General features: G+C 54.9%; 191 protein-coding genes, 1 other RNA gene and 1 pseudogene. 129 read left to right on the top strand and 64 right to left on the bottom strand.

Features of this window, described 5'->3' with window-relative positions; genetic code table 11:
- Positions 1-26: 26 nt before the first annotated feature.
- Positions 27-707 (bottom strand): TVP38/TMEM64 family protein, encoded by a 681-nt coding sequence (locus QC823_RS04250; RefSeq protein ID WP_309655108.1) that lies wholly within the window; start codon positions 705-707, stop codon positions 27-29.
- A gap of 189 nt (positions 708-896) precedes the next feature.
- Between QC823_RS04250 and QC823_RS04245 the strand changes: the two genes are divergently transcribed.
- Positions 897-2,738, top strand: coding sequence for a DUF3413 domain-containing protein (locus QC823_RS04245; RefSeq protein ID WP_309655107.1), 1,842 nt, complete (start codon positions 897-899; stop codon positions 2,736-2,738).
- A gap of 33 nt (positions 2,739-2,771) precedes the next feature.
- On the opposite strand, the gene QC823_RS04240 is transcribed toward QC823_RS04245, so the two are convergent.
- Complete coding sequence (locus tag QC823_RS04240; protein WP_309655106.1) at positions 2,772-2,996, bottom strand: amphi-Trp domain-containing protein; 225 nt, start codon at positions 2,994-2,996, stop codon at positions 2,772-2,774.
- Positions 2,997-3,322: 326 nt separating this feature from the next.
- Between QC823_RS04240 and QC823_RS04235 the strand changes: the two genes are divergently transcribed.
- On the top strand, positions 3,323-4,177 hold the full coding sequence (locus QC823_RS04235) for a mechanosensitive ion channel domain-containing protein (protein ID WP_309655105.1): 855 nt from the start codon (positions 3,323-3,325) through the stop codon (positions 4,175-4,177).
- A gap of 211 nt (positions 4,178-4,388) precedes the next feature.
- A complete protein-coding gene (locus QC823_RS04230) occupies positions 4,389-5,000 on the top strand; it encodes an exopolysaccharide biosynthesis protein (RefSeq protein ID WP_309655104.1) in 612 nt (203 codons plus the stop codon).
- 795 nt (positions 5,001-5,795) lie between these two features.
- Here the strand turns inward: QC823_RS04230 and QC823_RS04220 are convergent.
- On the bottom strand, positions 5,796-7,670 hold the full coding sequence (locus tag QC823_RS04220; protein ID WP_309655103.1) for a methyl-accepting chemotaxis protein: 1,875 nt from the start codon (positions 7,668-7,670) through the stop codon (positions 5,796-5,798).
- A gap of 85 nt (positions 7,671-7,755) precedes the next feature.
- On the opposite strand from QC823_RS04220, the gene QC823_RS04215 reads away from it, so the two are divergent.
- A complete protein-coding gene (locus tag QC823_RS04215; RefSeq protein ID WP_340323990.1) occupies positions 7,756-8,133 on the top strand; it encodes an acyltransferase family protein in 378 nt (125 codons plus the stop codon).
- Between the two features lie 44 nt (positions 8,134-8,177).
- On the opposite strand, the gene QC823_RS04210 is transcribed toward QC823_RS04215, so the two are convergent.
- The 6 genes from QC823_RS04210 to frdA all read right to left on the bottom strand — a co-directional run bounded on the left by QC823_RS04210 (position 8,178) and on the right by frdA (position 13,776).
- On the bottom strand, positions 8,178-9,383 hold the full coding sequence (locus QC823_RS04210; protein WP_309655101.1) for a toxic anion resistance protein: 1,206 nt from the start codon (positions 9,381-9,383) through the stop codon (positions 8,178-8,180).
- A gap of 29 nt (positions 9,384-9,412) precedes the next feature.
- Positions 9,413-10,354 (bottom strand): cobyrinic acid a,c-diamide synthase, encoded by a 942-nt coding sequence (locus QC823_RS04205; protein ID WP_309655100.1) that lies wholly within the window; start codon positions 10,352-10,354, stop codon positions 9,413-9,415.
- Between the two features lie 113 nt (positions 10,355-10,467).
- Positions 10,468-10,851 (bottom strand): fumarate reductase subunit FrdD, encoded by a 384-nt coding sequence (gene frdD, locus QC823_RS04200; RefSeq protein WP_309655099.1) that lies wholly within the window; start codon positions 10,849-10,851, stop codon positions 10,468-10,470.
- On the bottom strand, positions 10,851-11,246 hold the full coding sequence (locus QC823_RS04195; protein ID WP_309655098.1) for a fumarate reductase subunit C: 396 nt from the start codon (positions 11,244-11,246) through the stop codon (positions 10,851-10,853). The genes frdD and QC823_RS04195 overlap by 1 nt, the downstream gene beginning before the upstream one ends.
- A gap of 11 nt (positions 11,247-11,257) precedes the next feature.
- The gene (locus QC823_RS04190) at positions 11,258-11,995 is read right to left on the bottom strand and encodes a succinate dehydrogenase/fumarate reductase iron-sulfur subunit (protein ID WP_309655097.1); all 738 of its coding nucleotides are present in this window, start codon (positions 11,993-11,995) and stop codon (positions 11,258-11,260) included.
- Positions 11,992-13,776, bottom strand: coding sequence for a fumarate reductase (quinol) flavoprotein subunit (gene frdA / locus QC823_RS04185; protein WP_309655096.1), 1,785 nt, complete (start codon positions 13,774-13,776; stop codon positions 11,992-11,994). Before frdA ends, QC823_RS04190 begins: the two co-directional genes overlap by 4 nt.
- A gap of 198 nt (positions 13,777-13,974) precedes the next feature.
- Here frdA and QC823_RS04180 point away from each other — a divergent pair, with 198 nt between their 5' ends.
- From QC823_RS04180 to QC823_RS04170, 3 genes are all read left to right on the top strand, one after another.
- Positions 13,975-15,426 carry an anion permease gene (locus tag QC823_RS04180; RefSeq protein ID WP_309655095.1) on the top strand — a complete coding sequence of 484 codons (1,452 nt, stop codon included), beginning with the start codon at positions 13,975-13,977 and terminating at the stop codon, positions 15,424-15,426.
- Between the two features lie 432 nt (positions 15,427-15,858).
- A complete protein-coding gene (locus QC823_RS04175; RefSeq protein ID WP_309655094.1) occupies positions 15,859-16,833 on the top strand; it encodes a GlxA family transcriptional regulator in 975 nt (324 codons plus the stop codon).
- 106 nt (positions 16,834-16,939) lie between these two features.
- Positions 16,940-17,899 (top strand): ABC transporter substrate-binding protein, encoded by a 960-nt coding sequence (locus QC823_RS04170; protein ID WP_309655118.1) that lies wholly within the window; start codon positions 16,940-16,942, stop codon positions 17,897-17,899.
- 39 nt (positions 17,900-17,938) lie between these two features.
- Here QC823_RS04170 and QC823_RS04165 read toward each other — a convergent pair whose 3' ends face one another.
- The 6 genes from QC823_RS04165 to QC823_RS04140 form a co-directional block, all read right to left on the bottom strand.
- Positions 17,939-18,766: an alpha/beta hydrolase fold domain-containing protein gene (locus QC823_RS04165; RefSeq protein ID WP_309655093.1), complete on the bottom strand. Its 828-nt coding sequence runs from the start codon at positions 18,764-18,766 to the stop codon at positions 17,939-17,941.
- 49 nt (positions 18,767-18,815) lie between these two features.
- Positions 18,816-19,271 (bottom strand): thioesterase family protein, encoded by a 456-nt coding sequence (locus QC823_RS04160; RefSeq protein WP_309655092.1) that lies wholly within the window; start codon positions 19,269-19,271, stop codon positions 18,816-18,818.
- Positions 19,271-20,227 carry an L-carnitine dehydrogenase gene (locus QC823_RS04155; protein WP_309655091.1) on the bottom strand — a complete coding sequence of 319 codons (957 nt, stop codon included), beginning with the start codon at positions 20,225-20,227 and terminating at the stop codon, positions 19,271-19,273. Before QC823_RS04155 ends, QC823_RS04160 begins: the two co-directional genes overlap by 1 nt.
- Positions 20,224-21,135, bottom strand: coding sequence for a beta-keto acid cleavage family enzyme (locus tag QC823_RS04150; protein ID WP_309655090.1), 912 nt, complete (start codon positions 21,133-21,135; stop codon positions 20,224-20,226). Before QC823_RS04150 ends, QC823_RS04155 begins: the two co-directional genes overlap by 4 nt.
- A 127-nt stretch (positions 21,136-21,262) precedes the next feature.
- Positions 21,263-21,643, bottom strand: coding sequence for a gamma-glutamylcyclotransferase family protein (locus tag QC823_RS04145; RefSeq protein WP_309655089.1), 381 nt, complete (start codon positions 21,641-21,643; stop codon positions 21,263-21,265).
- 24 nt (positions 21,644-21,667) lie between these two features.
- On the bottom strand, positions 21,668-23,785 hold the full coding sequence (locus tag QC823_RS04140) for an AAA family ATPase (RefSeq protein WP_309655088.1): 2,118 nt from the start codon (positions 23,783-23,785) through the stop codon (positions 21,668-21,670).
- Between the two features lie 156 nt (positions 23,786-23,941).
- Here QC823_RS04140 and QC823_RS04135 point away from each other — a divergent pair, with 156 nt between their 5' ends.
- Complete coding sequence (locus QC823_RS04135) at positions 23,942-25,696, top strand: GGDEF domain-containing protein (RefSeq protein ID WP_309655087.1); 1,755 nt, start codon at positions 23,942-23,944, stop codon at positions 25,694-25,696.
- Positions 25,697-25,793: 97 nt separating this feature from the next.
- Here the strand turns inward: QC823_RS04135 and katG are convergent, their stop codons facing one another.
- Together katG and QC823_RS04125 are read right to left on the bottom strand one after the other, a co-directional pair.
- A complete protein-coding gene (gene katG, locus QC823_RS04130) occupies positions 25,794-27,971 on the bottom strand; it encodes a catalase/peroxidase HPI (RefSeq protein ID WP_309655086.1) in 2,178 nt (725 codons plus the stop codon).
- Positions 27,972-28,217: 246 nt separating this feature from the next.
- Positions 28,218-29,507, bottom strand: a complete 1,290-nt coding sequence (locus tag QC823_RS04125; protein ID WP_309655085.1) for an MgtC/SapB family protein — start codon at positions 29,505-29,507, stop codon at positions 28,218-28,220.
- 79 nt (positions 29,508-29,586) lie between these two features.
- Here QC823_RS04125 and QC823_RS04120 point away from each other — a divergent pair, with 79 nt between their 5' ends.
- Positions 29,587-30,477 (top strand): prenyltransferase, encoded by an 891-nt coding sequence (locus QC823_RS04120; RefSeq protein ID WP_309655084.1) that lies wholly within the window; start codon positions 29,587-29,589, stop codon positions 30,475-30,477.
- 6 nt (positions 30,478-30,483) lie between these two features.
- Here QC823_RS04120 and cheZ read toward each other — a convergent pair whose 3' ends face one another.
- Positions 30,484-31,164: a protein phosphatase CheZ gene (cheZ, locus tag QC823_RS04115; RefSeq protein WP_309655083.1), complete on the bottom strand. Its 681-nt coding sequence runs from the start codon at positions 31,162-31,164 to the stop codon at positions 30,484-30,486.
- 407 nt (positions 31,165-31,571) lie between these two features.
- On the opposite strand from cheZ, the gene QC823_RS04110 reads away from it, so the two are divergent.
- Both QC823_RS04110 and QC823_RS04105 read left to right on the top strand, forming a co-directional pair.
- A complete protein-coding gene (locus QC823_RS04110) occupies positions 31,572-32,342 on the top strand; it encodes a methyltransferase domain-containing protein (protein WP_309655117.1) in 771 nt (256 codons plus the stop codon).
- Entirely contained in the window at positions 32,339-33,364 is a 1,026-nt protein-coding gene (locus QC823_RS04105) for a methyltransferase (protein WP_309655082.1), read from the top strand. Before QC823_RS04110 ends, QC823_RS04105 begins: the two co-directional genes overlap by 4 nt.
- On the opposite strand, the gene greB is transcribed toward QC823_RS04105, so the two are convergent.
- Positions 33,343-33,882 carry a transcription elongation factor GreB gene (gene greB, locus QC823_RS04100; protein WP_309655081.1) on the bottom strand — a complete coding sequence of 180 codons (540 nt, stop codon included), beginning with the start codon at positions 33,880-33,882 and terminating at the stop codon, positions 33,343-33,345. The genes QC823_RS04105 and greB overlap by 22 nt on opposite strands.
- 189 nt (positions 33,883-34,071) lie before the next feature.
- Here greB and QC823_RS04095 point away from each other — a divergent pair, with 189 nt between their 5' ends.
- The 9 genes from QC823_RS04095 to QC823_RS04055 all read left to right on the top strand — a co-directional run bounded on the left by QC823_RS04095 (position 34,072) and on the right by QC823_RS04055 (position 41,823).
- Positions 34,072-34,716 carry a TRAP transporter TatT component family protein gene (locus QC823_RS04095; RefSeq protein ID WP_422823578.1) on the top strand — a complete coding sequence of 215 codons (645 nt, stop codon included), beginning with the start codon at positions 34,072-34,074 and terminating at the stop codon, positions 34,714-34,716.
- Positions 34,717-34,797: 81 nt separating this feature from the next.
- Complete coding sequence (locus tag QC823_RS04090) at positions 34,798-35,436, top strand: NUDIX domain-containing protein (RefSeq protein ID WP_309655079.1); 639 nt, start codon at positions 34,798-34,800, stop codon at positions 35,434-35,436.
- Positions 35,437-35,471: 35 nt separating this feature from the next.
- Positions 35,472-35,912, top strand: a complete 441-nt coding sequence (locus QC823_RS04085; protein WP_309655078.1) for a DUF1249 domain-containing protein — start codon at positions 35,472-35,474, stop codon at positions 35,910-35,912.
- Positions 35,912-36,646, top strand: coding sequence for a metallophosphoesterase (locus QC823_RS04080; protein ID WP_309655077.1), 735 nt, complete (start codon positions 35,912-35,914; stop codon positions 36,644-36,646). The genes QC823_RS04085 and QC823_RS04080 overlap by 1 nt, the downstream gene beginning before the upstream one ends.
- Before the next feature lie 22 nt (positions 36,647-36,668).
- Positions 36,669-37,271, top strand: coding sequence for a hypothetical protein (locus QC823_RS04075; protein ID WP_309655076.1), 603 nt, complete (start codon positions 36,669-36,671; stop codon positions 37,269-37,271).
- A gap of 148 nt (positions 37,272-37,419) precedes the next feature.
- Positions 37,420-38,403: a sulfate adenylyltransferase subunit CysD gene (gene cysD / locus QC823_RS04070; protein ID WP_309655075.1), complete on the top strand. Its 984-nt coding sequence runs from the start codon at positions 37,420-37,422 to the stop codon at positions 38,401-38,403.
- Positions 38,404-38,415: 12 nt separating this feature from the next.
- On the top strand, positions 38,416-39,867 hold the full coding sequence (gene cysN, locus QC823_RS04065) for a sulfate adenylyltransferase subunit CysN (RefSeq protein WP_309655074.1): 1,452 nt from the start codon (positions 38,416-38,418) through the stop codon (positions 39,865-39,867).
- Positions 39,868-39,996: 129 nt separating this feature from the next.
- Positions 39,997-41,115, top strand: a complete 1,119-nt coding sequence (locus QC823_RS04060; RefSeq protein ID WP_309655073.1) for an App1 family protein — start codon at positions 39,997-39,999, stop codon at positions 41,113-41,115.
- Between the two features lie 33 nt (positions 41,116-41,148).
- Positions 41,149-41,823 (top strand): zinc metallopeptidase, encoded by a 675-nt coding sequence (locus QC823_RS04055; protein WP_309655072.1) that lies wholly within the window; start codon positions 41,149-41,151, stop codon positions 41,821-41,823.
- Between the two features lies 1 nt (position 41,824).
- Here the strand turns inward: QC823_RS04055 and cmoB are convergent, their stop codons facing one another.
- From cmoB to cmoA, 3 genes are read right to left on the bottom strand one after another with little or no spacing between them, the layout of a single operon-like run.
- A complete protein-coding gene (gene cmoB, locus QC823_RS04050; protein WP_309655071.1) occupies positions 41,825-42,811 on the bottom strand; it encodes a tRNA 5-methoxyuridine(34)/uridine 5-oxyacetic acid(34) synthase CmoB in 987 nt (328 codons plus the stop codon).
- Positions 42,812-42,826: 15 nt separating this feature from the next.
- On the bottom strand, positions 42,827-44,257 hold the full coding sequence (locus tag QC823_RS04045; protein WP_309655070.1) for a phospholipase D-like domain-containing protein: 1,431 nt from the start codon (positions 44,255-44,257) through the stop codon (positions 42,827-42,829).
- A complete protein-coding gene (cmoA, locus tag QC823_RS04040) occupies positions 44,254-44,994 on the bottom strand; it encodes a carboxy-S-adenosyl-L-methionine synthase CmoA (RefSeq protein WP_309655069.1) in 741 nt (246 codons plus the stop codon). Before cmoA ends, QC823_RS04045 begins: the two co-directional genes overlap by 4 nt.
- Before the next feature lie 103 nt (positions 44,995-45,097).
- Between cmoA and pgi the strand changes: the two genes are divergently transcribed.
- From pgi to serB, 4 genes are all read left to right on the top strand, one after another.
- A complete protein-coding gene (pgi, locus tag QC823_RS04035) occupies positions 45,098-46,807 on the top strand; it encodes a glucose-6-phosphate isomerase (protein WP_309655068.1) in 1,710 nt (569 codons plus the stop codon).
- A 111-nt stretch (positions 46,808-46,918) separates the two neighbouring features.
- Positions 46,919-48,814, top strand: coding sequence for a DNA topoisomerase IV subunit B (gene parE, locus QC823_RS04030; RefSeq protein WP_309655067.1), 1,896 nt, complete (start codon positions 46,919-46,921; stop codon positions 48,812-48,814).
- 6 nt (positions 48,815-48,820) lie between these two features.
- Entirely contained in the window at positions 48,821-51,073 is a 2,253-nt protein-coding gene (gene parC, locus QC823_RS04025; protein WP_309655066.1) for a DNA topoisomerase IV subunit A, read from the top strand.
- Between the two features lie 3 nt (positions 51,074-51,076).
- Positions 51,077-52,279: a phosphoserine phosphatase SerB gene (gene serB, locus QC823_RS04020; RefSeq protein ID WP_309655065.1), complete on the top strand. Its 1,203-nt coding sequence runs from the start codon at positions 51,077-51,079 to the stop codon at positions 52,277-52,279.
- A gap of 60 nt (positions 52,280-52,339) precedes the next feature.
- Here the strand turns inward: serB and QC823_RS04015 are convergent, their stop codons facing one another.
- From QC823_RS04015 to QC823_RS03990, 6 genes are read right to left on the bottom strand one after another with little or no spacing between them, the layout of a single operon-like run.
- On the bottom strand, positions 52,340-52,726 hold the full coding sequence (locus QC823_RS04015; RefSeq protein ID WP_309655064.1) for a Na+/H+ antiporter subunit G: 387 nt from the start codon (positions 52,724-52,726) through the stop codon (positions 52,340-52,342).
- Positions 52,727-52,740: 14 nt separating this feature from the next.
- The gene (locus QC823_RS04010) at positions 52,741-53,010 is read right to left on the bottom strand and encodes a K+/H+ antiporter subunit F (RefSeq protein ID WP_309655063.1); all 270 of its coding nucleotides are present in this window, start codon (positions 53,008-53,010) and stop codon (positions 52,741-52,743) included.
- Positions 53,004-53,501: a Na+/H+ antiporter subunit E gene (locus QC823_RS04005; protein ID WP_309655062.1), complete on the bottom strand. Its 498-nt coding sequence runs from the start codon at positions 53,499-53,501 to the stop codon at positions 53,004-53,006. Before QC823_RS04005 ends, QC823_RS04010 begins: the two co-directional genes overlap by 7 nt.
- On the bottom strand, positions 53,498-55,009 hold the full coding sequence (locus QC823_RS04000; RefSeq protein ID WP_309655061.1) for a monovalent cation/H+ antiporter subunit D: 1,512 nt from the start codon (positions 55,007-55,009) through the stop codon (positions 53,498-53,500). The genes QC823_RS04005 and QC823_RS04000 overlap by 4 nt, the downstream gene beginning before the upstream one ends.
- Complete coding sequence (locus QC823_RS03995) at positions 55,006-55,338, bottom strand: Na+/H+ antiporter subunit C (RefSeq protein WP_250079908.1); 333 nt, start codon at positions 55,336-55,338, stop codon at positions 55,006-55,008. Before QC823_RS03995 ends, QC823_RS04000 begins: the two co-directional genes overlap by 4 nt.
- Positions 55,338-58,169 carry a monovalent cation/H+ antiporter subunit A gene (locus QC823_RS03990; protein WP_309655060.1) on the bottom strand — a complete coding sequence of 944 codons (2,832 nt, stop codon included), beginning with the start codon at positions 58,167-58,169 and terminating at the stop codon, positions 55,338-55,340. The genes QC823_RS03995 and QC823_RS03990 overlap by 1 nt, the downstream gene beginning before the upstream one ends.
- A gap of 161 nt (positions 58,170-58,330) precedes the next feature.
- Here QC823_RS03990 and QC823_RS03985 point away from each other — a divergent pair, with 161 nt between their 5' ends.
- Together QC823_RS03985 and leuA are read left to right on the top strand one after the other, a co-directional pair.
- Complete coding sequence (locus QC823_RS03985; protein ID WP_309655059.1) at positions 58,331-59,185, top strand: ion transporter; 855 nt, start codon at positions 58,331-58,333, stop codon at positions 59,183-59,185.
- Positions 59,186-59,476: 291 nt separating this feature from the next.
- A complete protein-coding gene (leuA, locus tag QC823_RS03980; RefSeq protein WP_309655058.1) occupies positions 59,477-61,183 on the top strand; it encodes a 2-isopropylmalate synthase in 1,707 nt (568 codons plus the stop codon).
- A gap of 15 nt (positions 61,184-61,198) precedes the next feature.
- On the opposite strand, the gene epmB is transcribed toward leuA, so the two are convergent.
- Positions 61,199-62,224, bottom strand: a complete 1,026-nt coding sequence (gene epmB, locus QC823_RS03975; RefSeq protein ID WP_309655057.1) for an EF-P beta-lysylation protein EpmB — start codon at positions 62,222-62,224, stop codon at positions 61,199-61,201.
- Positions 62,225-62,292: 68 nt separating this feature from the next.
- Between epmB and efp the strand changes: the two genes are divergently transcribed.
- Complete coding sequence (gene efp / locus QC823_RS03970) at positions 62,293-62,859, top strand: elongation factor P (protein WP_309655056.1); 567 nt, start codon at positions 62,293-62,295, stop codon at positions 62,857-62,859.
- A 71-nt stretch (positions 62,860-62,930) separates the two neighbouring features.
- Positions 62,931-63,911: an EF-P lysine aminoacylase EpmA gene (gene epmA, locus QC823_RS03965; RefSeq protein ID WP_309655055.1), complete on the top strand. Its 981-nt coding sequence runs from the start codon at positions 62,931-62,933 to the stop codon at positions 63,909-63,911.
- Positions 63,912-63,930: 19 nt separating this feature from the next.
- Here epmA and asd read toward each other — a convergent pair whose 3' ends face one another.
- From asd to rsgA, 3 genes are all read right to left on the bottom strand, one after another.
- The gene (gene asd / locus QC823_RS03960) at positions 63,931-64,764 is read right to left on the bottom strand and encodes an archaetidylserine decarboxylase (protein WP_309655054.1); all 834 of its coding nucleotides are present in this window, start codon (positions 64,762-64,764) and stop codon (positions 63,931-63,933) included.
- 66 nt (positions 64,765-64,830) lie between these two features.
- Positions 64,831-65,685: a sulfurtransferase gene (locus QC823_RS03955; RefSeq protein ID WP_309655053.1), complete on the bottom strand. Its 855-nt coding sequence runs from the start codon at positions 65,683-65,685 to the stop codon at positions 64,831-64,833.
- A 12-nt stretch (positions 65,686-65,697) separates the two neighbouring features.
- Positions 65,698-66,738, bottom strand: coding sequence for a small ribosomal subunit biogenesis GTPase RsgA (rsgA, locus tag QC823_RS03950; protein ID WP_309655052.1), 1,041 nt, complete (start codon positions 66,736-66,738; stop codon positions 65,698-65,700).
- 150 nt (positions 66,739-66,888) lie between these two features.
- Between rsgA and orn the strand changes: the two genes are divergently transcribed.
- Positions 66,889-67,470 carry an oligoribonuclease gene (gene orn, locus QC823_RS03945; RefSeq protein ID WP_309655051.1) on the top strand — a complete coding sequence of 194 codons (582 nt, stop codon included), beginning with the start codon at positions 66,889-66,891 and terminating at the stop codon, positions 67,468-67,470.
- Positions 67,471-67,473: 3 nt separating this feature from the next.
- Here orn and queG read toward each other — a convergent pair whose 3' ends face one another.
- On the bottom strand, positions 67,474-68,637 hold the full coding sequence (queG, locus tag QC823_RS03940; protein ID WP_309655050.1) for a tRNA epoxyqueuosine(34) reductase QueG: 1,164 nt from the start codon (positions 68,635-68,637) through the stop codon (positions 67,474-67,476).
- A 71-nt stretch (positions 68,638-68,708) separates the two neighbouring features.
- On the opposite strand from queG, the gene QC823_RS03935 reads away from it, so the two are divergent.
- The 11 genes from QC823_RS03935 to QC823_RS03885 all read left to right on the top strand — a co-directional run bounded on the left by QC823_RS03935 (position 68,709) and on the right by QC823_RS03885 (position 81,824).
- On the top strand, positions 68,709-70,202 hold the full coding sequence (locus tag QC823_RS03935) for an NAD(P)H-hydrate dehydratase (protein WP_309655049.1): 1,494 nt from the start codon (positions 68,709-68,711) through the stop codon (positions 70,200-70,202).
- An 11-nt stretch (positions 70,203-70,213) separates the two neighbouring features.
- A complete protein-coding gene (tsaE, locus tag QC823_RS03930; protein ID WP_309655048.1) occupies positions 70,214-70,705 on the top strand; it encodes a tRNA (adenosine(37)-N6)-threonylcarbamoyltransferase complex ATPase subunit type 1 TsaE in 492 nt (163 codons plus the stop codon).
- Positions 70,706-70,714: 9 nt separating this feature from the next.
- Entirely contained in the window at positions 70,715-72,190 is a 1,476-nt protein-coding gene (locus QC823_RS03925) for an N-acetylmuramoyl-L-alanine amidase (protein ID WP_422823574.1), read from the top strand.
- A 39-nt stretch (positions 72,191-72,229) separates the two neighbouring features.
- Positions 72,230-74,182: a DNA mismatch repair endonuclease MutL gene (mutL, locus tag QC823_RS03920; RefSeq protein WP_309655047.1), complete on the top strand. Its 1,953-nt coding sequence runs from the start codon at positions 72,230-72,232 to the stop codon at positions 74,180-74,182.
- 21 nt (positions 74,183-74,203) lie between these two features.
- On the top strand, positions 74,204-75,142 hold the full coding sequence (miaA, locus tag QC823_RS03915; protein WP_309655046.1) for a tRNA (adenosine(37)-N6)-dimethylallyltransferase MiaA: 939 nt from the start codon (positions 74,204-74,206) through the stop codon (positions 75,140-75,142).
- 104 nt (positions 75,143-75,246) lie between these two features.
- Positions 75,247-75,495, top strand: a complete 249-nt coding sequence (gene hfq / locus QC823_RS03910) for an RNA chaperone Hfq (protein WP_179928624.1) — start codon at positions 75,247-75,249, stop codon at positions 75,493-75,495.
- Between the two features lie 38 nt (positions 75,496-75,533).
- Positions 75,534-76,844, top strand: coding sequence for a ribosome rescue GTPase HflX (hflX, locus tag QC823_RS03905; protein ID WP_309655045.1), 1,311 nt, complete (start codon positions 75,534-75,536; stop codon positions 76,842-76,844).
- Between the two features lie 118 nt (positions 76,845-76,962).
- The gene (gene hflK / locus QC823_RS03900; protein ID WP_309655044.1) at positions 76,963-78,210 is read left to right on the top strand and encodes an FtsH protease activity modulator HflK; all 1,248 of its coding nucleotides are present in this window, start codon (positions 76,963-76,965) and stop codon (positions 78,208-78,210) included.
- A complete protein-coding gene (gene hflC / locus QC823_RS03895; protein WP_309655043.1) occupies positions 78,211-79,098 on the top strand; it encodes a protease modulator HflC in 888 nt (295 codons plus the stop codon).
- Positions 79,099-79,317: 219 nt separating this feature from the next.
- Entirely contained in the window at positions 79,318-80,511 is a 1,194-nt protein-coding gene (locus tag QC823_RS03890) for an ATP phosphoribosyltransferase regulatory subunit (RefSeq protein WP_309655042.1), read from the top strand.
- Positions 80,511-81,824, top strand: coding sequence for an adenylosuccinate synthase (locus QC823_RS03885; protein ID WP_309655041.1), 1,314 nt, complete (start codon positions 80,511-80,513; stop codon positions 81,822-81,824). The genes QC823_RS03890 and QC823_RS03885 overlap by 1 nt, the downstream gene beginning before the upstream one ends.
- A 7-nt stretch (positions 81,825-81,831) precedes the next feature.
- Here the strand turns inward: QC823_RS03885 and cobO are convergent, their stop codons facing one another.
- The gene (gene cobO, locus QC823_RS03880) at positions 81,832-82,431 is read right to left on the bottom strand and encodes a cob(I)yrinic acid a,c-diamide adenosyltransferase (RefSeq protein ID WP_309655040.1); all 600 of its coding nucleotides are present in this window, start codon (positions 82,429-82,431) and stop codon (positions 81,832-81,834) included.
- A 227-nt stretch (positions 82,432-82,658) separates the two neighbouring features.
- Here cobO and QC823_RS03875 point away from each other — a divergent pair, with 227 nt between their 5' ends.
- The 4 genes from QC823_RS03875 (at position 82,659) to QC823_RS03860 (ending at position 87,725) form a co-directional block, all read left to right on the top strand.
- Positions 82,659-83,144, top strand: coding sequence for a YajQ family cyclic di-GMP-binding protein (locus tag QC823_RS03875; RefSeq protein ID WP_309655039.1), 486 nt, complete (start codon positions 82,659-82,661; stop codon positions 83,142-83,144).
- Between the two features lie 95 nt (positions 83,145-83,239).
- Positions 83,240-85,870 carry an aminopeptidase N gene (gene pepN / locus QC823_RS03870; RefSeq protein ID WP_309655038.1) on the top strand — a complete coding sequence of 877 codons (2,631 nt, stop codon included), beginning with the start codon at positions 83,240-83,242 and terminating at the stop codon, positions 85,868-85,870.
- A 55-nt stretch (positions 85,871-85,925) separates the two neighbouring features.
- The gene (gene yegS, locus QC823_RS03865; RefSeq protein ID WP_309655037.1) at positions 85,926-86,942 is read left to right on the top strand and encodes a lipid kinase YegS; all 1,017 of its coding nucleotides are present in this window, start codon (positions 85,926-85,928) and stop codon (positions 86,940-86,942) included.
- A gap of 27 nt (positions 86,943-86,969) precedes the next feature.
- Entirely contained in the window at positions 86,970-87,725 is a 756-nt protein-coding gene (locus QC823_RS03860) for a hypothetical protein (RefSeq protein WP_309655036.1), read from the top strand.
- Between the two features lie 121 nt (positions 87,726-87,846).
- Here the strand turns inward: QC823_RS03860 and QC823_RS03855 are convergent, their stop codons facing one another.
- Positions 87,847-88,050 (bottom strand): cold-shock protein, encoded by a 204-nt coding sequence (locus QC823_RS03855; protein WP_075879098.1) that lies wholly within the window; start codon positions 88,048-88,050, stop codon positions 87,847-87,849.
- A gap of 202 nt (positions 88,051-88,252) precedes the next feature.
- Here QC823_RS03855 and QC823_RS03850 point away from each other — a divergent pair, with 202 nt between their 5' ends.
- Positions 88,253-88,909: a LysE family translocator gene (locus tag QC823_RS03850; protein WP_309655035.1), complete on the top strand. Its 657-nt coding sequence runs from the start codon at positions 88,253-88,255 to the stop codon at positions 88,907-88,909.
- A gap of 18 nt (positions 88,910-88,927) precedes the next feature.
- On the opposite strand, the gene QC823_RS03845 is transcribed toward QC823_RS03850, so the two are convergent.
- Positions 88,928-90,781 (bottom strand): transglycosylase SLT domain-containing protein, encoded by a 1,854-nt coding sequence (locus QC823_RS03845; protein WP_309655034.1) that lies wholly within the window; start codon positions 90,779-90,781, stop codon positions 88,928-88,930.
- Between the two features lie 215 nt (positions 90,782-90,996).
- Between QC823_RS03845 and QC823_RS03840 the strand changes: the two genes are divergently transcribed.
- The 4 genes from QC823_RS03840 (at position 90,997) to sixA (ending at position 95,032) form a co-directional block, all read left to right on the top strand.
- Positions 90,997-91,341, top strand: coding sequence for a YkvA family protein (locus tag QC823_RS03840; RefSeq protein ID WP_309655033.1), 345 nt, complete (start codon positions 90,997-90,999; stop codon positions 91,339-91,341).
- Between the two features lie 125 nt (positions 91,342-91,466).
- Positions 91,467-93,371: a molecular chaperone HtpG gene (gene htpG, locus QC823_RS03835; RefSeq protein ID WP_309655032.1), complete on the top strand. Its 1,905-nt coding sequence runs from the start codon at positions 91,467-91,469 to the stop codon at positions 93,369-93,371.
- A gap of 118 nt (positions 93,372-93,489) precedes the next feature.
- Positions 93,490-94,560 carry an NAD(P)H-dependent glycerol-3-phosphate dehydrogenase gene (locus QC823_RS03830; protein WP_309655031.1) on the top strand — a complete coding sequence of 357 codons (1,071 nt, stop codon included), beginning with the start codon at positions 93,490-93,492 and terminating at the stop codon, positions 94,558-94,560.
- On the top strand, positions 94,550-95,032 hold the full coding sequence (sixA, locus tag QC823_RS03825; protein WP_309655030.1) for a phosphohistidine phosphatase SixA: 483 nt from the start codon (positions 94,550-94,552) through the stop codon (positions 95,030-95,032). The genes QC823_RS03830 and sixA overlap by 11 nt, the downstream gene beginning before the upstream one ends.
- Positions 95,033-95,114: 82 nt before the next feature.
- On the opposite strand, the gene gatB is transcribed toward sixA, so the two are convergent.
- The 3 genes from gatB to gatC all read right to left on the bottom strand — a co-directional run bounded on the left by gatB (position 95,115) and on the right by gatC (position 98,391).
- A complete protein-coding gene (gatB, locus tag QC823_RS03820; RefSeq protein WP_309655029.1) occupies positions 95,115-96,569 on the bottom strand; it encodes an Asp-tRNA(Asn)/Glu-tRNA(Gln) amidotransferase subunit GatB in 1,455 nt (484 codons plus the stop codon).
- Positions 96,569-98,029 (bottom strand): Asp-tRNA(Asn)/Glu-tRNA(Gln) amidotransferase subunit GatA, encoded by a 1,461-nt coding sequence (gene gatA / locus QC823_RS03815; RefSeq protein ID WP_309655028.1) that lies wholly within the window; start codon positions 98,027-98,029, stop codon positions 96,569-96,571. Before gatA ends, gatB begins: the two co-directional genes overlap by 1 nt.
- A 74-nt stretch (positions 98,030-98,103) precedes the next feature.
- Positions 98,104-98,391 (bottom strand): Asp-tRNA(Asn)/Glu-tRNA(Gln) amidotransferase subunit GatC, encoded by a 288-nt coding sequence (gene gatC / locus QC823_RS03810; protein WP_309655027.1) that lies wholly within the window; start codon positions 98,389-98,391, stop codon positions 98,104-98,106.
- Between the two features lie 191 nt (positions 98,392-98,582).
- On the opposite strand from gatC, the gene QC823_RS03805 reads away from it, so the two are divergent.
- The 7 genes from QC823_RS03805 to tldD all read left to right on the top strand — a co-directional run bounded on the left by QC823_RS03805 (position 98,583) and on the right by tldD (position 108,367).
- Positions 98,583-99,620 (top strand): rod shape-determining protein, encoded by a 1,038-nt coding sequence (locus QC823_RS03805; protein ID WP_309655026.1) that lies wholly within the window; start codon positions 98,583-98,585, stop codon positions 99,618-99,620.
- A 24-nt stretch (positions 99,621-99,644) separates the two neighbouring features.
- Positions 99,645-100,601, top strand: a complete 957-nt coding sequence (gene mreC / locus QC823_RS03800; protein WP_309655025.1) for a rod shape-determining protein MreC — start codon at positions 99,645-99,647, stop codon at positions 100,599-100,601.
- Positions 100,601-101,089 carry a rod shape-determining protein MreD gene (mreD, locus tag QC823_RS03795; RefSeq protein ID WP_309655024.1) on the top strand — a complete coding sequence of 163 codons (489 nt, stop codon included), beginning with the start codon at positions 100,601-100,603 and terminating at the stop codon, positions 101,087-101,089. The genes mreC and mreD overlap by 1 nt, the downstream gene beginning before the upstream one ends.
- Positions 101,090-101,173: 84 nt before the next feature.
- Positions 101,174-101,767 carry a Maf family protein gene (locus QC823_RS03790; RefSeq protein ID WP_309655023.1) on the top strand — a complete coding sequence of 198 codons (594 nt, stop codon included), beginning with the start codon at positions 101,174-101,176 and terminating at the stop codon, positions 101,765-101,767.
- Between the two features lie 33 nt (positions 101,768-101,800).
- On the top strand, positions 101,801-103,264 hold the full coding sequence (gene rng / locus QC823_RS03785; protein WP_309655022.1) for a ribonuclease G: 1,464 nt from the start codon (positions 101,801-101,803) through the stop codon (positions 103,262-103,264).
- A 4-nt stretch (positions 103,265-103,268) separates the two neighbouring features.
- Positions 103,269-106,919: a YhdP family phospholipid transporter gene (locus tag QC823_RS03780; protein WP_309655021.1), complete on the top strand. Its 3,651-nt coding sequence runs from the start codon at positions 103,269-103,271 to the stop codon at positions 106,917-106,919.
- Positions 106,916-108,367, top strand: a complete 1,452-nt coding sequence (gene tldD / locus QC823_RS03775; protein WP_309655020.1) for a metalloprotease TldD — start codon at positions 106,916-106,918, stop codon at positions 108,365-108,367. Before QC823_RS03780 ends, tldD begins: the two co-directional genes overlap by 4 nt.
- A gap of 15 nt (positions 108,368-108,382) precedes the next feature.
- Here the strand turns inward: tldD and yjgA are convergent, their stop codons facing one another.
- Entirely contained in the window at positions 108,383-108,904 is a 522-nt protein-coding gene (gene yjgA / locus QC823_RS03770) for a ribosome biogenesis factor YjgA (RefSeq protein WP_309655019.1), read from the bottom strand.
- Positions 108,905-109,010: 106 nt separating this feature from the next.
- On the opposite strand from yjgA, the gene pmbA reads away from it, so the two are divergent.
- Entirely contained in the window at positions 109,011-110,351 is a 1,341-nt protein-coding gene (pmbA, locus tag QC823_RS03765) for a metalloprotease PmbA (RefSeq protein ID WP_309655018.1), read from the top strand.
- Between the two features lie 7 nt (positions 110,352-110,358).
- Here the strand turns inward: pmbA and QC823_RS03760 are convergent, their stop codons facing one another.
- The 10 genes from QC823_RS03760 to QC823_RS03715 form a co-directional block, all read right to left on the bottom strand.
- Positions 110,359-110,628 (bottom strand): HPr family phosphocarrier protein, encoded by a 270-nt coding sequence (locus QC823_RS03760; RefSeq protein ID WP_309655017.1) that lies wholly within the window; start codon positions 110,626-110,628, stop codon positions 110,359-110,361.
- Positions 110,629-110,726: 98 nt separating this feature from the next.
- On the bottom strand, positions 110,727-111,614 hold the full coding sequence (gene rapZ, locus QC823_RS03755) for an RNase adapter RapZ (RefSeq protein WP_309655016.1): 888 nt from the start codon (positions 111,612-111,614) through the stop codon (positions 110,727-110,729).
- 77 nt (positions 111,615-111,691) lie between these two features.
- Positions 111,692-112,159 (bottom strand): PTS sugar transporter subunit IIA, encoded by a 468-nt coding sequence (locus tag QC823_RS03750; RefSeq protein ID WP_309655015.1) that lies wholly within the window; start codon positions 112,157-112,159, stop codon positions 111,692-111,694.
- 4 nt (positions 112,160-112,163) lie between these two features.
- Positions 112,164-112,472, bottom strand: a complete 309-nt coding sequence (gene hpf, locus QC823_RS03745; RefSeq protein WP_179928592.1) for a ribosome hibernation-promoting factor, HPF/YfiA family — start codon at positions 112,470-112,472, stop codon at positions 112,164-112,166.
- A gap of 86 nt (positions 112,473-112,558) precedes the next feature.
- Positions 112,559-113,977, bottom strand: a complete 1,419-nt coding sequence (locus QC823_RS03740; protein ID WP_309655014.1) for an RNA polymerase factor sigma-54 — start codon at positions 113,975-113,977, stop codon at positions 112,559-112,561.
- Positions 113,978-114,436: 459 nt separating this feature from the next.
- A complete protein-coding gene (gene lptB / locus QC823_RS03735; RefSeq protein WP_309655013.1) occupies positions 114,437-115,207 on the bottom strand; it encodes an LPS export ABC transporter ATP-binding protein in 771 nt (256 codons plus the stop codon).
- A gap of 13 nt (positions 115,208-115,220) precedes the next feature.
- Complete coding sequence (gene lptA / locus QC823_RS03730; RefSeq protein ID WP_309655012.1) at positions 115,221-115,733, bottom strand: lipopolysaccharide transport periplasmic protein LptA; 513 nt, start codon at positions 115,731-115,733, stop codon at positions 115,221-115,223.
- Complete coding sequence (gene lptC / locus QC823_RS03725) at positions 115,730-116,311, bottom strand: LPS export ABC transporter periplasmic protein LptC (RefSeq protein WP_309655011.1); 582 nt, start codon at positions 116,309-116,311, stop codon at positions 115,730-115,732. The genes lptA and lptC overlap by 4 nt, the downstream gene beginning before the upstream one ends.
- Positions 116,312-116,316: 5 nt before the next feature.
- A complete protein-coding gene (locus QC823_RS03720) occupies positions 116,317-116,865 on the bottom strand; it encodes a KdsC family phosphatase (RefSeq protein ID WP_309655010.1) in 549 nt (182 codons plus the stop codon).
- Between the two features lie 32 nt (positions 116,866-116,897).
- Positions 116,898-117,869 (bottom strand): KpsF/GutQ family sugar-phosphate isomerase, encoded by a 972-nt coding sequence (locus QC823_RS03715; protein ID WP_309655009.1) that lies wholly within the window; start codon positions 117,867-117,869, stop codon positions 116,898-116,900.
- Between the two features lie 231 nt (positions 117,870-118,100).
- Here QC823_RS03715 and QC823_RS03710 point away from each other — a divergent pair, with 231 nt between their 5' ends.
- From QC823_RS03710 to hisD, 9 genes are all read left to right on the top strand, one after another.
- Positions 118,101-118,922, top strand: a complete 822-nt coding sequence (locus QC823_RS03710; protein WP_309655115.1) for an ABC transporter ATP-binding protein — start codon at positions 118,101-118,103, stop codon at positions 118,920-118,922.
- A complete protein-coding gene (gene mlaE, locus QC823_RS03705; protein WP_309655008.1) occupies positions 118,923-119,723 on the top strand; it encodes a lipid asymmetry maintenance ABC transporter permease subunit MlaE in 801 nt (266 codons plus the stop codon).
- 16 nt (positions 119,724-119,739) lie between these two features.
- On the top strand, positions 119,740-120,204 hold the full coding sequence (gene mlaD, locus QC823_RS03700; protein WP_309655007.1) for an outer membrane lipid asymmetry maintenance protein MlaD: 465 nt from the start codon (positions 119,740-119,742) through the stop codon (positions 120,202-120,204).
- Positions 120,205-120,355: 151 nt separating this feature from the next.
- Positions 120,356-120,958: an MlaC/ttg2D family ABC transporter substrate-binding protein gene (locus tag QC823_RS03695; protein WP_309655006.1), complete on the top strand. Its 603-nt coding sequence runs from the start codon at positions 120,356-120,358 to the stop codon at positions 120,956-120,958.
- Entirely contained in the window at positions 120,955-121,302 is a 348-nt protein-coding gene (locus QC823_RS03690) for an STAS domain-containing protein (protein ID WP_309655005.1), read from the top strand. The genes QC823_RS03695 and QC823_RS03690 overlap by 4 nt, the downstream gene beginning before the upstream one ends.
- Positions 121,303-121,438: 136 nt before the next feature.
- Positions 121,439-121,690, top strand: coding sequence for a BolA family protein (locus QC823_RS03685; RefSeq protein ID WP_309655004.1), 252 nt, complete (start codon positions 121,439-121,441; stop codon positions 121,688-121,690).
- 11 nt (positions 121,691-121,701) lie between these two features.
- A complete protein-coding gene (gene murA / locus QC823_RS03680) occupies positions 121,702-122,964 on the top strand; it encodes a UDP-N-acetylglucosamine 1-carboxyvinyltransferase (RefSeq protein ID WP_309655003.1) in 1,263 nt (420 codons plus the stop codon).
- A gap of 27 nt (positions 122,965-122,991) precedes the next feature.
- Positions 122,992-123,648: an ATP phosphoribosyltransferase gene (gene hisG / locus QC823_RS03675; RefSeq protein ID WP_309655114.1), complete on the top strand. Its 657-nt coding sequence runs from the start codon at positions 122,992-122,994 to the stop codon at positions 123,646-123,648.
- Positions 123,649-123,666: 18 nt separating this feature from the next.
- Positions 123,667-124,986 carry a histidinol dehydrogenase gene (hisD, locus tag QC823_RS03670; protein WP_309655002.1) on the top strand — a complete coding sequence of 440 codons (1,320 nt, stop codon included), beginning with the start codon at positions 123,667-123,669 and terminating at the stop codon, positions 124,984-124,986.
- A gap of 57 nt (positions 124,987-125,043) precedes the next feature.
- On the opposite strand, the gene QC823_RS03665 is transcribed toward hisD, so the two are convergent.
- A complete protein-coding gene (locus tag QC823_RS03665; RefSeq protein ID WP_309655001.1) occupies positions 125,044-126,294 on the bottom strand; it encodes a Do family serine endopeptidase in 1,251 nt (416 codons plus the stop codon).
- Between the two features lie 152 nt (positions 126,295-126,446).
- Here QC823_RS03665 and QC823_RS03660 point away from each other — a divergent pair, with 152 nt between their 5' ends.
- Positions 126,447-127,202, top strand: coding sequence for a Nif3-like dinuclear metal center hexameric protein (locus QC823_RS03660; RefSeq protein ID WP_309655000.1), 756 nt, complete (start codon positions 126,447-126,449; stop codon positions 127,200-127,202).
- A 46-nt stretch (positions 127,203-127,248) separates the two neighbouring features.
- On the opposite strand, the gene QC823_RS03655 is transcribed toward QC823_RS03660, so the two are convergent.
- A complete protein-coding gene (locus QC823_RS03655; protein WP_309654999.1) occupies positions 127,249-127,716 on the bottom strand; it encodes a ZapG family protein in 468 nt (155 codons plus the stop codon).
- 216 nt (positions 127,717-127,932) lie between these two features.
- Between QC823_RS03655 and zapE the strand changes: the two genes are divergently transcribed.
- The 8 genes from zapE (at position 127,933) to QC823_RS03615 (ending at position 134,354) form a co-directional block, all read left to right on the top strand.
- On the top strand, positions 127,933-129,114 hold the full coding sequence (gene zapE / locus QC823_RS03650) for a cell division protein ZapE (protein ID WP_309654998.1): 1,182 nt from the start codon (positions 127,933-127,935) through the stop codon (positions 129,112-129,114).
- Between the two features lie 244 nt (positions 129,115-129,358).
- The gene (rplM, locus tag QC823_RS03645; RefSeq protein ID WP_309655113.1) at positions 129,359-129,787 is read left to right on the top strand and encodes a 50S ribosomal protein L13; all 429 of its coding nucleotides are present in this window, start codon (positions 129,359-129,361) and stop codon (positions 129,785-129,787) included.
- 13 nt (positions 129,788-129,800) lie between these two features.
- On the top strand, positions 129,801-130,190 hold the full coding sequence (gene rpsI / locus QC823_RS03640; protein WP_309654997.1) for a 30S ribosomal protein S9: 390 nt from the start codon (positions 129,801-129,803) through the stop codon (positions 130,188-130,190).
- Positions 130,191-130,399: 209 nt separating this feature from the next.
- Entirely contained in the window at positions 130,400-130,990 is a 591-nt protein-coding gene (gene petA, locus QC823_RS03635) for a ubiquinol-cytochrome c reductase iron-sulfur subunit (RefSeq protein WP_309654996.1), read from the top strand.
- Positions 130,990-132,249 (top strand): cytochrome b, encoded by a 1,260-nt coding sequence (locus QC823_RS03630; RefSeq protein WP_309654995.1) that lies wholly within the window; start codon positions 130,990-130,992, stop codon positions 132,247-132,249. The genes petA and QC823_RS03630 overlap by 1 nt, the downstream gene beginning before the upstream one ends.
- Entirely contained in the window at positions 132,249-133,016 is a 768-nt protein-coding gene (locus tag QC823_RS03625; RefSeq protein WP_309654994.1) for a cytochrome c1, read from the top strand. Before QC823_RS03630 ends, QC823_RS03625 begins: the two co-directional genes overlap by 1 nt.
- Positions 133,017-133,158: 142 nt before the next feature.
- Positions 133,159-133,785: a stringent starvation protein SspA gene (sspA, locus tag QC823_RS03620; protein ID WP_309654993.1), complete on the top strand. Its 627-nt coding sequence runs from the start codon at positions 133,159-133,161 to the stop codon at positions 133,783-133,785.
- A 32-nt stretch (positions 133,786-133,817) separates the two neighbouring features.
- Entirely contained in the window at positions 133,818-134,354 is a 537-nt protein-coding gene (locus QC823_RS03615) for a ClpXP protease specificity-enhancing factor (RefSeq protein ID WP_309654992.1), read from the top strand.
- A 124-nt stretch (positions 134,355-134,478) separates the two neighbouring features.
- Here QC823_RS03615 and QC823_RS03610 read toward each other — a convergent pair whose 3' ends face one another.
- The 4 genes from QC823_RS03610 to QC823_RS03595 all read right to left on the bottom strand — a co-directional run bounded on the left by QC823_RS03610 (position 134,479) and on the right by QC823_RS03595 (position 137,614).
- Positions 134,479-135,054, bottom strand: coding sequence for a BON domain-containing protein (locus tag QC823_RS03610; RefSeq protein ID WP_309654991.1), 576 nt, complete (start codon positions 135,052-135,054; stop codon positions 134,479-134,481).
- Positions 135,055-135,128: 74 nt separating this feature from the next.
- On the bottom strand, positions 135,129-135,722 hold the full coding sequence (locus QC823_RS03605) for a phosphoheptose isomerase (protein ID WP_309654990.1): 594 nt from the start codon (positions 135,720-135,722) through the stop codon (positions 135,129-135,131).
- 22 nt (positions 135,723-135,744) lie between these two features.
- Positions 135,745-136,116 carry a YraN family protein gene (locus QC823_RS03600; RefSeq protein ID WP_309654989.1) on the bottom strand — a complete coding sequence of 124 codons (372 nt, stop codon included), beginning with the start codon at positions 136,114-136,116 and terminating at the stop codon, positions 135,745-135,747.
- Positions 136,106-137,614, bottom strand: a complete 1,509-nt coding sequence (locus tag QC823_RS03595) for a penicillin-binding protein activator (protein WP_309654988.1) — start codon at positions 137,612-137,614, stop codon at positions 136,106-136,108. The genes QC823_RS03600 and QC823_RS03595 overlap by 11 nt, the downstream gene beginning before the upstream one ends.
- Positions 137,615-137,670: 56 nt before the next feature.
- Here QC823_RS03595 and rsmI point away from each other — a divergent pair, with 56 nt between their 5' ends.
- From rsmI to lpxC, 17 genes are all read left to right on the top strand, one after another.
- Entirely contained in the window at positions 137,671-138,573 is a 903-nt protein-coding gene (gene rsmI, locus QC823_RS03590) for a 16S rRNA (cytidine(1402)-2'-O)-methyltransferase (protein WP_309654987.1), read from the top strand.
- A 32-nt stretch (positions 138,574-138,605) separates the two neighbouring features.
- An RNA gene (gene rnpB, locus QC823_RS03585) (RNase P RNA component class A) lies at positions 138,606-138,956 on the top strand.
- Between the two features lie 91 nt (positions 138,957-139,047).
- On the top strand, positions 139,048-140,004 hold the full coding sequence (rsmH, locus tag QC823_RS03580; protein ID WP_309654986.1) for a 16S rRNA (cytosine(1402)-N(4))-methyltransferase RsmH: 957 nt from the start codon (positions 139,048-139,050) through the stop codon (positions 140,002-140,004).
- Between the two features lie 3 nt (positions 140,005-140,007).
- Complete coding sequence (gene ftsL, locus QC823_RS03575) at positions 140,008-140,343, top strand: cell division protein FtsL (protein ID WP_309654985.1); 336 nt, start codon at positions 140,008-140,010, stop codon at positions 140,341-140,343.
- Entirely contained in the window at positions 140,340-142,046 is a 1,707-nt protein-coding gene (locus tag QC823_RS03570; protein ID WP_309654984.1) for a peptidoglycan D,D-transpeptidase FtsI family protein, read from the top strand. Before ftsL ends, QC823_RS03570 begins: the two co-directional genes overlap by 4 nt.
- A 16-nt stretch (positions 142,047-142,062) precedes the next feature.
- Positions 142,063-143,556, top strand: coding sequence for a UDP-N-acetylmuramoyl-L-alanyl-D-glutamate--2,6-diaminopimelate ligase (locus QC823_RS03565; protein ID WP_309654983.1), 1,494 nt, complete (start codon positions 142,063-142,065; stop codon positions 143,554-143,556).
- A complete protein-coding gene (locus QC823_RS03560) occupies positions 143,553-144,932 on the top strand; it encodes a UDP-N-acetylmuramoyl-tripeptide--D-alanyl-D-alanine ligase (RefSeq protein ID WP_309654982.1) in 1,380 nt (459 codons plus the stop codon). Before QC823_RS03565 ends, QC823_RS03560 begins: the two co-directional genes overlap by 4 nt.
- 20 nt (positions 144,933-144,952) lie before the next feature.
- The gene (gene mraY / locus QC823_RS03555) at positions 144,953-146,035 is read left to right on the top strand and encodes a phospho-N-acetylmuramoyl-pentapeptide-transferase (protein WP_309654981.1); all 1,083 of its coding nucleotides are present in this window, start codon (positions 144,953-144,955) and stop codon (positions 146,033-146,035) included.
- A gap of 9 nt (positions 146,036-146,044) precedes the next feature.
- Positions 146,045-147,451, top strand: coding sequence for a UDP-N-acetylmuramoyl-L-alanine--D-glutamate ligase (gene murD, locus QC823_RS03550; RefSeq protein ID WP_309654980.1), 1,407 nt, complete (start codon positions 146,045-146,047; stop codon positions 147,449-147,451).
- Positions 147,448-148,632 (top strand): putative lipid II flippase FtsW, encoded by a 1,185-nt coding sequence (ftsW, locus tag QC823_RS03545; RefSeq protein ID WP_309654979.1) that lies wholly within the window; start codon positions 147,448-147,450, stop codon positions 148,630-148,632. The genes murD and ftsW overlap by 4 nt, the downstream gene beginning before the upstream one ends.
- A gap of 60 nt (positions 148,633-148,692) precedes the next feature.
- Positions 148,693-149,787 (top strand): undecaprenyldiphospho-muramoylpentapeptide beta-N-acetylglucosaminyltransferase, encoded by a 1,095-nt coding sequence (murG, locus tag QC823_RS03540; RefSeq protein WP_309654978.1) that lies wholly within the window; start codon positions 148,693-148,695, stop codon positions 149,785-149,787.
- Between the two features lie 49 nt (positions 149,788-149,836).
- Positions 149,837-151,249: a UDP-N-acetylmuramate--L-alanine ligase gene (gene murC, locus QC823_RS03535; protein ID WP_309655112.1), complete on the top strand. Its 1,413-nt coding sequence runs from the start codon at positions 149,837-149,839 to the stop codon at positions 151,247-151,249.
- The gene (locus tag QC823_RS03530; RefSeq protein ID WP_309654977.1) at positions 151,246-152,214 is read left to right on the top strand and encodes a D-alanine--D-alanine ligase; all 969 of its coding nucleotides are present in this window, start codon (positions 151,246-151,248) and stop codon (positions 152,212-152,214) included. Before murC ends, QC823_RS03530 begins: the two co-directional genes overlap by 4 nt.
- Positions 152,201-152,923: a cell division protein FtsQ/DivIB gene (locus QC823_RS03525; RefSeq protein WP_309654976.1), complete on the top strand. Its 723-nt coding sequence runs from the start codon at positions 152,201-152,203 to the stop codon at positions 152,921-152,923. The genes QC823_RS03530 and QC823_RS03525 overlap by 14 nt, the downstream gene beginning before the upstream one ends.
- A 395-nt stretch (positions 152,924-153,318) precedes the next feature.
- Complete coding sequence (gene ftsA / locus QC823_RS03520; protein WP_309654975.1) at positions 153,319-154,605, top strand: cell division protein FtsA; 1,287 nt, start codon at positions 153,319-153,321, stop codon at positions 154,603-154,605.
- A gap of 33 nt (positions 154,606-154,638) precedes the next feature.
- On the top strand, positions 154,639-155,826 hold the full coding sequence (gene ftsZ / locus QC823_RS03515; protein ID WP_309654974.1) for a cell division protein FtsZ: 1,188 nt from the start codon (positions 154,639-154,641) through the stop codon (positions 155,824-155,826).
- A gap of 150 nt (positions 155,827-155,976) precedes the next feature.
- On the top strand, positions 155,977-156,888 hold the full coding sequence (gene lpxC, locus QC823_RS03510; protein WP_309654973.1) for a UDP-3-O-acyl-N-acetylglucosamine deacetylase: 912 nt from the start codon (positions 155,977-155,979) through the stop codon (positions 156,886-156,888).
- 75 nt (positions 156,889-156,963) lie between these two features.
- On the opposite strand, the gene QC823_RS03505 is transcribed toward lpxC, so the two are convergent.
- A complete protein-coding gene (locus tag QC823_RS03505; RefSeq protein WP_309654972.1) occupies positions 156,964-157,431 on the bottom strand; it encodes a DUF721 domain-containing protein in 468 nt (155 codons plus the stop codon).
- An 86-nt stretch (positions 157,432-157,517) separates the two neighbouring features.
- On the opposite strand from QC823_RS03505, the gene QC823_RS03500 reads away from it, so the two are divergent.
- The 4 genes from QC823_RS03500 to QC823_RS03485 all read left to right on the top strand — a co-directional run bounded on the left by QC823_RS03500 (position 157,518) and on the right by QC823_RS03485 (position 163,018).
- A complete protein-coding gene (locus tag QC823_RS03500) occupies positions 157,518-157,883 on the top strand; it encodes a hypothetical protein (protein WP_309654971.1) in 366 nt (121 codons plus the stop codon).
- Positions 157,884-157,950: 67 nt separating this feature from the next.
- Positions 157,951-160,689: a preprotein translocase subunit SecA gene (gene secA, locus QC823_RS03495; protein ID WP_309654970.1), complete on the top strand. Its 2,739-nt coding sequence runs from the start codon at positions 157,951-157,953 to the stop codon at positions 160,687-160,689.
- A 55-nt stretch (positions 160,690-160,744) separates the two neighbouring features.
- Positions 160,745-161,974, top strand: coding sequence for a bifunctional glutamate N-acetyltransferase/amino-acid acetyltransferase ArgJ (argJ, locus tag QC823_RS03490; RefSeq protein WP_309654969.1), 1,230 nt, complete (start codon positions 160,745-160,747; stop codon positions 161,972-161,974).
- A gap of 87 nt (positions 161,975-162,061) precedes the next feature.
- Entirely contained in the window at positions 162,062-163,018 is a 957-nt protein-coding gene (locus QC823_RS03485; RefSeq protein WP_309654968.1) for a Nudix family hydrolase, read from the top strand.
- A 65-nt stretch (positions 163,019-163,083) separates the two neighbouring features.
- On the opposite strand, the gene QC823_RS03480 is transcribed toward QC823_RS03485, so the two are convergent.
- Together QC823_RS03480 and QC823_RS03475 are read right to left on the bottom strand one after the other, a co-directional pair.
- Positions 163,084-163,986 (bottom strand): carbon-nitrogen hydrolase, encoded by a 903-nt coding sequence (locus QC823_RS03480; protein WP_309654967.1) that lies wholly within the window; start codon positions 163,984-163,986, stop codon positions 163,084-163,086.
- Positions 163,986-165,056 carry an agmatine deiminase family protein gene (locus QC823_RS03475; RefSeq protein WP_309654966.1) on the bottom strand — a complete coding sequence of 357 codons (1,071 nt, stop codon included), beginning with the start codon at positions 165,054-165,056 and terminating at the stop codon, positions 163,986-163,988. Before QC823_RS03475 ends, QC823_RS03480 begins: the two co-directional genes overlap by 1 nt.
- Before the next feature lie 134 nt (positions 165,057-165,190).
- On the opposite strand from QC823_RS03475, the gene QC823_RS03470 reads away from it, so the two are divergent.
- Complete coding sequence (locus tag QC823_RS03470; RefSeq protein WP_309654965.1) at positions 165,191-166,432, top strand: lipoprotein-releasing ABC transporter permease subunit; 1,242 nt, start codon at positions 165,191-165,193, stop codon at positions 166,430-166,432.
- 115 nt (positions 166,433-166,547) lie between these two features.
- Complete coding sequence (locus tag QC823_RS03465) at positions 166,548-167,219, top strand: ABC transporter ATP-binding protein (protein WP_309655111.1); 672 nt, start codon at positions 166,548-166,550, stop codon at positions 167,217-167,219.
- A 90-nt stretch (positions 167,220-167,309) separates the two neighbouring features.
- Here QC823_RS03465 and QC823_RS03460 read toward each other — a convergent pair whose 3' ends face one another.
- Positions 167,310-167,870, bottom strand: a complete 561-nt coding sequence (locus QC823_RS03460; RefSeq protein ID WP_309654964.1) for a DUF2062 domain-containing protein — start codon at positions 167,868-167,870, stop codon at positions 167,310-167,312.
- A 102-nt stretch (positions 167,871-167,972) separates the two neighbouring features.
- Between QC823_RS03460 and QC823_RS03455 the strand changes: the two genes are divergently transcribed.
- From QC823_RS03455 to murB, 7 genes are all read left to right on the top strand, one after another.
- Complete coding sequence (locus QC823_RS03455; RefSeq protein WP_309654963.1) at positions 167,973-170,243, top strand: DNA internalization-related competence protein ComEC/Rec2; 2,271 nt, start codon at positions 167,973-167,975, stop codon at positions 170,241-170,243.
- An 81-nt stretch (positions 170,244-170,324) separates the two neighbouring features.
- A complete protein-coding gene (gene msbA / locus QC823_RS03450; RefSeq protein ID WP_309654962.1) occupies positions 170,325-172,064 on the top strand; it encodes a lipid A export permease/ATP-binding protein MsbA in 1,740 nt (579 codons plus the stop codon).
- Positions 172,061-173,077, top strand: coding sequence for a tetraacyldisaccharide 4'-kinase (gene lpxK, locus QC823_RS03445; RefSeq protein ID WP_309654961.1), 1,017 nt, complete (start codon positions 172,061-172,063; stop codon positions 173,075-173,077). Before msbA ends, lpxK begins: the two co-directional genes overlap by 4 nt.
- Positions 173,077-173,286, top strand: coding sequence for a Trm112 family protein (locus tag QC823_RS03440; protein WP_160865046.1), 210 nt, complete (start codon positions 173,077-173,079; stop codon positions 173,284-173,286). Before lpxK ends, QC823_RS03440 begins: the two co-directional genes overlap by 1 nt.
- Entirely contained in the window at positions 173,287-174,054 is a 768-nt protein-coding gene (kdsB, locus tag QC823_RS03435; RefSeq protein ID WP_309654960.1) for a 3-deoxy-manno-octulosonate cytidylyltransferase, read from the top strand.
- A gap of 11 nt (positions 174,055-174,065) precedes the next feature.
- Complete coding sequence (locus tag QC823_RS03430) at positions 174,066-174,530, top strand: low molecular weight protein-tyrosine-phosphatase (RefSeq protein ID WP_309654959.1); 465 nt, start codon at positions 174,066-174,068, stop codon at positions 174,528-174,530.
- Positions 174,527-175,540 carry a UDP-N-acetylmuramate dehydrogenase gene (gene murB, locus QC823_RS03425; protein ID WP_309654958.1) on the top strand — a complete coding sequence of 338 codons (1,014 nt, stop codon included), beginning with the start codon at positions 174,527-174,529 and terminating at the stop codon, positions 175,538-175,540. Before QC823_RS03430 ends, murB begins: the two co-directional genes overlap by 4 nt.
- Positions 175,541-175,617: 77 nt before the next feature.
- Here murB and rne read toward each other — a convergent pair whose 3' ends face one another.
- Positions 175,618-178,896, bottom strand: a complete 3,279-nt coding sequence (gene rne, locus QC823_RS03420; protein ID WP_309654957.1) for a ribonuclease E — start codon at positions 178,894-178,896, stop codon at positions 175,618-175,620.
- A gap of 664 nt (positions 178,897-179,560) precedes the next feature.
- On the opposite strand from rne, the gene QC823_RS03415 reads away from it, so the two are divergent.
- The 3 genes from QC823_RS03415 to sppA are packed head-to-tail and all read left to right on the top strand — an operon-like array spanning position 179,561 to position 182,314.
- Entirely contained in the window at positions 179,561-180,502 is a 942-nt protein-coding gene (locus tag QC823_RS03415; protein WP_309654956.1) for an RluA family pseudouridine synthase, read from the top strand.
- A gap of 14 nt (positions 180,503-180,516) precedes the next feature.
- Positions 180,517-181,176 carry an HAD family hydrolase gene (locus QC823_RS03410; RefSeq protein ID WP_309654955.1) on the top strand — a complete coding sequence of 220 codons (660 nt, stop codon included), beginning with the start codon at positions 180,517-180,519 and terminating at the stop codon, positions 181,174-181,176.
- Between the two features lie 34 nt (positions 181,177-181,210).
- The gene (sppA, locus tag QC823_RS03405) at positions 181,211-182,314 is read left to right on the top strand and encodes a signal peptide peptidase SppA (protein WP_309654954.1); all 1,104 of its coding nucleotides are present in this window, start codon (positions 181,211-181,213) and stop codon (positions 182,312-182,314) included.
- Positions 182,315-182,325: 11 nt separating this feature from the next.
- On the opposite strand, the gene QC823_RS03400 is transcribed toward sppA, so the two are convergent.
- Positions 182,326-182,925 carry a Maf family protein gene (locus tag QC823_RS03400; RefSeq protein ID WP_309654953.1) on the bottom strand — a complete coding sequence of 200 codons (600 nt, stop codon included), beginning with the start codon at positions 182,923-182,925 and terminating at the stop codon, positions 182,326-182,328.
- A 136-nt stretch (positions 182,926-183,061) separates the two neighbouring features.
- Here QC823_RS03400 and QC823_RS03395 point away from each other — a divergent pair, with 136 nt between their 5' ends.
- The 18 genes from QC823_RS03395 (at position 183,062) to QC823_RS03310 (ending at position 199,126) form a co-directional block, all read left to right on the top strand.
- On the top strand, positions 183,062-183,610 hold the full coding sequence (locus QC823_RS03395; protein WP_309654952.1) for a YceD family protein: 549 nt from the start codon (positions 183,062-183,064) through the stop codon (positions 183,608-183,610).
- 34 nt (positions 183,611-183,644) lie between these two features.
- Positions 183,645-183,815, top strand: coding sequence for a 50S ribosomal protein L32 (rpmF, locus tag QC823_RS03390; protein WP_179928525.1), 171 nt, complete (start codon positions 183,645-183,647; stop codon positions 183,813-183,815).
- 62 nt (positions 183,816-183,877) lie between these two features.
- Positions 183,878-184,918, top strand: coding sequence for a phosphate acyltransferase PlsX (plsX, locus tag QC823_RS03385; RefSeq protein ID WP_309654951.1), 1,041 nt, complete (start codon positions 183,878-183,880; stop codon positions 184,916-184,918).
- A gap of 117 nt (positions 184,919-185,035) precedes the next feature.
- Positions 185,036-185,995, top strand: a complete 960-nt coding sequence (gene fabD / locus QC823_RS03380; RefSeq protein ID WP_309654950.1) for an ACP S-malonyltransferase — start codon at positions 185,036-185,038, stop codon at positions 185,993-185,995.
- Positions 185,996-186,045: 50 nt separating this feature from the next.
- On the top strand, positions 186,046-186,789 hold the full coding sequence (gene fabG, locus QC823_RS03375; RefSeq protein ID WP_309654949.1) for a 3-oxoacyl-ACP reductase FabG: 744 nt from the start codon (positions 186,046-186,048) through the stop codon (positions 186,787-186,789).
- A 121-nt stretch (positions 186,790-186,910) separates the two neighbouring features.
- The gene (gene acpP / locus QC823_RS03370) at positions 186,911-187,144 is read left to right on the top strand and encodes an acyl carrier protein (RefSeq protein WP_309654948.1); all 234 of its coding nucleotides are present in this window, start codon (positions 186,911-186,913) and stop codon (positions 187,142-187,144) included.
- Between the two features lie 258 nt (positions 187,145-187,402).
- Positions 187,403-188,641 carry a beta-ketoacyl-ACP synthase II gene (fabF, locus tag QC823_RS03365; RefSeq protein WP_309654947.1) on the top strand — a complete coding sequence of 413 codons (1,239 nt, stop codon included), beginning with the start codon at positions 187,403-187,405 and terminating at the stop codon, positions 188,639-188,641.
- A 48-nt stretch (positions 188,642-188,689) separates the two neighbouring features.
- Positions 188,690-189,502 (top strand): aminodeoxychorismate lyase, encoded by an 813-nt coding sequence (gene pabC / locus QC823_RS03360; protein WP_309654946.1) that lies wholly within the window; start codon positions 188,690-188,692, stop codon positions 189,500-189,502.
- A 42-nt stretch (positions 189,503-189,544) separates the two neighbouring features.
- Entirely contained in the window at positions 189,545-190,549 is a 1,005-nt protein-coding gene (mltG, locus tag QC823_RS03355; RefSeq protein ID WP_309654945.1) for an endolytic transglycosylase MltG, read from the top strand.
- A gap of 27 nt (positions 190,550-190,576) precedes the next feature.
- Positions 190,577-191,230, top strand: coding sequence for a dTMP kinase (gene tmk / locus QC823_RS03350; RefSeq protein ID WP_309654944.1), 654 nt, complete (start codon positions 190,577-190,579; stop codon positions 191,228-191,230).
- Complete coding sequence (locus QC823_RS03345; RefSeq protein ID WP_309654943.1) at positions 191,221-192,207, top strand: DNA polymerase III subunit delta'; 987 nt, start codon at positions 191,221-191,223, stop codon at positions 192,205-192,207. The genes tmk and QC823_RS03345 overlap by 10 nt, the downstream gene beginning before the upstream one ends.
- Positions 192,208-192,226: 19 nt before the next feature.
- On the top strand, positions 192,227-192,562 hold the full coding sequence (locus tag QC823_RS03340; protein WP_309655110.1) for a PilZ domain-containing protein: 336 nt from the start codon (positions 192,227-192,229) through the stop codon (positions 192,560-192,562).
- 43 nt (positions 192,563-192,605) lie between these two features.
- Positions 192,606-193,436: a TatD family hydrolase gene (locus QC823_RS03335; RefSeq protein ID WP_309654942.1), complete on the top strand. Its 831-nt coding sequence runs from the start codon at positions 192,606-192,608 to the stop codon at positions 193,434-193,436.
- 318 nt (positions 193,437-193,754) lie between these two features.
- Complete coding sequence (gene iscB, locus QC823_RS03330; RefSeq protein WP_309654941.1) at positions 193,755-195,122, top strand: RNA-guided endonuclease IscB; 1,368 nt, start codon at positions 193,755-193,757, stop codon at positions 195,120-195,122.
- 72 nt (positions 195,123-195,194) lie between these two features.
- On the top strand, positions 195,195-195,767 hold the full coding sequence (locus tag QC823_RS03325) for a DUF1285 domain-containing protein (protein WP_309654940.1): 573 nt from the start codon (positions 195,195-195,197) through the stop codon (positions 195,765-195,767).
- Entirely contained in the window at positions 195,764-197,989 is a 2,226-nt protein-coding gene (locus QC823_RS03320; protein WP_309654939.1) for an ATP-dependent helicase, read from the top strand. Before QC823_RS03325 ends, QC823_RS03320 begins: the two co-directional genes overlap by 4 nt.
- A gap of 60 nt (positions 197,990-198,049) precedes the next feature.
- Positions 198,050-198,394: a CidA/LrgA family protein gene (locus tag QC823_RS03315; protein WP_309654938.1), complete on the top strand. Its 345-nt coding sequence runs from the start codon at positions 198,050-198,052 to the stop codon at positions 198,392-198,394.
- Positions 198,395-198,406: 12 nt separating this feature from the next.
- The gene (locus QC823_RS03310) at positions 198,407-199,126 is read left to right on the top strand and encodes an LrgB family protein (RefSeq protein ID WP_309654937.1); all 720 of its coding nucleotides are present in this window, start codon (positions 198,407-198,409) and stop codon (positions 199,124-199,126) included.
- Positions 199,127-199,212: 86 nt separating this feature from the next.
- On the opposite strand, the gene QC823_RS03305 is transcribed toward QC823_RS03310, so the two are convergent.
- Positions 199,213-200,853 carry an electron transfer flavoprotein-ubiquinone oxidoreductase gene (locus QC823_RS03305; RefSeq protein ID WP_309655109.1) on the bottom strand — a complete coding sequence of 547 codons (1,641 nt, stop codon included), beginning with the start codon at positions 200,851-200,853 and terminating at the stop codon, positions 199,213-199,215.
- 446 nt (positions 200,854-201,299) lie between these two features.
- Between QC823_RS03305 and QC823_RS03300 the strand changes: the two genes are divergently transcribed.
- The 3 genes from QC823_RS03300 (at position 201,300) to QC823_RS03290 (ending at position 203,885) form a co-directional block, all read left to right on the top strand.
- Positions 201,300-202,049 (top strand): electron transfer flavoprotein subunit beta/FixA family protein, encoded by a 750-nt coding sequence (locus tag QC823_RS03300; RefSeq protein ID WP_309654936.1) that lies wholly within the window; start codon positions 201,300-201,302, stop codon positions 202,047-202,049.
- Positions 202,050-202,076: 27 nt separating this feature from the next.
- On the top strand, positions 202,077-203,015 hold the full coding sequence (locus tag QC823_RS03295) for an electron transfer flavoprotein subunit alpha/FixB family protein (RefSeq protein ID WP_309654935.1): 939 nt from the start codon (positions 202,077-202,079) through the stop codon (positions 203,013-203,015).
- A 258-nt stretch (positions 203,016-203,273) separates the two neighbouring features.
- Entirely contained in the window at positions 203,274-203,885 is a 612-nt protein-coding gene (locus QC823_RS03290; RefSeq protein ID WP_309654934.1) for a superoxide dismutase, read from the top strand.
- A 337-nt stretch (positions 203,886-204,222) separates the two neighbouring features.
- Here QC823_RS03290 and QC823_RS03285 read toward each other — a convergent pair.
- Positions 204,223-204,699 (bottom strand): annotated as a pseudogene (locus QC823_RS03285) (IS3 family transposase); the annotation flags it as partial.
- Between the last annotated feature and the right edge of the window lie 79 nt (positions 204,700-204,778).

The following is a 204,778-nucleotide window of genomic DNA, read 5'->3' as shown; positions in this document are numbered from 1 at the left end:
TACCACAGTGGCCGGCGCTGGCGTCGCTAGCGGCGCTTGGTCTTGTGCCGAGAATACTGCCGCAGTGCTACCAGCAAGGCGATGCCTGCGGTTAATCCAGCCATCGACCACAGTAGTTCCCCACGGTCGGTGGCGGTGACCAGGGCACCGAGCTGGCTACCAAGCAGGGTCACGGCGGCTAGCCCCGGCACGATACCTAAGATCGAGCCGAACATGTAGTCGCGAAAGCGCAGGTGAAAGGCACCGGCCATCATATTGGTCAGCGTAAAAGGCGCTAGGGGCAGCAGGTTGATCACTGTCATGGTACGGATGCCGCGGCTCGCCAAGTAACGTGACATACCCTTAAGGTGGCGTCCGCCATAGGTCATCAGGGCTTCGCGTCCCAGGCGTTGTCCCACCCAATAGGAAACGACCGATGAGGATAGCGTCCCCAGGGTGGCATAAATGAACCCCCAGGTAGGGCCAAACACCAGCCCAGTGACGGCCACCAGGATGCTCAATGGAAACATCACCAGCAGGCTACTGACATAGATCCCGATGATCGCGAGGAAAAGCCATGGGCTGTCACGCCATTGTGGGGACTGAGCGATCCACTGTTTGAGGTTGTTGGCAGTTAGCACATCCTGCATGGCGAGCCATTGCCATAGCAAGCCGAAGGCGATTAGCGCGGTCAACAGACCGAGAGTAATGCTGAGAGTGCGAGACATTGGGGGGCGTCCTGACGAATCAATAAGGCGTTCAGGATACGTCAGGTACGGCGGCGGCCCAAATCAGAAACAAGGGATGGTGACGGTGCTTGGTCAACTTACGTCACTGGGTTACTATGCCGCCCGTTTTTAGCTCCTTACGGCAGGCTTTATTTGCTGCTGGTCAGTCGTTTGTTCAGAGTACCTTTGATGATCGCGAACCTTTTCTCTCATTGGCGCTGGCTCGGAGCCTGGACGCTCGCCAACCTGCTGATCGCCTGGCTAATCGCCACCCGCTATGTGCCCTATATCGCCCCCGATGGAACAACACAATGGGGCTATCTCTTATTGGTTTTCCTTGGCCATCTGGCCCTGCTGGTATGGCTGGGTGCGCTGCCGCTGTTGTTGCTGGCGATTGTCATCCGGGGCAAATGGCTGTGGCTGGTAACCACCCTATGGGCCAGCGCACTGCAGCTGTTGCTGCTGCTCGATACCTTCGTTTACGCTCAGTATCGCTTCCATCTGAGCGGTTTCATTCTCGATCTGCTGCTCAATGCTGGCGGTGATGTGTTCAGTTTCTCTTGGGTGGCCTGGAGTCTGGCCATTGGCGGGGTGCTGGGTATGCTGATAATCCAGGGCATGCTGGGGAAGGTGCTGAGGCGACGCTCACGGTCTGTACCCTTACGGTCGACGTTGGCAGCCAGTTTCGTAGCCCTGCTTGGCGTACATGGCTGGCATGCCTGGGCGGATGCCCATTATGATCGTGAGATCACCGGTATGACCCGCCATGTGCCGGTCTTCTATCCCGCTACTGCCAAACGTTTCTTTGTTGAGCAGGGCTGGGTCGATGCTCAGGCAGTGCGCGATGCCGTGAATCTAGAAGCAGCGCCAGGGGATGAACAGGACCTTAACTATCCCATTACCCCGCTGTCGTGCCAGCCTCAAGACTCCCCGGACAACGTTATGCTAGTCGTGCTGGATACGCTGCGTCACGACATGCTCAATCCCGAGGTAATGCCGAACCTCCATCGTTATGCCAACCAGCCGGGCTGGATCAAGGCGAGCGAGCATATTAGTGGGGGCAACTCTACCAAAGCTGGCGTGTTCAGCCTTTTCTACGGGCTGCCGGTCACCTACTGGGACGCCTTTACCGCCAGCCAGACGCCACCGGTGCTAATGGAAACCCTGGAAGCGCAAAGCTATCGCTTCAAGGTGCTCTCCTCGGCGACGCTAGTGAGTCCCGCTTTCGATCGCAATGTTTTCGCCGGCCTCGAAGACGTTTCTCTGCAACCCGCTAAGGGAGCGCCCTGGGAGCGAGACCGCCAGATCACCGATAATTGGTTGGCATGGGCTGAAGAGGAGAGCCGAGAGCCAAGTGATCGTCCTTTTTTCAGCTTTCTCTTCTACGATGCCGTGCACGGGTACAGCCATCCGCCTGACGTTCCGCGCTTTACCCCTTACTGGGAGAGCGTCAACCATATGGTCCTGGGCCCAGGGTTCGACCCCGAACCCTACTGGAATCGCTACCGGACCGCGGCACGCTATGTGGATCAGCAACTGGGGCGTGTTCTTGATGACCTGGACGCGCGTGGGCTACTGGAAAACACGGCGGTGGTGATCACCTCGGATCATGGCGAGTCCTTCAATGAGCACGGCAAGAACTACTGGGGCCATGGCAGCAACTACACGCCGGAACAGGTCCAAGTACCGCTGGTACTGCACCTGCCGGGGCACCCGGGCGGCGAGATCACTCGGCGCTCTCATCACGCCGACATCGCGCCGACCCTGCTAGAAAAAGTGTTGGGCTGCGAAACTGCGCCAGAGCGCTATACGCTTGGTCATAACTTGCTGAATCCTGAGGTGACGCGTGAATGGATGCTCTCAGGGAGCTACATGGGCTATGGCATTTTGCTGCCCGAGTACCAGATTGCCGTGCATCCGGCGGGGTCTTTTGAGGTTTATGACTATCGAATGAACGAGCTTAACGACGTACGTCCCAACCCGACCGTCTCGAACGCGGTACTCCAGGCCCTGTCGCGCTTTTATCGCTAAGGGCATGGACACGCTACGCTCAAATGATCTGATTTATTCATTTTGCCATTTGATCTGAAACTCAATCTCCTCTTCATCATCGGACCGTTCGTGTTCGATGGTGAATTCGGCTCGCACGGGAACGTAGATGCGCTCGCCTGCAATCTGAATATCAAAACGTTCCCCGTTCTCAATGGCATCCGCCAGACGCCGTAGTTTGGCCACGAAGTCGGCTTTCGGATAGTTTTTCTCTACATCTCGTTCTTCTTTGGATCTCATGTGTCTCTCCTCGGTGACGTCGGTACCAACAGCCCGCTGCTGTGCTGCAAACAGGCTTGAATCCAGTTTAGCAGGTCAGCGCTATCCGGCGTCCTGGCCTATACCTTCTATCTGGTCCTGACGGTGGCACGCCAAAATCCTTGCCTAGATTTAGTATAGTGATGCTTTCTTTAGCACTGCCCGTCACGTCACTGGAGCTGGCTTAGCTGGGTTGCATAATCCGTAAACGAAGAAGGTGCCGCCGGTCTCCTCAATCGACGCAGCAATGTCTCTGTGGCATGTTTGCGTCACACCATTGATCTTTAGGGAGGTAAAGCAAAACCGCCATGCCTGATAATTCTGTCTGGATGGAACTACTGAGTAACCGTGGCGTGAGTTCAGTAGCACTTGTATGCATTATCGTCCTGTTTCGCATCCTCGCGGTGCGCGTCATACGCGGCCAGAAAGAGATCCTGTCTGATCACCGCCGCGTGTGGCTAGCCCGGATCCGGAATGCCACTGTGGTTCTCATCCTGGTCGGCTTGGTGTTGATCTGGTTGCCTTCTCTGCATGCCTTCGCGTTGTCCATCACCGCCTTCGCGGTAGCGTTAGTTATCGCCACCAAGGAGCTGATCCTTTGCCTGTCGGGCACTGTACTGCGCGTTGTCAACCAACCTTTCGAGATTGGAGACTGGGTTGAGATTGGCAACCTGCGTGGTCAGGTGGTCGACGAGACCATGCTAGCAACGACCCTTCAGGAAATTGGCGGGCCCGTGGGACGCTTTGAATATTCGGGAAAGACCATCGTGGTTCCCAACAGCATTTTTCTGACTACACCGATCAGGAACCAGAACTTCTTCAATAAGTGGGTGTATTTCGAAGTTTGCGTCGTTTTGGAGCCTGATGTCGACATGCGATCGGTTCTGCCGGCATTGGAGGAGGAGGTGGCGAAGTTACACGTCCCTCATGCAGAGCTGGCCCAACGCTACAGCGCACTGATCAGAAAACGCAGTGGCATCGATATCGCTGACCCCCATCCTCGCGTGACGCTTGCCACGACGGATATTGGAAAACAATGTCTGGGCGTCACTCTGTTTTGCCCTACTTCCAGTGCCTTTGAGCTGGAGCAGGCCATTAACGATGCCGTACTGCGCCGTTACTGGCTATTGCGCAATATGGCGAGCGCATCGACGGAAGAATGAACAGAAACCGGCATGCCATATCCTCGGAATACGTCTACGATGACGCGAAGGTTGAACTGCTAGCGACCACCTAAAAACCCCGATGGCCGGTCAGGGGATACTCTGTCGGTGCCATAGCAAAAAATCAGAAAAGCTCGATACCTATTTACCTGCCTTCACTATATTATTCCCCACGTCGCGCTTCCTGCGACGTTGATGGAGTGCTTGAGAAATGAGCTTGACCGCTGTGCTGCGTGCTCTACCTGGTCATCTGAACAATCAGCGCCCCACACTAGGCGACATTCTGGCTGCCCTCGATGAACGCGCCACCCCCTTGGTACTATTGCTTTTCGCAATCCCTGCGATTGTGCCAACGCCAGGCATTCCCGCAGGCATGGTATTTGGATCCGCGCTAGCCTTCATTGGCATACAGATGGCGATCGGCACCAAGCGCATCCGGCTACCGCTGGGTATTGCCCAACTGCGTATCGGCCGGCAACAGCTGGAGCGGATTTTAGGCAAGTCGACCCCACATCTCGAAAAACTTGAGCGGCGTCTGAGCGTGCGCCTAGGCTGTCTTATTACGCCATTGGCTATTCAGAGCATCGGCGCCGTTATTTTTATCATGGCCTTGCTGATAGCACTCCCGATTCCATTTGGTAATACACTGCCTGGGTTGGCAGTACTGATTCTGTCGCTTGGACTGGCTCATCGAGATGGCATCGCAGTCGCTGCTGGGCTCGGTCTTGCTGTAATTGCTGCGGTTGTTTCCACGGCTATCATTGGTGGGAGCTGGCGGCTTATCGAAATTTTCCTTAAGGAACCACTGCTCATCTCAGCGTGATTCGTGGAAAGGTCCCGAGGTGGGCACGGACACAAGACCGGCCGGTAGACCTAAAGTGATGCTGATGGATCGAGACGTGGGAGCGTCCTGCTGGCCCATCAAGGCGTATAGGATACGTCAGCTATCCAGGCGGACCCAACTGCGCAGTGTTTCAGGGTTACAGCCGATCTTTGGGCAATGGCGCCGATAGCTACCCGCTGGGTGGGATGGTCAGTTGCATGGTCGAAGACCATACGTGCCGCCCGCTGGCGGACTTTAGGAGAATATCGATTTGATTTGCTCATAGCTCCATCCTCTCAAGGTTTGAAGCCTCCGGGAATCCCGGAACGGTTCACTTTGCGGTTTGGATGGGGTGGCCGGCGAAATAAGCATCGCCCCCACCGGCAGGCCCGAGTGTCGAAATTTAAGAAGCGTTGGAATACACGCCAGAACCAGGGATTCTAGCAAGCAAGGAAACTTATCCCATCTCTTCATGTAAATAGGGTTCAACCTGGCGCCGAGAAGCATAAAGACCACGTATGCCTCTTAACGATGCGCTGCACGCGGATAAATTAATTGCTGTGTTGCAAGTTTTCCGGTTAGTTCGGTGTTATATCGTGCTCACTCAAAAGCTGCTTATGGCCGATTTTGCCACTAGCGATCCTTAGCGGCCTTTTAGCACCTACGTATGCCAGCGCCTTTCGCCAGTCTGCATTGTAATTTTCGAGAAAAATGGCTCATTTTGAGCCATTCTCCTGGATTAAGACGCGAAAAAATGACGCTTTAAAAGGCAAGCAAATGAGTTCATAAAGTTATTCAGATATCAACTTTACGGATATCGTTGTCGAGTGTTTCTGCCAACGCTTTGAGTTGCTCTATATATTGCCTCATTTCATCAGTGCGCTGAGCATTATCATCGGCCATCCCGCTAGTACGCTGGACACTTTGATTGACTTGATCAACTGCAGCGCTCTGCTCTTCGGCTGCGGTAGCGACATGAGAGTTGGTCTCATTGATATCTTCCATCCCTGATAATATCTCTTGCAGTGCTGCTTCAGACTGATGTGACTTCTTCACACTTTTTTCTGCTAATTGCTGGCTAGATTGCATATCGCTTACCGCTTTTTCGGAGGCATCGCGTAATTTCGCAACAATTTGCTGAATCTCTTCAGTGGCTGTGTTTGTTCTGCGCGCGAGCCCTCGAACTTCCCCAGCCACTACGGCAAATCCACGACCATGTTCACCCGCTCGTGCAGCTTCAATAGCCGCATTCAAGGAAAGTAGATTGGTCTGTTCGGAAATACCGCGAATAGTTTCAAGGATGTCCGTTATCAAGTGCGTGTCTTGACGCAACTCGTTAATCACCTCGGAGGAGCGAGAAATCTGCTCAGAAAGCTGCTCAATTGCTTGCACACTCTCTTCAGATAGTCCGTTGGATTGTTTGGCTTGCTCTACCACGTGTTGAGCACGATCCGCTGCTCGCTGCGTACTTTGCGCCACTTCGCGCACTGTTGAAGACATTTGATTCATGGCGACGGCAACTTGGGAAATTTCTTCTTTTTCTGCCTCAACGGATGCCCCCGTTTCGTTGCTCATTTGTGTCATTGAGCGGGCTGCCTGGGTTAACTCGTCCCCCTTTTCTCGAACGCTGCGGACAAGCAACTGCACCCGCCCGATGGCGCGATGGGTTAGCCATAACACCCCCGCAGCAAAGATCAGTGCGACGCCCCAGAGCACCCACAACGTGACATTAAGCACTCGTACCGGTGAATAAAGCTCTTCTACAGTCTGATCAACAATAATCCCTAAAGGTAATCCTAGTTCGCGAGTCGTTTGCTCAAGCATCAAGGTCATTCCCCACTTGGTTCGCCCATCGCCGCTGGTAAACTCGCCGCCAGGATGGTTTCTGCGATCTTCAAGGGGAGGCGTCATAATTGGATAATCGCCCATGTCGTAACCATAACGGGATTTATCACGATGCCCGACTAGCCTTCCTTCACTGTTGAAAAGAGTAGCTCGGCCCGTCTCACCAATTTCGACATCAATGGCAAAGCTTGCAAGTTTCTCACTATTTAGCTGGCCAAATACCCAGCCGTAGTGATCCCCTTCATGTTCGACCTTAGCAACAAAAACAAGATACCGATCAAAATTACCGGCTGTTGGCGTCATACGGTCGATGACCTGGTTTCCTTGCTGCGCTTCTTGAGTCCATTCATTGACTCTTTGCTCAAGACTGCCGTCTCCGCGAGTTGACAGAGGCGAACCCGCGTAAGCCACCAGATCACCTTGGTTATCAGCAAAAATCAGGCTATCGAACTCTTTGAACGTATCGCTATAGCGCTCAAGTCCATAAATGGCATCGTCTATTGAGCCTCGCCTTAACGTACTAGAACCCGATACAAGCTCAACTTCCTGATGACGGCGCACCATAAAATCATCCATTAATTGGGCGCGACTGGTTCCAGTTTCCACTAACAAGTCATTAATGTTTTCTTTGAGCTCGGACTCCATCAACTGAGAGGTAACCGTCCCCATGATGGACAAAGGCAGCATGATAACGACAAGAAGTAAGAGCACAATACGCAAACGAAAGGACAGTCGACGGCTTATCCACTGATAGACAGAAAGCATAGTTTTCCCTAATAACGAGATTGTTTTTATAAAAAATGATGGGTTATCGGCATTATTCACATCGCATTATGATGCCACGCTTAGTTTCTCTCGTACCAGTAAACATCTCGAAATGTAATACTTTTTATGAGGTGAGTCATACAAAATGGTGTGGTCAACCAGTTTATGGCACCACACCTCTGTTAAGTCACTTTTGCCTGGCTGGTTACACTATTCGTCCAAGGAAATATGGGTAGTGCCGCTGTTTCTGCTTTTTACCTTGTGGATGATGAAATGCTTGAAAGGCCGACGCGCACCGCCATTGGTACGGCGTCTTAATGAATTCTCCTTCGGTATATATCTTGCTCATCCAATGTTCTTCAATCTCGTAGACTTGTTAGGTGCTGGTGAACGCTTATCGCCGATGGTGTATGCCCTCGTGTTGGTAGTGGTAGGTATGCTGGGGTCTGTCGGCTGGAACCTGATTGCTAACCGCTGGCAGTGGGGTGGGCTACTGTTTGGCAAGCGTATGCAAATTGCTTAACGCGCAGCGGCTGGCCTTCCTATTAAGCTCAAGGTATCACCGCTTCATCGCAGTGGGTCGCCCTGTGATTGCGATTCGCTACCTTCTCGAAGGCGCTCAATGGAGGCATTGCCCTGCTTAGATAGGGTTGCCAAACGGTCGATTTGCTCATCCAGCCGGGGGAGGGCTTCTTGACGATAGGTTGATAGATCATCAATGGCGCCCATTACCTCGCTGAAGGCTTCTTCAAGGGCTTGCATGTCAAGCATCGCGCCGGATGCCCGCTTCTGAATGTCCACGCCTTGTTGGCGTAGCGCTTTGGCGGTTCCACTGATCATCTGCGAGGTAGTGGTATTGAGGGCTTCGATTCGATCCAGCACCAAGCGCTGATTGGCCATCGCCATGGCCACGGTGACCGCGACGGTGAGGGCCGAGACGGTGACGTTGATGGCCCTGTCGACGCCGCGCATCAATTCCCGGTTATTACGGATAATGACCTCAAGCGCCAGCACGCCTTGTTGGCTTACTGCTAACTGCTGCTGGAGGTCGACGATACGTTGACGCAGGGGGAAAAGAAGCTCCTCTTCAAGGAAGTGCCGCCGTAGGTCATCGTCATCGCGAGCGGCGATATCGTCCTGCAGACGGCGATCAATCAAGCGCCCCAACGTGATCTGGCGATTCAGTTCGCGCAGGATTTCGCGCAGGGCTTGTTGGTCATCGTTCAGGGTGAGGTTGTCGCGATGCAGCATGTCGCGCCCGCTTTTCAGTTCCTCGATGATCGCGTCTAGGGCCTGTTGGGCATTCTCGAATTTTTGAAAATAGCGCTGCAGGCGGCTGTCGATACCAGGAATGATCGTCAGAATTCGGTCTAAAGCATTCGGTGCCAAGCGATGGCGCGTAGGGTCGAGCCCTTCCATGCGGCCGCGTAGATCGGTTAACGCCTTGGCGACCGGCCCGCCTTCGTCGCCTTGGTGAGCTAATTTCCGCAGCGGCGTCTGCAGCATGGCGCTACGATGCGCGGCTTGCTGCTGCAATTCCAGGCCCATCTCATCCACCGCACGACGCTGGCGAACCCCCACGTCTTCGCCATCCTCCGCGAGCACCTCATTGATGAAGTGGTCGGCCATCGCCTCAAGCTCAGGGTCGATATCATATTCAATATCACGGTCATCAGAGGAGCCCGAGTCGGTTTGGTTAGCCCCTAACTGGCTGGCGATCTCGTCCACCGGCGGCAGGGAGAGGCGATGTTTGTCATCGGATGGCTGAGTCATGGGCATCTCCAAAGTGTATTAGAGCCGGATTAATCCTTGCGCGCATAGCGATCCGCGCCTTCGACGAAGCGGCGCAGGTCTTCCAGTGCCTTCTCTGTGGTGACCGACGCCTGCGGGCGGGCTGTCTCAATGCGCGCCATGGAAACAGCGGTATCATCGAGCACGGTCAGAGCCGATTCGATACGGGCGGAGAGTTTATTCAGCCGGTGTTCGGTTTCTACCAGCAGGTCTAGGCGTCGTACCAGGGCAGCGCGTTCTTCCTCGCTCAACCGTTTGCCCTCCTTGGCCAGGCGGTCTCGCACGTAACGACCATCCACACTCACCACCCCGCGCGCCTGTGAGGCCATGGTTGTCAGTGTATCCACCGCGCCGAAACACACCTGAGTCACCAGCTCACGAGAGCGCTCGAAGGCCAGCTCACCACCGTGAAATCGCTCGCCGAGCACGTCCATCACATGGCGATAGCGGCTATAAAGGCGGTCAGCCAGGACGGCTAGGTCTGGGCGATTCGCTGCCAGCAGGCTTTGCTTGGCCCGGCACATGGCCAGCACCAGATCGTCGGCGCCCTCGGGCGGTCTTGCCGGATCAAGCACCATCACGCCCGCCTCATGCGCCTTACGTTCTTCTTGAGCGCGGTGTTTACGTGCCTCGGCGTCTCTTTGGGCATTTTGGCGACGTTCACGGCGGCGGGCTAGCCAGCCACGCAGTGTGCGCTCGACGGGCAGCGCCATGGGAATCGCGACGATGCCAGCTAGCCAGCCAAGCAGGCTGGGGCTGAAACCACCCCATAACGAGGTTAGCCACAGCAGCATGCTGATGAAGGGAACCACTAAGCAATAGCGAGCGATGACCTGCAGCCGCCCCGGAGACGCGCCCGGAAGCGCGAGGGCGGGATTGTAGAGGCCGACCAGTAGCCAGGGCAGGCAGGTCATAAAAAGGCCATAGGAAAATCCCTGCAGGAATCCCAACATTGACACGGCTATCCTTCGGTTATGAAACGCAAATACTTTGTTGAGTAGAATAACCGAAATGGGTCGCTAATCACCAATTGGGTAATGATTGAACGCCACAAAACGCTATCAGCCTATGGCGACAAGACCCCAACAGCAAATCCGATAAGCGCTAGGGCGCTGAGCAGGGCGGCGCTGCCGTAGGTGACGAGTTTGTTCAAACGCTTGCTGCCCAGCTTTAGATCATGCAGGCCGTGACGGATACGATGGGCCGCATGAAACAGTGGCAAGCAGATTACCGCCCCAATAAACATCAGCCCTGGCAGGCTGAATACCATGGAGCGGGCGCGCTCGAAACTTAGCGCCTCCGGCGACACGATCCCGGCGGGGATGAGCAGGGCGATAAACAAGATCGCCGCTGGCACAAAGACCGCAAAGCAGACACCGCCGGCGCTGAATAGGCCCCACCAGATCGGCTCATCGCTTTTTTTTAAGCTGCCAGATTGGGTCTTGTTCATCACAGACTCCTCATGAATATCCAGGCCGCCAGGACCATTACCACTACCACGCCCAACCATTGACCCAGCACCATGAGGTTCGCGGGTAGCAGACGGCCACCTACGCGGAGCGGCATGACGCGTGGAAACAATTGGAAAAACGTCCAGGCGTGAAACAGGCTGGCGATAAAAGCCAGCGCGTTGAGCGCGATCACCAGAGGGTTTTGCATGAACGTAAGCCACCCCTGCCAACTTTCCGCTCCCTGCAGCAGGCTAAATAGCCCCACCAGCAGGCAAACGAGAAAAAATACCAGCGGCAGTACGGTCGCTTCCCTCGCCATGTATTTAACGAAGTAGGGGTGTTTCAACCACCAGTTACGTTTCAGTTCAGGAAAATAGCTCGTTTGCTTCGCCATGACGCTGCCCTCTAACCTTTGAATATACTGATCAGCATGTCTTTCGCCGACTCGACTTTGCCCTGGTTTACTGCGGCTGCCGGGTCGACATTCTTGGGGCAGACCGCCGAGCAGAAGCCCACAAACGTACAGCTCCAAACCCCTTCCTCACGGTTCATTTGTGGCATGCGCTGCTTTTTTCCCTGATCACGGCTATCCAGATTATAACGATGCGCAAGCGTCAAGGCGGCAGGCCCCAGGAATTCAGGGTTCAGGCCAAATTGAGGACAAGCCGAGTAACACAGGCCGCAATTGATGCAGCCGGCAAACTGCTTGTACTTTTCCATCTGTGCCGGCGTCTGCTTGTAGGTTTCCGTGCTTTCTTTGTCGTCATTGGTGAGCCCGCTGTCATCAATGAGGTAGGGCTGCACCGCGACGAGGTGATCAAGGAACGGCTCCATGTCGACGATCAGATCCTTCTCCACCGGAAAGTGCGCGAGCGGGGCAATTTTTACTGGCCCTTCGTACTCGCGCAGAAAGCTATTGCAGCCCAGCTTAGGGGTCTTGTTCACCATCACGCCGCAGGAGCCACAAATCGCCATGCGGCAGGACCAGCGGTAGGTCAGGCTGCTGTCGAGTTCTTCCTTGACGTAGTTCAGCGCGTCAAGAATGGAGGTGCTGTCGTCGAAAGGAACGTCGAAATCCTGCCAATAAGGGGCGCTGACCTGCTCGGGCAGATAGCGTTGGATACTGAGGGTTTTGGTCGTCATTGCTTGATTCCTTTACCGGCATCGCCATAGGCGCGTTCAGCGGGGGCGGACAAGTGGGTATCTACGTCCTGCCAGCGCAACTGGGCAGGCCCTTCAGCGTTGAAAAAGACCTGGCTGTGCTTCAGGTAATGGACATCGTCACGTTGCTGGAAATCTTCCTCCAGCCGCTTGTGGGCACCGCGGGATTCCTTGCGCTCAAGTGCGCTAAGGCACGTTGCTTCGGCAATATCTAGGCCGTGACCCAGTTCCAAGCACTGCATCAGCTCGGTGTTGTAGGCTTGGCTTTTGTCCTGCAGCCAAATGTTGCGATAGCGCGCTTGCAGGTTGCGAATGGTATCGAGGGTGGCTTGCATCCCCTCGGATTCCCGATAGATGCCACAGCCGGTTTCCATGCTCAACACGAGTTCGCGCTTGAGCTCGACCCAGTTTTCCTCGCCTTTGGTATCGTAAAGTTGCGCCAATCGAGTCTTCTGGGCTTGGGCCTGTTCCTCCAGGGAAGGGCTATCGGCAAAAGCGACGGTTGCTGCGCGCTGGCTGGCCTGTTCTCCCGCCAGGCGACCGAAGACCAGCAGCTCGGAGAGGGAGTTTGAGCCCAGACGGTTGGCGCCGTGAAGCCCGACGGAGGCGCACTCGCCAGCGGCATACAGACCCTTGATACGGGTCTCGCAATGGGCGTCGGTTTCTATTCCGCCCATGGTGTAATGCACCGCTGGGCGAATGGGGATGGGCTCTTTTACCGGGTCGATATTGATGAAAACGTTGGCCAGTTCGCAGATGAACGGGAGGCGTTCGTGCAGATAATCCTTGCCCAGATGGCGCAGGTCCAGATAGACCACGTCGCTGTCGCCGAACTTGCCGGTGCGCCCCGCCTGCTGTTCTTGCCAGAAGGCTTGAGATAGCTTGTCGCGCGGCCCGAGCTCCATGTATTTGTTCTGTGGCTCGCCGAGCGGCGTCTCCGGGCCGAGCCCGTAATCCTGCAAATAGCGATAGCCATCCTTGTTCACCAGGATGCCGCCCTCGCCACGGCAGGCCTCGGTAATCAATACGCCAGAACCCGGCAGCCCGGTCGGGTGGTACTGAACGAACTCCATGTCCCGCAGGGCAACGCCATGGCGGAAGGCCATGGCCATGCCGTCTCCGGTGACGATGCCGGCATTGGTGTTGAAGCGGAACAGACGTCCCGCTCCGCCTGTTGCCAGGATGACCGACTTGGCGCGAAGCAGAATCAGTTCGCCGGTGGCGATTTCAAGCGCAATCACCCCGGCCACCGCGCCGTCAATGACCGCGATATCGAGCACGAAATACTCGTCCAAGCGCTCGATTTCAGGATACTTCAACGAAGTTTGAAACAGGGTGTGGAGCATGTGGAAGCCGGTTTTGTCGGCAGCAAACCAAGTCCGCGCCGTTTTCATGCCGCCGAAGCGGCGTACCTGCACAGAACCGTCCGGCTTGCGACTCCAGGGGCAGCCCCAGCGCTCCATCTGCACAAGCTCCCGATGCGCGTGGCGAATGAAATAGTCAACGACACCCTGTTCGGCCAGCCAGTCGCCGCCAGCAACCGTATCGTCAAAGTGTGCTTGCAGGCTGTCTTCTTCACTGGTCACGGCGGCAGCGCCCCCTTCCGCCGAGACAGTGTGAGAGCGCATGGGATAGACCTTCGAGAGCAGCACGATGCGCTGCTGGCTGTTGTCTTTCCGGGCACTCTCAGCGGCGGCAATGGCAGCACGTAAGCCAGCGCCGCCTCCACCTACGATAACAATGTCAATATCCTGTTGTTGCATGGCTCCCCCCGTGACCGACGCCGGCCAGACATGATCAACCGAACCGCTGGTCATCTAAATTGTAGGCTACTCAGAACAGGATAAGGCTTCATCTGGAACACGTGTTGGAAAGAGTGGGCTACCTTGATTAGGATCAACTAGCGTTTCCTTTGAGTGGCCTATTCTCATTATTCCAAGGGCTGAGCTGGAAGCATCACTATGACATCTCGAATGAAGCTGCTTGCACCACTGATCGTGGCCATCATCGTGGCGCTTTTACCCGTGCCCGACGGTTTGCCGCCTCACGCTTGGTATTTCTTTGCGATTTTTCTCGGCGTCGTGATCGGGTTGATTTTCGAGCCATTACCGGGGGCGGTGATTGGCCTGATCGGTGTTGCCGTGGCGGCGTTGCTGGCACCCTGGGTACTGTTTTCCCCTGAGCAATTGGCTGCCCCCGGCTTTAGTTCGCCCGGGCGCGCTTTTGCCTGGGCGGTATCGGGTTTCACAAACTCGGTAGTATGGCTAATCTTTGGCGCCTTCATGTTTGCCCTCGGCTACGAGAAAACTGGGTTAGGGAGGCGGATCGCACTGTGGCTGGTCAAGACGATGGGGCGTCGGACCCTAACGTTGGGGTACGCGGTGATGCTCGCCGACGCGGTGCTAGCTCCCTTTACGCCGTCCAATACCGCGCGCAGCGGTGGCACCATCTACCCCGTCGTGCGCAACCTTCCTGAACTCTACGACTCCCACCCGAACGACCCGAGTAGCAAACGTGTCGGCAGTTTCCTGATGTGGACGGCGATCGCTTCGACTTGCGTGACAAGCTCGTTGTTCTTGACGGCGTTGGCGCCCAACTTGCTGGCTGTCGCCCTGACCGAAAGCTCGACGGGTATTCGCATTGGCTGGGGGGAGTGGTTCATGGCGACGGCCCCGGTGGGGATCCTGCTGCTGCTGTTAACGCCACTACTGTGCTACTGGCTGTGCCCGCCGGAAGTTAAGTCCGGGAAGGCGGTATCCGATTGGGCGGCCGGAGAACTTGAGAAGCTCGGTAGCCTGACCCGTAACGAAATCATTCTGCTTTGCCTAGTGGTCACCGCCTTGGCATTGTGGATCTTTGCCGGTGCGGTGGTGTCTTCGTCGCTGGTAGGGATTCTCGCGATCTGCGTCATGCTGATACTGGGCATCCTCAAATGGGACGATATCCTCGCCAACAAAGCGGCATGGAATACCTTTTTCTGGTTTGCCACGTTGGTGGCCCTGGCTGGCGGGCTCAATCAGGTCGGATTTGTGGAATGGTTCGGCCTCCTGGTCGGCGGACGCATCAACCACTTCGATCCCATGATGGCGATGATCGCACTGACCGTCATTTTCTACCTGTTGCATTACTTTTTCGCCAGCGTCACTGCCCATACCACGGCTCTGCTGCCGGTTATGCTGGCGGCGGCGTCCGGGATACCCGGTATCGACATGCACATGTTCGTGCTCATGTTGCTGCCGACGCTGGGTATAATGGGTATCCTCACGCCGTATGCCACCGGGCCTAGCCCCGTTTACTATGGCAGCGGTTATATACCTGGCCCATTGTATTGGCGCCTCGGTGCAATTTTTGGGCTGGTGTTCCTGGTGGCGTGGTTAGCGATTGGTGTGCCCTGGCTGGCGTTGATCAGTTGAGAGACCGCGGATTGGAGCCTTTCCACAAAGTGATGAAGCGTTTTTTGCCTGTTTAAACCCTCTTGCGGGTGCTGCACAAAGCTAAGTTCGCCAATTTTGTGCGAACTTAGCTCCTTCCTGATATACGTTGCTGCTAAGCTACGACGAGTGGTCAATACGTTAAATGACCGACCTTAAAAGCGCTTCGGCTATTGACTGCCGACACAGCTATTTTGGGGTGAATACTCAGCAGAAAATAATCGCGGTGGTAAGCCTGAAATTTTGTACTCTCAGCAGACGAAGGCCTTTCACAGGCGAAATCCCCTTGATAAGAGTGTAATAAGTTCGTTGAGCTATCAGCGGTTTTTTGTTTTTTGCTCCTCTTCCTTCCATATTAGGTTCTGGCTTTAGTGAGCTTGCCGCCTTCCACTAACAGGAATTCTAGACCTCACGATGCGTTTGCATTACACCGGGCCTTGGCCTGAAAACATTGGCTTTTTATTGTTGCCACGCTTTTCGATGATGGCGTTTTTTTCCGCCGTTGAGCCGTTGCGTATTGCTAACCGCATCAGCGGTAAAACGCTATTTGCGTGGACGCTTTTTAGCCCGGATGGCGAGCCGGTGACGGCCAGTAACGGCATGACGCTGATGGCGGATAAGCCCATGGGCGATACGTTGTCGCTGTCGTCGTTGGCGGTATGCAGTGGCTTTGAGCCAGAAGCGCACTTGAATCATGCGCTTATCGCATGGCTACACCGATTGGACCAAGCCGGCTGTGCGCTGGGTGGGTTGGATACCGGTGGTTTTTTGCTCGCCGCGGCACAGCTGTTAAAAGGTGAACGCGTGACGCTGCATTGGGAGAGTCTACCCGCGTTTCGTGAGCGTTTTCCTACCTTGGAAACTTCTGACGAGCTATTTGAGCTGGGTGAGCGACGCTTTTCGTGTGCGGGCGGGGCCGCGGCCATGGATATGGCGCTAGAGGTTATTGCTCGGCGCCATGGGGCCAAGCTGGCGGTCGATGTTTCCGAACAGCTGATCCATGAGCGACTACGCAGTCGCAGCGACCGGCAACGTATGACGTTGGCGCGGCGTTTAGGCACGCATAACCGTCGTTTGGTAGAAGCTGTGGGGTTGATGGAGCGCCATCTTGAGGCACCGCTTTCGCTGGCTGAGATCGCCAAGCGCAGCGGTGTGTCATCCCGGCAGCTTCAGCGTCTGTTCGAGCAGGAGTTAGGGATGAGCCCCCGCCACTGGTACTTGCAGCTGCGGCTTGCCCGCGCCAAGCGGTTGCTTACGGAAACCGATATGAGTGTGCTAGCGGTGGGCATCGCGTGTGGCTTCGCCTCAAGCGCCAGTTTTGCGCGCGCGTTTCGTGCGCATTTTGGTTACTCCCCGCGGGAAGTACGCTGGCAAGCCGGGTTAACATGAAAATGTCGCTTTATGTGGACTTAATGTCGTTTTGTGTCATTACTCGCTGACCGATATCGGCAAACTGCAAGGGTGTTTTTGCCATAAAAGGACCCTACGCATGAAAATGTATCAGCGAGACAATATCTTATCTCTCTTACCCACGTCGGCTCTGCCCAAAACGGCCGGTTTAGCGGCGGCATTGCTGCTGAGTGCAGGCCCTGCGATCGCCTCGCTGGATGACGTAAGCTTTGGTGTGCCGCCATGGCCCGGGGTTACCGTTAAATCAGAAGTGGCGGCTCAACTGATGGAGGCCATGGGCTATGACACACGCCAGAGTGGCTTGGCTGTAAGCGTGATTCTGGAAGGCCTTACGCGTAATGACGTCGATGTTTACCTGGGTGGCTGGTATCCGGTACAGACCGAGATGGTCGAACCATTGGTGGCTGACGGTAAGGTCGAAAAACTGGTTTCCAATATTCAGGGTGCTACCTCTGGCCTGGTGGTCCCACAGTACGTCTACGATGCCGGCGTCACGTCGGTGGCTGACCTGCAAGCTAACCGCGGCCGCTTCGACGGCGAAATTCAGGGTATCGAGGCAGGTACCGGGATCAATACCGCCATTCTTGAGGCGATAGAAGCGGATCTCGCCGGGCTCGGCGATTGGAACCTGCGCGAAAGCTCAACGGCGGCCATGCTGGCGCAGGCCGAGCAAAAGATGGCCAACGAGGAGTGGGTCACTTTCGTCGGTTGGGAACCGCACTGGATGAACGTTAGCTTCGATTTGGCCTATCTGGACGATGCGGATGACGCAGGCATTGCTAAAATCGAAAGCACCGTGTGGACGATTGTGCCAGCAAGCCTTGCGCAAGAAGACCCTCAACTGCACCGCTTCTTGTCGCAGTTTGTCGTCGACATTGAAGATCAGAATACCTGGGTTCATGGCTATAGCTACGAAGAGCGACCCGCCGATGAAGTGGCTGGTGAATGGATCGAAGGCAATCTGGACGTTGTGGCCGAATGGCTCGACGGCGTTGAGGCACGCGACGGTACGCATGCCATTGAGGCAGTACGCGCCGCTTACTAAGGTTTACCGTTTGGCTAATTCTTAACGTGTGACTTGGTCTTACCGTGTAATGAGTGATACTAACGCCTGGCAGAAATCTTGCCAGGCGTTTTGCATATTGGGCAGCAGGGCGTGGGCGTGTAGCGCGCCGTGAACCATACCTGGGGCGCAGCGGTAACCAATATTGGCACCGGCACTGCGCCAGTGCATAACGGCTTTTTCCAATGGGGCGGTGAGTGGGTCGTGCTCGACGGCCAGCACTTCTAGCGCGAACGATGGGGGTGTACTGGCTAGCGACGCAGGCTGCGTTTCGGGATAGAAGGGGTGCAGCGATAGCACATCGGCGCGACTAAGGAGTGGCGCATCCGGGCCTAGCGTGTCTTCATAAAGCCCCTCTACCGGCGGGTAGATCAGTCCAAGCGGCAGCTTGGCATTAAGGCGTTTGGCGAGATCCATCACCAGCCGCCCACCGGCGCTGTCGCCTACCATGGCAATGGGGGTAATCGCACCCGCCACCGCGTGGCAGTCGGCGAGCATGTCAGCGTAAGTGGCGGCCGGTGCCAGGCGATACTCCACGCTCATCACTTCATGCCCTAACGCTTCGGCTAGGCTTGCCGCAATACCGTGATGGCTGCGAACCGAGCCTATCGTAAACCCGCCGCCATGCACGTAGAGCACAGCGCCCGAGGCCGCCGCATCGAAAGGTACAAAGCGGCGCACCGCGACGCTAGCGACCGATTCATCCTTAACGCCAAGCCCCGCCGGGTCCGGCGGAGCAAACTGCTGGCACACTGTATCGTAGCGGCGACGCGCTTCGGGCCAGCTGACACCTTCGAGCGCCGTCAGCCCAGTCTCAAAGCGTTTAATGAACCTGTTGATATCCTTCATGCCAATGACGCTGCGGCCGTCGATTTGCGTTGGTGTTGAGGACTGTCTGCTACCGCCGAATCCCCACAGCGCGCCCGGCCAGTTCCGGCCAGGCGTCGGTATTGGCTTGGGGCAGCGCCGCGATGCTCGCCTCTATAGCAGTGGGAAAGGGTGCCGGACGGCCGACCTGGGTGTCGATCCCCATTAACATCTGCTCGCTGGTGGCCAGTAGGTGATCTTCCTCGCCAAATAACTCGAAGAAAACATGTAGCCGTTTGACGTCGCGATCCAGCAGGGTCAGCGCGACCTTGAGCGGTTGACCTTCATAGGCCGCGCGGCGGTAGCAGAGGTGTGTCTCCAAGGTGTAAATCGTGTAGTGAAGGCGCTCGCGACCGCCAGCATCCAAGCCGATACGATCCATCAGCGCATCCACGGCTAAAGAAAATACCCTGGCGTACTCAGCGTCGTTCATGTGGCCGTTGTAATCGACCCACGCCGAGGCGACGTGGGTTTCAAGGATCACCATTAGATACGTCCCTCCAGGCCCTCGGCCTCAGGCCAGTATTTCTGCACCAGATCCAGCAGTTCGACGAGAAAATCGTCGCGGCGGTGGTCGAGTTCCGCGACTGAGCGGCCAGCGGCCTGGTGCTCGCAGCCTTCCACCACGCGGTCGATCAGCCCGTCGGTGAGTTCAGGGGCTTCAAGCTTGGTCCAAGGGAGCTTAAGCGCCGGGCCAAACTGTTCCAGCATATGGCGCATGCCTTGCTCGCCACCGGCCAGGTGAAAGGTCAAAAAGGTGCCCATCAGCGACCAACGCAAGCCGCAGCCGTAGACCACCGCGGCATCGATCTCTTCGGTCGTGGCCACACCGTCGTTGACCAAGTGCAGGGCTTCGCGCCACAGCGCCTCCATCAGCCGATCGGCAATGTGACCCTCAATTTCCCGACGCACCACCAGCGGGCGCATGGCCAGTGCTTGATAGAGGGCCTGGGCACGCTCAGTCTGTGCGGGTTGGGTGGCCTCGCCGCCGACAAGTTCCACCAGTGGCAACAGGTAAACCGGGTTGAAGGGATGAGCGACGATGACCCGCCCCGGTGCCTTGGCGCAGTCGCGCTGCAAGTCACTAGGTTTAAAGCCTGACGTGGAGGAGCCGATGATCACACTGGGGTCAGCTGCGGCGTCCACAGCAGCAAGAATCTCGCACTTGAGTTCCAGGCGCTCCGGAACGTTCTCCTGGATCAAGTCGGCGCTTTCTACGGCGGCCTCTAGGCTATCCACGAAGGTAAGGCGCTCGGGGCTTGCTCCCTCGGCTAGGCCGCGCTTTTCCAGTGAAGGCCAAGCGTTGTCGATAAACGCGCGGGTTCTCTTGGGGGCCGTGGGATCAGGGTCGAAGGCCACGACATCCCAGCCTTGGGCCAGCGCGCGGGCGATCCAGCCATTGCCGATCACGCCAGTACCGATGACAGAAAGTTGATGGCTCATGCGTTATCTCCTGAAACGGTATTACCGGTATTCGGGTCGCGTAACGTCAAGTGGGCGCGTGTCTCGGCCGGTGTCATCACCCGAGCGCCGAGGTTTTCAAACAGAGAAGCGGCTTTTTCCACCAGCTGTGCGTTGGACGCCAATACGCCTTTTTCCAGGTAAAGGTTATCTTCCAGGCCGACTCGGGCATGGCCGCCGAGAAGCACCGCTTGGGCTGCCATGGGCATCTGATGGCGACCGATACCGAACGCGGCCCAGTTGGCGTTTTCTGGCAGCTTATTGCGCATGGCGAGCATGGTTTCAGTATCTGCTTCGGCCCCCCAGGGAATGCCCAAACAGAGCTGGTAAAGCGGGTCGCCCTCAATCAGGCCCTCTTGCTGTAGCTGGCGAGCAAACCAAACATGGCCCAGATCAAAGCATTCTAGTTCTGGCTTAACCCCGGCGGCTTGTACCAAACGGGCGTGTTCGCGCAGCCAGTCCGCGGTATTCACATAGACCATGTCGCCAAAATTGAGGCTGCCGCAGTCCAGGGTGCAGAGCTCGGGCAACAGCTCGCCCACCGGTGCGTGGCGCTCGGCCGGGGTCTGGATATCGGTGCCTGGGCCGCCGCGAGTGGGGTCCGTTGCGTCGGGGATCCAGTCGCCACCGCCGCCGGCGGTGATGTTCATGACGATATCGGTATCGGCCTCGCGGACACGCTCCATCACCTCACGGAAGTGGTCTGTCGAGTGGCTAACACCGCCGGTTTCCGGGTCGCGCACGTGGATGTGCGCAATGCTGGCACCTGCCTTGGCGGCGGCGATGCAATCATCGGCGATCTGCTTGGGCGTTACCGGTACGTGGGGGCTCTTGCCAGTGGTATCACCGGCGCCGGTGACGGCGCAGGTGAGAATGACGTTGCGGTTCATGCTCCGTTCCTTACGTGACTGAATATATGTGACTCAGTTTGCAGGTTGGGCGGCGTAGAAGATTGTCATAAAGCGACAATAACAATACGTTTAGCGACTTTCGTGAGGCAAAAGCTGGGCGAAGCGCTCACCATTCACCACTGTCTATGCGCGCGACGCTTGCGACATCCGCGTTGTAAAGATAACACCAGGCATCACCAAAGAGGGTTGGGAAAATGGCGCGGTCGTAAACCCCTGTGCTTGGGGCGTGCGCGATATAGTCTTCTAGTTCATCGAGTAAGGCCAGCTGCTCGGGGGTGATCGCGTAAACCTCAATCACCGCACCGTGGGAGGCTTCTTGTTTGGCCCCAGGGTAGGGGCCAAGGTCATACAGTGTGAGGGTGCTTAAGCGGTCTTGGCCGAGTAGGGTGGCACCTTTCAGCCAGTCATGATTGCGATAGCCCCGTTTGAGGGTGCCGTACACGGCGACGCGGGGGCAGCGCTTGATGTCGCGTTGCAAATGATCCATTTCGTGGCCTCTTACACACAAAACTTACACAAACCCAATCGGCTGGCGTTTGCCGTGTTGTTCACGCTCTTCCAAGGTGAGGGCGTCCATTAACGTGTTCAAACGAATGGGCAGCCCTCGCAGGTCGAGTTGATCCAGTGCGGTGCGCACGTTGCCTGGGGTGATGCGGCGCTGGGCTAAGTGGCTAGCGGGAATCTTCGCTAGGCGATGATGGTCGCGCTCGGGCAGCACGGCTTTGAGCAAATCACGCAGTGGCTCGGGGTCGAGGGGCAAAAACTCGACTTTGAGATCAAAGCGGCGCATCACGGCGCGGTCGAGGCTATCCGCGCGGTTAGTGGTGGCCAGCAAAATGCCGTCAAAATTCTCGATTTGCACCAATAGCTCGTTGGTGTGCGAAATCTCCCAGCTTTGCATGCCGTTATCGCGCTGCATCAGCAGTGTATCGACCTCATCCAGTAGCAACACGGCCTTCTTTTCGCGCGCTTGCTGGAATAGGGCGGCGAGTTTTCCTTCAGTACCACCGACGAACTTATCCAGCAGGCTGCTGGCGTGGGCGGTGATTAGCTCCCGATCCAAGCGCTTGGCAAGGTGGTTGGCTAGGGCGGTCTTGCCGCTGCCGGGCAGCCCGTGCAGGCACAAGCGTCCGCGCTGGCGGCGGGTTAACCGCTGTACGATGCTCTCAAGCCCTGGGCGAGTATTGAGCCATTCAATGCGGTAGTCGGGCATGCTTGGCCCGGCGGGTAGGGTCCTATCCGGTAGGGCGCGTGTGCTTGCTTCCCCCAACGCGTGCAAACGGTGCGTCATCAGCGTGTCGATATGCTGCTCGTTGCGCTGCGGTGTGCGCGGGTTGAACAAGGTTCCCAAACGGCATAGTTGCTGCGCGGCCGCCGGTGTCATCCATGGCTGCGCAGCCAAGTGCTTGCGCCCTTGGGGTGTCACCGGCAGTTCATCAAGCAGCTGATGGTAGTGGGCCTTGGCCTGCTCGCCGTGCTGGGCTTTCACCTCGATGATCATGTCAAAACGGCGCAGATAGGCCGGGTCAAGCCAGTACACGCTGTTGCTCACCCAGAGCCCTGGCTTGGGGTTGTTCTCCAGAAGTTGGTTCATCCACCCCTTGGGTAGCGCCTCTTCGTCGTTGATGACGTCTTCAATCTCATCAAACATCACAAGCCCTTGGCGCTGATCGATTAGCTTCTGGACCACTTGATAGCGGCTCAAGCGCTTACTCGGAGTCAGCACGTCGTCATCCTGATCCACCACCGGTACACCATAAAGCGGAACACCCAATTGCGTAGCCAAGGTTTTGACCAGTTCAGTCTTGCCCACGCCAGGGGCGCCGTAGATCAACACATTGGCGCCGGCTTGGTGGGTGTCTAGCGCGTGACGCAGGTAATCGACCGCAAGTTGGCGCAGCGGTACGGCATCGAAACTGGCGAGCGAAAAGGTGCCCGCTGGCTGGGTCGGGCACAGGCTCATTAAGCGTTCGGCGATAAAACCGCGTAGCGCGTCAGAGGAGAGCATGGCGACATCTTTATTCACTAGCGGGGCAAGACTGCGCAGCATTGGCCCAGCTGAGAGAGTGTCATCGAGATCCAACGGGCGGTAATTTTTGTTGTGGGACATAAGCCCCAGCATTTTCAAGCGGCCGCGCTCCTGTAGCCCAAGGTGCACTTCGTCGCTGCCGTACCCGGTTAGCTGTGCTAAAAGCTTTTTGGCGCGGGTGTCTTCCACGCAGGTCAGGATCGGGTTCATGTTGGGGTGGCGCAAGCGCAGCCACGTAAGGGTCAACAATTCACGCTCTAGCGGATTTAGCTGAAGCAACTCGGCCACGTGGGCGCAAAGCGTGATGATCGTGCCGGTGACTGGGGTGTCCGGGTCAAGCTCAGCGGTAGCGCGCTTCCACCAGCGCTTGAGCGCCGGGGCATAATCGCTATAGCGGCGGCTGTTCTCGGCGGCTTGAGGCACTTTGATGCCTAACCAGCCGAATAGGCTTTGCCAATCCTCATCATCTAGCGAGCTATCCTTGCCCTGAAACATCACCATGCGCGCGGTGATCAACTGGGCGAACAGACGCTCTTCGGGGTCTTGGTTCTCATCGGTGGACGAAGGTGACGTCACATCGAATACTTGTCCCCATTGCATGGCGGTCTCCTGACTTGCTTATGTATGTCCCATCTTAACGTCAAGGTGCCTCGTTTTGTGCCGTAAAGGAGCACTTAATAAAAAAAGACAGTAAGCATTTAATGCCCTGGACGGAATTGGGCTATGATCTGTTAACTTTTGTTATGAGGAGTTGCCATGCGCATTCGCCCTCGGCAGTTTATGACGTTTGTCATACTGCTTTTGTCGTTTGGCAGCGGAGTGGCAGATGTCTCGCCTGCGCCTTTGGAGCACTGGGAGTATCGCTGGGGCGATTCGCCCCGGGATGCGCTAGGTCATCCGCTATGGTTGAGTGATGCGTCACCCTCCTGGCAGGCAATTCCTTTTCCCGCCAATCCGCCAGAGAGGAAAGGGCAGCAGCACGCTTGGTTTCGCACCTTCTTGCCTGACGGCGAGTGGCGCGACCCGGTGCTCTACATTACCAGCATCGATTTGATCGCACAGCTATACCTGGATAATGAGCTGATTTATCAACACGGCGAATTTGACGCCGAAGGCAAGGGCAACTTCGCTGGTTGGCCTTGGCATATGGTTGAGCTGCCTGAAGATTTTGCCGGCAAGCCAGTGTATATCCGTGTGTTTTCGTATTACACCGATATTGGTTTGTGGGGGGAAGTCAAGTTAATGGATCGCATCGACGGCTTTCACAAAGTGATCAAGCACTCGGCAACGGACCTGGCAGTGAGTGCTTTTAGTCTTGTTATCGCCATTCTAGCCGGTATTTTTGCGCTTATCGGGCCTGAACGTCGGGGCTTTGCGGCCATCGCGTTATTTACCTTTTCAGCGGGCCTTATGTTGCTTGCCGAGGCGCCGGCACGCCAGCTTATCGCCGAAGGGGCGATGGCGTGGGATATCCTACGGGCGAGTAGCTACTACATGCTGCCAGTGGCGATGGGGTTGTTGCTGAGCGTCTGGTTAGAGGGACGGTCGCGACGCTGGATGGCGCGTTTTTGGCAACTGCACCTGGCCTACCTCGTCGGGGCTATTGGCTTGGTGAAAGTCGGTGCGGTCAGTTTGTCGCTGACGTTTCCTGTTTTCGACCTACTATTAGCCGTCACGCTTCCGCTCATGCTGTTAATTGCGCTGCGCCGTTTCAGCCGTATGGGCTTAGAACAGCGTTTGTTGGTGCTGAGCTTTTCGCTTTTTGCGGTGCTTCTTTTGGCCGATATGTTAGTGGCGCATGGCGTTATTGCTTGGCGCATCGTGCCGTTAAGCGTTGGCACCTTAGCGTTTTCTGTTGCGGTTGCTGGCATATCACTTTGGCACTATCGCGAGACGCAGCGGCAGTTAGCCTCTCTCAATCAGACACTAGAAGATAAAGTCTTCGCGCGCACAGCTGAGCTCGATCGACTCGTGAATGAGTTTAAAGGGCTTTCATTGCAGGATGCGTTGACCGGGTTAAGTAACCGACGCCATTTTGATAGCTTGCTCGATCATGAGTTTCGTCGCGCTGAGCGCCATGAGACTTGGCTTTCGCTTTTGATGCTGGATTTAGATCATTTCAAACGTATCAACGATACCCTGGGCCACGATGCAGGCGATGCGGTGTTAGTGGAGGTGGCGGCGTTACTTAAACAACATTTTCGCGGTGCGGATGTCGTCTGCCGGTTGGGAGGTGAGGAATTTGTGGCGTTGCTCCCAGGCGTCTCCATGCAAGATGCTAAAGCCCGCGCGAACACATTGCTGGAAACATTGCGGCGTCATGAATTTCGTTACGAGGGCCGTTTGATTGAACCAATGACGCTCTCTTGTGGTGTCGCGACGTACCCGTATCACGCGAAAGACCCCAAACAGTTGCTCATCAAGGCGGATGAGGCACTTTATCAAGCGAAAAATAGCGGCCGTGATTGCTGTGTCATTTGTACGCCTCCGGTAGCTACCGGCTTAGCCTAGCGAGTACGTTGTTTGAGGTTTGCGTCCACAAAAAAACCGCGCCTTAAAAAGGCGCGGTTTCATTTTGAGAGCTTAACGCTCTAAGAGATGAGCTAGATCACGCGGTTTGAAATTTCTCAATATCAAAACGGTCAGCATTCATCACTTTGGTCCAAGCGGCAATAAAGTCTTTAACGAATTTCGCTTCGTTGTCGTCCTGAGCGTACACCTCAGCGTAAGAGCGCAGGATTGAGTTGGAGCCAAAGACCAAATCAATGCGGCTGGCCGTCCACTTCACTTGATCGGTTTTGCGATCACGTACTTCATAAGTGTTGTTGCCCGCCGGCTTCCAGGTGTTATCCATATCGGTTAGGTTAACGAAAAAGTCGTTGGTCAACTGGCCTTCACGATCCGTGAAAACACCGTGTTTGGTGCCGCCGTAGTTGGCGCCGAGCATGCGCATGCCGCCGATCAACACTGTCATCTCAGGCGCGGTCAGGCCCATTAACTGAGCGCGGTCAAGCAACATCTCTTCCGGTTTAACGATGTAATCTTTCTTTTGCCAGTTGCGGAAGCCATCGGCTAACGGTTCCAGTGGTTCGAAAGAGTCGCCGTCGGTCATCTCATCGGTGGCATCGCCACGGCCCGGTGTGAAAGGCACTCGTACGTCATGGCCGGCGGCTTTGGCTGCCTGTTCAATACCCACACTGCCAGCAAGTACGATTACATCGGCGACACTAACACCGTTATCGGCGGCGATTTTCTCGTAAACCTTCAGCACCTTGGCGAGGCGCTCGGGTTCATTGCCTTCCCAATCCTTCTGCGGGGCTAGGCGAATGCGGGCACCATTGGCGCCACCGCGCATATCCGAGCCACGGAACGTGCGCGCACTATCCCAGGCAGTCGAGACCATTTCGCTGATGCTCAAGCCGCTATTCGCGATTTGCGCTTTTACCACTTCTTCGCTGTAATCGGTGCTGCCAGCCGGCACCGGATCTTGCCAAATCAGGTCTTCAGACGGGGCTTCCGGGCCGATATAGCGCTCTTTCGGGCCTAGATCACGGTGGATCAGCTTAAACCAGGCGCGGGCAAAGCAGTCTTCAAAGTACGCCGGGTCCGCCATGAATTTCTCGCAGATCGCTTTGTAGGTAGGGTCTACCTTCATCGCCATATCGGCATCGGTCATGATCGGGTTCAAACGGGTGGTCATGTCTTCGACGTCCACCGGTTTGTCTTCTTCCTTCATGTTGACCGGTTCCCACTGCGAGGCACCCGCGGGGCTCTTGGTAAGCTCCCATTCGTAACCGAACAACAGGTCAAAGTAACCCATGTCGAATTTCGTCGGGTGGGTCGTCCAGGCGCCTTCGATGCCAGAGGTGACAGTGTCACGACCTTTGCCGCTACCGTTGGGGTTAGACCACCCCATGCCTTGCTCTTCAACGTCGGCGGCTTCGGGTTCCGGGCCAAGCGCTTCGGCGTCGCCGTTACCGTGGCACTTACCCACGGTGTGGCCACCGGCGGTCAAGGCAGCGGTTTCTTCGTCGTTCATCGCCATGCGGGCGAATGTTTCGCGCACTTGATCGGCGGTTTTTTGTGGATCAGAAACGCCGTTTACCCCTTCTGGGTTCACGTAAATCAAGCCCATCTGAACCGCCGCCAGCGGGTTTTCCATGGTATCTGGCTTATCGACGTCGCCGTAGCGCTCATCAGAGGGAGCCAACCACTCTTTTTCCGCTCCCCAGTAAATATCTTTTTCCGGGTGCCAGATGTCTTCGCGACCAAAGGAAAAACCGAAAGTCTTCAAGCCCATGGATTCATAGGCGACGTTGCCGGCCAAAATGATAAGATCGGCCCAGCTGATTTTGTTGCCGTATTTCTTCTTAATTGGCCACAGTAGGCGGCGTGCCTTATCCAGGCTTACGTTATCCGGCCAGCTGTTAATCGGCGCGAAACGCTGGTTGCCCGTCGCGCCGCCGCCACGACCATCCGAGATACGGTATGTACCGGCAGCGTGCCACGTCATACGAATCATCAAACCGCCATAGTGACCCCAATCCGCCGGCCACCAATCTTGGCTGTTGGTCATTAAGGCGTGAACGTCCTTCTTCAGCGCGTCAAAGTCGAGTTTTTTAACTTCTTCACGATAGTTGAAGTCTTCACCCAAGGGATTTGTTTTACGGTCATGCTGGTGAAGGATGTCCAGATTTAAGGCTTCTGGCCACCAGTCCATGTTGGATCTGCTTTCGGATGTGTTACCACCGTGCATCACTGGGCACTTACCTGTGTGTTCGCTCATATAATCCTCCACTCTTGGGTTTGCATTAGGCCAAGCTTATAGCCAAATCATGCATTTAACATAGTCGCCAGACTTAGGTGCAGCAAAACTCATACTCTTTAGTCATGATATGAAACAATCACGACTGAAAAAAAGTCGGCTGCCCTTGGCTTCTAATATTATTTATAGAGCATGCGTGCCATAGCAACAATTTACTTTTCATCACTGTTTTAATAGAAGATGGCTATGAACTTGTGTCGCTTGATTTTAAAGAAGCATGGCCCCCCAAGCACTTAAGGCACCGAGCGTAACAGACGCCAGCATTGGTAAGGCAATGCGCAACCCGAGTGTACGGGTACCAAAACTAGCCGCCATGCCCCCTTTGACTAAATTATTGACGGACGCGGCAATGATAATCCCTAAGACAGCGTTGGTGATGCTGAGGCTATCTTGCGACATACGTGTCAGCGATAGCGTAATGGCATCAACATCAGCAATGCCTGACACCGTGGCGAGTAAGTAGATACCGGCATCGCCGAGCCATTCACGCAACCACTTGCCGAGCAGCATTATCACCGTAAGCAGGGCGCCGAACATGAGCGCGGTACGCAGCTCCAGCGGATTTTGGTTGAGCTTGGGGCTATTGACCGGGTCGTGACGGCGCTGGCGATGCCAGATAAGTAGCGCCGGAATATAAAGGCTCAACGCCATCAGCGTGACCGGCAACACAAGCGAGGGAATCAGGGCCGGGTGAATAATGGCGGCATAAATCAAAATACGAGGAAACATGGTGCCACAGGCGATTAAAATACCCGAGGCCAGCAGAGGAGTCAGCGCGGTATCCAAACGCGACTGCCGGGCAAAGTGCAGCGTCAACGCTGTGGAGGAGGAGAGTCCTGCAAAAAGACCGGTGAAGAGGATGCCTTTTTCCGCACCGCCTACGCGGATGGCGAAGTAACCGACAAAAGAAATCGTGGCAATCATCACCACCATCCACCATAGCGCGTAGGGGTTGAGCACACCGCCGGGCCCCATCCCTTCATTTGGTAGAAGCGGCAGCATTACCGCCGAGATCAGCAGCAGTTTCAGTGCAGCGTCCAGCTCATGGGATTGGAGTTTATCGAGTAAGCCGTGTATCTCACGCTTGTTGTCCAAGATCACAGCCGTCACCACGGCGCAAGCGGTTGCGAGCGCCGGGCTGACGGCAACGGCAATCGCGCCAAATGAGAAAGCGAGCAAAAGGCCAACTAGGCCGGTGATGCTCACATCACCGCTTTGCATCATTTGTTCGCGCCACCCCACGAGGGCGATTAAGGCAATCGCGAGAAACATCAATGGGAAAGCCCACGGTGTTAGTGTCTCGGCGAGAAGCCCTGAAACGCCACCCAAAAGCCCTATCAGCGCGTGGGTGCGTACTCCTGCCACGCGGGAGCCGGCGCTTTTCTCGCGCGCGACCCAGCCGCGCTCAATACCAATCAGGGTGCCCAGCAAAAGCGCGAGTGCTAGGTGCAGGGCAGACTGATTGGCAGTGATAAATTCGCTGGTGAGTTGTTCCATCATCTCTCCCTTCGATGTGCAGATGCGCTTTTGATGCTGACCCACTTATACTATGCGACGTTATCAACAAGGAGAAGCTATGCATTTTCGCCCTCTTATTGCCGCTTCAAGGCCTGGTTTTTTGATGCTTGCCGTGCTTTGTGTCGGCTTGGCGGTTGCTTTAGTACAGCATCAATCGATGGCCGTTACGCCATTACACGGCGTGCTAATTTTGCTAGCAGCGCTGTTGGCGCACATAGCCGTTAACCTCATGAATGAATACGACGATTTTCACTCGGGGTTGGATGTCATAACGCAGCGCACACCGTTTTCCGGTGGTAGCGGCGCGTTACCGGCTCAACCGGCGGCGGCATTGCAGGTGCTGTGGGGCGCGCTAGTGGCGCTTGGCCTTGTGGTGTGTATCGGGCTTTATTTTGTTTGGTTACGGGGTGGGGCGCTTTTGTTATTGGGGATCAGCGGCGTTTTGCTTGTCATGGGTTACACGCGCTGGCTTACCCGTTCGCCCCTGTTATGTTTGTTTGCGCCAGGGCTTGGGTTTGCGATTGTCGTGGTCGGCAGTGTGCTGGCGCTGGGCGGCAAGCTAACCGATACCGTATGGGCGGTGACGTTAGTGGTGCTACTGCTAGTCAACGAGTTGTTACTTCTCAATCAGTTTCCCGATGTAGAAGCGGACCGCCAAGTCGGGCGTCGGCATCTTTTGATCGTATTTGGCAGAGAGATGGGGGCGCGCACCGTGGTGGTGTTGTGGCTTGTCGCATACCTGGTGATGGGGATCAGCATTTGGCAGTCGGTGTTGCCGGCGCTAAGTGCCATCGCACTTTTGCCGTTTCCAGTAGTGGCGGGGCTAAGCGTAAAGCTCAACGCCGCGGCCGCTTCGACGACAGTTGCCTGGCCGCCACTTTTAATGGCTAATGTGGCGGCGCTGCTTGGTACATTGGCGCTGCTAATAGTCGGCTTATGCCTGGGATAGCGAACATTAGAATCCTAGTTCATCAAGCAGATCATCGACTTGATCTTGGCCGCTCACCACATCGGTTTTTTCCTTGTCCATTTGTGGTCCGTTGCGCAGTTTTGCGTGCTCGTCGCGCTCATCATGGGCTTTTATGCCTTCTGTGATACCGGGAGCACTTTCCATTAGGACCTGCACCAGCTCTTGTTCGATGGTTTGGATCACGTCCATCATCTTTTTGATGACTTGGCCGGTTAGGTCCTGAAAGTCCTGTGCCATCATCACTTCGAGGAGTTCTTTTTGTGCAATGCCCACTTGAGTGGGTACTTGCTCAGCAAGAAAGTGGCGCGTATCGGTAATGAGCTGTTCATCGCTTAGCGGATCATCGGGGTTTTCCAGGGATTCCCAGCGCTTGGATAAAGATTGGCTGTCGCTTTCGAGCTTATCTTGGGTCGGTTGAGCCCGCTCAACGGCGTTTAACGAGCGCTCCGCCGCTTGCTCTGTCATTGAGGCGACATAACGAAGACGCTCGCTGGCATCAGGAATGGCCTGCGCTGCCTGCTCGATTTGCTGGTCCAGCCCCAGTTCCTTCATGCTTTCGCGTAGCATACGCGTCAGCTGGCCAATTCGTTGGATGACCTCATCCGCGCCATGTTCGTTAAGCACAGAGGGCATAGCACCATCATGCGCGTTCGTTGGATTTGCCATCCTGTCCTCTCTTGACGTGAGTTTCTGAGCTCATGATGCACGACAAAACGTACTTTTGCCTATTCGCTTGGGGCGTTGTTAGGGGGGAAAATTGCGCTAGATCAAGATCTCTCAATGCCCGTTAAAAAGTGGTTCGTGCTTTGCCACTGCGATTCACACCAGACGTGATGGCATGAGTTGACGTGAATTTGCCACTTCAAATCACGTAAACTGCCAGTCACGTAAACAACGCCTCCTAAGGCAAGGCCGCTTAGCATAAGTCTTTCTTGTTCGAGAGATTCCCGTGTTCGAGAGGCAACCGTTGCAAGTGAAACGCTGAAAATAGGTCGATAAGAGAAGAGACGCGTGTGAAAAATGCTAAAACGGCTGATGAACTAAGTTCTGCTGGTGATCGTTACTTTGATGGAATGGCAGACAAATTTGCCCGTTCTCTTTATAACGCCCCACGGGGGGCGTTGCGCCTAGCGCTGCTTGATACATTGTTGCCTGAAATGCTTACTCTTCACCAGCAGCCGGTGTTGGATGTGGGCGGTGGGCTGGGTCAGCAAGCAGCGTGGTTCGCTCAGCGCGGCCATGCCGTTATATTGACGGAGCCGTCAGGCGATATGCTGGCGCGAGCTCAAGATGAAATAGACGCCCAAGCGGCCCTCAGTGGGCATGTGCGCTATGTGAAAGCGCCGCTGCAAAAGCTCGCTGAGGTTGCGCCTGGCCCTTGGCCGCTGATCGTGTGTCACGCCGTGTTGGAGTGGCTCGGGGACCCACATGCCGCCCTGGTCGAACTTAGCCGGTGCTTGGCGCCGGGCGGCCAGCTGAGCTTAATGGTGTTTAACCGCGATGCGCTGCGTTTTTCCAACGTGGTGAAGGGCAATATGCAAAAAGCGTTAAACGACGAGCTCGAAGGGCTGGGTAAGGGGCAGCGATTAACGCCTATCTCTCCGTTGACTCATGCGCAAATCGATCAATGGTGCGAGGATGCCGGATTGGTGATTGAGCATGTCGCGGGTATTCGAATTTTTCAGGACTATTTGCGGGAGCCACCCGCTTCAAAAGCGCAGCACTTAACGCTGTTAGCGCTTGAAAAACAGTATTGCCGCGTTGATCCCCACTGGCGCTTTGGGCGCTATCTACTTTATACCCTGATCAAGCCATCTGAATTACCCCCGGAGACCCCTCTATGAGTGGCGCAACCAAAAGCGCAAGCCCCAGCTGCCAACTGCTGCAGCGTCAAGACGATATGTTTGAGCGCGGTGACACTACCGAGCCGCTATGGGCCGTGGCGCCTCCTCAAGACGCGTGGCTCATGGCACAGGTGCAAGGTGTTATTAGTGCTGACCATGCTGTATTGAAAGCTGTTCAGGCGAATAGCAAGGTTGCGCAATCCCCATTTACTCAAGTGTCGATACCTAACGACGCCCGAGTGGTTTTGTTCTGGCCTAAAGCTCACGAGCTAGGTATTTGGTGGCTTAAGTGGCTGTGCGAACACTTATCGCCCGGCGCGACTATTAATGTGGTGGGTGAGCACCAGGGCGGCATTAAGCGCGTACCCAAGGTGCTCACTGAGCTCGGGCTTAACGGCGATAAGATTGATAGCGCTCGGCGCTGTTCGCTCTTTGCGACCCAAGCGCAGCCGCTGGAGCCGCCAAGTGATGCCGCTTGGAAAACCTTTGACGCGCTTGGTTTAACACTTTGCAGTCATCCCGGTGTGTTTGGGCATGGCAAGTTTGATGAGGGAACGGCACTACTGCTTGAAACGCTGGCGCATAAGCTGGCGAAAAAAAAGCGGCGGATCCTCGATGTGGGTTGTGGCGACGGCATTATTACGGCTTGGCTGGCTCAGCGAGGGCATGAGGTAACCGCGGTGGATATCAGCGAATTTGCCTTGGAAGCGACCCGCAAAACGCTTGAGGCGAATCAACTGACGGGCCGGGTACTTGCCAGCGATGTGTACCAAGCGCTTGATGATGAGCGTTTTGATCTCATCATCAGCAACCCCCCGTTTCATCAAGAACGTGATATCCATTATGGCGCGGCAGGAAGATTGATCAGCCACGCACCCAGTCATCTTCACCGGGGTGGGCAGCTAATTTTGGTGGCAAATGCATTTTTACCTTACCCGGAACGCCTAACGCTTGCGTTTGATCATTTCGAGGTATTGGCCGATGATCGCCGCTTTAAAGTTTATTGGGCCGGGTCGCGGTAATCGATGGCGGTGATGAGGTAGACCGTCTCGCCACCGGGTATCGTGACCGTCACTTCCTCGTCGACTTCTTTGCCCAACAGCGCTTTGGCCAGCGGCGCGTCGACGCTGATCCAATGCTTGGTGGTATCGGTTTCGTCGTGGCCGACAATGCGAATATCGAGCGTTTTGCCGTCTTCGTCTTCGAGGCTGACAAACGCGCCGAAGAACACCTTTCCCGTATCCGCTGGTAGGCGGTCGACGAGCTGCAGTTCATCTAAACGCTTGGTGAGGTAGCGAATTCGCGCGATGACACGGTTTAATTCCTTTTTATTATAGGTGTAGTCCGCGTTTTCCGAACGATCACCGAGTGCGGCGGCTTCGCCCACTTTTGTAGAGAGGGCAGGGCGTTTGACGCGCGATAAGTGGTCCAGAATGCCGCGTAGGCGCGCCGCTCCCTCAGCGGTGATAACGTTGCTTTTGGGTTCCTGGCGCGGGTCTTTCGCGGGGTCGCGCCAGCGGGTCATGTTTCTGCCTTTCATGAGTACGCGTCTCCACGTTAAGCACAAAGCGGTTACGGTAAAAGCGCTTTGCGCGGCCAAAGTTGGGGCCCGTTTAGGTGGCGATTAATTCAAACGTTCGTTACATTAAGTGTTGCCGCTTTATTGATGCCAAATAGAGTGCCACATAAAAACAAGTTGGAGATATGCATGCAATTCACAGATTCCTTGATGACAAAAACGGTTCTGAGAAAAACGCTGGCAGTGACGCTACTAGGCGGGACGTTTGCCTTCGCCTCTTTGACCGTTAGTGCCTATGAAAGCGAGCTCTTCTCGCTTAAAAATCGTTGGGAGCACACGGTCACGCAAGCGCCCAAAAGCGAGCGCGAAGATATTCTCAACGCCCTGGCCGATGAAGCAAGCGTGCTAGCGGAGCAACATAGCAACACCGCGGACGTGCTGGTATGGAAAGGCATCGTGCTTGCGGCTTTTGCTCGCGAAAAAGGGGGGTTAGGTGCGCTTAGCAGCGCGAAAGATGCTCGCGATACACTGGAGCGTGCTATCGAGATCGACCCTACCGGCAACAATGGCTCTGCTTATGTCACCCTGGGGGCGCTTTATGATCGTGTGCCAGGTGGTTTGATTAGCTTTGGCGATAGCGATACGGCTGAAAAAATGTTTCAGCGCGCGCTTGAAATTCGCCCAGACGGCATCGATGTGAACTACTATTACGCGGCCTTTTTGAAGGAGGAGGGTAATACTCAGGCAGCACGTGAACACGCAAAACGTGCGGTCAATGGTAGTGCCCGGGATAGTCGAGAGACGTCAGATGAAGCGCTACGCGAAGATGCAGCATCGCTTTTACAAAGCCTCTAATAGACGTTTCAACGGGCTTGATGGTGGCATTCCCGCAAACCAACCCCGATAATAGAGCGATATGCTTATCGGGAGTATTACATGGCACCATCAACCCCGTCGCTTGGACAAGACGACGTCGAGCTGATTTCGCGTGAGGTACTGCAGCAAGGGTTTTTTCGTCTAGAAGCCTTAACCCTTCGCCATCGGCTGTTTGAAGGTGGCTTTAGCGAAACAATGCGTCGCGAAGTGCACTTTCGCCATGATGCTGTGGGGGTGCTACTTTATGATGTGGCGCGTGACTCACTGGTGTTTGTCGAGCAGCTACGCGCTGGAGCAATTGATGACCCCGTCTCACCGTGGAAATTGGAGTTGGTCGCTGGTCTGGCTGAAGAGGGTGAGGCGCTGGAAAGCGTCGCCCGCCGCGAAGCGTTTGAAGAGGCGGGGTGCGAAATTGGTGAAATGCGCAAGCTCCATACCTATTATCCAAGCCCTGGTGCTTGCAGCGAACAGGTGACGCTTTTTTGCGGGCTGGTCGATACGCAAGGGTTAGGTGGTATTCATGGTTTGGATGAGGAGCACGAAGATATTCGCGTGCATGTGGTGAGCTTCACTGAGGCATGGGAGCTCCTTGAGCAGGGTCGGCTCGATAACGCCATGAGCTTGATCGGTATGTACTGGCTTGCCGGGCAGCGTGCCTCGCTACGTGCGTTACCTGATAATGCCCCGCGCTTTACGTAAGCTAATCCCCACGCACTAGACTGACAGGAGCCCGCATGGCTAAAGCCGCCTATGTGACTGATTTAAAATCCCTGCAGGGCGAGTGTAGCGCCAACTATCTGCGCCTGATTCGTCTGGTGGGAGATATGGAACAAGGTCAAAGCCGCGATATTTGTTTGAGCGAAGAGGGCTCAAGTGCTTTGCACCTGTATATCCAAGAAAACGCGCCCTACACCACAATGATTCAAGTGTCGCAGACGGGCCCTTTGGATCACGTGGTCGAAAGTCCCAAAATGCGCGTTCACCTTTACCACGATGTGCGTATGGCAGAAGTCACGGATTTCCAGCGCGAGCGCCACTTTCATGGCCGCTATCGCTACCCCAATCCGCGCATGCACCAGCCCGATGAAAAACTCCAGCTCAACCGCTTTCTGGGTGAGTGGCTAGCGCATGGCCTCGCTCATGGGCGCAGCGAATATATGCCGGAGATGCCTTAATGCGCATTGTGCAGGTTACCGACGCACATCTGTACGCCGACCCGAAAGCGCACTCGCGCACCGGGATACCGCTGACGCAGTTCAGCGCCGTCATTGACGCGGTAAAAGCGCAGCACCCTGATTTCGTCATCGTCACCGGAGATATCAGCCAGGATGAAACGGCGACATCGTATGCGCATGCCGTTGAGCAGCTAACGTTGTTGTCATGCCCTTGGTTTTGGCTGCCAGGTAACCACGATCAACTCGACCTGATGGAAGCCGAGCATCCGTTGCTTGACGAAGTGGATCTTGATGATTGGCGTATGCTGCTATTGAATACACAAGTGCCGGGTCAGCCCTACGGCGAACTCGGGCCGGATAAGCTTGGTGCCATGGCAAAACGGCTAGAAGCGGATACGCGCCCCACGTTAATTGCCATGCATCATCCTCCGGTTGAGGTTGGAGCCAGCTGGATGGATGCCATTGGCTTACAGGACCGCGCGGCATTTTGGCAGGCGTTAACAGCATACCCCCACGTCAAGCTGATCGTTTTTGGTCATGCCCATCAAGCGTTTGCTCAGTCTTACGCGATAGATGAAGGTCACGTAGAGGTATACGGTTGTCCCGCTACCTCGGATCAATTTATGCCGAGAGCAAAAGCCTTTGCGGTTGATGAAGCTTCTCGCCCAGGGTATCGCGTCATAGAGCTAGACGGGGCGCAATGGCAGACGTGGATAGAGAGAGTCAATCTTTAAGAAAAACGGCGGAGAGCAGGTTGTGTCGCTTAAAAAAGTCGTTACAAACATCAGTTATCTAGCGTTAATTTTCACGCTGGTGGCTTGTTCTTCCCGTTACCCGCTCGACATGACCGAGGAAGAGTGGTTATCCCTTTCGGCTGAGCAGCGCGTGAACGTAAGAGCACAACAAGCGGCGCTTGATATTAAACAAGCAGAGGAGCGAAGAGCGGCAGCTGAGGCACGACAAGCTGCGGCAGAGGCAGAGGCGTTGGAATATCGGAGTGCACTGCAAAGCGCCTCATACGGTCAGCGAGTTCAATGTACGTTGAACGGTGAGGCTTATCTCCGAGGAGAGTGGAAAGTGATTGAGCCTATTGCGATTGATACTGTTGTAGGCAGAACTCTCGAAGTTGATGTTTTTTCTCAACATTCACGTCATTCAGCGCAAGTATATGCCTCGTTTGACGGTCAGCGCGTCCAGGTGTGTGACCGCGATACATCTTCTAGGCGCGCTTACACACGCTGTGTGGTACTTGCTGCGACACAGCGACAATTTCATAGCGGTGTATCATCTTCGGTAATGGCGAGCGATTTTCTTCGCGGCACCATGCGTTGCGACTTGCCTCTGCGGGGAGGGTGGTAAAGTTAAAATAAAAATGGAATAAAAAGATAGTTATTAATTCTTTTGGGTTATTAATGGGCTAGCGTTACCCTAATTGCATTCAATTATGTTTCAAAACGCCTTCTGAAACGGCGTTTGAAACAGATTTTTTGCGATGAGGTAGTGGTACATGGTCCAGCTTTCCAACGTCTCGCCCCAAGAGGCCGGTGCTTACCAGGTAACGGAACCGTCAGCGCCGCCTGTCCCCGATGCGACTCGCCTAACGCATTTAAAGCAGTTAGAAGCGGAGTCGATCCATATTATTCGCGAAGTGGCGGCGGAGTTTTCCAACCCGGTGATGATGTACTCCATCGGCAAGGATTCGTCGGTCATGCTGCATTTAGCGCGCAAGGCATTTTACCCCGGCACGCCCCCGTTTCCGCTTTTGCACGTTGATACCACCTGGAAATTCCGCGAGATGATTGAGTTCCGTAACCGCATGTCGAGCGAGGCGGGGATGGAACTGATCGTCCATACCAACGAAGAGGGCCGCCAGGCGGGGATCAGCCCCTTTGATCACGGCAGTGCTAAATATACGGATATCATGAAAACCCAGGCGCTGAAGCAAGCGCTGGATAAATACGGCTTTGATGCCGCTTTTGGTGGTGCCCGTCGCGATGAAGAGGCGTCCCGTGCTAAGGAGCGTGTTTACTCCTTCCGCGATAAGTACCACCGCTGGGACCCGAAAAATCAGCGACCGGAACTTTGGAACATCTACAACGCCAAGATAAACAAAGGTGAGTCTATTCGCGTTTTCCCGCTCTCCAATTGGACCGAGCTGGATATTTGGCAGTACATTTATCTTGAGCACATTCCTATCGTGCCGCTTTATTACGCGGCCCCACGCCCAGTGGTCGAGCGCGATGGCATGCAGATCATGGTTGATGACGACCGTATGCCGCTAGCGCCGGATGAGGTTCCCGAAGAGAAATGGGTTCGTTTTCGTACGCTGGGTTGCTACCCGCTCACGGGCGCAGTGGAATCTCACGCCGCGACACTGCCCGAAATTATCCAGGAAATGTTGCTGACCAAAACCAGCGAGCGTAGCGGTCGAGCGATTGACCACGACCAGGCCGGCTCGATGGAGCGGAAAAAGCGTGAAGGGTATTTTTAAAGGGAAGGGCGAATGGCACACCAATCAACATTGATTGCGGATAACATTGAGCAGTATCTGCATGAGCATGAAAATAAAGACTTGCTGCGTTTTATTACTTGCGGCAGCGTCGATGACGGCAAATCCACCTTGATCGGGCGGTTGTTGCACGACTCGAAAATGATTTTCGAGGATCAATTGGCCGCGATTACGGCTGCCTCTAAAATTAGCGGCACGACGGGCGACTCGGTGGATCTGGCGCTTTTGGTCGACGGACTGCAATCCGAGCGCGAGCAGGGCATTACCATTGACGTGGCGTATCGTTTTTTCTCGACTGAAAAACGCAAGTTTATCATCGCCGACACGCCGGGGCATGAGCAGTACACCCGTAACATGGCGACCGGCGCCTCGAACGCGAGTTTGGCCATTATTCTGATCGACGCCCGTTATAGCATACAAACGCAAACGCGCCGCCACAGTTTTATTGCTGACCTGCTGGGCATTCAGCACCTGGTCATCGCGGTGAACAAAATGGATTTGGTCGATTTTTCCCAAGGCCGTTTTGATGAAATTAAAGCCGAATACCAGGCATTCGCGCAGAACTTAAATGCGCGGGATATTCGCTTTGTCCCTATCTCTGCATTAGCCGGCGATAACGTGGTCAACCCCAGCGAGAACATGCCCTGGTATTTTAATGCCAACGATGCAGGTGGGTCGCAATACGCGGGTGAGACGCTTCTGAGCCTTTTGGAAAACGTCGAGATTCGTCGCGATCAAAACCTGGCCAATCTGCGTCTGCCAGTGCAGTACGTAAACCGGCCGCATCTGGATTTTCGGGGTTATTGCGGCACTTTGGCCGCCGGTATTGCGCGCCCCGGGCAACGGGTCAAAGTGCTACCCTCGCAGAAAATCGCCACGGTTGAGCGGGTGGTGACCTTTGATGGCGACTTGGACGCGGCGTATCCCGGTCAAGCCATTACGCTGACGCTGGATGAAGAGATCGATATTTCGCGTGGGGACTGGCTTGTCGCGGCGGATGAAACCGTGCCGCTATCCAATGCGTTTAGCGCCGATATTGTCTGGATGCATGACGATGTGCTTACGCCTGGCAAGCTTTATGATTTCAAGCTCGCCACCCGCGATCTTTCCGGTCAGGTGCGGCATATCGATTATCAAGTCGATGTGAATACGCTGGAAAAGCACGCTTGCGATTCGCTCGCGCTTAACGCCATTGCCCGCTGCGACGTTGAGCTTACGGCGGAAATTCCGGTCGACGATTATCGTCAAAGCCCCGGTACGGGTAGCTTTATTATTATCGACCGGCTGACCAACGTCACCGTCGGCGCAGGGATGATACGCAACGCCGTGGCCGCCAACGACGCAGCGCCTCAAACTGACTGGGCGGCATTTGAGCGCGACTTAAATACCTTGGTCCGCAAGCATTTTCCCCACTGGGAGACGAAAGACATTCGCTCACTGCTTTAAGCGCTATCAAGCGTTATTAAGTTGCATTCACGCCTCACCTTAAAACGTGTACCTTAATGGAATACGTATAGGAAGGGGCGTTTTTATGTCGCAAGGCCAAAGGTTGCCAGAGCCACGACGGTGGTATGTATGATAGTGCGCAGCTTACGCATGCTGTGGCATTTCATTAAGCGATTGTTGCATTTGCTGGCTTCCCCGGTTCGCCGTAATCGAGGGCGGGGCGGTATTATGGTGCATCCGTACCGTGGTTACGGCTCCCAGCAGGAAGCCTTTGTGATGGGGCGCGTTTTTCGCCAGACAATGCTCGGGCGCGCGATTCCCCGACACGGCCTATTACGTGATATCGCCGACGTGGCGCGGCGAATTTTTCGCTGTGGACTTGCCGATACATGGGTTGGAGTCTATATCGGAGAAAACCAGCACCAGACCGTGACGGATCGGGACGGCTATTTTGATGTGCGTGTGCCGCTTGAACATCCGCTGCCGATTGATGTGTCATGGCACCGGGCCGATATTTGGGTGAGAGCAGAAGGGCAAACGCCCATTCGCACACAGGTGGAGGTGTTCGTGCCGCCACCTGAGGCCGATTTACTGATCATCAGCGATATCGACGATACGGTGATGTTTACCGGTGTGGCAGAGAAGCTCAAAATGCTTTATCGCCTTTTTGTGAAAAAGCCGCACCGTCGCACGGCATTTCCCGGAGTTGCCTCGCTCTATCAAGCGCTTCATCGCGGCGAAAGTGGGAAAGCCGAACGGCCTATTCTCTACGTCTCGCGCGGTCCTTGGGCGATTTATGAATTATTGGAAGCCTTTTTTCAGCTTAATCGCATTCCCGTGGGGCCTATTTTGTTCCTACGCGAATGGGGGATTTCCTGGCGCCATCCTCTGCCACGTCGCGCTGAAGACCACAAACGCGATTTGATTGACCGCATGCTGGCGCTCTTTGATGGCTTACCCTGTGTGCTGATCGGCGACAGCGGACAGCACGATCCCGAAGTCTATACCGGCATCGTTAAAGCGTATCCTCACCGCATTGCGGCGATTTATATCCGCCAAGTGGGAAGCGATCCTCAGCGCGAGGAATCAATACGCAAACTGCAGCGTGAACTAGCGCACACTTCTTGTGATCTTATTCTGGCCGCCGACAGTATCAAAATAGCCGAACACGCCTTTGAGAACGGTTATATCTCAGTGCGCGGGTTGCAAGCGGTGAAGCGCGATGTGGCCGAGATTCACATTGCATAATGTAGGTAGGTCGCTTTCAGAGGCATTTTCTCTATGATCGTCTTATTGACCATTTTTTTGCTGGCTATCTTCGTGCTGCCCAATCTTTGGGCGAAATGGGTGCTGAAACGCCATACACGTGGGCGCAATGACTACCCAGGAACTGGCGCCGAGTTGGCCGATCATTTAGTGCGCCGCTTTGGTATCGAAGGCGTGAAGGTCGAGCGCAGTGAGCAGGGCGATCACTATGACCCCGAAGCGCGTTGTGTGCGGCTTTCCCCTGAGAACTTTGATGGTCGCTCGCTGACCGCCGTTACCGTGGCTGCCCATGAGGTCGGGCACGCCATTCAACATGCGCAAGGCTACGCGCCGCTCATCGCCCGAAGCCGCCTGGTCAAGCTAGCGCAAAAAGCCGAAAAAGTGGGCGCGCTGTTAATGATGGCCGCGCCGTTTCTGTTTATTTTGACCCGCTTACCCGGCGGGTTGGTGTTGGTGGTCGGCATGGCGGTGATCAGTTTCGGCACCGCCGCCGTGGTGCATTTGGTCACGTTACCGGTGGAGTTTGATGCCAGCTTCAACCGCGCTCTGCCGATGCTTAAAGAGTACGTTCCCCCCTACGATATGCCCGGTGCCCGACACGTACTGACCGCCTGCGCGTTTACCTACGTCGCCGCCTCGCTTGCTAGCGTCATGAACCTCGGCCGCTGGCTGGTGATTTTGAGGCGATAGCTCAACCGGGTTTATTGGCTATCACCACCGCGCGGCGCGGGGCGGGGTAGCCTTCAATCGTGCGGGTGTGATCCGATGGGTCGAGAAAATCGACAAGCGACTGGTAGGTCATCCAATCCGTGGAGCGCTGCTCATCAAGCGTGGTGACGGCTTCATCGACCACGCGCACGTTACAAAAGCCGCAGCGTTCGAGCCAATGGCAAAGCGCCTTGGAAGAGGGCAGAAAGTAGACATTCGGCATCGCGGCGTAGCGCTCGCCGGGGAGTAGGACCGTTTGCGCGTCGCCCTCCACTACCAATGTTTCTAGTACCAGTTCGCCACCGGGCGTGAGAGCGGCTTTTAGCTGCTGTAAATGCTCTAGCGGCGCAGGGCGATGGTAAAGCACGCCCATGGAAAACACAGTGTCGAAAAAGCCCAGGTTTTCCGGCACGTCCTCGATACCCACGGGCAGAAAGTGCGTTCGATCGTTATCGGCGTTGCCAACGAAATGACGCACGGCGTGAAACTGCCAGTAAAAACGCGGCGAGGGGTCAATTACCAAAACGAAATTGGCGCCGGCGCCTGCCATGCGCCAAGCGTGGTAGCCGCTGCCGCCGCCAACATCCAGCACTTTACGGTATTCAAGCGGCGCCAAATGCGGAGCGACGCGCTGCCACTTCCAGTCCGAGCGCCACTCGGTGTCGATATATATACCGCCAAGCTGAAAAGGCCCTTTGCGCCACGGCGCCAGTTTTTTTAGCAGATTTTCGCATTGGCGATGCTGGCTCTCGCTAAGGTCAAGGTCGACCGTGACGGTATCGCAATCCAACTGCACGGTGCGTTTGGCGGGCAGTTCGGGCAGTTTGGCTACGGCTTTTTCCCACATGGGTAAGTCGCCGTGGCGGTTGCGGTCAAGGCCGCGCGCCAGTTGCTCGGGCAGGCGTGCCAGCCAAGTGTCCAGGCCCTGATCGATAAAGGTGTGGTAAAGCTCGCCGTGGGGGTGGGACATGGGTGTCTCGCTGTTTTAAAAAGTGCACCAGCCGCTGGCTTCCATCAGTCGATACTGCCAGTAGCGGCGACGGGAGGCGTCGAGATATGTCTCGGGGCCGGTACTGTAGTACTCGATGGTAGTGTTGTGCCAGTGGCGCTCGAAGGCTGCGCGGGCCTCTTTAATGATGGGGTCATCGCTATCGGCGACCCACTCGAGATTGGCCTCGAAGTTGAGGTCGTCGAGGCTGCGTCGGGTATAGTTGGCCGAGCCGAGTAGCAGATGCGCAGGGCGCGTGCCAGCATGGCGCAGCAGTAATTTGCTATGGGCCTGTTCGCCGTGGGTATCACTCCAGCGCAGTTGGATGTCGGCGTTGACCAGGTCGTTGGCCGCCTGGCAATTAGGAATGCCGCTGCCGGAGACACCGAAGGCATGGTGGTTGGGGTCGAGCAGCACGCGTACCTCAACTCCCCTTGCTGCGGCTCTGACCACTGCGGTGATCACGCTGCGGTGGGAGAGGTAGAGCATCTCGATATCGAGCCGTTCGTCGGCGCGAGCGTCATCAATGATCGCCAGCAGGGCTTCTTTGATAGCGCCTTCGCTAAGCAGGCGCACGCGCGGGGTGTCGCCACTTGTGTCGTTAGCGGCTGTCGTCGGCTGGGCATGGTCGATGGGAGCGCCGCTATGGGCGGCAATCTCGCGTTCGGAGGCGAGCAGGTCGAGGGCGGCATCGCCGGAGACGCGCAGCGCGATGTCACGATAGTCGCTGCTGCCATCGTCGGCGTTGGCTGTGCTGACGACGGCGGTCCAGCGATCACCTTCGTCCACTACCAGGGTCTTGCGGTGGTTGGCGTTAAGGTTAAGCAGGGTCAGGTAACTGCGAAGACCGACGTTGCCCGGACCGATAGGGTTAGGGAGCCAGCCGCCGCGGGGCGAGTGGCGCAGCCAGCGAAAGCACAGCCGCCATAGCGAGGTCCAGCTGGGGTTAGGGTCACGCCCGATCGTCAGGTCGGTGGTGACGACGCGGATGCCAGCCGCTTCAAATTGTCGATGGTGGCTCAGTTCGCGTCCGCCGTAGACAGCGTTGATGGGATCGGTGATTACTACCATTTCGGTATCCGGGCGCTGGTGCTTGCGGGCCAGCAGAGCGTCGCGCAGTGCCACCGATATCTGGCGATAACAATCGTGGCGATTATCGGCGGGGTCGTTGAACTGGAACATGTCCAGCACTACCAGCTTTTCGGCCTGGCCGATCAGGCGCAACATCTCGTCGAAAATCTGCTGCCGGCAGTGGCGTTGGCCGTCGGCATCGACAAAGGTTTCGTCGAGGAGTAACTGCGGTGCAACAGGCGTCCGCCACTTGCCCTCGATGCTAAGGCCGGAGGGTAACCGCTTGCGCGAGTGCCACCAGAAGGTGACTAGGTAGAGCGCCAGTACACCAGCGGTCAGGACGACCCAGAGACTCATGGCTTGAAGGCGATCAGCGAGGCGAAGTTCAAATACTGGAACCAGGTCATCGAGCGCGGAAAGCCTGCTTGCTTTAGGCGGTCGTGAAGAACTTCAAGGGTGTCCGGGACCAGCACGTTCTCAAGCGCAGTGCGCTTCTGGCTGATTTCCAACTCGCTGTAACCGTTAGCGCGCTTGAAATCGTGGTAACGCTCGACCCGCCAGGCGTTGTCCCGCTCGTCGGCGTCGACGGTTTTCTCGGAAAGAATCAGCACGCCACCCGGCTCAAGCGCATCAAACAGCCGCTTCAAAAGCTCATCGCGGTCGCCAGGGGGCAAAAACTGTAGGGTGAAGTTGAGAATGATCATGCCCGATGGCGCGTAATCAAGCCGCCGGATGTCGGCTTCTTCCACCCGCATGGCATGGTCGGGGCATTCGTCCAAAAAGGTTTGCCGTGCCTGTTCGGCCATGGCCGGGGAAAGATCCACCCCGGTGTAGCGAAATGCCTCAGGCGGCAGAGCGCCCGCGAGCGCAAGGCCCGAGGCGCCAAGCGAGCAGCCAAGATCATATACGTGCGCGCCGTGACGCAAATGGCGCTGAGCGATGAGGCTCAGCATGCCCAGAATTTGCCCGTAACCGGGCACCGAACGGCGGATCATATCAGGGAAACAGGCCACGACCTGTTCATCGAACGAAAAGCGCGCGACGCGATCGAGGGGTGTGGAAAAGATAGCGTCGCGGTAAGATGCATCACTCATGGGGCAAGCCGGGTTCATCGCAAAAAAAGAGGGCATAGTTTACGCGCCCTGCGGGAAGCAGAACAGGCCCGGCTGCACAGAACGACGCCACAGGAGAGGGCTCATGGCATCCTTACCACCGCAAGCATCATCCAATTCCAGCACTAAAACCCCCGATACGCTGCCGGCCTGGCAAGCACTTAAGCGCCATGCTGAAACGCAAAAAAAAGTGCATGTAAAAACGTTGTTTACGCGTGACCCTAAGCGCTTTGACACCTTCTCGCGTAATGTCGCGGGGCTGACGCTTGATCTTTCCAAACAGCGGTGGGATGCAGAGACGCTCCAGCAACTACTGACGTTAGCAGAGGAAGCGGCGGTGCCAGAGGCGATCGCCGCCTTACTCAGCGGTCAGCGAGTCAATACCAGCGAAGATCGCCCGGCGCTGCATACGGCACTACGCTTGCCCAAATCGGCAACGCTTGAGGTAGACGGTGAGGACGTGGTGGCGGCGGTGCATGAAAGCCTTCAGCAAATGGAGGTGCTAGTGAATCGCCTTCACGCCGGGCAGTGGCGGGGGGCGACCGGCAAACCGATTAAAGATGTGGTGAACCTGGGTGTGGGTGGCTCAGACTTGGGGCCGTTGATGGTCACGCACGCGCTAACGGATTTTCGCCCTCTTGATGTGTATCCGGTGGAAGTGCATTTTGCGTCGACCATGGACGGCTCGCAATTGGCTGACTATTTAAGCCGCTTAAACCCCGAGACCACGCTCTTTGTGTTGTCGTCGAAATCGTTTACCACGATTGACACGCTTTCAAACGCGAACACGGCGCGGGACTGGTTACTGGCGCAGTTAACACGCCATGGCGCGACGCCGATCAGCGCCGAACTCGTGGTCCGCCAGCACTTTATCGGCGTCTCCGCCAGCCCGGAAAAAATGAGCGAATGGGGCATTGCCAGCGCCCATCAGCTGCGCTTTTGGGAGTGGGTTGGCGGGCGTTACTCGCTTTGGGGGACCATTGGCTTGCCGATTGCGTTGGTAGTCGGAATGGCTAACTTTTGCGAACTGCTTACCGGCGCCCATGCCATGGATCGCCATTTTCAACAGACGCCGCTTGCCGATAATGTGCCGGTGCTGCTGGCATTGGCGGGTATCTGGAATGTGAATTTTCTCGATATACGTGCCCACTCGATTCTGCCCTATGACGGGCGACTGGAGTATTTTGCCGCCTACCTTGAGCAACTGGAGATGGAATCCAATGGCAAATCCGTGACGCGAGACGGCCAAGCGATCGATTACTCCACTTGCCCCGTGCTTTGGGGGCAGCTTGGCCCTAACGCGCAGCACGCTTTCTACCAGCTATTGCACCAAGGCACGCAGCCGGTGGAGTGTGATTTCATTGCGCCGCTTAAGCGTTACGATGATGTGGCAAACCCTGAAACCCGTGGTCATTTGAAAGCACAGCATAAGCTCGCCTTGGCCAACTGTTTTGCCCAGTCGCGGGTGCTGATGCTGGGTGACGACGCAATAAACGACGATGGCCCACGTCCGGCGCACAAACGTTATCGCGGCAATCAGCCCTCATCCACCGTGCTGCTTGACCAGCTTACGCCCGCCACACTCGGTGCGCTGATTGCGCTTTATGAACACAAAGTCTTTGTGCAAGCGGTGATCTGGGACATCAACCCGTTCGATCAATGGGGCGTGGAGCTGGGTAAGCAAATCGCCACCGATACGCAAAAAATCCTCAACCACGAAGCCAGCCTTGAGCCGATGGATACCTCAACGCGCGGCTTGATTGAGGCGTTTTGGGCAGCCGAGCAGGAAAGTTGATCGCCCTGGTTGATTGTCTTGGTTAATAGGGTGGCTGGATATACAGCTGTTGGCTTTTCCGCTATCCTATCCGCCTTTTGCTCGCTTTGACCCTTCAGGAAACGACGCGACATGACCCAGTTTGATGCCTCTCAGTATGGCGCCAGTTCCATCGAAGTCTTGTCGGGGCTTGAGCCGGTGCGCAAGCGTCCCGGCATGTACACCGACACCTCGCGGCCTAACCACCTCGCCCAAGAGGTGATCGATAACAGCGTCGATGAGGCGCTGGCGGGCCATGCCAATGCCATTACCGTGGTGCTTTCTAGTGACGGTGCCATTGAGGTGGAGGATAACGGCCGCGGGATGCCGATTGACCTTCATCCGGAGCACGGCGTCTCGGGTGTGGAGTTGATCTTTACCAAACTCCACTCGGGGGGTAAGTTTTCCGCCACCAGTTACCGTTTTTCGGGCGGCCTACACGGCGTCGGGGTGTCGGTGGTTAACGCGCTCTCGCGCCGGCTAGACGTTGAAGTCACTCGCGACGGTGCACGCCACGGCATGGCTTTTGAGTTTGGCGAAAAAGTGGAAGAGTTGCATCTCATCGGTAAGGCCACCAAGCGTGCGAGTGGTACTAAGGTGCGCTTCTGGCCCGATGAGAGCTATTTCGATAGCCCTAAACTTTCGCTTAGCCGCCTGAAACACCTGCTACGCGCCAAAGCGGTGCTGTGCCCTGGGCTTGCCGTCACGCTGGTAGAGCCCGACGGCACCAAGACCGAGTGGGCCTACGCCGATGGACTGCGCGACTATCTTGCCGAAGCCACCGACGGCTATGAGGTGCTGCCTAGTGAGCCCTTTGTTGGCCACTTTAGCGACGATGAACACGGCGTTGATTGGGCCATTCAGTGGCTGCCTGAAGGCGGCGAAGCGCTAATGGAAAGCTACGTTAACCTGATCCCCACCCCCCAGGGCGGCACCCACGTTAACGGCTTTCGCGCGGGCCTTTTAGACGCGCTGCGCGAGTTTTGCGAATACAGAAGCCTCTTGCCCCGAGGGATTAAGCTCACCGCGGATGACCTCTGGGAGCGGGTCTCGTTTGTGCTCTCGGTGAAAATGCTCGACCCGCAGTTTGCTGGGCAAACCAAAGAGCGCCTCTCCTCGCGCACCATTGCTGCTTTTGTTTCTGGCGTGGTGAAAGACGCTTTCTCACTGTGGCTTAACCACCACATCGACCAGGCCGAAGCGCTCGCCGAGTTGGTGATTAGCTCGGCCCAACAGCGCCAGAAAAAAGCCAAAAAAGTCGCGCGCAAGAAAGTCACCTCTGGCCCCGCGCTACCCGGTAAGCTTGCCGACTGTTCCGGCCAAGACCCGGCGCAGAGCGAGCTCTTCCTCGTGGAAGGGGACTCGGCGGGCGGCAGCGCCAAACAAGCGCGTAACCGCGAAACCCAGGCAATTTTGCCGCTGCGCGGTAAGATTTTGAACACCTGGGAAGTTGATTCCCACGATATCTATGGCTCTCAGGAGGTTCATGATATCGCCGTGGCAATTGGCGCCGACCCCGGCAGCGCCGACCTGGAGAAGCTTCGCTACCACAAAATCTGTATTCTCGCCGATGCTGACTCTGACGGTTTGCACATTGCCACGCTCTTGTGCGCACTGTTCGTCAAACACTTCCCCAGCCTGGTTGAGGCGGGCCACGTGTATGTCGCCATGCCGCCGCTCTACCGCATCGATTTGGGCAAAGAGGTGCATTACGCCCTGGATGAGAGTGAAAAAGGCGCAATTCTCAAGCAGTTGGCCAAAAAACGCGGTACGCCCAATGTCCAGCGCTTTAAAGGCCTAGGGGAAATGAGTCCACTGCAGCTGCGGGAAACCACTATGGCCGTGGAAACTCGCCGTCTGGTACAGCTCACCCGCACCGATGGCGACGGCACTCAAGAAATGATGGATATGCTGCTGGCCAAAAAGCGCGCCGGTGACCGTAAAAAGTGGCTAGAAGATTACGGCAATCTTGCGGATATCGAGGTGTAACCCCAAATGACCATGGATATTCAAGTCGCGGAGGGCGACGTCGAGCGTCTTTCCCTGCGTGACTATACCGAAAAAGCGTACCTCGATTACTCGATGTACGTAATTTTAGATCGCGCCCTGCCCAATATCGGCGACGGCATGAAGCCCGTGCAGCGGCGTATCGTTTATGCCATGCGTGAGCTTGCACTTCACGCCAACGCCAAGTACAAAAAGTCGGCGCGCACCGTCGGTGACGTGCTGGGTAAATTTCACCCCCATGGCGATAGCGCCTGCTACGAAGCCATGGTGCTGATGGCGCAGCCGTTTAGCTACCGCTACCCCTTGGTGGATGGGCAAGGTAACTGGGGGAGCCCCGATGACCCCAAATCGTTTGCCGCCATGCGCTACACCGAGGCGAAACTTTCCAAGTTTGCCGAGGTGCTGTTAAGCGAGCTGGGCCAAGGCACCGTTGACTGGACGCCCAATTTCGACGGCACCATGCAAGAGCCCGTGGTATTGCCCGCGCGCCTGCCTCATGTGCTGCTCAATGGCGGTAGTGGTATCGCGGTGGGCATGGCGACCGATATTCCGCCCCATAACGTGACGGAAGTGGTTGAAGCGACCTGCCATTTGCTTAGAAACCCCGAGGCCACTACTGCTGATTTGATGGCATTTGTGCCCGCGCCGGACTTCCCCACCACGGCGGAGATTATCACCCCGCGCGCCGATCTCAGAAAGCTCTATGAGGCCGGTCGCGGCTCGGTTAAGCTGCGCGCCCGCTTTGAGCGTGAAGGCGCCAATATCGTGATTACCGCGCTGCCGTATCAAGTCAGCGGCGCCAAAGTACTGGAGCAGATCGCCGCGCAAATGCAGGCCAAAAAGCTGCCCATGGTGGCCGACCTTCGCGATGAATCGACCCACGAAGAGCCTACGCGTCTCGTGATTGAGCCGCGCTCTAGCCGGGTGGATGTGGAAGCGCTTATGGCGCATCTGTTCGCTACCACGGATTTAGAAAAAAGCGCGCGTGTGAACATGAACGTGATCGGGCTCGATGGCCGCCCACGTGTGATGCCGTTACCGGAGTTGCTTGGCGAGTGGCTGCGCTTTCGCCGCGCGACGGTGCGCCGCCGCTTAGAGCACCGGCTCGGCAAAGTGGAAGATCGGCTGCACATACTGGAAGGTCTGCTCACCGCCTATCTCAATATCGACGAGGTGATTCGCATCATCCGCGAAGAGGAGGAGCCCAAACCTGCGTTGATCGCCGCGTTTGGCTTATCGGATCGCCAGGCGGAGGCGATTTTAGAGCTGCGCTTGCGTCACCTGGCTAAGCTCGAAGAGATGAAAATTCGCGGCGAGCAGGATGAGTTGGAAAAAGAGCGCAAGCAGTTACAGGCATTGCTTGGCAGTGAAGCAAAACTCACCACCTTGATCGAGAAAGAGATTCGCGCGGCAGGCAAAGAACACGGCGATGAGCGGCGCTCCCCGCTGGTCGAACGGCAAGAGTCGAAAGCGCTTTCTGAAGTTGAGCTTTTGGGCGCTGACCCGATTACCGTGGTGTTGTCGGAACAAGGCTGGGTGCGTGCCGCCAAAGGCCACGATATCGACCCCGAAGGGCTCTCCTATAAAGCCGGGGATCGCTTCCACCTCGCGACTCGAGGTAAAACCAACCAGCCGTTGGTACTGCTCGATGACACCGGGCGTGCCTACACGCTGAGTGCGCATAACCTTCCCAGCGCTAGAGGCCAGGGTGAGCCGGTCACCGGGCGCGTCAACGTGGCCGCTGGCGCGAAAATGGCAGGAGTGATGCTCGCCCCGCCCGAAAGCCGCTTTGTGCTCGTCTCCGACGGTGGCTACGGCTTTGTCGCTAAACTCGGCGAGCTGACAGGTAAAAATAAAGCCGGTAAAGGCGTGCTCTCGGTGCCCAAAGGGTGCAACGTGATGGCACCCGTTGAGGTGCCCGAGGGCGATGATTGCTGGGTGGCAGTCGTTTCCAATGAAGGGCGGCTGCTGGTATTTGCCCTTGACCAACTGCCCGAAATGGCCAAAGGGAAAGGCAACAAAATGCTGGATATTCCCGGCCCGCGGGCCGCCCGGCGAGAAGAGTTTGTCCGCGATATTATCCTGTTAAGCGGCGATAACGCGCTGGTGATTTACTCGGGCAAGCGCAAGCTTACCCTCAAAGCGAGCGATCTTGCGTACTATCGCAGCGAGCGCGGGCGGCGTGGTAGCAAACTGCCCCGCGGCTTCCAAAAAGTTGACCGATTAGAGGCGGGAGAGTAATCCATGAAACGCTGTTTAATTCGCGCCACCGGCGTGGCACGCCCTGGGCAGCTTGCTGAGCTTGGAAAAGCGCTAGCGAAAAGCGGTGCACGCCTTTTGGATATCAACCAGAGCGTGACATTCGGCATGTTGTCGCTTGAAGCGCTGGTGGGGCTGGATCACGACAGCGCCTTGGAAACTACGCTTTCAGAGGCGGGCGATGCTCTGGGGCTAGATGTCCAGGCGATCACCGTCAGCGCCGAGGATTACCACCGCTGGAGCGTTGAAGCGAGCCAACCGCGTTTAATTTTAACGCTCTTAGCGCCGCGGCTGCCGGCGGGCATTCTCGCCGAGGTGGGCGGGTTAACCGCTGAATTCGGCTTGACCGTGGAGCTGATTCATCGTCTTTCTGGGCGTGAGCCATTAGACGGTGAAGCGCCAGCCCATGGTGCTTGTGTGGAGTGCTGGCTGCGCGGTAAGGAAACCAACCTGGAAGCGCTGCGCGAAAAAGCACTTGCCTTAGGCGCGCAGCACGGGGTGGATATCGCCCTGCAGGAAGACTCCATATGGCGCCGTCACCGTCGATTGGTGTGCTTTGATATGGACTCGACACTGATTCAAACCGAAGTGATTGACGAGCTGGCGCGCCGTCACGGCGTAGGCGACGAAGTGGCCGAAATAACCGAGCGCGCCATGCGGGGCGAGCTCGATTTTCAGGAGAGCTTTCGCGCGCGCATGAGCAAACTCGAAGGCCTGGACGAGTCGGTGTTGGCGGATATCGCCGAGAATCTGCCGATGATGGATGGCGTTGAACGGCTGATGGTGAACTTGAAGCGGCTGGGATATCGCACGGCGATTCTTTCCGGTGGCTTTACTTACTTTGCCCGCCATCTGCAAGACAAGCTGGGGTTCGATGAAATACATGCCAATGAACTTGTGATTGATAACGGCAAGGTGACCGGCGAGGTGCGCGAGCCGATTATTGATGCCGATCGCAAAGCCGAGCTTTTAGAACAGATTGCCCTGCGCGAAAAGCTAACGTTGGATCAAACCATCGCCGTGGGCGATGGTGCGAATGACTTGAAAATGCTGGCGAAGGCGGGGCTTGGCATTGCCTTTCGCGCTAAGCCGATGGTACGCGCTCAAGCACGACAAGCGATCTCTACGCTGGGCATTGATGCGGTGCTGTATTTGATCGGTTATCGGCAAATCGATTTGCTAGATTAAATACGTAACCAGGCGCCTGAGCCATCTTTGCTCAGGCGCCCATGGCAGGTCCCAACGCGTTTATCCGTGGCCTTTGTCGGGGTGCGGTACCGGCTTTTTGGCCACTTCCTCATCGCGTAACTCCACCGGGTCACCTTCGGTGATATCGATATGATTTAACTGCATGTGCAGTCCGGCCTTGGAGAGCAGGTGCGCGCTTACTGGGGCGGTGATAAACAGAAATAGCGTGATCAATAATTCCTGAATATCGGGTTTGCCGTCCTGGCTCCAAAAGAAGAGCGTTGAGGCAATCAGCATGCAGCCTATCCCCAGCGTGGTAGCCTTTGTTGGGCCGTGAAGACGCATATAAAAATCGCGCAAGTGCACCATTCCCATCGAGCCAATAAACAAAAAAATTCCGCCAGCGATAAGCAGCACGGATGCCAGCACTTCAACGAACCAAGACATAGTCACTCCTGCATTTACTCGATGATGTCGCCGCGCAAAATGTATTTGCATACCGCTACCGTGCTGATAAACCCCAGCATGGCGATCAAAAGCGCTGACTCAAAGTAGGTTTTGGTATTTAACCATAGCCCTAACAGTACGATAAGGGCGATGGAGTTGATGTACATGGTGTCGAGCGCCAGCACGCGGTCGGGCAAAGCAGGCCCTACCGTGAGCCGGTAAAGGTTAAACAGCAGCGCCATGATGACAAGTACTAGCGTGATATAAAGCGCAAAGGTCAGCATTCGTAAATCTCCTTGAGCGGTTGCTCATAGCGCTGACGGATATGCTGGATCAGCGCCTCTTCGTCGCTCACATCTAGGGCATGAATCAGTAGTGATTTACCGTCCATGCGCAAGTTGGCCGACACGGTGCCCGGCGTTAGGCTGATAGTGCTGGCGAGTAGCGTGATCGTGAAACGGTCCTCTACCATCAGCGGATACTCAATAAAGTGGGGGCGTAGTTTGCGCCACGGATTGGCGATTAAATAGGCGACTTCAAAATTGGCAATCACAATATCTTTGAGGACGCGTAGCGCAAAACGCAGCAGCGATAACGGCTTGCGAATATGTGGTCTCGCATCCCAAAAACGGTGAGTGAGAAGGGGAATCGCAATTGCCAGCGTACCGCCGAGTAAGATTTGGCCAAATGCAGTGCTGCGCACCAAAAGTAGCCAGACGAAAAGCAGCAACAGGGATAAAACCGGCGTAGGTAACCACGGGCGCGAGGCAATCATGGAGTTTCTCCTGCGTCATGCAATAGCGTTTGAATCAGTGGCTGCGGGTCGGCTAGTTGAGCGGCAGTGGCTTGAGTGTATTCGCTCACTGGCCCGGCAAAAATAACCATCAGTGGCGCCGCACTCATTAGCCAGATCACCGCAAACCATTGCTGTCGTGGAAGCACCTTGCCGCTTGCGCTGCCGCGATGACTGCGCCAAAAAAGCGTTGACCCCGCACGGGAAAGGGCAATCAGCGAGCTCAATCCTGCCAGCAGTAGCAGCGGCCACAGCCATAGTTGTTGGCTGCCTTCTGCTGCGTTGAGCATCAAGGCTTTACCCAGCGCCCCCGAAAGCGGCGGAAGCCCTGCCACCGCAATAGCACCGATGAAAAACATAAGCACAAGCCCGTTGCCTTGTACCATTGGGCGCCCACGTACGAGACGAGTACCCGTTTTGCCTCGCTGCAGGCCGATCATCTCCGCGAGCAGAAAGAGGCCACCGGTAATCAGTGTGGTATGGATCAGGTAATAAAGCAGTGCTGATACCGCTTGCGGCGTTCGCATGCCGATACCAACGAGTAGGGTGCCCACCGAGACCAAGACAAGATACGCCACCAATAAGCGCAAATCTCGCGCAGCGAGGACGCTTACGCCGGCAATGGCAAGGGTTGCCAGCCCAAACCACCATACCCACGGCTGCTCCAGTGCGGCGAGACTCTCCGTTTGATCGCTGAAAATGAGCGAGTAGACGCGCAAAATAGCGTAAATGCCGACTTTTGTCATGATGGCAAAGAGGGCCGCTACCGGCGCGGGGGCGGACGCGTAGGCGCGTGGCAGCCAGAAATAAAGTGGTAAAATGGCGGCTTTCAAACCAAACACGACCAATAGCATCAATGCGCCCGCCGTAACGAGCCCCTCACGTTCGGCAGGGAGGTCACTCAAGCGCTGAGCCATATCCGCCATGTTGAGCGTGCCGGTTGCGCCGTACAAAATGCCGACGGAAATTAAAAAAAGCGACGAGCCCGCCAAGTTTAAAACCACGTAATGCACGCTGGCTTGAATTCTGGCTTTGCCCCCGCCGTGCAGCAGCAGCGCGTAAGAGGCTAGTAACAGCACTTCGAAAAAAACAAACAGGTTAAACAAATCTCCGGTCAAAAATGCGCCGTTGATGCCCATCAGCTGCCATTGAAATAGGCCGTGAAAATTGCTGCCCTTTTCATCATCACCCGCGCAGGCGAAAACGACGGCGCCAACGGCAAGGATCGAGGTAACCAGCAACATTAAAGCGGATAAGCGATCCAGCACTAAAGCAATGCCAAACGGCGGTTGCCAATCACCCAGTGCATAGTAGGTGATCTCGCCGCCAGCCGCTTTAGTAATAAGAGTCATTGAGACGAGTAGTAAAAGTACAGTGGCCACAACGCTGACCCAGCGCTTGTAGCGCACTAAGCCTTGGCGTTGATAGAGCAATAGAATGCCTGCGATTAGCGGTAGGACCACAGGGAGAACAATGAGGTGTTGAGTCATTCGCGAACTTCCTTTTTACCGTCCACATGATCATTGCCCGCTTCACTGCGCGCACGCATGGCCAAAATCACCACAAAGGCGGTCATGGCAAAGCCAATCACAATGGCGGTGAGTACGAGCGCTTGTGGCAGGGGGTCGGCAAAGTGCCCGTCTCGGTTAGCGAGGGCAGCACCATCGGTGGTTAAGCCGCCCATGGAAAAGAGAAACAGGTTCACGGCATACGAGAGTAACGTAAGGCCAACCACGACGGGGAAAGTACGCCCGCGCAAGGTGAGGTAAAGCCCACAGGCGGTCAACACCCCAGTGGTTATGGCGTAAAGCATCTCCATTAGCGTGTCTCCTTTTTGGGCGTGTGTGTGTCTGTTTCTTGTTCCGATGACTCAAGCATGGGGCGGTGGGACGTGGTGACCTTACCAAGGTTGGCGAGAATCATCAGCGTGGCACCGACCACTGCGAGATACACCCCAAGATCAAACAGTAGCGCACTCGCTAGTTCGAACGTACCAATCAGCGGCAACGTGAAGTAGCTAAACGCCGAGGTTAAGAAAGGAAACCCAAATAGCCAGCTACCCAGCCCGGTAAGCGTGGCGATGGCCACCCCGGCAACTGCCACGGGTTGGAAGGGGAAGTTGAGTCTGTCTTGTGCCCATTCCACGCCACGCGCCATGTAGAGCAAAATGAGCGCCACCGCCGTGATAAGCCCGGCAATGAAGCCACCGCCCGGGAGGTTATGCCCACGCAAGAAGATAAACGCTGACACTAGCAGCGCTAGAGGTAGCAGCGCCATGGAAATCGAGGTCAAAATTGTCGGGTAGCGATCTGGCGACCAAACACGGCCTTCGCCATCACTGTGCGGAATGAAAAGTCGTAATCGATTGAGTAGCTTGAATATTGCAAGGCCTGCCAGGGCCAACACCGTAATCTCACCCAGCGTATCAAAACCGCGGAAATCGACCAAGATCACGTTCACGACGTTATAGCCGCCGCCACCTGGCTTGCTATTTTCGATAAAGAAATCAGAGATCGAGAGTGTCTCACGAGTTAATACCGCGTAGTTCAGGCTCGCCACCACAAGGCCAAGTGCGCTTGCGAGCAAAATATCGCGCACGTTGCGCAGTGGGCTCGATTCCTGCGGGGTTTTTTGCGGCAGGAAAAATAGCGCTAGCATCAGCAAAATCATCGTGACCACTTCCACTGAGAGCTGTGTCAACGCCAGATCGGGAGCCGAGAAACGAGCAAAGGTCAGTGCGACAAACAGGCCAACGACCGAAAGCATTAGCAGTGATATCAAGCGGTAACGATGTGTCGCTGCGGTGGCGACGCCGCCGAATATGAGCATGCCAGCGCCGAGCAATGCCATGGCGTCAACGGGTTGATTACCCAATGCGCCGGTGAGATCAGTGATTTGGGCAAGGCCGATTACGCCCATCGCAAAGGCTGCAAACAGCAAGAGCCCCATATAGCGCTGAAGGGAGTTACCCTCGACGACGGCGACACATCGCTCGGCCCAGTAGCCTAATGCAACAATTGCGCGTTCAAATGTACGCCGTGCATCGACGCCGACAAAATTTTGCGTAAATTGGCGTAGTTCGCTGTGGCGCCAGTACATGACGGTACCGAATACCAGCGCCGCGATGCTCATCATCAGCGGCAGATTAACGCCGTGCCAAATAGAGAGATAAAAATCAAACGGCTCGCCGAGCACGGCTTGAGTCGCCAGATCGAGAAGCCCTGTGGCCATCAAGCCGGGCAATATCCCCACAATGACACACAGTCCCACCAAGATTTCGACCGGCAGGCGCATCAGGTGCGGCGGTTCGTGAGGCGTTTTTGGCGGCGCTTTGCGCGCGGGCTTGTAGAAGACGGCGTGAACCAAGCGCAGCGAGTAGGCAACCGACAGAATGCCGCCAAGCGTTGCTAAGGCGGGTAACAGCCAGCTTAGCCCGCCGAGAACCGGCGTAGCCACTGTCTCGGTGAAGAACATCTCTTTCGACAAAAAGCCATTAAATAGCGGTACCCCCGCCATGGCTGCCGCGGCAAGCGTGGTTAACAGGGCCGTAATGGGCATGGTCTTTTTCAAGCCGCCGAGCTGTTTTAGCTCTCGTGTGCCTGTTTCATGGTCGATGATACCTGCGCTCATGAAGAGGGCTGCTTTGAATGTGGCATGGTTCAAAATGTGAAACAGCGCGGCGACCACCGCCATGGGGCTGCCAATGCCGAGCAGCACGGTGATTAGCCCTAAATGGCTGATGGTGGAAAAGGCCAAAATGCCTTTAAGGTCGGTTTTAAAGAGGGCAAACCAAGCCCCGTAAAGCAGCGTCGCCGTACCCACCAGAGATACAATCACGACCCAAAGCTCGCTGCCGGCAATGGCCGGATGTAGGCGCGCCATTAAGAAAATACCGGCTTTCACCATGGTGGCAGAATGTAGGTACGCGGAAACAGGCGTGGGCGCTGCCATGGCGTGGGGCAGCCAGAATTGAAAGGGGAACTGTGCTGATTTAGTAAAAGCCCCCAACAGTACCAGAACAAGCATGACAGGGTAGCGCGGGTCGGCGAGAATAGTGTCGCCACTGGCCAGTACCACGTTAAGGTCGAAACTCCCCACGATATTGCCGAGCAGCAAAAAACCGGCGAGTAGAGCAAGGCCTCCCGCGCCAGTAACGGTGAGCGCCATCCGCGCGCCTTTACGGGCATCGCTTCGGTGCGACCAAAAGCCAATTAGCAAAAATGAGGAGAGGCTGGTCAGCTCCCAGAAAAGCCAAAGCAGAATCAAGTTGTTGGACATTGCAATGCCGACCATGGACGCCATGAATAGCAGCAAGTACGCGTAGAATCGCCCGTATGGCTCTTCAGGGCTCAAGTAGAAGTGGGCATAGAGTAAAATGAGTAACCCAATCCCTAATATCAGCAGATTGAAGAGCAGCGTGAGCCCATCAAGCCGCAAGGCAAGTTCGAGACCGAGCTCAGGTAGCCAAGCGGCCGAGAACTGCAGCGTTTCGCCGTCCAGCAGGGCCGGCACTTGGCTTAGCGTTAGCAGGAGGGCAATCGCAGGTACAATGGCGGTCAGGCGAGTGCACAATGCGCGCTCACGCTGTCCGAGTAGCGCTGGCACCACAACGCCCAAAAGAGGCAATAAAGCTATCCACAGCAGTATCATGGGAGGCATCCAATAGAAAATGTCTAAAGTCGCATTACATCGCTTTCAAAGGCAATAAGGCGAAGTAGGATACAGCAGTCAGGTTAAGAGAGTATCAACTCTGTAGAGATTTTGAAGTTTTCGCATTTAACGCCGTTCCCCGGAGAAGAGACGTAAAAAGCATGAGTGAACCATTCAATACCTGGCAGTCGCGCCTTGAGGCGTTGCGTTCCAATAAGATTTTTGAAGGGGTAGTGATCGCGATTATCGTGGTTTCTGCCTTGGTTATCGGCGCTAAAACCTATGAAGAAACGTCACGGTTTGAACAATGGCTTCTATATTTAGATGTCGGCGTGACGGTGTTTTTCTTGGTGGAAATATTGATCCGCATGGCCGCCGAGCGTGATCTGCGAAGCTTTTTTAAGCGCGGCTGGAACGTCTTTGATTTCGTTATTGTGACTGCCAGTCTTATCCCCATGGACGACTCGGAGATGGTACTGCTGGCGCGGCTGTTGCGTATTTTCCGTGTGCTGCGTTTGGTGTCGATGATTCCAGAGCTTCAGATGCTGCTTGTCGCCCTGGTGAAGTCAATCCCGCGGATGGGGTATGTGGCGCTTTTGATGTTTATTATTTTCTATATATATGCCGCGTTCGGCAGTTTCTTGTTTGCCGAAGTGGATGAGTTTTTGTGGGGCAATATCGCGACTGCCATGCTCACTCTGTTTCGTATTGCTACCTTTGAAGATTGGACCGACGTGATGTACGCAACGCAAGAGGTGTATGCGTGGAGCTGGATTTACTACCTCACGTTCATCTTTTTGACCGCCTTTATTTTTCTCAACATGATGATCGGTATTGTCCTGGACGTGATGCAAAAAGAGAGCGATAAACAGGCGTTAGAAAATGGCGAAGGTGATACCGCCGAACTCCACAATATGCACGACGATATTCGCCGACTCCAAACCCAGTTGGATCGCATGGAAGCATCACTGAGCGCCTCAAACACGCATGAACCTCCAAAGGGCATTGACAAGTAAGGCCAAGACTGATTTTCTATAGGGATGAAAACATCTATGGCATACCTCGCACTAGATCTACGACTACTAAGCGCCCGGCTCTGAAGCATCAGAGTCGGGCAATGCCGAACGCTTCTGGCATTGTCGTTGGTTTTCTATTGCGAGGTTGTCATGGTTTCAAATGTAATTTTTCCCCAAATGTTTCAGCGCTGCCGCTATGCCGTGGTCAAAGTGGTATGCAGCTTGACGAATTTTATCAACGCCCCTTGCCGTTCGCGGTGAAGGGGCGTTTTTTGTTCCAGGAGAGCCGCCATGATGTTGTCTGATCCCGCTAAAAAATACCGTCCTTTTGTCGCTGTCGATCTTCCTGATCGTCAATGGCCAAGTCGCCGGATCGAGAAAGCGCCGATCTGGGCAAGCGTAGACCTGCGCGACGGCAATCAGTCGTTGATTGATCCGATGGATCATGAGCGCAAGCAACGGCTTTTCGATCTGTTGATCAACGTTGGTTTCAAACAAATTGAGGTGGGGTTTCCCTCAGCCTCGCAAACCGATTTTGATTTTGTGCGCGCATTGATCGAGCAAGACAAAATCCCCGACGATGTGACCATTCAAGTGTTGACCCAGGCGCGTCCACACCTGATTGAGCGCACCTTCGAGGCGCTTAAAGGGGCTAAAAACGCGATTGTTCACGTCTATAACGCCACCGATCCGATGTTCCGCCGCGTGGTTTTTCAGGTAAATAAGGAAGAGTGCATCCAGATTGCGATGGATGCCACGCGCCAGATTCGTGAACTGATGGAAGCGAACCCGGAAACCAACTGGACGTTCCAGTATTCGCCGGAGCTTTTTACTACCACGGAGATGGATTTTGCCGTGGAAATCGTCGAAGCGGTGATGGATACCTATGCGCCGAGCGTTGATAACCGCATGATCGTGAACTTGCCCGCGACGGTCGAGGTGGCAACGCCCAATAACTATGCCGACCAGATCGAATGGTTCTGCCGCAACGTCAAAAGCCGCGATACGCTGATCGTTAGCGTCCATCCACATAATGACCGAGGTACTGGCGTTGCCGCGGCGGAATTAACCCTGATGGCGGGCGCTGATCGAGTAGAAGGCACGTTATTTGGCAATGGCGAGCGTACGGGCAATGTGGATATCGTCACCCTGGCGATGAACTTGTACACCCAAGGGGTGCCGCCTGAACTCGATTTCTCCAACATCACGCCGGTGATGCGCGAAGTGGAATACTGCAACCAGCTGCCTGTGCATCCGCGCCATCCTTACGTGGGGGATTTGGTCTTTACTGCTTTCTCAGGCTCCCACCAAGATGCGATTAAAAAAGGCATGGCGGATCGGCGTGCTCATCCTGACGCAGTGTGGGATGTGCCTTACCTGCCGATCGACCCGCTGGATGTAGGCCGTAGCTATGAGGCGGTAATCCGAGTCAATAGTCAGTCGGGTAAGGGCGGCGTCTCCTACCTGCTAGAGCAAGAGCACGGTATCGAGTTGCCGCGTAGGCTCTCTATTGAATTTAGCCAAGTGGTGCAAGAGGTGGCTGACCGCACGGGGAAAGAAATTACCTCGCAGATGATCTACCAGGCGTTTGCCGATGAGTATCTGGAGCAAACCTCGCCCTTTGTGTTGATCAATCATCGTCTGTCATCCGAGCCGGATAGCCCCAAGGTGACTCTTGAAGCGGTAATTGAAGAGAACGGCGAGCGCCAGACGCTACACGGTGAAGGCAATGGGCCGTTGGCGGCATTCATTAAGGCGCTGGCCGCCGCTGGGCACGATGTCGAAATTATCGACTACCATGAGCACTCTCGCGGCCAAGGCGCGGACGCTGAAGCGATCGCCTATGTGGAAGTCCGCATTGATGGTAAAGCGATCTTTGGGGTTGGCACTGACGAAAGCATCACTAGCGCTTCGATGAAAGGCGTGCTCAGCGCCATTAACCGTCACCACTCTACGGAGACGCCTGCGCCCAATGTGACGGCGGAGACGTTGGCGTAATACGTTAAACGCCGCTTAAAGCGGCGTTTTACTCGCTTCGCCTGGAATCTCGCGCACTAGCCGCGGCAATAAAAATCCCGGCAATACGTCACGTAAGCCCGCGAGAAGTTCGCGGGCTTGTTCATCGTCGACATCAAAATGTGCAGCCCCTTGCACCGGGTCGAGTACGTGGAGGTAGTAGGGCAAAATGCCCGCTTCAAATACCCGTTCCGACAGTGTGGCTAAGGTTGTCACGTCGTCGTTGACGCCGCGCAGTAGCACGCTTTGGTTGAGTAGTGTCGCACCAGCCTGTTTAAGGCGCGTGCAGGCGTCGACCACCGCTTGGTCGATTTCATTGGCGTGGTTAATATGTAGCACCACGACTTTTTGCAAGCGGGTCGACGCTAGCCAGCCAAGAAGAGCGTCATCAACCCGGTCAGGAATCACCACCGGTAGCCGAGTGTGAATACGCAGCCGCTTAAGGTGCGGAATGCTTTCAAGCTGCTCGACTAGCCAGGCCAGTTGGCGGTCATTGGCCGCAAGCGGGTCCCCTCCAGAGAGAATCGCCTCGTGAATGGAAGTGTCGGCGCGTAAGTAGTCGAGGGCTTCCTGCCACTGTGCCCTGGAGGGAGCGTTCTCACTGTAAGGGAAGTGACGGCGAAAGCAGTAACGGCAATTGATCGCGCAGGTGGGGCTGGCGATGAAAAGTACCCGCCCGGCGTATTTGTGAATTAACCCTTTAGCGGGCTGGTGATCGGCCTCTTCAAGCGGGTCGGCGACAAAACCTGGGGGCGTTACGGTTTCCTCACCCAAGGGAAGAATTTGACGCAGCAGGGGGTCGCTTGGATCGCCGGGGGTCATTCGGCGTAAAAAGGCGTCAGGCACGCAGATACCAAACAGCGCATGCCCGGCGCTGGCGCCAGGCAGCCAAGCCTCGGGTAAACCCAGCCGAGTGCAGAGCGCGGCGGGGTCACGTATGGCGTTTGATAGCTGCTGCTGCCAGGAGGCTTGCAGGGCCGTCGGGTCTGGCGATGAGGCGGCGAAAATGATCTTATCCTGCAAAAGTGCCCTCCTTCGGGTTATCATGCGGCTCACTTTCTTGCATGTTTGTACATTAATCGAGAGACAGTATGGCCAATTATTCTACCAATGAATTCAAGGGCGGTTTGAAAGTAATGCTCGACGGTGATCCTTGCTCGATCATAGAGAACGAGCTGGTCAAGCCGGGTAAAGGCCAAGCCTTTAACCGCGTCAAGCTGCGTAACCTGATCACCGGCCGCGTAGGTGAGCGTACCTTTAAATCGGGTGATTCGTTAGAGGGTGCTGACGTTATGGAGCTGGAGATGGAGTATCTCTATAACGATAGCGAAATGTGGTACTTCATGAAAACCGACGGCTCCTTTGAGCAGTATGCGGTGGAAAAGAAAGCGCTCGGCGAGACTGAAAAGTGGTTAAAAGAGCAGGTGCCTTATACCGTTACTTTATGGAACGATAACGCGATCCAGATATCAGCCCCGAATTTTATTGAGCTGGAAGTGGTCGAAACTGATCCCGGCTTGAAAGGCGATACCGCCCAGGGCGGTTCCAAGCCTGCGACCTTGTCTTCTGGGGCGGTGGTGCGTGTGCCGCTGTTTATCAATGAGGGGGAGATCCTCAAGATTGATACGCGCAGTGGTGAATACGTCTCGCGTGCCTAAGACGGCGCCAATAACGCAACATATTGACAGCCACGCCCCAGCGCGTGGCTTTATTTTTGGGAGAAAGGTCAATGACGGAAAGTTGGCGACCGACGGCAACCATCGAGACGCTGCGCGAGCGAGCTCGTTTACTGGCGAACGTGCGCCATTTTTTTGCTGCGCGCGGTGTGCTTGAGGTGGAAACGCCGGTTTTAGGGCAGGGGGGCAGTACCGATGTCCATCTGGTCTCGCTTTCCACAATGGCGCGTACCGACAGAGGTCAGCGTCGGCTGTGGCTGCAAACCTCGCCGGAATTTCATATGAAGCGGTTGCTGGCAGCAGGTAGTGGGCCCATTTTTCAGCTGGCAAAAAGCTTTCGTGATGGCGAAGTGGGCGTCCGGCACAATATTGAATTCACTATGCTGGAATGGTACCGCCCAGGATTTACCTTGCCAGACCTGATCGACGAAACGACCACCTTGGTCGCCAATATGTTGCCCAGTTTTCACGGGCCGGTGGTGCATTACCGCTATCGTCAGCTGTTTCATACCTATTTGGCGGTGGACCCCTTCACGACGTCGCTTGAGGCATTGCGCAGGCTCGCGGCCGAGCGTGGTCAGATGTCGACCGGGGCGATGGTGAACGAGGGGCGCGATACGTGCCTTGATTTGTTGATGGGGCTGGTGATAGAACCGCAGTTAGGGCGCAACGAACTGAGTGTGGTGGTGGATTACCCGGCAAGCCAGGCGGCGCTGGCTCGCCGCCATCAAGACACGGACGGTGAGTGGGTCGCCTCACGCTTTGAGCTTTATTTAAACGGCATTGAATTGGCCAACGGTTACGATGAACTGACCGATGCGGCTGAGCAGCGTGCCCGCTTTATTAAAGATAATGCTGAGCGCCGTTGCTTGGGCTTGCCCGAAGTGGACGTGGATGAACGCCTGCTGGCCGCCCTTGAGCATGGCATGCCGGATGGAGTTGGCGTGGCGCTGGGCATTGACCGTCTGGTCCAACTGGTGCTGGGCAAGGCACGCCTGGAAGAGGTGCTGGCGTTCTCGACGCCTAATTGCTAAACATCACCGGTACGAGCCATCAATACACCCCCAGCGACTCCCCCATGCTGACCATCGTCGCGAGGGAGCGCTCTTCGAAATTGACCGGTTTGGCAAAGCACATCACCACCGTGGAGCCGAGCTTGAAACGGCCCATTTCAGCGCCTTTTTCCAGGGTGATCGGTTGGCCGAACTGTATGCGCTGAGGGTGACCGGAAAGCGGCGTGACCTGACCCGACCACACGGTTTCGATCGCCGCGACAATCATGGCCCCCACCAGCACCATCGCCATTGGGCCCTGTTCGGTATCAAAGATGCACACCAGCCGCTCGTTACGGGAAAATAGACCCGGCACATAGTTGGCCGTGGCCTGGTTGACCGAGAACAGCCGCCCAGGGACGTAAATCATTTCCCGCAGCGTTCCCGTGGTCGGCATATGCACCCGGTGATAGTCCTTGGGTGAGAGATACACCGTCGCAAAGCTGCCGCCGAGAAATTCTTCCGCCAGTACCGTGTCGCCGCCGAGCAGGGTTTGTGCGGAGTAGGTATGCCCCTTGGCTTGCACGAGTTGGCCAGCTTGGAGGCGGCCATACTGGGAAAGCGTGCCGTCGGCGGGGCTTGTAATGCCATCACCCATGGGGCGTGCATCGGCTTTCAGCGGACGAGTAAAAAAGTCGTTGAATGTCGCATACGCGGTGGGGTCGGGCTCCAGCGCTTGGCTCATATCCACGTTAAAACGCTGGATAAAGGCGTTGATCAGCGTATTTTTAAGCCACGGGATCTCGCTCTCAGCAAATTTACCCACCAAGCGGGAGAGGCCGTGATGGGGGAGCGGGTATTGCATTAACGCAAAGGCTTTCTGAGAAACAGTCACGGTGGTTTTATCACTTTTGGCTAGCGTTACTTTGCAGTTAATCGCGTTATTTCGCGGTTAATAGAATCATTTCTCGATCGGCGTGTCGTCGCGGTTGCCCCACTCACTCCAAGAGCCAGCATAGCCGCGCATGTTATAGCCCAGCGCCTTGCCCACCAACCAGGTGAAACTGCTGCGATGGTGGCTTTGGCAATGAGTGGCAATTTCCATCTCCGCGGTTAACCCCATGGCTTCCAGCTCGGTGACAAGCTCGGCGTAGTCACGGATGCGCAGGTGACGTTCGCGGTCCATTGCCTGGAGCCAATCCATATTGACCGCGCCCGGGATATGTCCCAGGTGCTTGTTGTTACCCATTTCACCGTTGTATTCGCCGCTTGAACGCGCATCCCAAATGGCGAACTGCTTATCGTCGAGACGCTCTTTAATCTCATCACATGTGATGCGCGCCTGCGGATTAAGCATCTCCGCATGGTACTCGCTCGGCGTCGAGGTCTCCGGTGCGGTGTTCTCAGGCATGCCCTCGCTACGCCACGCGTGAATGCCGCCGTTTAAGTAGGAGTAACGGGTATGCCCGATGAGCTCTAACGTCCACAAGAGCCTTGCCGCCCAGCCGCCGCCTTCGTCATCGTAGGCCACCACATGGGTATCGCGGGTCAGGCCAAGGGTGCTAAATAGCCGTGAGAGCGCCTCTATCTCGGGCACTTCATTGGGTACAGGCCAGCCGCCGTGCATCAGTTGACGAAAATCGAGAAAAATCGCGCCAGGGAGATGGCCTTCGTCGTAGCTTTCGGCATTAGCCGGCACATCAATAATCAACAAGTCCGGATGGTCAAGATGCTCGTAAAGCTGCTCGGGCTCGACAATCAGCGGTAATAGGTTGGTTTCTGAGCCGTGCTGGTCAGAGGATAGTGTAGCTGACATGGTGGAGCTCCTTTAACGATCGGTATCCAAGCTGGCGAGAATCCGCCGGTAGCTATCAAAACGTTGTGGATGAATCTTGCCTGCCTCCACGGCGTTGAGTAAAGCACAGCCCGGCTCGTTGATATGGCGGCAGTCGCGAAAGCGGCAGTGGCCCAGATAGGGGCGAAACTCGATAAACCCGTCGGTTACCGTCTCTTCGTCGAGGTGCGTTAGCCCAAATTCACGAATCCCCGGGGAGTCGATCAACTCGCCGTTGACTCCATTCTCGTGGTCTGCTTCGGTGTCATACAGGGTGTAAAGTCGTGCGGTGGTCGTGGTGTGCGTGCCTTTGCGCGACTCTTCTGAGAGCGCCCCAATGCGAAGGGTCTCTTGCGGCAGCAGACGATCAATCAGCGAGGATTTGCCTACCCCACTTTGCCCCACAAATACTGACGTTTGCCCGGTAAGCTGCTCGCGAAGCGTTGCCAACCCCGCCTCCGTCGCGGTGGTGGTGCGGACCACGGGATAGCCCAGTGCTTGGTAGCGCGCTAACAGCTCGCCCAGTTCGCCGTCGCCTTCCGGCAGCAGGTCAACCTTATTGAGTATCAGCACTGGGGCAATGCCCGTGGTTTCGGCCGCGACCAGATAGCGATCAATCAGGTTAGCGTGGGGAGATGGCTCGGTCGCGAAGACGATCAGGATTTGATCAATATTTGCCGCCACGGGTTTGAGCTGACCGCGTGCGTCGGGGCGGGTCAGCACACTTTCACGTTCGGTACGGGCGACCACAACCCCTGAGCCATCTTGGCCAGCACGCCAAATGACCCAGTCACCGGTCACCATTCCCTCAAGGTTGGCGCGCAAATGGCAACGCACGGGCGTACGCTCGGCATCTTGAACCTCCAAGGTGCGTCCAAAATGCGCGACTACACGTCCGGGCTGCTCGGCACCGTATTCCCCTGCGGCGAGTTTCTCCGATTCTTCTACCCCGCGCTTTTCAGCACGTTTTTCGCGTTCGGCTTGAATCTTCTCGACCCGCCAGCGCTGCTGTCGGCTTAGTTTACGTTTGCTCATGACCACCTGATCGTCGGTACCGCTTATCAGTACGTGTCGAGGAACACGTATTCAAAAGGGTATTCATAGGTACAATACTGACTATTGTACGGATTTTTGTTTTGTCGGTGGGGCTATTTGGCCGCTACCGCGCGAAAGGGGGAGTTGAGCATGAGCGAAACGCGCGCGCCACGCAAAGATTTGCTGGTCTGGATTGATCTAGAAATGACAGGCCTCGATCCAGAGAAAGAGCGCATCATCGAAGTGGCTACACTGATCACCGATGCTGATTTAAACGTCGTGGCAGAAGGGCCGGTGATCGCGGTGAAACAGCCGGACAGTCTTCTCGACGGCATGGATGAGTGGTGCACCAAGACGCACGGAGAGTCGGGACTCACGGCACGCGTTAAGGCGAGCCAAACCGATACTGCAAGCGCTGAGCGCGAAACGTTGGCGTTTTTGCAGCACTATGCGGTAGCAGGTTCATCGCCAATGTGCGGTAACAGCATTCATCAGGATCGGCGTTTCTTAGAGCGTGAAATGCCTGAGCTCTTGGCGTTTTTTCACTACCGCAATTTGGATGTGTCGACTCTTAAGGAGCTTGCTAAGCGTTGGAACCCCGGCGCCACGGCCGGCTTTAAAAAGCGCAATGTGCACTTGGCGATGGATGATATAAAAGAATCAATCGATGAGCTGGCGCATTATCGCAATACGTTCTTGCGCGTGGACGTTACCTCCGACGAGGAGGAGTGAGCGCTAGGCTGTGGCGATGCGGGCGTAACGTTTTTGGCACTGCTCGGCCAGCGCCCAGGCGACGTGCTCGCGCACCAAAGCATCGGGATAGGCGCGCCTAGCGAGCAGGGCGGCTTCGATGTTCTCGCTCCAAGGGGCATTGCCTAGTGCCACGGCAATATTGCGCAGCCAACGAGGATAGCCGATGCGGCGGATCGCGCTGCCGGCGGTTTTGTCCAGAAAGGCCTCTTCGCTCCAGGCGAAAAGGGTGAGTAGCTCAGCGCGATCAAGATCGTGGCGCGGGTGAAAATCGGCTTCCTGGGTTGGCTGGGTAAAGCGCGTGAAGGGGCAAAAGAGTTGGCAGTCGTCGCAGCCATAAATGCGGTTGCCCATGGCGCGGCGGTATTCAACCGGAATCGCCCCGTGTAGTTCAATGGTGAGATACGAGATGCACTTGCGCGAATCGACGACCTTGTCGGCCACGATCGCCCCGGTGGGGCAAGCGCGCTGGCAGGCGTCACAGCTGCCACAGTGCTCGTGCTCAAAAGGCGAGTCAATCGGTAGCGGTAGGTCGGTATAAAGCTCGCCGAGGAAAAACAGTGACCCCGCTTTGGGGGTGAGTAGCATGGCGTTTTTGCCAAACCAGCCGAGGCCGGCTTTTTGTGCTAAGGCACGCTCCATTACCGGGGCAGAATCGACAAAGGCGCGGTAACCAAAGGAGCCGGCCGTATGTTCAATTTTTTTGGCCAGCTGGGCTAAGCGTTTACGCATCAATTTGTGATAATCACGCCCTAGAGCATAGCGTGAAATATAGGCTCGTTCGGGCGTTTGGAGCTGGTGAATATTTTCGACCTCGGCGGGTAGGTAATCCATGCGCACGCTGATCACGCGCCGTGTACCAGGTTCCAATTCAGCCGGGCGAGTCCGTTTAGTGCCATGTTTGGCCATAAACCCCATTTCGCCGTGATGGCCGTGATCCAGCCATGTCGTCAGGTATTGCTCGTGGTCGGTAAGCTCGGTATCGGTAATTCCGACTTGCTGAAACCCCAGTTCGTCACCCCAACGTTTGATGTCATCAGCAAGACCTGCCAGCGTTTCGGTGGCAAGCGTCTCAGACTGGCTGATCAAAGAAGGGTGATCGGCACTGTGTTCGGGCTTGGCAGGATAGGATGCGCTAGAGTTGGGCATAATAGCGGTACAGCCGTAAACATGAGCACGCTATGCTAACGCTAACGTCATAGCATGCGAAAGGAGATTCCGTGAGCCTTTTACTATCGTCAACGCTCAGGCCGCTTTATACGGCCGAGCAAGTAGGTGAGTTAGATCGTCGTACCATCGCCAGCGGTATCGATGGTTTTGCCCTAATGCAGCGTGCAGCCTCAAGTGCTTGGCACAGCTTTCGCGCTCGCTGGCCGCAAGCGCGCGCCGTCAGCGTGCTTTGTGGCGGTGGCAATAACGGGGGAGATGGCCATGTGTTTGCCGCCTTAGCCGCACAGTCAGGGCTAAAGGTACAGCGCATCACGCTTAAGCCGATAGCGGAGCTCAAAGATGACGCGCGAAAAGCCGCTGAGCTCGCTACTGCCGCTGGTGTGGGCGACGAACCCTGGCACACCGATCTTGTGCTAAGCGGCGAAGTGATTGTTGATGCGTTGTTAGGCACCGGTTTGAACGGTGACGTGGCCGGGCGCTTTCGCGACGCAATTCAGGCTTTGAACGCCGCCGCAAAGCCGGTGTTGGCGATTGATATCCCGTCAGGGCTTGCCGCTGATACCGGGGCAGTGCTTGGAGTGGCCGTTCAGGCCGCGTGCACGGTGACCTTTATCGGTGACAAAATAGGTCTTCATACGGGCGAGGCGCCGGCGTATATAGGCGAGATTGACTTTCGCCCGCTAGGCGTGAAATCCCAGGCCTATTTCGATATTCCGCCGACGGCTTGGCGCTTAAACGAAAGCTTGTTAACAGAAGCGTTTAAGCCGCGCATGCGTACAGCACACAAGGGCGATATGGGCCATGTGTTGGTGTTGGGCGGCGCGCCGGGCTTTGGCGGTGCGGCATTATTAGCGTCTCAGGCGGCCGCGCGGCTTGGGGCGGGCAAGGTCAGTCTGGCGACAGCCCCCGAGCATGTGGTGGCAAGCCTTGTACGTTGCCCGGAGGTGATGGCCCACGGCGTACGGGGTGTGGCAGAGCTAGGTGAGTTGCCTGAGCAAAGTGATGTTGTGGTGGTAGGGCCGGGTCTTGGCCAAGGGGCATGGGGGCAGGCGATGCTACAAAGCGCATTGGATACCGATAAGCCACTCGTGATTGATGCCGATGGGCTCAACCTTTTAGCCAGCGACTGGGCTGATACCCGTCGCGATAACTGGGTGTTAACGCCGCACCCGGGCGAGGCCGCGCGGCTACTCGGTATCAGCCCTACAGAGGTGCAAGCTGACCGGCCCGCCGCGGCGCGCGCGCTGCAGCAACAGCGCGGTGGCACGGTTATCTTAAAAGGCGCCGGTACGCTGATTGCGGGGCCGAGGGGGCTTTTGGTTTGCCCGTATGGCAACCCAGGAATGGCCAGTGGCGGCATGGGCGATGTGCTAAGCGGTATGCTGGGGGCGCTAATAGCGCAGCGACGCGAAAATGAAGAGAGCGCTTGGCTGGCGACGCTGGTGCATGCGTTAGCCGCCGATGCGGGTGCTGCAAAACACGGTGAGCGTGGCTTGCTTGCCAGTGATCTGGCATCCTATGCAGGCTCATTAATCAATCCATGAGGTCTGCGCTTATGCAGGTGTCTTTGCCCAATGAAGAGTCACAGGTTGCTTTTGGTGAAACGCTGGGTCGCGTGTTTCAAGGGCGTGGACGTATTTACTTAGAAGGCGATTTGGGTGCGGGAAAAACCACGCTGACCCGAGGGGTATTGCGGGCGTATGGCTATCAAGGAGCGGTAAAAAGTCCGACCTATACGCTGATTGAGCCTTACGAACTTAACGGCCAGCGGCTTTATCATCTGGATTTATACCGCCTAGGGGATCCGGAGGAGCTGGAATTTATTGGCGGGCGCGATGTTTTAGATGATGAGGCCTTGTGTCTGGTTGAATGGCCAAGCCGTGGCGCTGGCTGGCTCCCAGAAGGTGATTTACGCATTCATTTGTCAGTGGCAGATAGTGGCCGTGTGGCGAGTATCAGTGCCGGAACTGAATGTGGGCAGCAGTGGCTTAGTGCGTTGGAAAGTGCGTTGGAAAAAATATGGGAGTCTTCGGTTGGGACACAATAGCGAGCAGTTATGACAAGGCGACTGGCAGATAGCCCAACCCGCGTATGGCGAAAGGTACTAGTCCTGGCGGTGCTGATCACTGTTAGTGCCGTAAGCCTTGGCGTGAAGGCAGCGAACGTTGAGAGCATGCGGCTTTGGGCAGCACCCGATCACGCACGGCTTGTGTTTGACCTTTCTGGAGCCGTTGAGGCGAATGTATTTCGCCTTGAGTCGCCCGCGCGACTGGTGATCGACATAGACTCAAGCCAGCTAGCAACTGATGCCAGTACGTTGCCGCTAGAGGGTAGTGCCATTTCGACCGTGAGAACAGGTAAGCGTAATGGCGATGATTTGCGCGTTGTGCTCGAACTTAACCGGGAGGTAGAACCGCGCCATTTTACACTGCCCCCTAACGACCAGTATGGCCACCGCTTGGTGGTGGATTTGGAATACCCCGGTGAAAATGCCATAGAAAATCCCATCGACCCGATTGAGTCGATGATTCGAGATCAGGAAATGGCGGCACAACGCGCGAGTACTCAGCGCGATATTGGTGATAGTACGTCGGCCGCACCCGAAAACACTACGGTGCAAAAAGCGCAACCGCATCCCAAGCGCGATATTATTATTGCCATCGACGCCGGCCACGGCGGTGAAGACCCCGGGGCAATTGGGCCTAGTGGCACCCGCGAAAAAGATATCGTGCTAGAAATCAGCCGACGCTTGGCCGATAGGGTCAATGCGACGCCCGGCTTTAAAGCGGTACTGATTCGCGACGGTGACTACTATATTGGCTTGCGTCAGCGCACCCAGCTTGCCCGCGAGCAAAAAGCCGACTTTTTTGTTTCTATTCATGCTGATGCGTTTTCCAGCCCGCGCCCACAAGGGAGTTCCGTTTATGCGCTGTCTCAACGTGGTGCTACATCCGAGACGGCTCAGTGGCTGGCTAACAGCGAAAACCGCGCTGATCTGATCGGGGGAGTCGATGGCAACCTTTCACTGCGCGATAAAGACCAAGTGCTTCGCGGTGTGCTATTGGATTTGACCATGACCGCTACGCTTAACGATTCGCTATCGATTGGCGGCCAAGTGCTGGATCAACTCGGCCGGGTGAATCGGCTGCATAAATCTCGCGTTGAGCAGGCAGGCTTTATGGTATTGAAATCACCCGATATCCCCTCATTACTGGTGGAAACAGGGTTTATTTCCAACCCGGATGAAGAGCGTCGTTTGAAAAGTGTGAGCCATCAAGAGCATATCGCTTCGGCGCTCCTTAACGGCATGAAAGGGCACTTTGAACGTCATCCGCCGCCGACTAGCCTGCTTGCCTGGCAGCGCGATAATCAACGCGGCTCACGCGGTGATGAGTACCGTATTCAGTCTGGGGATACGCTTTCAGCGATTGCCGTGCAGCACGGTGTGCCGGTGAGCCACCTGAAGCAGGCCAACGAGCTTAATGGCGACGTGATTCGTGTTGGTCAGGTATTGCGCATCCCTAATTCTTAAGGGGAATGAGCGTTTTTTGTTAACCGTTTTGAGGTGACTGTGTCCGAAACGACCGCCACTCGCGCGTCCCGTATTCATGTTCTCGACCCACGCCTAACCAACCAAATTGCCGCCGGTGAAGTGGTTGAACGGCCGGCATCGGTAACCAAAGAGTTGCTGGAAAACGCCATTGACGCGGGAAGCCGGCGTATTGAGTTAGACGTTGAGCAAGGCGGCGCCCGGTTGATTAAAGTGCGTGATGACGGCGTGGGTATTGGGGAGGAGGACTTGCCCTTAGCGCTTGCGCGTCATGCGACCAGTAAAATTGAAAGCCTGGAAGATTTAGAAGGCGTTAATTCGCTAGGTTTTCGCGGTGAAGCACTGGCATCGATTAGCTCGGTGTCGCGCTTGGAGTTGATTTCCAACGCCTCAGATGACCCGCGCGACGGCTGGCGCGTGGTGGCGGAAGGACGCAGTATGGAGGCTCGCGTTACGCCCGCACCGCATCCGCGAGGGACCAGCGTAAGCGTACGTGATCTTTTTTTTAATACGCCGGCGAGGCGTAAGTTCTTGCGGGCGGAAAAAACTGAATTTGCTCATGTTGAGGAAGCTTTTCGTCGACAGGCGCTTTCTCGTTATGATATCGCCTGGGTATTGCGGCACAACCAAAAAACCGTACATCAACTCCCTCCGGGGGATTCCCCAGCGGCCCGTGAGCGACGCATTGCGTCGCTGTTAGGTAAAAACTTTATTGAGCATGCCCGCTTTATCGAGCGCGAGGCAGGGGCGCTGCGACTATCAGGTTGGGTAGGGTTGCCCACGCATTCGCGCGCCCAAGCGGATCAGCAGTACTTTTTTGTTAATGGGCGCGTAGTGCGTGACCGCTTAGTGGCGCACGCCGTACGCCAGGCTTACCGTGACGTGCTCTACAACGGTCGCCACCCGGTGTTTGTGCTCTACCTGGACTTGGACCCCGACGTCGTTGACGTTAATGTACACCCGACCAAGCATGAAGTGCGTTTTCGTGATGGACGTATGGTGCATGATTTTTTGTACTCCAGTTTGCACCACTGTTTGGCGCATACGCAGCCGACTGCCGAGAACTCAATAGAAGAAGATGGTGGCTCGCCCTCCGCCCCCGAGCAGGCGCAAGAGACAAGTATCCCGTTAGCTTCAGCATCAGCATCAGCGCCATCGCCTCGCTGGGAGCAGCAGGGTATTGCGCTAACACCTGAGTCAGATCGGCATCCAGGGGCCGCGCGGGTTCGCCGCTTCATGCAAGGCTATCAGGCTCTCCATCCCGATCACGAAAAGACACTGCTGACGCCTCAATCAACGACAGCCCCATCGACAGCTGAAGTAGGTTCACCTAATACTGTACGCGAGGTGGCGGTATCTCCCAATATGCCAGCTTATGACCCCGCGGCTGCGCCGCCACTGGGCTACGCGTTAGGGCAGCTGCACGGGGTGTATATTTTGGCGCAAAATCGGGATGGCCTCGTGCTAGTGGATATGCACGCGGCTCATGAACGCATTGTCTATGAGCGAATGAAACACCAGTGGGCGCAAAACGGCATAGACACCCAGCCGCTGCTTGTTCCAGTGTCACTTGCGGCTAGCCGCGCGGAAGTGGCAACGGTGGAGAGTGAATTCGCGGCTATCGCCAAGCTTGGAGTGGAACTGGACATCGCCGGGCCCGACACGCTGCTGGTAAGGCAGCTCCCGGCGCTTCTCGCGCAGGCCGACCCTGAGCCACTTGTGCGTTCGCTATTGGAAGAGCTGGCGCATTTTGGTCGATCCCAGCAGGTTGAAGCACGGATTCATACGCTACTTTCCACCATGGCGTGCCACGGAAGCGTCAGAGCAAATCGTCGCCTCACGCTCGACGAAATGAACGCATTATTGCGTGACATGGAGCGCACCGAGCGAAGTGATCAGTGCAACCATGGCCGCCCCACCTGGACGCAGATGGATATGAAAGCGCTGGATAAACTGTTTTTACGTGGGCAATGACCCTGGGAGCCGCGTTTAGCGATGAGTGATTCTCGCCCTTTGGCCATCTTTCTCATGGGGCCGACCGCCGCGGGTAAAACGGATGCCGCCATTGCGCTACACGAACGCTTAGGCTGTGAGTTAATAAGCGTCGATTCCGCCATGGTGTATCGCGGCATGGATATTGGCAGTGCCAAGCCCAGCGCTTTGGAACTAAAGCGTGCGCCGCACCGTCTTATCGATATCCGTGACCCAGCGAGTCCGTATTCAGCGGCGGATTTTCGCCAAGATGCGCTCAACGAGATGCGGCAAATTAGCGCGGCAGGAAAGGTACCGCTGCTGGTGGGTGGCACCATGCTCTATTTCAAGCAGTTGGTAGAAGGCGTGGGAAACCTGCCTGCTGCATCCGCTAAGATTCGTGCATGGCTAGGACAGCGCTGGCAAGAGGAGGGGCTTTGTGCTCTGCATCGCGCCTTGGCGGAAGTTGACCCCGACGCGGGTCAAAGGATACACCCTAACGACCCGCAGCGAATTCTGCGTGCGTTAGAAGTGTATTACGCCAGCGGGCGGCCAATGAGTGAGCTCTGGGCCGAGCAGGAGGTTTTGCCCTTTCCTTGGCGCGTCGTGTCGTTGGCGCTGGCGCCGGCACACCGCGAGATATTGCACCAACGCATTGCGCAGCGCTTTGCCTTAATGCTAGAAGAAGGGCTGATTGATGAAGTCGCCACCCTCAAGCAGCGCGAAGATTTGCATTTGGGGTTGCCAGCGATGAGAAGCGTTGGCTACCGTCAAGTGTGGGAGTACTTAGATGGTGAGATGGATCGCGCGGCGCTTTTAGAACGCGGTGTCATTGCCACTCGCCAGCTGGCTAAGCGTCAACTTACTTGGCTAAGGCGCTGGAAAGACTTGCGCTGGGTTGATTCTCAACAAGCGGATGCACTAGATAACGTATTGAAACTCGTGCGTGAAAGCGGTGCTTAGCGTAAGATAGTTTATTCATAGCAAATGTTTTCGAGCGGCCGGCTTAGCCGACCTTTCGGGTAACAAGATCAACCAACCCCAACGACAGTTTTAGGGAGAGTAACATGTCCAAAGGGCAGTCCCTTCAAGATCCATATTTGAATATTTTGCGCAAGGAGCGCATTCCGGTCTCCATCTTTTTGGTGAACGGTATTAAGCTGCAGGGCCAGATTGAGTCATTTGACCAGTTTGTGATTCTGCTACGTAACACCGTCAGTCAGATGGTTTATAAACATGCCATTTCTACCGTGGTGCCATCTCGTAATGTGCGTTTGCCTGCCCAAGACCCGGCAGCGGCGGATGCTGAGATTTAACACCACGTGAAAAGGTAAAACAGTCCATGAGGTATTGATTGTTTTTTGAGCGCCCCGATGCCGGTGAAACGGCAATACTCGTGCACGTCGACTTTCATGATGAGCGCGAGCGTGAAGACGCTGGTGAGTTTCTTGAGCTTGTGCGTTCTGCTGGTGCAGTGCCGGCGACGTTACTTACCGCAAGTCGTCAACGCCCCGATTCGAGAACGTTTATCGGCTCAGGCAAGCTTGAGGAGCTGCGAGCGATGCTTGCGGCTCATCAAGCCGAGCTTGTGATATTTAATCACGGCTTAAGCCCATCGCAAGAGCGTAATCTGGAGCACGAGCTTAAATGTCGTGTACTGGATCGTACCGGATTGATTCTGGATATTTTTGCGCAGCGGGCTCGAACACACGAAGGCAAGCTGCAGGTTGAACTTGCCCAGCTAGAATATATGTCGACGCGCCTGGTGAGGGGCTGGACACACTTAGAGCGGCAAAAAGGCGGGATTGGCCTTCGCGGTCCGGGTGAAACCCAGCTGGAAACCGATCGTCGTCTGCTTCGCGCGCGGATTAAAGCGATCCATAAACGCCTCGATAAAGTGCGCAGCCAGCGTGAGCAGAATCGACGGGCGCGTTCTCGTGCCGAGATACCCAGTATTTCGCTCGTGGGTTATACCAACGCAGGCAAATCAACGCTGTTCAATTCACTGACCAATGCGAAGGTGTATGCAGCGGATCAACTTTTTGCCACGCTAGACCCCACGCTGAGACGCATGGAAATCGATGATGTCGGCCCGGTTGTGATGGCTGATACCGTAGGGTTTATTCGCCACTTGCCCCACAAGTTGGTCGAGGCTTTTCAAGCGACCTTGCAGGAAGCTGCTGATGCTTCATTGTTGGTGCATGTCATTGATGCCGCCGATCCTGACCGTGACATGAACGTTGAGCAAGTTGAGCGCGTACTAAAAGAGATTGGTGCTGACGACGTACCCATGCTCAAGGTCATGAATAAAATTGATCAGTTAGATAGTGCGCCGCGTATTGAACGCGACGGCAACGGCATGCCTGAGGTGGTCTGGGTGTCGGCGCAAGAACAGCATGGATTGGATTTACTGGAGCAAGCGTTTAGCGAGCGTCTTGCCGATGATGTTATTGATTTTTCCATGACACTGGACCCCGAGCAAGGCAAGTTGCGTGCAGGATTGCATGAGCTTAACGCCGTGCGCGAAGAGTCTTTTGACGAGCAAGGGCGTTCAGTGTTGGAGGTACGCTTGCCTCGACGAGATTTTAATCAGTTGATGGCTCAGCTTGGCGAGCGCGCTAACACGTATTTACCTGAAATATTACGAGAGCCAGCAGAATGGTAAATCATATTTATATTGTATCTTGTGATGGATTTGTATAGGTTTTGCAGCAATAATATCGATGAGCATAGCGGCTCAATAAGGTCGCAAGTGCAGCTGAACACCTGAGTGGAGAGAATGTATGGCCTGGAATGAGCCCGGTGGTGGCAACCAGCACGACCCATGGAGTGGCGGTGGCCGACGCGGTGGGGGAAGCGACGGCGGCGGCAACCGTGGAGGTAATAACGGAGGTAACAACCAAGGGCCTCCGGATCTTGACGAAGCGCTGAAGAAATTTCAGGACAAGCTCAACGGCATGCTGGGCGGTAAAGGGAAAAAAGGCAGCGGCGGCGGTGGTAAAAAAGGCGGCGGTAGTAATAAGCCGCGTAACATTTTTGCCTTGCCGGGCTTGCTTATTATTATTGCGTTGGCGATTTGGGCAGCCTCAGGTTTTTATCTGGTGGATCAGTCCGAGCGCGGGGTGGTACTGCGTTTTGGTAAATTCCAAGAAATTGTAACGCCCGGCTTGCAATGGAATCCGCCGTTAGTCGATGACGTGCGCATGGTGAATGTCACACGAGTGCGTTCGATAACGCAAACACAGTCAATGCTGACTCGCGATGAGAACATCGTTGAAGTGGAAATTTCGGCACAGTATCAAGTGGCGAATCCAAGCGATTTCGTGCTTAACCTGCGCAACCCGAACCTTTCTATTGAGAATGCACTCGATTCTTCCTTGCGCCATGTTGTCGGGGGAACCGACATGATTGAAATCCTGACATCTGGGCGTGAAATTTTAGGCAGCTCTGTGGCGAGCCGTCTACAGTCATACCTTGATAACTATGGTGCTGGTATTCGTCTACAGACGATCAACATTGAGTCAACATCCGCGCCAGAGCCGGTTATTGACGCTTTTGATGATGTTATCCGCGCTCGTGAAGATCGCCAGCGCACAATTAACCAAGGTATCGCCTACGCCAATGCGATAATCCCTGAAGCTCAAGGTCAAGCGCAGCGTATCGTTGAACAAGGGCAGGGGTATCGCGAATCTGTTGTGGCAGAAGCGCAAGGTCAAGCCAACCGCTTTAATTCGCTGTTAAGTGAGTATCAAAACTCACCCGACATCATGCGCGAGCGTATGTACCTTGATGCCGTCGAAGAAGTCTTTGGTGGAACGCCAAAAGTATTGCTGGACGTAAGCGAAAACGCCCCGCTAATGTACCTGCCGCTGGATCAAATGCGCGGTAGCAGTGGTGGCAGTGCCTCTACGCAGAACAGTGATAATATCGATCCGCGCGTACTCAACCGCTTAAGTAGTGGTCAAAGTAGCCAAAATAGCAGTGGGTCATCTTCAAACAGTAGCAATTCCATTCGCAGGGAGGGCCGGTAAATGATTAATAATCGATCCCTGCTGATCGTTGGTGGCTTGGCGGCAGTCGCCTGGTTGGCCAGCAACAGTTTGTACGTTGTGGATGAAACCGAGCGAGCGGTAAAACTTCGCTTTGGTGAAGTCATCGAAGAAAACATCCAGCCCGGTCTGCATGTGAAAGTGCCGATCACACAGACAGTGCGTAATTTTGATACGCGCTTGCTGACGCTGGATACCGACACGAGTCGTTACCTTACGCTGGAGCAAAAGGCGGTTATCGTCGACTCCTACGTTCAGTGGCAAGTCGTTAACCCGACGCGCTACTATGAGGCTACGTCGGGCGATGAGATGATTGCTGTTCGCCTTATTCAGCCGCGGGTAGACGAAAGCCTGCGTAATGAGTTTGGTCGTCTGAATCTTCAGGAAATCATTTCCGAACGGCGTGATGACTTAATGACAGGGCCGACCCAAGAGCTCGACGAACTCATGCGCGAAGAGCTGGGTGTTGCGATACGCGATATTCGTATCAAACGGATTGATCTTCCCCAAGATGTTTCTGCCGCCGTATTTGAGCGGATGCGTTCAGAGCGTGAGCGGGAGGCGCGTGAGTGGCGGGCGCAAGGTGAAGAAGAAGCGGAGCGTATTCGCGCGAATGCGGACCGTCGCCGTCAAGTTCTTCTTGCCCAGGCTAACGAGCGATCTGAAACATTACGTGGTGAAGGGGATGCCCAGGCTGCCTCCATCTTCTCGCAAGCGTACGGCCAAGATCCCGAGTTCTTCTCGTTCTGGCGTAGCTTAAATGCCTACCGTAAAAGCTTCGCGGATGATGGCAACCTATTGGTGCTAGAGCCAGACAGTGAGTTTTTCCGCTACCTTCGCAGCGCGTCTCCAGACCGCAATGCCGAGTAGTGTGACGTAGTTGTGTCAGCGCCGGATGGGCCTTGAACACGGGGTTCATCCGGGCGGCAAACATGGTAGACTTTATTAACCGGGCGTTGCCCGGTTTTTTTGTGGCCCGGTTTCTGTGGCTTAGACGTTGTGACTCAGGCTTTTGTGGCCCGTTTTTTGTCGTCTGATTTTTGTCGATAGTACCGTAGGCTTTTATTGTCGTCTCGCAGGATTGCTTATATGACCATCGCTGACCGCTGGCTATTGCCCGACGGCATGGATGAGGTGTTACCGCCTCAGGCAAGCCGTATGGAAGAGTTGCGCCGTACGCTGCTGGATCTCTATCACGGCTGGGGGTATGACCAAGTCATGCCGCCCCCTATAGAGTTTCTCGATTCGCTGTTAACGGGCACGGGCACGGACCTTGACTTGCAAACGTTTAAACTCACTGACCAACTGACTGGCAGGATGATGGGCGCTAGTGCCGATGTGACGCCACAAGTGGCGCGCATGGATGCTCATTCGCTGCGGCGCGAAGGGCCGGTAAGGCTTTGTTATTGTACCAACGTGCTACGTGCTAAAGCGGATCAGTATCAGGGGGGGCGTAGCCCGGTACAGGTTGGTGTTGAACTGTTTGGTCACGCAGGCTTAGAGGCTGACAGCGAGATAATTCACCTTGCGTTGACGAGCCTGGCTGCGTCAGGCGCGCGCGAAATCCACCTCGCGCTTGGGCATATCGGCATCTACCGTAGCCTGGTTGAGGCGGCAAAGCTTAACCATGATCAAGAACGTGCGCTGTTTAATGCGTTGGCGTTAAAATCGCCTGGCGCACTCGCTGATCAGGTGAGTGCCAGCATTTCAGATCCGGCGTTGGCTACCATGTTTAATGCGCTGAACGAGCTGCACGGAGATGTCAGAGTATTACATCAGGCGCGTGACGTCTTTGCTGGTGCCCCGGTATCGGTTAAAACCGCACTTGATGAGTTAGATGCGCTCTATCAAGGCGTGCTAGCGAATTTTGAAGTGGACCTTTACGTGGATTTGGCTGAACTTCGCGGTTACGAATATCACACGGGTATGATGTTTGCCGCCTATGTTCCGGGTTACGGTCAAGCGCTCGCAAAAGGTGGCCGTTACGATGATACGGGGAGAGCCTTTGGGCGTGCACGTCCAGCAACAGGGTTTTCAATGGATCTGAAACAGCTTGCTTCCCTTAACCAGGCGTCAGCGGAAAAGGGCGCTATCTGGGCGCCATCACAGACAGATGAAGCGCTCATCTTGGCGATTGCCAAATTGCGCGCGCAGGGTGAACGTGTAGTACAGGCGCTGCCAGGGCAGCGTACCGGGCCGGCGGAGCACGGGTGTGACCGCCGACTTGAGTTTATCGACGGTCGTTGGCAGCCAACGACACTGGCACAAGAGACGAGAGCATAATGGGCAAGAATGTCGTAGTACTTGGTACCCAATGGGGTGACGAAGGTAAAGGAAAAATTGTTGACCTGTTGACAGAGTCAGCGTCCGCGGTCGTCCGTTTTCAAGGGGGGCACAATGCCGGTCATACACTGGTGATTGACGGAGAAAAAACCGTTCTTCACTTGATTCCCTCCGGTATCCTGCGCCCTGACAAAATCTGCGTTATTGGCAACGGTGTGGTGCTCTCACCAGAAGCGCTGATGAAAGAAATCCGTGAGCTAGAAGACAAAGGCGTTCCGGTACGTCAGCGATTGCGTCTCTCACCTGCCTGTCCGTTGATTTTGCCTTATCACGTACGTCTTGATCAGGCGCGGGAAAAAGCGCGCGGTGTGGCGAAGATTGGCACCACCGGCCGCGGTATTGGCCCTGCCTATGAAGATAAAGTGGCGCGTCGTGGCTTACGTTTGGGCGATATGATGCACCGCGAACGCTTTGCTTCCAAGCTAGGTGAGGTATTGGACTACCACAACTTTGTGTTGACCCATTATCACGGCGAAGCTGCGGTAGACTTCCAAGAAGTGCTCGATGGCGCTATGCAAATGGCAGAAGAGTTGCGTCCGATGGTGGGTGATACCGTAGGGCTTGTGCATAGCCTGCGCAAAGAAGGTGAGAATATCCTATTTGAGGGCGCGCAAGGCTCTCTACTTGATATCGACCACGGCACGTATCCTTTTGTGACCAGCTCCAACACCACCGCGGGTGGTACCGCAACCGGTTCTGGTGTCGGGCCGCTGTATCTGGACTACGTACTGGGGATCACCAAAGCGTACACTACGCGCGTGGGCTCTGGCCCGTTCCCGACCGAGCTCTTTGACGATCACGGTCGCCACTTAGCTGAGAGAGGCCATGAATTTGGTGCTACCACCGGGCGTCCGCGTCGTTGTGGTTGGTTTGACGCCGTGGCACTGCGTCATGCGGTGCAGATCAACTCAGTGTCTGGGATATGCTTAACCAAGCTTGACGTGCTTGATGGGCTTGAAAATATCCGTGTTTGTGTCGGTTATCGCAGCAAAGACGGCGATGTATTGGACACTCCGGTGGATTCTGAAGGTTATGAAGCCATTGAGCCGCTCTACACTGACTTGCCAGGGTGGAAAGAGTCCACTCTGGGAGTTAAGCGCGTGGAAGATTTGCCTGCCAATGCGCGCTCCTATATCAGCTTCTTAGAAGAGCAGGTGGGGACCAGTATCGATATTATTTCCACCGGTCCGGACCGTATGGAGACTATCGTGCTACGTAACCCCTTCGACGAAAAAGCGCTCGACAAGGGGTAAGCTCGCCTCAGTAGTCGATGCCGCGCCGTGCCTGAATTCCGTTATTGAAGGCATGGCGCACTTCCTGCATTTCCGTCACCGTATCGGCCATCGCCATCAGGTCCCTGTGGGCGTTGCGCCCGGTAATAATGACTGTCTGCTCGTGCGGGCGGTTTTTTAGTGCTTGTTTGACTGCCTCAATATCCAAATAGCCAAACTTCAGCATGTAGGTGATCTCATCAAGCACCACGAGATAAACGTTGGGGTCTGACAGCATACGGGCGGCCTCTTGCCAAACCTCTTGGCAAGCGCGGGTGTCTTCTTCGCGATTCTGTGTATCCCAAGTAAAGCCTGTTGCCATGATCGCTACCTGGAGGTTGGCATCGTCTTCTAAACGATTGCGTTCACCGCATTCCCACAAGCCTTTAATGAATTGCACCACGCCAACGTTGTAGCCATAGCCTAACGCGCGCGTGACAGTCCCCCAGGCCGCCGTGGTCTTGCCTTTGCCATTGCCGGTATTAACGAGCAATAACCCACGCTGCTCTGTCGCATTAGCGACTTTTTCATCGACGTGGGTTTTGAGTTTTTGCATCGAAGTCTTATGGCGCGAATCGCGATCGCTCATTCTTTTGCTCCTGAGTCTGAAAATTGGCGCTCAGTATGCAACAGAGCACATTGAAAATGCATCCTAATAGATAAGTTTTGTATAGAAAATTTCTGCTTTAGCCTCTTGTTTAGAAAAGATGTGTCTAATAAATGAGGTTTCATTATGAAGACGATGGACAAGAAGGTTGGCAGATAAGCGGGTCGCTGCTCTAGAATGGTGGGCTATCTTTATCTAGGAATTGCCACATGCCCTCGTTTGATATTGTGTCCGAGTTCGATCAACACGAAGCCACCAATGCGGTTGACCAGGCTAACCGCGAAGTCCAGTCGCGTTTTGACTTCAAAGGCGTTGATGCCAGCTTTCGTCTTGAAGGCGACAGTGTCCACCTTGAAGCCGAGGTCGATTTCCAGCTGAAGCAGATGCTCGATGTCCTTCGCAACCGATTGATTGCACGCGGGATTGATGCTCGTTGTATGGATATCAATGAGCCAGAGCTTTCCGGTGTTAAAGCACGACAAACGGTGACGCTTAAGCAAGGGTTAGATGCCGCGGAAGCAAAAGATATCGTTAAGCGCATCAAAGCCAGTAAAGCCAAGGTGCAAGCGCAAATACAAGGCGAAAAAGTCCGGGTAACAGGAAAAAAACGCGACGATCTGCAAGGCATCATGGCGCTACTAAGAAGCGAAGAAGGGCCAGATCTGCCGCTACAGTTTGATAATTTTCGCGATTAACGCGTCACTTGGACGATAAATTCGCCGCTTGCCAACGCTGAGCCTTCACATAACGCTTATATCTAATAGTTGTCGATAACAAGGAGTCATGCATCATGTCCGCCCCCCAGCCGGTTTACCTTAGCGACTATCAGCCGCCCGCCTATCGTGTTATCCATACCGAGCTGACGTTTGATCTTGACCCCGCCCAAACGCGTGTCAAAGCGCGCTTATCCTTTGAGCGTCATCCGGACGTCGAGGCCACCACGCCGCTTTTCCTTAATGGCGAACAGTTGACGCTCACGTCACTTGCGATTGAGGGGCAACCACTGGATGAAAGCGCCTATCGCGTTGATGAGTACGGCCTCACCATCGAACGTGTTCCTGCGTCGTTTACTTTGGAAAGCGAAGTCTCTATTGCTCCCGAGGCCAACACGGCACTGGAGGGGTTGTATCAATCCAAGGGTATGTACTGTACTCAGTGTGAGGCAGAAGGCTTTCGTCGTATTACCTACTACCCTGACCGCCCGGATGTCATGGCAACATTTCGTGTGACGGTGATTGGCGATAAAAGCCGCGAACCGGTGCTGTTGGCCAATGGTAACCTTATAGAAAAGGGCGAACTGGAAGGCAACCGCCATTTTGTCACTTGGGAAGACCCGCACCCCAAGCCCTGCTACCTTTTTGCGTTGGTTGCCGGTGATTTAAAGAAAATCGAAGACCACTTCACCACCATGAATGGCCGTAAGGTCACACTACAGTTGTGGGTAGAAGCGGAAAACGTGTCCAAGACCGAGCACGCCATGGCGTCGTTGAAAAGAGCGATGACATGGGATGAAGAAACGTATGGTCGCGAGTACGATCTTGACCTTTTCATGATCGTTGCCGTCAACGACTTCAATATGGGCGCCATGGAAAATAAAGGGCTCAATATTTTCAACTCGGCGGCAGTGCTAACCCACCCAGATACCGCCACCGATGCAGCTTTCCAGCAGGTAGAAGGCATCGTGGCGCATGAATATTTTCACAACTGGTCGGGTAACCGTGTCACCTGCCGCGACTGGTTCCAACTCTCGCTGAAAGAAGGGTTTACGGTCTTTCGCGATCAGTGTTTTAGCGCGGACACCAATTCAGCGCCGGTCAAGCGTATCCAGGACGTGTCATTTTTTCGCACCGCGCAGTTTGCCGAAGACGCCGGCCCCACCGCGCATCCAGTACGGCCAGACCATTACATCGAGATTACCAACTTTTATACGCTCACGGTTTACGAAAAAGGTGCCGAGATCGTACGCATGCTGTGCAACTTGGTCGGTTGGGACGCCTTTCGTCGCGGCAGTGACCTTTATTTCTCGCGCTTTGATGGTCAAGCGGTGACGATTGAAGACTTTGTGACCTGTATGGAAGAGGTCTCCGGTGTGGACCTTGGCCAGTTTATGCGTTGGTATGAACAGGCTGGTACGCCGGAGATCGATGCTCATGGTGAGTACGATTACGCGCATGCGGAATATCACTTAACCTTGCGTCAGCGTACGCCTGCGACGCCTGGCCAAACGGATAAAGAACCGCTTCATATTCCCGTGCGCATGGGGCTTGTGGGGACTAAATCGGGGCAGGACTTAACGCTTACACTTGACGGCGAAAAGCAGGGTAAAGATACCGTCGTGCATCTTCGCGGAGACGAACAGACCTTTGTGTTTACTGAAGTGGCGGAGGCCCCAGTGCCGTCGCTGCTGCGCCATTTCTCCGCGCCGGTGAAAATGCATTTCCCGTACTCGCGCGAAGACCTCGCTTTTTTATTGACTCACGATAGCGACGGGTTCAACCGCTGGGATGCTGGCCAGCGCTTGGCGATGCTGGCACTGGATGATTTAATTGCCGCCCACCGTAATGGGGTGGAAAAAGTAATGGATAGCCGCGTGACGGATGCCTATCGCGCACTGCTAGCAAGCCCAACCGATGATAAGGCGGTGCTTGCGGAGATGTTGGCGCTGCCCACCGAAGCCTATATTGCTGAGCAGCAACCGCTGGTGGATATTGATGCCATTCATGCTGCTCGGGAATTTGTGCGTCAATCGCTTGCGATGGCGCTGCGCGATGAGTTCATCGCCGTTTATGAGGCAAATCAATCAAACGAGCGCTACGCGCCAACGCCCGAGCAAATCGGTCAGCGCAGCCTCAAGAACGTTGCATTGTCATACCTCATGTCGATTGAAGACGAGCAAGCGATTGTGTTTTGCCAAACCCAGTTTGAGGCAGAACACAATATGACCGACGTGCGCCATGCCTTGACCTTGTTGGTCCATAGTGATCGTGATGAGATGGCTTCGCCAGCGTTAAAAGCATTCGGTGAGAAGTGGGCGCACGATCCGCTGGTGATGGATCAGTGGTTTACTATTCAGGTCACACGTCCCCAAGAGGACGCACTGGAGCGGGTGAAACACTTGATGCAGCATCCTGCTTTCTCGCTCAAAAACCCTAACAAGGTACGTGCATTGATCGGGGCATTTGCCCAAAATCGCATTAACTTTCATCGTCTGGATGGGGCCGGTTACGCGCTACTGGCGGATGTGGTGATTGAGCTTAACCGCTTAAACCCGGAAATTGCAGCTCGCTTGATCACACCGCTGACTCGCTGGCAGCGCTTTGATGAAACACGCCAGGCGTTGATGCACAAACAGTTGGAGCGGATTAAAGCGCAGCCACTATCGTCAAATGTTTATGAAGTGGTGGAAAAGGCGCTCGCGTAGGATGCTAGCGACGCGCCAGTAATATGGATCTCGACCTCTGTTCAGGAAGCTCAAGGTGAATGATGTAGCACCACGTTATTGTCTTGTCGTGAATGGCAAATCATCGAACAACCCCGCGTTAAGAGATGCCGTGACAAAGCAGCGTCAAGCTGGCATGGCGCTAACGGTACTTGTCACCTGGGAGGCGGGTGACGCCGCCGATTTCGCCGAACGTGCTGCAATTGATGGTTTCACCCATGTTATCGCCGGTGGCGGTGATGGAACAGTCAATGAGGTGGTAAACGGGATGATGCGCCGGCCTAAGGCTAAGCGGCCAGTGCTGGGTATCGTGCCGCTGGGGAGCGCTAACGATTTTGCTACCTCTATTGGGGTGCCAGTGGCGCCAAACGCTGCATTAAAAGCGGTGTGCAAGTGGAAAGGACAGTGCGTCGATGTGGTCCGCATAAGCACTGCAGGGGCAAATGCCCAATACGATGAGCAGTACTATATCAATATGACCACGGGGGGATTTGGGGCTGAAATTACCAGCTCAACCCCCAAAAGGTTAAAGCGCCTGTTTGGTGGTGGGGCGTATTCAGTCATGGGGGCGTTAAAAGCCTGGCGTCACTCAAGCTACCACGGCACCTTGGATTGGGGAGAAGGCGAACAACAGGCGTCGCTATTGTTATTGGCGTTAGGCAATGCGCGACAGGCGGGTGGAGGACAGGTACTAGCCCCTAAAGCAAAGCTCAATGATGGCTACATTGATGTATTGTTGGTGAAAGATTTTTCCTCTATCCGAGCGCTTTCACAATTATTGGAAGAGCTGCGTCAATTCCCAAGGGAAGGGCAATTTGTGCGTTATTTTACCGCCACTCAAGTGCGTGTGACGACACGCTCAGGGGACCCCGCTTGGCCATTAACGCTTGATGGGGAATCACGTTGCTTAAATGCGTTTACCGCCGAAGTAGAGCCCCTGGCTATCACCGTGGCCATGCCCGCGGATTCTCCGCTACTGGTTTCACCAAATCCAGAGGCAAAGGGTGGGCATGAAACAATGCAGGTTAATACCGTGACGCGAAACATCGCGTGACCTAATGCGGAAGAGGAGACAAGAGTAATGGCAAACCGATTTTGGGTCCCCACGCTCATGGCAGCGGCACTGCTGCTAAGTGCGTGTGGAGAGAGTGAAGAAGCGGCAAATTCAGTCCCGGAAGATGACGCAACCGTCAGTGAGACAGCAGAGCAAGACAGCGCCGCGGCGTCGAATAACGAAGAGGCTGAAGAGTCCTCCGAGCAGTCGCCGACGCCCGTTGAGCAGAACACGCAAACTGAGCAGTCGTCACAAGCGGAACAAGACGACGAGGTTAGCGAGGAAGCGGAAGCAGCGACTGCTGAAGATGTCCAGGCCGATGAAGATACGCTATCCGCTGATCCTTCAGATGCACTAGAGGGAGAAGGAAGTCTCCCAGGGGAGGTTACATCGTCAGAAATTGATGATGTTATCGCCGAGACTGAACGCCGTTTTGAAGAAGCGCAGCAGCGCTTAGATGAGCAGTTTGAAGAAGTCCAAAACCAAACGGAAGAACTGACACCTGAAGGATTAGATGATTTGCCCGAGGCTGTCTCTGAGGACTGGGAGACGGATATGGATTTGCCGGATAGCAGTCTTCCAACCTCTAATCAGCAAGAAGGGGAATTGGGCGAAGATGACGTTCAAGCCTTGATCGAAGAAACCGAGCGTCGCTTTGAAGAAGCTCAACAAGAGCTAGATCAACAGTTTCAAGAGCTAGAAGCGCAAGAGACAATGGACGAAAACGAAGCTGGCGCTACGATTGAAAGCAATGAAGAATTCAATGCGAGTGAGTCGCCGTAGTGGCCTGTTTGATGGTTTAAATGAAATTATTAAGGCCACGTTAATAGAAACGAAAACAGGCCCGCATTTTGCGGGCCTGTTTCTTTCCTCTGACCATTTGTCAGAAGCTCAATAGCCGCGTTTATTCGGGGCGGATATTGGAGGCCTGAAGGCCTTTTTTACCTTGCGTGACCTCGAAGGACACTTTTTGACCATCTTGCAAAGACTTAAAGCCTTCAGCCTGAATTTCGGAAAAGTGGGCAAACAAATCATCACCGCCGTCATCTGGAGAGATGAAGCCATAACCTTTTGTATCGTTGAACCACTTAACTGTGCCAGTTGCCATTATCGATTTCCTTACTTGCTTGATAGTAATGCGAGCAATGCGTTTTGCCTGCCCGCTAATTTCAATGTAGTAGCAAAAAAAACAGACGTCCAGCGCTGAGCAATGAATTTTGTATTAGGGGGAGGCTGCTTCCGCTACGCGAAAACGGTATGTTGGCAACAGCAAATATATCTTCCAACCGTTAAGCAGGCAGGATTGCAATATGACCGAGTGGGGTTTTATCGATAGCCAGTTTTGGCCGTTTCTGATCGCAATTACGCTGCTTTCGCTAAGCCCAGGTGTGGATACGTTGCTGGTAATTCGCAATACGGCGCGCGGTGGGGTGGGAGATGGTATTACAACAAGCGTCGCCATCTGTTGCGGGCTGTTTGTTCATGCCACGATTTCAGCGCTGGGCATCTCGCTCATTTTGCTGCAATCCGCTTGGGCATTTCATGTATTAAAAATGCTAGGGGCGGCATATTTGATTTGGTTAGGTATCAAAAGCTTAATGGCGGTTAGAAGTGGGCAAGGGTTGCCGGTCGAGGGCATGCTTCAGTCCTCCTCAAAGGTGCCCCGGTGGCAGCCCATTAAAGAGGGGTTGCTGTCCAATGTACTCAACCCAAAAACGGTTGTGTTTTATATGGCGTTTTTGCCCCAGTTTATTGCCCCGAGCGACCCGGCACTGCTTAAGTCGTTGTGGCTTGCCAGTATTCATTTTGTGATTGCCAACGTGTGGCAAATCAGCGTGGCGGTGATGGTAGGCGGGGCGAGTAAATGGCTTGCCAGTACTCGGTTTTCCCAGTGGCTTAACGGTCTAACAGGCGGTGTTTTGGTGCTATTTGGTATTAAGCTGGCGTTAGAGCAGCGCCCAACTTAGGCGCCGCGGTGAAAACGCCTATTTTTTGGCTAGCAGTGAGTCGTCGTAACGCACATGTTGCTCATCTGGATTAAGTAAAGAAATTTTCGTGGTGTCGCCGCCTTGCGCTAGCGCGGCAAAAATTACCCGATACGTTAAAACAGCTTGAACATAATCGCGGGTTTCGCGATAGGGAATACGTTCGATAAAGAGGTCGAAATCTTCAACCCCCTGTTCTTCTAGCCAACGATCCACACGGCCTGGCCCCGCATTGTAGGCAGCAGTAGCCGCTAAACGGTTGCCACTGTAGCGCTGAAGTTTGTCACGCAAGTAAGTGCTGCCTAGGCGAATATTGAGTTCAGGGTCTAACACGCCATACAGGCCAGGGTCGGAGAGCCCGATTTCTCGGCTGACTTGCGCCGCAGTGCCAGGCATCAGCTGCATCAATCCTCGTGCGCCAGCTGGGGAAAGCGCTTGGGGGTTATACGCGCTCTCGCGGCGCGCAATCGCCATCAATAAGTAAGGGTCGACGCCACTTAAACGACCCCAATGTAAGAATTGAGCCGCATAAGCTTGGGGGAACCGCCACTCAAGAGCATCCCAGAGGCCCCCAGCAATCGTCGTTTGCACGAGCAGCGCGTGCCACTGCTGATGGTCTGCGTAGTCTGCGATGGCAAGAGCCTGCTCACGCGTGGCGTTGCGTACGGCATGTAGCCACTCGCTATAGGCTAAGCCCTTTTCACCAATACGCATCAGCGTCTCAGCGCGCTTGATGGCAGGCAGTGCTGCCACGGTTTCGCGCGACGCGCTATCAAAACGGTACTGCGATGAATTCAAGCTAAATGGCTGATTGATGCGCTCGGCGGCGGCAAAACCGTAAAAGCTGCGGTCGCTCGCGGCGTTTTGATAATGCGTTTGTGCCGCATCATGATCATTAAGCTGCTCATTGGCGCGGGCAAGCCAGTACTGCCAACGACTGGAAGCTTGCTGCTCGCTCGGCATGGCGTCAATCCAGTGCAGTGCGTCAGCCCATTGGCGCTGCCCCAGCGCACGGCGGACCCGCAGTTCAAGAACGCGCTCGCTTTCAAGCAAGGCAAGCTTTTGGTCGACCCACGCCAGTGAATCGGGCGTTTCTCTTACCAAGGCATAAAATGCAAGCTCTTCTTCTATGGCGTGCTGGGTCTTGTGAGATAACGTAAGTGAAGGGGCAATCTCGCGCCACGCCGCCAAGGCGGAAGCGGTGTCGTCACGAGTGAAACGCCACATGGCCGCACGGTAAAAGCTAGGCGTGGCGGCGCAGCGGGGGCCAAGGCAGGCTGGCGCTTCGCTCAGCGCCGCAGCGTTATTCATATGACTTACGGTCTCGTTAGCTGTCTGCCAGTTACCATCTAACAAGCTGCCAAGATATGCCATTAAGCGTGTTTCACCCGCTTGCCAGGCAAGCATCTTGCGCTCCCAAATAGCGGTGGCGTCGATATCGCCGCTAGCACGTAGCCGGTTGAAAAGCGCGTCGCAGGCGCTTGGCTGCGAATGGTCAACTTGCCATAGCGCCTGACCTCCTTCACGAGCGAGAGCACGATCGGTTTCCAAAAACGCGGTGTAGTAATAACACTGGCGTTCACTGCCGTTAGGTTCAGCGTCGGCTACTGCGCGCACGTCAGACCACTGCTTAGCCTCTCCGTACTGTGTGATTGCTTGGCCGCGTAGCCACTCGCTTAAGGGGGAGTCGCGGTGAGTGTCGATATACGTCTTGACGCGCTCAGGGGGCACTGCGGGAAGCTCCCCACGTAGACGGTGATAATGGATGTAGCCGCTTAAGATATGACGGTCTACTGCCTCCAGGTTAATAAGCTCCCAGCGTTGATCGCGGGCGTTGGCGAGTGCCTTGCGCATATCGTCATCAGAGAATGTGACAGCGCTGACAGGAGTGCTTAAAACCACGATGCTTAGCGCTGCGAATGCCCGAAGCACGCACCGATCAAGCTTGAACAGAGAAACTAAACGTGTGCCGCGCATTAAAGTGACCTCAGTATGGCGAGTGAATAATCGGAATGAACGAAAATATTCGCAGCGTTTCTCATCGGTAAATGACAGAGTAAAGAGAGACTATGAACCCATTATCAAGCTGGTGGCTAGTGCGTCGATTAAAATCTCGCGGCCGGGTGTTGAAACGTGTCATCCGCGCGTTGAAGTGGTTCATGCCCATGATGCGCGACGTGATTCGTGGGGACTTTCGCCCTGTCCCTTGGCGCGCGTTTGGGCTGATGGCATTGGCACTAGCCTACCTGATTATGCCGTTTGATCTCATCCCGGATTTTCTGGTTCTGGTGGGGCTCCTTGATGACGTCATGATTGTCGGCTGGTTACTTAATGGCGTTGATAGGCAGCTGGAAACGTACCGTTTGTGGAAACAGAATAAAGACAAGCAAAACACACCGCCCTCTGACGCTTGAAAAGCGCTGACTTAACCCCATATTGGCTTTCACTTAACCCACTTAGCAGCGTGTGATGTTCAGTCTTCACACGTCACAAGTAAAACTCTATTTAACACTCCATTTGATCGTTGAGGGCTAAAAGAATGACCACCGCGACCCACGAAGAAACGCTTGGTTTTCAAACGGAAGTGAAGCAGCTTCTGAATTTGATGATCAACTCGCTGTACTCCAACCGCGAAATCTTTCTGCGCGAGCTGATCTCTAACGGCGCGGATGCCTGCGACAAGCTACGTTACGCTGCACTCGATAATGACGCACTGTATGAAGGCGATAGCGATCTGCGTATTGAGATTGAGCACAACACTGACGCGGGCACGGTGACGGTACGCGACAACGGTATCGGCATGGATCGTGACGATGTGATCGCCAACCTAGGGACGATTGCGCGCAGTGGCACGGCAGAGTTTCTTAATCAGCTCTCCGGCGAGCAGCAAAAAGACGCCAAGCTGATCGGCCAGTTCGGCGTGGGCTTTTATTCTGGCTTTATCGTTGCCGACGAAGTAACCGTACGCACCCGCAAGGCCGGTACCGCGGCCGATGCTGGCGTGGAGTGGCACTCTAAAGGCGAAGGTGAGTTTACCGTTGCTGATATTGAGCGTGATAAGCACGGCACTGAAATCATTCTCCACCTAAAAGAAGATGCCAAAGAGTTTGCAGACGATTTTCGTCTGCAGAACCTTGTGCGCAAGTACTCTGATCATATCGAAGTGCCTGTGCGCATGCCCAAGACCGAAACCGCCAAGGATGATGAGGGCAACGAGATCGAGGGTAGTGAAGTCACGACCTGGGAGACCGTCAACGAAGCGACAGCGCTTTGGGTGCGCCCTAAAAGCGAGATTTCCGACGATGAGTACAAGGCGTTCTATAAGCACGTCGCCCACGATTTCTCCGACCCGCTGACGTGGAGCCACAACAAGGTAGAAGGCAAACTGGAGTACACAAGCCTTCTTTATGTGCCCAGCCGTGCGCCGTTTGACCTTTATGAGCGCGACGGGTCGCGTGGGGTAAAACTCTACGTTCAGCGCGTTTTCATCATGGATGACGCGGAACAGTTCTTGCCGCTTTATCTGCGCTTTATTAAGGGCGTGCTGGATACGCGTGATCTGTCACTCAACGTCTCGCGCGAGATTCTGCAGCAGGATCCGAAAGTCGACAAAATTAAATCCGCGCTTACCAAGCGCGCGCTGGATATGCTCAAAAAGCTCGCCAAGAATAACGAGCAGTACCAGACGTTCTGGAACAACTTTGGCAGCGTGTTGAAAGAAGGCCCGGGCGAAGATTTTGCTAACCGCGAGAAAGTCGCCGGACTATTGCGCTTCTCGACGACCCACACCGACAGCACGACCCAAGACCAGTCGCTGGCTGACTATGTCGAACGCATGAAAGAAGGCCAGCAGAAGATTTACTATATCGTTGCCGAAAGCTTCAATGCGGCGAAAAATAGCCCGCACCTGGAGATTTTCCGCAAGAAAGGCATTGAAGTGCTGCTGCTCAATGATCGCGTCGACGAGTGGTTGATGAGCCACCTCACCGAGTTTGATGGCAAGGCACTGGCCGATGTTGCCAAGGGTGAGCTTGACCTGGGCGATGTGGAAGACGAAGAGGAAAAGAAAGCGCAGGAAGAGACCGCTAAAGCGAAAGAAGACCTTGTTAAGCGTGTGAAAGAGGCACTCGGTGATGGCGTGCAAGACGTGAAAGTGACGCATCGCTTGACCGACTCGCCCGCTTGCGTGGTGCTACCTGAACATGAGATGGGCTTTCAGATGCGCCGTATCATGGAGGCCGCCGGTCAGCCGCTGCCCGAAGTGAAGCCGATTTTAGAGCTTAACCCTGAGCACGCGCTGGTATCGCGCCTAGAAAGCGCGGACGGCGACTCCTTTAGCGCACTCGCCCATATCTTGCTGGATCAGGCGATTATTGCCGAAGGCGGTCACTTAGATGACCCCGCAGCATACGTTAAGCGCCTCAACAGTGTCTTGACGGCATAATCACGCCGGCTTTTCGATACGGCCCGTCAGGTTACCCTGGCGGGCCGTTTGTTTTGGTACAGTAGTAGTTAACGACAATAGCAACATACTCATCTATAGCTTGGGTCAGGGCATTTTTATGGCAGAACAACAGATAAAAGTGGCGGTGCTGGGTGGCGGCAGCTTTGGAACGGCACTGGCGAGTATCGCCGCAGATAACGGCGCAAAAGTGCGTCAGTGGATGCGTGATGCGGCACTGGTAGAACAGATTAACCGTGAGCACCGTAATGGTCGCTACCTGCCGAACTACGCCATTAACCCGGCGGTGCAGGCGTCCACAGAGATGGCTGAGGTGCTGCAAGAGGCGGAGTTGGTGCTCATTGCCATCCCCTCCAAAGCATTTCGCAGCGTGGTTCAGGCAGCCAAGCCATGGCTCACTTCGGAGCAGATACTGGTGAGTACCACCAAAGGCATTGAGCAGGAAAGCTTTATGCTGATGAGCGACGTGCTAGCACAAGAAACCGGCTTTACACACATTGGTGTGATTGCCGGCCCCAACCTGGCTTCGGAAATCGCCGATAAGCAACTGACCGCCACGGTGGTGGCGAGCGCCGATGCGCTCACCCGTACCCGCGTGCAGCAAGCGCTGGGGTGTCGCTATTTTCGTGTGTATGCCAGCGACGACCGCCACGGCGTCGAACTTGGCGGGGCATTGAAAAATATTTATGCCATTGCGGCGGGCATGGCCGCCGCCTTAGGCATGGGCGAAAACACCCGCAGCATGCTCATGACCCGGGCGCTGGCGGAAATGAGCCGCTTCGCCGTTGCCCATGGTGCCAACCCGATGACGTTTCTTGGCCTGGCAGGGGTGGGTGATTTAATCGTCACCTGTTCGTCGAATCTTTCCCGTAACTACCGTGTCGGCTTCGCCATGGGCGAAGGGCGCACGCTGGAAGAAGCGGTCGATGCCCTAGGTCAAGTAGCGGAAGGCGTCAACACGGTGAAGCTGGTGTGCGCCAAGGCTGCGGATATTGGCGTTTATATGCCGCTGGCCGAAGGGCTTTACCACGTGCTCTTTGACGGTGTGCCGGCAAAAGACATGGCGCGCATGTTGATGATGGGAGAGCAAAGCAGCGACGTCGAGTTTGTATTGCCTCGCGAAGCCGTACAGCAAGCTCATCGTGAAACAGGAGGCTGGCATGACCAGTAGTCTGTTCATCATGAGACACGGCGAGGCGGCGCCAGGCTCACCGGACAGCGCGCGGCGCCTAACCTCACAAGGCGAGCAGGAAGCCATTACCATGGCGAGCTGGCTTGCCAGCCGCCAAAGCCGCGGCCAGCTAGGGAGATTGCAGGTGGTTGCGAGCCCCTTTACGCGCGCTCAGCAAACCGCCAGCACAATGGCCAAAGCGCTTGGTGCTAAGGTGGAAACCTACCCTGGCATTACCCCAGAGGATTCGCCCCAGGCCGTGTGCGATTGGTTGGTTGCGCACGAAGGTGACATCTTGCTCGTTAGCCATATGCCGCTGGTGGCGGCACTTGCTGGACTTTTAGTAGAGGGGCGAGAAGATCGCGGCATTGGCTTTCCCACCGCCGCTATCGCGGAGCTTGAAGCCGACGTCTGGGCTGGCGGTTGTGCGCGGCTAACCCGCTTTACCGAACCCCAGCAGGTGGTGGGGTGAGAGTTAAACGGATGGGGAAGGCTAATGCAAAACCCCCGCTCGCGAAACGCGGCGGGGGGGGGTTAGGTAACGCGCAAGCGCATTAGAGCTTAGCGTCGAGTTTCTCTTTCAGTAACTTATTGACCTGCTGGGGGTTAGCGGTGCCGCGGGAGGCTTTCATCACTTGGCCGACAAAGTAGCCGATCATCTTGCCGCGTTTTTCGGGCTCGGCGTCGCAGTATTGCGCGACCTGCGCGGGGCTATCGGCAATAACCTCATCGATCATCGCTTCAATCGCACCGGTGTCGGTCATCTGTTTCAAGCCTTTGGCCTCGATTACCTCATCGGCGTTTTTGCCTTGATTATTCCATAACGCCTGAAAGACTTCCTTGGCGGCCTTGCCGTTGATGGTGTCGTCAATGACGCGACTAATGAGCTCGCCAAGCTGGCGGGCATTGATCGGACTCTGTTCGATGCTAAGATTTTCGCGGTTTAGCGCACCAGAAAATTCACCTTGTACCCAGTTGGCCGCCTGCTTGGCATCGCCGCAGACATCTTTAACTTCTTCAAAAAACTCGGCCATTGAGCGGCTAGCGGATAGCACGTTGGCATCGTACGCGGAAAGCCCAAGTTCGGACTGGAAGCGCTCGCGCTTATCGGCGGGCAACTCCGGCAGTGCTTCACGCAGATGGTCGACGTAGGCTTGATCGAGCACTACGGGCAACAGATCCGGGCAGGGGAAATAGCGGTAGTCGTTGGCTTCCTCTTTGGTGCGCATGCTGCGGGTTTCATCGCGCTCAGGGTCGAAGAGTCGTGTTTCTTGGACGACCGTGCCGCCGTCTTCGATCAGCTCGATCTGGCGCTCCACTTCAAAAGCGATCGCGCGCTCGACAAAGCGGAAAGAGTTGACGTTTTTGATCTCAGCGCGAGTACCGAACGTTGCCTGGCCCACTGGGCGCACCGAAACATTGACGTCACAGCGCATGGAGCCTTCAGCCATATTGCCGTCAGAAATGCCCAGGTACGTCACAATCGAGTGGATCGCTTTAAGATAAGCTGCCGCTTCTTTTGCTGAGCGCATATCCGGCTCGGAGACGATCTCCAAAAGCGGTGTGCCAGCGCGGTTTAAATCGATGCCGGTCATGCCGTGATAATCTTCGTGCAGCGATTTACCCGCATCCTCTTCTAAATGCGCGTGGTGAATGCGCACGTGCTTGACGGTATCGTCATCCAAGGTGATCTCTACTTCGCCTGGCCCGACAATCGGATGATACATCTGGCTGGTCTGATAGCCTTTGGGCAGGTCGGGATAGAAGTAGTTTTTACGGTCGAATACCGAGACCTCAGGGATGTCGGCATGCACCGCTAGGCCAAACTGTACGGCCATGGCTACCGCTTGCTCGTTCAAAACGGGCAGTACACCGGGCATACCAAGGTCAACGGCGCAGGCTTGGCTGTTAGGCTCGGCGCCAAAGGCGGTAGAGGCGCCGGAGAAAATTTTCGATTTAGTGGCAAGCTGAACGTGGACTTCCAGCCCGATCACGGTTTCCCATTGCATTAAGCGGTCTCCTCAGCGAAAGCGGGGCGTTTGTGGTGCCAATCGGTGGCTTTCTGGAACTGGTGCGCCACGTTTAAAAGCTGCGCCTCGGCGAAGTGGGTGCCGAGAATCTGAAGGCCTACCGGACGGTCGCCGACAAAGCCAGCGGGGACACTCATCCCTGGGATGCCCGCCAGGTTCACCGCGATGGTGTAGATGTCCTGCAGGTACATCGAAACCGGGTCCTTCTTGGCGCCGAGATCAAAGGCGGGTGTCGGCGAGGCGGGGCCCATGAGCACGTCCACGTCTTCAAAGGCGTTAAGGAAGTCCTGGCGGATTAAGCGGCGCACCTGCTGCGCTTTCTTGTAATAGGCATCGAAAAAGCCCTCGGAAAGCGTATGGGTGCCGATTAAAATCCGGCGTTTGACCTCGTCGCCAAAGCCTTCGTCACGCGAGCGCTTGTACAGATCGATTAAGTCTTCCGGGTTTTTACAGCGGTGGCCAAAGCGGACTCCGTCATAGCGCGAAAGATTCGAGGAAGCCTCGGCGGGGGCAATGACGTAGTAGGCCGGAATCGCGTAGTGGGTATGCGGCAGGCTGACTTCGCGCACGCTCGCGCCGAGGGATTCGTATACCTTGACCGCTTCGCGGACCGCTTTTTCTACGTCAGGGTCAAGACCATCGCCAAAATACTCAACAGGCAGACCAATTTTGAGGCCAGAAAGCGGTGCGTTTAGCGATTCGGCATAATCGGGGACCACACGCGCCACACTGGTGGAGTCGCGCGTATCATGTCCGGCAATCACGTTGAGTAGGTGGGCACAATCCTCGGCGGTGCGCGCCATGGGGCCAGCCTGATCAAGGCTAGAGGCATAAGCGATAATGCCGTAGCGCGAAACACGCCCATACGTCGGCTTTAGCCCCGTAATGCCACAAAAAGAGGCCGGTTGGCGAATCGAACCGCCGGTGTCGGTACCGAATGCGGCAGGCGTTAAGCCCGCCGCGACGGCAGCGGCACTGCCCCCTGAGCTACCACCAGGCACTGCACTGAGATCCCACGGATTTTTCACCGGTCCATAGTGGCTATTTTCGTTGGAAGAGCCCATCGCGAACTCGTCCATATTGGTTTTACCCAACGTAACACCGCCGGCGTCGTTGAGCTTTTCCACCACGGTAGCGTTATAAGGGGCGATGAAGTTATCCAGCATTTTCGAGCCGCAGCTGGTCTTTACCCCTTGGGTACAGAAAATATCTTTCAGCGCTAGAGGAACTCCATTGAGTAGACTGGTTTTCCCGTTGGCACGTGCTTTATCGGCCGCATCGGCTTGGGACAACGCTTGCTCAGTAGTCACGCTGATAAAGCTATTGAGCGTTGCGTCGGTCTTTTCAATGCGCTGAAGATAATGCGTCGTTAACTCTCGGCTAGAGAGCTCACCATTTTGTAGCGCGGCGGCGAGTTGCGTTAGCGTTTTGTCATGCATGACCCGGAAGCTCCGTTCGGGTGATGTTTGAAACGTCAAAAGACGAGATGTGGGCAAATTTGCTCAGCGATTTTTTACTCGACAACGCGAGGCACTAAGTAGAGGCCGTCTTCAACCGCCGGGGCGCAGCGTTGGAACTTGTCGCGCTGATTGGTTTCAGTGACTTCATCGGCGCGTAAACGCTGAGTGGCGTCAAGCGGGTGCGCAAGCGGCGCAACACCGTCGGTATCGACACGCTGAAGCTGATCGACCATGTCCAAAATTTGGCTTAAGTCATCGACAAAGCGGCTGGCTTGGTCATCGCTAATGGCGAGCCGGGCTAAATGGGCGGCTCTACGCACATGGGTCTCTTCAAGCGCCATGATCGAAAATCCTCTAAAATGAAAAGTGCGCGGGCATTAACCTGCGCGGTGAACGTAAATAGTCTCAAAAGGTACCATATCTTGGCTTGTGCGGGCAGTGTTAAGCGCGACTCGTGCTTGCTGCCAAGGGGTTGCGGTGATACCGTTTGCACCCGCACAGGGTTCCCGGTCTGCACTAGGTAACAACATCCATGTTCAAACGTTTGAGGGGGCTGTTTTCCAGCGATCTGTCGATCGATCTGGGTACGGCCAACACGCTAATTTATGTCCGCGGTCGCGGTATCGTTCTCGACGAGCCATCGGTAGTGGCTATTCGACAGTCAGGCAATATGCGTAGTGTTGCCTCTGTTGGGGCCGATGCTAAGCGAATGCTTGGCCGCACGCCTGGAAACATCACCGCGATTCGCCCGATGAAAGATGGTGTCATTGCCGACTTCACCGTCACCGAGCAGATGCTTCAGCACTTTATTCGTAAAGTGCACCAAAGTACCTTCTTGACCCCGAGCCCGCGCGTACTGGTCTGCGTTCCTTGCATGTCAACGCAAGTGGAACGCCGCGCGATTCGGGAGTCGGCGGAAGGCGCTGGGGCGCGCGAGGTCTTCTTGATTGAAGAACCGATGGCGGCTGCCATTGGCGCTGGCTTGCCAGTGGAAGAAGCACAGGGGTCGATGGTGGTCGATATCGGTGGAGGTACCACCGAAATTGCGATTATTTCGCTTAATGGGGTGGTCTACTCCGAATCCATTCGCGTGGGAGGGGATCGCTTTGATGAGGCGATTATTGCTTACGTTCGCCGCCATTATGGCAGCTTAATCGGTGAGGCCACTGCCGAGCGCATCAAAGAAGAGATTGGTTGCGCTTATCCCGGTGGCGAGCTGCGCGAGATTGATGTGCGCGGGCGTAATCTAGCCGAGGGCATTCCCCGCAGCTTTACGCTCAATTCCCACGAGATTCTGGACGCGCTTCAAGACACATTGGGCTCTATTGTGGCAGCAACTAAAAGTGCGCTGGAGCAGTCACCGCCTGAGTTGGCGTCAGACATCGCTGAGCGCGGCTTAGTGCTAACCGGCGGCGGGGCCTTGCTGCGCGATCTAGATAAACTGGTCTCGGAAGAGACAGGTTTGCCCGTGATTGTGGCAGAAGATCCGCTGACGTGCGTGGCGCGTGGCGGCGGCAAAGCGCTGGAAATGATTGATCAGCACACTTTTGAGTTGCTGTCGAGCGACTAACGTCAGCGGTTAATTTGCGGGGTATTGCCTATTAAGCCGCTGTTTTCGCACGGTCCATTGCCCGGGTATCGCCTGTTTTTCTGTGCGGTGGCGGCGAGCATGTTGATGTTTGCCGACCAGCGCTTTACCCGTATGGAAGAAGTGCGTGCGAATCTCTCGATGGTGGTGGCACCTATTCAGTGGATGGTAAGTTGGCCCAGCGACTTACTGAGTTGGGGGACAGTCGCGCTTTCCGATCAGCAGGCCTTGGTTGATGAGAATCAGCGGTTGCGTGAGCAAATTCTCATGCTTTCGCATCGTGGTCAGCGTATCTCGAGTTTAAGGGCGGAAAACGCTGAACTGCGTGAGCTGCTCAATGCCGCTGCCCAACGCGATGTGCCGTTTATTACCGCAGAGCTACTTTCGCTTGATAACGACCCCTTTAGTCACCAGATGGTGGTCGATCGTGGGCATCGCAACGGTGCTTATGTGGGCCAGCCGGTGATTGATGCCTTTGGTCTTGTCGGGCAAATTATCGCGGTTTCGGCTTATTCAAGTCGTGTGCTTTTGGTCGCGGATGCAAGCCATTCCTTACCCGTGCAAGTTAACCGCAACGGCTTACGTTTTATCGCGCAAGGCGCGGGAAATTACCAAGCCCTCAACGTATTACATGTACCCGATACCGCAAATATTCGTGCGGGAGACTTGTTGATGACCTCAGGGCTCGCTGGGCGTTTTCCGCAAGGCTATCCAGTGGCGCAAGTGACAGAAGTGGTGCATGACCCGGGCGAACCTTTTGCCCAGGTGAATGCAGAACCGCTGGCGCGGTTACAGCGCTCACGGCACTTTCTGTTACTTTTTCCTCCACCTCGTGAAGACGTCGATGAGAGCGTGTGGGACGAAAGCTTTGGCCTTTCTTCTAGCGCCTTGCGCAGCGCTAAGAAGCTAACAGCGAGTCTTCGCGCGCCTTCATCGTTAACGCAAGTAACGGAGGCTCCCTGATGGCCCGCGCACCTTACGTGCCGCTATTGGTGGTATGGCTGACGCTTTTGCTTGCGTTGTGCCTACAGGCAATGCCTTTAGCAGAAGGTTGGCAAGTCTACCGCCCTGACTGGTTGGGGTTAATGCTGATCTATTGGTGTATGCGTGTACCTGACCGCGTTGGGGTTCTACACGGTTTTGTGCTTGGCTTGCTCCTTGACCTGCTTGAGGGTGTTCCGCTGGGGCAAAATGCGTTAACGCTGTCTTTGTTGGCGTTTTTATGCGCCTTAGTGTATCCGCGTTTTCGCGCTTATTCGCTGGTGCAACAGGCCGTTCTTGTGTTGGTGCTGCTGGGAATTGTGCAGCTATTGGAACAATGGGTACGCACATTTTTAGGAGATTTTTCCATTCATTTGGCATTCTTAATCCCCTCGTTGATCAGCGCGCTGCTATGGCCGTGGCTTGCCACGATGTTTCATGCGCTGGAAAAACGCTTAGTAGGTACATAATGCCTGCACCCATCACCGAGACCGTATTTCGTGTGCAACCATCGAACAAGCGTCCGTGAAAGCATCTAATAAAGACAGTGCGCTATGAAAAAAGCATTACCACAGCTGTGCTTGGCATCCGCCTCGCCACGTCGAAGAGACCTGCTGGCCTCTATTGGGGTAAGCGTAGAGGTTATCCCCTGCGATATTGACGAAACGCCTGATACGGAAGAGCTAGCACAAGACTATGTTGTGCGCCTGGCACGTGAGAAAGCGCTTGCGGCCTCGCCCTTAACATCGTTGCCAACGCTAGGCTCCGATACTGCCGTGGTATTAGACGGAGAAATTTTGGGCAAGCCGACTGACCAGCACCATGCAGCCTGCATGCTCAAGGCGTTATCCGGGCGGACGCATCAAGTGCTTACAGGGGTAGCCGTGAGTGGGGCGAATGGTGTTTTGACCCGCTGTGTTGAAACTCACGTTACCTTGCGCGCACTAAGTGATGTGGAAATTACGGCTTATTGGCACACCGGTGAGCCGTTGGATAAAGCCGGAGGTTATGCGATTCAAGGGCTTGCAGCGGTATTTGTGGCCTCCCTTCAAGGAAGTTACTCCGCCGTCGTTGGGTTGCCCTTGTATGAAACGGCAGCATTGTTGCGCCAGCAAGGTCTTGCGCTGTGGAACGGAAGACTCACGTAAAGCATCCTCGTACAAATCGATAAGGAAATGGGCATGAGTGGTGAGGTTCTCATCAATTTAACACCGATGGAAACCCGCGTAGCGCTGGTCGAAAACGGTGTGCTACAGGAAGCGTTGATTGAGCGTTCACGACGCCGTGGTATCGTAGGCAATATCTACAAAGGCAAAGTGGTGCGCGTCTTGCCTGGTATGCAGGCTGCCTTTGTCGATATTGGCTTGGAACGTGCTGCGTTTATTCATGCTCATGAAGTCATGCCTTCCGGCACGCCAGCGGAAGACCATCAGACCATTGGTCGACTGCTCAACGAAGGGCAGGCGTTGGTAGTCCAAGTGACGAAAGATCCCATCGGCAGCAAGGGGGCACGGTTGACCACGCATTTATCCGTACCCTCTCGCTATCTCGTGTATATGCCGGACTCGCCGCATCACGGCGTTTCCCAGCGTATCGAAGATGAAGGCGAGCGTGATCGGCTGCGAGCCCTTTTAGAGCAAGGCGTGACACAGCAGACACTCGATATCACGGGCGGCTTTATTGTACGCACGGCGGCCGAAGGCGTACGCGACGAAGAGCTTGCCAGCGACATGTATTTCCTGTTGCGTTTATGGCGCAAAGTCAGCGAACGTAAATTAACCGCGACACCGCCAACCGTCATTTATGATGACCTACCGCTATTTATGCGAACGTTGCGCGATGTGATGCGCGACGATATTGAAAAGGTGCGTATCGACTCGCGGGAAAACTTCGTCAAACTTGTCGAGTTTGCTGAGGAGTTTATGCCCAACGCCGTTGAGCGGATCGAGTACTATCCGGGTGAGCGGCCGATTTTTGACCTCTACAGCGTAGAGGATGAGATTCAAAAAGCGCTTGGGCGCAAAGTGCAGCTGAAATCCGGTGGTTACTTGGTGATAGACCCCACCGAAGCAATGACCACGATTGACGTCAATACCGGCGGTTATGTAGGGCATCGCAACCTAGAAGAGACAATATTTAAAACCAACCTGGAAGCGGCCACGGCGATTGCGCGCCAACTGCGACTGCGTAATCTGGGCGGTATTATCATTATCGATTTTATCGATATGGAAGATGTGGAACATCAGCGCCAAGTGCTGCGGGTACTGGAAAAAGCGCTGGAGCGCGATCATGCTAAAACCAAGTGTACCGGCGTCACGGAGCTTGGTTTGGTGCAATTAACCCGTAAACGTACGCGTGAAAGTTTGGAGCAAACGCTGTGTGAAGCATGCCCTACCTGTTCTGGCCGCGGTACGTTGAAAACGCCGGAAACCGTGTGCTATGAGATTTTTCGCGAAATTCTGCGGGAAGAGCGCGCTTACAGTGCTGAGACATACATGGTGCTTGCGTCTCAGCCGGTAGTGGATCGGTTGCTTGATGAAGAGTCGGCGGCCGTGGCCGATTTGGAGACCTTTATTAACAAAACCATTCGCTTTCAAGTCGAACAGCACTATTCACAAGAGCAGTATGACATCGTACTGATGTGACCCCATGACCCTCTCGATGCTGCGTAAATGGTTGCTGTTAATGCTGGCGCTCTGCTTAGGTACGCTGGCCGTCATACTGCTGCTTTTGCGCCTGCTGATGAGTCAAGCTGACTACCTGACGCCGCGTGTTGAAGCACTGCTAGAAGCTCGGATAGGCGCACCGGTCAATATTGATGGGCTTTCTGTGTCTCTGGCCCGTAACGATCCCCAGTTGCGCCTTACGGGTGTCACGGCCACCACGGAAGAAGGCGAGCCGCTTTTTGCCCTTGAACGGCTGAATCTGCAGCTGGATAGCTGGGCCTCTTTTTCAACCCGTACGCCCGTCTTTAACCATGCTTACGTGCAAGGGTTTGCCGTGCACCTTTATCAAGGCAGCGGCATGCAGTGGCAGTGGCCTGAACCGGCGACGCTACCGATTGCCGCTGAGCCAACGGTTGACCTGGATACGCTGGATACCTGGGTGGGGCTTTTGCTGCGTCAGCGCTTACAGGTGCAAGAAACCCGCATTGTTTTGCATGGTCGCGAGGAGAGTGTCACCCTCACGGCGCCTTCGCTTGTGCTTACCGGTGATGAGCGACGTACGCAATTGGAAGGAGAAGTGACCATTGCCACTGGCGCTGCGGAAGAGGCGCCGGATGCGCTGCCCGCAGCGTATATGCGCGCGGAAGTGCAGCCGGGCAACCAAGGAATGCGGAATTTCTCTGCTGCGTTGCAACTCGATATGCAACTGGATCATCTGGCGACACTGATGGAAATCATACAGCCGGAGGAAGCACCGCAATTTGCCGAGATTGATGGCGATGTGAGCTTGTGGGGGCGTTGGAGCGAGGGCATGCTGCAGGAGGTCCGCCTCGACGCGGATATTCCTGAACTAACGCTACGCCAATCATATCAGCTAGCGCTGCTGCGCAATATCAGCGCGCAAGGAATCTGGCAGCGTCGCGGCGATGGTGGACAAGCGTGGCTTAGCGGGGATGCCGAAAACGTCGAGTGGTCGCGCCCGGAGCAAGTGGGGGATCGACCCGCGCTGCCACGCCATTGGTACCTCTCTCATCAGCCGGGGAAGTGGGAACTGCGAACCAGTGGGTTTGAGCTAGCATCATTAGCTGCCTGGCATCGCTATATCACGCTACCCGAATCGCTCACTCGTGTGTTAAGAACCCTAAACCCACGCGGTAACGTCACAGGCTTTAGCTTAGGGCAAAGGGCGGGCGAGTGGCGAGTGGATGCCGCCATACGTGATCTTAAAGCCTCACCTTGGGGGAGAGCCCCAGGGGGCGGGCCGTTTGACGCTTGGGTTCAAGCGCGTGACCAGCGCGGGCGCGTACTTTTTTCCAGTGCAGGAGAGAGTTCGCTCAATTTCCCCGAGCTGTTTGACGAACCGTTGTCGCTAGATCACGCCCAGGGGGAAGTACAGTGGGTGTACGACGGCCCGACCGCGTTGGTCAGCGGTAAGCAACTTGAAATCGAGTGGAACGGCGCTTCGCTCACAGGTGGCTTTGGCTTGGTTAATGCTGAAGGGCGCGGGCGCTTTGGGTTAGATTTGGCGTTTAGCGATGTCGATGCGCTAAACCGCCCGTTGACATCGTGGTTACCGATGGCGCTAATGGCGCCTGATCTAACCGAATGGCTGAGCCGCGACATTCACGGCTATGTGGATCATGGCAGCCTGACGGTGGGTGTGCCCTATGGTTCACAAATAGAAGATACCTCCACGACCACTGAACTGGATCTTGCCATTGAACAAGGTGCCATCCCCATTGCACCCGGCTGGCCCATGCTAACGGATGTCATGGGGCAATTGCACTGGAACTCAAGCGAGGGCCTTAACGCTACGGTAGAGCATGCCCAGAGTGAGGGGGTGGTGGCAAAAAATGCCCAAATTACCTTGCGCGACGAGGCGCTCCATGTTGATGGTGATTTAGAAGCGACGGGCGCGTCGGTGTTGCGTTTTTTGCAAGCCGCACCGCTGATTTCCCCGACCGTGTTAGAGCAAATCGAGGCGAGTGGCACTATTGATGCCGCGCTGGCACTATCTTTGCCGCTGAAAAATCCTGAAGCGCTCAGCGTGGATATCGAGGCAACCCCTGAGCTTTCTTTGCTGCGCTATAAACCTTTAGCGTTGTCGCTTAATGATGTCACCGGGGATCTTAGGTGGCGCCAGCAAGGGGCGCAGAGTGACTTGCTGGGTAGCGCCACGGGGCGGCTTTGGGGAAATCGTCTCAGTGCAACATTCCAGCCGAATAAAAACATCGCCTTTGAGGGTGAGGTGGCTGCTGGCGAATTATTGGCGTTTGCCGGGGCTAACCCCAGCGCATTACCGTTCTCCGGGCAGGCGACTTGGCAGGGCCAGCTTGATTGGGGAGGTATGCCGCATTTACAGCTCGAAAGTGATTGGCACGGCGTGAGCATTGATTTGCCCCCTCCGTTACGTAAAACGGCGGATGAGCGCTGGCCATGGTCGCTCAGTGCGAACCTTTCCCGCGCGCGAATTGAGAGTTATCTGGGGGATTTCGCCCATCTGCGTGCTCAGGTGCTAGACGGAAGTATGGCGGGTGCACTGCATCTTGGCGATGCGGCCAACGCTGCGCCGCGATGGCCGGAGCAGACAGGATGGCGCATTGACGTCCTAACCGACGCGCTCAACGGGCAGCTGCGCTACGATGCTGGCGAGCGAGGCCCTGTCGATATCACGGTCAGCCAGCTCAACTTGGATAAGGTGCTAGCACTTGTTAACCAACCCAGGCGAATTTCGTCAACATCGGTGACTGATGAGCCGAGCGCTTGGTTACAAGAAGTGCAGACCCAAGTGCCGGCGCCGGCTTCGCTGCCCGGCTGGCTGGCTGAGCTACCTGTTGGGCGGCTGCGTATCGCGGATATTACCCTCGGCCCCGAGCGCTTTGGCCCGTTAACGGCCTATTGGCAAAGCGATGAAAACGGCCTTTCTCTTTCACCGGTCGGGCTCACCCTTGGGCAGATTTCCGCGCGTGGGGAGTTGTTTTGGACCGGCACCTCAATGACGAGTGACACCCGGGCTGATATCACCCTACAAGGAGCTGATATTGGCACAGCGTTTGAGCGGTTGAATCAACCCGTGGCCTTACGCAGTAAGCGCACCGATGTCACCGCAAACCTCACCTGGCCGGGTGCGCCGTGGCAATTTTCTCTTAGCCGCGCCGGCGGCGATATTACCCTTGATCTCCGCGATGGCCGTTTTGTGACTCTCAATTCGACACCGGCACGCCTCGTCGGGCTTTTGAATTTTGACAATATCCTGCGTCGGCTGCGTCTGGATTTTTCGGATGTCACCGGCGAGGGAACCGCCTTCGACTACGTGCAGGGGCAAGCTGATGTGGCCGGAGGTGAGCTCTTGCTTCGCGGACCCTTGGAGATAGAGGCGCCGGCGGCTTCCATTCGCCTGAGCGGTAGCGTGGATTTGGTCCAGCGTGAACTTGATCAACGTCTTGACGTCTCACTGCCCATCAGCCAAAGCTTACCTTTTGCCGCTATTGCGGCAGGCGCGCCGGTGGTTGGCGGTGCGCTTTTTATTGCACACTCGCTGTTCGGTGATACGCTAAGCCGAGCGACAACGATTCACTATCGCGTGACCGGCCCTTGGGCCGCACCGATTGTTACTTTAGAAGGCTCTCGATGACACAACACACCTCTAATCTTGATCAGGCGGTGGCAACGCTTTTGACCCCTGGCGGATTGGATCTCAACGGATTAGAAACTGGCCTTAGCCATGCGATGGGTGCGGGCATTGATTACGCTGACCTTTATTTTCAACGCTCCTGGCAAGAGGGCTGGGTGCTGGAAGATGGCCAAGTCAAAGAAGCCAGCTACAACATTGACGGCGGCGTTGGCGTGCGCGCACTGGCCGGTGAGAAAACCGGATTTGCCTACTCCAACCAGATCACCGCTGACGCTCTAATGGACACGGGTAAAACGGCGGCCAGTATTGTGCGCAGCGGCAAAAAACTGCCTGGGCAAGCGGTAACGCCGGTGAGTGCGACAGCGTGTTATGCCGGCGTTGACCCGATTGCAGGGCTTACGGCCGACGAAAAAGTCGCCATGCTGAAAGAGGCGGATCGGGTCGCGCGCGCCGCTGATCCTAGCGTGAGCCAAGTGAGTGCCTCACTGTCGGGCACCTATGAAGTGGTGCTTGTTCGCGCCAGTGACGGCACGTTGGCGGCGGACATCCGCCCGCTGGTACGCTTTAACGTGAGCGTGATCGCGGTGAAAAACGGCCGTCGCGAGCGTGGCAGTGCCGGCGGTGGCGGGCGTTACTCAATGGCAAAGCTTCGTGATGCGGGGGTTGCCGAGCGGTATGCCAAAGAAGCCGTGCGTCAGGCGCTGGTGAACTTGGAAGCGGTTGATGCACCTGCCGGGCAAATGCCGGTGGTCCTAGCGTCTGGTTGGCCGGGTATTTTGCTGCATGAAGCCGTCGGCCACGGGCTTGAAGGCGATTTTAACCGCAAGGGTAGCTCCGCCTTTGCCGGCAAAATGGGTCAGCGTGTCGCCGCTAAAGGCATCACGGTGGTAGACGATGCCACCATTGCCGATAGTCGTGGCGCCTTGAGCATTGATGATGAAGGCACGCCGGGGCAGAACACGCCGTTGATTGAAGATGGCATCTTAACCGGCTACATGCAGGATAAGCTCAACGCACGCTTGATGGGCATGGCGCCGACCGGTAACGCGCGTCGTGAGTCGTTTGCCCACTTGCCCATGCCACGCATGACCAACACGGTAATGCTGGCCGGCCAAGATAACCCCGACGATATTATTAAGAGCGTGAAACGAGGAATTTACGCCGTTAGCTTCGGCGGTGGACAGGTCGACATCACCTCGGGCAAGTTTGTATTTTCCGCCAGTGAAGCCTATCTAATTGAAGATGGCCGTATTACCGCGCCGGTGAAAGGCGCCACGCTGATTGGTAATGGCCCCGATGTGATGGGGCGTGTGTCGATGGTTGGCCATGACATGGCCCTCGACCCCGGTATTGGGGTGTGCGGTAAAGAAGGGCAGGGTGTGCCGGTAGGCGTTGGTCAGCCGACATTAAAAATCGACGAGCTGACCGTTGGCGGCACGCAGTCGTAAGATTTTGTGCTCGAGCTACAGTGCGGCGCTATCGCGTAGTTGTTTGAACAGCTTGCGTGCGCTGGCCGGCGTTTTGCCTTGCTCACGTTCGCGTTGTGCGTTACGCACGAGCTGGCGCAGGGTTTGGCGGTCAGCATCGGGGTAGTCGGCCATAAAGCGCTCAATACCGTCATCGCCTTCATCGATAAGACGATCGCGCCACTTTTCCAAGCGGTGGAAGGCATGGTCACGTTGTTCACGCTCTTGCTCAATGGCATCAAACACGGCATGTATGGCCGGCAAATCCTCTTTGCGCATGAGTTTGCCAACGTACTGCATGTGACGACGACGGCCTTCGTGCGAGCGAATACGCGCGGTCTCGTCGATGGCGCGTAGCAGGTCATCCGATAGCGGAAAGCGGGCACGCTCGGCAGGTGACATGGCAATCAGCGTTTCGCCTAGCTGCTGCAGTTCATGCATCTCGCGTTTGAGCTGGGATTTGCTTGGGCGGATGTCCTGTTCATCCATTTCGATGGGGGTCGGGCGTTTTTTCGGCATGGTGGCTCACAGCAAACAGTTAAATGAAAGGCGGCATTATAGCAGGCCGCCAGAGAATGACAGGGGTATCGCCTAAGAGCGCGGTATCCGTAAAGGAGAGTGAAGTATGGCACAGGCATTCGATGCAAATGCTCAGCAAAGCGTGCTGGCATCGCGCGCGCAAGAGGCGCTCGCACTGGCAAAGCATTTAGGGGCTGATGCGGCAGAAGTGGGTGCAAGCGTCGATCAAGGTGTCGGCGTGAGCGTGCGTCTTGGGGAGGTTGAAACCGTTGAGCTTTCGCGCGACCAAGGTATTGCGGTAACGGTCTACGTTGGACAGCATAAAGGTAGTGCGTCCTCCACCGATGCGGGAAGCGACTCGATTCGTGCCACCGTTGAAAAGGCCATGGCAATCGCACGTTATACCGGCGAAGACCCGGCAGCCGGGCTGGCCGATGCTGAGCTGATGGCGCGCGATATACCGGATTTAGACGTTCATCATCCTTGGGCCTTAAGCACCGAGGAAGCCACCGAGTTAGCGTTAAGCTGTGAACGCGCCGGGCGTGAGGTTTCAGGGATTACCCACTCGGACGGCGCGTCGCTATCCACGGGGGAAGGCGTGCGTGTGTATGCCAATAGCCATGGCTTTTTGGGCACGCAAAAAGGCAGTCGACACTCACTTTCCTGCATGTTGATTGCCGAAGATGATAATGGCATGCAGCGCGACTACGACTATACGTCGGTCCGTAATCCCAGTGAGCTTCGTGACCCGGCAGAGGTGGGGCGCGAAGCCGCAAGGCGGACACTGCGGCGTCTCGGCGCGAAGCGCCCGGCTACTGGGACCTTTCCGGTGCTATTTGATCCCTCAATGGCGAGTGGATTAGTGGGCCATTTAATGAGCGCTATTGCCGGTGGAGCCCTTTACCGTCAAGCCTCTTTTTTATGTGATCGACTGGGGACGCCGCTGTTTCCCGAATGGTTTAGCTTAGAGGAACGCCCCATGGAAATGGGTGCGATGGCGAGCTCACCGTTTGACGGCGAAGGAGTGCAGACACGCAATAATCGCTTTATTGAGCAGGGAAAGTTAGCCAGTTATATGCTTTCTTCTTACAGCGCTCGTCGCCTAGGTATGCAAACCACGGGAAATGCCGGTGGCGCACGCAACTTGCGCCTTAGTGCGCCGTTAAGCTCGTTCGAAACCTTATTAAAAGACATGGGCTGTGGTATTTGGGTAACCGAGTTAATGGGACAAGGCGTTAACGGTGTGACAGGCGATTATTCACGCGGTGCAGCAGGTTTCTGGGTGGAAAATGGTGAGGTACAGTTCCCTATTGAGGAGTTCACGATTGCGGGAAACCTAGCACACATGTTTGCTAATCTACGGGCAGTAGGAAGCGATATTGATACACGAGGCAGCATCCATACCGGTAGCTGGTTGATCGATGATATGACAGTGGCTGGAAGCTAAGCAGCAGTTACTGATCCTCATCAAAGCGGGCGTCGAATAGTGCTTCAATGGCATCAAGTGCTTGTTCGGCGTCATCTCCCTCAGCCGTAACGGTAAGCTCGGTGCCACACGGCGCCGCAAGCATCAGCAAAGCCATAATATTGGCGGCATTGGCTTCTTTCGTGCCTTTATACACAGTAACGCGGGCACTAAATTGCTGACCGCAATTAACCAATTTGGTGGCGGCGCGTGCATGTAAACCGCGCTTATTATTAAGTGTTAGCGTTTTCTTTGGCACCCTGGTTCCTTCTTCCAAGCGGTGTCGTTTTGGGTACAAGGCCTGAATTACGTTGCAAGCCTTGATTATTCATACCATCATTTTTCGGCATTTCGACGTTACGTAACGCCGCTTTCATTGATGATATATTGTAGGCCTAGTTCGCGGTGTCGCAGATGGGCTTCGCCGGTAGTGGCGATTATGCGCTGGGCAAGCTGCTCGGCCAAGTAGACAGAACGGTGCTGACCACCCGTGCAGCCGATCGCAATTGTCATATAGCTGCGTTGGCTACTTTGGTAAGCAGGTAGCCAACGAATTATCCAATCATGGATATCTTGGCACATGGCCTCTACGATAGGGTAGGTGCTTAAAAAGGCTTGAATATCGTCATCGCGTCCGTTTGATTGGCGCAATGCGGGGTCCCAATAGGGATTAGGCAGACAGCGCACATCAAACACGAGATCTGCATCAAGCGGAACGCCGCGTTTATACCCAAACGATTCAAACGTAATGGTAAGTTGGTCAGGCTGGTGATGGGCCACTTGGTCGGTGATTCGCTGGCGTAAATCGTGAGCCGAGAGGCGCGATGTATCTATGGTGAGATCGGCTAAGTCGCGTACTTCGCTTAACGCCTCTTCTTCTTTTACGATCGCTTCTTCAAGCGTTAGCTCGCTGTTGCGCGTTAGCGGATGGCGTCGGCGGGTGGCGGAATAGCGCTCAAGGAGAATCCTGGCATCGGTGGTAAGAAAGACCACCTGAAAGTGGATGCCGCGCTGCTCTAACTCAGCGAGTAAACGTGGGAGCTGCTCAAGTGCGCCAGGCAAGTTGCGAACATCAATGCTGACAGCTATACGAGCTTGTTCACCCTGATCGCGGATTTCATCCACCAGAGAGCCGAGCAAAACGGCCGGTAGATTATCTATCGCATAGTAGCCAAGATCTTCCAGAGCCTGAAGGGCAATCGATTTACCTGAGCCTGAGCGACCACTGATAACGACCAGTTGCATAGAGTGTCCCTTTATGGGGGCAGAACAAGATAGGGTCAGAACATTTTTTTGCTGAGGTACACAGCAAAAATGCTCGCTTACGTTGAATGAGCGCGTATTTTTTCGCTAATTAAGTCGAGAAGTTCTCGTTGGCTGCCTGCTTTGCGAAGTTGGGTGCGGGTATCGACGTCGTTCATGATCGTGGCGACTTGACCGAGTAGCGCAAGGTGCGTGTCATCCGCCTCTTCAGGTACAAGCAGAATAAACACAAGGTCCACCGGGTCACCATCAATGGCATCAAAATCAACCGCTTCGGTCAACTTCAAAAAGCTCGCAATAGGTGCCGTGCAGTGAGGACTGCGCGCGTGAGGAATGGCTACCCCATTACCGATGCCCGTGCTGCCAAGCCGCTCACGGCTTATTAGGCGGCTGAACACTTCTTGGCTATCAAGGCTGGGCGTGTTTTGGGCGATAAAGGTGCTGAAGAACTCCAGCACCCTTTTTTTGCTGCCCCCAGGGACATCGTAAAGCACGCGCTCCGGGGGGAGTATCGTTTCCAATGTCATTAGCTTACCGTGCACCAGCGCCTTGGGCGCGTGCCTGTGCTTTTTCTTTGTGTTTGACGAGTTGGCGATCAATTTTATCCGCCAAAGCATCGATAGCAGCATACATGTCGATATCGGTTGCTTCAGCGTGCAAATCTGCACCGGCTGCATGAAGCGTGCATGCGGCTTGCTGGCGCTCTTTTTCTACCGACAACGTCACCTGAACGGTTGTGATATTGTCATAGTGGCGCTCAACACGAGCCAGCTTTTCGTTGACATAGTCACGCAAGGCGTCAGTCAGTTCTACATGATGACCGGTGATATTGACTTGCATTGACGTACTCCTTATCTATCGGACTGTCTTTCGATTGTAACCCTTTTTTCTATTAAGCAAAGCCCTTTACGGCAGATTCCGATTAACTAGCGTAATCGGCGTCGTTCACTCGAAGAGGGAATGCCCATGGCTTCGCGGTATTTCGCGACGGTGCGACGTGCCACGTTAATATCTTCATGACTCAAAAGCGTGACGAGTCGACTGTCCGATAGGGGTTTTTTCGCCGGTTCTTCCTGTATTAGCTTTTTGATTCGTGCGCGAATTGCTGTGCTGGAGTGGCCTTCACCCTCTTGACCGCCGCTGACTTGGCTAGAGAAGAAGTACTTTAGTTCAAACACACCGCGCGGCGTATGCACGTATTTTTGCGTTGTGACGCGTGAAATCGTGGATTCGTGCATCTCAACAGCTTCTGCAATATCGGCCAAGATCAGCGGTTTCATGGCTTCCTCGCCGTACTCAAGAAAGTCAATCTGGCGCGCAATGATCTCGCGTCCTACGCGCAGCAAAGTATCATTACGGCTTGTTAGGCTTTTGATTAGCCAGCGGGCTTCTTGCAAATGTTCTTTGAGAAATTGGTTGTCTTGGCTTTTGTCGGCACGCTTGATCAAGCTAGCGTAGTCGGGCTGAATGCGCAGCCGGGGCATGGCGTCAGGGTTGAGGGTTAAATGCCAGCCTTGTTCATCATGGTGAATGACCAGATCGGGTATTACATAACCGCTTTCGGCGTTGCCAAAGGTGCTGCCCGGACGTGGGTCAAGACTTCTGATGAGCTGTATCACGTCATCGAGCTGCTCGTCATCGAGGCTTAGGCGGCGTTTTAACAGGCGTCGATCGTCACGGCCGAGCGCTTCTAAAAACTGCCGCACTAGCCTGCGAGCCGGGATTAAAAGGGGGGTATCGTCGGGTACGGTGGCAAGCTGTAACATCAAACATTCGCGCAAGTCGCGAGCAAACACACCGGTAGGTTCAAACTGCTGGAGGCGAAGCAAGACGCTTTCGATATCACGCTGGTTAACTCCGTCCACGTGCTGGTGGCGTAATCCATCGCGTAGTTCGTTAAGTGGCTGCAGCAGGTAGCCATTATTGTCCACGGCGTCGATCAACGTTTCCGCGATAAGCTGCTCGCGTGAGCTAAAATCCGTCATTGCCAGCTGCCAGATCAGGTGGCTTTGCAGGCTTTGGTTAGGCGTGTCACGTTCAAAATCGTGGGCATTGCTGCCCCCACTTAATGCGCTACTGAAGTCTTGATAGGTATCTGACCATTCACTATCCACGGAGAGTTCGCTGGGGATGTTGTCCTCCCAGCCAGCTTCTTTCTGCTCGATGATGGCTTGCTCGCTGAATTCCTCTTCTTGCTCGAGCATCGGATTGGCATCAAGTGCTTGCTGAATTTCCTGGCGAAGTTCCAGCGTCGAGAGCTGCAATAGGGCGATGGCCTGTTGCAGTTGAGGTGTCATCGTTAGCTGGGTACCAACACGCAGTTGAAGGGACGCTTTCATGACCATTCGCAGGTAACCACTACACTAGAGAAAGGCTCCACACTAAGGCCCGTTGAACCTGTGTGCAACTAGCAATAAGCATGCCGCCTGCAAAATACGTGCCACGATTTTGATTGATGCGGGGATTATCCGACAGCGCGTAAAATCACTTCCTGAGTCGCGAAGCGCGAAGGGAGTGGATACAAGCGTAGCATCCATCGGTTGCCCTTGCTGTCTGTTTGCACAGTGCTATACTCCTATCGTCAACACGACCTACCGAGGGGCACTCGGGAAGTATACGTCTGTGGAGACGATGTGAGACCTGGGGGATAGGCGTTGGTTCGTCACCGTAAAAATCCCCATGGGATTTTGCGGCGATAACCAAGCCATTCCCTCGGGCAATCGTCTTTGAAGCAGAAATCAGGAAGGTGACGACCTGGGAATCTCCATCCTGAAACGCGCCAGCACTGAAGGGTGGAGAGGATGTCAAAGGCGGAAATCATCGCCGAGATAGACTTCACGTACTTCTTGATTATCTAAAATCGTGTGCGGTGAGCCGCTCGCAATAATATGGCCGTCGCTAACAATATAGGCGGTATCGCAAATATCCAGCGTTTCGCGCACATTGTGATCCGTGATTAATACCCCAATGTTGCGTGCTTTTAGCGTGCGAATAATCGATTTAATGTCACCGACGGAAATAGGATCAACGCCGGCAAACGGTTCATCGAGCAGTATAAAAGCGGGTTCCGTGGCAAGCGAGCGGGCAATTTCCACTCGGCGACGCTCTCCGCCGGAGAGACTCATTCCTACGTTATCGCGGATATGGGTGATATGAAAATCGTTTAACAAGTGTTCAAGGTGTTCTTCGCGCGCCGCATGGTTGAGGTCTTTGCGGGTCTCTAAAATCGCCATGATGTTATCGGCGACTGAGAGCTTACGAAAAATTGAGGCTTCTTGAGGAAGGTAGCCAATGCCGGCGATTGCACGTTCATGCATGGGTGCGCGGGAGAGATCCCGTTCATCAATGCTGACCTTTCCCGCATCGGCTTTCACCAGCCCGACGATCATATAAAACGATGTTGTTTTGCCTGCACCGTTAGGACCGAGTAGCCCGACAATACTGCCCTGTGCGATATCGAGGTTGATATCCTTAACCACCCGGCGGCGTTTGTAGCTCTTGGCCAGGTGGCGTGCACTTAATGTTTTGCTCGGTGTTAGCGGCTGGCTTGTCGCGGTAATATCGTCAAAAGACACCCGGTTTCTTCTCCTATTCAGACGACTGCTCTGGCTGTAGCGTCATGCGAATTCGCTGGTTGTCGCTACCCTCAACGTTGGAGCGAGCTTGGACGACTTCGCGGTCAATAAAATATTCCAATCGTCCACCGGTAAAGCGGTCACCTGCTTGAGTCAATTCGGCGCGGTCAATGAGCTCAATGCGGCGCTCAGCAAGGTGATAAACAATGCGCCTTGCGTGGCCTTCCATCAGTGCTTCTTGTCCATCGGGGCGGTGTCGCATATAAGCGCGATTACCAATGGCCGTGGCACGCGATAGCTCGCCCGCTTCATTGCGTATAATTTCGACCTGGTCACCGCGAAGTTGCATTTCCCCCTGGCGAATCTCGACATTGCCGCGATAAACAGCAGTGCCAGCGCGCTGATCAATGTCTAGCTGATCAGCTTCAACTTCAACAGGGTCGCTAGGGGCTGCGTAAGCCGTGCTTGCTGATAAGCCTAGCGCTAGCGCCAACAGTGAACCATAAAGAAAAGCGTTGGCTTTCATGGGGAGTCCTCGTCAAGGGCTACTACGGGATGATAGCCGCGCACATTACCCGTTAAGCGCAAGGCGTCTAGGTTGAGCCATACCTCCATGCGCTGGGCTTGCATGTGTTGTGGCGGCTGCTGCAAGCGCACGGGGGTGTTGCTATAAGCGTAAGCGGTATCGCTATCGTAGTGTAATTGCTCGGTTTCAAGCTGCCAGTCTTCCTCTGGGGCGCGAATTTGTGCGTTGTCCGAGAGTATCAGATGCTTTCGCTGGTCAATGGTGCCGCGTTCCGCACTGGCATGCCAACGACGTTGCTGGTTATCAAAAAGTGTCGCTTGAGGGGCGACGAGTTGCGTGATGGTACGTTCGGGCGTGTGCGTTAATTGCGCTGTCCTAAGAACTTGATGACGTTCACCGCTGTTATCAAAAAGCGTAAGCGTGGCGTTTTTCACCACGTGGCTAGGTTCTTGCGCTTGGGCTTTTGGGTCTAGGACAACGGAATCGCGGTCATAAAGATCCCACCACGCTAATAGCGTGCCTAATCCAACAACAAGCGCTAGCAGTAAAATACGATTTTTGAAGCGCTGAATCGGCATGGGTATCACGCAGAGGGCAGGCCGTGTAAATAGGTATCCACTACTGCACCCCAGTGCCCTTGAGCATCTAATAGTGTATCGCAGACTTCACGCACGGCACCGTGCCCGCCCAAGCGTTCAGTGACCCAATCAGCATGTTTGTGCATGTAATCTGGGGCATTAGGCACTGTTATGCCGACGCCGGCTCGCTTGATCGCGGCTAAGTCGGGTAAATCATCGCCGCAGTAAGCGGTTTGGTCTAACTCGATGCTCAGTCGCTGGCAAAGGTGACGCAGGGTGGCAAGCTTATCTTCGCAACCTTGGTAAACGTGCGAAATACCAAGTGCCGCTGCCCGTTGGCTTACCATGGGGGAATCTCGCCCAGTGATGATGGCGACGTGGAGGCCGGCACGCTTGAGGAGTTTTAGCCCGTGGCCATCTAAAGTGTGGAACGCTTTAATTTCCATTCCGTCGGCCTGAAAGTAGAGGCGGCCATCGGTTAAAACGCCATCAACGTCAAGAGCAAGTAAGCGCACACGGCGCAACTGATCAATAAGTGGGACAGGTAGGGTCATGTAGCCTCCATAAAAAGTGACATCAAGGGCCGTTAAATAACGCCACTGACGAGTAAGTCGTGCATGTGGAGGGCGCCAATGGGGCGCTGCTGCTCATCCACAACAGCAAGCGCTGTGATTTTGCTCTCTTCCATCAAGTGTACGGCTTCTGCCGCAAGAACGTCAGGTGTAATGCGTTTACCCGGACGTGTCATTACGTCATCGACACAGACTGCTCGCAGGTCATGGTGGTGATCCAGTGTGCGGCGCAAGTCGCCATCGGTGTATACCCCGGCTAGGCGTCCCTGATCGTCAACGACGCACGTAAAGCCAAGCCCTTTGCGGGTGATTTCTATCAATGCATCACGCAGCGGACTACCAAGCGAAACTTGCGGTAGGCGTTCGCCAACGTGCATGACGTCTTTGACTTGCAGTAGTAGGCGTTTGCCTAACGTGCCGCCAGGATGAGAAAGCGCAAAGTCTTCTGCGGTAAAGCCTCGTGCTTCAAGCAATGCCACGGCAAGTGCATCGCCTAATGCCAGCGCGGCTGTGGTTGAGCTAGTGGGAGCAAGGTCAAGGGGGCAAGCTTCACGCTCAACGCCGTTGTCTAAATGTGCTTCGGCATGGCGTGCAAGCGTCGAGTGGATGCGCCCAGTCATGCTGATAAGTGGTATACCCAGACGTTTTAGCAGCGGGAGTAGGGCGGTGACTTCCGCGGTTTCGCCCGAATTGGACAAGGCGAGCACGACGTCGCTGCGCGTGATCATGCCCAAATCGCCATGGCTAGCTTCACCGGGGTGAACGAAAAATGCCGGGGTGCCCGTGCTCGCCAGTGTGGCGGCAATTTTGCCCGCGATGTGGCCGGATTTTCCCATGCCCGTGACAACTACACGCCCATGGCAGGCGAGAATTAATTCACAGGCGTGGTCAAACTGAGCGTCAAGTTTGGCCTGTAAGCCACCAATGGCGGCTTGCTCAATTTGTAAAGTGCGCTGCGCACTTTCGCGTAGTGGGCTAATCGTCATGGTTGATTTAGGCCATAGTAGTAAAGAGGTAGTAATAAAGAGATGCGTGGCGGTAAAAAATAAAAGTAACATTACATGATAATGAACACCCCTTCAGGCAACAATTGTTTTGGCAGCGCCAGGGCAGGTTAGGATACAATGTTCGATAACTATTTTGAACGCTGTTAACACGATAAACGCATAGCGTTTACGCCGGGACGGCGTCTCGTGCCTGGAATGAGTGCTTTTGCTATGACGGATGCTGGCTTTATTGAAATTGAAAATGTTCATTTTACCCGCGGAGATAATGAGATATTCCGCGGCGTCAGTTTGTCCATACCGCGCGGTAAAGTAACGGCGATCATGGGGCCTAGTGGTACGGGTAAAACCACGCTTTTGAAGTTGATTGGCGGGCAGTTGCACCCCGACAGCGGTCGCGTCATTATCGATGGTCAAGATGTGCATCGGCTTCCGCGTAAAGCGCTTTTCAGTTTGCGTAAAAGGATGGGAATGCTGTTTCAATCCGGCGCATTGTTTTCGGATCTAAATGTGTTTGAAAACGTGGCGTTTCCCATCCGGGTGCACACTGATCTGCCCGATGCCATGGTGCGTGATATCGTGCTATTAAAACTGCAAGCGGTCGGGTTGCGCGGTGCCCGCCATTTAATGACATCAGAACTCTCTGGCGGTATGGCGCGCCGAGTGGCATTGGCTCGGGCGGTGGCGCTCGATCCGGAGCTTATACTCTACGATGAGCCGTTTGTGGGCCAAGACCCGATCTCGATGGGGGTGTTGGTGCAACTGATCAAGCGTTTGAACCAAGCGCTGTCGTTGACGTCAGTTGTGGTATCTCATGATATTAAAGAGACGTTGAGTATCGCTGACTACCTGTATTTAATTGCTGATGGTGAAGTGGTGGCACATGGGACACCGCAAACGTTAGATGTCCATGAGGATCCGCGTGTTAGCCAATTTATGCACGGCGAGCCGGATGGACCTGTTCCTTTTCATTATCCAGCAAAACCGCTTTACGATGATATTCTTGGTGAAGATGCAACCATAAGGGTCGGCTAAATGCCTGAACACGTTTCAAACGCCGTCGCGCGTGTCTCTCGATTGGGACGCAGAAGTTGCGATCTATTAGAGGCGCTTGGTCGCGCTGGTTTGTTTCTTTTGCAGTCGGTTTTCAGCGTACCTTCGCGCGAAGGGTTCCGGTTATGGCTGCGCCAGATGCACTTTGTGGGGGTGCTTTCGTTAGCAATTGTACTGGTGTCAGGGCTTTTCATCGGTATGGTGTTGGCGCTACAAGGTTACACTATTTTAGTTGATTTTGGCGCAGAGCAAGCATTGGGCCAAATGGTGGCACTCTCACTTTTGCGCGAGTTATCACCGGTGGTAGCGGCATTGCTCTTTGCCGGACGAGCTGGGTCAGCGCTCACCGCTGAAATTGGCTTAATGAAAGCGACTGAGCAGCTTACTAGCATGGAAATGATCGGTGTTGATCCGTTGCGGCGGGTGGTTGCCCCGCGATTATGGGCCGGTTTTGTCTCATTACCCATTTTGACTGTGGGGTTTAGCGTGGTGGGCATTTGGGGTGGATATCTTGTCGGCGTTGAATGGCTAGGTGTCTTCGAAGGATCTTACTGGAGCAATATGCAGGCGAACGTGGCGTTTGTTGATGACATTGGCAATGGCATCTTCAAGAGTATGGTCTTTGCCGTTGTTGTCACCTGGATTGCGGTGTTTCAGGGATATGATTTGGTGCCCACCTCAGAAGGTATTTCGCGTGCTACTACGCGCACCGTGGTTTATTCGTCGCTGGCCGTGTTGGGCTTAGATTTTGTTTTGACTGCCGTCATGTTCGGCGGCTTATAAATGCTGGAGCAGATGCATGAAACGCAGTAAAACCATGGAGTTTGGCGTGGGACTCTTTATGCTGGCAGGCATCATTGGGCTTGTTTTTTTGGGCTTACGCGTCAGCGGGCTAAGCTTTTCTGCCCCGTCGGATACGTTCCGGTTGGAGGCGAATTTCGCCAATATTGGCGGGTTAAAATCGCGCGCGCGAGTCACCATGGCGGGTGTCACTGTTGGGCGGGTCGAAACGGTTGAGCTGGATACCGAGTGGTATGATGCCCGTGTCGTGTTAAGTCTGGACAGTAAGTTAGAAGGACAGCTTTCGCGTGATACCACCGCTGCCATCTTAACCGCTGGCCTGCTTGGCGAGCAGTACGTTGGGTTGAGTGTAGGGGGTGACCCTGAAACGTTAGAAAACGGCGATACCATTCGCGATACGCAGTCAGCTTTAGTGTTAGAGGAACTGATTCAGCAGTTTGTGTCCAATATGGCCAGTGGTTAAGCGAAAGCGAGTGCATTGCACTAACGGAGATGAAAATACCATGAGGACGTTACTCATTAACAAGTTTGGAATGAATAGGTCTGGAATGAATAGGTCTGGAATGAATAAGTCAGGAATGTGGCGTGGTTTGGCTGCACTATCGGCGGTTTTGATGTTGACTTTGTCGCTCACGCTGCACGCTCAAACAAAAGGGCCAGTTGAGGTCGTGCGCGATAATGTCGAAGCCTTTATGGCGAAGTTAGAAGAGCGCGAATCGTTTTATCAGGAAAATATTGACGCGCTAAAGAGTGAGGTTGATAAGAGTCTTGAAGCCGTCGCGGATTTTCGCTACATCGGCGCTAGCGTCATGGGTAGCTATTTTCGTAATGCCACGCCAGAGCAGCGTCGCCGTTTTGCCGACGTATTCCGTCAAACATTAATTGATACCTATACCCACGGATTAGTGACATTCGATTACGATGAGATTCGCGTTCTCGAAAATCAAACATCACGGCGCTACGACGACCAAGCCAGCGTCGACATGGAAGTCGTAGGTACCGATGGTAACGTTTATCCCGTGAGTTACACCTTGCGCCTTTCCGGTGATGAGTGGCGAGTCGTGAACGTTATCGTAAACGGTATTAATTTGGGCTTAACCTTCCGCAACCAGTTTGATCAAGCCATGCGCGATAATAACCGTGATTATGATGCTGTCATTCAAAGTTGGTCGCCGGATGTTGGTATTGAAGAGCTCGAAGAAGGGGGCGACGCGTGACCGCTCTATTCTCAGAGCTTGCAGTAAGCCTCGAGCAGCAAAACGATACGTTGAGTGTTAGCGGTGACGTGGGAACGAATGTCGCCACGGCCTTAGCAGCGGCGGGAAGTAAGTGGATAGCGGAAACTTCACTTAATGCGCTCCATATCAATTTCGAAGGGGTCGAGAAGCCAAGTAGTGCCGCAATCAGCGTACTTTTGCAGTGGTTACGCCTGTGTCAGCAACGTCACATCGATATCCTTTCGGTATCATTATCCACTCCTCTTCAGCGGTTGGCGCATTTGGCAGAACTGGATGCGCTTTTGCAAAACCCCACGCGTGAAATGGCCGCTTCAGCAACATAGCGGCTCGCCTTTTGCTGATGGCGAGTGTTTCGCTGCGCTTTTAGGGCGAGTACGCTGCAACGCATCGCCAAAGCCGCGGCTTTTCTTTATCATTGGCACAACTTTTTTCGACGTTTTTCATAGGAGTTATCTACTCATGCAGCCTAGTGAGGTAAAAGCACTACTTGATTCACGCCTTGACGGGTGTCAGTTTCACATCCAAGGCGAGGGATGTAATTTTCAAGTAGTTGCGGTCGGTGAGGCCTTTGAAGGATTATCACCTGTCAAACGTCAACAACTTGTCTATGGTGCATTAAGCGATGAAATAGCCTCAGGCGCACTTCACGCGATTAGCATTAAAACTTACACGCCGGCGCAGTGGGAAAATGCGCCAGAAAACGCCCAGTAAGGGCGGGCTGTATGGATAAGCTACTAATTACAGGCAACGGGGTGGTGGACGGTGAAGTATGGGCTAGCGGCGCAAAAAATGCCGCTTTACCTATTCTGTGTTCCAGCCTGTTAGCTGATGGTCCCGTCGTGATCGGCAACTTGCCGCACCTGCAGGATATAACCACCACGCTTGAGTTGCTCGGGCGTATGGGGGTTGAGCCCGTGATGGGTGAAAAAATGAGCATTCAGCTCGATGGTTCTCAAGTGACGCAGTGCCATGCGCCCTATGAGCTTGTGAAAAAAATGCGTGCCTCTATCTTGGTGCTGGGTCCACTACTGGCCCATTTTGGTCATGCTGACGTATCGCTTCCCGGGGGGTGTGCGATTGGCTCACGCCCGGTCGATTTGCACATACGTGGCCTTGAGGCAATGGGCGCGGAAATTCGTGTTGAAAGTGGCTATATTCGAGCTCGTGTTGATGGCCGTCTCAAAGGTGCGACGATCTTTTTCGATACTGTCACGGTGACGGGCACGGAAAACTTACTCATGGCTGCGACGCTTGCTGAAGGCAAAACGGTGCTAGAGAATGCCGCGCGCGAACCCGAAATCGTCGATTTGGCCGAGTGCTTGATCAAAATGGGTGCCCGGATCAAAGGGCATGGTACTGACACCATTGTGATCGATGGCGTTGAGCGCCTGCACGGTTGCGAACATGATGTGATGCCTGACCGAATTGAAACGGGGACTTTTTTGGTTGCCGCGGCGATGACAGGCGGCAGGGTTAAAGTTACTCGTACCCGGGCGGATATTTTGGAAGCGGTACTGGCAAAGCTAGAAAGTGCTGGCGCGCTCATCACCACTGGTGACGATTGGATCGCACTGGATATGCAGGGCAAGCGCCCCAAAGCTGTCAATATCCGCACGGCGCCATATCCGGCATTCCCCACGGATATGCAAGCACAGTTCGTAGCGATGAACGCTGTAGCAGAAGGTAGTTCACGGGTCGTAGAGACGATTTTTGAAAACCGCTTTATGCATGTGCAAGAGCTCAACCGTATGGGGGCTAACATTGCGTTGGAAGGCAATACGGCCATGATCACAGGGGTAGAGAAGCTCTCGGGCGCACCGGTGATGGCAACCGATTTGCGTGCCTCTGCATCGCTCGTCATTGCGGCGATGATGGCTGAAGGGGAAACCCTGGTTGATCGTATCTATCACATTGATCGTGGCTATGAATGCATCGAAGAGAAACTACAGCAGCTAGGGGCGCGTATTCGCCGTATTCCGGGCTAAGCCACGCACTAACGATTGGCAATGACGATGAATAAGCAATTGGTTTTAGCGCTCTCTAAGGGGCGTATTTTACAAGAGACACTGCCCTTATTGGCCGATGCGGGTATTTCGCCTGCTGAAGATTTGGGTAAAAGCCGTAAGCTGTTGTTTGATACCAACCTGCCTAATGTGAAGCTGGTAGTGATTCGTGCAACCGATGTACCCACTTACGTACAGCTCGGTGCTGCCGATTTGGGTGTTGCCGGTAAAGATGTGTTGCTTGAGCATGGCGCCGAGAACCTTTATGAACCGCTAGACTTGGACATCGCTCGCTGCAAATTGATGACCGCAGGGGCAGCCGGTGAATCGCCTAGCCGTGCCCGGCGTCGTGTAGCGACCAAGTTTGTTAACGTGGCGCGGCGCTATTACGCCGAGCAAGGTATCCAGGCGGAAGTGATTAAGCTCTACGGTGCGATGGAGCTGGCACCGATAATGAACCTTGCCGATGAAATTGTCGATATTGTGGATACCGGCAATACCCTGCGTGCTAATGGCATGGAGCCGCGCGAGTTAATTGCATCGATAAGCACCCGGCTGGTCGTGAATAAAGCGTCAATGACGATGAAGCATGCGCAAATTAAACCGCTTATTGAGCGCTTGGATGAAGCGGTGAAAAAACGTCAAAAGCAACCGGTCAGCCCCTAATACCGAGGAGTGGCAGCGATGAGTGATACGGCAACAACACCTACGGTGGCGAGGCTTTCTACCCGCGATGTTGATTTCGCACAGCGTTTAGATGCGTTACTCGATTGGAGTGGCGTGTCAGATCATGCGGTTCAGCAACGCGTGGACAGTATTTTAGCTAAGGTAAAGCAACAGGGCGACGTGGCGGTAGTTGAAACCACTAATCATTTTGATCGGTTGTCAGTCAGCTCAATGAGCGAGCTGCAATTGACCCCAGAGCAGCTCAAGCAGTCTTTTGACTCTCTTCCCGCAGCGAAGCGAGATGCCTTAACCTTCGCGGCTGAGCGTATCCGCAGTTACCATGAGCGGCAAAAACCTGAATCATGGCAGTACACAGAAGCCGATGGCACGGTGTTAGGGCAGAAAGTGACCCCGGTAGACCGTGCAGGGATTTATGTCCCAGGAGGCAAGGCGGCTTATCCTTCATCGGTGCTGATGAATGCGATTCCGGCGCACGTGGCGGGTGTTAAAGAAATTGTAATGGTAGTTCCAACCCCAGATGGCGTGCTTAATGACATGGTGCTCGCGGCAGCTCACCTAGCGGGCGTGGACTACGTTTTCACCATTGGCGGAGCTCAGGCGATCGCGGCACTGGCGTACGGCACCGAAACGGTTCCTCGCGTGGATAAAATTGTGGGGCCGGGCAATATTTACGTGGCTACCGCCAAGCGTGCGGTGTTTGGTCAAGTTGGCATTGACATGATTGCCGGACCTTCAGAAATCTTGGTGGTGAGCGATGGGAAAACAGACCCTGATTGGCTTGCCATGGATCTCTTCTCCCAAGCGGAGCACGATGAAGATGCGCAGTCGATTTTAGTCAGCTGGGATGTCGAGCACTTGCAAGCGGTAGAAGATTCTATTGAGCGTTTGTTGCCTACACTTGAGCGTGAAGAGATCGTGCGCGCTTCATTACGCCGGCGGGGTGCGATAATTGCGTGTCAAGATAAGCAAGAGGCGATCGCGCTTATCAATCGCATTGCGCCTGAGCACTTGGAACTCTCTGTCGCTGAGCCGGAAGCTTGGCTGGAGGATGTCCGTCATGCTGGCGCGATTTTCATGGGACGCTATACCGCCGAAGCATTAGGTGACTACTGCGCTGGACCCAATCACGTGCTGCCAACATCTGGTACTGCGCGTTTTTCCTCCCCCCTTGGGGTCTACGACTTCCAGAAGCGCTCGTCCATTATCCACTGCTCGGCGGAAGGTGCGTCAGCACTTGGAGACGTCGCTTCCGTTTTGGCGCGTGGAGAATCGCTAACCGCACACGCTCGCTCTGCGGAATACCGGATTCGCCATTAAGGCATTGGATACGGTGTTAGTTATTTATACCGGTGGTTATTTTTATGCCGGTAATTATTAAGGCGTGTCGTTTAAGCGACGAGGTGTGGGGAGCGCTGGTACGGGGCGCTCCCCAACTTCAAGCGTGACTTGCCTGATTTCGCCACCACGTACAATCGTCAGCGGTAATGTTGTGCCAGGCTCAATCGCGGCGATCTCACTCATCGTGGCACGGGCATCCAGCACGGGTTGACTGTCGACAGCGAGCAGCACATCACCGGGCTGCAGACCCGCAAGATCGGCAGGGCCGTCGGATATAACGCCTGCAATAATGACACCTTGCGGTGTGCGTAGCCCAAACGAGGCCGCGAGTTCCCGCGATAATGCTTGTGCTTCGATACCCAGCCATCCGCGGATGACTCTGCCTTGAGTGACCAGCTCATTTAAAATGCTATGCGCAAGATTGGCAGGAATTGCGAACCCTATCCCTTGAGAGCCACCTGAGCGAGAAAATATTGCTGTGTTGATGCCGACTAAAGCACCGTCTGAATTGATAAGTGCGCCACCTGAGTTACCTGGATTAATCGCCGCATCGGTCTGAATGAAATCTTCATAGGCGTTCAAGCCTAAGTGACTGCGTCCGGTAGCACTAATGATCCCCATGGTCACGGTTTGGCCCACACCAAAGGGGTTGCCAATGGCGAGTGCGACATCCCCTATGGCGACATCGGTTGAATCGGTCAGTGCGATAACAGGAAGATTATCTAATGGTATATGAAGCACGGCTAAGTCGCTTTCCGGGTCGGTTCCAATGACCTTGGCAAGTATTTCACGTCCGTCACGCAGTGCTACCTGTATTTCATCAGCGCCGTTAATGACGTGATGATTGGTTAACACGTAACCATCTTTGCTCACGATGACGCCGGAGCCCAGACTCGAAAGCATACGCTGTTGGTGTGTACCATCGTCGCCATCAAAAAACTGCTCAAAGAAGGGATCCGACATTAAAGGGTGTTGGTCGCGCTCGACAATACGTGATGAATAAATATTGACGACTGCTGGTGCGGCACGATTCACAGCGTCAGCGTAACTCGAAGGCCCTTCATTTCGCGTTAAAGGAGGGGCTTGTTGCACGTCTGGCTTGGGGCGTTGATTTTCGGTTTCTGTTTCAGCCGAAGACACAAGCGCGGGGTCAGCCGTTTCACTTGGGGTAATAGATGACGACTCGAAAGGGTTGGGAATCGGTTCAGGAAATACCACAAGAAACAGTACTGCGAGCAATATGCCGGTAATGATAGGCCATACATAAGGCATCACGAAGCGTTGCATTGACATTCCTTGGTTCGCAGTTTGTCAGGCGTCATTGTCTGCGTGGATACACGCCCTTTAATAATAAGTGATGGTAACATTTCTTGTGGATATTCCGCAGGTGTGACTATTCGCAGGTGTTCAGTCGAACATACGCGTTGGAGGAGGATAAAATGGTAAAGCGGGATGTGTTAGTCGCCGCGTGCGAGAACAAATTAAGCGCTAACCGATTTAACGACTTTACTCTAAACGGGCTCCAGGTCGAAGGGCGCGGACATGTTCAACGTGTCCTCACTGGCGTGACGGCGTGTCAGGCACTGTTGGATGAGGCCGTGGCTTGGGAAGCTGATGCTGTTGTCGTGCATCATGGTTTTTTTTGGAAAAATGAACCGGTTGCGCTGACGGGGATGAAGCAGCGGCGGATTAAAACACTGCTTAGCCATGATATTAATCTATTGGCTTATCACCTGCCGCTTGATGCTCACCCAGAGCTTGGTAATAATGCACAGTTAGCCAAGCGGATGAGATGGCAGTTTGAGAATTGTTTGGATGGCGAGCTGGGCGAAGGGCTGTTGTGGCAAGGAAAAACCGCGCCAACATCACTCGCGGCCTTATCGCAACGCGTTGGGCACGAATTAAAACGAGAACCCTTGGTAATTGATGCGGGTATCGGTGATATCGAACGCGTGGCTTGGTGTACCGGCGGAGCGCAGGACATGATTGCTCAAGCTTACAAAGGGAGAGCGCAACTGTTTCTTTCCGGAGAGATATCCGAGCGTACCACCCATCTAGCACGGGAAATGGGTATTCATTACATCGCCGCAGGTCACCATGCGACTGAGCGTTATGGAGTACAGGCGCTGGGCGAGTGGCTAGCCGCCGAATGTGGCATCGAGCATCGTTTTGTTGATATCGACAACCCCGCGTGAGTGCTGGGTGATTTCCTTTGCACGCGATAAAAACCTCTTCGCAAGGTCAGTAACGTGGAGGCTGTGGCGGGGTTTCGGTCTCCTTAAGGCCAAAATCTTCTGACAAAGTGCCGTTTAGACCATCCGCGTAATCACGGGGCAAATTAGCAGCTGGCCCAGTAACCTCGTCGGTAGTGGTATTTTCTTCACTTACTGACGTGGTGTTTAAGCGGCTTAAATCGAGACGACGTAGAGCGTCATTACTCAAATGCCAATGTTGTGCTTCTTGGTTAAGTTGCTGTTCCAGTGCGGTTGTTTCGTCACGAATAGTGTCGATACGTTGTTGAAAACCGTGTAGATGGGAGCCCATACGGCTTTTTAGCTCAGCTACTTGGCGCTCGCTTTCTAGAAGCTTTTGCTGCATGGCAGCGATGTTACGTTGATTTTTACTGACGAAACGGTAACCAAACGCCCCGACAGCAATACCGAATACGGCGCCAATCAAGGCAAACATTAGCTCAGCACTTGCTTCCACATCTTTCTCCCTACACTTGGTTCGTGCTTTAACTTAATGACATTGTCTCAATAACATCTTGACTACATTTAGGCATTTTGAAGCCATTATAGGCGTCTTTGGGGCGTTTGGGTCAATCCGCCCATGTGCTTTGTGTGTCTTCGGCGTATAATTCTGCCTCACTCATATTGAGGTGCTGACACAATCGGCTCAAAACGCGCTTCAGGAGATTACTCTATGCCATCCACCCCTGCCCATGGAGACGCTGTGACACGACCGAGTTCCCCCATGGAGCGCTATCGCGCCGACCTTGAAAGAGATGACTTTCAATACGATGCCGCGCAACAAGAGGCCGTCGAACATCTTCAGAGGTTGTATGACGATCTTATTGCGACACCCACCACAAAACCGAACGCCACGACAGCCAAGAAAGGCTTCAAGGCAAAGATGGCAGGGTTAGTGGGAAAAGCATCGCCAGTGCCTGCACAGCTTGCTATGCCTCGGGTTCAAGGGCTCTATTTATGGGGGGGAGTGGGTAGAGGAAAAACGTATCTCGTTGATACTTTCTACGAGGCGTTGCCATTTGCTAATAAGATGCGTACGCATTTTCATCGGTTCATGCAACGTGTACATAATGAGTTAAATCACTATAAAGGCGAAAAAGATCCCTTAAAACTCATTGCGGGAAAGTTTGCCGCAGAGGCTCGTGTTATTTGCTTTGACGAATTTTTTGTCAAAGACATTACCGATGCAATGATATTGGCTAACTTGCTAGAAGCGCTTTTTGAGCGTGGCGTTGTCCTGGTTGCCACCTCCAATATTGTGCCGGATGATCTTTATAAAGAGGGGTTGCAGCGTGCGCGTTTTATCCCGGCGATTGAGCTTCTCAATCGTCACTGCGTGGTCGTGAATGTGGACTCAGGGATTGATTACCGTTTGCGTGCCCTTGAACGGGCCGAGATTTTTCATACCCCGCTTGATGCTGAGGCGGAAACCGAGCTGCTGCGCAGCTTTCGTGAAATATCAGGCCACGAGGGGGAACTTGATGCGCCGTTGGAAGTGAATCATCGGGTGTTGCATGCACGGCGATTGCATGACGACGTTGTCTGGTTCGAGTTTAGAGAGCTGTGTGATGGGCCGCGTAGTCAGAATGACTATATTGAGTTGGCGCGTGAGTTTCACACGGTGTTGGTTTCTAATGTCACCCAAATGGATGCCAAAAAAGATGACCAGGCTCGGCGATTTATCAATATGGTGGATGAGTTTTATGATCGAGGCGTCAAGCTATTGATGTCCGCAGAAGTGCCTATTGCGTCGCTATATACTGACGGAAAACTCAACTTTGAGTTTCAGCGCACGTTGTCGCGTTTACAAGAGATGCAATCGCACGAGTACCTTGCGTTGGCCCATAAGCCGTAAGGTGATAATTCAAAAGTTTGTCTTGGTAGTTGGTGGGCTGGTGGATTGAGGGGGAGGTAAGTCGCCACAAGCGCGAAAAAGCCTTTAACTAGGTGTTTCTCTTACTGTAGAATACCGCCTCGCTCAACGTTGCTTCGCTGAACCTGGCGAGCAACCAAGAAAAATAGGGATGGTGCTAAGCTTTCGTGTTTTATTAGGCGGAAAGCTGATGACACCCAACACACTTAATCTGGTGATTTCATTCATGAAGACGTTCAGTGCTAAGCCGCAGTCCGTCCAGCGCGACTGGTATGTCGTCGACGCGACGGATAAAACGCTCGGTCGTCTAGCGACCGAGATTGCTCGCCGCCTGCGTGGCAAGCATAAGCCCGAATTTACCCCACACGTTGATACTGGCGACTATATCGTCGTTATCAATGCTGAGAAAGTCCAAGTGACTGGCAACAAAGCCAAGGCGAAGACCTACTACCGTCATACCGGTTATCCGGGTGGCCTACGCTCAATGACGTTCGATAAAATGATCGATTACGCGCCTGAGCGTATTATTGAGTCTGCCGTTAAAGGTATGTTGCCGAAAGGCCCTCTGGGCCGCGCTATGTACACCAAGCTGAAAGTCTATGCTGGTGCCGAGCATCCACATGCTGCTCAACAGCCGCTTGAACTGAACATCTGAGGAAATCTTCGCCATGACACAGCAGTATTACGGTACCGGGCGCCGCAAGACTTCTACCGCCCGCGTTTTCCTTAAGCCGGGTTCCGGCAAGATCACTGTCAATAACCGCGAACTGGATCAATTTTTTGGTCGTGTAACAGGTCGCATGGTAGTTCGTCAGCCACTTGAGTTGACTGACACTCTTAACCAGTTCGACGTCTATGTGACAGTTGCTGGCGGTGGTGGCTCAGCGCAAGCCGGTGCTATCCGCCACGGTATCACGCGCGCGCTGTTGGACTACAATGAAGACTTTCGCCTAGCGCTGCGTGAAGCGGGCTACGTGACCCGTGACGCGCGTCAGGTAGAACGTAAGAAAGTCGGCTTGCGCAAAGCGCGCCGTCGTCCGCAGTTCTCTAAGCGTTAATTTTAGCGCAATGCGGCAAAACGCCCAGGTCACAGGCCTGGGCTTTTTTTTGTTTAAATATCAAAAAGTTGCATATTTTCTTCCACCTTGGTCAAGTGCGGTTGTTCTTGTGCAGAGCGCTTAGTTTTTTTACCATAGAGCGTATTTGATATTTGTCGCTACAATGCGTTTTTGTAGCGGTACGAGTAAGCAGATGGGAGAAACCTGAAATGGCAGATAACGGCGTAAACAAAGGTCGGCGCCGTTTCCTCGTAGGTGCCACCTCCGTTGTTGGAGCGGTGGGTGCTGTCGGGGTTGCGGTCCCCTTTGTGGCTTCTTGGCAGCCTAGTGCCAAGGCAAGGGCAGCAGGTGCGCCTGTTCGAGCGGATATTTCCAAGCTTGAAGTCGGGCAGCGCATGACGGTGGAATGGCGTGGCAAGCCGGTATGGATTATCAATCGCTCAGCTGAAATGAATGAACGGACTGAGGCGGTGGAGACAAGTCGTCTGGCGGATCCTGATTCATCTGTGCCACAGCAGCCTGCTTATGTGTCAGGCACATTGCGTTCTATTAAACCTGAGATAGGCGTGTTAATCGGTATTTGTACACACCTAGGGTGTTCGCCGCTTTATCGCCCTGAACCCGAGGCAGCTGTTACAGACGATTGGCCGGGTGGTTTCTTTTGCCCATGCCATGGTTCTTACTTTGATCTTGCCGGGCGTGTGTTCCGTAATGTGCCTGCACCGACGAACCTAGAAGTACCGCCATATCGTTTTGAAAATGACGATATTATTGTCGGTGAAGATGAGGAGGCTGTCTGATGGCTAACCCAAATAAAGCCAAAGCAGAAAGCGGCATCATGCGCTGGGTAGATGATCGCTTTCCTGCAACGCAGATGATGCAGGACCATCTGACAAAGTACTACGCGCCAAAAAATTTCAATTTCCTGTATCTTTTCGGCGTGCTGGCGCTTCTGGTGCTGATCAATCAGATCTTGACCGGCGTTTGGCTGACCATGAGTTACAACCCTTCCGCTGAAGGTGCTTTTGCATCCGTAGAATACATCATGCGTGATGTGGAGTGGGGCTGGTTAATTCGCTACATGCATACTACTGGTGCCTCAGCATTCTTCGTCGTTATCTATATGCACATGTTCCGTGCTTTGATGTACGGCTCCTACAAGGCACCGCGTGAGCTTGTGTGGATCTTTGGTATGACCATCTACCTAGCACTGATGGCAGAAGCTTTTATGGGCTATCTGCTGCCGTGGGGTCAGATGTCCTACTGGGGTGCCCAGGTTATTATTTCTCTGTTTTCTGCGATTCCAAGTATTGGTCCTGACCTTGCTCAGTGGGTGCGCGGCGACTTCCTTATTTCGGGTATTACTCTGAACCGCTTCTTTGCGTTGCATGTGGTGGCTCTGCCAATCGTTATTTTGGCGCTGGTTGTGCTGCACATCATTGCCTTGCATGAAGTTGGCTCTAATAACCCTGATGGTATCAACATCAAAGATAAAAAAGATGAAACCGGTAAGCCGCTTGACGGCATTGCTTTTCATCCTTATTACACTGTGAAAGACCTCGTCGGTGTTGCGATCTTCCTGTTTGTATTCTGCATCGTACTCTTTTACTTCCCCGAAGGCGGCGGGTACTTTATCGAGAAGCCTAATTTTGAACCGGCTAATCCCATGGTAACGCCGGATCATATTGCGCCTGTCTGGTATTTCACTCCGTTCTACGCCATCCTACGCGCTATTACCTTCTCTGTGTTTGGGCTTGATGCCAAGTTCCTCGGCGTGGTGTTTATGGGTGGGGCAATCGCTATCTTGTTTGTGCTTCCGTGGCTTGATCGTAGTTCAGTGCGCTCCATGCGCTACAAAGGCTGGATATCCAAGGTGATGCTGACACTTTTCTGTATCAGCTTTGTTATTCTTGGGGTGCTGGGTGTTTTGCCGACCACTGAAAATCGCACTCTTTTGGCTCAGGTATGCACAGCCATGTATTTCGCTTTCTTCCTGCTGATGCCGATCTATACCAAGCTGGAGAAGACAAAACCCGTTCCGGAAAGGGTGACTGGCTAATGAAAAAGCAACTATTTGCACTGCTGTTTACACTCCTTCCATTAACGGCATTCGCTGCGGGCGGAGCGAGCGTGCCGTATTCCATGGATCCTGATCTATCCAATAAGGAATCGCTGCAGAATGGCATGAAGCTGTATGTCAATTACTGTATGGGGTGTCATTCAATGGAACACCAGCGTTTTGCGCGTACTGCTGAAGATATTGGTATTCCGCAGGACCTGGTGGAGCAGAACTTAATCTTTTCGTCAGATCTGGCCTTTAATGACCAGATGCACATTGCGATGAATAGTGAGGATGCCGAAACCTGGTTCGGTGTAGCGCCCCCTGACCTGTCGCTGATAAATCGTCTGCGTGGAACGGACTATATCTACTCTTACTTGCTAAGTTTTTACCGTGATCCAAGCCAACCGCTCGGTGTCAACAATACGGTACTCGAAGCTTCCGCTATGCCAAACGTACTTGAACCGCTTCAGGGTGTTCAGGAGATGGTTTGCGCTGAGACTGATCGTCCCGTTGATGGCGCGGAACTCGACCCCTTGACCGGTAAGTATCAGTCTTGCAACGTGTTGCAAGTTACGCAGCCAGGCGAGTTAGAGCCGGAAGAGTTTGAAAAAGCTATATACGACTTAACTAACTTTCTGGCCTATGTTGGTGAGCCGTCTAAGCTTCAAGCGCAAGCGATTGCGCCTAAAGTGTTGATTTTTATCATCATTTTTGGTGTGGTTGCTTACTTCTTGAAGCGTGAGTATTGGCGAGATATTCATTAATCTAATATAGCGCGTAGTAAAAGGGCGTGCGGCATGTGTCGCGCGCCCTTTGTGTTGCTAGCGGTAATACATTCGTCTGTTTTACCCTGTAAAGATGGTTGCGTGTTATGATCTTAAGTTGGTTTGATGCGAGGATGATTTCATGGGTGTAGTGGCCAAACGGTCGTCGATGATCTTTTATTCAGGTAATGATGATCATTTTAGCCATCGAGTACGTATTGTGTTGGCTGAAAAAGGTGTTGCAGTAGAAATTGTCGATGTGAATGAAGAGCAACCACCGGCAGAACTAGCGGATTTAAATCCCTACAATAGCGTGCCAACGTTGTTGGATCGTGATTTAGTGCTCTACGAATCTAAAGTGATGATGGAGTATCTAGACGAGCGATTCCCGCATCCACCGCTTTTACCGGTGTACCCCGTTGCGCGTGCGCAAAGCCGTCTGTGGATGCACCGTATTGAACGTGAATGGTGTCCTAAGGTTGAGCAGATTCGTACGGGGGGCAAAAAAGAGGCGGATAAGGCACGTAAAGAACTACGTGAAAGCTTAGTGGGGATTTCGCCGATTTTTGAAGATATGCCTTTCTTTATGAGCGATGAGTTCACGCTGGTTGATTGCTGTTTAGCCCCTGTTTTGTGGCGCTTGCCTGAGCTCAATATTGAGTTGCCGGAAAAGCAAGTGCAACCACTGATGAGTTATATGGCGCGTGTCTTTGAGCGGGAGGCGTTTAAAGCCTCGCTGAATGAGCACGAAAAAGAGATACGTGCATAATTCACCGATCTAAGCGATAGGAGGGGAGCCCGATGCGTTCCAGTCGCCCCTATCTGGCGAGAGCGCTTTACGAATGGCTAGTTGATAATGAGCTGACGCCTTATCTGGTGGTTGATGCCACTCAGCCGGACGTAGAAGTGCCAAAACAGTTTGTGCAAAATGGTCAGATTGTCCTTAACGTGGCGCCTACGGCGGTGCGTGATCTTTTTATGGAAAACCAGGCTATTGGGTTTAACGCCCGTTTTGGTGGTCAGCCGATGCAGGTGATGATTCCAATACATGCGCTGATTGCCATTTATGCACGTGAGAATGGTGCTGGTATGGTGTTTGGTCATGAGCCAGAGCTTGATGCACCTGAAGAAGAACTGGGTGCTTCTGAGCCCCAAAGTAGCACCTCTGGTAAGCCTGAGCTTTCGGTTGCGGAACCCGCTGAGCAAGCGGGTGACGAGGATAAAGTGGAGAAAGAACGCGAACACGTTGATAAGGAATCAACGTCTTCCGAGACAGCGTCTACTAAGTCCAGCTCTTCGAGTAAGAAGAAAAAGCCTACACTGCGGGTGATTAAATAAAGTCACCGCTGCAGTTTACGGTTAGCGCTGAAATCTATAAGGCCTCGATAATATATCGAGGCCTTGTAGGTTAAGAAGCGATAGCTTTTTTCAGTAGCGGCAAGACACCGCTTGTTAGGAGACGTTAGTCTAGATATTCAAACACTTTAACAATGCGCTGTACGCCATTTACGTTCGACACAGCGGCCACAATACGGTCTGCTTCGTTACGGGAAACAATGCCCATGAGATAAACGCTGGCATTCTCTGTTGTGACTTTTAGTTTAGAGGAATTGATACGATCATTTGTGGCCAACTGGCTTACGACATTGGTAGTCAGCCAGCTATCGGTCAAGCGCTGACCAGCCGGTAAGCGAGCGGAGACCGTTAACTCATTGTGGACTTCATCAACCCCGCGGATATCGCGCGTGACGCTGCCCGCCATGTCTTTAAGTTCTTGGCTGGGGACTTGTCCCACTAATAAAACCACCCCGTTATAGCTATGTGGCCGGATGCGCGCATCATCCAGGCGGCCATCGGCACGAGCTAGGGCTTTGTTGACTTCTCGCTCAATGACGGAATCAACCGCTTCAACATCGCTGCTACGGTTGCCGTAGCCAGATGGGTTGGAGGCGGAATGGGTCGCGCATCCGCTAAGAATTAACAGGCCGCAAAATAAAGCCGCCGTTAGCCAGCGTGAAGTAGGAAGGGCAAAGCGCATATAAACTCCTTGACATAAAGAAGTATCGCAGTGTTTGGTTAGTGCGATACGTATTGGTAGGGCAGAAGAGCGAATTAGACGGCGCCACCAAAAAGTTGTTCATCAATTAAATCACATAAACAGTGAATCACTAAAAGATGTACCTCTTGAATGCGCGCGGTGGACGTCGCTGGCACGCGGATTTCACAGTCATCTTGACCTAGTAGCGAGGCCATATTGCCTCCATCACGTCCCGTTAACGCGACAACGGTCATTTCTCTGTCGTGTGCGGCCTGTATTGCCTGAACAATATTGGCTGAATTACCACTGGTGGAAATGGCGAGTAGTACATCCCCAGGCTGTCCAAGTGCTCGAATTTGTTTAGAAAAGACTTCATTGTATGTGTAGTCGTTAGCAATCGACGTGAGGGTTGAGGTATCCGTTGTGAGAGCTAGTGCGGGCAGGCTTGGGCGTTCACGCTCAAATCGGTTCAGCAGTTCAGAGGAGAAATGTTGACTATCGCCTGCGCTTCCGCCGTTGCCACAGGCAAGGATTTTTCCCTCATTGACCAAACTTTGCACCATCATTTGGCTGGCAACTTCAATGAAAGGCGGCAGTACTTCACTGGCATACGTTTTCGTATCAATGCTGGCGTTAAAGTGGCCAAGTATTCGTGACTGAAAATCCATCTAAAGGTCCTGATTGTTGGCGTCAAAATGCGTCGAAGGCGGCTTTTACCCATTCGAAAGTTATATCAGGCGGCGAGCCAACGACCCCTAGAATATCAAAGCGGCACGGGCAGTAAAGTCGTTGCTTGGCAAGGTAGACCTGTGCCGCATGCACGAGGCGTCGCTGTTTTTGCGCGGTCACCGCTTCTAGTGGATGACCAAACTGAGTCGTCACGCGATGCTTGACCTCGACAAACACAAGAGTGTCGCCGTCTTGCATGACTAAGTCTAGCTCACCCCCTTTGGCGTACTGGTTGCGACCTAAAAGAATTAATCCGCGTAGCTGCAGCCATTCGGCCGCGTGCTGTTCCATCGCGGCACCGCGGGCTCGTGCCGTTTGTGCACTATTCTTCATCAGGTGTCGATAGTCCTGGAATGAGAATGGGTGCAGGTATGCCGTTTTGGAATTTCGCCCACGGGAGTTCACGGTAAATACGACCATCTGCGGTTAAGTAAAGCTGGCCGGTGGCGCCATTAAGGCTTTCAGCGTTGGTTAATATTGCCAAATTGGTTGCGATCTCGTAAGCATCAACGCCCATGGCCATCAAGCTGAACATGGAAACATCGTCTACTTTTCGCAGCGCTTGATACGTGGCATAAAACGGCAGTATTTCTTCCCCTCCTACGGCCGCATCGGGAATTTGCCAGGGGATATCCATAAACATCACATCGTCAAGGTCTTGGTCCAAGCGTGGCTGATGTCGCCCTTCATACAGATGCGATGTGGCGTAAATGGGTAGATCTGGGGCGTAGTAATAATCGAGTGTCGGAGGGACTTGCCGCGCATAGTCTGGCACGGCAAGCAAAAAGAGTGCGTCAATATTTTGTAACTGAGCGCGCTCACCGCGAACGTTGAGCGCCGTTTGAACCGTATTGGAAACGGGCCGCTCTGGGTTGTAGCGGACAGCATTAGTGACATCTCCTCCCTGTTCACTCCACTCGTTCCAGAAAGATTCCCCTACCCGGCGTCCCCAGTCATTGTCCGGGACCATAAGAACCATTTGCCGATGACCATCTTGCCACGCACGCCGGGCTGCTTGACGTGCCTCATCCTCGGCGGAAAGGCCGAACTGAAATAACCGCGTCGCTTGGCTACGTGAATTCCTGCCATAATTGAGGGCTAGTGTGGGAAGCGGGACGCTTTCACGTTGTTCAAGCGTGGTCACTTGGTCTTTGTCGAGTGGCCCGATGACGATTTGAGCCCCCATCTGTTCGGCTTTGTCGTAAAGTGCGTCTAAGCCATGTTGAGAGGCGTCGATAAAACGCAGCTGTACATCGCTATTTTGCATGTCGTGATGCCGGCGTATTGCCGTGGCAATCGCTGAAGCCACATTTCTCAGGGGGCCAGATTCGGGTAAAAAGACGGCGATACGCTTTACGTCGACAGTGAATTCAGGCAGGGCAAAGCGCTCGGGATCGAGCTGGTCGAGCGCGTTCCGTGCCCAGCGTCTGCGCTCTTGCAGCGTTTGTTGCTGTTCTGCCGACATCCTCAGCTCTTGATCTAGCACCGTGGCGGCTTTTAAAACAGCCCGGGGCTCATCAAGCGCACGGGCAAGCTCTGAGTAAAGTAGTGCCCAGCGTACCCGGTCGGATTCCGACAACTGCTCGGCGTCCAATGCGTCCGCAGCGGCAAAGGCTTCATCGCGCAGACCTTGGCGGGCATAGAGGTTAGCGGCCTCTAGACGCGATTGCGCGGCTTGAGCGGGCGCTTGTTCTTGGGCCTGGCTAAGTAGACGATTCGGGTCCTGATCCGGAACGCGATCGACCACATCAGGTGGTTGCTGGACGGCGCAGCCTGCCATAAAAAGGGCAGTAAGCGTCAGCGTGAGTAAGCCACGAGTTAGCGGTTTCATGTATCCTTCCTTAGTTGCCATTGGCGCTGCCGATTTTTTATTTACTAGGAGTTTAGATGACACACGGTCATTCGGGCACGTCGCATTCAGGTGCATCGTTTCCAGGTACCTCACCACCAGGCACATTGTACGTGGTTGCTACGCCGATTGGGAATTTGCAAGACCTCTCGCCTCGCGCTGTTCAAACGCTGGGAAACGTCGCGCGAATTGCCGCGGAAGATACGCGCCACAGTGGGCGGTTGTTAGCGCACTTGGGCCTTAATGTGCCAATGTTGTCGTTGCATGACCACAATGAGTCTCACCGTGTAGAGCAACTCGACCGTTACCTCGCGGCGGGCGAAGATATCGCCTTGGTTAGCGATGCCGGTACGCCGTTAATTAGCGACCCCGGGTTTGTATTGGTACGCGCGCTGCGTGAACGCGGCCGGCATATTGTCCCCATACCCGGACCGTCGGCGCTGATTACGGCGCTGTCTGCGGCGGGGCTGCCTACCGACCGGTTTACCTTTGCCGGTTTTTTGCCTGCTAAACCGGCGGCTCGCAAACAGGTACTTGAGCAGTGGCTGGCACATGAGGCGACTCTTGTGTTTTACGAATCTCCACATCGTATCGTGCATACCCTAAAGGCGCTCAGTGAGGTAATGGGCGAACGCGAGGTAGTGCTAGCACGAGAGCTCACCAAAACATTTGAAACGTTTTTGAGCGGCACACCTAATGCGCTCCTAGCTCAGTTGGTAGAGGACCCCAATCAAGCTAGGGGCGAGTTTGTGGTGATGGTGCAAGGGGCCTCGCCTAAAACCGAGCAGAGCCAGCATGCATTTTCAGAGGAGGCGCTGTTAAATGCGCTATTAGCCGAAGGTGTCGGGGTTAAGCAAAGTGCCGCCATTGCGGCCCGCGTGTTCGGTGGACGCAAGCAAACTTGGTACGCCACACTACAAGCAATGAAAAGCGAGGATTGAGGCGGGGCGGGGGCGCTGGTATGCTTGCCGCCGGAGTTGGCCAGACAGTCGCCGCTGCCTTTGCGGGCAGGGGAGGAAAGTCCGGGCTCCATAGGGCAGAGTGCCAGGTAACGCCTGGGCGGTGAGAGCCGACGGAAAGTGCAGCAGAGAGTAGACCGCCTAAGCCTTTCGAGGCTGGTAAGGGTGAAAGGGTGCGGTAAGAGCGCACCGCGCGCCTGGTAACAGTGCGTGGCAAGGTAAACCCCACTCGGAGCAAGACCAAATAGGGACCCAATGGCGTGGCCCGCGCTGGGTCCGGGTAGGTCGCTTGAGCGCTGCGGTAACGTAGCGCCTAGAGGAATGGCTGTCCACGACAGAACCCGGCTTATCGGCCGACTCCCCCCAATCATGCAAAGAGCGACTTAGCGCGCTCTCCTGAAAATGCCGTGTACCTTCCCGAGCCTAAGGGGTAGGTCATCTCTGTGTGAGAGCCACATGCCATCATCTGAGGCTGAAAAAGCCGTTAATCGCTTTCGTCATACCAGTGTGCTGCTTGACGGTGCTGTGGATACGCTCGTGCATCAACCTGGTGGCGTCTATCTTGATGGTACCTTTGGTCGTGGTGGGCATTCGCGAGTTATTTTATCGCGCTTAAATGAGGCGGGACGTTTGATCGCGCTAGATCGCGACCCCGAGGCCGTTGCGGCGGCAGCTGAGATCGATGACTCACGCTTTGCCATGGTGCAGCGAGATTTTGCGCGCTTAGCCGATGTTGCTCGCGAGCAAAACGTTCATGGCAAGCTTGATGGGATTTTACTTGATGTGGGAGTGTCCTCGCCGCAGCTTGATGATCCAGAGCGCGGCTTTAGTTTTATGCGTAACGGCCCGCTCGATATGCGCATGGACCCTACGCAAGGCGAAAGTGCGGCGGAATTTCTGGCGCGTGCCAGCGAAACTGACATTGCCCATGTATTTAAAACCTACGGTGAAGAGCGCTTTGGTAAACGCCTCGCCCGCGCCGTTGTCAATCGGCGCCGTGAGCAGCCTTTTACGCACACCGTGGACCTTGCCGAAGTGCTCAAAACCGCCCATCCCGCATGGGAAAAGGGACGCCATCCAGCAACCAAAGCGTTTCAGGGCTTGCGCATTTACCTTAATGGCGAGCTAGAGCAGCTAGATGCTGCCTTGGAGGCTGCGCTGGAAGCGCTTGCGCTCGGTGGCCACTTGGTGGTGATTAGCTTCCACTCGTTGGAAGACCGGCGGGTGAAGCGTTTTATTCGTCATCACGTGCGCGGTGACACGCATTTGCCGCGGGGTGTGCCGATTCGTGATGATCAGCTCAACCGCCGTTTAGAAGCGTTAGGAAAAGGGCAACGTCCCTCTGAGGCGGAAGTGGCGGAAAACCCACGTGCGCGCAGTGCAGTAATGCGTGCAGCGCGAAAACGGGCGTAAATGATGGCAAGGGTCAATATTCACCAATGGGCGGCATCCATGCGAGCCGAGTGGCCATTTTGCTTGCGCTGGCGTTTTTGGCCCATTTTTAATGCGCTGTTATTTGTGGCTTGCCTTGGTAGCGGCCTAGCTGTGGTCCTCACCACGCATCAAACGCGAGTTGCTTATGCCGAGCTTCAGCGCTTAGAGCAAGAAAAAAACCAGCTGCACACCGAGTGGGGGCAGCTGTTGCTTGAAGAAGGTGCGTGGTCAACCCCGGCCAGAGTAGAGAGAATTGCGACCGAACGGTTGAACATGCGCATTCCTAATGTCCATGACGTTGAGGTGATTCGCCCGTGAGTCGCCGAACTCGAGGTGTCTCCTCGCGTACTGCCCCCATCGCACCACCGCTTGCGGGCGGGCGTTTTCTCTTGGTTTTATGCGCTATTGTCATCGTGGCTGCGGTGCTCATTGGCCGCATTACGCTGCTTCAAGTCATTGATCGCCCCTTTCTCCAAAGCCAAGGTGATGCGCGCACGCTGCGCCATGAAACGGTTCCCGCGCACCGCGGCATGATCACTGATCGCAACGGTGAGCCATTGGCAATTTCGACGCCGGTGGTGACGCTCTGGGCTAACCCACAAGAGTTGACCGAAGACCCCGTGCGGCGTGTCGTGCTAGCGCAGGCTTTAGGCATGAACCTACTCGATTTCGAGGCTCGTTTGGCGCGTTTTAGCCAACATGAGTTTATGTACTTGCGCCGGCATATGACCCCCAAAGCCGCTCAACGTATTTTAGATTTACGCACCCCTGGTGTGTACGCTCAGCAGGAATACAAACGTTACTATCCCGCTGGAGAAGTGGCCGCTCAACTTCTGGGGGTAACCAACGTGGATGACGTCGGGCAAGAAGGGTTAGAGCTTGCGTATCAGCCTTACTTGGCGGGGCATCCTGGGCAACGGCGTGTTCTCAAAGATCGTCGCGGCCGTTTGATCCGTGAGCTCGGCGTAGTCGAAGAGGCAGTACCCGGCGGAGAGCTAACACTTGCCATTGACCAGCGCCTTCAGTACATGGCGTACCGTGAATTACGAGCAGCGGTTGCCGAGCATCGTGCGGATGGCGGTATTGTCGTGATGATGGACGCGCGTAATGGTGAAGTATTGGCAATGGCGAACTTGCCGTCTTATAACCCGAACAATCGGGCAGGGCTCGATCCGCGGGGGTTACGTAACCAGGCCGTGGTGGATGTATTTGAGCCAGGCTCTGTCGTTAAGCCATTGGCCATGGCGGCTATATTGGAAAGTGATCAGTTTGATCGCGACACGGTGGTCGATACCAACCCCGGCTGGATGCGTATCGATGAATATACTATTCGTGATATACGCAACTATGGAAAGCTCGACTTGGCCGGCATCTTGGAGAAATCCTCAAATATAGGCATGTCGAAACTGGCTTTAGAGCTTCACGACATGGCAATTTGGGAGAAATATAACCAGCTAGGGTTTGGGCATAACCCTGGAACGGGCTATCCCGGAGAGTCAGCGGGGAGTTTACCCGCACCCATTCGCTGGTCGCGCAGTGAAAAAGCTTCGCTATCATATGGTTATGGGTTGTCCGTGTCGGCACTACAGTTGGCGAGTGCCTACACGGCGATTGCCAATGATGGCGTTCGGTTACCGCCTTCGTTACTACGGTTAACGCAAGCGCCCGACGGCATTCCCTCTATTGAGCCTGAGGTGGCAAACGATTTGCTGCGTATATTGGAAACATCGGTGGGTGCAGATTCAGGAGGGCGGCGCGCACGTGTGGAGGGATATCGTGTCGGAGGTAAAACCGGTACCGTGCGTAAAACGGGAGCAACGGGGTATACCGCTGACGCTTATCGTAGTGTATTTACCGGTGTGGCCCCCGTTTCCGACCCGCGTATTGTGACCGTTGTCATGATTGATCACCCCAAAGCCGGTGAGATTTACGGCGGCGCTGTGGCAGCCCCAGTTTTTTCCAGCGTTACCGGCAATGCGCTGCGACTATTGGATGTGCCGCCGGATCATGAGGCGCCCTAGGTTTTAAGGAGAAGGCATGACGTTAGATTTACATGATGTAGTCACGGCGCTTAAGCAGGTATGGCCAACGGCAAGATTGCCTGACACCTTGCCAGAACTGCCTGATAGGGTGCGTCTGATCACCGATTCACGGTTAGTGAAGCCAGGTGATATTTTTGTCGCGGTTCCAGGGAGCCAGCGCGACGGGCGTGATTTCATCGAAGCGGCGCTAAACGCCGGTGCGGCGTTAGTGTTGAGTCATGCGCGCAATGGTGAGGTGCATCTCGACGGTCGTGTACTGGTTATGCCTCATTTATCGCTACGTTTAGGCGAACTGGGCCGCGCTTTATTTCATGTGCCAAGTCACATTGACGTGATTGCGGTAACCGGGACTAATGGCAAAAGCTCAGTGACGCATTATATAGCCGATTTAAGTGAGCAATTAGGGGTGCCGGCTGGCGTAGTGGGTACGCTGGGAGTAGGGCGTACAGGCACGCTCGTGGACAGTGGTTTAACCACGCCTGGGCCGCTGGCGCTTCAAGCGACGCTTGGAGAGATGGCGCAGGAGGGAGTCCGGCGTATTGCCTTGGAGGCTTCTTCTCATGCGCTTGATCAAAACCGCCTTGATGCAGTGGATGTCAAAGTGGGTGTTTTTACTAACCTGACCCGCGACCATCTGGATTACCACGGCAGCATGGCAGCGTATGCTGCGGCGAAATCCAAGTTGTTTCGTCGCCGGGAGCTTGAGATCGCCGTCGTGAATGGTGATGACGCGCTGGTGCGGTTGATGCTTTCTGGTTGCGCCGATTCGGTGCGGGTATTGGCCACTGGACAAGACGAAGCGGTAACCTTGCGTGTGCTTGAATGGCAGCCGCACGCCAAAGGGCAGCATGCCGTTATCGCCACACCTGACGAAGAAAAAGTGCTCAACTTAGGGCTGATGGGGCGCTTTAACCTCGATAACGTCTTGTTAGCTATGGCCACGCTTTATGGCCTGGGCGAGACCTTGGATTCGCTCGTCAGCGCCGCTGCACATATTGCCCCGGTGCCAGGGCGTATGGAGCTATATCAGCGCGATGGCGCCCCAAGCGTGGTGGTGGATTACGCGCATACGCCGGATGCGTTGCACAGTGCGCTTGAGGCCCTAAAGGCGCATTTGGGTCATTCCAGCCACCTGTGGTGCGTGTTTGGCTGTGGCGGTGATCGGGATAGCGGCAAGCGCCCTGATATGGCCCGTGTTGCCCAGGCGCATGCCGATCACTGCGTAGTGACCGATGACAATCCGCGCAATGAGTCGGCAGCGGCGATACGTCAAGACATCATGGCAGGCTTTCATCACTTGGAAAACGTCACCGAGATAGGTGATCGCCGTGCGGCGATCGCGCATGTGATCGCCAGTGCCGCGCCGAATGATGTCATTTTGATCGCTGGCAAAGGCCATGAAACTTACCAAGAGGTTAACGGAACGCGTGAGCCTCACCTGGACAGCGATGAAGTGCAAAAGGCATTAGATGACAGAGACTACGCATGAGAACGTTATCGCTGGGTGATGTGGCTAACGCGGTGGGGGGCGAGTGTCCAGCAGGCGAGGCCGCGGTTAATGTCACGGCGGTGGTGACAGACTCACGCAAAATCGTGCCGGGATGTTTGTTTGTCGCCCTTAAAGGCGATCGATTTGACGGTCACGCCTTTCTTGCTTCGGCGTACGAACAAGGCGCTGTGGCGGCACTCGTAGCCGAGCGGGATGAAAATTGTCGACTACCTCAAATCACCTGTGCTGATACACGTTTGGCACTGGGGCTACTGGCGCATGCGTGGCGAAAGCGCTGGCACGGTCCGGTAGTAGCCATCACGGGAAACAGTGGCAAGACGACAGTAAAGGAGATGACCGCCGCACTATTGAAAGCGCACGGTGAGATACACGCAACGCACGGAAACTTGAATAACGACATTGGCGCTCCGTTAACCCTTTTGGGGTTAAATGATGAGCATCAAGCGGCTGTCGTTGAGTTAGGGGCGAATCATTTGGGAGAAATCGCCTGGACAGCGCTGTTGACTCAGCCTCAGGTGACAGTGATCACCAATGTGACCGGGGCACATGTGGGGGAATTTGGCGGGATGGGGCAAATTGCTCAGGCCAAAAGCGAAATTCTTCACGCTTTACCAGCCGATGGTATCGCGGTGCTGAATCGTGATGATCGCTACTTTCATTTTTGGCGGCAGTGCGCTTCGCCCAGACAAGTGGTGAGTTTCGGCCTGCACCCTGACGCTGAGGTGACGGCCAAGGCGCTTTCTTGTGATGCCCAAGGACGTTATGCTTTCACGCTTGTAAAAAATGGACAGGTGTTAGGTCATGTGACGCTTGCGTTGGTGGGCGAGCATAATGTGCTCAATGCCCTGGCGGCGACAGCGGCAGCGTTGAGTTTAGCGGTGCCTAGCGATGAGGTCGTTGCCCGGTTGTCGTCGTTATCGACATTGCCAGGGCGCCTGCAGGTGCTGTCGCATCGTCACGGTGGGTCACTGTTGGATGACTCTTATAACGCTAATCCTGGGGCAGTAAAAGTAGCGTTAGACGCGCTCATGCGCTTCCCAGCGCCACGTTGGTGTGTGTTAGGTGCGATGGGGGAGCTGGGGGCTGACTCATCGGCATTACACGCCGAGGTTGGGGATTATGCGGCAAAATTAGGGGTGGATCAGTTGCTGACCTTGGGGGCGGAGGCAAAACCCGCCAGTGAGTCATTTGGTCAGGGACCGCATTTTGACGATTATGCGGCACTTGAGCAGTATCTTATGAGCGCGTTGCCGCCCAACGCGAGCTTATTAGTTAAAGGGTCGCGTAGCGCTGGCATGGAGCGCCTAGTGAAAGGGCTGCGCCATGACGACACACAAGCCGATACATCATGTTAACTATAAGGTAACCGCCGTTCATGTTACTCCATTTGGCGAATTTTCTGACACAGTATCAGCCGGGTTTACAGGTATTTAACTATCTTACGCTGCGCGTTATTTTGTCGTCGCTGACGGCGTTGCTGCTTTGTTTATGGCTTGGCCCTTGGGTTATTCGACGCTTGGTGGAAGGGCAAATAGGCCAGGCCGTTCGTGATGACGGCCCGCAGTCTCACTTGTCCAAAGCGGGTACACCTACCATGGGCGGGGCGATGATATTAATCGCCATCGCGCTGAGTACACTGCTTTGGGGGGATCTGACTAACTACTACATTTGGGTAGTGCTTGGCGTGACGCTAGGGTTTGGTGCCATTGGCTGGGTAGATGACTACCGCAAAGTGGTGGAGAAAAATCCGCGTGGTTTGCCAGCCCGCTGGAAGTATTTTTGGCAATCCGTCGTCGGGCTTGGCGCTGCCGGTGTGCTTTACCTCACGGCGGCATCGCCGGTGGAAACGAGCCTGTTATTGCCGTTTTTTAAAGACATTGTGATACCGCTGGGCGTCTTTTATATCGTCTTGACCTATTTTGTCATTGTCGGTAGCTCTAACGCAGTCAATTTAACCGACGGTTTAGACGGTCTTGCCATTATGCCTACCGTTTTGGTGGCGATGGGGCTTTCTGTCTTCGCCTACGTTAGCGGCAATACTGTTTTTGCCGACTACTTACATATTCCTTTCATTGCGGGCACCGGCGAACTGGCGGTGTTTTGCGCCACGATTGCCGGGGCTGGGCTGGGTTTTTTATGGTTTAACACTTATCCCGCGCAAGTGTTTATGGGGGACGTGGGTGCGCTAGCCCTCGGTGCTGCGCTGGGTGTTGTCGCGGTTATCGTCCGACAAGAGATTGTGTTGTTTATCATGGGGGGCATTTTTGTTCTCGAGACTGTGTCGGTTATTTTGCAGGTTGGTTCCTATAAGATGACGGGACGGCGCATTTTCCGCATGGCACCGTTGCACCATCATTACGAATTGAAAGGGTGGCCTGAGCCGCGGGTTATCGTACGCTTTTGGATTATTACCGTTGTGCTGGTGCTGTTCGGCCTGGCTACGCTAAAAATTCGCTAGGGGGCCAAGATGATAGCCGTGCCAGAAGGCACCACGGTGGTGGTGGGGTTAGGAGTTTCAGGGCGTGCTATTTGCCGGCATTTGGCCCGCCTTGGCGTGCCGTTTGCCATTGCTGATACGCGGGCGGAGCCACCGGGACTTGATGAAGTGAAGCGCGCTTATCCCGATGTCGCCATTTATTGTGGCCCCTTGACGGCGCTTGACCTTAGCCAAGTGGAAGAAGTGGTCGTGAGCCCCGGTGTTGATCCGCGTGCTCCCGGTCTTGGCGCGTTAGCCGATGAAATCAACCCGCACACTGGGGAGCCTCGCGTTGTCGGTGAAATGGCGCTTTTCGTTCGCGCCGCGAAGGCACCGATTGCCGCTATTACAGGCTCCAATGCCAAATCGACCGTCACCACGCTGTTGGGGGAAATGGCATTGGCCTCAGGGGTAAACGCCGCGGTGGGCGGTAATTTGGGCACCCCAGCGCTTGATCTTTTAGCACAAATGCCGGATGCCACGCTTTATATTCTCGAGCTTTCCAGCTTTCAACTCGAAACCACGCCAATACTTGGCGCTAAATGCGCCGCATTTCTTAATTTGTGCGAAGACCACTTAGATCGCCACGGTGACATGGCGACTTATCGCGCCGCTAAGCAGCGTGTGTTTATCGCTGCAGAACACGCTGTGGTCAACGGTGATGACCCCCACACCTGGCCCGATGTTTCTCATCGGGTGGGCCATGTCACGCCCTTTACTCGACATGCCCCAGAGAAAGACTCCCCTGACGATAATACGTGGGGTCTTGGGGAAAGTGATGGGGAGCCTTGTTTGCTGCACGGCGCGACGCCTTGGCTGCCAGTTCGCGAGTTAGGGATGGCCGGGCAGCATAATCAGCTTAATGCGTTAACGGCGTTAGCCATGGGCCAAGTATTAGGATTTGAGCATAAGGCGATGTGTGATGTGCTGCGCCGGTTTAAGGGGCTGAAACATCGCAGCGAGGTGGTCGCGACTGTCGAAGGCGTGCGCTGGGTCAATGACTCCAAAGGCACCAACGTGGGGGCGACACTGGCAGCCATCGAAGGTATTGGCCCCACACTTAGCGGCAAACTCATTTTGCTTGCCGGTGGCGATGGCAAAGGCGCCGACTTTACCCCCCTGGCTGCACCGCTTGCGGCCCACGCGCGCCAGGCGCTGTTATTCGGCCGCGATGCGCTACGCCTAGACGCCGCGCTAAAAGCGTATGTAGAAACGCACCACTACGCCGATTTAACGCAAGCGATGGAAGCCGCCGCGCAACTTGCCATGCCAGGGGACTGTGTGCTGCTTTCACCTGCCTGTGCAAGCCTTGATCAGTTTCCCAATTATCAGCGCCGTGGTGATGTGTTTTGTCACTGGGTGGCAGAGCATGCGTTGTCCGTGAAGGAGCGCTCATGACCCGACGTCTAACGCGCTGGAAGTCAGCTCTTTCAACGCGCGACTTACCCTGTGATATTTGGCTTGTGATGGCAACGTTAGCGCTGGCAGCACTGGGCTGGGTGATGGTCAGTTCGGCATCGATTGGGTTACTCGACAGCAGTTTTCATTATGTGCGTCAGCACGGTATTTTTCTTTTTGTGGCTGTATTGGCCACGCTTGCCGTCGTCAGCTTGCCGTTAGAAGCGTGGCGGCAAAATGCCGGTTTACTGATGCTCGCCACCCTGTTTCTCCTGATATTGGTGTTGTTCATTGGCCAAGAAATTAACGGCAGTAAGCGCTGGATTTCTTTGCCTGGGCCGCTTCCGAGTCTCCAGGTTTCTGAGTTTGGCAAGCTGGGGTTAGTGATCTATTTAGCGACATTTATGTCGCGTTTTACCTTCGAGTTACGTGGTCGAGCGTTGAGTCTCTGGCGGCCGCTAGCCGTCTTGGCCCTGCCAGTAGGGCTGCTGCTCGCTGCGCCGGATTTTGGCGGCGCGGTGGTCTACAGCGTCGCGGTGATTGGCATGTTGGTGATGGCAGGAGCCTCAATGCTGTTGCTATCGCTGATTGGTCTATTGTTAGGCGGCGGTGCGGTGTTGATGGTGGCCATAGAGCCTTATCGCCTGGCGCGCTGGACGAGTTTTCTCGATCCTTGGGCGGATCAATTCGCCACGGGGTATCAGTTAACCCAAGCGCTGATTGCGTTTGGTCGTGGTCATGTCACCGGCACCGGGCTAGGGAATAGTGTGCAGAAACTGCACTACCTACCCGAAGCGCATACCGACTTCATTTTTGCCGTGCTAGCGGAAGAGTTAGGGATGATCGGCGCTATCAGCTTGGTATTGCTTTTTACCTTGCTAATTATAAGAGCGCTGTTAATCGCCAGGCGTGCTGAGCTTGCTGGGCATCTATTTGGTGCCTACGTGAGTTATGGGCTCAGCTTTATTATTGCCGCGCAGGCGTTTATTAACATGGCGGTGAGTTCCGGCTTGCTACCTACCAAAGGGTTGACCCTGCCGCTAATTAGCTACGGGGGCTCTAGCCTACTGGTAACGGGTATTATGATTGGCCTATTGCTGCGCACCGATGTGGAAACTCGGCGGCAGCCTCGGCGCAAACCAACGCCTTATAAAGCGCGACGCGAGCCGCGCCTTTTGTAAGCAAAGTCGCCGAGAACGAAAATAAGTGGCCGCGAAACTGAACCAAGGAGCCGCGAAACGATGACAGTATGTCGACGCGTATTAATCATGGCAGGCGGCACCGGGGGCCATGTGATCCCCGCGCTTTCGTTGGCTAAAGCGCTGAAGGCGCAGAATGTAGAAGTTCAGTGGTTAGGCAGCCCGCGAGGGATTGAAAACCAACTGGTTCCCGAGGCAGGTATTACGTTGCATCAATTGCGCATTAGCGGGCTGCGTGGCAATGGCGTGAGCGGTTGGCTGAAAGCGCCGATTAATATTAGCCGCGCTGTGTGGCAGGCGCGCGCTATCGTGCGCCGTTTTCAGCCCGACGTGGTGGTGGGGCTTGGCGGTTTTGCCAGCGGCCCTGGCGGCATTGCGGCGTGGTTGGGGCGTGTCCCACTTGTCATTCACGAGCAAAACGCTATCGCTGGGCTGACTAACCGTGCCTTGTCGCGCTTGGCGAAGAAAACGTACGCTGCGTTTCCGCAGGCGTTTGGCGAGCGGGCCGAGGTTATTGGTAACCCCGTACGCGACGATATTGCCGCGCTGGGTGAGACGCCGCGCCAGGCGGATGAAATGTGCCAACGCCGTCTGCATTTATTGATAGTGGGTGGCTCGTTGGGCGCTGTCGCGCTCAATGAACGCTTACCGCCTGCGCTGGCGAAGATGGCGCCAGAACAGCGTCCAGAGATATGGCATCAGGCAGGTAAAAAACGTGAAGAAGCCACCCAAAGTGCTTATCGTGCGCAAGGTGTCGAGGCCAAGGTGAGTTCTTTTATCGATGACATGGCCGCGGCTTACGAATGGGCTGACCTTGTGGTTTGTCGCTCCGGCGCCCTTACCGTCGCGGAATTGGCGGCGGCGGCCAAGCCAGCACTTTTTGTGCCGTTCCCGTTTGCGGTGGATGACCATCAGCGAATTAATGCGCAAGCTTTGGTCGATACACAAGCCGCTGTTTGTATTGTGCAGTCTGACTTGACCGAGGCGCGGCTTACCCAAGCACTTAATGACTTACTGCGTCCTGACACGCTGGCCGAGATGGCAGCTAAGGCGCGTCAGGCCGCCTATCTCGATTCGACCGAACGGTTGATGCAAGGCTGTTTGATGCTTGCTCAGAAGGAGAGTGTGCGTGACTAAAACAACGCTCAAAGCCCCCCATAATCCCCGTCGCGTCAGTGGGCCTGGTATGCGCCGAATTCAACGGATTCATTTCGTGGGTATTGGTGGGGCCGGGATGTGCGGCATTGCTGAAGTATTGGCGAATCAAGGCTATCACGTTAGCGGTAGTGATCTTAAGGAATCACCGGTTGTCGAGCGGTTGCGCCAATGCGGTGTTGACGTCGCCATAAGCCATGCCCGTGAACACGTTGAAGGCGCCGATGTGGTCGTGGTCTCTAGCGCCATTGATGCGACTAACCCTGAAATCGATTGGGCTCACGAGCATCGCGTGCCCGTTGTTCGCCGGGCGGAAATGCTCGCTGAGCTGATGCGTTTTCGCCACGGTATTGCGGTCGCTGGCACTCACGGTAAGACCACGACCACGAGCATTACCGCAACATTGCTCGCCGAAGGTGGGCTTGATCCCACTTTTGTTATCGGCGGCAAACTGACCAGCGCAGGCACAAATGCCCGTCTTGGGGAAGGCGATTATCTCGTGGCGGAAGCGGATGAGTCTGACGCCTCGTTTTTACATCTGCAGCCCATGGTGTCAATTGTCACCAATGTCGACGCTGACCATATGGCGACCTATGGCGGCGACTTCGAGCGTTTAAAAAGCACGTTTATCGAATTTCTGCACAACTTGCCCTTTTATGGGCTCGCCGTGCTGTGTATCGATGACCCGCATGTGCGCAAGCTTTGCGATCAGGTGAAGCGGCAGTTTGTTACTTATGGATTTGAAGACGATGCCGACTACCGCATCGTCGAGTTTTCCCAACAAGGCGGTACGGTAGCGTTTACCGCGCTGCGTCCGGATGGTGCCGAGCCACTAAGCGTTCGCTTGGCGATGCCGGGGCGTCACAATGCGCTCAACGCAATGGCTGCTATTGTGGTGGCGACCGATGCCGGAGTGAGCGATGCTGCGATTCAACGTGGGCTTTCTAGTTTTGCCGGCGTAGGGCGGCGTTTTCAGGTTCATGGCGATTTTTCTGCCCCGCGTAAAGACGGCGAAATCATGCTGGTGGATGACTATGGTCACCATCCCCGCGAAGTTGACATGATTATTCAATCGGTGCGTGCGGGCTGGCCAGATCGACGCCTAGTCATGCTCTATCAACCCCATCGCTATACCCGCACACGTGATCTTTACGAGGATTTCGTTCGTGTGCTTTCTCAAGTTGATACGTTGGTGCTATTGGATGTCTACAGCGCCGGTGAGGCAGTGATCCCCGGTGCCGAAGGACGAACGCTTGCGGGCTCTATCCGCCAGCGTGGCGACGTTGACCCCCTCTTTGTGGAAGACAAAAAAGAGCTGCCAGGGTTATTAAAAAACGTGCTGCGCCCAGGGGATATTTTGATAACGCAAGGGGCAGGGGATGTGGGGGGAATCGCCTTGCGCCTTGCGCAGGCGAAACTTTCGTTTGATGAGGTGGTGTTGTGAGTGAACCGTTGTCTGCCCAAAAGTTACAGCACGAGAGCGTGGTCGTTGTGTATGGCGGCACTTCGTCAGAGCGTGAGGTTTCGCTAAAAAGCGGTGCCGCGGTATTAGCAGCACTGAAGCGCCAAGGCTTTAATGTGGTGGGTTACGACCCGCGTGAGCGTGGCTTGACCGGGTTGGAGCAGCTAGCGCCGGATAAAGTGTTCATTGCACTGCACGGGCGTGGCGGTGAAGACGGGGCGCTACAAGGCGCGCTCGAATTGCTGGATATTCCTTACACAGGAAGTGGTGTGATGGCGTCCGCGTTGGGCATGGATAAGCAACGCACAAAGCTAGTTTGGCAAGCACTGAACCTGCCAACGCCGGAAAGCATTATTCTAGATGAACGTTCAGATTGGGAGGGGGTGGCCGAGCGTTTGGGGCTTCCACTGATTGTAAAGCCGGTGCATGAAGGCTCGACGCTCGGGATCAATATTGTGCGTTCAAAAGAGGAGTTGGTGTCAGCTTATCGCGATGCTGCGCGCTTTGATGCTCAAGTCATGGCTGAGCGTTTTGTCGTCGGCGAAGAGTACACGGTGGCATTGCTCGAAGAGACGGCTCTGCCTGCCATTCGGGTCGAAGTCCCCGGCGGGTTTTACGACTACGAAGCGAAGTACCTTTCCAATACCACGCAATACCATCTTCCTTGTGGCTTGTCAGCGGCAGACGAAAAAGCGCTTTCAGTACTTTGCCAGCGTGCCTTTGCGGCGATTGGTGGCTCCGGCTGGGGGCGTGTGGATGTGATGCGCGATGGCGAAGGCAAGTTTTGGCTGCTGGAAGTTAATACTGTTCCAGGCATGACAGACCATAGCTTGGTACCTCAAGCGGCTGCATACGCAGGCATTAGTTTTGATCAGTTGGTCATGGATATCTTAATCACCGCAGAGCGACCCAATTCGCTTGCATTGGGCGGTCATGAAACGGCGTAACGCTTGGTTTGGTCTTCTGCTATTGGTACTGCTTATCGGTGCCGGTAGTCGAGCGCTGTGGCTGTGGCTAGATCGCCCGGTGGAGCGGGTTTCAATTCGTGGTGAGTGGGATTACGTCAGCGCCGAATACTTGCGTACCCAGTTAGCGCCACTGGTTCGCGATGCTACCTGGCTCTCGGTGGATTTAGGCGATTTAAGAGAGGGTGTGCTGGATATCGGATGGCTTTACGAAGCCCGTGTTTCGCGCGAGTGGCCTAATAGCTTAGTGTTTGAGCTGGTTGAGCAGGTGCCCGTCGCACGCTGGAACGATGATTTCTTGTTAAACCCCAATGGCGAGCCCTTTGCGTTTGCTCCGCTGCAGGCGCCTGCAGCGTTGCCTGACTTGGCCGGACCCGTTGGTAGTAGTGAAGAAGTGCTGGAGTATTATCAGACACTTGAGCGACGTTTTTCACGCTTGTCCTTGTCCTTGTCGTTGCATCAGCTTCGTCTGGAGCCACGCGGCGCTTGGCGGCTACAGGTGAATGGCGATACGTGGATTATGCTGGGTCGTCGCCAGCATGGTATTCGCTTAGCGCGGTTAGCGGCCTCTTGGCAGCGTGAATTGCACCGATTTACTGACGCTATTCGCTATATTGACCTGCGTTACCCTAATGGCGTGGCGGTTTCGTGGCACGGCGAAGAAACGTTTGAAGCGCTTGAAGAAGAGTAAAGCCAAATTAAACTGATTTATATTAGATCGTGAATGGCTTGCTTGAAGTGATGTGCAAAACGCTCTTTTTACCGTTATTTCTTGTGTCATTAGATATCACGTTGCCTCTATTCTCATGCAGCACAGTAAGTCAGCATATAAGTAAGTGGTTGCCAACGTGGAACCCGCCATATTAAGGCTTTAAAATATGTCGCTAGGGCAGTATTGTGGTGAAGATGATCGTGATATTCGCGTCAATGCGATACGATGCATTTGAGTACAGACAACATTTATCTCAATAGCGGACATTGTCACTTGGTTTTGGTAGCGCGTATTTACCGTATATTTAAACAATACGTGTAAATAGTATTTTTAACTTTTTTGTAACGTGTAGCGATAAGGAGATATCCCGACTCATGGCAGGTTCACCTAACGCATCCAATATGGTGGTCGGGTTGGACATTGGAACGTCCAAAGTAGTCGCTATTGTCGGACAGCCGACTGATGATGGCGGTATCGAGATTGCCGGTATTGGGGCGCACCCCTCTCGAGGGATGAAGCGTGGCGTGGTCATTAATATTGAATCCACGGTGCAGTCGATTCAGCGCGCCGTGGAAGAAGCGGAACTCATGGCTGGGTGCGATATTCACTCGGTTTATGTGGGTGTTGCGGGTAGCCACATTAGCTCGATGAATTCAGATGGCGTGGTTGCCATTAAAGAGCGTGAAGTCACGACATCCGATATTGATCGTGTGATTGATTCAGCGCGCGCGCGGGCAATTTCTGAAGGGCAACGCGTGTTACACGTATTGCCACAGGAGTTTGCGATTGACGCACAAGGCGGTATTCGTGAGCCGTTAGGTATGTCGGGGGTTCGCCTGGAGGCTCAGGTCCACTTAGTTACCGCGGCACTAAATGCTGTGCAGAATATTGAAAAGTGTGTACGCCGTTGTGGTCTTGAAGTCGACGCGATTATCCTTGAGCAGCTCGCTTCCAGCATGGCGGTGTTAACCGAAGATGAGCGCGAACTCGGTGTTTGTATGGTCGATATTGGTGGTGGTACGACCGATATGGCAATTTTTACCGAAGGCGCAATCCGACACACAGCAGTAATTCCTATCGCGGGCGACCAAGTAACAAACGATATCGCGATGGCGTTACGTACCCCTACACAGCATGCTGAAGAAATCAAAGTGAAGTACGCCTGCGCATTGACGCAACTTGCGGCAAGCGATGAAATGATAAAAGTACCCAGCGTAGGAGATCGTCCTGCGCGTGATTTATCTCGTCAAGCATTGGCTGAGGTGGTAGAACCACGTTACGAAGAACTTTTTACCCTGGTGCGCGATGAACTTCGCCGCAGCGGTTATGAAGATATGGTCGCAGCCGGCATTGTTTTGACTGGCGGCACTTCGCGGATGGAAGGTGTTAGCGAGCTGGCTGAAGAAATTTTCCACATGCCAGTGCGTATCGCTTGCCCGCAAAATGTAAAAGGGCTTTCCGATGTGGTTCGCAACCCAATTTATGCGACGGGAGTCGGGTTATTGCACTACGCTTTGCAAGAAGCACGTCACGGACACCAGCGTGAAGGTCAAAGTGTAAAAGGATCCGTTGGTGGTCGCCATGATGGAGCGCGACGCGAAATAAAAGGTGACAGCTCACCATTAGTGAAAATTAAGGGCTGGTTCAAAGGAAATTTCTGACAGGGCCGCGAGTGCGGTTCAGGAGACGGGGCTATGTTCGAACTGGTAGATAACGCACCCTCGAGCAGTGCGGTCATAAAAGTCGTTGGTGTCGGCGGCGGCGGGGGTAATGCCGTCAACCACATGGTGGAAAGCAATATTGAAGGCGTTGAATTTATTTGCGCTAACACCGACGCCCAGGCGCTCAAACGCGTGTCTGCGAAAACGGTCCTGCAGCTAGGCAGTGAAATCACCAAGGGGCTTGGTGCGGGGGCTAACCCGGATGTAGGTCGTCAAGCCGCAATGGAAGACCGGGACCGCATCGCAGAGCTCTTAGATGGCGCCGATATGGTGTTCATTACTGCTGGTATGGGCGGGGGAACTGGCACCGGGGGTGCGCCTGTCGTGGCGCAAGTGGCGAAAGAGCTCGGTATTTTGACGGTTGCCGTGGTAACGCGCCCCTTCCCGTTTGAGGGTCCCAAGCGTATGCGGGCGGCGGAAGAGGGGATGAAAGAGCTCTCCGAGCACGTTGACTCGCTCATTACGATCCCTAATGAAAAACTTTTATCCGTACTAGGTAAGAACGCCACGTTACTTACCGCCTTTAGCGCCGCCAATGATGTCCTTTTGGGCGCGGTACAGGGTATTGCAGAGCTCATCACTAGCCCTGGTATTATCAACGTCGATTTTGCCGATGTGCGCACGGTAATGTCTGAAATGGGCATGGCCATGATGGGTACTGGGGGGGCAACCGGTGAAAATCGCGCCCGCGAAGCGGCAGAAAAAGCCATTCGTAGCCCCTTACTGGAAGACATTGATCTTCACGGTGCTCGCGGTATCTTGGTCAACATCACCGCCGGGCCGGACCTGTCCATTGGTGAATTCAATGATGTGGGGGCAACAGTTCAAGAGTTCGCGTCACAAGAAGCCACGATTGTGGTGGGCACCTCTATCGATATGGAGATGTCAGACGAGTTACGCGTGACTGTTGTAGCTGCCGGGTTAGAGGGCAATCAAACAAAAGCTGCTCCGGCGCGTGAGCCCGCACGTCGTACCCAGGCTGATGCGTCTTCGGACTATCGCAAGCTGCAACAGCCCACGGTAATGCGTCAGCAGCAGGCGGCCGCCGCCCGTGCAGAAGCTCCTGAGCAACAGGCTAAATCTCGCCCAGAAAAACGTCGCACGACAGATGCCGACGACTATTTGGATATCCCTGCGTTTTTGCGTCGTCAGGCAGATTAATCGACGCTATCGGACATTGAAATGCGGCAAGCGTGTTTTTGATTGGTTAAAAATACGTTTGCTGCTAAGATGAACACTGTTCGATAACCCATTTTATAGCGGCACTTGCCGTTAGCCTTTTTTATTGTCACCAGAGTACGACCACTGCCCATGATCAAACAGCGCACCCTGCAAAATGTTATTCGAGCCACTGGAGTCGGGCTTCATTCAGGCAAGCGGGTGGATATGGCGTTGCGTCCCGCACCGATTAATACCGGTATCGTGTTCGTAAGAACCGATTTAGAGTCAGTGGTTGAGGTGCCTGCCCAGGCAGGATTGGTTGAAGATACGACGTTATGCACAGCGCTTTCCTACCGTGGTGTTAAGGTGGCGACAGTAGAGCACTTGATGTCGGCATTGGCAGGACTGGGTATCGATAATGCTTATGTTGATTTGAGTGCTGCTGAAGTGCCCATTATGGACGGTAGCGCTAGCCCGTTTGTGTTTTTGATTCAGTCGGCGGGCATCTTAGAACAGTCGTGTGCGAAGAAGTTTATCCGTATCAAACAGCGTATCGCCGTTCAAGATGGGGATAAAGAAGCGGTTTTTTTGCCGCATCAGGGATTTAAAGTTACGTTCTCGATTGATTTTGATCACCCGGTGTTTGCGCAGCAAAATCAGACAACTCGAATCGACTTTTCCACTACCTCCTTTGTAAAAGAGGTCTCACGCGCGCGCACTTTTGGTTTTATGCGTGATATTGAGTTTTTGCGCTCCAATAACTTGGCGCTAGGCGGCAGTTTAGATAACGCAATTGTGGTCGATGATTACCGCATCGTGAACGAGGGCGGTTTACGCTATGACGACGAGTTCGTCAAACATAAAGTCTTGGATGCTATCGGCGACCTTTATCAGCTTGGTTACAGTCTGATTGGTGAGTTCCGCGGCGTGAAATCAGGGCACGCGCTCAATAATCAGCTGTGTCGTGAATTGATTGCACGTCCTGATGCTTACGAGATTGTTACGTTTGAAGAGGAGGCGGCCATTGCCCCGATCTCCTACTCAGCGCCAGCAATGGCATAGGTTTGATTATTGATAAACGTTCAACGTGTTAATTGCGTTTATTACTATGTAAAAAGCACCGCAAAGGCGGTGCTTTTACGTATCTGGCGTTTGGTCTGCGTGCGAAGCAAGCTTGGCGAGTGCCCGTTTAAGAGCAGGGTTGTCGGTGTCGTTGGCACAAGCATTGAGTGCTTGTGCCGCGCTTGATGAAAGGACTCTTGAGTTGCGCGGTGGCGGTGTTACCGGTCTTACCGGGCGAACTTTAAAGGCAAGTCCTGTCACGCCTTCAAAACCAGGAAGCTGGTGCAGTAAGCCTAATAGGCGTGTTTGCTCAAAGCGCAGCCACGTTACCCAACTGGCCTGACTGCTGATAACGGTTAGCTTTCCTTGGTGAAAGCCGCCAACAAAAACGTGCTCTCGCATCTCTTCGGGTAAATGCGCTCGTAAATGCCTCTGTGCTTGATCAATCAAACGCGACTGACGCATCAATAGCCCAAGCTCGCCACGCTGATTGAGCAGTTGGGCGATGGGCTGTGCGCGGGAACGCTTAACCTTTATACTCATGCGCTTAACTCCTCGCGTCCTATTGCTGGGCAGAGAGAGTGATGGTTTCACTATTATCAGCCACACGCTCAGGAGCATCTTACTGCATGCCTGCCACCTTAAACGCTACGTTAAGTTCGTCTCGGTCGCCACGCCGGTACGCCACGGCGCGGTGGTGGTTAGCGGGGCTTTTGGTCAGTTGTTTGTTGCCGGTAAGTTTACACCCGGCGGAAGCGTTGCGAAATGGTGAGCGCAGCGTGTGCACCTATCTTTGGGTGCCGGCAGTATTGCGTGCGCGGTCACGGAGAGTCGCGCTTAAGCGCCAGTGGCGGCATTATTTTGACGCCCATTTTTCCGTGCTGCGTTGGGCACAGCCTACCTCAGTCATTGTGCATGTACGTACTGTGGTTGTGGTCTTTGTTGCTGCACTAGATGTGCAAACACGGCGTGGTCCGCCACAGGCAGCAGCGTAACGCGTTAATGTCATTTGCCTGCTATCTGCAAGGTGCAAACCACACTGTCTAGTTAACTGGATGTTTCATGATCAATAATTTATTGCGCAAGGTGGTCGGTTCCAAAAACGACCGCGACGTTAAACGGATGCTTAAAAGCGTCGAGCAAATCAATGCACTTGAGGGTGAATTTGAAGCCCTAAGCGATGCTGAATTACAAAATAAAACGCGAGAACTACGCGATAGGCTTAACAATGATGAGCCACTCGACAGTTTGCTGCCTACGGCTTTTGCGGTAGTTCGTGAGGCGAGCAAGCGTGTCATGGGAATGCGCCATTTCGATGTGCAGATGGTTGGCGGGATGACGCTGAACCATGGCCGTATTGCGGAGATGAAAACCGGCGAGGGCAAAACGCTGGTGGCAACGCTTGCCGTTTATCTTAATGCCTTACCGGCAAAGGGCGTTCACGTGGTGACCGTTAACGATTATCTCGCCCGCCGTGATGCCGATTGGATGCGGCCTCTTTATGAATTTTTAGGTTTATCGGTTGGCGTCATTTTTAGTGGCCAAACTGGCTCAGAAAAACGTCATGCGTACCATTGCGATATTACGTACGGGACTAATAATGAGTTTGGCTTTGACTACCTGCGCGACAACATGGCGTTTTCTCTCGACGATAAAGTACAGCGCGGATTGCACTACGCTATTGTCGATGAAGTTGACTCGATTCTGATCGATGAGGCCCGCACACCGCTAGTTATCTCGGGTGCGGTGGACGAAAATACCGACCTTTACGGCGTTGTTAATCAGCTTGCTCAGCACTTAGAGAAAGGCGAAGAGATTGAAGGTGATGAGCCGACAGTCGTCGGAGATTTTCTACTTGATGAAAAGCATAAGCAGGTCGAGCTAACTGAGCAAGGTCATAATAAAGTCGAGGACTTGATGCGGGCAGAAGGGCTGCTCGGTGAAGATGATTCGTTGTATGCCGCCCAAAATCTCAACTTGCTTCAACATATGCACTCGGCCCTTCGTGCCCGACATCTTTACCTTAAAGACGTTGATTACATAATTAGCGACGATCAAGTCGTTATCGTCGATGAGCATACCGGTCGTAGCATGCCTGGACGGCGCTGGTCGGAGGGTTTACATCAGGCCGTTGAGGCGAAAGAGGGGGTCACCGTTCAGCGTGAAAGCCAGACGTTGGCTTCAACCACTTTCCAGAACTACTTCCGTCTTTACGAAAAGTTAGCGGGCATGACCGGTACTGCCGATACCGAAGCATTTGAATTCCGTCAAATTTACGGTCTCGATGTGGTGGTGATCCCAACCAACCGCCCGCTAGTGCGTAAAGACTTAAACGATCTTGTCTTTTTAAGCGCTGAAGAGAAATATGAGGCGATTATTAAAGACGTAAGAACGGAAACCGAAGCCGGTCGTCCGGTTCTGGTTGGTACGGCTTCCATCGAAACGTCAGAATATCTGGCGAAATTGATGCGTGAGGCGAAGGTTGCATTTAATGTCCTTAACGCCAAACAACACCAAAGTGAAGCTGAAATTATCGCTCAGGCCGGTCGCCCTGGTGCTGTCACGATTGCCACCAACATGGCCGGTCGTGGTACCGATATTGTGTTGGGAGGGAATTGGGAAGCCGAAGTCGCAAAGCTGGAAAACCCCACGCAGGCGCAAATCGATACGTTGAAAGCCGAATGGCAAAAACGTCACGATGCGGTATTGGCAGCGGGCGGCTTGCACGTGGTGGGTTCTGAGCGCCACGAATCGCGTCGGATTGATAACCAGCTTCGTGGACGCGCGGGCCGCCAGGGGGACCCTGGCTCTACGCGTTTCTTCCTATCGTTGGAAGATAGCTTGATGCGCCTGTTTGGTTCAGACCGCGTTAAGCGTTTGATGCAGGCATTAGGACTGGAGCACGGTGAAGCGATTGAGCACAAGATGGTCTCTAATGCCGTGGAGCGCGCTCAGAAAAAGGTTGAAGGCCGCAACTTTGATATGCGCAAGCAGCTGCTTGAGTACGATGACGTGGCCAATGACCAGCGTCGTGTTATTTATGAGCAGCGTAATGAAATTCTCGCGTCCGATGATGTGTCAGACGCAGTGGTTGGCATCCGCGAAGAAGTAATGGAAGACGCGATTAGCGATTTTGTGCTACCGCAGAGCTTGGCAGAACAATGGGACCTTGCTGGGCTTGAAGCGCATTTAAAAACAGAGTTTAACCTAGATGCGCCGGTAGTGGAGTGGGCCAAAGAGGATGAGCGCTTTAGCGAAGAGAAACTGCGTGAGCGTCTGCAAGCCATGCACCGCGATGCCTATGCAGCCAAGGTAGAAGCCGCCGGTGAGGCATTGATGCGTCGTTTTGAAAAACAGGTCATGCTGCAGGTGTTGGATACCCGCTGGAAAGAGCACCTTCAATCAATGGACCACCTGCGTCGAGGTATTCACCTGCGGGGCTATGCGCAGAAAAACCCCAAGCAAGAATACAAGCGTGAGTCGTTCGAACTGTTTCAGTACCTGCTGACTAACATCAAAGCCGATGTGACCCGTATTCTAAGCCACGTCCAAGTGCGTCAGCCGGAAGAAGTTGAAGCACTTGAAGCGAAGCGTCGTGAAGCACTTGAGCGTGAGCAGGCAACCGCTGACAGCCGTCATGACGAACCTGCTGCGGATAATGCCAGCGACGCGGACGCCGAGCCGCTCCCCGGTGCCGATGGCCGTCCAGTACGGCGAGAAGGTCCCAAGGTCGGGCGTAATGATCCTTGTCCCTGCGGATCAGGCAAAAAGTATAAACAGTGCTGCGGTAAGCTTAACTGAGCCTAAACGTAGCTAACCCATTTTTGGCCATCCTCAACGGTGAAGGAAGAATGACATGGCGGTAGGAAACGTGCCTTTTCCGGCAATGCCCACGATCGAAGGTGTACGCCTTGGCAGCACCATGGCAGGAATTAAAAAGCCGGGGCGGCGAGACCTTGTGGTCATCGAGCTACCTGAAGCGGCCACCATGGCTGGTGTGTTTACGCGTAATGCGTTTTGTGCGGCACCGGTTCATGTGGCAAAAGCGCACCTGGCCACCTGCCAGTCGCATCAACAAACACCGCGTTTTTGGTTGATCAATACTGGCAACGCTAACGCCGGTACTGGCGAGTTGGGCATGCGTGATGCTGAAAAAAGTTGTCAAACATTGGCCGAGCTTACCGGGGTGTCGCCAGAAGCCGTCTTGCCGTTTTCTACTGGTGTGATTGGTGAGCCGTTGCCGATGGAGACACTGCTTGCCGGTATCCCCGAGGCGCTTAAGGCCTCTGATAGCAGTGCGACTGCCTGGCAGCAGGCGGGTGAGGGCATTCTCACCACCGATACCCTGGCCAAAGGCGCCAGTGTCGAGATAGAAATTGGAGACAAGCGCGTCACGATCAACGGGATTGCGAAAGGTTCCGGGATGATCAAACCCAATATGGCTACGATGCTGGGGTTTGTGCTGACGGATGCCACCATCGCGCAGCCGCTATTGCAGCAGTTGCTGCGTGAGACGGTAGACCTTTCATTTAACTGTATTACCGTGGATAGCGATACCTCGACCAACGATGCCTGTATGTTGGCAGCGACAAACCAATCTGCCGTGATTGAATCCCAAGAGCACATTGCGATTTTCCGTAACGGTTTGCAGCGTGTGATGACAGAGCTTGCCCAGTCGATTATTCGTGATGCCGAAGGTGCGACTAAGTTCGTCACGCTACAAGTGGATCAAGCGCAAACGCGTCAAGAAGCACTGGATGTAGCATTTACCGTCGCCCATTCACCGTTGGTAAAAACCGCGCTTTATGCCTCGGATGCTAACTGGGGGCGTATTCTTGCTGCGGTCGGTCGTGCCTCGGTTAACGATTTTGATGTGAATCGTGTGGTGATTGACCTTGATGAAGTGCGTATTGTGGAAAGCGGCGGGCGCGCACCGAGTTATAACGAAGAAGCAGGTAGCGCTGTGATGGCGCGGGAAGATATTACGATCGGCATTAAATTAGGCCGGGGAGAGCAGAGCGCCACAGTGTGGACATCTGATCTTTCCCATGACTACGTGTCGATTAACGCCGACTACCGAAGCTAACTCGATCGGAGTGAGATTGAGAGAAAACCAGAGCAAGAGGATAGCGACGTGGTACGGTCGGTCAGCAAATCAGTGGATAAAGACGCAATGAATGTAATGGTAAAACGACGAGTTCATGTCGCTGCTGCTGCAATAATCAGCGCCGACCAAAAACAAGTATTGATCGCACGACGGCCCTCTAATGTCGATCACGGCGGCCTGTGGGAGTTTCCTGGGGGTAAATTGGCACCTTACGAAACCGGGCTGGAGGGGTTGAAGCGTGAGCTTCACGAAGAGTTGGGGGTAGAGATTTCGTGCGCCCAGCCATTGATTCGTGTGCATCATGAATACCCGGATAAGCACATTTTGCTTGATGTATGGCAGGTACATGAGTTCTCAGGAGAGCCATTCGGTCGCGAGGGTCAAGCGGTTCGCTGGGTACCGATGAATGAGCTCGCTAACTACCCGTTCCCCGCCGCGAACCTGCCAATCTTGCGTGCCGTTATGCTGCCTACTGAGTACTTGATTACCGGGGAAGACGAGGACGAAGCGCGCTTTGATGCTCGCCTTGAACGCGCCCTGAAGGAAGACAATATTCGTCTAGTGCAGCTGCGTGCCAAGACCCTTGATCACGACGGCTTTGTGGCGCGGGCTCGGCGTGCACTCGCGCTTTGTCGTGATCACGGAGCGCGGTTATTGCTCAACAGCGAGCCTTCGATACTTGACGATGTCGATGCTGACGGCATTCATCTCACCAGTGAGCGGTTGATGCAGCTAGAGCGTCGGCCGATTGCGGAAAACAAGTGGCTATCAGCGTCAACTCACGATACCGCGCAACTTAATCAGGCGGCGATGCTGGGCTGCGATTTTGTGACCCTCTCGCCACTACGCACGACACCATCACACCCGGACGTTGCCCCAGTGGGCTGGCACGATTTTCAGCAGCTTGTGGAACGTGCGGGCATGCCGGTTTTTGCCTTAGGCGGAATGACGCGCTTTGACGCTAATCATGCCCGTGCCGTGGGTGCGCAAGGCATCGCGTCGATTCGCGATTTCTGGAAGTAGAGCGAGAAATAGAAACGACAAAAAACGCCACGGGCCGTATTTATAACGGCCCGTGGCGTTTTCGTTTAGTCTCGGTAGCGCCGGGTCAGGTCGCCATAGGCGTCGATGCGCCGGTCGCGCAGATACGGCCACATGCGCCGTGTTTTCTCGCATCGCTCCATGTCCAGCGTGACGACCAGTTGCTGGCTTTCCTCCCCCGCATGGGCGAGTTGTTCGCCTTGGGGGCCGCAAATAAAGCTTCCCCCCCAAAATTGTATTCCCTCACCCACACCTGATAAGTCGGCTTCAAACCCCACGCGGTTAGCCGCCAAAACGGGTAAGCCGTTGGCCACCCCATGGGCACGCTGAATCAACGTCCAAGCCTCTTTTTGCCGCTGTTTTTCGGCGTCATCGTCGCGCGGGTCCCATCCAATAGCAGTGGGGTAGAGCAAAAGCTCGGCGCCGGAAAGCGCCATTAAGCGCGCTGCTTCCGGGTACCATTGATCCCAACACACCAATACACCCAATTTACCCACGGAGGTATCAATGGGGGTAAAGCCCTCTTGACGGCTAGCGTCCACATCCCCCGGCGTGAAGTAAAACTTCTCGTAAAAGCCTGGGTCATCGGGGATGTGCATCTTACGGTAGTGGCCCACGCGGCCTTTATCGCGGTCGTATACCACGGCGGTGTTGTGATACAGCCCTGCGGCACGGCGCTCAAAGATCGACCCCACCAATACGATATTAAGCTCTAGGGCAAGCGCGGCTAAGCGCTGCCCGGTGGGTCCGTCAAGCGGTTCGGCAATATCGAAAAGCGCTGGGTCTTCGTATTGGCAAAAGTAGTGGGTGGCGTGCAGTTCTTGCAGTAATACCAGTTCAGCGCCTTGCTTGGCCACCGCACGGATGCCGGCCTCGCTTTCAGCGAGGCTCTGGGCTTTGTCAGGCCAGGCGGGCTGCTGAACAAGCCCTACGGTCAATGTTGTCGTCATCATGACTCCTGTGCAAAAAGGGCGTGATTGACGCTGCCTCGTGGCAGTTGCATGGTCAGGCAGTGCAGGCTGCCGTGTTGACGAATCACGCTGGTGCAGTCGATGGGAATCAACGTATGTTCGGGAAATGCCAGTGCTAATGTATTTAAGGCGACCACATCGGCCGGGTCGGCGTAAGTGGGCACGAGCACCGCGTCGTTAATGATCAAAAAATTCGCGTAGGTGGCGGGGAGGCGATGGCCATCTTCCGGGTCATAGCACGGCTCCGGCCACGGCAAAGGGACAAGGTGATATGGCTCGCCGTTTGACTGACGAAACGCTTGCAACTCTGCCTCCATCGATTTTAATGCTGTGAAGTGGGCGTCGTTAGGATTATCGCAGCGCACGTAAGCAATGGTGTCAGGTGCGCAAAAGCGGGCCAAGGTGTCGATATGGCTGTCGGTGTCATCGCCCTCAAGGTGGCCGTTTTTCAGCCATAAAACGCGCTCGATACCCAAGTCCCGTGCTAGCTTGGCTTCGATATCGTCACGCGAAAGCTCGGCGTTGCGGTTAGGGTTCAAAAGGCACGCTTCGGTGGTGAGAAGTGTGCCTAAACCGTCGGTGTCAATGCCGCCGCCTTCAAGCACGATATCGCGTGTCTCCACTGGGCAAGCCCAAGCACTCGCTTCATTGAGCCGCTGAGTAAGCTGATTGTCCTGTATGGCAGGGAATTTCCCCCCCCAACCGGTGAACTGGTAGTCCAAAAGGCAAAGCTCGCCTTGTGCATTGGCAACGCCGATAGGACCGTGATCTCGCGCCCAGGTATCATCGCTTGCGGCCACGAGGATGCTGAGCAGATGCGGCGCGACGCCGTATGCGGCAAAGGTCTGCGTCAAACGCGTTTGTGTCGCGCTGTCAGGCGCGCTAATGAGCACGCGTTGATAGCGCACGCTGGCAAGCACAATACGCTCGAGCGTTGCCTCGATACGGGAAAGTAGCGGCGCCCAATCGCTGTCGGAGCGTGGCCAGGTGAGCTGAATGGCGTCTTGTGGATGCCATTCAGGCAGCAGGCGGAAAGTCGTCGTTGCCAACGTAAAGCCTCTTGTAGGTCAATACTGTATCAATACTAAAAAACCGCGCCATGATAAACCTAAAGGCGTGGCTGGCACATGCAGTCAGGTGAAAAAAACCGTACCATGAGCGCTCGCTGATAAGGATTACCGCCATGCTCGATCGATTGCCTTTTCTGGTGGGGCTGCGCTACGTGCGCGCTAAACGCCGGAACCATTTTATTTCGTTTATTTCGCTAACCTCGATGCTGGGGCTGATGCTTGGGGTTGCCGTTTTAATTCTGGTGTTATCGGTGATGAACGGCTTTGACCATGAACTGCGTACCCGTATTTTGGGTATGGTGCCGCACACTAAAATTGAATCGCGTAGTGGGCTTGTAGAGTGGCAGTCGCTCGCAAGCGAGTTAGTTGAACGCGAGCGAGTGATTGGTGCTGCTCCGTATGTGGAGCAGCAGGGCATGTTTTCGGTGGGTGGCCGCAACCAAGGCGCTATGGTAAACGGCATTCACCCTGACTGGGAAAATCAGGTCTCGATTATTGGCGAGCACATGCAGCAGGGCAGTTTAGATGACCTTCAGCCTGGTGAGTGGAATGTGGTGTTAGGCTCAATGCTTGCGCGGCAACTGGGCGTTAGCGTAGGTGATCGCGTTACGCTTTTGGTGCCGGAAGCCTCAATCACGCCTGCCGGGGTGTTTCCACGCTTGAAACGCTTTACCGTTAGCGGAATTTTTAGTGTAGGCGCCGATCTGGATGCCAACTTGGCGTATGCCCATATAGAAGATATGCAAACGTTAGCCCGCTTGGGTGAGGCGGTGGGTGGTATTCGTCTTGAACTGGATGACCTTTTTGTGGCCGGTCAGGTAACCCAGTCCATTGTGAATGAGCTTGGGCCTAATTATCGCGGTAGCGACTGGACCTACTCCCACGGCAATCTTTTCCAGGCGATCCAGATGGAAAAGCGCATGATTGCACTGTTGCTGACGGTGATAATCGCGGTGGCTGCTTTTAACATCGTCTCTACGCTTGTCATGGTCGTGACCGACAAGCGGGCGGACATTGCTATTTTGCGAACGATCGGGGCAACGCCGCGCGCCATCATGGGCATCTTTATTGTTCAGGGGCTCGCGATTGGGATCATAGGTATTGCCATTGGCGTGTTAGTGGGTGTTGCGCTTGCCCTAACGATCTCGGATGTGATCGGTTGGGTGGAAGCGCTATTAGGCATCCAGTTTCTTGATGCGGGTGTTTACTTCATCAGTGACTTGCCCTCGCGTCTGCACTGGGACGATGTAGGCCGTATCGTGGCGGCGGCCTTTGGGCTGACGTTCCTATCGACCCTTTACCCCGCTTGGCGTGCTGCTCGTGTACAGCCTGCCGATGTATTGCGCTATGAGTAAGGATGCCGCTATGCCCATACCAAAACCGTCTATGCAAAAACCGTCTTCACAAGAAAATGCCGCCGCTGAAGGCGGGGAGTCTAAAGACACCACATCCTTAGAGGCAGCGCCGGTGATGTTGGAGTGTCAGGCATTAACGCGAACCTACAGCGAGGGGCCGCGTGACCTTACCGTGTTGCACAATCTTTCGCTTAGCGTTCGCGCGGGCGAGCGCGTCGCCGTCGTGGGGAGTTCGGGCTCGGGTAAAACAACGCTGCTGAATTTGATGGGCGGGTTGGACCGGCCCACGTCGGGCAGCGTAAGGGTTGGCGGAGAATCACTGGCCGGATTGGGCGAGGCGGCATTGGGGCGTTTTCGCAACCGCTATATCGGCTTTGTTTACCAGTTTCACCACTTGTTGGCGGAGTTTACAGCGGTCGAAAATGCGGCCCTGCCCCTCATTATTCGCGGTCAGCGTAAGCGCGAGGCGGAAAAACGCGCATTGGCGCTACTGGCTCGGGTTGGCATGGAGGACCGGGCGGATCATAAGCCGGGAGAACTGTCCGGTGGTGAGCGCCAGCGTGTGGCAATTGCGCGGGCACTGGTGACTGACCCCAGCCTTGTGTTGATGGACGAGCCTACCGGAAATTTGGACCAAACCACCGCTGGGACGATTTTGGCGCTGATGGATGCATTGGCAAAAGAGAGTGCCTGTGCGTTTGTTATCGTGACCCACGATCCTGATCTTGCCGCCCACCAAGATCGTGTACTAAAACTTGATGCTGGTCAGTTGCTAGCGCAGGACTAACCGTCAAGCTTATGTATCGCGCTGAGTTTTCGAGCTGAGTGTTGGAGCTGAGTTTTAAGATTGATCATTAAACTGAGTTATCAGCATTCGTCACCAAGATTCGTCGTCAAATTCCGATTCAATCTTGGCGCGACGACGTTGGCGCTTTATCTGCCGTTTGCGCCAGTTGCGTGAGACATGCCAACGCCAGATTAAGCGAATGCCAACGTTGGCGACGAGCGCAAGGCCTACGGCAGTGATCAATGACCCCAGCACCAAGGCGGGCATGATGTCTTGTATTTGTTCCGCTATCCAGCGCGTTGAAATGCGGTCTGGCCCTTCGCGCACGGGGGTATCAAGAAAAAAAGAGCCGATGCGGTAGTTACCGTAAAAAATCAGCGGCATCGTAAGTGGGTTGGTAATCCATACCAGCCCAATCGAAAGAGCAAGGTTACAGCGCGTGAGCTTCGCGCCCAAGGCCGCAAGCAGCATTTGAAAGGGAATGGGCAGCATGGCGCAAAAAAGCCCAACGCTGAACGCATTGGCCACACTTCTACGCGTCAGTAACCATAGCCTGGCATCGGCCAGTAACGGCGCAACGAGCCTTAGTGAGCGCTGCCGCCTAAGGGTATCGGGCCTGGGTATATAGCGTTGTAAAAACCGCCGCGGCATGGTCAATACTCTTACCTAGTGGAGATGCCATTATCCATATAGCGGGCGCATTCGGCTATCTAGAAGGATAAACGCGTTAGGTTTGCCAAGGAGGGCAAAGAAATGCAGTTAGGTATAGCGCTACCCGCGGGGATTTCGGCGCTGGGCGGAGCCGCGTTGGCTTATTTCGGTGTCGCCGTGCATTGGCCCGTTTTGACCTTGAGCTTGTGGCTGATGGCGGCACTACTGCTAATGATATGGCGGCCACGGGTGCTGTTTTGGTGGGTGATAAGTACTGGCGTCTTGTGTGCTATTCATGCCGAGCAAGGGCGCATACTGCCGCTTGGTTTGAGCGGTGAAGATATTCACGTTCAGGCGCGTATTGTTAGCGTCAGTGACAGCCCCGATATCGCACGGTTGACACTGCACGTGATTGAGTGTGCCAAGCCTCTTTCGAGGCCAAGCTGTGAACGGTTGAAAAAAGTACGCGTAAGCGCTTATGGCATGCCCTATTTTCAGCCTGGGGAGCGTTGGCAAATGACGCTAAGGCTGCGGCCACCAAGTGGCTTTGACAATCCTCACACCTTTCACTATGGCGCTTGGTTATGGCGTGAAGGAATTCATGCCACCGGTTACGTGCGTCAAACGCCTGCCCCTTCTCAACAAGCGGATGCTCCCTTCTCGCTGCGCCGCCAAGCACTAACGTATTTGCACCAGCAGCCGCTTGATGCCATGGCAAAGCGCTGGTTAGCCGCGCTGACGCTGGGTGAGAGCGAGGCGCTTTCGGCGGATGATTGGTCGCTGCTTAACGCCAGCGGCACAACGCATCTGGTGGTGATTTCCGGCCTTCACGTTGGGCTGATCGCCTCCTTTAGCCTGCTTTTGGCGCGTACGTTAGCCTGGCTGTGGACACCCCATCATTGGAAAATGCGTGCTTGGCCGTGGTGGGTGGCGGCTGCCGCTACGGTGGCCTATGCCAGTTTTGCTGGATTTGGGCCACCGGCCATGCGGGCGATGATCATGGCGTTAATAGGCCTCTGGGTGCTGAGCGGTCGACACGCCCCTGGGGCGTGGCAAGCATGGTGGCTAGCCCTTTCGCTGGTGGTGCTATTTGATCCGCTATCCGTCTGGCGGCCTGGCTTTTGGCTTTCGTTTGTGGCGGTGGCGTGGCTGATTGTAATTTGGCAGGGAAGAACCCGCCCGAAAGGTATTCGCGGTTGGGGGTGGGCGCTATGCCGTACCCAGCTTTTGTTAGCGCCTTTGATGGCAGGGGCGGTGCTGTTGGCATTTGGCCGCGTGTCGCCGGTTGCCCCGCTAGTCAACCTTTTCGCAGTACCGTGGGTAAGTATGTTGATGGTGCCAAGTGCGCTCTTGGGATGGTTGCTGGCGCCAATACCGCTACTGGGTGATATTCCTTGGTGGCTCTTTAGCCAACTGCTTCGCTTGCTACAACAAAGCCTGGAGATAGCCATTGCGTGGGCGCCGCTTTGGGAGCCTAACGCCCGCCAAGGTATCCCGTTAGCGCTTGCCTTTATGTGGGGCGCACTCTGCTGGGGCTTGCCTGCCACGTCATGGTGGTTGCGTATCAGTGCGACAGGGTTGGTGGCTCTGATGGTTATCGCACCGCGAGGTGATGCCTGGCCCGAGGGCGCTTTGCGTGTGCGCGTCTATGATGTCGGCCAAGGGCAGTTGGTGGAGCTAAAAAGTGGTCGCGAGCGGATGCTTTACGATACCGGCCCGCGTTTTCGCTCAGGATTCATGCCGCTGAATACCCTTTGGCCTCCGGGCCAGTACTTTGACCGCGTATTGGTCAGCCATGCAGATAATGATCATGCCGGTGGAGTACAAGCGCTGATGGAGCAGCACACCGTCGCGCGTTGGCTAGCACCACAAGGCGAGAAAATTGAATGGCCGGAGATAATGCCTTGTTATCGAGGGCAACAGTGGCAGCAGGGTGGCGTGATGTATAAAGTTCTCTGGCCGCCTGCTGGCGACAATAGGTATCCTGCCAATGATCGTTCCTGCGTGCTCAGCGTGCACGTCGGCGAGCACATTTTGTTGATCACTGGCGATGTCGGCATCGAAGTAGAGCGTCGTTTGCTTATGGATATTGATGCACCGCTAAGCGTGTTAATAGCGGGTCATCATGGTAGCCAAACAAGCTCAGGGGTACAGTTTGTGCGCGACACCTCAGCACGCCATGTCATTTTCAGTGCGGGGCGAGATAATTCCTTTGGCCACCCGGCAGATCGTGTTGTGCGCCGCTTTCGCCGTGAAGAAAGCTGCCTGTGGAGCACGGCGCATGACGGCGCGCTAACGCTCTGGCTGATTCCCGATGAACCGCTGGTGGTGGCACCCTCGCGCGACCGGGCTGGACCTCGCCGACGGTGTTGATGGTGCAGGTGATAAGGTAGAATCCGTTTAGTGATTTCTTTTCAATAACGTATTGCCACGAATTGATCGCCAGGAGCGCGTGTGACGGATTCCGGTTGGGCCATATACAAACGTCTTTTACGCTATGTAAAACCACACTGGCGCGCTTTTTCGCTGGCTATTGTGGGTTTTATCATCTACGCCGCCTCCAGCACGGCATTGGCGGAGTTGATGAAGCGGCTCATTGACGGCATACAGAACCCCGACGCTGCTTTTCGCATTTTTCTACCGCTGTTTGTGGTCTTCATGTTTTCTGCGCGTGGGCTAGGGACGTTTTTAAGCACCTATTTCATGGCCTATGTGGGGCGTTACGTCATCCATACGCTGCGCTGCGATGTGTTTGCGCACATGATGCACCTACCTGGCGTGTTTTTTGATCATCATTCGAGTGGGCACTTGGTGTCACGAGTGACCTACCACGTAGAGCAGGTTGCCGGGGCAGCCACTAAATCGGTGACGATTCTTTTGCGTGAAGGCCTCTTTGTGCTCGGGCTGCTGGGGTATCTTCTGTGGACCAATTGGCTTTTAACCCTGCTTTTTTTAACGGTCACGCCACTGATTGCACTGGTGGTAAGTTATGTGAGCAAGCGTTTCCGGCGTATTTCTAAGCGTATTCAGCACTCGATGGGCGATGTGACGCACGTCGCCTCAGAGGCGCTCTCCGGCCACCGCGTGGTGCGAACCCACGGTGCTGAGGAGTACGAGAAACAACGTTTTGCCCGGGTGAGCGAAGAAAATCGGCGCCAAAGTATGAAAGAGGCGATGACCAAGGCTATCAGCTCACCGGTGATTCTGATGCTGGTGGCGATTTCCATGGCCGTGCTGGTGTGGCTCGCCATGGCACCGGCGCTGTTGGAAGACATGACGCCGGGCGAGTTCGTTGCCTTTATTACCGCCGCGGCACTGATGATTAAGCCTGTACGCCAACTGACCGAAATTAACAGTGAAATTCAAAAAGGCATTGCGGCCGCCACCGAGCTGTTTGGCCTCTTGGATGAACCTGCCGAACGCGATGACGGCAAGGTGGTTCCTCAACGGCTGCAGGGCGACGTGATGCTGGACAACGTGCACTTTCGTTACGCGCCTGAACAGCCGGATGTGCTCCACGGGATTAACTTGCGCGTGGCGGCAGGTGAAATGGTGGCGATCGTGGGGCGCTCAGGAAGTGGCAAATCAACGCTGGTGAGTTTGTTACCGCGCTTTTATCGCCCCACGGAGGGTACGATCGCTATCGACGGCACCGATATTCGCGAGTACCAGCTAGGACCGTTGCGTCAACAGATTGCGTTAGTGTCGCAGCAGGTGACGCTGTTCAATACCACGATTGCCGATAATATTGCCTATGGCGTGGATAATGCCGACTCGCAGGCGATTGAAGCGGCGGCGCAAGCGGCGTATGCCCACGAATTTATCGAAAAACTGCCCGATGGTTATCAAACCCTAGTAGGGGATAACGGCGTGATGCTTTCAGGGGGGCAGCGCCAACGCCTGGCAATCGCCCGGGCGATCTTTAAAGATGCGCCGATTTTAATTCTGGATGAAGCGACTTCCGCGCTTGATACCGAGTCAGAGCGCTATATTCAGCGAGCGTTAGAAACCGTGTGCAAAGGGCGCACCACGCTGGTCATCGCCCACAGGCTTTCTACCATTGAGCGCGCCGATCGTATTGTCGTGATGGAGCAGGGGCGCATTATTGAAGAAGGCACCCACGCCGCACTGCTGCAACACGAAGGCGCCTATGCGGCACTTCACCAGCTGCAGTTTCAGGAGGAGCAGGTGTGAGCGTTGCCGAGCGATGGCTTGAAGCGGCTTATCAGGACCGTTTTTGGCTTTATCCCCTTCGCCCGCTCGGTAGGCTGTATCGCGCTGTAATGGCGCGCCGTGAGGCAGCGTACCGTTGCGGAAAACGCGCGATATGGCAGACGCCGGTGCCGGTGATTGTCGTGGGCAACATTACCCTCGGTGGCACGGGGAAGTCGCCCTTGGTGGCCTGGCTTGCTCGTTGGCTGAGTGAACAGGGCTATACACCGGGTATCGTCACTCGCGGCTATGGCGGTAAAGCGCCGAGTTACCCGCTCTGGGTAACGCCGGAAACGCCCGTCGGGCAAAGCGGTGATGAGCCGCTGATGCTTGCCCAGCAGACCGGTGTGGCAGTGGTGGCGGACCCTAAGCGCGCCCGTGGTGCCGAGGCGCTAGTGGCGGCAGGGTGTGATGTGATTGTCAGCGATGACGGCTTGCAGCATTTGGCGTTAGGGCGCGATATCGAGCTTGCCGTAGTGGATGGTGCACGTGGGCTCGGTAATGGACGTTGCCTACCGGCCGGACCCCTACGCGAGCCGCCGGAGCGCCTAAACCGTGTCGATGTCGTGCTGGTTAACGGCGAGTTGCAGGCCGCGCTGATGGTGGCGTCAACGCCGATGCGCCTTGCGCCAATCGGCTGGCGCGAGCTTAACTCCAATAAGCACAGGCCGCTTACGCCGCTGCCGTTTACGCCACCGGTGCACGCCCTGGCGGGGATCGGCAGGCCTGAGCGCTTTTTTGCCACGCTAAAGACGTTGGGAATTAACGGCGAGTGGCATGCCTTTCCCGATCACTATGCCTATAACGCCGCGTCGCTGCGTTTTACACCTGCCGAAGATCCGCGGCCGCTGGTCATGACCGCTAAAGATGCGGTCAAATGCCGTGATGTCGCCCCACCCGATAGTTGGGTATTGGATGTGGAAGCGACGCTTCCGCCTGAATTCGAGCAGTGGCTAGCCGCACGGCTCGCAACCCTTTCCGAGGAGACGAACTGATGGATAAACAACTGCTAGCGATGCTGGTTTGCCCGCTGTGTAAAGGCAAGCTCAAGTATGATCGTGACGCCGGTGAGCTTCACTGCTTATACGACGGCCTCGCCTACCCCATTCAAGACGATATCCCGGTGATGCTGCCGGAAGAGGCGCGCAAGATGGATGCCGACGAAAAGCTCCCCACCTCGCCTGGCCGCACCGGGGAGGCGTAAATGGCAGCCGCTGACTTTATTGCGGTCGTACCGGCGCGCTTTGGCTCATCGCGACTGCCGGGTAAACCGCTTTTACCCATTGCCGGCGAGCCAATGGTCGCTCACGTTTGGCGGCGCGCCTGCGAAAGCCAAGCAAAGCGCGTGGTGGTGGCCACCGACGATGCGCGTATTCGCGACGCCTTAGCGCCCTATGGCGCCGAGGTGGTGATGACGCGTGCCGATCACCCCTCCGGCACGGACCGCTTGGCCGAGGTCGCCGAGGCATTAGCACTTTGCGATGACGCGCTCTTGGTCAATGTGCAAGGCGATGAGCCGTTGATCCCGAAAGCGTTGATTAACCAAGTGGCCTTGCGTTTAGCGGAGGATGCCGAGGCCTCAATGGCTACCCTCGCAGAGCCGATTAGCGATGTCGAGACGCTATTTAACCCCAATGTGGTCAAGGTGGTGCGCTCGCTTGAGGGGCGTGCGCTATATTTTTCCCGCGCGCCGATCCCTTGGGACCGTGAGCACTTCGCTGCCCGCCCCGACCTATTGCAAACCGATGCCTGGCTGCGTCACATCGGCCTTTACGCCTATCGGGCCGGTTTTTTGTACGCGTATCGTGACTGGCGGCCAGCGAGCCTTGAGCAGTTGGAGCAACTTGAGCAGCTGCGTGCACTGCAGCACGGACACGCGATTCAAGTGGCGCTTGCGTGTGAAGTCAATCCATCAGGGGTGGACACAGCGGAGGATTTGGCGCGTGTCAGGGCGCTGATGGAGTCGTCGTAAGAGGAGCCAACATGAACGTACTGTTTGTTTGCTTAGGCAATATTTGTCGCTCACCCAGCGCGGAAGGTGTTTTTCGTCACGTGCTCGACAACGCGAGCATGATTAATCAAGTGAGCGTGGATTCCTGTGGGATCGGTTCGTGGCATGTAGGCAAAGCGCCCGATCAGCGTGCCCAGGCCGCTGCCAAGCAGCGCGGCATAGATATTAGTGCGCTACGGGCGCGGCAATTCGCAGCGGATGATTTTGCCCGCTTTGATTATATTTTGGCCATGGATCACGACAACTTACAGGCCATTCGTGCGATGCAGCCAGAAGTTTACGCCGGGCACGTGGGATTACTGTTAGATTTTGCCGGGCAGGCTGATGCTGAGGTACCAGACCCTTATTATGGTGGCGATCAGGGCTTCGAGGAGGTATTAGATTTGATCGAAAGCGCTTCTCGCGGTTTGCTGAATCACATCCGGTCGCGAGCATGAGTCCAGTGCCACAATGGCAGCGCGATGTTGATCTTAGCGATGCCAATACGCTGCGCTTGCCTGCCAGAGCCGAGTGTTTTGCCGCCCCCGAAACGCTTGAAGCCCTTGCGGCCTGCGTGCGCGATGCGCGTGAGCAGGGGTGGGCGCTTAATTTATTGGGCGGCAGCAGCAATGTGTTGCTGCCTGCGCGGCTGAAAGGCGCCGTGATTCGCCCGCGTTTGAAGCAGTGGTGGCTAGAGACGCGCGACGATGCCGTGATGGTTTATGTTGGCGCAGGAGTGAATTGGCATTCGCTGGTGATGACACTGGCTCAGCGTGGGCTGTGGGGCGTTGAAAATCTAGCGTTGATCCCCGGCGACTGCGGGGCGGCGCCGGTGCAAAATATTGGTGCTTATGGCGTGGAACTTTCCGATGTACTGGAAGGCGTCCAGGTCATGTCGCGCCAAGATGAAACTCTGACCTGGCTCTCTCCTGATGAATGCACCTTTGGCTATCGCGATAGCGTGTTCAAACGCTCACTTAGAGATAAGGTGATTATTACCCGTCTTGCGTTGCGTCTTTCGCGCACAGCGCGCCCGGTGCTAGGTTATGGCGATTTAGCCCGCCGCGTAAGCCAGCAACCAAGCAGCTTAGAAATCGCTCAGCGCGTATGTGAAATTCGCCGTGAGAAGCTGCCCGATCCGGCGCAGTTGCCCAATGCTGGTAGCTTTTTTAAAAATCCGCTGATCAGCGCTGATAAAGCAGAGAAACTGCTTGCACGCTATCCCAATATGCCGAATTTTCCCCAGGCTGACGGGCGCTATAAAATCGCGGCGGGCTGGCTGATTGATCGGTGTGGATTAAAAGGGGCACGTTTTGGTGCCTTTGGTGTGCACGAGCATCAGGCTCTGGTGTTAGTGCACTTTGGCGGTGGCGACCGCGCTGAGTTGTTGAAGGTAGCCGAGCGTATCGCCGCGACGGTTGAGGCGCGTTTTGGCATCGCGTTGGAGATCGAGCCACGCTGTTTGTAGCGCCAGGTAAAAGTTGTTGCCATTAAAAAAGCCCAGAGGTAGTGCCTCTGGGCTTTTTCTTTCAGGATGCTTACGGATTATTCGCCGCTTGCGTCCTGTTGCTGGCGCTTACGTAACTCCCGCGGGTCATTATGGGCACGACGGCGGCGACGCGACTTGGCCGCCGTTTGGCTTTCCGCATCACCTTCGCTCTGTTCGTCTGCCGGCGCTTTCGCGGTGTCGGTCTCTTCCGCTGGTTTCCCTTCACCGCTGGCAGGCGCCGATTTATTGACATCGGCGCTTTCCGTTGCCTCGACCTTACCGGCGTCATCAGGCTGGCTGGAAGCTGGGGCCATCTTTGCCTTGGGGGCTGAGTCTGCCTTAGCGTCTGGTTCAGCTTCCGGCGTTAACTCAGTTTTGGCTTCAGGTTCAGCTTCCGGTGTTTTTTCAGCCTGGGCTTCGGGTTCTGTTTGAGGCGCTGTTTCAACCTCAGGTTTTGATTCCGTTTCAGGTGTTACCGGCGTCTCCACGTTAGCTTTCGGCTCCGGTTGAGTTGCTTCCTCCGCTTTCGGCTGAGCGTCAGTGGCAGGGCGAGTCTGCGTGTCCTCCTTAGCTTCTTCGGTTGGCGCAGCAGGTGTAGGCTCGGTGTTGGCAGTCGTCGCCGGAGCGTTATCGGCTTTTTCTTCGGCTTTTACCTTTTCCGCGCTTGCCTCCGGCTCAGGCTTGGTCTCTGGCTTAACTTCTTCCGACTTAGTTTCTTCTGACTTAGGTTCTTCTGACTTAGGCTCGGTTGCTGTCTTAGCTTTCGTGGGTGCGTCAGTCTTGGCCTCAGGCTGGGCTTCAGGTTTCGTCTCAGTCGGCGCTTTCTGCCCTTGAGTCGCTGCTTCTTTTTCCGGCTCAGGCGTTGACGTCTCTTCCGCAGGTGCCTCAGCCGCTTGGGTTTGCAACTTCAGTTGCTCAGCCTCGGCTTTGGGGTTGATGGCGTGTTGGCGCGAGCGATTACGCGGATTGTTGCGAGTACGCTTCGGTTTGCCATCGTCCTGCACAGCGGCGTCGGCCTCAGGCGCGGCGGGAGCCTCCTGACGTGACGGTTTTGCCGAGGGCTTGCTGTTCTCATCGGACGCATCTTTCGCCGTATCCGGCTTGTTTGCTTCTTGCGGTTGAGCCGCTTCATTGCGCTGGCGATTATCTTTGTTATCGCCTTTTTCCTGCTGCGGATGACGACGACGGTTACGGGTACGGCTAGGGCCGCTGCGTTTCTCGCCATTGTCGTCATTACCGGCACTTTCTTTACCAGCACTTTCTTTACCAGCACTTTCTTTACCAGCGCTTTCTTTACCCAAGGAGTTGTCTTTGTCTGAGGGTGTTTCAGTCGCTGCGGTATCACTTGTCGGTTTGTTGCGCTGCGGACTACGCGTCTCGGCGTCTTCTTGACGTTTCGCTTTAGGTTCAGGCTTCGCGCTGGGTTTCTCGTCCGTCTTGGGGCTCTCTTTAGCGTTAGCCTTGGCATTGCCTTTTGTGCTTTCACGGCGTGAGCTTTCGCGACGCTGCTCGCTGGGCTTGCGCTGCTTTGGCGTTTGCGTGCGGGGTGTAGACGGTGCTGCTTCTTGCTGGGTGCTGCGCTCTTGCTCGTTACCGAGCTCGCTATCGTTGCCTAAGAACTTGGCCACGCCACGAATCATGCGGCTAAGTAGCGTTGTGGTAGCGTCTGCCTCTTTGTCAGCGATAGGCTGGCTGGGCGTGGTGTCATTTTGTAGCGATGCCGGGGCAGGCGCATTGTGCACGACGCTTTTGACCGCGGCTTCTGCCCGCAGGGCTGGGGGCGTAAAGCTTGGGTCTGGCTCTTTGCCAACATCCGTATCGGTGGAAAGCTCAAAGCTTGAGAGCGTTTGCGTGTCGTCCTCGTCAAGATGGTCGTCGCGGAGACGCTGCACATCGTAGTGAGGGGTATCCATCTCAGGGTTGGGCAGTAGAACAACGCGAACCTCTTGGCGGGCTTCGATATCCGCCAACACACTGCGTTTTTCGTTAAGCAGATAGGTTGCGACCGGCACAGGCAAAATGGCGCGGATTTGCGCGCTGCGCTCTTTCATGGCTTCTTCTTCGATCAGCCGCATGATCGAAAGCGAGAGCGAACGTACATCGCGAATGGTGCCTTGGCCGTTACAGCGTGGGCACACTACGCCACTGGTTTCGCCGAGAGAAGGCCTTAGACGCTGTCGCGACATCTCCATCAGGCCAAAGCGTGAAATGCGACCAATCTGCACCCGGGCACGATCGAGCTTGAGCGCGTCGCGCATGCGGTTTTCAACTTCGCGCTGGTTGCGCGCGGGGCCCATGTCGATGAAGTCGATGACCACCAAACCGCCAATATCACGCAGGCGTAGTTGGCGGGCGATCTCGTCGGCGGCTTCGGAGTTGGTTTGCAGCGCGGTTTCTTCGATATCGCTGCCGCGGGTGGCACGCGCGGAGTTAATATCGATTGATACCAAGGCTTCGGTGTGGTCGATCACAATTGAGCCGCCAGAGGGGAGTTTTACCTCGCGCTGATAGGCGGTTTCGATCTGTGATTCGATTTGGAAGCGCGAAAAAAGCGGGACTTCGTCAGCATAAAGCTTAATTTTTTGCTGGTACGACGGCATCACCTGGCGGATGAAATTGAGCGCGTCAGCGTGAATCTCCGGACTGTCAATCAGTACCTCGCCAATATCTTGGCGTAAGTAATCGCGCATGGCGCGGATAATGACGTTGGATTCACGGTAGATCAAAAACGGTGCAGCGCGCTTGCCCGCTTCGGTGGTGATGGATTCCCACACTTGCACCAAATAATCCAAGTCCCACTGCAGCTCTTCGGGCGAGCGACCGATACCGGCAGTGCGCACGATTAAGCCCATTTTGTCCGGTACGGTAAGCTGGCCCATGGCCTCTTTTAGTTGGCTGCGCTCTTCACCCTCGATGCGGCGTGAGATGCCGCCGGCACGGGGGTTGTTAGGCATCAGAACCAGAAAACGTCCCGCCAGGCTGATGAAGGTGGTCAGGGCGGCACCTTTGTTACCGCGCTCTTCTTTATCCACCTGGACAATGACTTCCTGCCCCTCTTTTAATACTTCTTTGATACTGGGGCGGCCAGACACGTCTTTGACAAAGTAGTCGCGGGAGATTTCTTTGAGCGGCAAAAAGCCGTGGCGCTCAGCACCAAAGTCGACAAAAGCCGCTTCGAGAGAGGGCTCGACGCGGGTGATTTTGCCTCGGTAAATGTTGGCTTTTTTCTGCTCTCGCGAACCAGACTCGATATCTAAATCGTACAGGCGTTGACCATCGACAAGGGCGACGCGCAGCTCTTCTGGCTGGGTCGCATTGATGAGCATCCGTTTCATGTTGTCTCACATAGCGTTGCGTGCCGGCGATCCGTCACATTCAGAACAGTCAGTACGCAAAACAGACTTCTGAAAGCTTAATACGGATGACGTAAAGCAAATCGCGTTGCTGCGTGCTTGTGCTCGGGCATAAATATGCTGACGCATTAAGCCGGATGGTAGGTGCCAACCCGGCTGGTTAGGGCGTTGAGTACGTGGCAGAGGCAGGACATATCTCGGTGGCTGTCATCTCCAACCGGTCCTGCTGACTCCGCCAACACCTGGCATTCATCGATTTACCAACGTCGGCTACCGGCACAACGTTGAACTTAGTGCCCGTCGCGCAATATGCCCTATGACATTAGGCATCTTCACGGCGGGCGTGGCGTTTTATCTTTTACGACTTCGCTGCCGTTAATTTGCGTTAACGACAGCGTTCTGACTATTTATCTTCTGACGTGAGTGTTTTGACTCGTGTCATTGTCTTTACTTGGCGCATATTGCCATGCTTACACGGCTATTTCCGCCTTGCTCTGGCCTGCGTGTTGGTCGGGCAGGCGCCTTTGGCCACATGGAGGGCGAGCGTTTAAGAATATAACAGCAAAGCGCTATGCCAGCAATTGACGCAATGCGCAGGCGTCTACGCTAGAATGCCGTTTTTAGCATAGAGCCGGAGCGTACGACCATGGCCGAAGGGCGTGAAGTGCAGTGGGTCGATATTGCCCCTGAGCAAGCAGGACAACGCATTGATAATTTTTTAATGACGCGTTTAAAAGGCGCTCCGCGGGCGTTGATTTACCGCATTGTGCGTAAGGGCGAAGTGCGAGTGAATAAAAAACGCGTCAAAGTCGACTACCGACTGCAAGGTGGCGACGTGGTCCGCGTGCCACCGCTGCGTTTGGCACCACGCGAAGCCGTTAAAGACGTCAGCGATAATTTGCGTGATGTGCTATTGGGCAGCGTTATCATGGAAGGGCCGGATTGGTTGGTGCTTAATAAGCCTTCAGGGCTTGCGGTTCACGGGGGAAGTGGTGTCAAAATCGGCTTGATCGAAGCATTGCGCCAAGTTCGAGACGACCTCTCTTTTCTCGAGTTGGTTCATCGTCTGGATCGCGATACATCGGGCTGTCTGTTACTGGCGAAATCTCGTGAAGCGCTGGTGACACTCAATGCCTCGTTGAAACAACACGCCATGGAAAAGCGCTATTTGGCATTGGTGGCAGGACGTTGGCCAGCGCGTAAAACCTATGTCAGCGCAAGGCTTGATCGCTATGACGCCGGCAACGGTGAGCGACGGGTGCGCGTTGACCCCAATGGAAAAGTAGCCCGTACGCGTTTTGCCGTGGTGGAAACGTTTTCTCGCGTCACGCTGATTGAAGCCGAACCTGTGACGGGTCGCACCCACCAAATTCGTGTTCACGCCGCCCACGCTGGGTATCCGTTGCTGGGAGATGACAAGTATTTCAACCGTGATAGTCAGCACCTCGCACGGCAATTGGAGGTAGGGCGGCTATTTCTTCATGCCCATGCGTTAACCTTTCCCGAGCCGACCAATGGTCGCCCCGTCACCGTCAAGGCCGCGTTGCCCGAGGCTCTTGAGACGGTGCTGCGTCGTGCTCGCCAGTAGCTTACAGGCCTACTATGCGTTTTGAACTTGTGATTTTTGATTGGGATGGCACGTTAATGGACTCCGTGCCGCGTATTGTGTCTAGCATGCAGTCTGCTGCGCGCGATGCGCAGTGGGGTGATTTGTCGGGACCAGCGGTTGAGGACATCATCGGGCTTGGGTTGCCAGAAGCGGTAGATAAGCTTTGCCCTGGGATTTTGCCCGAACAGTCGGCACACCTACGCGAGCGTTATGCGCACCACTTTGTGCATGCTGACCCTACGCCAATGACGTTTTTTGGCGGTGTAGAGGCGTCTATTAGTGCGTTACGCCAGCGAAAAGCATTAAAGCTTGCCGTGGCGACAGGCAAAACCCGCCGCGGGTTGGACCGTATTTTTCGTGATACCCAAAGCGGTGATTGGTTTCATGCCAGCCGTACAGCGGATGAAACGCGCTCTAAGCCGCATCCGCAAATGCTGAGCGAATTGTTAGACGAGCTCAAGGTACCGGTTGAGCGCGCGGTGATGGTAGGTGACACCGAGTATGACCTGGAAATGGCTCGTACATTAGGCATGCCGCGGGTGGGCGTTAGTTATGGCGTACATTCGGTGGAGCGCCTTTTTGCCAGCGAGCCAGAATACTTGGCCCACAGCGTAGAGAGTTTGTTTGAATGGCTGCACCGTGAGTGCTGGTAATGAGGTGTAATACGGTTTTTTAAAGGATATCCGCATGAGTGATGAAACCCCTAAAAAGCCCGCTGGCGATGAGTCTGAAGCGGGTAAGTGCGACCCTTGGACGCAAAATGCGTCGGTCGCGTCAGATAAGGTGAATCCAGAGAACGTCTCAACGACAGCCGGGAATCCAGGAGACGATGCAGCCACGCTGGTGGAGCGTCAGCGTTTAGCGCAGATGGAAATGATGGATCGCTGGATCGGTGGCGTATTGACCGAGCAGCGCCGTAGCCGTCGTTGGAAGCTGTTCTTCCGTTTTATTCTGGTAGCGATTGTATTGGCTTTTCTCTCGCTAAGTGCTTACAGCGTTTTTCAAGCCGGCATGGGTAGTGCTATGCCCACACAGCCGCATCTGGGCATTGTGGAAGTCAAAGGCGTGATTAGCCGCGATTCACCTGCTAATGCAGAGCGTGTTATTCGGGGACTTAATCGCGCGTGGTCTTCAGATAATACTCGTGCAGTGGTGGTGCACATCGATAGCCCTGGAGGCAGCCCCGTTCAATCACAGCGTGTTTTTGCTGAAATAATGCGCCTGCGAGAGTCGGGTGATAAGCCCATTATCGCGCTGATTGAAGATATCGGTGCAAGTGGTGCCTACTACATTGCCGCGGCGGCGGATGAAATCGCCGCTTCCCCGGTGAGCTTGGTAGGATCCATTGGCGTTATCTACTCGGGGTTTGGCTTTAATGAAGCCATTGACTCAATCGGTATTGAGCGGCGAGTAGTGACTGCAGGCGAAAACAAAGCCTTTTTAGACCCGTTCAAGCCCTTGGATGACGAAACGGTGGCGTTTTGGCAAGCGGTGTTAGACAGCACGCATCAGCAGTTTATCGACGATGTGCGCGCAGGGCGTGGGGAGCGCTTAAGCGATGAAGAGGAGATTTTTTCGGGCTTGATATGGAGCGGCGAGCAGGCGATGGAGCTTGGCTTGGTTGACCGGCTGGATTCGCTGGAGTCGCTATCGCGCGACTACTTGGGCGAGGTTCGCTGGGAAAATTATACGCCGAGTCTTGATCCGTTTGATCGTTTGACGCGGCGTTTTACGCAAACTGCTGCTCAGGTGCTGGGGATCTCCACGTCGCCATCGCCTATTGCCTATTAAGCCGTTTGATCTTAAATCCTTCGCGCAAGCGGGTTGAGGCCCGCTTGGCGCAGCATGTCGCAAAGGGCGATCAAAGGAAGGCCAACGAGGGCGTTAGGGTCTTGGCCTTCCAGCGAGGTAAAGAGGGCAATGCCTAATCCTTCCATGTAAAAACTGCCGGCACTGTCGAGCGGTTGTTCTTTTGCGACGTAATAAGTAATTTCATCCTCTGTAAGCGTACGGAATACAACGTCAAACGGTTCAACGTGAACCTGGTGGTGCTGGCGGCGCGTATCCAGCAACGCTAACCCGGTGAGAAATGTCACTCGCTGGCCCGAAAAGCGAGTGAGGTTTTCTCGCGCCTTCTCCGGAGTATGCGGTTTGCCTAGAATTTCGTCATCAAAAACGGCGATTTGATCAGAGCCAATAATGCAGTGGTCAGGATAAAGGTCAGCCACCGCAAAAGCTTTGCTGAGGGCAAGGCGGTGCACCAGAGCCCGCGGGAGTTCTCCTGGCCTTGGTGTCTCGTCGATATCGGGCGAATGGCACTGGTAGGGGATATGTAAACGGTCAAGGAGGGCGCGACGCGAGCGAGAACTGGAGGCGAGCACTAGAGGTAAAGGCGTGGGCATGGAGAAACTCTTGGCAAATAAGGTAAGATTGTCCAAGTGTCGCTGAGTCTCGCGAAGTCAGCAATACACGTCCAGAAATAAGAAATGCATCAGTGGCTTTGACAGACAAGGGGTGAGTGCCTATCATTGCGCGCCTATGTTGACCTCACAACTCCCCAGTCGGGTTGAGCCTTATAAGCTTGCAGCCCGCGACGAACGACTCGAAGGCCTTGTTGCGCTGAATCAGCTATCGCGACTGGTCGAAGAAGCCGGTGACCAAACGGGCGACTGCCATGTCGTGCTTGAGTTTGGCATTGATTCGCAGGGTCGTCGTGAAATTCGTGGCCACTTACAGGCGGATATGTTGCTTGCATGTCGTCGCTGTCTAGAGCCGATGCCGCAGCAAGTGGAAAGCCGGTTTGTGCTTGGTATGATCAGCGACGAAGCATTGGCAAGCGAGCTTCCTGCAAGCCATGAGCCCGTGCTGGTGAAAAATGAACAGCTGGACTTGCTGACGGTTGTTGAGGATGAGTTGATTCTCAGTCTCCCTCAAGTCGTATACCACGACGAACAGGAATGCAGTGTTTTGCCAGAGCAGCTGGTTAGCAAAGCCAAAGGGTTGGACGATACAAAATCGCCAGCCGACAATCCTTTTGCGGTGCTTAATGCCTTAAAGAGCAGTGGCGCCTTGAAAGGCAAAAAATAGCAACTTTTACCCTACACACCTGGAGTAAATACCCATGGCAGTTCAAAAGAACCGTAAAACTCGCTCTAAGCGCGGCATGCGTCGCAGCCACGATGCTCTGAGCGCGCCGACACTGTCTCAAGACAAAGAGACGGGCACGACGCACATGCGCCATCACGTCTCGCCGGACGGTTTCTACCGTGGCCGTAAAGTGGTAGAGGTTTAATACCTCGGGCCTCGTGTCAGTGGTCGAATCGCAATGACTCAGTAACGGTGGCTCAGTAACGCGTGCGTATCGCAATTGATGTAATGGGGAGCGACCAAGGTCCCCAATCCATCATCTATGGTGCTGCAAAAGCAGCGTTGTACCACGATAATTTAGAGCTTTTGTTATTTGGCCCAAGCCGGCAAGTTGTTGCCGAGCTTTCGCGCTTGCCGCAGCCATTGGCTGCGGCAGCGTCACGTTTGGTGGTATGCAATAGCCACGCTCATGTAGCTCAAGACGCGACAGCAGCGTGGGCATTGCGTCATGGTCAAGATACCAGCATGGCGCAAATGCTGCGCTGTTTGGCAGGTAATGGGCCGCACGGTGGCGCCGATGCGGGTGTTAGTGCAGGAAATACAGCGGCACTAGTGGCCTTGTCGCGGCGTGAGTTGGGCACATTGCCGGGTATTAGTCGCCCGGCAATTAGTACGGCGATCCCCACGCGAAACGGCGGACGTTGCTATCTGCTCGACCTAGGGGCCAACGTCGATTCTCCCGCACACCGTCTGGTGGATTTTGCCGTGATGGGGGCGGCGATGGCGCAGAGCGTTGACGCTATTGAACGCCCTCGTGTGGCGCTGCTTAACGTTGGGGCTGAAGCGACCAAAGGCAGTCGCAGTGTACGTGAGGCGAATGCAATGTTACGGCACCGTCCTTCTCAATGTCTTTTTGATTATCAAGGGTATGCAGAAGGCGGCGATCTTTTTCGCGGTAATCTCGATGTGGTGGTTTGTGATGGATTTGTCGGCAATGCGGTGCTGAAGTCGAGTGAAGGGTTGGCCAGTATGCTAATTGAGCGTGTTCAGGCGGTATTTGAATCGCGATTGAGCGGACGCTTGGCAAGTTTACTGGCGAGGCCTGCACTCAAGCGCTTAAAAAAGGAGCTTGATCCCGTGCGCTACAATGGCGCTAGCTTATTGGGGCTTTCGCGTATTGTGGTGAAAAGTCACAGCGGGACCCATGCAGAAGGCTTTTATTATGCGATTGTGCGGGCGATACAAGAAGTCGAGCACGATCTGCCTCAGCAAGTAGTGCAGCGCTGGCAGTCTATGCCAGAACGCTGAACAAATCGTGGCATTCATGAAGAATGCCGCGGTGTGACCTGGCCGGCAAGGTATCCTTGACCGTGCAGTGTCTTGTGCTCACATGAGCAAACGCCAACAAGTGCAAAGGTGAACGACATGTCTCAACCCCTTGCCCTCATATTCCCTGGGCAAGGCTCTCAACAGCTAGGAATGCTGCGAGAGCTGGCCGAACGCTACAGTGTGGTAGGTACCACCTTTGAAGAAGCGTCGGATGCTTTGGGCTATGATCTTTGGAAAGTGGTGCAAGAAGGCCCGGAAGAGTCACTTAACGCGACGGCTTGCACCCAGCCAGCGCTTTTAGCGTCAAGCATCGCCGTTTGGCGCGTATGGCAAGAGCTAGAAGGTCCGCGCCCCGGTGTTATGGCAGGCCACAGTCTAGGTGAATACAGTGCCATGGTGTGTGCCGGTGTGTTGGGGTTTGCCGAAGGTATCAAGCTTGTGCGCCTGCGTGGCGAGGCCATGCAGGAAGCTGTGCCTGCGGGTCAAGGGGCGATGGCGGCTATCCTGGGATTGGATAATGCCGCCGTTGAGGCAGCGTGTGAAAAGGCAGCGCAAGGTGATGTGGTTTCGGCCGTAAACTACAACGCTCCAGGGCAAGTGGTTATCGCCGGGTCTAAGCCAGCGGTTGAACGCGCCATTGCCGCGTGCCAAGAAGCCGGGGCGAAACGCGCCATGCCGTTACCGGTCTCGGTGCCGTCGCATTGCGCGCTAATGAAGCCAGCTGCCGAACAGCTATCAGCAGTTATTGGCAAAATTGATCTGCGTGCACCACGCTATAGTGTAATCCAAAATGTGGATGCGCAAGCGCACGCTGATATAGATACATTGCGTACCCGTTTAGTGGAGCAGCTTTATCAGCCCGTTCGTTGGACAGATTGCGTTGAGGCGATGAGTGCGCAAGGCGCGAAGGCGTTTATTGAGTGTGGGCCAGGCAAAGTGCTAACCGGCCTGAATAAGCGTATCGTACGGGGAAGTAAAGGCTTGGCGGTAAACGATCCCGATAGCTTGGATGCTGCGCTGGAGCTGGCGCGCGAAACGGTTGCAAATAACGACTAAACGTTAGCCGTTAGGTTGATGAGCACTTTTTCGACAAAGGGGTGTACGTGATGACACAAGAACGCAGAGTGGCGCTAGTCACCGGTGCCAGTCGCGGTATCGGTCGTGCCATTGCGCATGAACTTGGCCGGCAAGGCCGCGTTGTGGTGGGAACGGCCACAAGCGATGCGGGAGCGGAAAAAATTGATGCCGATCTCAAAGCGCAAGGCATTGAAGGCGCAGGCGTTTGTTTAAACGTTACGGACCTGTCAAGCATTGATAACGTGCTGAAAGTGGTCACCGAACAGTTTGGTGCGCCAACTATCTTGGTGAATAATGCTGGGATTACTCGTGACAACCTTCTCATGCGTATGAAAGAAGATGAGTGGGATGCGGTAATGGATACCAATCTTAAGTCTGTCTATCGCGTCAGCAAAGCATGTTTGCGCGGTATGACAAAGGCACGTTTCGGGCGAATTGTGTCAATAAGTTCTGTGGTAGCTTCCACAGGAAACTTAGGTCAAGCTAACTACGCGGCTGCTAAAGCAGGTATGGAAGGTTTTAGTCGTTCGTTGGCTCGGGAAGTGGCTTCGCGCAATATTACCGTCAATAATGTCGCGCCCGGCTTTATTGCCACTGACATGACCGAAGCGCTACCGGAAGCTCAGCACGATATGCTGCTTAAACAAATTCCACTGGCGCGCTTAGGCGCACCCGAAGAGATTGCCGCAGCGGTGGGCTTTTTAACCAGCGATAGCGCAAGCTATATCACTGGAGAAACGCTGCACGTTAATGGCGGCATGAATATGCGTTGATGCCTTGGGTTTGGCGGTTGCGTCTGCCAAAGGGCGTCTATAAACTACCCCGCAGCTTTTGGCTTGCGGTTTCCAAATGGCTGGTTATTAAACCGCTAATGTGAACAACTGGAGTACGTAGATGAGTACTATTGAAGAGCGCGTAAAAAAAGTTGTGGCCGAGCGCCTAAACGTTAAAGAAGAAGATATCCAAAACGGTTCTTCTTTTACTGAAGATCTAGGTGCCGACTCACTCGACACTGTCGAGTTGGTAATGGCGCTTGAAGAGGAATTTGATACCGAAATTCCTGACGAAGAAGCTGAAAAAATTACCACGGTTCAAGAAGCGATGGATTACGTTAACGCCCATCAGTAAGGGCGTTGTCGGCGCTATTAGCCGAGGTGGTAGAACCGCCTAAATAAAAGCCGCCTTCCATTAGGGCGGCTTTTTTGCTGTTTAGGGCAATGAACGCGGCAGGTAATCTCCGTTATACTGTTGCCCTTTGCTAAAAGCGAAATGCTCGACATTAACGACGTTGCGTCTTAACGTGCACATAGCCTATGCATTTTTACAGTAGACCGGCAGAAATGATCCAAGTGGGTTAAGTCACCATGGATGCCTGGAGGAAAACGAATGGCACGGAAAAGGGTAGTGGTAACCGGGTTAGGCCTGGTGACCCCTGTGGGAAATACCGTCGATGAGTCATGGTCCAATATCGTTGCAGGTAAAAGCGGTATTGCACCCATCGAACATTTTGATACCAGTGATTTTAATACGCGCTTTGGTGGGTCGGTTAAAAACTTCGATATTGGCCTCTATTTGAACCCGAAAGATGCCCGGAAGATGGATCTATTTATCCAATACGGTATGGCCGCAGGCGCGCAGGCCATTGAGGACGCGGGTATCGAGTGCAACGAAGATAACGCTGACCGTATCGGTGTCGCGATTGGCTCAGGCATTGGCGGGCTACCCATGATTGAGCACAATCATAATGCGTTGCAAAAAAGCGGTCCGCGGCGGATATCACCGTTTTTCGTGCCGGGCTCCATCATCAATATGATCTCCGGCAACATGGCGATTCAACACGGCTTTAAAGGCCCTAATATTGCTATCACCACTGCCTGTACTACCGGGACTCATAACATTGGTTACAGCGCGCGTACTATTGCTTATGGCGATGCCGATGTGATGGTGTGTGGTGGTGCTGAGATGGCGACCACGCCTTTAGGGCTTGGTGGTTTCTCAGCAGCGCGCGCTCTCTCTACCCGCAATGACAACCCCGAAGCGGCAAGTCGCCCGTGGGATGCGGATCGCGATGGCTTTGTGCTCTCTGACGGGGCTGGTGTGCTGGTATTAGAGGAGTATGAACATGCCAAAGCGCGCGGTGCGAATATCTATGCAGAGCTTGTAGGCTTTGGCATGAGTGACGATGCCTTCCATATGACGTCACCGCCCGAAGATGGCAGTGGCGCTGCGCTTTCCATGAGTAACGCGATTAAAGATGCGCAAATTGACCCGGCAAGCGTCGATTATATTAACGCGCACGGCACCTCGACGGCATCAGGCGACTTGGCTGAAAGTCGTGCGGTAGAGCGTGTGTTGGGCGATGCCGCTAAAAATGTGGCGGTGAGTTCAACTAAGTCCATGATTGGGCACCTGTTGGGGGCGGCCGGTGCCGTGGAAGCGGTCTTTAGTGTGCTGGCCATTCGCGATCAAATAGCACCGCCTACAATCAACCTCGATAACCCTCAGGAAGGCTGCAACCTTGATTACGTACCGCACAGTGCTCGCGATATGACCATTAACATGTCGCTCTCCAACTCTTTTGGGTTTGGCGGCACCAACGGGTCGTTGCTATTCAAGAAGGTATAGCAGTGAAAGTGTAAGGGTAAATAAGGATAACGCACGAGGATATGCGTGATGACGGCGTCTCCAATGCTACCGTTTGACGATCGTGGCTTCGCTTACGGAGACGGCGTTTTTGAAACTGTGTTGCTGCGCGATGGCGAGCCCATTTTGTGGGATTACCATCGTGCCCGTTTGCGCCGAGGCTGCGAAGTATTAGGCATACCTATGCCTAGCGATGCCGCGCTTGAAGCCACGTGGCATACCGCCGATCCGGGTGAGAGACTTCCACAGCAAGAAGTACTTAAAATCGTGTTGACGCGTGGAAGCGGAGGACGCGGTTATGCGCCACCACTAACACCGTTTCCACGCTTATTGAGCCACCGCATGCCGTTTACACCGAATTTTTCGCGTTGGTCTGAAGGGATTCATGTGTGTATTTGCGACTTGCGGCTGGCGCAGCAGCCTCGGCTTGCCGGTATCAAGCACCTTAACCGGTTGGAAAATGTACTCGCCAGACGCGAGTGGCAGCGTGAGGATATTGCCGAAGGGCTGCTCGCCGATCAGCAAAATAATGTGGTCGAAGCCACTAGTATGAACGTGTTTTGGCAACAAGACGGTGCTTTTTGGACCCCACCGTTAACGCAGTGTGGGGTGGCAGGCACGCTGCGAGAGGCGCTGTTATCGCATAAGCTTATTGCGGTCGCACCACTGCCATTAAGTGAACTTTGTCGTATAGAGCGGCTTTGGGTAGGTAACTCAGTACAAGGCATTTGGCCTGTGGTGGCGCTGGTAACGCACGATGGTCAAGTGCAAAAGCGCTGGACGCGGCCTACAAGCGATGTATTACAGGCGGCCGGACATCGGCTGTTAGGCTTTGCCGCTTAACACGTTTTATTGTTGACGCAAAATGATGAAAAGAGGTGGGGTTTGAAACGGATTTTTTGGGCGTTGTTGGCTGTGGTGGCGCTGGGCGCTATAAGCGCAGCCGGCGCTTACACTTATTGGCAAAGCCGCCTGTCAGCGCCGCTGACGCTTGAAGAGCCGCAGCTTTATCAGGTCCCATCAGGGGCGGGTTTTCATCGTGTGATTGCCGAACTGGGTGCACAAGGCATTATTAAGGATGCTTGGGCGTTTCGACTGTTACCGCGACTTGCGCCGGATAAACTGCCGCAGCTGCGTGCGGGCGAATATCAGTTGCAACCGGGGATGACAGGTCACGATATGCTTGAATTATTGGCCAGTAATGACGTCATGACCTATCCATTGACTGTGCCCGAAGGTTGGACGTTTGGCCAAATGCGCCATCTGCTTAGCGCGGCACCGAAGCTAGACAGTCGAACCGCAGAATTGAGTGACGAAGAGGTCATGGCGCTATTAGGTCGTGAAGGCGAACATCCTGAGGGCTGGTTTTTCCCTGATACGTATCGTTACCACTTAGGCATGAGCGACGTCGACATTCTGCAGCAGTCGCTTGAGAAGATGGAGCGGGTGGTGGAAGAAGTATGGGCTGAGCGTAGTGACGATTTACCCATCGACACACCCTATGATGCCCTGATTATGGCATCGCTAATTGAACGTGAAACCGGTGCGCCGGAGGAGCGGCGTGAGATTGCCGGGGTTTTCAAACGCCGTTTAGAGCGCGGTATGCGCCTCCAAACCGACCCAACGGTGATTTACGGCATGGGGGATCGATATGATGGCCGCATTCGCTATGCTGACTTGCGCGAAGCCACCCCGTATAACACTTACGTGATTGATGGGATGCCGCCGACACCGATTGCCCTGCCAGGCCGAGCATCCCTAGAAGCCGCGGTGAATCCGCTGCCAGGGGAAACGCTCTATTTCGTCGCCAAGGGAGATGGCACCCATCATTTTTCGCGTACGCTACGCGAGCATAATAACGCCGTTAATCGCTATATACGCAATCGGTAATTTATCATCCATCAAGTTGAGGCCACCATGAGCCAGCGCGGGCGCTTTATTACCTTAGAAGGCGGCGAAGGCGTGGGGAAATCGACCAACCTACAATTTGTGGTCGATTGGCTGCGTGCCCAAGGACGAGACGTTATCAGCACGCGTGAGCCAGGCGGTACCTCGCGCGCGGAAGCAATACGCCAGCTGTTACTAGACCCTGCGCCGGCCGAACCGCTAAGCGTCGATGCTGAGCTATTGCTAATGTTTGCCGCCAGAGCTCAGCACTTAGCTGAAAAGATTTTGCCCGCGCTTGAGCGCGGGACCTGGGTGGTCTGCGACCGCTTTACCGATGCGACCTACGCGTACCAAGGCGGCGGGCGAGGTATTGCCGCGGAGCGTATTGCCACGCTTGAGCAGTTCGTGCAGCAGGGGCTACAGCCCGATATCACGCTGTTACTGGATATGCCGGTGGACGCGGCAAGTGATCGCGTGGCCTCGCGGTTATCACATCAAGGGGGTGAGCGTGATCGCTTTGAGCGTGAGCATGGCGACTTCTTTGACGCCGTCCGTCATGCCTACCTTGAGCGAGCCGCCCAAGCACCCAAGCGTTTTGCCGTCATTAACGCGGCAGAGCCTCTGGAGCTTGTGCAGGTGGCGGTTGCTGATGCGTTAGCCAAGCAGGTGGCCGCATGGCCGTAGCGTCGGTACTGCCGTGGCATCACGGCATGTGGGCGCAGCTACTGCGTTTGCAGCAAGATGACAGGCTCCCTCATGCGCTGTTGTTTAATGGGCCTCACGGGGTGGGCAAACAAGCGCTGGCGGAGACGTTAATCGCCCAGGTACTGTGTGCTAACCCTCGCACTTATGCCTGTGGGGAATGCCATAGCTGCCAAATGCTCGCTTCGGGCTACCACCCAGATTTGCTGCGCGTATCGCCGGAAGAGGGTAAGCGTCAAATTCGCATTGACCCGATTCGTGGAGTGAATCGGTTTGTTAACCAAACCGCACAGCAAAGCGGTTATCGCGTGATTGTGATTTCACCGGCAGAGGCAATGAATGTGGCAGCGGCCAATGCGCTGCTCAAAAGCTTGGAGGAGCCGGGCGATAAGACGCTCTTTATTCTCCTGTCCGACGTGCCGTCGCGCATGCTGCCGACCATTCGCTCCCGCTGCCAGCAGTGGTCGCTCGCGAGTGTGGCCTTTGCTGAGTGCCGTTCCTGGCTTTTAGAGAAGCTTCAAAGCGAAGAAGAAGCCCGCTTTTGGTGGCAAGTTGCGGGTGGCTTGCCCTTGTTGGCAGTGGAATTAGCCGCGCCTGAGGAGCGGGCGCTTCGTCACCAATTGCATGATAGCTTTGAGCAACTGATGCGCGGTGCTGAGCCTGTAAGCGAAGCGGCTCGGCTCGACCGTCAAGCGTTGGACGGTATCCTGTGGTACGGTATCGCGTGGTTGGAAGACCTTATTCGTTTCGGGTTATCGGGGAATGAAGCGGGGCTACATAACGCTGACTTGGTGCCGCTGTATCGTCAAGCTATGAAGAATGGTCGTGTGCAAGACTGGTTTCGCCTGCTGGATTACGCCCGCGAGCAGCGTCGTTTATTAGCGGTAGGAGCCAACCCAAACCCGCAGCTGGTGCTTGAAGCATGGTTGGTGCGTTGGGCTGCGCTGTTGCGTTCGTGAGCAGCCCCTAGGAGACCCTATAATGATGCAAAAAGCGCTTTCACTAAGTATTCCCGATGTGCCGACGCTGCTCGCTGCTTATATGCCGTTTTTGGATCGTGGTGGTATTTTTGTGCCGACCCACAAGCCCTATGCCCTAGGGCAAAAAGTGGTATTGCTGCTGACACTGCCTGCTGACGAAGAGCGGCTGACGGTGAGCGGTCACGTCATTTGGGTGTCACCCGAGGGGGTGACTGGCCGACGTATGCCAGGGATTGGTGTGCATTTTAGCCAACAGGATTACAGTGTGCGTGATCGCATCGAAACCTTGCTGGCAGGCCAGTTAGACAAGGCCGCTCCTTCCTATACGCTATAAGTTTGTTCATGTTTCCCTTCTCATTGTTAATGTCGAGTGCGCTATGTTTGTTGATTCCCACTGCCACCTTGATCGTTTATCCGACAACACTCATGGCGGTGACCTTAACGCCACACTAGAGGCTGCCCGCGCGGCTGACGTTAACCAGTTTCTTGCTATCGCCGTGACGTTAGACGATATGCCTCGCTTGGCAGCGCTTGCCCGCGAGCATCAAGACGTGGTGATTTCAGCCGGTTTGCATCCCCTGCACACCGTGGAGCAAGAGCCTAGCGTTGAGGAAATTGTCGACACGGCAGACCAATACGGTGCGGTGGCCATTGGCGAGTCGGGCTTGGATTACCATTACCGCGAAAGCGTGCCTGCTGATGTGCAGTATGCGCGTTTTAAGCGCCATCTGATGGCCGCGCATGAGCTTGAGCTCCCAATTGTGGTACACACGCGCGAAGCCAAAGACGATACGTTGACCCTATTGCGTGAGCACATTGACCCAAAGGTAGGCGGCGTTCTTCATTGTTTTACCGAAGATTTAGACATGGCGCGTGAGGCGATCAAACTAGGTTTTTACATTTCACTTTCAGGCATTGTGACGTTTCGTAATGCCGAATCCTTACGCGAGTTGGCACGAAATCTCCCGCTCGATCGACTGCTGATCGAAACCGATAGCCCCTATCTTGCGCCAGTGCCTTACCGAGGCAAGCCCAACGAGCCCGCTTGGGTCGTGAAGGTTGCCGAATGTATTGCCGAGGAGCGCGGTATCAGCGTAGATGAAGTGGCCATGCAGACCACGGCTAACTTTTACCATCTATTTCGCGCGGCGGTTCCTGAGGCGCCTGCGCATATCCGCGATGGGCTGGCTCAGGCGGGCTTGGTTTAAGCTAAGGGTATGCTGAGAGGAGGGGCTTTAGTCAACTACTCGGGGCTAAAGCCTCCGAGCTTGTGACATCACAAGTTCGCACGGTTGACCAGGGAAAGCGGTACCCAACCCGCTACGTGCTACATAGGGTAAAGACCCACTCCGAGGTGCTTCCTCAGCTTCGGATTCTGGAACGAACCATCATGCTGGCGTAGGAGTAAGCGCCGAAGGTGGCAAGGCGGCGGAAAGCCAATCCGGTGTAGCACATTCCCGAGGGGAGACGGGGCACAAGCCCCGCGACACTAGGCCCGTAAGGGCACCAATAGGGAGGAAATCGCCATGGCGGTTTTCGTATTGGACAAACAAAAGCGGCCTTTGATGCCGTGCAGCGAAAAGCGGGCACGATTGCTGCTTGAACGCGGTCGCGCTGCAGTGCATAAGCGCTACCCGTTTACGATCCGGTTAAAAGACCTGATCGGTGGTGACACGCAACCGCTGCGCCTAAAGCTCGATCCGGGGAGTAAAACCACCGGCTTGGCGTTGGTGCGGGAAGCGAACGATGGGCAGCATGTCCTTTGCCTGTTCGAGTTGGTGCATCGCGGCTTTCAGATCAAAAAGGCCCTGCAACAGCGTGCGGCTTTTCGGCGTCGTCGCCGCTCGGCGAATTTGCGCCATCGTGCCCCGCGCTTTGATAACCGCACTCGGCCAGAGGAGTGGCTGCCACCATCATTGCAGCACCGCATTGATACGGTCATGGCGTGGATGCAGCGGCTCAATAAGCTTGCGACGATTACGGCACTCGATCAGGAGTTGGTGCGCTTTGATACGCAAAAGCTGGCAAACCCCGAGATCAGCGGCGTCGAGTACCAGCAAGGCACGTTACTCGGCTACGAGGTGCGTGAATACCTGCTGGAAAAGTGGGGTCGCGAGTGTGCCTACTGCGGCGCCACCAACACCCCGCTGGAAGTCGAGCATATCGTGGCGCGCAGTCGAGGCGGTTCTAATCGTGTCAGTAACTTGACCCTAAGTTGCCACGACTGCAACACCGAGAAAGATCGCCAGCCAGTTGCTGACTTCGTTGCCACGTCGAAAGGGTTGCGGCGCCGTTTGAAAAAGCACGGTTACACCGCCGAGGCGCGGCTTGAGCGAGTGCAGCGCCAGCAACGACGCCCGTTGCGGGATGCCAGCGCGGTCAACGCCACGCGCTGGGCGCTGTTTAACGCCCTCAAAGCCACCGGCTTGCCGGTCGCCGTGGGTACAGGCGGGCGCACGAAATACAACCGCCAGCGGCTGGGCATCCCCAAAACCCACGCCCTGGACGCGGCCTGTGTCGGCCCACTCGATGCCCTGCACGATTGGCAGATGCCAACGCTAACCATTAAAGCCACCGGGCGCGGGAGTTACCAGCGGACACGGCTGGATAAATACGGTTTTCGCCGAGGCATTTTAATGCGCCAAAAGCAGGTACACGGCTTTCAGACCGGCGATATGGTCAACGCCATCGTGCGCACCGGAAAGAAAATCGGTACCCATACGGGCCGTGTCGCGGTGCGTAAAACCGGAAGCTTTAACATCCAGACCGAACAAGGTGCCGTACAAGGCATTTCGCATAAGTACTGCACCGTGATCCAGCGCGGTGATGGCTACGGCTTTCACCTTTTACCGGCCATTAACCTGAGAGGAGATGCGGGACAGGCGGTAGCGTAATCCAGGTCGTGCTTCGCACGACGCGCACTCCCTCCCGGCGCTAAAAGCACCGGGTTTCCCGCGTAAAATCTGATGAATTTAGATCGGTTGCTCCAACAGTGTGACGGCGTGGCCAATGTGCCACCACTAGAAAAGTGGGATCCGCCACTAGCAGGCGATATGCCGATAGTGATTAAGGCAGATGGCCAATGGCTCCACGAGGGGCGAGTCTTTACGCGTCCTGCGCTGGTGCGTTTGCTTGCAAGCCTGCTGCGTCAAGACCCCGAAGGCGTTTGCTTAGTGACGCCGGTTGAGCGCTGGCGTATTGAAGTCGAGGACTGCCCGTTTGTGATGATACAAGCGCACAAGCAGGGCAGTGACTGGTATTTGGTGACGCAGTACGACGATGAGCTTTGCTTGGATGCGGATCATCCGCTAAGCATCACCCTTACACCCGCTGGCGACGCGGTGCCACAAGTGCCTGTGCGACTAGGTCTCTCGGCGCGCATTAGCCGTAATGTTTACTATCAGTTGGTCGAGGCCGCCACAACACGAGAGCAAGGGGATGGCACGATAGAAATTGGCATTGAAAGTGCTGGGCAGTGGCATGTGCTTGGGCATGTAGGCAGCCATGAGTTGACAGATAGCGAACGCGGGGCAGAGTGAAGCTCACAGCGCAGCAGCAAGCCGTGGTCGAGCACGCCAAAGGCCATGCCCGTGTGGCAGCGGTGGCAGGGGCCGGTAAAACGACCACCATGGCGGCCCGGGTATTGTATTTACTTGAGCAAGGTGTCTCGCCCAAGCGTATTTTGGTATTGATGTTTAACCGCTCGGCCCGAGACGACTTTCAGCGCCGTTTACTGGAGCTTGCCAAACCCGGTCAAGCGCTGCCCGATGTCCGCACGTTTCACTCGTTAGGGCACCGATTAACGCAAAGTTTGTGCCGCTGGGGTGGGCTTGCGCCGCGTCGATTGTTATCAGCAGATTGGCAGCTGGAGCGTCTATTGCGCCAAGCTAGCCTTAATGTGTTGCGTGACGAGCCCGAACGCCGCGACGGCGCCTTGGAAGGTGAGCGTCTGGAAGCATTGGCGCATTTTAGTAATTTAGTGAAAGCGGAAATGGCTGAGCCGGCTGAGCTCTACCAGCGCCTGCAATTTGACGCTGATACTGACTACTTCCCAGCTGCGTTTGAAGAAGGCGAGCGCCTGTTACGCGACGAAGGGGCCATGACCTATGCTGATCTGCTTTACCGTCCTCTTCAGGCGTTGGAGACGGATGATGCCCTTAGGTCGCGTGTTGAAGGGTTTCTTGATCATGTCATTATCGACGAGTATCAGGATATAAATACCGCCCAGCAGCGCTTACTCGCGGTGCTGGCAGGTTCGCAAGCCGAGGTCATGGCCGTCGGCGATGCCAATCAGTGCATTTACGAGTGGCGTGGTGCCCGCCCGGATACGATGCTGGAGAATTTCACGGCGACTTTTGGCGCTGCCATCGACTACCCGCTTTCCATAACGTTTCGCCATGGCCATGCACTGGCATTGGCGGCTAACCACGCGATTGCGGCCAATCGACGCCGTCCGGAACAGCTTTGCCTGGCCGACAACCGCAACCCGGCAACCTCGTTAGGTGTAGGGCAGGGGAGCCGTTTCTTTTTAGATGCGCTGATGGATTGGCAAGCCCAAGGGCGTGCGCTCAACGAGACATGCCTTCTGGTGAGGAGCTGGGCGCTTTCCGTGCCGTTTCAGCTTGCGCTTTTACAGGCAGGCATTCCGTTTCGCATGCTGCGCGAAGATCGTTTTGTTTTTCGCCTACCGTTGGTTCAGGCGTTGGCGGGCTATTTGAAGTTGGCGCGGCGCCCAGCACTTTTGCAAGACCCCGAGCAGATCCACCTACTGCTCGCACAGCCTACCCCCTTTGTCGCCCGCGAGCGCCTTCGTCGCCTAGCGCATCAGTTAGCGCAATCACAGCGCTGGCCCGAACGCCACGATCCGGTGCTATCGGACTTAAAGCCGATCCAAAAGCGCACGCTGAAAAAACGCTGGGCGCTGCTATGTGAGCTGCCAAAGCTTGCCGCTTGGCCACCGGCAAAACTGCTGCATCACGTTGTCGACAGCATTGAAGCGCAGAAAACGTTAAAACGCGCCGCCGCGCGGCGAGATAAAGGCGAAGAAGATGTGCGTTTACTGGACGTATTGATCGAGCAAGCGGAGAGCGTGCAAGACCCCGATGCCTTTATCGAACTGTTAGAGCGCCCGGTGGAAAACCAAGCCGGTGGCGTGCTGATCAGTACGGTACACGGGGCCAAAGGGCTTGAGTGGCCGTTTGTGTCAGTAGCGGGTGTAAACGAAGAGGATTTCCCCCACTACAGTCGCGATAACCCCTTGACCGATGACCGCTTGGAAGAGGAGCGGCGTCTGTTCTATGTGGCGATAACGCGGGCACAAGAAGCGCTTTTGCTTCTTCATGACGGGGGTGAGCACCGTCCCAGTCGTTTTATCGCAGAAAGCGCCTGGGAAGATAGCCTGCGTATCGCAAATGAGCTGAAGGGAAACGCTGATACAGGCGATCAATCCCTAAGTGTGTCGTCTCCAGCGCTGGTCAAACGCTACCTTGAGCAAGCCGGGCGCGATGATATTCCCGTGGCGGCGGCTCACGTGGATGAGCCAAAGGCGGGGTATCATTTAAATCTGCGTTTTTACCCCGGTCAGCGTTTACGCCATGCCGTGTTTGGCGAGGGTGAAGTCGCGGCTGTTGAAGGTTCATGGGATAACCCCGTCATCGACGTGCGTTTTACCCAAGCCGGTCGGCGTCGGCTCGTCGCACACCGCGCGCCGATTGAAGTGCTGACGAAACCTCGTGATACCGATGCACAAGCACACTGTTGACCGCTGGCAATGGTCTTTGAAAAAGGCCTTTGAAAAAGGTCTGAAATAAAGAGGATTCAGATGGTTCAAGGGTTTCTTATTTTGCTGCTGTGCCAGCTTACCGGCGAATGGCTGATGGTGTGGCTAGGGATACCGGTGCCAGGTCCGGTGGCCGGAATGATACTGCTGCTGATCGGCCTGGTGATTTATGGCCGCGTACCTAAGTATCTGCGACTGCCGGCGGAAGGGCTGATTCGCCACCTGTCGTTATTGTTTGTGCCAGCCGGCGTGGGATTGATGGTGTTTGCCGAAGTGCTGGCGCAGCAGTGGCTGGCGATTTTGGTCTCTTTGCTGCTCAGTACTTTTATCACGTTGGTAGTGACCGCCTGGATTTTACAGACGCTGGAAAGCCGTCAGCGCAAATAATACGAGGCGAGTATGGAGATCACGAATTTTTGGGTGTATTTCGCCGCCCGTCCGCTTTTCTGGATCGTGGTGACACTGATAGCGTTTCTGCTGGCCACGGCGTTGAATCGTAAAGTGGGGGGCTCTGCACTGCTGCATCCTGTGCTCGTTGCCATGGTATTGATCATGGGGCTTTTGCAGCTGAGCGGCACTGATTACGACACGTATTTCGAAGGCGCGCAGTTCATTCATTTTCTTCTTGGTCCTGCGACGGTCGCGCTAGCGGTGCCTCTTTTTGACCACCGAGAACGTATAAGACGCTTGTTGGTTCCTCTTGTTGTCGCGTGCATTAGCGGCAGTCTTACCGCGGTTGTCAGCACGGTATTCATCGGACAGCTACTAGGTGCCAGCGATGCGTTGCTGCTCTCGCTTGCGCCCAAATCGGTAACGTCGCCTATTGCTATCGGGATTGCCGACCAAATCGGTGGTTACCCATCGCTTGCTGCTGGATTGGCGTTGATGACGGGGGTCATTGGCTGCCTATTGGCGCCTTTGGTGTTCAAAGTGCTCAAGACGCGTTCAGAAACGGCGATAGGGTTTTCCCTGGGATTATCGGCGCACGGCTTCGGCACTGCCTATGCCATGCAGCGCAGCACGCTGACAGGGGCTTTCGCCGGGTTGGCCATGGGGTTGACTGGCGTGCTGAGCTCGCTGTTAATTCCCTTGGTGGTCAGGCTAATGGGCCTTGGTTGAGCGTGGCTAGGCTAAGCCAATATGACCGCCGCTACGAGCACTAAAATAAACGTGCCCGCAGCGGCGGCTAACATGCAGGATGAGGCTTACATGTTGGGATAATTCGGCCCACCGCCGCCTTCCGGTGCGACCCAGGTGATGTTCTGCGCGGGGTCTTTGATGTCGCAGGTTTTACAGTGTACGCAGTTTTGGAAGTTGATCTGGAACTTAGGGTTGCCCTCATCGTCCTCAATCACTTCATAAACGCCTGCCGGGCAGTAGCGCTGCGCGGGCTCGGCATATTCAGGCAGGTTATCGCGAATCGGCACCGCTGGGTCGGCTAAACGCAGGTGGCAGGGTTGGTCTTCCTCGTGATTGGTATTGGAGAGAAACACCGATGAGGGTTTATCGAACGACAATTTGCCATCCGGTTTGGGGTAGTCAATTTTTTCAAATTGATCCGCAGGCTTTAAATTGCCGTGATCGGTGGTGGTGTCGTGAACGTTGGGGAGCTTGCCGCCAAGTAGCTGATCGACGAAGTTGTATGCACCACCGCCAATAGTGCCGTATTTATGAATTGCTGGACCGAAACTGGCGCTCTCTTGAAGTTCGGCATACGCCCAGCTAGCTTCCCACTTCTCAGTGAAAGACGTGAGCTCTTGGCCCCCTTCGTCGCCCGCTTTAAGGGCTTCAAATACGCTCTCTGCCGCCACCAGGCCTGATTTCATCGCCGTATGTAACCCTTTGATCTTCGAGAAGTTAAGCGTGCCTGCATCGCAGCCGATCAAAAGCCCACCGGCGAACGTCATTTTAGGTAAGCAGTTTAAGCCGCCTTTCGTAATAGAGCGGGCTCCATACGCTACGCGCTTGCCGCTATCTAAGTGCTGGCTGATCACCGGGTGATGTTTCATGCGCTGGAATTCGTCGAACGGCGAAAGCCATGGATTCTGATAAGAGAGATCCATGATCAAGCCCAAGACCACTTGCTGGTTTTCAGCGTGATAGAGAAACCAGCCACCGTGAGTATTGCTATCCAGCGGCCAGCCCGAGCCGTGCAGTACTAAACCGGGCTCATGTTGATCAGCAGGCACATCCCATAGCTCTTTCAGGCCGATGCCGTAGTGCTGGGGGTCGCACCCAGCATCGAGAGAGAAATCGTTGATCAAACGCTTGCCCAAGTGTCCACGCGAGCCCTCGGCAAACAGCGTGTACTTGGCGTGAAGCTCCATGCCCGGCATGTAACCGTCTTTCTGCGAGCCGTCAGCCGCGACGCCCATATCGCCGATGATGATGCCGCGAACCACTTCGTCTTCAATGATCACTTCCTGCGCGGCAAAACCCGGGAAAATCTCGACCCCGAGCGACTCTGCTTGTTCGGCGAGCCAGCGGCTTAGGTTGCCGGCGCTGATCACATAGCGGGTAGCATCACCACCGGTATTGTGCATGCTCTTCGGCACGAGGGCGTTGGGTAGCTTCTGCGCTTTTTTCGCGTCTTTGAGCAGGTAAACCTCATCGCGCGTCGCCGGTGTATTGAGCGGTGCGCCGCGCTCTTCCCAGTCGGGGAAAAGTTCCTGTAAAGCGCGAGGCTCAAAGACAGCACCCGACAGAATGTGCGCGCCCACCTCGGAGCCTTTTTCGACCACGCATACGCTGAGTTCGTGTTCGGCCTCGTTGGCCTGTTGCATTAGGCGACACGCGGCAGAAAGGCCTGATGGACCCGCGCCGACGATGACAACGTCAAACTCCATGACATCGCGCTCTACGTTTTCAGTTACCGTGTTTTCAGCAGCGTTGTTTTCCACCCTAGTCACTCCTTAATGTTGCGTGTTTTGTATTATGTACTGACTTATTGCATAGAATAAATTTATGCAAACATAAGCTTAATTTTAAACGGCCGTTTGCTTCTGGTTATGACTCATCATAGGCATAATGTTCGCTTTTGGTCATCTACTTTGCACTATGCCTAGCATATCGCGCGTTAGACGGGCTTGCAGCCGTTGTAAAGTCAGATTGCGACCAAGGGCGTAGATGCTAAGTGTTGTCGAACTTTATAAAGCTGTGGCAACTTGGTAAGGTTTTTTAGCAGCGTGCCTATCAAACGCTTGCATGAATTTGAGCAATGATGACCAGGCGCTGACAAGAGCAGCGTTATCCAAGAGTAACGGCTTAATCTACAAAGCCAAGCGAGGAATCTATGAAAGTACTCGTCGCGGTGAAACGCGTCATCGACTACAACGTCAAAATTCGGGTCAAGCCGGATAACAGCGCCGTTGATCTCACCAACGTCAAAATGGCCATGAACCCCTTCTGCGAAATCGCCGTGGAAGAAGCCGTCCGCCTGAAAGAAAAGGGCGTGGCCACCGAGATCGTGGCGGTCACCATCGGCCCGAAACAAGCCCAAGAGCAACTGCGCACCGCCCTTGCTTTAGGCGCCGACCGCGCCATTCACGTTGAGACCGACGAACAGGTCGACTCGCTGGGGGCCGCGAAGGCGTTTGCCAAGCTAGTGGCAGACGAGCAGCCAGGTTTAGTCCTGCTCGGCAAGCAGGCGATTGACAGCGACAATAACCAAACCGGCCAGATGCTCGCGGCGCTCACCGACCTGCCGCAAGGCACGTTTGCTTCGAACGTCGCTATCGACGGCGAGAAAGTCACCGTCACCCGCGAAATTGATGGCGGCCTGCAGACCCTTGAACTCTCGCTGCCCGCGATCATTACCACCGACTTACGCCTCAATGAGCCGCGCTACGCCAAGCTCCCCGACATCATGAAGGCCAAGAAAAAGCCGTTGGACGTCAAATCTCCCGATGATCTCGGTGTCTCCTTTGCCAGCAACGTCAGCTTAGTCAGCGTCGAGCCGCCGGCCGAGCGTCAAGGCGGTATCAAAGTCAGCTCCGTGGACGAGCTGATCGATAAACTGAAAAACGAAGCCAAAGTACTTTAACAAAGTACTTTAAGAGGAGCTGATTGCATGAGCATTCTGGTACTTGCTGACCTCCACGAAGGCCAACTCGCCGGCGCCACCGCGAGCGTGGTTGCCGCCGCGCAACAGATTACTAAAGACAGCGGCGGCGATATCGACGTCCTGATCGCGGGCGAAAACGTACAAGCCGCCGCCGAGGCTGCCGCGAAGCTCGACGGCGTGAGTAAAGTGCGCGTGGCGGATAACGCCGTTTACGCCCACCAGCTCGCCGAGCCCATGGGCAAACTGCTGGCCGAGCTCGCCGGCGACTACACCCACCTGCTGGCCTCGGCCTCCACCACGGGCAAAAACGTCATGCCGCGCCTGGCTGCGCTCAAAGACGTTAGCCAGATTTCCGATATTATCAGTGTCGAGAGCGCGGACACGTTCAAGCGCCCGATCTACGCCGGTAACGCCATCGCCACGGTCAAAAGCGACGATGCACTGAAAGTCATCACCGTACGCCCCAGCGCCTACGACGGCGTGGCGGCAAGCGGCAGCGCCCCCGTCGAAGCGGTTGAGGTGGTCGTTGAGAACGCCCAGTCCACCTTTATCAGCGAAGAACTGGCCAAGTCCGACCGTCCCGAACTGGGGGGTGCCAAGGTGGTCATCTCTGGCGGCCGCGGCATGGGCAATGAAGAAAACTTCAAGCTACTCAATGGCATTGCCGACAAACTCGGTGCCGCCATTGGCGCCTCGCGCGCCGCGGTCGATGCAGGTTTTGCCCCCAACGACATGCAGGTGGGGCAGACCGGCAAGATCGTCGCGCCCGATCTCTACATTGCCGTGGGCATCTCGGGGGCTATTCAGCACCTGGCGGGGATGAAAGACGCCAAGGTAATCGTGGCGATCAACAAAGACGAAGAAGCCCCCATCTTCCAGATCGCCGATTATGGTCTGGTAGCGGATCTCTTTGAGGCGCTGCCAGAGCTTGAGCAAAAGCTGTAACTGATTGAACCAATAAAACTCTTTTCAATAAAACTCTTTATAGCCGGCCTGAAAAAAGCCGGCTTTTTTATATCCGTCAAATTAGGTAAAGTACCAATAGTTGACTAAAATGCTTGGGTAAAAGCTGAGAAAACATTGGGCGCTGGTTGAAATCTTGCTCAGGTGCCCGCACCTAAGCTAGTAGTGATAGAGGTCGAGGCTGAGATACTAGCCAAGATCGTTTAAACGTAACATTAGCCACTCAAGGAGATGATTAATATGGCACATACACTTCCAGATCTTCCGTATGCGTACGATGCACTTGAGCCGCATATTGATGCGATGACAATGGAAATTCACCATTCGCGCCACCACAACACTTACGTCAATAATCTAAATGCGGCGCTGGAAGACACAGGCCTCGAAGACGTACCGGTTGAAGAATTGATTGCTAACTTGGACCGTGTTCCGGAAGAAAAGCGTCAGGCTGTGATCAATAACGGTGGTGGTCATGCTAACCACTCCATGTTTTGGCAGATGATGTCACCCAATGGCGGTGGCCAACCGCATGGCGACGTGGCTAAAGCCATTGACGCTGAGCTTGGCGGATTTGATGCATTCAAAGACGCGTTCAAAAAAGCGGCGCTGGGACGTTTTGGTAGCGGCTGGGCATGGCTCTCCGTAACGCCCGAGAAAAAATTGGTGGTTGAAAACACTCTCAACCAGAATAGCCCACTAATGGACGGCAATACGCCGATTCTGGGTCTGGACGTTTGGGAGCATGCCTACTATTTGAAGTTTCAAAACAAGCGCCCGGATTACGTTGAAGCCTTCTTCAATGTGATCAATTGGGATGACGTTGAAAGCCGCTATCAAGCAGCGAAAGCGTAACCTTCATGTGATCTTCTCGCGATAATCCTTGCCTAAGCGCAAGGGTTTAGCCAAAAAAACCGTCTGCTAACGCAGGCGGTTTTTTTGTTTGCCCGGCGAAGCCGGCAAACCCGGCCACCTGAAAGAAGGTGGCGTCACCCCGACTGGGGGGAAGACAAACCGACTGGCAAGGGCGTTACTGGCTAACGGTGGGGTCTGAAGGAAGCCATAGGACGTTAACGGTACACAACGCAAGTGAACCTGCTTCGGCAGTACAGGTGGGTAAGCGTGCAAAATAGCGCGACGCCCGATACTCAGTCAGACCTGTGGAGTGGTCAACTAGTTTGTGACACCTCAGTTAAGACGCTTTCTTCAGTTCTACCATTGCTGATTCGTAATCATTGGGGCTGGTGTAATCTAGATATGAGTGTAGCCGCCGACTGTTATAAAACATCGCAATATAGTTCAGAATGTCTTGCTGCGCCTCGGCGCGGGTTTGGTAATAATTCCATTGGACTCGCTCTTTCTTAAGACTGGCAAAAAAGCTTTCCGCGACTGCGTTGTCCCAGCAATCGCCTTTGCGACTCATGCTACCGACAAGCCCATGGGCGTTTAGCAAACGTCGATATGCGTTGCTGGCGTACTGAGATCCCCTGTCTGAATGCACTATCAAGCCTGCTGTCGGCCGTCGCTGCCATAAGGCCATCTGCAGCGCATCAGTGACCAGACGGGTATTCATCCTCGATCCCATACTCCAACCCACGACCCGGCGACTAAACAGGTCAATATATACAGCCAGATATAGCCAGCCTTCTTGTGTCCAAAGTAGAGTAAGAAGCAGGGCGTAGTCGTACTATTTCCCTGCTTCTCCTCTCCGAACCGTACGTGCGCCTTTCAGCGCATACGGCTCTCCA

The organism is Vreelandella vilamensis, assembly GCF_031451755.1.
GTDB classification, from domain to species: Bacteria; Pseudomonadota; Gammaproteobacteria; order Pseudomonadales; family Halomonadaceae; genus Vreelandella; species Vreelandella vilamensis.
Note: the sequence above shows the minus strand (reverse complement) of the source record. Positions and strands in the feature narration are given on the sequence as shown.

Excerpts from the sequence above, each read along its gene's own strand:
- QC823_RS04250 (WP_309655108.1), bottom strand. The coding sequence starts at position 707 with ATGTCTCGCACTCTCAGCATTACTCTCGGTCTGTTGACCGCGCTAATC.
- QC823_RS04245 (WP_309655107.1), top strand. The coding sequence starts at position 897 with ATGATCGCGAACCTTTTCTCTCATTGGCGCTGGCTCGGAGCCTGGACG.
- QC823_RS04240 (WP_309655106.1), bottom strand. The coding sequence starts at position 2,996 with ATGAGATCCAAAGAAGAACGAGATGTAGAGAAAAACTATCCGAAAGCC.
- QC823_RS04235 (WP_309655105.1), top strand. The coding sequence starts at position 3,323 with ATGCCTGATAATTCTGTCTGGATGGAACTACTGAGTAACCGTGGCGTG.
- QC823_RS04230 (WP_309655104.1), top strand. The coding sequence starts at position 4,389 with ATGAGCTTGACCGCTGTGCTGCGTGCTCTACCTGGTCATCTGAACAAT.
- QC823_RS04215 (WP_340323990.1), top strand. The coding sequence starts at position 7,756 with ATGGTGTGGTCAACCAGTTTATGGCACCACACCTCTGTTAAGTCACTT.
- QC823_RS04210 (WP_309655101.1), bottom strand. The coding sequence starts at position 9,383 with ATGACTCAGCCATCCGATGACAAACATCGCCTCTCCCTGCCGCCGGTG.
- QC823_RS04205 (WP_309655100.1), bottom strand. The coding sequence starts at position 10,354 with ATGTTGGGATTCCTGCAGGGATTTTCCTATGGCCTTTTTATGACCTGC.
- frdD (WP_309655099.1), bottom strand. The coding sequence starts at position 10,851 with ATGAACAAGACCCAATCTGGCAGCTTAAAAAAAAGCGATGAGCCGATC.
- QC823_RS04195 (WP_309655098.1), bottom strand. The coding sequence starts at position 11,246 with ATGGCGAAGCAAACGAGCTATTTTCCTGAACTGAAACGTAACTGGTGG.
- QC823_RS04190 (WP_309655097.1), bottom strand. The coding sequence starts at position 11,995 with ATGACGACCAAAACCCTCAGTATCCAACGCTATCTGCCCGAGCAGGTC.
- frdA (WP_309655096.1), bottom strand. The coding sequence starts at position 13,776 with ATGCAACAACAGGATATTGACATTGTTATCGTAGGTGGAGGCGGCGCT.
- QC823_RS04180 (WP_309655095.1), top strand. The coding sequence starts at position 13,975 with ATGACATCTCGAATGAAGCTGCTTGCACCACTGATCGTGGCCATCATC.
- QC823_RS04175 (WP_309655094.1), top strand. The coding sequence starts at position 15,859 with ATGCGTTTGCATTACACCGGGCCTTGGCCTGAAAACATTGGCTTTTTA.
- QC823_RS04170 (WP_309655118.1), top strand. The coding sequence starts at position 16,940 with ATGTATCAGCGAGACAATATCTTATCTCTCTTACCCACGTCGGCTCTG.
- QC823_RS04165 (WP_309655093.1), bottom strand. The coding sequence starts at position 18,766 with ATGAAGGATATCAACAGGTTCATTAAACGCTTTGAGACTGGGCTGACG.
- QC823_RS04160 (WP_309655092.1), bottom strand. The coding sequence starts at position 19,271 with ATGGTGATCCTTGAAACCCACGTCGCCTCGGCGTGGGTCGATTACAAC.
- QC823_RS04155 (WP_309655091.1), bottom strand. The coding sequence starts at position 20,227 with ATGAGCCATCAACTTTCTGTCATCGGTACTGGCGTGATCGGCAATGGC.
- QC823_RS04150 (WP_309655090.1), bottom strand. The coding sequence starts at position 21,135 with ATGAACCGCAACGTCATTCTCACCTGCGCCGTCACCGGCGCCGGTGAT.
- QC823_RS04145 (WP_309655089.1), bottom strand. The coding sequence starts at position 21,643 with ATGGATCATTTGCAACGCGACATCAAGCGCTGCCCCCGCGTCGCCGTG.
- QC823_RS04140 (WP_309655088.1), bottom strand. The coding sequence starts at position 23,785 with ATGCAATGGGGACAAGTATTCGATGTGACGTCACCTTCGTCCACCGAT.
- QC823_RS04135 (WP_309655087.1), top strand. The coding sequence starts at position 23,942 with ATGCGCATTCGCCCTCGGCAGTTTATGACGTTTGTCATACTGCTTTTG.
- katG (WP_309655086.1), bottom strand. The coding sequence starts at position 27,971 with ATGAGCGAACACACAGGTAAGTGCCCAGTGATGCACGGTGGTAACACA.
- QC823_RS04125 (WP_309655085.1), bottom strand. The coding sequence starts at position 29,507 with ATGGAACAACTCACCAGCGAATTTATCACTGCCAATCAGTCTGCCCTG.
- QC823_RS04120 (WP_309655084.1), top strand. The coding sequence starts at position 29,587 with ATGCATTTTCGCCCTCTTATTGCCGCTTCAAGGCCTGGTTTTTTGATG.
- cheZ (WP_309655083.1), bottom strand. The coding sequence starts at position 31,164 with ATGGCAAATCCAACGAACGCGCATGATGGTGCTATGCCCTCTGTGCTT.
- QC823_RS04110 (WP_309655117.1), top strand. The coding sequence starts at position 31,572 with ATGGCAGACAAATTTGCCCGTTCTCTTTATAACGCCCCACGGGGGGCG.
- QC823_RS04105 (WP_309655082.1), top strand. The coding sequence starts at position 32,339 with ATGAGTGGCGCAACCAAAAGCGCAAGCCCCAGCTGCCAACTGCTGCAG.
- greB (WP_309655081.1), bottom strand. The coding sequence starts at position 33,882 with ATGAAAGGCAGAAACATGACCCGCTGGCGCGACCCCGCGAAAGACCCG.
- QC823_RS04095 (WP_422823578.1), top strand. The coding sequence starts at position 34,072 with ATGACAAAAACGGTTCTGAGAAAAACGCTGGCAGTGACGCTACTAGGC.
- QC823_RS04090 (WP_309655079.1), top strand. The coding sequence starts at position 34,798 with ATGGCACCATCAACCCCGTCGCTTGGACAAGACGACGTCGAGCTGATT.
- QC823_RS04085 (WP_309655078.1), top strand. The coding sequence starts at position 35,472 with ATGGCTAAAGCCGCCTATGTGACTGATTTAAAATCCCTGCAGGGCGAG.
- QC823_RS04080 (WP_309655077.1), top strand. The coding sequence starts at position 35,912 with ATGCGCATTGTGCAGGTTACCGACGCACATCTGTACGCCGACCCGAAA.
- cysD (WP_309655075.1), top strand. The coding sequence starts at position 37,420 with ATGGTCCAGCTTTCCAACGTCTCGCCCCAAGAGGCCGGTGCTTACCAG.
- cysN (WP_309655074.1), top strand. The coding sequence starts at position 38,416 with ATGGCACACCAATCAACATTGATTGCGGATAACATTGAGCAGTATCTG.
- QC823_RS04060 (WP_309655073.1), top strand. The coding sequence starts at position 39,997 with ATGATAGTGCGCAGCTTACGCATGCTGTGGCATTTCATTAAGCGATTG.
- QC823_RS04055 (WP_309655072.1), top strand. The coding sequence starts at position 41,149 with ATGATCGTCTTATTGACCATTTTTTTGCTGGCTATCTTCGTGCTGCCC.
- cmoB (WP_309655071.1), bottom strand. The coding sequence starts at position 42,811 with ATGTCCCACCCCCACGGCGAGCTTTACCACACCTTTATCGATCAGGGC.
- QC823_RS04045 (WP_309655070.1), bottom strand. The coding sequence starts at position 44,257 with ATGAGTCTCTGGGTCGTCCTGACCGCTGGTGTACTGGCGCTCTACCTA.
- cmoA (WP_309655069.1), bottom strand. The coding sequence starts at position 44,994 with ATGAGTGATGCATCTTACCGCGACGCTATCTTTTCCACACCCCTCGAT.
- pgi (WP_309655068.1), top strand. The coding sequence starts at position 45,098 with ATGGCATCCTTACCACCGCAAGCATCATCCAATTCCAGCACTAAAACC.
- parE (WP_309655067.1), top strand. The coding sequence starts at position 46,919 with ATGACCCAGTTTGATGCCTCTCAGTATGGCGCCAGTTCCATCGAAGTC.
- parC (WP_309655066.1), top strand. The coding sequence starts at position 48,821 with ATGACCATGGATATTCAAGTCGCGGAGGGCGACGTCGAGCGTCTTTCC.
- serB (WP_309655065.1), top strand. The coding sequence starts at position 51,077 with ATGAAACGCTGTTTAATTCGCGCCACCGGCGTGGCACGCCCTGGGCAG.
- QC823_RS04015 (WP_309655064.1), bottom strand. The coding sequence starts at position 52,726 with ATGTCTTGGTTCGTTGAAGTGCTGGCATCCGTGCTGCTTATCGCTGGC.
- QC823_RS04010 (WP_309655063.1), bottom strand. The coding sequence starts at position 53,010 with ATGCTGACCTTTGCGCTTTATATCACGCTAGTACTTGTCATCATGGCG.
- QC823_RS04005 (WP_309655062.1), bottom strand. The coding sequence starts at position 53,501 with ATGATTGCCTCGCGCCCGTGGTTACCTACGCCGGTTTTATCCCTGTTG.
- QC823_RS04000 (WP_309655061.1), bottom strand. The coding sequence starts at position 55,009 with ATGACTCAACACCTCATTGTTCTCCCTGTGGTCCTACCGCTAATCGCA.
- QC823_RS03995 (WP_250079908.1), bottom strand. The coding sequence starts at position 55,338 with ATGGAGATGCTTTACGCCATAACCACTGGGGTGTTGACCGCCTGTGGG.
- QC823_RS03990 (WP_309655060.1), bottom strand. The coding sequence starts at position 58,169 with ATGATACTGCTGTGGATAGCTTTATTGCCTCTTTTGGGCGTTGTGGTG.
- QC823_RS03985 (WP_309655059.1), top strand. The coding sequence starts at position 58,331 with ATGAGTGAACCATTCAATACCTGGCAGTCGCGCCTTGAGGCGTTGCGT.
- leuA (WP_309655058.1), top strand. The coding sequence starts at position 59,477 with ATGATGTTGTCTGATCCCGCTAAAAAATACCGTCCTTTTGTCGCTGTC.
- efp (WP_309655056.1), top strand. The coding sequence starts at position 62,293 with ATGGCCAATTATTCTACCAATGAATTCAAGGGCGGTTTGAAAGTAATG.
- epmA (WP_309655055.1), top strand. The coding sequence starts at position 62,931 with ATGACGGAAAGTTGGCGACCGACGGCAACCATCGAGACGCTGCGCGAG.
- QC823_RS03955 (WP_309655053.1), bottom strand. The coding sequence starts at position 65,685 with ATGTCAGCTACACTATCCTCTGACCAGCACGGCTCAGAAACCAACCTA.
- rsgA (WP_309655052.1), bottom strand. The coding sequence starts at position 66,738 with ATGAGCAAACGTAAACTAAGCCGACAGCAGCGCTGGCGGGTCGAGAAG.
- orn (WP_309655051.1), top strand. The coding sequence starts at position 66,889 with ATGAGCGAAACGCGCGCGCCACGCAAAGATTTGCTGGTCTGGATTGAT.
- queG (WP_309655050.1), bottom strand. The coding sequence starts at position 68,637 with ATGCCCAACTCTAGCGCATCCTATCCTGCCAAGCCCGAACACAGTGCC.
- tsaE (WP_309655048.1), top strand. The coding sequence starts at position 70,214 with ATGCAGGTGTCTTTGCCCAATGAAGAGTCACAGGTTGCTTTTGGTGAA.
- QC823_RS03925 (WP_422823574.1), top strand. The coding sequence starts at position 70,715 with ATGACAAGGCGACTGGCAGATAGCCCAACCCGCGTATGGCGAAAGGTA.
- miaA (WP_309655046.1), top strand. The coding sequence starts at position 74,204 with ATGAGTGATTCTCGCCCTTTGGCCATCTTTCTCATGGGGCCGACCGCC.
- hfq (WP_179928624.1), top strand. The coding sequence starts at position 75,247 with ATGTCCAAAGGGCAGTCCCTTCAAGATCCATATTTGAATATTTTGCGC.
- hflK (WP_309655044.1), top strand. The coding sequence starts at position 76,963 with ATGGCCTGGAATGAGCCCGGTGGTGGCAACCAGCACGACCCATGGAGT.
- hflC (WP_309655043.1), top strand. The coding sequence starts at position 78,211 with ATGATTAATAATCGATCCCTGCTGATCGTTGGTGGCTTGGCGGCAGTC.
- QC823_RS03890 (WP_309655042.1), top strand. The coding sequence starts at position 79,318 with ATGACCATCGCTGACCGCTGGCTATTGCCCGACGGCATGGATGAGGTG.
- QC823_RS03885 (WP_309655041.1), top strand. The coding sequence starts at position 80,511 with ATGGGCAAGAATGTCGTAGTACTTGGTACCCAATGGGGTGACGAAGGT.
- cobO (WP_309655040.1), bottom strand. The coding sequence starts at position 82,431 with ATGAGCGATCGCGATTCGCGCCATAAGACTTCGATGCAAAAACTCAAA.
- QC823_RS03875 (WP_309655039.1), top strand. The coding sequence starts at position 82,659 with ATGCCCTCGTTTGATATTGTGTCCGAGTTCGATCAACACGAAGCCACC.
- pepN (WP_309655038.1), top strand. The coding sequence starts at position 83,240 with ATGTCCGCCCCCCAGCCGGTTTACCTTAGCGACTATCAGCCGCCCGCC.
- QC823_RS03860 (WP_309655036.1), top strand. The coding sequence starts at position 86,970 with ATGGCAAACCGATTTTGGGTCCCCACGCTCATGGCAGCGGCACTGCTG.
- QC823_RS03855 (WP_075879098.1), bottom strand. The coding sequence starts at position 88,050 with ATGGCAACTGGCACAGTTAAGTGGTTCAACGATACAAAAGGTTATGGC.
- QC823_RS03850 (WP_309655035.1), top strand. The coding sequence starts at position 88,253 with ATGACCGAGTGGGGTTTTATCGATAGCCAGTTTTGGCCGTTTCTGATC.
- QC823_RS03845 (WP_309655034.1), bottom strand. The coding sequence starts at position 90,781 with ATGCGCAAGGCACTCGCCAACGCCCGCGATCAACGCTGGGAGCTTATT.
- QC823_RS03840 (WP_309655033.1), top strand. The coding sequence starts at position 90,997 with ATGAACCCATTATCAAGCTGGTGGCTAGTGCGTCGATTAAAATCTCGC.
- htpG (WP_309655032.1), top strand. The coding sequence starts at position 91,467 with ATGACCACCGCGACCCACGAAGAAACGCTTGGTTTTCAAACGGAAGTG.
- QC823_RS03830 (WP_309655031.1), top strand. The coding sequence starts at position 93,490 with ATGGCAGAACAACAGATAAAAGTGGCGGTGCTGGGTGGCGGCAGCTTT.
- sixA (WP_309655030.1), top strand. The coding sequence starts at position 94,550 with ATGACCAGTAGTCTGTTCATCATGAGACACGGCGAGGCGGCGCCAGGC.
- gatB (WP_309655029.1), bottom strand. The coding sequence starts at position 96,569 with ATGCAATGGGAAACCGTGATCGGGCTGGAAGTCCACGTTCAGCTTGCC.
- gatA (WP_309655028.1), bottom strand. The coding sequence starts at position 98,029 with ATGCATGACAAAACGCTAACGCAACTCGCCGCCGCGCTACAAAATGGT.
- gatC (WP_309655027.1), bottom strand. The coding sequence starts at position 98,391 with ATGGCGCTTGAAGAGACCCATGTGCGTAGAGCCGCCCATTTAGCCCGG.
- QC823_RS03805 (WP_309655026.1), top strand. The coding sequence starts at position 98,583 with ATGTTCAAACGTTTGAGGGGGCTGTTTTCCAGCGATCTGTCGATCGAT.
- mreD (WP_309655024.1), top strand. The coding sequence starts at position 100,601 with ATGGCCCGCGCACCTTACGTGCCGCTATTGGTGGTATGGCTGACGCTT.
- QC823_RS03790 (WP_309655023.1), top strand. The coding sequence starts at position 101,174 with ATGAAAAAAGCATTACCACAGCTGTGCTTGGCATCCGCCTCGCCACGT.
- rng (WP_309655022.1), top strand. The coding sequence starts at position 101,801 with ATGAGTGGTGAGGTTCTCATCAATTTAACACCGATGGAAACCCGCGTA.
- QC823_RS03780 (WP_309655021.1), top strand. The coding sequence starts at position 103,269 with ATGACCCTCTCGATGCTGCGTAAATGGTTGCTGTTAATGCTGGCGCTC.
- tldD (WP_309655020.1), top strand. The coding sequence starts at position 106,916 with ATGACACAACACACCTCTAATCTTGATCAGGCGGTGGCAACGCTTTTG.
- yjgA (WP_309655019.1), bottom strand. The coding sequence starts at position 108,904 with ATGCCGAAAAAACGCCCGACCCCCATCGAAATGGATGAACAGGACATC.
- pmbA (WP_309655018.1), top strand. The coding sequence starts at position 109,011 with ATGGCACAGGCATTCGATGCAAATGCTCAGCAAAGCGTGCTGGCATCG.
- rapZ (WP_309655016.1), bottom strand. The coding sequence starts at position 111,614 with ATGCAACTGGTCGTTATCAGTGGTCGCTCAGGCTCAGGTAAATCGATT.
- QC823_RS03750 (WP_309655015.1), bottom strand. The coding sequence starts at position 112,159 with ATGACATTGGAAACGATACTCCCCCCGGAGCGCGTGCTTTACGATGTC.
- hpf (WP_179928592.1), bottom strand. The coding sequence starts at position 112,472 with ATGCAAGTCAATATCACCGGTCATCATGTAGAACTGACTGACGCCTTG.
- QC823_RS03740 (WP_309655014.1), bottom strand. The coding sequence starts at position 113,977 with ATGGTCATGAAAGCGTCCCTTCAACTGCGTGTTGGTACCCAGCTAACG.
- lptA (WP_309655012.1), bottom strand. The coding sequence starts at position 115,733 with ATGAAAGCCAACGCTTTTCTTTATGGTTCACTGTTGGCGCTAGCGCTA.
- lptC (WP_309655011.1), bottom strand. The coding sequence starts at position 116,311 with ATGCCGATTCAGCGCTTCAAAAATCGTATTTTACTGCTAGCGCTTGTT.
- QC823_RS03720 (WP_309655010.1), bottom strand. The coding sequence starts at position 116,865 with ATGACCCTACCTGTCCCACTTATTGATCAGTTGCGCCGTGTGCGCTTA.
- QC823_RS03715 (WP_309655009.1), bottom strand. The coding sequence starts at position 117,869 with ATGACGATTAGCCCACTACGCGAAAGTGCGCAGCGCACTTTACAAATT.
- QC823_RS03710 (WP_309655115.1), top strand. The coding sequence starts at position 118,101 with ATGACGGATGCTGGCTTTATTGAAATTGAAAATGTTCATTTTACCCGC.
- mlaE (WP_309655008.1), top strand. The coding sequence starts at position 118,923 with ATGCCTGAACACGTTTCAAACGCCGTCGCGCGTGTCTCTCGATTGGGA.
- mlaD (WP_309655007.1), top strand. The coding sequence starts at position 119,740 with ATGAAACGCAGTAAAACCATGGAGTTTGGCGTGGGACTCTTTATGCTG.
- QC823_RS03695 (WP_309655006.1), top strand. The coding sequence starts at position 120,356 with ATGTTGACTTTGTCGCTCACGCTGCACGCTCAAACAAAAGGGCCAGTT.
- QC823_RS03685 (WP_309655004.1), top strand. The coding sequence starts at position 121,439 with ATGCAGCCTAGTGAGGTAAAAGCACTACTTGATTCACGCCTTGACGGG.
- murA (WP_309655003.1), top strand. The coding sequence starts at position 121,702 with ATGGATAAGCTACTAATTACAGGCAACGGGGTGGTGGACGGTGAAGTA.
- hisG (WP_309655114.1), top strand. The coding sequence starts at position 122,992 with ATGAATAAGCAATTGGTTTTAGCGCTCTCTAAGGGGCGTATTTTACAA.
- hisD (WP_309655002.1), top strand. The coding sequence starts at position 123,667 with ATGAGTGATACGGCAACAACACCTACGGTGGCGAGGCTTTCTACCCGC.
- QC823_RS03665 (WP_309655001.1), bottom strand. The coding sequence starts at position 126,294 with ATGCAACGCTTCGTGATGCCTTATGTATGGCCTATCATTACCGGCATA.
- QC823_RS03660 (WP_309655000.1), top strand. The coding sequence starts at position 126,447 with ATGGTAAAGCGGGATGTGTTAGTCGCCGCGTGCGAGAACAAATTAAGC.
- zapE (WP_309654998.1), top strand. The coding sequence starts at position 127,933 with ATGCCATCCACCCCTGCCCATGGAGACGCTGTGACACGACCGAGTTCC.
- rplM (WP_309655113.1), top strand. The coding sequence starts at position 129,359 with ATGAAGACGTTCAGTGCTAAGCCGCAGTCCGTCCAGCGCGACTGGTAT.
- rpsI (WP_309654997.1), top strand. The coding sequence starts at position 129,801 with ATGACACAGCAGTATTACGGTACCGGGCGCCGCAAGACTTCTACCGCC.
- petA (WP_309654996.1), top strand. The coding sequence starts at position 130,400 with ATGGCAGATAACGGCGTAAACAAAGGTCGGCGCCGTTTCCTCGTAGGT.
- QC823_RS03630 (WP_309654995.1), top strand. The coding sequence starts at position 130,990 with ATGGCTAACCCAAATAAAGCCAAAGCAGAAAGCGGCATCATGCGCTGG.
- QC823_RS03625 (WP_309654994.1), top strand. The coding sequence starts at position 132,249 with ATGAAAAAGCAACTATTTGCACTGCTGTTTACACTCCTTCCATTAACG.
- sspA (WP_309654993.1), top strand. The coding sequence starts at position 133,159 with ATGGGTGTAGTGGCCAAACGGTCGTCGATGATCTTTTATTCAGGTAAT.
- QC823_RS03615 (WP_309654992.1), top strand. The coding sequence starts at position 133,818 with ATGCGTTCCAGTCGCCCCTATCTGGCGAGAGCGCTTTACGAATGGCTA.
- QC823_RS03610 (WP_309654991.1), bottom strand. The coding sequence starts at position 135,054 with ATGCGCTTTGCCCTTCCTACTTCACGCTGGCTAACGGCGGCTTTATTT.
- QC823_RS03605 (WP_309654990.1), bottom strand. The coding sequence starts at position 135,722 with ATGGATTTTCAGTCACGAATACTTGGCCACTTTAACGCCAGCATTGAT.
- QC823_RS03600 (WP_309654989.1), bottom strand. The coding sequence starts at position 136,116 with ATGAAGAATAGTGCACAAACGGCACGAGCCCGCGGTGCCGCGATGGAA.
- QC823_RS03595 (WP_309654988.1), bottom strand. The coding sequence starts at position 137,614 with ATGAAACCGCTAACTCGTGGCTTACTCACGCTGACGCTTACTGCCCTT.
- rsmI (WP_309654987.1), top strand. The coding sequence starts at position 137,671 with ATGACACACGGTCATTCGGGCACGTCGCATTCAGGTGCATCGTTTCCA.
- rsmH (WP_309654986.1), top strand. The coding sequence starts at position 139,048 with ATGCCATCATCTGAGGCTGAAAAAGCCGTTAATCGCTTTCGTCATACC.
- ftsL (WP_309654985.1), top strand. The coding sequence starts at position 140,008 with ATGGCAAGGGTCAATATTCACCAATGGGCGGCATCCATGCGAGCCGAG.
- QC823_RS03565 (WP_309654983.1), top strand. The coding sequence starts at position 142,063 with ATGACGTTAGATTTACATGATGTAGTCACGGCGCTTAAGCAGGTATGG.
- QC823_RS03560 (WP_309654982.1), top strand. The coding sequence starts at position 143,553 with ATGAGAACGTTATCGCTGGGTGATGTGGCTAACGCGGTGGGGGGCGAG.
- mraY (WP_309654981.1), top strand. The coding sequence starts at position 144,953 with ATGTTACTCCATTTGGCGAATTTTCTGACACAGTATCAGCCGGGTTTA.
- murD (WP_309654980.1), top strand. The coding sequence starts at position 146,045 with ATGATAGCCGTGCCAGAAGGCACCACGGTGGTGGTGGGGTTAGGAGTT.
- ftsW (WP_309654979.1), top strand. The coding sequence starts at position 147,448 with ATGACCCGACGTCTAACGCGCTGGAAGTCAGCTCTTTCAACGCGCGAC.
- murG (WP_309654978.1), top strand. The coding sequence starts at position 148,693 with ATGACAGTATGTCGACGCGTATTAATCATGGCAGGCGGCACCGGGGGC.
- murC (WP_309655112.1), top strand. The coding sequence starts at position 149,837 with ATGCGCCGAATTCAACGGATTCATTTCGTGGGTATTGGTGGGGCCGGG.
- QC823_RS03525 (WP_309654976.1), top strand. The coding sequence starts at position 152,201 with ATGAAACGGCGTAACGCTTGGTTTGGTCTTCTGCTATTGGTACTGCTT.
- ftsA (WP_309654975.1), top strand. The coding sequence starts at position 153,319 with ATGGCAGGTTCACCTAACGCATCCAATATGGTGGTCGGGTTGGACATT.
- ftsZ (WP_309654974.1), top strand. The coding sequence starts at position 154,639 with ATGTTCGAACTGGTAGATAACGCACCCTCGAGCAGTGCGGTCATAAAA.
- lpxC (WP_309654973.1), top strand. The coding sequence starts at position 155,977 with ATGATCAAACAGCGCACCCTGCAAAATGTTATTCGAGCCACTGGAGTC.
- QC823_RS03505 (WP_309654972.1), bottom strand. The coding sequence starts at position 157,431 with ATGAGTATAAAGGTTAAGCGTTCCCGCGCACAGCCCATCGCCCAACTG.
- QC823_RS03500 (WP_309654971.1), top strand. The coding sequence starts at position 157,518 with ATGCCTGCCACCTTAAACGCTACGTTAAGTTCGTCTCGGTCGCCACGC.
- secA (WP_309654970.1), top strand. The coding sequence starts at position 157,951 with ATGATCAATAATTTATTGCGCAAGGTGGTCGGTTCCAAAAACGACCGC.
- argJ (WP_309654969.1), top strand. The coding sequence starts at position 160,745 with ATGGCGGTAGGAAACGTGCCTTTTCCGGCAATGCCCACGATCGAAGGT.
- QC823_RS03485 (WP_309654968.1), top strand. The coding sequence starts at position 162,062 with ATGAATGTAATGGTAAAACGACGAGTTCATGTCGCTGCTGCTGCAATA.
- QC823_RS03480 (WP_309654967.1), bottom strand. The coding sequence starts at position 163,986 with ATGACGACAACATTGACCGTAGGGCTTGTTCAGCAGCCCGCCTGGCCT.
- QC823_RS03470 (WP_309654965.1), top strand. The coding sequence starts at position 165,191 with ATGCTCGATCGATTGCCTTTTCTGGTGGGGCTGCGCTACGTGCGCGCT.
- QC823_RS03465 (WP_309655111.1), top strand. The coding sequence starts at position 166,548 with ATGTTGGAGTGTCAGGCATTAACGCGAACCTACAGCGAGGGGCCGCGT.
- QC823_RS03460 (WP_309654964.1), bottom strand. The coding sequence starts at position 167,870 with ATGCCGCGGCGGTTTTTACAACGCTATATACCCAGGCCCGATACCCTT.
- QC823_RS03455 (WP_309654963.1), top strand. The coding sequence starts at position 167,973 with ATGCAGTTAGGTATAGCGCTACCCGCGGGGATTTCGGCGCTGGGCGGA.
- QC823_RS03440 (WP_160865046.1), top strand. The coding sequence starts at position 173,077 with ATGGATAAACAACTGCTAGCGATGCTGGTTTGCCCGCTGTGTAAAGGC.
- kdsB (WP_309654960.1), top strand. The coding sequence starts at position 173,287 with ATGGCAGCCGCTGACTTTATTGCGGTCGTACCGGCGCGCTTTGGCTCA.
- QC823_RS03430 (WP_309654959.1), top strand. The coding sequence starts at position 174,066 with ATGAACGTACTGTTTGTTTGCTTAGGCAATATTTGTCGCTCACCCAGC.
- murB (WP_309654958.1), top strand. The coding sequence starts at position 174,527 with ATGAGTCCAGTGCCACAATGGCAGCGCGATGTTGATCTTAGCGATGCC.
- rne (WP_309654957.1), bottom strand. The coding sequence starts at position 178,896 with ATGAAACGGATGCTCATCAATGCGACCCAGCCAGAAGAGCTGCGCGTC.
- QC823_RS03415 (WP_309654956.1), top strand. The coding sequence starts at position 179,561 with ATGGCCGAAGGGCGTGAAGTGCAGTGGGTCGATATTGCCCCTGAGCAA.
- QC823_RS03410 (WP_309654955.1), top strand. The coding sequence starts at position 180,517 with ATGCGTTTTGAACTTGTGATTTTTGATTGGGATGGCACGTTAATGGAC.
- sppA (WP_309654954.1), top strand. The coding sequence starts at position 181,211 with ATGAGTGATGAAACCCCTAAAAAGCCCGCTGGCGATGAGTCTGAAGCG.
- QC823_RS03400 (WP_309654953.1), bottom strand. The coding sequence starts at position 182,925 with ATGCCCACGCCTTTACCTCTAGTGCTCGCCTCCAGTTCTCGCTCGCGT.
- QC823_RS03395 (WP_309654952.1), top strand. The coding sequence starts at position 183,062 with ATGTTGACCTCACAACTCCCCAGTCGGGTTGAGCCTTATAAGCTTGCA.
- rpmF (WP_179928525.1), top strand. The coding sequence starts at position 183,645 with ATGGCAGTTCAAAAGAACCGTAAAACTCGCTCTAAGCGCGGCATGCGT.
- fabD (WP_309654950.1), top strand. The coding sequence starts at position 185,036 with ATGTCTCAACCCCTTGCCCTCATATTCCCTGGGCAAGGCTCTCAACAG.
- fabG (WP_309654949.1), top strand. The coding sequence starts at position 186,046 with ATGACACAAGAACGCAGAGTGGCGCTAGTCACCGGTGCCAGTCGCGGT.
- acpP (WP_309654948.1), top strand. The coding sequence starts at position 186,911 with ATGAGTACTATTGAAGAGCGCGTAAAAAAAGTTGTGGCCGAGCGCCTA.
- fabF (WP_309654947.1), top strand. The coding sequence starts at position 187,403 with ATGGCACGGAAAAGGGTAGTGGTAACCGGGTTAGGCCTGGTGACCCCT.
- pabC (WP_309654946.1), top strand. The coding sequence starts at position 188,690 with ATGACGGCGTCTCCAATGCTACCGTTTGACGATCGTGGCTTCGCTTAC.
- tmk (WP_309654944.1), top strand. The coding sequence starts at position 190,577 with ATGAGCCAGCGCGGGCGCTTTATTACCTTAGAAGGCGGCGAAGGCGTG.
- QC823_RS03345 (WP_309654943.1), top strand. The coding sequence starts at position 191,221 with ATGGCCGTAGCGTCGGTACTGCCGTGGCATCACGGCATGTGGGCGCAG.
- QC823_RS03335 (WP_309654942.1), top strand. The coding sequence starts at position 192,606 with ATGTTTGTTGATTCCCACTGCCACCTTGATCGTTTATCCGACAACACT.
- iscB (WP_309654941.1), top strand. The coding sequence starts at position 193,755 with ATGGCGGTTTTCGTATTGGACAAACAAAAGCGGCCTTTGATGCCGTGC.
- QC823_RS03325 (WP_309654940.1), top strand. The coding sequence starts at position 195,195 with ATGAATTTAGATCGGTTGCTCCAACAGTGTGACGGCGTGGCCAATGTG.
- QC823_RS03315 (WP_309654938.1), top strand. The coding sequence starts at position 198,050 with ATGGTTCAAGGGTTTCTTATTTTGCTGCTGTGCCAGCTTACCGGCGAA.
- QC823_RS03310 (WP_309654937.1), top strand. The coding sequence starts at position 198,407 with ATGGAGATCACGAATTTTTGGGTGTATTTCGCCGCCCGTCCGCTTTTC.
- QC823_RS03305 (WP_309655109.1), bottom strand. The coding sequence starts at position 200,853 with ATGGAGTTTGACGTTGTCATCGTCGGCGCGGGTCCATCAGGCCTTTCT.
- QC823_RS03300 (WP_309654936.1), top strand. The coding sequence starts at position 201,300 with ATGAAAGTACTCGTCGCGGTGAAACGCGTCATCGACTACAACGTCAAA.
- QC823_RS03295 (WP_309654935.1), top strand. The coding sequence starts at position 202,077 with ATGAGCATTCTGGTACTTGCTGACCTCCACGAAGGCCAACTCGCCGGC.
- QC823_RS03290 (WP_309654934.1), top strand. The coding sequence starts at position 203,274 with ATGGCACATACACTTCCAGATCTTCCGTATGCGTACGATGCACTTGAG.